The organism is Sphingomonas cavernae, assembly GCF_003590775.1.
GTDB classification, from domain to species: Bacteria; Pseudomonadota; Alphaproteobacteria; order Sphingomonadales; family Sphingomonadaceae; genus Sphingobium_A; species Sphingobium_A cavernae.
Map to the genome: position 1 here is coordinate 2,501 of NZ_QYUM01000003.1, position 230,686 is coordinate 233,186.

A 230,686-nucleotide genomic window follows, 5' to 3' on the forward strand; every position below is an offset into this window, starting at 1 on the left:
AACATCTCAGTACCCGGAGGAAAAGACATCAACCGAGATTCCGTTAGTAGTGGCGAGCGAACGCGGACCAGGCCAATGCCTGGTGTTTAATTAGCAGAAGCCTCTGGAAAGTGGCGCCATAGCGGGTGACAGCCCCGTATGCGAAAATAGGACATCAGGATTCGAGTAGGGCGGGGCACGTGAAACCCTGTCTGAACATGGGGGGACCACCCTCCAAGCCTAAATACTCGTGCATGACCGATAGCGAACTAGTACCGTGAGGGAAAGGTGAAAAGCACCCCGATGAGGGGAGTGAAACAGTACCTGAAACCGAATGCTTACAAGCAGTTGGAGCCTCTTTATGGGGTGACAGCGTACCTCTTGCATAATGGGTCTGTGACTTAGTGTATCAAGCAAGCTTAAGCCGATAGGTGTAGGCGCAGCGAAAGCGAGTCTTAATAGGGCGACAGAGTTTGATGCATTAGACCCGAAACCCGGCGATCTAGGCATGACCAGGTTGAAGGTGGGGTAACACCCACTGGAGGACCGAACCGTTTAATGTTGAAAAATTATCGGATGAGTTGTGTTTAGGGGTGAAAGGCCAATCAAGCCGGGAAATAGCTGGTTCTCCGCGAAATCTATTGAGGTAGAGCCTTGGATGAATACCGTTGGGGGTAGAGCACTGGATGGATGCGGGGGTCGCGAGATCTACCAACTCTAACCAAACTCCGAATACCAACGAGTACTGTCCAGGAGACAGACGGCGGGTGCTAAGGTCCGTCGTCAAAAGGGAAACAGCCCTGACCTACAGCTAAGGTCCCCAAGTCACGTCTAAGTGGGAAAGCATGTGGGATCTCCAAAACAACCAGGAGGTTGGCTTAGAAGCAGCCATCCTTTAAAGAAAGCGTAACAGCTCACTGGTCTAGATAAGAGATCCTGCGGCGAAGATGTAACGGGGCTCAAGACGTGCACCGAAGCTTAGGGTGTGGATTTATCCACGCGGTAGCGGAGCGTTCCGTAAGCCTGTGAAGCCGAAGGGTAACCGACGGTGGAGGTATCGGAAGTGCGAATGCAGACATGAGTAGCGATAAAGAGGGTGAGATGCCCTCTCGCCGAAAGACCAAGGGTTCCTGCTTAAAGCTAATCTGAGCAGGGTGAGCCGGCCCCTAAGACGAGCCCGAAGGGGGTAGTCGATGGGAACCACGTTAATATTCGTGGGCCTGGTGGTGTGTGACGGATCTCGTATGTTGTACGTCCTTAACGGATTGGACGTGCTTCGAAGAGGTTCCAGGAAATAGCCCCACCGTATAGACCGTACCCGAAACCGACACAGGTGGTCTGGTAGAGTATACCAAGGCGCTTGAGAGAAGTGTACTGAAGGAACTCGGCAAATTGCCTCCGTACCTTCGGAAGAAGGAGGCCCCACATCAAGGCAACTTTTTGTGGGGGGCACAGGCCAGGGGGTAGCGACTGTTTAGCAAAAACACAGGGCTCTGCTAAGTCGGCTTCAAGACGACGTATAGGGCCTGACGCCTGCCCGGTGCCTGAAGGTTAAGTGGAGGGGTGCAAGCTCCGAAATGAAGCCCAGGTAAACGGCGGCCGTAACTATAACGGTCCTAAGGTAGCGAAATTCCTTGTCGGGTAAGTTCCGACCTGCACGAATGGCGTAACGACTTCCCCACTGTCTCCAGTACATGCTCAGCGAAATTGAATTCTCCGTGAAGATGCGGAGTACCCGCGGTTAGACGGAAAGACCCCGTGCACCTTTACTGCAGCTTCAGAGTGGCATTAGGAAAGAATTGTGTAGCATAGGTGGGAGGCTTTGAAGCCGGGGCGCCAGCCCTGGTGGAGCCATAGGTGAAATACCACCCTGTTGTTTTCTGATGTCTAACCCAGCACCGTTATCCGGTGCGGGGACCCTCTGTGGCGGGTAGTTTGACTGGGGCGGTCGCCTCCTAAAGAGTAACGGAGGCGCGCGATGGTTGGCTCAGGACGGTTGGAAACCGTCTGTTAGAGTGCAATGGCATAAGCCAGCCTGACTGCGAGACTGACGAGTCGAGCAGAGACGAAAGTCGGTCATAGTGATCCGGTGGTCCCTCGTGGAAGGGCCATCGCTCAACGGATAAAAGGTACGCCGGGGATAACAGGCTGATAACCCCCAAGAGCTCATATCGACGGGGTTGTTTGGCACCTCGATGTCGGCTCATCACATCCTGGGGCTGGAGCAGGTCCCAAGGGTTTGGCTGTTCGCCAATTAAAGTGGTACGTGAGCTGGGTTCAGAACGTCGCGAGACAGTTTGGTCCCTATCTGCCGTGGGCGTCGAAATTTGAGAGGAGTTGACCCTAGTACGAGAGGACCGGGTTGAACATACCTCTGGTGGACCTGTCATCGTGCCAACGGTGCAGCAGGGTAGCTATGTATGGACGGGATAACCGCTGAAAGCATCTAAGCGGGAAGCCTCCCTCAAGATAAGATTTCATAGAGCCGTCGGAGACCACGACGTTGATAGACTGGATGTGGAAGCGCAGTAATGCGTGGAGCTAACCAGTACTAATTGCTCTATTCACGCTTGATAGTCCCACCATCAATGACAACTCTGGTTGCCGTTGCGGTTGGATAATTAAAGCAGCCCAATAATTTGGTCTCGAACACTTCAATGTGCACGGTATCGATTTTTAAGAACAAACCTCCGCTCATGCGCCGGCTCCATAGCTTGGTGACCATAGCGTCTGTGACCCACCCGATCCCATCCCGAACTCGGCCGTGAAACCAGACTGCGCCGATGGTACTATTGCTTAAGCACTGGAAGAGTAGGTCGTCGCCAGGCTTTGAAGCCGGCGCATAAGCGGAAATGTCCTTACACAAGAACCCATTCATAATGTTAAAACGCCTCAGCGCTGAGACCTTCCTGTCGCGGGATGGAGCAGCCCGGTAGCTCGTCAGGCTCATAACCTGAAGGTCGCAGGTTCAAATCCTGCTCCCGCAACCAGGTCTCAACCTGCCACAACACAGCCCCTCGGCAACAAGCCAAGGGGCTTTTTTATTGCCTGCACGCGCTGCGGTCGAAACACCGGCGTTGCGAAACGCGCACCGCCGTGCAAGCCAAGGCCCTGACGCTGTATTCCGCGAAAGGGGCCTCAGCACATGGCGCAATTCGATCGCCGCCAATTCCTTGAAGCAGCCGGCACGCTCGCCGCGCTGCAGTTCCTGCCCGCGACGGCGCGCGCTGCAGCACCGCAGACTGCGCCCGACGCAGCGGCGGAGCGCTTGCTCTCGGGCATCGCCGAAGCCTTGCTTGCCGAATATCCCGAAAATGCCGGCGCGCTCGGGCTCGACAAGGACGCTCGGCGCGCGCTCAAGTCGCGGCTGACCGACCGCTCGCCCGACGGGATGCGAAGCCTTGCCGCAATTGCGACGAAGCGGCTCGCGCAGTTGCGCGCGGTTGACACCGGTCAGCTCAGCCCCGCCGTGCGCAACGATGTCGCGGTCGTCACCGCGGCGCACGAACTGGCGGTGGAGGGCTTTGGTTTCGGCTTTGGCGACGTCGTCACGCTGAGCCAGCAATGGTCCTATCGCAACGCGCCCTATGTCGTAGCGCAGAACACGGGCGCGTTTGTCGAGGTGCCCGACTTTCTCGACAGCAACCATGCGATCGCCGATGCAGCCGATGCCGATGCCTATCTCGCGCGGCTCGAGGCCTATGCGCATGCGCTCGACGGCGAAACCGCGCGGTTGAAGCATGATGGCGCGAAGGGCGTGATCGCGCCCGCATTCCTGCTCGACAAGACGATCGCGCAGATGAAGGCTTCGCGCGCCCAACCCGTTGCCGAATGGACCTTGGTCGCCTCGCTCGCGCGGCGGACCAAGGATTTCGGAAAGGACTATGCCAGCCGCGCCGCACGGCTTGCGACCGACAAGGTCGCGCCCGCGCTCGATCGCCAGATTGCGGAACTCGAACGCCACCGCGCACGCGCCACCGCCGACGCGGGCGTCTGGAAGCTGCCCGAGGGCGAATCCTATTATGGCTGGGCGTTGCGCGCCGCCACCACGTCGCGGCTTTCGCCCGACGAGGTGCACCGGCTCGGTCAGGCGCAGCTCGCCGAACTCCACGCTCAGATGGAGGTGCTGCTGCGCGCCGAGGGGCTGACGCGTGGCACGGTTGGCGAGCGGATGACCGCGCTCGGCAAGGATCCGCGCTATCTCTATCCCAACACCGATGCCGGCCGCGCGCAGATCCTCGATTATATCAACGGCCGTGTCGCAGACATCCGCGAAAGGCTGCCGCGCGCCTTCGCAACGCTCGTGCCGGGCAGGCTGATCGTCAAGCGCGTCCCTCCCGAGATCGAGGCGGGCGCGCCGGGCGGCTATGCGGCGGCGGGGACGATCGACGGCTCGGTGCCGGGAAACTACTACATCAACCTGCGCGATACCTCGATCTGGCCGCGCTATGCGCTGCCGACGCTGACCTATCACGAGGGCATTCCCGGGCACATCTGGCAGGGCGAGTATAGCTACAAGCTGCCGCTGGTGCGGTCGCTCCTCGCCTTCAATGCCTATTCCGAAGGCTGGGCGCTCTATGCCGAGCAGATCGCCGACGAACTCGGCGTCTATGAGGGCGATCCGCTGGGACGGCTTGGTTATCTCCAGTCGATGGCGTTTCGCGCGTGCCGCCTTGTCGTCGACACCGGGCTTCATGCGAAACGCTGGACACGCGATCATGCGATACAGTGGTTCGCCTCGACCAATGGCTCGACGGTGGAGGAGGTGAGCAGCGAGGTCGACCGCTATTGCGCGTGGCCGGGGCAGGCGTGCGGCTACAAGGCGGGGCATATCGAGATCAACCGGCTGCGCGAAAAGGCAAAGGGCGCGCTCGGTGCGCGCTATGACGTGAAGCGTTTCAATGACGCGGTGGTGAAGGCGGGCGGAGTTCCGCTGACCGTGCTCGAACAGGTAATCGAGGCGCACATCTCCGCATTTTCGAAAGCATAAGCAGAAAAAAGGGAGCGCGACGGGTGGTCGCGCTCCCAGATTTGCCGAAGCCGGGGTCACTAACGGCTGGCAATACGTGTATCGTCGCGGTTGTCGTGCAGGGCTGCGAGCCGTGAATCGTTGATCTTGCTGACCAGTTGATCCGAGAGATCCTTGACGCACTCCCGGCGCGTCATGCTGCGGTCGATCGACGTCACGCCCCACTGGTTACAGGCACTGCGGACCTGCTTGACCATGCGGTTGTAGACGTTGCGCGTCCCGTCTGGCGTCTGCAGCTCATACTGGCGATAGGCGAACTTGATCTCCTGTGCCGAGGCCGAGGGCGCCGCCAACACGGCGAGCATTCCGACGGTGACTGAAAGCACGGTGGTCTTGAAAGGGCTGTTCGTGGTCATGTCTGGTCTCCGATGCTTGTAAGCGTTGGCGGGGGCCGTCGCTTGAGAGGAGGAGTAGGACATCGGCCCGCCAGCATCCTGAGCAGGGGCTGGAAAAACCATGGGGTGGAGTCTTTCCAGAATTTTCACAGAATCTGCCGCGGAATTCTGCGGTTCAGCAATGGCCGCCGGGCGTGCTATAAGCGTGCGATGGTGCGTCGAAAGACCAGAGCGGCGCCCGCGTGGGCGTCCGCGCGCGCCTGAAGGGGCGGCCGATGGAGCGCGAATCCGTTTTCGAGTTCGGCGAGTTCAGCGTTGATCGCACCGACGAGCGGCTGTGGGGGCCGCACGGCGCGGTCCGGATCGGCAACAAGGCTTTTCGCGTGCTCGTCATGTTGCTCGAGCACCCGGGGCGCCTGCTCACCAAGGAGCTGCTCTTCGAAACCGTCTGGGACGGTACGATCGTCTCGGAATCGGCGCTGACCTCGGTGGTCAAGGAGCTGCGCCACGCGCTCGGCGAGGCCCGGGATGCGCCGCGCTACATCGAAACGGTCTATGGCCGCGGCTATCGCTTCGTCGCGCCCGTGCAGCTTCGCGCGGAACCGCCGCCGGTCCGCTCGCCCGCCATGGCATTCGCGGCGAGCCCGCCCGTCAGGCCAGCCAGTGCGCCGGGGCATGCGGGCGAGCCGCCGCTGCTTTATGTTCCGGCCTTCGACGATTCGGGTATCGCGCAACGTCATCCCCATCTGGCGTCGATTCTGCGCGAAGAGATATTGTTCAGCCTCTCGCGATTCCGCGATGTCCGGTTGGTCTCGGCGCAGAATGCCGACGATGGCGCGGGCACGATGGCGGGCACGGGCGATCGCGACTACCAGCTCGTCCTCACGCTGATCGACGAGCCCGGCGCGGTGAAGATTTATGCACGCCTTTCGCGTCTCTCCAGTCAGGCGGTCGTCTGGGCGGACACCGCGCGGCTTGCGCTCGACAGTGCGACGCTGAATGTCGAGGACCTTCTCCATCGCATTGCCGCCGCCGCGTTGCCCAGCATGCGCGACGATGTGCTGCGCCACCTGCCGCGCCACCCCACCGATGTTTACGACATGTATTTCCACAACCGCCTGCGCATGCGCCACGTCGAGGGCTATGCCGACGCCCGCGCGATGGTCGAGGCATGGGAGGCGCTGATCGCCAGCCATCCCGATTTCGGCCTCGCCTATCCACCGCTGATCCGCCTGTACAACACCGACTATTGCTATACCGGGCTTGGCTCGACGGGATCGGAAGAACGTGCGCGCGCGCAGAGGCTCGCGGAGCGCGCGCTCGCGCTCGACCCGGGTGACTCGCACATCCATACGGTCAATGGCTGGTGCCATCTCTGGGCTGGCAGGCTCGGGCTCGCGCGTGCGCATCTGGACGAGGCGCTGCGGCTCAATCCCTATAATGCGGACCGGCTCGTCCAGGTGGCGACCGCGCTGATGTTCGTTGCCGATCTCGACGCGGCGGCCGGGTTGCTCGAACGGTGCAAGAAGCTCGCGCCCTTCGTCACCGAAGCGCCGCATGAGGAGGAAGGCCTGCTCTACCTCCTCCGGCAAGACTATGAGGCCGCGGCGAGCAGCCTTGCGCGGGTGACGCGCCGGACGATATCAAGCGAATTCTATGCGCTGGTCGCGGCGCATGCCCTCGGCGCCGATGACGCGGCGAGCCGTGCCGCGCTATGGCTCCAGCACGTCTCGGATCGCTGGGTTGCGGCTGAGCCGCTGGATGATGTGCGTCTGACCGCGTGGCTCATGTTCCAGCATCCCTTCCAGGATCTGGCGCAGCGTGATGCGATTCTGGCGGTATTTCGCGAAGCGATGGTGGCACCGCCATCGCCGCCAGCCCGCAATCCTGCGCCAGCGCCGCTACAAAACCCGGCATGACGGCTTCGGGGTACACAGCGACCTGTGGACGGTTCGCCAGCGCCTCGGCAATGCAGGCGTGCGCGTCCAGCGTCTTTTGCGCGACATGGTTGCCGGTCAGCCACCGGAGCAGTGGGCCAATCTCGCGTTGCCGCCAGCCCGCCGCCGCCAATATCCCCGCCCAGTCGCGATCCTGATAGAAGATCGTCGCGGCAGCGCCAGCCAGCCGAATCTGTTGTTCTTCGGTAACGATTTCCGCGCGCCGCGCGGCCTCGAGCGTCGCTCGGACATCGACCAGCGGCAGCGAAAGCGGCTTCCAGTCGAACTCGGCCGGGGCATGGAGCAGCGCCACTTCGTCATCGCCATCGATCGTCCCGTCACGATAGGCGGCGTAGATTGCGCCAACCCCGATCATGCCGTGGCGATCCATCTCGGCGGCGCGCAGAGCGCCGATGCTGCTGGCGCCATAGATCCGCACCCCCAGCGAAAGCAGCAGCAATATCTCCTTGTGCCGCACCGCGGGGCGCTGGTCGAAATAGCCGTCGATCAGGCATATCGCACCGGGAGGCGCGGTGGCCAGCCGAAGCAGATCGCCCGCTTCGGCCGGCGGCCTCCATTCGACATGCGGCAGGCGCGCGCGCTCGGCGGCATTCAGGGAAGGACCCGCAAAGGCGATTATACGCATTGTGGTGTCGCACCCGTTTCCGCGCGACGCAGCGATCCGAGACCGGCGACGAAAGCCTTCGCGACGCGGATTTCTGCCTCTGGCGACGAAAGCAACTTGCCCCAGATGTGTCCGAAGCCCGCACGTTTCAGATCGGCAACCAGATCGGGCAGCGTGTCAGGTCGGTCAGTGATCGACACCCATGCGATCAGCGGAAAGCCGGGCGGCGGCGGCGGAACCGGCCCGAGGCACGCGACGCTTTCGTCGCGAGGCGCATAGAGCGACGGCAGCATGTCGTCGCGGGCGCCCGCGATGAAGGTGAGACGCGATTGAATCGCCTCGGCCAATGCGCTGAAGAGCGCGACCTCGGCGACGCCATGGCACGCTGCGCCGGTGAAGATAGCGACGCCCGCGGCGCGATCGCGACACAGCAACGTGCAGTGACAGACGGGGTGGCCCGTCACTGAAGGCAGCGCGCAAATCCGGACCTGCATGTCGAGCGCCTCCAGACGCGCGAGCCATACGGGAAACCAGCGCGGTGCGATGCTGTCGGGATTGAGCAGGCACGTCATGCGAGAGAGCAGGTCCGCGCGTTCCCAGCGGCCAACCGCATCATTTTCTATCAGTTCGAGAATGGCCTTTCTGAGCGCTTGTGCATCCGTTGTGCCCGCACCCAGGCCTCCGCTGGACCGGTCGAAACGCGATTGCCAGTTGCGTGTGAAGTCGAGCGAAACGAACTCAAATGGCAAGAAGGTCTGCGCGCCGGTGGCCAGATCGTGCGCGCGGCACCATTGGATGGGGGCATCTGTTGCGGGCGGATGATCGCGATTGCGTGCGAGGTCGGCGAGCTTCGGCGCCAGACCAGCGTCTGGAAGAGCATCGACCGCGCAGAAGGGACCATCCGCAGCGATTTGCTCGGCATAATGGCTTTCGATCGCCTCGCACAGCGCGCCGATCTTCGCGGCGATCGGCGTGACTCCCTTGCCCTGATGGATGCTGAGTGCGCGACCGGCAGGGCGCACGGCCTGCCAAACGGGAAGCCCGATTCGATCGAGGCGTGTGATGTCGGCCAGCCGGGTCACACCGCACAACGCCGCGGTGCGACGGGCGCGCTCGAGAACCGACGTGCTGGCGCGGCGTTCTCGCGGTCCCGGCGCCGCGGTTGCGCGCGCCATCGTCAATCGTCAGGCGCGATGGGATTCGTCTGCGCCATACTGATCATATTGACGTTGCGTGGCCGCGTTTGCGCCGCGCTCGTCAGTGATGTGGAGACTTTGACGGCGCTGAGTTTTGGCGTCGCTCCATTGAAGGCCGCTGCAATCGCGCGGACACCGGCACCAAGGGTATCGTCGCTGGCCGCGGCCGGGTCATATTCGAGCACGCTCAGCGTCAGATAATATTTGCCGCCGTGCTCGATGATGAAGCTGGGAGACGAAAGTCCAAACACCGCGGGCATGGCATCATCCTCGCTCGATTCTGGAAGCGCTCACGTTCGAAGACCGATGGGCTCGCGCGGAGGCGTCCCCTTCGACTGCATAGCCGGCCGCGACGCATTGATATTCCGCAAGCGTTCCGGATTAAACGGCAGATGCGGCGGGTAGCGTCCAGTCCACCGCGCCCCTGCCATGCGTTTCAAGAAAGGCATTGGCTTTCGAGAAATGCCGGCACCCGAGAAAGCCATTGTGCGCCGACAGCGGCGAAGGGTGGGCTGCCTTGAGCACCAGATGGCGCGAGGTGTCGACGAACGCCGCCTTGCGCTGCGCATAGGCGCCCCAAAGCATGAAGACCACGGGATCCGTGCGCTCGTTGATCAGTCGTACCACGGCATCGGTGAAGCGCTCCCAGCCCTTGCCCTGATGCGACGCGGCCTGCGCCATCTCGACGGTCAGCACGCTGTTGAGCAGCAATACACCTTGCTGCGCCCAATGTTCGAGAAAGCCGTGGCCGGGCCGCGCGATCGCCAGATCGGCCTCGAGCTCCTTGTAGATGTTGACCAGCGAGGGCGGCGGCCGGACGCCGGGACGCACGCTGAAGCACAGGCCGTGCGCCTGACCCTCGCCATGATAGGGGTCCTGGCCCAGGATCACGACCTTGACCTGCTCGAGTGGGGCCAGGTCGAGCGCGCGGAAATATTCGCTACCCTTTGGGAAGATGCGTTTGCCGCGCGCCTTCTCGTCGATCAGGAATTGTCTGAGCTCTGCCATATAGGGGCTCGCGAATTCGCCTGACAAAGGCGTCTTCCAACTCTCATCCAGCTTGACCGCGTCGCTCATGCGGGGCTTTCTCGGTGACACGTGCGCACGAGTCAATTCACGGTGGAGAGGATCATGGCTGAACGCAATGCGAGTGTCGCGATCGTCGGTGCGGGCGATTTTATCGGCAGTGCGATCGCGCGGCGCTTCGCGGCCGAGGGCTATCAGCTTCACCTCGCGCGCCGCGACGGCAGCAAACTCGAAGCGCTCGTCGCCGAGATCGCCGGTGCGGGCGGGTACGCGACTGCGCACAGCATCGATGCGCGCAAGGAAGAGGACGTGACGGAATTTCTCGATCGGGCCAATGCCGCTGCGCCGCTCGAACTATGCGTCTTCAACATCGGCGCCAACGTCCATTTCCCGATCCTCGACACCACCGAGCGCGTGTTTCGCAAGGTCTGGGAAATGGCGTGCTATGCGGGTTTCCTCACCGGGCGCGAAGCGGCGCGGCATCTGCTCGCCAATGGAGGCGGTTCGATGTTCTTCACCGGCGCCACTGCGTCGCTCAGGGGAGGTTCGGGTTATGCCGCATTCTCCGCCTCCAAGTTCGGGCTGCGCGCCGTTGCGCAATCGATGGCGCGCGAACTCGGGCCGAAGAACGTGCATGTCGCGCATCTCATCATCGACTCGCCTGTGGACACCGCCTGGGTGCGCGAGCGGATCGCGGAGACGACGGGGGGCGAGGTGCCCAAGGAAAAGCTGATGGACCCCGCCTCGATCGCGGAGACCTATTGGCAGCTCCATCGTCAGTCGCGCGACGCCTGGACGCACGAGCTCGATCTGCGCCCCTTTGGCGAGACCTGGTGAAAGGATGCCGCGATGACCGATCCCATCTTCTATTTCGATTTCGGCAGTCCCAACGCCTATCTCGCATGGCGCGAGCTGCCCGCGATCGAAACGCGCACGGGCGTCCGCTTCCGACAGGTGCCCGCGCTTCTGGGCGGCATCTTCAAGGCGACGGGTAACCAGTCGCCGATGACCGCCTTTGCCGACATACCTGCCAAGCTTGCCTATGAACACCGCGAGATCGAGCGTTTCGTGACGAAGCACCGGCTGGTCGAGTTCCGCATGAACCCGCATTTCCCGGTCAATACGCTGATGCTGATGCGCGGGGCAGTCGCCGCCGAGGCCGAAGGTCTGTTCGATCGCTATGTCGCCGCGGCGTGGCACTATATGTGGGAGGATCCGAGGAAGATGGACGACCCCCGAACCTTCGGCGCGGCCTTTGCCGAAGCTGGCCTTCCCGTCGACCGCATCGCGGATCGCGCGCAGATGCAGGGCACCAAGGACGCGCTGATGGCCAATACCCAGACAGCGCTCGATCACGGCGTCTTCGGGCTCCCCGCATTCATCGTGGGTGACGAGCTGTGGTTCGGCAAGGACCGGCTTGGCGAGGTGGAAGATGCAATTGCAGCGCTGGTGTCGGCATCTCAGGTATAAATACGGTGTCGCCCCAGCGCAGGCTGGGGCCCAAGCGATATCGAAGACTTGCGTCAGAGTGCATCGTTCTGCACGAACATGGCTTGGGCCCCAGCCTGCGCTGGGGCGACGGGAAGCTTTTTCGCCGGATCGAGGGAGTATCAATGCCCGATTTCAACGCGATCACAACTGATGTCAGCGACGGCATTTTCACGCTGACGCTGAGCCGCCCGGATCGGCTCAACGCCTTCACGGTCGGGATGATGCGCGAAATGATCGCCGCCTTCGACCTTGCCGACGCTGATGACGCCGTCCGCGCGGTGATCGTGACGGGCGCTGGCCGCGCCTTCTGCGCGGGCGCCGATCTGGGCGCGGGCGGCGCGACCTTCGACTATGCGAGCGGCGAAGGCTGGAACGATGTCGGCTCGCCGATCCGAGAGGACGGCAGCGTCGATTACAGCCATCCCGGCGTGCGCGACGGCGGCGGCATGCTCAGCCTGCGCATTTTCAATTGCCGCAAGCCCGTGATCGGCGCGATCAACGGGCCCGCGGTCGGCATCGGCGTCACCATGACCTTGCCGATGGACTTTCGTCTGGCCAGCGACGCTGCGCGCTTCGGCTTCGTCTTTGCGCGGCGCGGGATCGTCCCGGAGACGGCGTCGAGCTGGTTCCTGCCGCGGCTGGTGGGGATCGGGCAGGCGCTCGAATGGTGCTATTCGGGCCGTGTTTTCAATGCCGAAGAAGCGCTTTCCGGTGGTCTCGTCCGCTCGCTCCATGCACCCGAAGACCTGCTCCCCGCCGCGCGCGCGTTCGCGCAAGAGCTCACTGCCGAGAGCGCGCCCGTTTCGATCGCACTCACGCGCCAGATGATGTGGCGAATGCTTGGCGCCGGCCACCCGATGGAGGCGCACCGCCTCGACAGCCGCGCCATCTGGTCGCGCGGCGCGAGCGCCGATGCAAAGGAGGGCGTTTCCTCCTTCCTCGAAAAGCGCGCCGCCAGCTATCCCGACAAGGTCTCGACGGACACGCCCCACTTCGCGCCGTGGATGGACGATCCTGATTATGGTTGAAGGGCTGTCCTACAAAGAGCCGAGCTGCGATGTTGCCACGCGGACTCAGCCGGCTCTTTGACAGCGTCGATATTGGCTTGGTGTAATATTGCTTCTCGACACCGCACATTTGTTTCACGATTCAAGGGAAAAGTGAGAACACAAGGGCGATCTGCGCGCTCAGGGCACCGGTTCGATCACGAAGATCTCGCCGTCGAAATCGACGATGTAGAGATTGCCGTTCTGATCCTGTCCGAAGCTCGCGATATTGTTGATGCTGCCCGTTTGCGGTGCGAAATCCTGCGTGCGGACGGTGAAGCTGCTGCTGGGGCGCGTGGTCCCCGGAGTGAGCTGGCTGATCGGCACCGACCACATCGCGCCGCGGATGAAATCGCCGAAGATGTAGAGACCCTGCAACGCCTCGACGGGGCCGCGATAGACATAGCCGCCCGTCACTGAATTGCCCTGTCGCGCGCCGGTGCCGTGGCTGTATTCGGTGACGGGGAAAGTGAGGCCGGTTCCGGGCTGGCCTGCGAGGGCCATCGTTCCTTCGAACAACGGCCAGCCGAAATTGGCGCCCGCGTCGGAGGCGCGCATCAGGTCGATTTCCTCGATCGCGCCTTGTCCGACGTCGCCGATCCACAAATTGCCCGTCACGCGGTCGAAGCTGTTGCGGAAGGGATTGCGCAGGCCATAGGCCCAGATCTCGCTCGCAAAGGGATTGCCCGCGGGGATCGCATAGTCGCGCGCGTCATCGCTCGGAAAATCGTCGCGATTGACGTCTATGCGGAGCATCTTGCCGAGCAAGCTCGCGCGGTTCTGGCTGTTGGCGCCCGGATCATTGGCGCCACCGCCATCGCCGGTTGCGACATAGAGGAAACCGTCAGGGCCGAAGTCGATCCAGCCGCCATTATGGTTGCTGAAGGTCGGGTGCGGGATGCTGAGGATGATGTCGGCACTTGTCGGGTCGAGCCGGTCGGAATTGCCCGTGATGGTGCGATAGCGCCTGATCTCGATCGTGCCCGCCGGGTTAGTCAGATATACATAGGCGGTGCCGCTCTGCTGGAAGTTCGGCGCGAGCGCGAGGCCGAGCAGTCCGCGTTCGCCATCGGTTGAGATCTGACCGCCCACGTCGAGAAAAGGCGCGCCTGCGATCGCGCCGGTCGACGGGGTCATTATGCGGATCTGCCCCGTCCGCTCGACGATGAACAGTCGGTCGCGCCCGCCCGGTACACCGACTGCATAAAGCGGCTGGCTGAAGCCGAGCGCGACGCGACGCACGCGGAACGCGCCGGTCGTGGCGTCGGTGACGGTGACCGAGAGCGCGAGCATGACGCTTGCCGCGCCGTCCGAAACCGCGAGCTGGACCTGATAGACATTGTTGCGGTCGGCATCGACGGGCGCCTCGAAATCGGGCGCGGTGCGAAAGGACAGCGCACCCGCGGGCGTGATCTGGAACTGCCCGGCATCCACCCCGCCCGAAATGCTGAAACTCAGCGGATCATTGTCGGGGTCGGTTGCGCTCGCGCTATATATCGTTCCCGTGCCGCCTTCGGGCACGGAGGCGCTGGTCGCCGAGGTAAAGGCCGGCGGGCGGTTCTGCCGGATCGGCGGGTCCGACGAGCCGTCGCCGCCACAGCCGCAAAGCGACAGGATGATCCACAGTCCAGCGCCCCGAACCCGCATCGCGCCCCTTTCCGGCGCCGCGCGGGCGCTCGTCAGAGAAATGTTTCTCTTGCGAAATGCCTCGCGCGGCAAGGGGTTCCGGCAGAGCCTGATCGTATCAGGTTCTTTTCGATGCCTGTTGGTGCAGCCACGGGCGCGTGCGTGACTCCGCGCCCGTGGCTGGTCAGCGTCCGCCGCGCACAGGTGCGGCGGACGCCTGACTTCAGAATCTGCCCGCCAGCGTCAGGCCATAGGTCCTGGGGTCGCCGGGCACGCCGACGATCAGGCCGGTATTGCCGGGCCCGACGCTGAGCTGTTCGAGATAATCCTCGTCGAATGCGTTGCGGACCCACGCATAGACGTTGAAACCCTCATCGGTCCGGAAGCCGGCGCGGAAGTTCGACAGCGAATAACCCTCGATCCAGGTGTAGTCCGACGGCGAGGGGTTCGAGGAGAAGTCCGAACGGTAGCTGCCGTCATAGCCCAGATAGAATTGGCCATCCTGATCGAAGAGCGACGAGGGCAGGTTGACCTCGGCTCCGAAGGAGAAGGCCCATTTGGAGACGCCGGGCAGACGCTGACCCGAAATGTCGCAATTGGCGGGGCTGAGGGCACCGGGAACGCCCGGCGCGCCCGGCGTCTGCCCGGCGCCGGCCGTCGTGCCGCCGGAGAGTTCGGGCGGGCACGGCGCGTCCACGAACTGCACATATTTGGCGTCGGTATAGGCTCCGCTCACATAGGCGTTGAAACGCTCGCTCGGCTGGACCGTGAAATCCGCCTCGACGCCCTGGGTGCGGACCTTGCCGGCATTGGCAAGATAGCCGCGCAACACGCCGAACTGACCGTTGTTCACATTGGCCTGATAGTTCTTGATGTCGGTTCGGAACGCCGCGAGGTTGAAGGTGGCGCGGCGATCCCAGAATTCGCTCTTCAGGCCGGCCTCGAAATGCTGAACCGATTCGGGCTTGACCGTCGCCGCGTCCAGGATGGGATTGTTCTGCGCATCGGTCGGCACGCCATTCTGGTTTATGCCGCCTGATTTGAACGTCTTGGCATAGGTCGCGTAGAGGAGCAGATCCTGCGCGACCTTGTAGGTCAGCGTCAGATCATAGCTGAAGTTCCAGTCGCTGAAGCTCGGCGAGATTTCCTGCGGCGCGAACACGCTGAGCCGCGCGGTCGTGACCGGATCGGTCGGGCCAAAGACCACCGGCGTACCGTCGCCCGCGAAGACCTTGCGCTGGTAGAAGCCATCCTTCTTGTCATAGTTCAAACGGACGCCGGGCTGGATCGTCAGGCTGTCGGTGACCTTCCAGCTCAGTTGGCCGTACAGCGCAGGGCTGGTGTTCTTCAGATACTGCGTGTTGATCGCGGTCAGCCCGTTGAGCACCGACGGCGTGCAGGCAAGCTGGTTGGTCACGCTCGGCCCGCAGCCCGACGAGCCTGCGGGAACATTGCCCGGATTGAGCGTCCAGCGGCTCGACGCCGGACCGTGTGATTCGGTCCCCTGGGTGTCTATGCGCTGGTAATAGGCGAAGCCGCCCACCACGAAGTCGAACCGGTCGCCCGTGTAGTTGTAGCGCAGTTCCTGCGTATACTGGTCCTGCTGCGATGGGTTTTGCGATTTGGTGACGATCGGCAGGCCGGTGAAGTCGCGGTCGTTCTCCGGCTGCCAGTCCCAATAACGCCAGGCCGTGATCGAGGTCAGCGTACCCGGCCCCACATCCCATTTGATGCGCAGCGCGGCGCCGCCAATCTCATTGCCCGCGTTCAGATTGGCGTCGAGATCGGTCAACCGGTCATAGGGGTTGGTGCTGACGACCGTATAGCCCTGCGCCGCCGCAAGCGCGGCATATTGACGGTTGAGCGGGCGCTGCGTCGTGCCGGTGCGGACGAACACCGAGCCGCAGCAGACCGCCGCCTGCCTGTTCCAGTCGCCGGTAAGCGTGATGTCGAGATTATCGGTCGGCCGCCACAACAACTGGCCGCGAAGTCCGATATTGTCCTGGCTCTGGATCCAGCGGTCGGTGGTGACATTATAGATGGTGCCGCGGCGGTCGGTCGCCGACACCGCGATGCGCGCTGCCAGCGTGTCCGAAAGCGGTCCCGAAATCGCGGCCTTTGCCTGTTTGAAATCGAGGTTGCCGATGCTGACCTCGGCCTTGCCCTCGAAATCGAAGGTCGGCTGGTTGGTCGTGATGTTGATCGCGCCCGCCGTGGTGTTCTTCCCGTAGAGCGTGCCCTGCGGCCCGCGCAGCACCTCGATCTGCGCGACGTCGAGGAAATCGAAGGTCGCCGAGGCGACGCGCGAATAATAGACGTCGTCGACATAAATGCCGACGCCCTGTTCGATGCCGTCATTGGTGAGGCCGAACGGTGCGCCGATGCCGCGGATATTCACCGCCGAGTTGCGCGGGTTCGTCGTGTAGAATTGCAGCGTCGGCGTCAGTTGCTGGAGACGGCCGACGTTGAAGCTGCCGGTATTGTCGATCTGGTCGCCGCCCACGACCGATATGGCGATCGGCACGTCCTGCGCGGTTTCCTCGCGGCGTCGCGCGGTGACGACGATCTCGCCCGCCGAGTCGCTGACGCGCGCCTGAGGCTCGGCTTCTTCAGGCGTTTGGGCATGCGCAAGCGAGGGTGTGGCGCATGCGAGAAGCGCCACCCCGGCCAGCAGGAATTGCCGTGTTGCATTCATTCTTCAATCCCCCAGATTTGTGAGTCGCTGCATTGCCTATTTTTTTAGTTGAGAAATGAGAAACAAGATTTGCTTGGCCGCGCAACGAGCATTTCTTGTCAACTGGTTCAGTTGAGATAATTCCGCGGTGAAGCGAGAGGCGCGACCTTGCTCGACATCGGCGCGGCTTGCTCTATCGTCCCTGCGATGCAAGGAGGGGGCATGAACAAGCTGTTACGGCGCAAGGCGATCCTGACAGGTGAGGATCAGCCGCAGGAGCATCGCCTTACGCCAACATTGTCGTGGCCGCATCTCGTCGCGCTCGGCGTCGGCGCCATCGTCGGCACCGGCATATTGACGCTGATCGGCGTAGGAGCCGACCGTGCAGGGCCTGCGGTGCTCGTCTCTTTCGCGATCGCGGGCGTGATCTGCGCGTGCGCCGCGCTCGCCTATGCCGAAATGTCGACGATGATGCCCGCGTCGGGCAGCGCCTATACCTATAGCTATGGCGTGCTGGGCGAGGTGTTCGCCTGGGTCGTCGGGTGGAGCCTCATCCTCGAATATTCGCTCGTCGTTTCGACCGTCGCGGTTGGCTGGTCGGGCTATGCCGCGCCGCTGCTCGAAGCATGGCTCGGATTCCCCATGGCGCTGGCGCAGGGCCCCGAACTGGGCGGGATCATAAACCTGCCCGCGATCTTCATTATCGCGGTCGTCGCAGGGTTACTGATGCTCGGAACGAAGGAAAGCGCGACGCTCAACGCGGCGCTGGTCATCATCAAGATCGTGACGCTCGCGCTGTTCGTCGCGGTCGCGCTGCCCCATTTTAACGCCGCCAACCTCGAGCCCTTCATGCCCTTCGGCTTCGCCAAGTCGACCAGCCCCGACGGCGTCGAGCGCGGGGTGATGGCGGCTGCCGCGATTATCTTCTTCGCCTTTTACGGCTTCGACGCGATATCCACCGCGGCCGAGGAAACGAAAAAACCCGAGCGCGACCTGCCGATCGGCATTGTCGGTTCGATGCTGATCTGCACGCTGATCTACATGGTTGTCGCCGCCGCCGCGGTTGGCGCGCTACCCTTCACCCGTTTTGCCGACAGCCCCGAGCCGCTTGCGCTCATCCTGCGCGAAATTCAGCAGGGCGGCGTGGCGACAGTGGTTGCTGCAGCGGCGGTGATTGCACTCCCAACGGTCCTGCTCGCCTTTCTCTATGGACAGAGCCGCATCTTCCTCGTGATGGCGCGCGACGGGTTTCTGCCGGCCGCGCTCGCAAGGGTTTCGCCAAAACGCGGCACGCCGGTGCGCATCACGCTCATCACCGCGCTTTTCGTCTCGCTGATCGCCGGTTTCGTCCCCCTGGACGAGATCGCCGCGCTCGCCAATTCGGGCACGCTGATCGCGTTCATCGCGGTGTCGGTGTGCATGCTCGTGCTGCGGCGACGCGCGCCCGATGCGCACCGTCCCTTCCGCACCCCCGCGGCAACCTTTGTGGGTGGCGTAGCAATTCTCGGCTGCATTTACCTGTTTCTCAGCCTGCCCGTGCAAACGCAGATCTGGTTCTTCGTCTGGAACGGCTTCGGGCTGGTAGTTTACTTGCTGTACGGGATGAAGCGCAGCCTCGCCGGCGGCTGAGTCAGCGCGCGGGCTTCCAGGTCTGCGCCTGGCAGAACATCGCGATACAGCCCTTTACGTTGAGCGTGCCATCGGCGTTGCGCTGGAGCACCGAGCGATAGGTCTTGCCCTTTTCGGGATCGTAGACCGAGCCCTTCCACTCGGCCCCCGCAGCGGCGAAGCCCGTCAGGATGGGGAGGCCCAGGATCGGCCGGTTGCGCAGCTTCGCATCGGGGTTGTGGGCGTCGGTTTGCGGCGCGCCCGGTGTCGGCTTGAGAACGCGCGCGATCTTGCCGCACAGCGTCTTTCCGCACGGCGCGATCTCGACCAGCGCTTTGCCGCCCTCGGTGATCCAGCGGCCAGTGACGGGTTCCGCGGCAAATGCGGGTGTCGCGAGCAACAGCGCGGGCAGGAAAAGGGCGAACTTCATGATGCACCAGACCTTTACAGACTCGCGACGCTGACGCCCCGCCTCACATTGACATTCGTGTAAGCGCCCTGCATCCCAAGTGTCAAAAGGAGCCTTGGCATGAACGACATGGGGCCGATGAGGATGACGCTGAAGCGGACGATCGCGCTCGTTGCGCTGTTCGCGACTCCGGCCTTCGCGAAGACGATCGCCGTGGCGCCGGGCGCCGACGCGCAGGAGCGGCTGCAGACCGCGCTGATCGAGGCGTCGCCGGGCGACACCGTTGAGATTGGCGCCGGCCGGTTCGAACTAACCGACGGGCTTTCGCTCGACGTCGCGAAGGTCATCGTCAAGGGCGCCGGGCCCGACAAGACCGTGCTGAGCTTCAAGGGTCAGCAAGCGGCGGGCGAGGGGCTGCTCGTCACGTCAGACGATGTGATATTGCGCGATTTCGCGGTCGAGGATTCGAAGGGCGACGGCATCAAGTCCAAGGGCGCCGATCGCATCGTCTATCACAATGTCCGCGTCGAATGGACGGGCGGGCCGAAGGAAACCAACGGCGCCTACGGCGTCTATCCAGTTGAATCGAGCGACGTGCTCGTCGACGGCGTGACGGTAAAGGGCGCGTCCGATGCCGGCATCTATGTCGGCCAGTCGAAGAACATCGTCGTGCGCAACTCGACCGCGATGTTCAATGTCGCGGGGATCGAGATCGAGAATTGCTACAATGCCGATGTCTACGGTAACACGGCGACGCGCAACACCGGTGGCATCCTTGTCTTCGACATGCCCAACCTGCCGCAGATGGGCGGGCATAGCGTGCGCGTCTATCGCAACGACGTGACCAACAACGACACCGCGAATTTCGCGCCCAAGGGCAATATCGTCGCGACCGTCCCTGTCGGCACAGGCGTGATGGTGATGGCCAATCGCAACGTCCATGTTTTCGAGAACAAACTGGCCGATAACGCCACCGCAAACGTGATGGTTATCTCGTACAAGAAGCCCTTTGACGACAAAAATTACAACCCGGTGGCGCGCGACATCGTCGTGCGCGACAACCAGCACGGCCGCGCCGGTTGGGCACCAGGTTTTGAGGGAGGCGAGCAACTCGCCGCGGCATTGGGCGGCGGCATTCCGCCCGTGCTGTGGGACGGCACGGGCAAGGGCAAGGCGGTGGTGCAGGTGCGCGAAAAGGTACCCGTGCTCTCGCTTGGCCTGCCCGAACCGACCTCGCCGACCAGCGACGCGAAGCCGGCGGCCGTCGACCTTTCGGGCGGTGCGCCGATCGCCGAGCCTGCCGCCGTCGTGCTTCCGCCGCAGATGGAGGCGGCGATCAGGTGATTCGCCTTCTTGGTGTGCTTTCCGGCTGGCTCGCGCTCACCAGCGCGGCGCCGGCGCCGTCTGTCGCGCTTAACCTGATCGTCGGGGACACGCTGCCGCCAAGGCTTTCGGATTTTCGCTTCTTTGTCGATGCCGCTGCGACCCGTCCCAATGCGCGCGTCGAACCCTATGCGCTCAATACCGCGCTCTTTTCCGATTACGCTGAGAAGTTTCGCTTCATCTACGTGCCGCCGGGCAAGAAGATCAGCTACACGTCCGAAGGCGTGCTCGATTTCCCCGTCGGCAGCGCGCTCATCAAGACCTTCGGCTATCCCGCCGACATGCGCGTGCCCGACAAAAATATACGCGTCCTCGAAACACGCCTGCTGCTTCGGCGCGAGAGCGGCTGGGTGGCCTTGCCCTATGTCTGGAATGCCGAGCGTACCGAAGCGGTACTGAAACGCGGCGGCACGCGGCTGCCGGTGAGCTGGATCGATGCCAAGGGTGCGCGTCGCGAGATCAGCTATGCCGTGCCCAACCAGAATCAGTGCAAGGAGTGCCACGGGCTGGCCGGCGAGGTCGTTCCGATCGGCCCCAAGGCGCGCAACCTGAACGATGGCGCGCACCTGCAGCGGCTTTACCGTACGGGCATTCTCGACAAAGCGCCCGACGACGCACCGCTACTGCCGCGCTGGGACGATCCGCGTTCGGGAACCGTCGCACTGCGCGCGCGCGCCTATCTCGATGTCAATTGCGCGCACTGCCACAACCGCAAGGGCGCCGCGAGCAATTCAGGGCTGTTCCTTGCCTATGAGGAGCCGTCGGCTGTGGCGCTGGGCATCGGCAAGGTCCCCGTCGCAGCGGGGCGCGGCTCGGGCGGCCTCGCTCTCGACATTGCGCCCGGGCATCCCGAGCAATCAATCCTGCTTTACCGCATGAAATCGACCGAGCCCGGGATCGCCATGCCCGAGTTGGGCAGGGCAACCGTGCATGATGAGGCGATTGTGCTACTGGGTGACTGGATCAGCCGGATGCCGACGACGCACTGATACGTCATGCTGAACTTGTTTCAGCATCTACGAACGCAGACCTTGCCGATCCTGCGCCGACAGTGTTCATGGACCCTGAAACAAGTTCAGGGTGACGATGTGGCGAGCGAATGGGTGATCGGCGTGATTGGCGGATCAGGCCTGTACGATATCGACGGGCTCGAGGACGCCGAATGGGTGCCCGTCGCTTCGCCCTGGGGGGAGCCTTCCGATCAGCTCCGCATCGGGCGGATCGCGGGGACCAAGTTCGTTTTTCTCCCGCGCCACGGGCGTGGGCACCGTATCGGGCCGAGCGGCATCAATGCGCGCGCCAATATCGACATATTGAAGCGCGCAGGCTGTACAGACGTCATCTCGCTGTCGGCGATAGGATCGCTGCGCGAGGAATTGCCGCCGGGCAAGTTTGTCGTCGTCGACCAGTTCGTCGATCGCACGGTTGGGCGCGAACGGAGCTTTTTCGGCAACGGCATGGTCGCGCATGTCTCGGTCGCCGAACCCGTGTGCCCGCGCATGTCCGCCATGCTCGCCGATGCTGCGCGCAAGGCGGGCGGCGACGTCCACGAAGGCGGTACCTATCTCGTGATGGAGGGCCCGCAATTCTCGACGCGCGCCGAGAGCCTGCTGTACCGTCAATGGGGGTGCGATGTGATCGGAATGACCGCGATGCCTGAGGCCAGGCTCGCGCGCGAGGCGGAACTGCCCTATGCCATTATGGGCATGGTGACCGATTATGACTGCTGGCGCGATGGCGAGGCGCATGTCGAGGTCGATACTGTGATCGCGCAACTCATGGCGAATGGCGACATAGCTAAGCGGCTGGTGGTGGAACTCGCCCGTTCGCTTCCGCCGGGGCGAGAGGCCTCGCCGATCGACACCGCGCTCGACGTCGCGCTGATGACCGCACCCGACAAGCGCGATCCCCAACTCATGGCGCGGCTCGACGCGATCACCGCAAGGGCGCTTGGCAAACGGTGAGCTGGGCTTTTTCGATCGACCGCGGCGGCACCTTCACCGATATCGTCGCCCGAACGCCCGAAGGGCGGCTGCTGACGGCCAAGCTGCTTTCGGACAATCCCGAACGCTATGATGACGCCGCGGTGGCGGGCATTCGCCAGTTGATGGCGTCGAATGGCGGCGGGGCGATCGAGAGCGTCAAGATGGGCACGACGGTTGCCACCAACGCGCTGCTCGAACGCAAGGGCGAGCGCGTGCTGCTCGCGATCACGCGTGGCTTCGGCGACGCGCTCAGGATCCGCTATCAGGCGCGGCCGCAGATCTTCGCACGGCATATCGAACTGCCCGAGCCGCTCTACGAGCAAGTGATCGAGATCGATGAACGCGTCAGCGCCACCGGCGAAGTGCTGCAGCGGCTCGATCCCGCTCGGGCTGGCGCCGATATGCAGGCGGCATATGATGCAGGCTTTCGTGCAATCGCGATCGTGTTGATGCACGGCTGGCGCTGGAGCGCGCACGAGGCGGCGCTGGCGGCGATGGCGCGTGAAATCGGGTTCACCCAGATTTCGGCGAGCCATGAGGTAGGACCACTCATCAAGCTGGTTGGACGTGGCGACACCAGCGTGGTGGATGCCTATCTGTCGCCCGTGCTGCGCCGTTATGTCGACCGCGTCGTCGCAGCGCTGGGCGCGGATACGCGACTGCTCTTCATGCAGTCGAGCGGTGGACTGGTCGACGCGGCGCGCTTTCAGGGCAAGGACGCGATCCTTTCGGGGCCCGCAGGGGGTATCGTCGGGATGGCGCGCACCGCCGCGCAGGCGGGCTTCGACCGCATCATCGGCTTCGACATGGGCGGCACCTCGACCGACGTTTCGCACTTTGCGGGCGAGTATGAGCGGACCAACGAGACGATGGTGGCGGGCGTGCGCGTCCGTGCGCCAATGCTCGAAATCCATACCGTCGCGGCGGGCGGCGGTTCGATCTGCACCTTTGACGGCAGCCGTTTCCGCGTAGGCCCGGATTCGGCGGGCGCGGTGCCGGGGCCGGCCTGCTATCGCCGCGGCGGACCGCTCACAATTACCGACTGCAACGTTCTGCTCGGCAAGATCCGCGCGGAACATTTCCCTACGGTCTTCGGACCCGGGGGCGACCAGCCGATCGACACCGAAATCGTGCGCAGCAAGTTCGCGGCATTGGCCGACGAGATCGCGGCATCCACGGGCACGCGCATGACGCCGCAAGCGATCGCAGAAGGATTTCTCAAGATCGCGGTCGAGAACATGGCGAGCGCGATCAAGCAGATCTCGATCGCGCGCGGGCACGATGTGACGCGCTATACGCTGGCTTGTTTCGGCGGTGCGGGCGGGCAGCATGCGTGCATGGTCGCCGACGCACTGGGCATGGAGCGCGTGATGATCCATCCGCTCGCGGGCGTGCTCTCGGCCTATGGCATGGGGTTGGCCGATGTGAACGTGCTGCGCGAGGAAAGCTGTGGCCTGCCGCTCGACGGCGATCTGTCGCGGATCGACGCCTTGGCCGCCGAGGCGGAAACCGCGCTCGCCGATCAGGATCTTCCCTTCGCGCACGTCGACGTGCTGCGGCGCGCGGCGCTTCGCTACGATGGCAGCGATTCCGCGCTCGAGATTCCGTTCGATACACCCATGGCGATGCGCGCCGATTTTGAGAAACGGCACAAGGCGCGCTTCGGCTTCATCGCGCCCGAGACGCAGGTGATCGTCGAGACGCTTATCGCCGAAGCGGTCGGCCGGCCGGAAGATGCGGGGAGTGCCATCAGTGCTCCGGCGAAAGCCGGAGCCCAGCGTGAGCCATTAGCTGGACCCCGGCCTTCGCCGGGGTACTCCGAGATTTATGATCGCGCGACACTGGGCGCGGGAACGCTGCTCGCGGGCCCCGCGCTGATCGTCGATCCCTCGGCGACTACCGTCGTCGAGCCTGAGTGGCAGGCCCAGGTCGATGCGATCGGTAACCTGATCCTTACCCGCGCGGTGCCGCGCCGGTCGATTCCCGCGATTGGCACCAGCGTCGATCCGGTGATGCTAGAGATCTTCAACAATCTGTTCATGGCGATCGCCGAGCAAATGGGCGTCGCGCTCCAGAACACCGCGAGTTCGGTCAACATCAAGGAACGGCTCGACTTTTCCTGCGCGCTGTTCGACCGCGACGGCGCGCTGATCGCGAACGCGCCGCATATCCCCGTCCATCTCGGCTCGATGGGTGACAGCATCCGCACGATCATCCAGTCGCGGGGAGGCGCGCGCGACGGGCGCGGGATGAAACCGGGCGACGTCTATGTGCTCAACGCCCCGTATCGCGGGGGGACGCATTTGCCCGACATCACCGTCATCATGCCGGTGTTCATGGAGGGCGGGCCGGAGCCCGACGCCTTTATCGCGGCGCGCGGGCATCATGCCGATATCGGCGGGATCGCGCCCGGATCTATGCCCCCCGACAGCAAGAGCGTCGATGAGGAAGGTGTGCTGATCGACAACATGCGGCTCGTTGACGCAGGGCATTTTCTGGAAGCAGACATGCGCGCGCTCCTCGCTGGCGGCAAATGGCCCGCACGCAAGCCCGATCGCAATATCGCCGATCTGAAGGCGCAGATCGCGGCGTGCGCAAAGGGTGCGAGCGAACTGATGCGCGTCGCGGGCGAATATGGGGCGGGCGTGATCCACGCCTATATGCGTCACGTCATCGCCAATGCCGAGGAGGCTGTGCGCCGGCTGGTCGCGGAGCTTTCCGGCGGCGCGGCGCGCGTCGAGATGGACAATGGCGCGGTGATCGCGGTCAAGGTAAGCGTTGACCGCCAGGCGCGATCGGCGCGTATCGACTTTACCGGCACCAGCGCGCAGCTTCCCGACAATTTCAACGCACCCTATTCGATCTGCCGTGCGGCCACGCTCTATGTGTTTCGCACCCTGGTCGACGACGCGATCCCGATGAATGACGGCTGCCTAAATCCCATCGAGCTGATCGTCCCCGAAGGCTCGATGCTCAACCCGCGCTATCCGGCAGCGGTGGTGGCGGGCAATGTCGAAACCAGCCAGGCGATCACCGATGCGCTGTTCGCGGCCACCGGCGCGCTCGCCAATTCGCAGGGGACGATGAACAACTTCACCTTTGGCAACGATCAATACCAATACTACGAAACGATCGCCGGCGGTGCGGGTGCCGGGCCCGGTTTCGACGGGGCCAGCGCGGTGCAGACGCACATGACCAACAGCCGCCTGACCGATCCCGAGGTGCTGGAGATGCGCTTTCCCGTGCTGATCGAACGCTTTGCGATCCGGCGCGGATCGGGCGGATCGGGGGCGAGCCGTGGTGGTGACGGCGTAGAGCGTCGCATCCGCTTCCTCGAGCCGATGCGCGCGGGCATCCTTTCCAACCGGCGACGTATCGCGCCGGCGGGACTGAACGGGGGCGGCGATGCGTTGCCCGGGGTCAATCGTGTCGTGCGCGCCGACGCCAGCCAGGAGGCATTGCCTGCCACCGCAGGCGCGGACATGCGCGCGGGCGACGTTTTCGTCATCGAGACACCTGGTGGCGGAGGTTTTGGTAGTCCGACCAATACTCCCCACGGTCATTCCAGCGAAAGCTGGAATCCATGAACACCGTCTTGTCCGGAAAATTCCGTGTTCATGGATCCCGGATCAAGTCCGGGATGACGAAGAAGAAGGGGGAAGGTTGATGCACTACCTCCCGCTGATCGGCATCGCGATCGTCGTCATCGGCTTCGTGCTCCGCTTCAATCCGCTGCTCGTCGTCACGGTCGCGGCGCTCGCGACGGGATTGGCGGCGGGGTTCGACCTGGTTGCGGTCGTCGCCGCGCTGGGCAAGGCATTCAACGACAACCGCTATGTGAGCATGATCTGGATCGTGCTGCCGGTGATCGGTCTGCTTGAACGCCACGGCCTGCAGCAGCGTGCGCGGACGCTGATTGCCGGGTTGAAAAATGCGACCGCGGGGCGACTGCTGCTCGGCTATCTTGTCATCCGCCAGATCACAGCGGCTCTCGGCCTGACTTCTGTGGCCGGCCATGCGCAGACCGTGCGCCCGCTCGTCGCGCCGATGGCCGAGGCTGCGGCAGAGCAGCAGATTGGCGATCTCGATCAGGTGACGCGCGAGAAGGTGAAGAGCTACGCCGCCGCTACCGACAATGTGGGATTGTTCTTCGGCGAAGACATTTTCATCGCGATCGCCTCGATCCTGCTGATCAAGGGCACCTTCGAGACCTACGGCATCGAACTTGCGCCGCTTCAGCTTTCGGTGTGGGCGATCCCAACTGCGATCATCGCCTTCCTGATCCATGGTACGCGGCTGTTGCTGCTGGACAGAAAGCTACGAGTGTCATCGTCCGGTTGTGTCGAGCGAAGTCGAGACACGTCCGCGCCGATATCAACGTCCCTCGACTTCGCTCGGGACGAGCGGCGAGGGAGCGGCGAATGATCACGCTCGACTGGCTCTATGCGCTCGGCGGCACGATGTTCGCGGCTTTCGCCCTGTTGAGCGCGCGCGACGCGAGCAACCCGAAGCGGCTTGGCAACGCGGCCTTCTGGGGATTGCTCGCGCTCAGCTTCTTCGCCGGAAACCGGCTGGGAGATCTCGGCAACGGGGTGCTCGTGCTGTGTCTCGTCGGTTTGGCGGGGTTCGGCCGGCTGGGGCGCGGGGATCCGCATACGACGACGATCGCCGAGCGCGAGGCGCTTTCGTCACGGCTGGGCAATCGTCTGTTCCTGCCCGCGCTCATCATCCCGGTGACTGCGCTGCTGGGAACGCTCGCCTATAACTACACGCCCTTCGGAGCCTCAGGCATCTTCGATCCAAAATGGGTGACGCTGATCCTGCTGGGCGTGGGCGCGCTTGCGGCGCTGGCCGTTGCGATGACGTGGCTGCGCCCTCCCGCGCTCGCCCCGCTCGAGGAAGGCCGCAGGCTGATGGACTCGGTCGGCTGGGCCGCGGTGCTGCCGCAGATGCTCGCGGCGCTGGGCGCGGTCTTCGCGCTTGCTGGAGTGGGCGACATCATCGGCGAGCTCGCCGGGCAGGTGATCCCCGAGGGCAACCGTTTTGCGGCGGTCGCGATCTACGCGCTCGGCATGGCGCTGTTCACGATGATCATGGGCAATGCCTTTGCCGCCTTCCCGGTGATGGCGGCGGCGATCGGCGTGCCGCTGCTTGTCCAGGATTTTGGCGGCAACCCCGCGGTGATCGGGGCAGTGGGCATGCTCGCGGGCTTTTGCGGCACGCTGATGACGCCGATGGCCGCCAATTTCAACATCGTGCCTGCCGCGCTTCTCGAACTGAGCGACCGCAACGGCGTGATCAAGGCGCAGATCGGCACGGCGCTCCCGCTGCTGGTCTGCAATCTTCTTCTCATCTACTTCCTGGCATTCTGATGACGCAAAAGCTCACCCCCGAAATGGCGGCACATTTTGCCGCGCTCGCGCTTGGCCATGTCCGCCGCGAATATCCGCACAAGCTCGATCACGTCATGGACGGGCCCGAGGACGTGTTGGGGCCGCGTGCGCTCCACCCGATCTTTTATGGCAGCTTCGACTGGCATAGCTGCGTCCATGGGTACTGGATGCTGCTGACCATCCGCCGGCTATTTCCCAAGCTGCCCGTTGCCACCGAGATCCGCGCGCTCGCCGATGAGATGCTCGTGCCGCACAAGGTCGCCGGTGAAATCGCCTATCTCGACCGTGCCTATACCGGTGGTTTCGAGCGTCCTTATGGCTGGGCATGGCTGCTCGCGCTGCATGTCGAGGCGTCGCGCCACGAGGATGCCGAATGGGCCGAGGCACTCGAACCGCTAGCGCGCGCGTTCGCCGATCGCTTTCACGGCTTTCTGCCGCGGCTGACCTATCCGATACGTACCGGCACGCATTTCAACACCGCCTTCGCGCTGGTGCTCGCGCTTGGCTGGGCGGAGCGAAACGATGGAGCGCTTGCGGATCTGATCCGGTCTCGCGCCGCCGACTATTATGGTTCTGACAAAGCGTGTCCAGGCTGGGAGCCGGGCGGCGACGATTTCCTGTCCTCGGCGCTGATCGAGGCGCTGGCGATGAAGCGGGTGCTCCCCGGTGACGCGTTCGCCCGATGGTTCGCGGCCTTCCTTCCCGGTTTGGGCTCCGCCGAGCCGAAGAGCCTGTTCACGCCTGCCTCGGTGTCCGATCGCAGCGACGCGAAGATCGCGCATCTCGACGGCTTCAATCTCAGCCGCGCCTGGTGCTGGCGCGAGGTTGCGGACGCTCTCGACGGGCCCGGTGCGGCGCTTGCGCGCGAGGCTGCGGACGTGCATCTGGCCGCAAGTCTGCTGCACGTCGCGGGCGACTATATGGGCGAGCACTGGCTGGCGAGCTTTGCGTTGCTGGCGCTCACCGCGGGAGAGAGTGGATGACCGTTCGCCTGTTCGATTATTACCGATCCTCGGCCAGCTATCGCGTCCGCATCGCGCTCAACCTGAAGGGCATCGCCTATGAGCGGCACGATGTGAGCCTGCTCGCGGGCGAACAGCGCAGTGCGGAGAATATCGCGCGCAACCCGCAGGGCTTTGTTCCCACGCTCGAAGTCGACGGCCGATTCGTCCCGCAGTCTCTGGCGATCATCGACTACCTGGACGCGCGCTATCCCGAGCCGCCGCTGCTTCCGCGCGATCCCGTCGAGCGCGCGCAGGCGCTGGCGCAGGCTCTGGTGATCGCGGCCGATACGCATCCGCTCAATAATCTGCGGATCCTGCAATATCTGAAGAACGAGCTGGGGCTGGACGAAGGTGCGCGCTCGGCATGGATCCGCCGCTGGATCGGAGAAGGCTTTGCCGCGCTGGAGGCGTCTGCACGGTCCGGTGCGCGCTTTCTGGGTGGCGATCAGCCCGGGCTTGCGGATATCTGCCTCGTCCCGCAGATGTACAATGCGCGGCGCTTCGACATGCCGCTCGACGATTATCCGGCGCTGGTCCGCATCGATGCCGCCTGCGCGGAGATCGATGCCTTTGCGCAGGCACATCCTGATCGCTTCGCACCCGCTGCCTGAGTAACCCATCATGCGTATCACCCTTTCTGCGTTGCTGCTCTTTGCGCCTGCCATCGCCCATGCGGAGGGCGAGATCGTCGTGACCGGGCACGGGCTCGACGAGGCCGCTGGCGACGCCGCCTATGATATCGTGACGATCGGGCGCGACCGGCTGACGACCAGCGCGAGCGACCGGCTCGAGGATGTGTTGCGCGACGTCGCGGGGCTTCAGCAGTTCCGGCGATCGGACGCGCGTTCGGCCAATCCGACGAGCCAGGGCGTCACGCTGCGCGGGCTTGGCGGCAATGCCTCCAGCCGCGCGCTCGTGATCCTCGACGGCGTGCCGCAGACCGATCCGTTCGGCGGCTGGATCAGTTGGCCGGCCTTCGCGCCCGAGCGGCTCGAACAGGTGCGCGTGACGCGCGGCGGCGGCAGCGGCGTGGCGGGCCCCGGCGCACTCGCGGGCACGATCGAGCTGACCAGCGCGGGACCGGACAGGCTGGCGCCCTACAGTCTTGCGGCGGCCTATGGCAGCCGCGATGCGGTGCAGGCCGACGCCGCGTTGGCGGCGCAGCTTGGGCAGGGCTTCGTCACGCTGAGCGCCGACTATGCGCGTGGCGACGGCTTCATTCCGATCGTCAGCGAAAGCCGCGGAAGTGCCGATCGGCCCGCGCCTTATGAGCAGGCAAGCGTCGCTGCGCGCGCGGTAGTGCCCGTTTCAGCCCAGACCGAGCTGCAGGCCAATATGCTGGTCTTCACCGATCGTCGCGAACGCGGCTTCGCGTTCAGCGACAATGGCAGCGACGGCGCCGATGCCAGCCTGCGCCTTGTCGGTCGCGGCGACTGGGGCTGGTCGGCGCTTGGCTATGTCCAGCTCCGCGAGTTCCGCAGCAGCTTTGCCAGCATCAACGCTGACCGTTCGGCGGCGACGCAGACCTCGGACCAGTATAACGTGCCCTCGACCGGGCTCGGCGCGCGCGTCGAAGTGCGGCCGCCGCTTGGCGAGACGGTCGAGTTGCGGCTGGGCGGCGACTGGCGGCGCGCCGACGGAGTCACACGCGAGTTCTTTCAATATGTCGCGGGCAAGCCGACGCGCGGGCGCGAGGCGGGCGGGCGGACTGACACGCTTGGCGCCTTTGCCGAGGTGTCGGCGGACCTTTTGGACGCGCTGACGCTGACGGGCGGCGCGCGGATCGACCATTGGTGGATCGCCGACGGCTTTTTGCGCGAACGCCAGCTCAGCGGCGCGCCGATCACCGACACGCGCTTTGACGATCGACAGGGCTGGGAACCGACCGCGCGCGCGGGACTTGCGTTCAATCCGGCAACCACTGTGACGCTCCGAACCGCGGCCTATCTCGGCTGGCGATTGCCCACGCTCAACGAACTTTACCGCCCCTTCCGTGTGGGCGCAGACGCCACCGCGGCCAATGCCGATCTGGCGCCCGAGCACGTGTCGGGTGTCGAGGCTGGTATCGACTGGCGGCCGACGGCCAATGCGCGGCTCAGCGCAACCCTGTTTTCCAACCGGCTCGAGGATGCGATCGCCAATGTGACAATCGCGCGCGGGCCGGGCGTATTTCCCGGTGTCGGCTTCGTTTCGGCGGCGGGCTTCTATCGCCAGCGCCAGAATCTGGAAGCGGTCAAGGCGCGGGGCGTTGAACTGGATGCCGCGTTCTCGATCGCCGACTTCCGGCTGGCAGCGTCCTATGCCTATACCGACAGCAAGGTGAACGCCGCGGGGATCGCGCTGTCGCTCGACGGGCTTCGCCCCGCGCAGACGCCCGAGCATATGGCGTCGGCTACGCTGGGCTGGCAGCGGTCGGATGATGCGGGTGCCTCGCTCACACTGCGCTATGTTTCGGATCAGTTCGAGGACGACCAGAATCAACTGAAGCTCGATGACGCCTTCACCGTCGATGCGCGGCTGACCTGGCCGGTAGCGAACGGGCTGCTGATCGAGGCGCGCGGCGAGAATCTCGCCAATACGCGTGTGGAGGCGGCGCGCAGCCAGAGCGGCGTGATCGAGCGCGCGACGCCCCGAACGCTGTGGATCGGCCTGCGTTATGCGGGCGGCAGTTGAAGCGGAGCACATCGCCATGACCGGAGCAGCGTCAACGGGTGGCACATCGCTCAAGATCAAGGCGCAGGTCATGCTGGCCGACGAGATTGCGATGGGACCGGGCAAGGCGGCGCTGCTCGAGGCAATCGCGAGCGAAGGCTCGATTTCGGCGGCGGGGCGTGCGCTTGGCATGAGCTATCGGCGGACATGGTTGCTCGTTGACACCATGAACCGCTGTTGGCGCTTGCCGCTGGTAGAGACGGCCGCGGGCGGTCGCCACGGCGGCGGTGCGCGGCTGACCGACACCGGTGCGCTTGTCCTCGCGCATTACCGGTCGATCGAGGCGCGGCTTGCCAAGACAAGGGACGGGCCGGACTGGGCCGCATTGCATGATCTGCTGCGGGAGCGTCCGGAGCCTCCGCGCAAGGGTTGAGACGAACCCACTGGCATGAGTCACGCAGCGCTGTATATGATCGCGCATAACGCAAAACGGAGACCGGAATGCGCAACCCGCTGACAAAGCTTCTTCTCCTGTGGCTGATAACATTGTGCGCTCTGGTCACGCCCGCGAGTGCGCAACAGCGTGGGCCACTGGTGCTGGCGGCGGCAAGCTTGCAGGAGTCGCTGACCGCTGCCGCCGATGCGTGGACCACCAAAGGTCATGCGCGCCCCGTGCTTTCCTTTGCGGCGTCCTCGGCGCTCGCACGGCAGGTCGAGGCCGGAGCGCCCGCTGACATCTTCGTTTCCGCAGACGAGCCCTGGATGGATGCGCTGGCGCAAAATGGCCTGATCCGCAGCGGCACGCGCGTTTCCTTCCTTGCCAACCGGCTCGCGCTGATTGCGCCGGCGTCGAGCCGCGTGACGCTTCCCATCCGGCGCGACTTCCCCATTGCAGCGGCACTGGGCGATGGCCGGCTGGCGATGGCCGATCCCGACGCTGTGCCTGCGGGGCGCTATGGCAAGGCGGCGCTTGCGTCGCTCGGCGTCTGGCCGTCGGTCGCGCAAAAGGTCGCGCGCGCCGAGAATGCTCGGGCGGCGCTCGCGCTCGTCGAACGCGGCGAGGCGCCGCTGGGCATCGTCTACGCCACTGACGCGCGCGCGTCGCGCCGCGTAAGGCTGGTCGGCCTGTTTCCACCTACGACCCACCCGCCGATCACCTATCCCGTTGCCACGCTCGCCGCCTCTCGCAACCCCGAGGCGGAAGCGTTCCGTCGCTTCCTGATTTCGCGCGAGGGCAAGGCGATCTTCGCACGCTTCGGGTTCCAGGCGCGCTGATCATGCTGTCGGCGGAGGAAGTCGGGATCATCATGCTGTCGCTCAAGGTAAGTATCGTCGCGGTCGCGGCGATCCTCCCGCTGTCGTTCGGGATCGCATGGCTGCTCGCGCGCAAGCGTTTTCCCGGACGCGTGCTGCTTGATGCGCTGGTGCACCTTCCGCTCGTCGTCCCGCCGGTGGTGACGGGCTGGCTGCTGCTGCTCGCCTTTGGACGCAACGGCCCCGTCGGCGCATGGCTCGAAAGCTGGTTCGGCGCGACAGTGATGTTCCGCTGGACGGGCGCTGCGATTGCCGCGGCGGTGATGGCGCTACCGCTCACGGTGCGCGCGATGCGTCTTTCGATCGAGGCGGTCGATCGCCGGCTGGAAAGCGCGGCGCGGACGCTGGGCGCAACGCCATTTCACGTCTTCCGGACGATCACGCTGCCGCTTGCGGTGCCTGGCATCGTCGCGGGCGCGGTGTTGGGCTTTGCGCGTTCGATCGGCGAGTTCGGTGCGACGATCACCTTCGTTTCCAACATTCCCGGAGAGACGCGAACGCTTCCGCTGGCCATCTATGGCGCGCTGCAGGTGCCGGGCGCCGAGGCGATGGTGACGCGGCTGTCGATCATCTCGGTGATCCTGTCGCTGGGCGCGTTGATCGTTTCCGAACTGCTCGCGCGGCGGGCGGGGCATGGGCGGGGCGGCCATGTCCTTTGACCTCGACATCTCGGTTGCGCTTGGCGGTACGCGCATTGCCACGACCTTCAGTGCAGGTCCGGGGTTGACCGCATTGTTCGGGCCGTCGGGCGCGGGCAAGACGACGATCCTTAACATGGCGGCGGGGCTGGTGCGGCCTGACAGCGGCCGCATCGCGATCGCGGGCGAAACGCTGTTCGACACCGCTGCAGATATCGACCGCCCGCCCGAAGCGCGACGCGCGGGCTATGTTTTTCAGGACGGACGGCTCTTCCCGCACCGCCGCGTGCGCGCCAATCTGCTCTACGGCGAAGCGTTGGCTGATCCCGCGCAGCGCTGGATCACGCTGGACGAGGTGACCGACTTCCTCGGCATCGCGCATCTGCTCGATCGCTGGCCGCGTACGCTTTCCGGCGGTGAGGCGCAGCGCGTCGCGATCGGGCGCGCGCTGCTCTCGGCGCCGCGTTTCCTGCTGATGGACGAGCCGCTGTCCTCGCTCGACGCCGCGCGGCGCGAGGAGATCATGCTGGTGATCGAGCGCGTCCGCGACACGCTCGGCCTGCCGATCCTCTATGTCAGCCACGACCGTGCCGAGGTGGAGCGACTGGCGACGACGATCATTGCGATCGGCTGAGCGCCCGCATCAGCGCCGCTGGGGCAGGAAGGATTGCTTTACCGCCGCAAGCAGCGGATTGGTCCGCGACTGCGCCAGATAGCCATAGTTGAGCGTCCACAGGATCGTGCCGCCGACGCCCGTCTCCCGCACCCAGTTTCCCTTTGCCGCGATTGAGCGCTCATCCTCATAGGACAGGAAGCCTGCGCGCGGTGAGGCTGGGTCGATCGCGGGAACATATCCGCCCCCGCCATAGCTGCGATAACCGACTCTGGCGGCGTCGTCCCAGTGATAGGTCCCGTTGCGATCGTCGAGATAGCCCTTGCGGACCAGCTCGGCATAGCGCAGCGCCACGTCATCGGTCACGAATATGCCGTTGGTCGCGGTACTCTGGCGCGGTCCCGTAATCGTCGGACCGTAGAATATGCCGTAGAAGCCAATGCCGATACCAAGCTTCCAGCGCGGTACGCCCGTCGCGACATAGGCGTTGATGCTGGTGTTGAGGTCATAGGGCGTCGTTCCCGTCGCGCCCAGGATCGGTCCGCTGAACCAGGAATCCCAGCCCGCACCGTTGAACGCGGTGCCTATGCCGTAGCTCATCAGATTATACTGATCGACCATGTTGGCGACGTCGGCCTGCCATTGTTCGACCCTGCCGCCGGGCTCGAGGAAGTTGATGCTCACCGCATAGCCGGGAAAGGTGATGATGACCGGGCGGTTCGCGCCGCTGTAGCGCGGGCGCGAATTGGCTTCGGTGCGGACGTCAGCGATCAGCGCCATCAGCCGCCTGCGAGCCTCGGCCGCGCTGACGCCGAGACCGGCATTGCCTTCAAGCTCGTTTTCCCAATCGATATCGACGCCGTCATAATCATGCGCGACGAGGTAATCGACGATCGTGCGAACGAAGGTCGGGCGCATCGCGTCGGTGGTTGAGCGGAGGAAACCGATGCCATCGGGGCCGTCACCGCCGAGCATGAGCAGCGCCCTGGTGTTGGCGGCGTGGGCGCGCTGGATCAGATAATCCTCCACGCTGCGCGTTCCGTCGGGCGAAAGGCCCGCGTCATGCGCGGTGCCCGCGCCTTTCTCCAACGTTCCGGGGGTGCCGCCGAGAGACCCGCCGCCGGGGGCGACGCGACCGAAAACGAAATGCGTCATCGCAGTCATGTCGACCTCTTGCGGGGGATACATCACGTCCCAGAACCATCCCGCATAATAGCCGGTGACCCATGGCGTCGCCGCGTTTGCCGCGGTGACGCGGACGGTCGCGGTTGCAGTGCGGCCCGGATCGGCGACGCTGGCCGCGATCACATGAAAGATGCCCGCGGCGGCGGGGGCGGTGTAGAGCCCGGCGGCGCTGACCGTGCCGCCTGCCGCGCCTTCCTGCACGCGCCAAGTGCATTGCGTGTTGGCGTTGCCCGTAACGGTGCATGAAAATTGCTGGATGGCCGCGGGCGCAATCGCGATGTCCGCGGGCGCAACCGACACCTGCACGACAGGCGGCGGCGGCGGCGGCGGGGCATCTCCTCCCTGATCACCCGAACCGCCGCCGCACGCCGCTAGCAAGGCTGCTACCGCCAGCAGGATTGCGCCGCGTCGATTCATGTGTTCCCCCGTCAGCCGTGCCGCGCCGCCCATCTTGCGACGCGTCGTCCAACCGCTGGCGGTTTCGCGCCACGCGCGGGAGCCATGACGCGACCAATGAGCGAGTTGTCGCGACGAAGATTGGTAAGCGTGATGTTCACGCTTTTTGGCGCTGGGAGTTCAGTTGAGCGCCGAATTGTCCGTTAAACGATCGTGCGCCCCGGCAGCATCGGGTAAATCGGGCAGGCCGCGGGAATCGTGCTGCGCATCGTGTCGGTGCCGCAGCAGCGCACGCATCACCTTGGTATAGGTACGGCCCACGCGAATTTCGGCACCCGATGCGAGGCGCGCGCGGAAATGCCCATATCCTTCGAGCCGGACCGCAACGACGCAGTCCTTGCGCACCAGCGCAGATCGGCGGACGCGGATAAAGGCATCGGGATCGAGCCGTTCCTGGAACCCGCCGATGGTTTCGCGCAGCATATAGGACTGGCCACAAGCATGGACATGAACATAGTCGCGATCAGCCTCGACCCATTCTATGTCCCTGACCAGTACGCGCACGAATTCCCCGCGACGCTGCGCCCATATCTCGCTTTCATAACGTTGTGGCGCGGAGGCTTCGTCGGCCTGCGCGCGCAACGCCGCGACGACCGCCTGCAGTTCCTGGGCGCGCTGGCGGGCGTCGACGGCAGCGATCCGCTGGCGAGCCTTGTCGAGCGCCGCTTGAAGCCGGTCGAATTCGACGGGCTTGAGGATATAATCCACGGCGCTCACCTCGAAGGCGCGCGGCGCAAAGGCGTTGAACGCAGTCACGAAGATGACCAGCGGCATATTGCGGTCGTCGAGCGCCTCGATCACCTCGAATCCACCCATTCCGGCCATCTTGATGTCGAGAAGCATGACGTCGGGTCGATGCGCCGCGATCTGTTCCAGCGCCTGGCGGCCGCTGCGCGCAGTGCCGACCATCTGGATGCCGCGCATCTGGCCGAGCGCGATCTCCAGTCTTCTCAGCGCCAGCGGTTCGTCGTCCACCGCGAGAACGCGCAGGTCTGCCATCATGCGAACTCCAGCGGCATTGTCAGCCGCACGGTGAAGCCCGAGGGGGCCATCGTCGTATCGACCTGCGCGCGCTCTCCGAACCGGCTGGCCAGCCGTTCGCGGACATTGGGCAGGCCGATCCCCGCGCCACTGCCGTCCACCGCATTGCCCGGCCCATTGTCGCGGACCTCGACGACCAGAAGATCGCCTTCGGCGCGCGCACCGATCTTGATGAGCATGGTTTCACCGGGTTCGCGCACTCCGTGCTTCAGCGCATTCTCGATCAGCGGCTGAAGGATGAGGCCGGGCAGTCTCGCTTCGTCCAGTGTTGGCGGCATGTCGATCTCCACGGCAAGGCAATCGGCAAAACGGATCTGCTCGATGTCGAGATACAGCTTCTGCAACGCGATCTCGTCGGCGAGGCGCACATCCTTGAGCGGATCGGCAGTGAGCGTCGTGCGGAAGAAGCTGGCGAGTGCGAGAACCATTTGCTCGGCATCGCGTTCGCGATGCTCGAGGATCAGCGCGGAGATCGAGTTGAGCGTGTTGTAGAGGAAATGCGGATTGACCTGAAAACGCAACGCCCTGACATGCGCTTCGTTCGCCTGCGCCTGAAGCACCGCCAGACGGCGCTCGCGATCGCCAACCTCGGTATTGTGGGAAAGGGCGAGCACAGTGACCGTCCACACGCCGATTGGCGCGATCCAGAAGATGCCGCCGCGCACCAACCCGGGCAAGGTGACGGGAGGGCCGCCATTGGCTGCGACCGTCGTCCGGACGATCACGGAAAAGATGAACGCGCCTGCGATCATGACGAGAACGGCGACGACAAGCTGTTGCCAGAAGATCCTGCGCTTCACCGCTTTAACCACGAGGTAGATCGCATAGCAGAGCAGCGCGCCGGACGAGCAAACAACGAGTTCCACCGGACTGACGAAATAAGCCGCTAGGCCCAGCAGCCATTCCTTGGCCTCGGTCGCGCCGTCCGGACGCACCAGATTGCCATAGGTGTAATAGATGATCTGGAAGCCGACCCAATAGGCGGCAATCAGCGCGAGCACGGTCTTTTGCTCGGCCGTTCCGCCAAGTGACACATATGGCTTGGGGTGGTTTCTGCCAGTTTCCATCGACATTTCCCACCTGTCATCCAGTGGCCGGACTGTCGATATGCATTCGTCGTTCAATTTGACCGTTCGTCGTGTGGCGGGCGCGTTCACAGCGCGCATTGGACCGAGCGTCGCGTACCCCATTTCCATGTCTGGCGGCCCCGCTAGCATTGCAGCGCGGTACGGCCGTGCGTCTGTTGGACGTGGTCGGTCGCAGAGTTGAGAGCGGTCGCGTATCGATTTCTACCGCTCGGGGGGGCGGCATTTGTCGCCTGATACTGGAGGAGCGCCTCGGCGCTCCTCTTTTTTTGTGTATCCTTCAACATGGCGTCGAGGGCCAAAAACGGCTTCGGCCCCCGGCCATAGGCCGGGGGCCTCAGCGACCCGAAGCACTGTGGAACCAAAGGGTGATACCAAAGTGCTTCAGAGAACCGGCACTGACGTCGTGGGGTTGTTCAGGCGGCCATCGCGTCTGGGTGGTGATGCTGCATCAGGAAGGCGCGGACGATTGCATCGGGTTCGCTGCGCGCGCCGGTATCGGCCGAATTGAAGATGCTGGTCGAGGTGGCGGCCGCTTGCAGCGTCCACAGAAGCTGAAACGCCGCGCTGCGGGAATTGCCGTTGAACGAGCCCGCCGCCTGCGCTTCGTCGAGGAACGCGATCAGCGCGTCGCTGAGCGGCCGTTGGATTGCCGTATCGTAGGCATTGGCGATCCAGCTACTCGCATGGCGGTCGCGTATTGCTGAAAGCATGAGGTCGAGATGACGATCATCGGCGAACAGCCGCGATGCCTGCGTGGCGAAACGCGAAAGCGCCAGCGTCATCGGCAGCCGCGAGGTGATCGCGTTGGGTACGAGCGGCTCGAGTCCCGCGATCAAGGACTTGCGCGACACCTCGAAAAGCTCCGTAACGCTTGCGAAATGATTGTAGATCGTCCGGCGGGTATAGCCGGCCTCCTGCGCGACAAGCTCCATGCTAAGACCATCGAGGCTGCGTTCACGCAGCAACCGGCGCGCGACGTCAAGGATCACCGCGCGGCCGCATCCGCGACGACGACGAACCGACTGCGGCTTATGAAGGCCCGGCGACACGCTGACTGCTTGTACGAGCATCACTCGCATTTCCCTCCCGGTTGACACGCATACTGACGCGTATCGAGCCAGATCGCCGGATTGACCGGGTTGCGGGAGAGGGTTCGCGATCGACCAACTGCACGCCGCGTCGAACGCGCGAATGGCGCGACCAACTGCAGAAATAGGCTGACGAATGGCAGTCGACAGTTTCGCGCTTTGATGGGACATTACGGCGCGAACTCAAAAAGGAAGGTACGTTGCCGTTGCGTGTCGGGGAATCCACGACAGACGAACACAGAGCGTTTGCGCTTTCGATACTGATATTCTGGACCGTTCACTATTTTGTCCTGACGGCGCTCGCCAAGCTTTCGGGCGCAACGGCCATGTTCGACCTTTCGCTGCGCCGCATTCCCCTCACGATGCTGGCAATGCTCTTGTGCTACGCCATCTATCGCTATCTGCGGCGAAGGCGCGGCGGTTCCTTCTGGCGACTGGCCGTGATGGCGGGTGGATTGGCGCTGGCGGCGGCTGCGATCTACGGTCTGGTGACGACGATCGTTTTTGCCTTCATCGCCCCAATTCGTAATTTCGGCCCTTATCAGTGGCGCATGTTCCTCGAGGACAGTTTCATCTGGCTCTATTCCTTCTTTTCCTGGGCCGCGATCCATCTGGCGATGGTCTACAGCTTCGAGGTGAGCGATCGCGAAAGGCGATTGGTGAAGGTAGAGGCGCTGGCGCATCAGGCGCAGGTTCATGCGCTGCGCTACCAGATCAATCCGCATTTTCTGTTCAACACGCTCAACTCGATTTCGTCGATGATCTGGGACCGCGAGCTCAAAGGCGCAGAGGCCATGCTCGTCAGCCTTTCTGCCTTTCTTCGGACAACGCTTGAGATCGATCCATCCGAGGATGTCACGCTGTCGCAGGAGATTGCGCTGCAGCAGCTTTATCTCGAGATCGAGCAGATCCGCTTTTTTGAGCGGCTCAAGGTCGAAATCGACATTCCCTCCGAACTGGCAGATGCCCGCGTGCCAAGCCTGATCCTTCAGCCGCTGGTCGAGAATGCGATCAAATATGCAGTCGCCCCCTCGAAAGGCGTGACGCGGCTGCGCATCGCCGCGAACCGCAGCGACGACAGCCTGATGCTTCATATCGAGGATGATGGCTCGGTCACGCAGGTGGCGGGCGGTACGGGCGTTGGTCTGCGCAACGTCCGCCAGCGACTCGCCGCGCGCTTTGGCGAACGCTGGTCGCTCGACGCGGGGCCGGCGATACGCCAGGGCTATCGCGTCACGCTTGGCATGCCGCTGCAATACGCCGCCACATGAAATTGCGGATACTCATAGTCGACGACGAGCTGCTCGCCCGCCGCCGGTTGACCACGATGCTGCGCGACATCGTCGATGTCGAGATCGTCGGCGAGGCGGCCGATGGTGACGTCGCACTCGATCTGGTGCGCGAAAAGGCGCCCGACGTCGTGCTGCTCGACATCAAGATGCCGGGACGCAATGGCTTCGACCTGCTGCCGCTGCTTGAGGGCCCCGACATTCCCGTCATCATCTTCGTGACGGCATTCAACCATTATGCGGTCAGGGCGTTCGAGGTGTCTGCGGTCGACTATCTGCTGAAACCGGTCGCATTCGATCGCATGCGCGAGGCGCTCGAGCGCGCGCGGGCGACGTTGCGCTCGCGCGACGCGCAAAGCCGGATCGCGGAAATGGCGGAGGTCCTCTCGGCGTTGCGCGACAATCCGGGCATTGAGCCGCAGGGCGCGGTGCTCGAGCGCGAATTCTGGGTGCAGCGTCGCGGCGAATATGTCCGCGTACCGATCGCCCAGATCGAGTGGGTTGGCGCCGAGCGCGACTATGTACGCCTGCATGCCGGCAATGACGCCTATCTCATGCGTGAAACGATGAACCGGATCGAGGAACGCCTGGATCCGGCCACTTTCATCCGCGTGCACCGATCCGCACTGGTTCGTCGTCAGATCATCACCGCCATTCGCCAGGCGGGCTATGGCGCGCTCAAGGTCGTGCTAAGCAACGGGACCGAAGTGTCTGTCGGGCGAACTTATGCACCGGGTATTCGCGACCTGCTCAACAGAAAATCGTCTATAGATTGCTAAGTGTTATGAAGACTAATCGCGAATATCATAATAATAATTCATAAATTTACACATGCACGTAAATACAAATCATTTCGTGAATCGAAGAATTGTAAATAATAAGCCCCGAAATTTATAGCGGGGTTGTTATATGAAACGAATGGTTGCCAGGAACCGTTTCCGATCGGGTGTTATCTTCATCGCAACGACGGTTTTTGCGCTGGGACTCCCAGCCAATCCCGCCGTCGCCCAGTCAAAGGCGCGCAAGGCGCAGGTGAAGAAGACCGCGGAGATCCCGGTCTGCGCCAGGAAGCTCGGGACGATTGCAATCGTCGAGCCGGACGCGCCGCAATGGGGCCAGTACGGCCTGTCATCGCCTGAAGCGATCATCAAGCTGTTTGCCGCGAAATCGGGCTGCTTCGGCATCGTCGACCGCAACAAGGGGCTTTCGATCGCACAGGCCGAACGCGATCTCGCGCGAGATGGCGAATTGCAGCGCGGCTCGAATCTCGGCAAGGCGCAGATCAAGGCGGCCGACTATTTCATCGTGCCCGATATTGTGACGCAGAACGGCAATTCCGGCGGCGGCGGGCTGGGGGGCGGTCTCGGCAGCCTCGGTGGCCTGCTCGGCGGCAAGGCGGGCATGATTGGGGGGCTGCTTGGCTCCGTCAACATCAAGAAGAAAGAGGCCAACGTCACGCTGGCGCTGGTCAATGCGCGCACCACCGAGCAGGAGCGCGTGGTCGAGGGCTTCGCCAAGAAGACCGATATCGGCTTTGGCGGCGGCACGGGCTATTTCGACGGCTTTGGCGGCGGCTTTGGCGGCAGCAGCTATGCGAACACCGAGCTGGGCCAGGTTGTCACGCTCGCCTATCTTGATGCGTTCACCAATCTTGTCCGCCAGCTTGGCGGGCTGCCTGAAAACGCCGCTGCGGCCGCGCCTGTCGCCAAGGATTGAGCGAAGGCGTCTCCATCGGCGCGGGCGCCGGGGAAGAAAGTGATGGCGCGCATCCTCGCGACGTGGGAGCTCGGCCTGGGCTATGGGCATGTCGCGAACATCGCGCCCGTGGCATCGGCGCTGGCCGGACGCGGCCACGCCACATTTTTCGCCGCGCGCGATCCGCTGCTGGCAGCGCGCTATCCCGACACGCCTTATAGCGGGATCGTCCAGGCGCCGATCTTCACGCAGCCCGTCGCGCGGACGGAGACCATCACCTATGCGCAGGTGATCGCCGAGGCGGGCTATGTCGATCCGCGCAGCGCGCTGGCGCTCGTCCGCGCCTGGCTCGCGCTCTTCGAGACGATCGCGCCCGACGCACTGCTGATCGAGCATGCGCCGATCTCGCTCCTCGCCGCGCATGTCGCGGGCATTCCGGCGGTACGCGTCGGGCCCAGCTTCACCGCGCCGCTTGCCGCGCATGCGGCAACGCCGTTGCTGCCGTGGGTGGAGCATGACGCGGCCGACATCGCGTTCTCCGCCGGGGTTGCCGATGGCGTCGTGCGTGAGGTCTGCAGGGCATTCGGCGCCCGCCCGCTCGACGGCCTTTCCGACCTGCTGCGCGGCGCGCCCGCGATCGCGCTCACCTGGCCCGAGCTCGACCATTTCGGCGCGCATCCGGGCGTGCGCTATCACGGGCCGCTGGCGGGATTGAAGGCGACCGCGCAACCCGAATGGCCGCAGGGTGAAGGTCCGCGCGCGCTGGTCTATGTGCGTTTCGACCGGCCCGCCGGCCGCAATCTCGCCGCGGCGCTCGGCGCGCTCGGCTGGCCTGTTATCTGGCATGCCGCACAGGCGCCACAAACACCGCTCGCGCCCAACATCCATTTTACGGCCGACCCGGTCGATATTGTCGCGGTGGCGCGGCAGGCCGATCTGTTCGTCGGACGCGGCGGGCACGGCGCGAGCTGCATGGCGCTGCGCGCGGGAATTCCGCAGCTCCATTTCCCCGACACGCTCGAATCACTGCTCGTCACGTATCGGCTGCAACAGGCAGGCGTGGCGCAGTCCCAGTCGGGGCGCGCCGACGCGACGACGATCCGCGCCTCGCTCGAGCGGCTGGCGTCCGGCGCCGGATGTCGCGCCGCTGCACGACGCCTGGGTACGCAATATGCCGGCTATGGTCCTGAAATCGCTGCCGGGGACGTCGCCGAGGAGGTGCTCGCTGCGCTCGACTTCGGGTCGCGAAGACCAGCCCGGTCGCGGGCACAGAAGCCCCCGAAACACTACGGAAATGGCGCGTAACTTCACAGAGATGTGAAGTTAAATCATTGGAAAATAAACATAAAAAATGGCACCTGCCCCGGGCTTCGGTGACGATGGATCAGGGGGTTCGCTCGTCGTCCCGCTCTTTTAGCCGCAGTTTTTTGGAGGAAGTTTCATGTTCAGTGTCGACGCCCCTGTTGCGACTGCCGCGCGCAGCGCGTTCCATCGCCGTTTCACCCGTTCGGGCCTTTTGCTCGGCGCAGCGACGGCCGCGATCGCGCTTTCCGCAGCGCCCGCGCGCGCCGAATGCGTGAGCGCGCCCGATGGCGGGGTAGTCTGCACGGGAACGACGCAGGATTATGTGTCGAGCGTCGAAGATCAGGTGACGACGGTCGCCGCGAGCGCCACAGTATCTGCGAGCGCTGCCGATGGGACGGCGTTCACCTTCAACGAAAACGGCAAGCTGGTCGTCAACGGTTCGGTACTGTCCGAGACGGGAGCCGCGATCGAGGCGGCCACGCCTGCAATGAAGATCGTTATCGGGCGCGCTGGCACGGTGTCGGGCGGTTACGGCGTTCGTGGATCGGACAGCGGGTCGCAAGTGGAAGTCGACAATTCGGGCGCTCTTGAAGGGGATACGCTGGCGATCGCGAACAACAACGGCTCGGTGCAGTTGACGAATCGCGCAGGGGCGACGGTCGCGGGCGGTGTCCACGCGCAGAGCATCGATGCCGTCAATGCCGGGACGATCGATGGCCGCTCGGGTTCGGCGCTGGCCGCAGAGGGCGTCACGCTGGTCAACAGCGGCACCGTCAGGGGCGACAGCGCGGACGGTACGATCAACGCAAGCTACGCCGAAATCAAGAATTCGGGCGTGATCGAGGCGACCGGTGCGAATCCTGCCATTCGCTCGCGCAGCGCGAACATCGTCAACAAGGCGGGCGGCACCATCCGTGCTGCAAGCGGTCCGGCGATAGTGGTGGGATACGTGCCCACGCTGGCGGCCGGCTTTGCGGCGGGCGATGACAACGTCATCGAGAATGCCGGCGCGATCGTGGGCGATGTGACCTTCCTGAACGCTACCGACGACCTGTTCTACCAGCGGATCGGCGGCACCGTGACCGGCGGCGTCAACATGGGCGACGGCGACGACGCCTTCTACTTTGAGGGCCGGGGTGATGTTGTCGCCGGCGGGGTCAGCGGCACGATCGACGGTGGCGATGGCGAAGACATTTTCGGCGTCCGCATGACCGCGACGGGCACCGTCCAGTTCGGCGCGATGCCCACGGGCTTCGAGCGCTATGGCCTCGATCTGTGCGGCTGCGACGTAACTGCGACGATTGCTGCGGCGGATTACACGAACCGCCTTTCGGTCTCCGGCGAAGGCACGGTGATCAATCTTGCGAACTTCACCGCTACCGCCGATTCGACTACCGGCGCAGCGATCACGCTCGATTCACGTTTCGAAGACGATCTTGATGGCGATTTCGGCCTGGCGTTCGTCAATCGCGGCACGATCACCCTGACGGGTACTGGTGCCTCTTCCCTGATCGACGGCTATGTCGAAAGCTTCACCAACGAAGGCGCGATTAACCTCGCGGGAAGCTATGGGGTCGGCCTCGATTTGTTCGGCGATTTCGACAATCGCGGAACGATCACCGGGAACGAGACCGGCAACGGCGTTTTGCTCGACGTGTCCGGCCAATTCAGGAATTCTGGCACCATAGATCAGACAGGAAATGGTGACGCGGTCAGGCTGAACTTTGGGGAACATCTCAATGATATCGGTGGCAGGATTATTGCGGATGACATTGCAGTGGACGTCGGCAATGGCGGTTTTCTCGTCAATCGCGGTACAATAGAATCTCGCGGAATTGGACTTAATCATGCCGTTGGCCTTGGAGCAGAGAGCACCTTTGTAAATGAAGTGGGTGGGAGCGTCGCGGTCGCTGGGGGGAAGGCGGTCGATGCTTCCGGAGCTCACATTGGTGTGAAGGTTGCCAACAAGGGGCAGATTGTGGGCGAGGTTTCGCTGGGGGCTGGTAGTGACATCGCGAACGATGTTCTCTGGCTGGCCGAAGGCAGCACCGTTCAGGGCGGCGTTTACCTCAATGACGGCGACGACAAGCTGGTCGTCGACATCAGCCGCGTCAACCGCACGGGCGACCTGAACACCAGCGGCATCGTCACCGGCACGATTGATCCGGGTGAAGGCAATGACCAACTCTGGCTCCGCGCGGGAGCCACGCAGACCGCGAACATCGTGAGCGCCCCCGTTGCGGGCTTTGAAGGCGGACTGGTCTACGAAGCCGCGGGCCAGAACACGGTGTTGACGCTCAACGGTCCGCTCAGCGCGTCGGGCGACGAGCAAACGCTCAACAGCCAGACGTTGCAGGTGGCGGGCGACGGCACGGTGTTTGTCGACGCCGACATCAGCACGGGCGGCACCGACATTTCCGCGATCGTCGTCGAAGAAGGCGGCACCGGGGAATGGTTCGAGGGGACCGACCGCCGCGTGAATCTCGTCATCAACCAGTCGGTTTCGGGTGGTTTTGCCGATTACACGGTCGACGCCTACCATGCGGGCCGCGTCGAGCTTGCCAATAATAATAATGCGGAGATCAGCATTGCCGGCGGCACCGGCCTGCGCACGGGTTTCGGCACCGACGTCCTGATCAATGATCGGGCGCGTATTCGCGTCTACACGCCAAGCGCGCAGTATAATGCGACCGCGATCGAGGCCACCGGCAGCAACATCGTCAACCGTGGCGACATCTACGAAGACCAAAACCAGTTCCCGACAGTCGACGACATCTCGACTGGTGTCAGACTGAACGGCGGCAGCTTCACCAACGAACGCATAGCCGATGTCGGCTTTGGCCTCGTCAATATGCTTGGCCATGCCATCGTGGCCTCGAGTGGCGCACGCATCGTCAATGACGGTGAGATTATCAGTCAATACGGCAATGCGATCACCGGCGGAGAGTTCTACGTCAGGAACGGTGCGCAGGGCATCATCACCGGGGCAACGAATGCCATTGTCGGCATCAGCGGCGCCGCAATTGTCGGTGATGGCGGTTCGCAAACCGTGGACAATGCGGGCAGGATCAACGGCGATGTGCTGCTGAACGAGGGTAACGATACCTATATCGCGTCGGGCGGTACGTTGAACGGCGATCTCGATCTAGGCGGCAACGACGACAATTTCCTGATGCGCGACGGCGCTGCGGCGGGCGTCACCGGCACGCTGACGGGGGGCGACGGCGCAGACGCCTATGGCCGTTCGTTCACGGCGGACGCCGCGTTCGATCTGGCGACGAACGTGATGCCCGCCGATTTCGAACTGCACGGCGTCGAGGCGCTGGGCGACGGGACCGAGGTCACGTTGACGTCCGCCGCCACGCAGACCAAGGGGCTGCGCCTGTTCGGCGACGGTACGGTGATCAACACCGCGAATATCGACTTCACCAGCGGATCCGACAATGTATATGCGGTTGAGATCACCGCAATAGAGGGCGGCCTCTCGGGACTGAGTTTCGACAACCGCGCGACGATCAACAGCAACGGGTACGGCGTGTACGCCGATTACGGCGTCGCCAGCTTTACTAATTCGGGAACGATCAACGCGACAAGGTCTGCATTCGCTGCCTATACCTATAGCGACACTGAGCGGCTCGTCTTCAACAATACGGGGACGATGACGACCAGCGAGGCGGATTGGGAAACCGTCTATATCGATGTCGAAGGGACTGGCCTGAACGGTGAGAATTTGAATTTCGCCAATGCTGGCCAGATCAATTCGACGGGCGAACAAGGCTATGCGGTATTCGTCGATTCCAGGGATGGACTGGCGCGACTTTCCAACACGGGCGCTATATCGGCGTCAGGTCGCTATGGCACGGGCGCAAACCTGCGGGTCCGTGATCGCCTCGATCTGACCAATGGCGGGACGATCCAGGCAACGGGTGCGGGAGGTTCGGCGCTGGCGATCGACTCGCGCGGCGACGGCACGCCCGTACCCCCCACTGCCGAGGAGTGCGACGACGATCTCGCGCCCGCGGTTGCGGTACAGGTCACCAATACCGGTACGATCCGCGCCAATGGCGGCGGCGTCGAGGACGGCGACAGCTATTATCTGGCCTCGGCGGTGAGCGTCGACATCTCGGGCGACAAGGGCATCGTCCGCATCGACAACAATGCGGGCGGCATCATCGAAGCGACGGGCGCGGGTTCGTCGGCGGTGATTGTCTCTGGCGACACCGAAAGCGGGTATGGCAGCGGATACGGCGTGGCAGACGTCGACCTCCGCCTGTTCGAGATGAACAATGCGGGCACGATCCGCGGCGGCGCGGACACCGTGATTCAGGGCGGGCTCTATGCCAGCGCTGGCGCGGCCAATCTGGATGGACTCAACAGTTCTGCTTCCGGAGACCGCGTGGTCGCGGGCGGCATCCAGACGATCGATACGACCGATCGCATCCGCAACCTCGCGGGCGGCCAGATCATCGGCAATGTCGATCTGGGCAAGGGCAATGACGTGTTCGAGAATTTCGGCACGCTCACCGGCGATCTGCGCATGGGCACGGGCGACGACACCTTCGTCTATGCCGCCGCCTCGACCTTCACCGGCACGGCTTATGGCAATGACGGCGTCGACACGCTGCTCGTCGATCTCTCGGGCACCGGCTCGGTCAACTTCGACCAGTTCCGCGGCTTTGAGACGTTGAGCCAGCGCGGGCAGGGCACCGTAGCGATCCGTGGCACCACCGATCAGGCGACGCTCGGCATCGCCGGCTCCAACATCAGCGTCGCGGCGGGTACGACGTTCGATGCGCAGGGCGCAACGGTTCTCCAGGGCTCGGATGCGGTCGAGACGCTTCAGGTTTCGGGCACCGTCGGCGGTGCGGTCGACATGGGTGGCGGCGCGGATGTCGTGACGCTCTCGCAGGGCGGCCTGATCGACGGCAACCTCCAGATGGGCGCGGGCAACGACCGCGTCGTGCTGGCGGGCGGCACGGTCAACGGCACGATCGACGGCGGCGACGGTTCGGACACCATCGCCTTCCAGCTCACGCAGAATTCGAGCAATCTGCCCAACGTCATCAGCTTCGAATCGCTCGACGTGACGGGCAATCATCGCCTCACGCTGGACATGAACCAGAGCTTCGACGTCATCACGCTGAATGGCGGTGCTGACCTGACGCTCAACCCCGGCGCGACCCCCGGCCACACGATCGGCCAGATCAACGGCGACGACACCGATCAGGATGTGGTGCTCAACGTGGCACTGACGGGCGGCGTAAATCTCGGCGGCGGCAACGACAGCCTGTCGATGAGCCTGGCGGGTGCGCTCTCGGGTGCGCTCGATGGCGGCGCGGGTTCGGATACGCTCAACCTTGCGCTGACGGCCGCTTCGTCGATCACCGGTGGCCTTGCCAATTTCGAGACGGTCAACGTCGCCGGCGCCTCGCCGCTGACGCTGGGCGGAACGATCGCCGCGGGGCAGACGGTCAACTTCGACGGATCGGACAACAGCCTGATCCTCGATGCGGGCGCCTCAATCCTCGGCACCGTCAATGGTGGCGCGGGTGACGATCTGCTGACGGTCAACACCGTGGCGGGCGGCACCAGCACGCTCAGTCCGCAGGTGCTGGGCTTCGAGGATCTCGTCGCCAACGGCCCGGGCACGCTCAGCATCGGAGGCGCGGCCACCTACCAGACCGTCGCGATCAATGGCGGCAATCTGTCGATCGCCGCGGGCGGTTCGCTGATCACCGGCAGCACGACCTTCGACGGCGCCAACAACATCTTGACGCTGAACGCAGGAGCGACGATCGCCGGTCCGGTCAATGGTGGTGACGGCACCGATCGCCTCGTGCTCAACCAGGCGGCGAACGAGGTGCGCCAGCTCGGCTCGCTCAACTTCACCGGCTTCGAAGAGCTCGAATCGGGCGGGGCGGGCGAACTGCGCGTGGACGCCAACGCCACGTTCGACAGCGTCGCCTTTAACGGTGGGCGGATGACCGTTGTCGGCGGGGCAACGCTCACGGCGCCGGTCACGGGCAATGACGCCGCCAACATCCTTGACGTTCGCGGTTCGATCGCGGGCAATGTCGATCTCGGCGCGGGTGATGACCGGTTGGTCGTGGCCGCACTCAATTCCGTCACCGGCACGCGGACGGGCGGCGCGGGCACCGATACGCTCGAGTTCAACACCGCGGGCACCGTCGCAGCGCCGGTTTCGTGGAACGGTACGGGCTTCGACGCCTTCGAGAATCTGACGGTCTCGGGCGGCGTGCTTTCGCTGACGGGCAACGCCAATTACCAGACCGTCTTGGTCTCCGGCGGACGCCTGATCGGTCAGGCGGGCACGACGATCAGCTCGGCCAACACCATCATCGTCGGCCAGAGCGCGACGTTCGGTTCCGCGGGAACGGTCAACGCCAATATCGACGTGCGCGGCACGCTGTCGCCGGGCGCTTCGCCGGGCACGATGACGGTCAACGGCAATGTCGCCTTCGCCACGGGCTCGAACCTGCTGCTCGAGATGACGAACGGTCCGCGCGACCTGCTCAACATCTCGGGTACGCTCAACATCGCGACGGGCACGACGATCGACATCACCGGCGCGCTGACCGCGGCGCCGGGCGGCGGGGTGGATCTGGTGGTCGCCAATGGCGGCATCACCGGTCGCTTCACGACGATCAACAAGTCGGCCAGCGTATTCGGCTTCGTCGCCCAGCGCGGAAACCGCATCCAGCTCGTCGGCGAGTTTGCCAACGATGCCGCGTTCCCGACCAACACCCAGGCCTCGATCGCCTATGCCAATGAGGTGCTGACGGCGGGGCAGAAGATCGCTGCCTTCACTGCGGCGCTGCCGACGCTGGTCGATGCGCAGGGCCGTTCCAATGGCCCGGCTTTTGCCCAGCTCACGCCCGAAGCCTATGCCTCGGCGAGCCAGGTGGCGATCGACAATGGCCTGACGCTCTCCGACTCGCTCCGCAACATGCGCTACACGACGCCATCGGGAACCGGCCTGTTCGGCTTCGCCCAAGGGCTGGCGCAGTGGAACAACATGCAGGGCGACCGCACGACGGGCGCTTCGGCATCCGACGTGAAGAGCACCGGCATTCTCGGCGGTATCGGCTACGGCTTTGGCGAGGGTAGCCAGATCGGCGGCTTCATCGGCAACATCGCGTCGGATCAGCGGCTGACCACGCTGAATGCGACCACCGACACCAACGGCTTCGTCGCCGGTGTGTTCGCGGACGCCAATGTCTCGGGTATCGGGCTCCACGCGCTCGTCGCCTATGACACCTCTGAGGCGAAGACCGCGCGCAACCTCGCGGTGGGTGCGAGCACGATCAAGACCAGCTACGACCTTGGCGGGCTCGTGGTCGACCTAGCGGCGGATTACGAGGTCGATCTGGGCGTCGGCGCACTGACCCCGCGCGTCGGGCTGACCTATGTCGAGGGCAAGCGCGACGGCGTGACCGAGACCGACAATCCCTTTGCGCTGGTTGTCGAGGGCGGCAAGAAGAACGCATGGTCTGCGGATGCGGGCCTCGCCTTCAGCCTAAACGATGTCGGCGGAATCAAGCCTTATGTGGAGCTGGGCGTCCGTCACATGCTGAGCGGCAATGACGTCACCGTCAGCGGGCGCTTCGCCGACACCAATGTCGGTGGTCCGCTCACCGTCTCCGGGGTCGAGCGCGACCGGACGGTGGGCCGCCTCGGTGCGGGCTTCGGCGCCGATCTCGCCAAGGGCGTGCGCCTCAATGTGGGGTATGCCGCGGAACTGGGTTCCAACACGCGGCACAATCTGAACGGAGGCGTCACGATCGATTTTTGATCGTGAACTGTCGATGATGAACTGGGGCCGGCGCCGCGTGCGTCTGGCCCCTTTTCATTAGGTAAGGGGAGGGAACCAGATGACCTATCTGGCGCGCTATGAGGCGGGCGAGCATGAAGCGGTCTGGGTGGAACTGCGCGCGCTGGGGAATCGGGCCCTAGAGGCTGACATACTGAGCGATGCAAGGCAGGTCGCCGATGCGACGATGCGGCGCGTACGCGCCAATCTCCAGCGGATCGAGGCGGGGTTGCACGCGACCGGTTATGCGTTTTTGTCGAGCGCACCGCAGCCGCTCAGCGCCGACGAAGCGATTTCGGCCACGCGGCGGGCGGCGGAGGAAACCGTGCGCAACCTTGGGCTCGACCCCGCAACGACCGCGCAGCTACTGGCGTCGCTCGATCAGACCTTGGGGTCCGCGCAACTGCCCTGCAACAGCAATGACGCGCCGCGCGAGTCGTTGCGTGTTTCCGCGCTGGGCGATCCCGGTTTGTACGTCGACCAGCTCGATCGGTTTGAGCGCATGGCGGGACCCGCCCCGCTCGCCTTGGGTAGCTTCTGGCGTATCGTGGGGTGGGCGGACTTCACCGGAAGATCGCCAACCGTCGATGCGACCAGAACGTTGGCTCAGCCGCTCGTCGTCATGCCGCCGGCCATGCTTGCCGACGACTATGAGGCGCATGTGGAGGACAATGGCAGCGCGGCGGGCTTCATGATCGAGCTCGTCGCCGATGCCGCGGAGACCGACCTCAATCCTCTGGCCGAAGTGCCGATGACCAGCGCAACCGATGTGCGGCTGCCAGACGGCGAATGGTTCGTAGACTATCTGCGCAGGGCGACACGCGCCGCGGCGTTTCCCGGCCTTGGTCCAAAGCTGCCCCAAGAACTTGCTAAGATCGCAATGGCGTGGGAGCCGTTCTGATGCGTTGGTTGCTTGCAATTGCGCTGGTTGCGTTCAGCGTGCCGGCGCCGGCGCCGGCGCAGAAGCGCCTTTCTTGCGCGCCGCTGCCGGGAATCGAGTCGGTGATCGCCAAACCCGACCTCGATTTCATTTTGTTCGGCGAATATCATGGAACCATAGACATGCCCGCCCTGTTCGGCGACGCGGTCTGCAACGCCGCAATGACCCGACGGCCGCTCGTGGTCGGCATTGAGCTGACGCCTTCGGATCAATCGGCTATAGACGTCTTCATGGCGTCTCGCGGAACGGCGGCGGCAAGGACCGCGTTGCTGGCGGCGCCTGGCTGGCGCGAGGAAGGTGGGCGTACGACGACAGCGATCCTGGATCTGCTCGAGTCCATACGACGCATTGGCGAACATCATTCGGTTCGGGTTATCGCTTTCGACATGTTGCCGGAGCCGGGCACGTCGGCGCGGCGTGAACAGGCGATGGCGGACGCTCTAATCCAGGCGCGAAACGCGACGCGGGGGAGCCTCGTTATCGCGTTCACCGGCATCGGCCATGCGGACAAGACGGGATGGACATCCCAAACGCCTCCGTTCGCCTCGGCCGCGCAACTCTTACCCGCCGAGCGGACGCTGAGCTTCGCCTTTGCCCGGCCTGGCGGTGCGTTCTGGGGCTGCCGACCGGCCAATGGCGGCACGCCAGAAGGTTGCAAACGCTATGAAATGCCGGTTCGCGAGCCGGTATCGCCACGCGGGATCGTTCTCAATTCAGGCGTCCGCACGGGTTTTGACGGTGTCTATTCGGTTGGACGGCAGTACCGTGCATCGCGGCCAGCCTTGTGAACCTCGAAGTTGCTCCGGGATTCTCCAGCCCGGCGGGAACGCTTCTGAACGCAGATGGCCGCGACCGCCTGGCCGATCAGGAGCAATGCGGGCGCGTCGGGCAGCGTTGCCATCGCAGCGAACGGCAACAGGTCGAGCCTTGTGTGCAGCAATTGCTCGTCGGGAAGGCTGACATTGGCCGCGATCAGCACGGGCGTGTCGGGCGCGAGGCCATGCGCCATCAACTGATCGGAGAGGTCGCGCGCCGCTGACCGGCCCATATAGATGGCGAGTGTGGCGTCGGGATCGGCGAGCGCCGGCCAGTCGAGCGACAGCGGTTCGCCAGCCCGCAGATGCGCAGTGACGAACTGCAGACGGCGCGCCAGCCCGCGCAGTGTCAGCGAAATGCCCGCGCTGGCAGCGGCCGCGCTCGCCGCGGTGATGCCCGGACATATCCGCACGCTGATGCCGTGCTCGGCAAGCCGCGCCATCTCCTCGGTGGAGCGGCCGAAGATCGAGGGATCGCCGCCCTTCAGCCGAACAACACATTCGCCATCGAGCGCTGCCTTCACCAGCAGATCGTTGATCGTCGCCTGATCCTTCGAATGGCGCCCCGATCGCTTGCCGACCGGAACGAGGCGCACATGATCGGGCACAAGCGCAAGCACGCCGGGGCCGACCAGTGCGTCGTAAAAGACAATGCTCGCGGCACGGATCAGCCTTTCGGCCTTGCGCGTCAGCAAGTCGGGATCGCCGGGGCCAGCGCCGACCAGCCAGACCTCGCCGGATGCGATCAGGTCGTCAGCCATTGGCCACCTCCTTCGTCTCCACGATCAACCGCTGGATCGCGGGGCGGCACGATCCGCAGTTAGTGCCGGCGGACAGCGCGGCGCCAACCGCCTCGACACTGGTCAGCGCCTGATCGGTGATCGCGGCCATGATCTGCTTCATGCCGACATCGAAGCAGACGCAGACGATCGGGCCGCGATCGGGCGCGGGCTTTGCGGGACGACCGGCGAGCAGCGCCATTGCGGACTCTGCCTCGGCGGCCTCGAGCTGGCCGATCAGCCAGTCGCGCTGCGGCAGGCTGCCGGTGCGCGAAATGTAAAGCGCGGCCTTGAGTCGGCCATGATCGAGCACGGCGACCCGCATCTGGCCGCGCGCCGCGTCGGAGGCCTCGATGCGTTCGCCCTTGGGCAGGAGCGTCCTGGCGAGCGCGGCCGGGTCGCCATTGCCCGAAAACTCGACGAGCCAGCCCTGGGGAACGCGGACGCGGGTCGCATAAGCGGCGTCAATCTGTGTCGGCACCTCGTGCGCGACGAGGAAGCCACGCCATTCGACCGGGAATGGCTCGACGCGCACCGGGGTCGACTTGAAACCGGGCTGACCCGAATGCGGATCGACGAGGGGGCGGGGGAGCAGTCCGGTGCGCCCCCCCGTGGATTGCTGGTCGGTCCAGTGGATCGGTGCGAACACTTCGCCGCGACGCTGGCCATCGGCAAAAGCCGCGCGGTAGATGCTTGCGCCCTGCGCGGTCGAAACGCGCGCGAGATCGCCCTCGACGATGCCCAGTTCCGCCGCGTCCTCGGGATGGATCTCGATCAGCGGCTCCTGACGGTGGCGCGCGAGCTTTGGTGACAGGCCGGTGCGCGTCATGGTGTGCCATTGGTCGCGATAGCGCCCCGTGTTGAGCGTCATCGGCCAGTCCTTGAGCGACGGCGCGATCGGCCCCTGCTCGACGTTCACCAGCCGCGCCTTGCCGTCAGCGGTCGGGAAGCGGCCATCAGCGAAGGGTGTGCCGCCCCAGCGCCAGGGCTCCATCGCGTCATAAGCCGCATTGCCGATCGCGGCATGCTGGCCGATGTCGAACAGGCGCTTGCCCCCATTCTGATAGGCCGAAAGGCGTGCGTGTTCGCGATAGATGTCGGCAGGGCGTTCATAGGAAAAGGCGGTTTTCCAGCCCATGCGGCGGCCGACTTCGGTGATGATCCACCAATCCGCCCTGACCTCGCCGGGGCGGGCGAAAAGCGGGCGCTGGCGGCTGATCGTGCGATCGGAGTTGGTGACGGTGCCGTCTTTCTCGCCCCAGCCCGCCGCGGGCAGCTTCACATGCGCGTAGCGGCTGGTATCGGTTTCGGAGATGCAGTCGGAGACTACGACGAAAGGACAGGCGGAAAGCGCCTCGCGGACCATAGCAGCGTCGGGCAGGCTGACCGCAGGGTTGGTCGCCATCACCCAGAGCGCCTTGATGCGACCCTCACGGATGCTGCGGAACAGGTCGACCGCTTTGAGGCCGGGTTTGGCGGCAACGGTCTTCACACCCCAGAAGCGCGCGACGCGCGCCACATTGTCGGGCGCGAAATCCATGTGCGCGGCGAGCGTGGAGGCGAGGCCGCCGACCTCGCGCCCGCCCATCGCATTGGGTTGTCCGGTGATCGAGAAGGGGGCCGCGCCGGGCCTGGCGATCCGGCCCGTCGCGAGATGGACGTTGAGGATCGCGTTGACCTGATCGGTGCCGCGCAGCGACTGGTTGATGCCCTGGCTGAACAGCGTGATCGTGCGCGGATGCGCGGCGAACAGATCGAAGAAGCGCTGGAGATCGGCGGGCGCGATATCGCAGGTCTTCGCCACCGACCAGAGGTCATTGCCCTCATCAAGCGTATCCCAGAATCCCTCGGGGACGTTGACGCTGGCGTCGATAAAGGCCTCGTCGACCAGTCCGCCGCGTCTGCAATGCGCGAGCAGCCCGTTCATCAGCGCGACGTCGGTGCCGGGCCTGAGCGCGAGGTGGAGATCGGCATCCTCGCAGGTCTCGGTCCGGCGCGGATCGATCACCACGAGCTTCGCACCGCGTGCCGCGCGGGCGGCCTGGATGCGCTGATAGACGATCGGGTGGCACCATGCGGTGTTGGAGCCGATCAGGACGAACAGGTCGGCCTGATCGAGATCCTCATAGCTGGCGGGCACAATGTCCTCGCCAAAACCGCGGATATGCCCCGCGACCGCGCTCGACATGCACAGGCGCGAATTGGTGTCGATATTCGCCGAGCCGACGAAGCCCTTCATCAGCTTGTTGGCGACGTAATAATCTTCGGTGAGCAACTGCCCTGAGACGTAGAAGGCGACGCTGTCGGGTCCGTGGCGTGCGATCGTTTCCGAAAAGCGGCGCGCGACGTGGTCCAGCGCCTTGCCCCAGCTCGCTGGCTTGCCGCCGATCTCAGGATGGAGCAGGCGCCCTTCCAGGCTGACGGTCTCACCCAGATGTGTGCCCTTTGAGCAGAGCCGGCCGGCATTGGCGGGGTGATCGGGATCACCTCTGATCTCGATCTGGCGCTCGCCCGTCCGCGTCGCAGAGATCCCGCAGCCGACACCGCAATAGGCGCAGGTGGTGCGGATTGGGTTCATCGCCGAAACTTCCGTTCGTCCCGAGCGAAGTCGAGGGACGTCAGCGCCAAACGTGTCTCGACTTCGTTCGACACGAACGGGGCTGGAAACCGAACCATTACGCCGCCTGCCTCAATGTGCTTTCACGGCAGATCATCACCCGCCCGCTCAGCACCTGCACGGGGATCGTCGGCGTGCAGCCGACATCGGCGCCCTGCGCTTCGCCCGTGGACAGCGAGATCACCCAGTTGTGCAGCGGGCAGGCGACGCTGTCGCCGTGGACGATGCCCTGGCTGAGCGGTCCCTTCTTGTGCGGGCACTTGTTGACAAGCGCATAGACGCGGTTCGCGCCGGTACGGAAGACCGCGATCTCGTCGCCGCCTTCGACAGGGACGGTGCGTGCGCCGCGCAGCGGAATGTCTTCGAGTGCGCCGACGTCGAGCCAATCACCGGTCATGTCTCTGCTCCTTCCAGCGTCTTGATCGGGCGGACTTCGGCCAAAGGCCGGTGGAGAAGATCGCGCGCGTCGCCCGCCGCACGTTCGGCCCAGGGATCATCCTGCATGAACTGCTGGCTGCACCAGAAGCGCGCGGCGAGCTCGTCGCGCAGCGCCGCATCGTCGACGAGGCGCTCCTTCACATAAGCCAGCCCGACGCGCTCGATCCAAGGCGCCGTGCGTTCCAGATAGCGCGCCTCCTCACGGTAGAGCTGGACGAAGGCGGCGGCGTAATGCATCGCCTCCTCCTCGGTCTCGACCTTGACGAGCAGATCGGTCGTGCGGACATGGATGCCGCCATTGCCGCCGATATGGAGCTCATAGCCCGAGTCCACGCAGACCACGCCGAAGTCCTTGATCGTCGCCTCCGCGCAGTTCCGCGGGCAGCCAGAGACCGCCATCTTGAACTTGTGCGGCATCCAGCTTCCCCAGAAGCCGCGCTCCAGCTTGACCCCAAGTCCCGTCGAATCCTGCGTGCCGAAACGACACCATTCGGAGCCCACGCACGTCTTCACGGTGCGCAGCGCCTTGCCATAGGCATGGCCCGAAACCATGCCTGCCGCATTCAGATCGGCCCAGACCGCGGGCAAGTCTTCCTTCTTGATCCCGAAGATGTCGAGCCGCTGGCCGCCGGTGACCTTGACCATCGGCGCGTCGTATTTCTCGACGACATCGGCGATCGCGCGGAGTTCCTGTGGGGTGGTGAGCCCGCCCCACATGCGCGGCACGACCGAATAGGTGCCGTCCTTCTGGATGTTGGCGTGCATGCGCTCGTTGACGAAGCGGCTCTGCTGATCGTCGACATAATCTCCGGGCCAGGCGCAGAGCAGGTAATAGTTGAGCGCCGGGCGGCAGGAGGAGCAGCCATCGGGCGTGCTCCAGTGCAGCTCCTGCATCACCTGCGGAATCGCCTTGAGCTCTTTCTCGAGGATGAGCTTGCGCACTTCGTCATGGCCGAAGCTGGTGCACTTGCACATCGTCTTCGTCGCACGCTCGCCCGAATAGTCGTCGCCGAGCGTGACCGCGAGCAGCGTCTCGACCAGCCCGGTGCAGGAACCGCACGACGCCGAAGCCTTTGAACATGTGCGCACCGCATCGAGCGTGCACGCGCCGCCCTCGATCGCCGCGACGACCTTGCCCTTGCTGACGCCGTTGCAGCCGCAGATTTCCGCATCGTCGGAAAGCGCCGCAACGGCAGCCTTAGGGTCCGCCGCGCCCCCTCCCTGGGCGAAAGCCTGACCGAAGATGAGCGCGTCGCGGATCTCCGCAATGTCCTCGCCCCTCTTCAGCAGGTCGAAATACCAGTTGCCGTCGGCGGTGTCGCCATAGAGCACCGCGCCGACGATGCGGTCGTCCTTGACGATCACGCGCTTGTAAACGCCGCGCGAGGCGTCGCGCAGCACGATGTCCTCGGCGCCGTCACTCCCTGAGAAATCGCCTGCCGAGAAGACGTCGAGCCCCGCAACCTTCAATTTGGTCGAGGTGACTGAGCCCTTATAGCCCGTCGGCTGTTCGGTCATCCCGTCGGCGAGCGCGCGGCACATGTCCCACAAGGGAGCGACCAGGCCATAGACCTGACCGTCATGTTCCACGCACTCGCCGACGGCGAGGATGTCGGGGTCTGATGTGACCATATGATCATCCACATGGATGCCCCGCCCGATCGAAAGCCCTGACTCTCTTGCAAGCTTCACGTTCGGGCGGATGCCCACTGCCATCACCACCAGGCTCGCCGGGATCTCGCGTCCGTCCTTGAGCCTGACTCCCTCGACCTTCCCCTCTCCAACGATTTCGGCGGTGTCCGCGCCGGTCAGTATCGTCTGCCCGCGCGCCTCGAGCGCCGATTTGAGAAGCCATCCCGCCGCTTCGTCGAGCTGGCGTTCCATCAAGGTCGACATCAGGTGAATGACGGTGACCTTCATGCCCCTGAGCGTCAGCCCGTGCGCCGCCTCAAGCCCGAGAAGGCCGCCGCCGATCACGACCGCGTCGCCACCGGCGTCGGCCGCGCGCAGCATCGCGTCGACATCGTCCATGTCGCGGAAGCTGACGACGCCGGGCAGATCCTTGCCTGGCACCGGTATGATGAAAGGATCGGAGCCGGTGCTGATTAGCAGTTTGTCATAGGATGTGAGCACGCCCGACGCCGTGGTGACCGTATTCGCCTCGCGATCGATCGCGGCGATCGCATCCCCCGCGACCAGCGTGATACCATTGTCGTCGTACCACGCGCGGTCGTTGATCACGATGTCGTCGAAGCTCTTCTCGCCGGCGAGCAGTGGCGAGAGCATGATGCGATTGTAGTTCACACGCGGTTCGGCGCCGAAGATCGTGATCCGGTAGCGGCCCGGATCGCGCGCGAGGATTTCCTCGACCGCGCGGCAGCCTGCCATGCCGTTGCCGATCACGACAAGATGCTCGCGCTTGATAGGGTGGGTCATCTCATTCCTCACAAAACATGATCGAGCTGGAGCCAGAATTTTCGGGGGCGGCGCAACCGACGGGGAGGACCTGCAAGGGAGGAAGCGCGCGCATCAGATGCGCGCTCCCTCGAGCGTCGCGCCCCAGGTCGCGCGCCACTTCTGCTTCACCAGCGTCAGGCTGGCGAGTGCGGCGAGCGCCAGTCCCGCGAAGATCAGGAAGCCCCATTGCGGGCTGCCGGTGAGCTGCTTGGCCAGGCCGAGCGAGGAGGCGAGGTAGAAACCGCCGACTCCGCCCGCAAAGCCGACCAGCCCGGTCATCACGCCAATCTCGTCGCGGAAGCGCTGCGGTACGAGCTGAAAGACCGCGCCGTTGCCCGCGCCCAGCGCCAGCATGGCGACCACGAACAGCCCCAATGCCATCGCGACGGTCGTCGGCCCGGTGCTGATCGCCGCGAGCGTGACCGCGGCAACAGCATAGACCAGCGAAAGCGTGCGGGTGCCGCCGATCCGGTCGGCAAGCGCGCCGCCCATGGGCCGGATCATCGAGCCAGCGAACACGCAGGCGGCGGTGCAATAGCCTGCAACGACGGGGGTCAGGCCGAACTGATCGGTGAAATAGATGCTCAAGCTGGCGGCGAGCCCGACAAAGCCGCCAAAGGTGACCGAATAGAAGAACATCAGCCACCACGCGTCGGCATGCTTCAACGGTGCGAGATAGGAAGCGAATGGCTTGGGCGCGGGCGCATTGGGCGCATCCTTTGCCAGCACCATATAGACGACGAAGGTGATCGCGAGCGGGATCACTGCGAGCCCGAGCACGGCGTTCCAGCCGAACAGCTTGGCGAGAATCGGCGCGAAGAGCGCGGCGAGTACGGTGCCCGAATTGCCCATGCCCGCAATGCCCAGCGCGGTCCCCTGGTGCTCCGCTGGATACCAGCGGCTCGCAAGCGGCAGCGCCACCGCGAAGCTCGCGCCGGCAAAGCCGAGGATGATGCCGAGCGCGATCGTTCCGGCAAAGCTGGTCACGCCGAACGCCCACGCGGTCCCGAGCCCGGCGATCACGATGATCTGGCCGATTGCACCGGTCATCTTGGGGCCGATGCGGTCGACCAGCAGCCCGTTGACGAGCCGCAGGATCGCGCCCGCAAGCGTCGGCACCGCGACCATGAAGCCCTTCTCGGCGGCGTTCAGGCCGAGATCCTGCGCGATGCTGGGCGCCAGCGGCCCAAGCAGCACCCACACCATGAAAGCGAGGTCGAAATAGAGAAACGCTGCGAACAATGTTGGTCGGTGGCCAGCGGCCCAGAATCCCTTGTTCATCCCAATCCTCCGCAATCCGATACGGCGGCAGCACGGTGAGGCGCGCCAGTCGTCCGGGCATGAAAAAAGCCGCCTCGAAGCGCGGTCATGTGCGGGACCGGTTCGGGCGGCGTCGTTGCCTGTCGCGAGCATCCAATGGCGGGTGTCGCGCGAGGGTGCGTCCGCCATTGGACGCTCCCTGTTATTTCGTATCCGGACTTCGTCGCCCGAATGTCAGAAAGCTGTCATGATTCGCGCTGCAGCGCAAGATGGTTTTTGCGCGGTGCAGCATTTTGCAATCAGGGGATTAGCCCTGGGCGAGATACTCCTCGGCGCGGTCCGGGTCGAAGCGACGTCCGTCGAAGAAGGTGTCGGGGCCGAGGATCAGGCGACCGCTTACCGAGCTGGCGCCCAAGGGCTGTTCGATCGCGCCTTCCACCTTGGCGCTGGCCGTCGGCAGGATCGCGTCGGTGCCCGCGAGCGCGGCACGATAGATGTCGGGACGGAACACCGCGGCCGCCGCCTCGAAACCCTGGCTGTCGAGCGGCGCGTGGTTCCAACGGACCATCTGCGAATAGAGCCACATCGCCTGGCTCCGCCACGGGAAATTGGCCGCTTCGCGGTGGAGCACGAGAAAATCCGTGATGGCCGTCGGCGCCTGGCCCTGGGCGAGCACCATGCGGTTCGAAAGCGCCCGCGCGATGAGTTCGGCGGAGCGGTCGATATAGGCAGGCTTGGCCAGGACCTTGGCCACCTCGTCACGGCGCTGGCGATCGGCGACGAGCTTGCCCGCGGCGTGCAGCGCGCGCAGCAACGCCGCCACCTCGTCGCGGCGCTCATCAAGCGTCTGGCGGCGGAAGGCGAGCAGCTTTTCGACGCCGCGGCTCCAGATTCGCGCGGTCGCAGCCACGATCACCCCGACGCCGCGCTCGACCGCGACGCTGTTCCAAGGCTCGCCGACACAGGATCCGTCAATCTCACCCACTTCGAGCGCTTCGGCCACGAAGGGGGGCGGCACCACGACGATCTCGACATCGTGATCGGGGTCGCAGCCCGAGGCGGCGAGCCAGTAGCGCAGCATGTAATTATGGCTTGAATAGCGGTGGACCACCGCAAAGCGCAGTTTGCGCCCAGCTTTGGCCTCGGCGCGGGCCACCTCGGCGAGCCGCTGTCCTGTCGCCGCCACGTCGTCCACCGCGCCTTCACCCAGCAGCGCGGCGATTCGCGGGCTCACCGTTACCGCATTGCCGTTGAGCCCAAGCATGAATGGCGCGCCGAGGGGCACCGCGGGCCGGTCGAGCCCAAGCGAGGTCGCGATTGCGAGCGGCGCGAGCAGATGCGCCGCATCGGTCTGGCCATAGATCAGCCGGTCGCGCACCGTCGCCCAGCTCGGATCCTTGACCAGTTCGATCGAAACGCCCTCGGCCTTCGCCAGCTCGAATTCGTGCGCGACGATGGGCAGAACGCTGTCGACGAGCGGCAGGAAGCCGATCCTGAAGATGCTCATGAATCCCCTCCCAGCAATGCGTCCGCGGTCACCAGCGCCTCCGCGATCTCCGCAATGCGCCGGCCACTGTCCATCGCCTGCTTCCGCAGAAGCGCGTAGGCTGCCGGCTCGTCTATCCCGCGCCGTTTCATCAGCACGGCCTTGGCCCGGTCGACGACCTTGCGATCGGCGAGCGCCGACTGCGCTTCGGCGAGTTCGGTCTGGAGCCGCGAAAACGCCTTGAAGCGCCGGACCGCCAGCTCGAGAATAGGCTTGATACGGTCCTTGCGAAGCCCGTCGACGACATAGGCTGAAATCCCTGCATCGACGGCTTCGGCAATGGAATGCTCGTCCGACTGGTCGACGAACATCGCGATGGGCCGCGCAAGCGCGCGCGACAGCGCGAAGCTTTCCTCGAGCATGTCGCGGCCCGGATTCTCCAGGTTGATGAGCACGACGTCGGGCGCGAGTCCCTCGAGCCGCGCGACGAGGCCGCGACGCTCGACGAGAATCGAAATGTCGCTAAGCCCTGCTTCGCGCAGGCCCTCCTCGATGACGGCGGCGCGCGCAGGGCTTTCGTCCACGATCGCGATCTTCAGCCCGGCCTCCTGTTGCAGTGCAACAGGCTCTATGTCCGGAGAGGCGAACGCGCAAGAATGCTTCGCGTCCGGAGGCGCTGAAGAGGAAAAATGTTCAGCCGGCCGGTTTCAGGTCGCCGAGCAGCGTCGGAATGAGTTCGGAAACCGTGGGATGGATCGGCACCGCCCATTGGAGTTCGCGATAGCCGGCGTCGAGATTCATCGTGTCGAGAATGCCGTGGATGGCCTCGTCTCCGCCCGTCCCAAGGATCGCCGCGCCCAGTATCCGCCTGGTCTCGGCATCGGTCACGACCTTCATGAAGCCCTTGGTTTCGTCCTTCTCGACCGCGCGGCCGACGCTCGTCATCGGGCGCTTCGAGACGAGCAGCGGCCGCCCCGAGCCGCGCGCCTCGGTTTCGGTCATGCCCACCCGGCCCAGCGGCGGATCGATGTAGAGCGCATAGCCGAGAATGCGGTCGCTGAGCTTGCGGTCCTCACCGTCGAGCAGATTGGCGGCGATGATCTCGAAATCATTGTACGCGGTGTGGGTAAAGGCGCCGCGGCCATTGCAGTCGCCCATCGCCCAGATCCCTCGCACGCTGGTCTGCAACCGGTCGTCGACGGTGATATAGCCGCGCGCGTCGGTTGCGACGCCTGTTTTGTCGAGGCCGAGGTCGTGCGTATTGGGCGCCCGCCCGATCGCGAGCATAACATGGCTGCCGATCACCTCCGGATCACCCGTCGTGCAGTCGACGCCAACCCCGATGCCGTTTTCGCGTTGTGCAAAGCTGATGCATTCCGCCCTGGTGCGGATCGCGATTCCCTCGTCCTCGAGAATGGCGCGGATTGCGTCGGAAACGTCCTCGTCCTCACGCGCGATCAGGCGGGGCCCCTTTTCGACGATCGTGAGCCGCGCGCCGAAGCGGCGATACATCTGTGCGAATTCGAGCCCGATATAACTGCCCCCGACGACGACCAGATGCTCGGGCAGGGTGTCGAGATCGAGGATCGACGTGTTGGTGAGATAGTCGATCTCTCCGATGCCAGGCATGTCGGGCACGTTCGCGCGCCCGCCGACATTGAGGAAGATGCGCGGCGCGGTCAGCAGTTCTTCGCCAACGCGAATCGTGTCCGCGCTCTCGAAGCGCGCATGGCCTTCGATCACGGTCAGGCCGTCCATGCCGCGCAGCCATTTCTCGACATTGGTACGCGCATTGGTACGGACGGTCTCGGCGCGTCCCTGCACACGCTTCATGTCGATCGCGATGTCGCCGATCATTACGCCGTAATCGCCGCCGCGCCGCGCGAGATACGCCGCATAGGCGCAGGCGACGAGCGCCTTGGTCGGCATGCATCCGGTGTTGACGCATGTCCCGCCGAACAGCTTGCGTTCGACCAGCGCCACCTTCATGCCTGCGCCTGTCAACCGACCCGCGAGCGGCGGGCCGGCCTGACCTGCGCCGATGATGATCGCATCGAACTGGTTGGTCATGACAGGCACCCCAGGATGACAAGCGCGCCCGCGATAGCGACCGCATCCTCGATGAGTGCTGCCGGACGGTCGCGGCCGAAGGTTGCGGCGAGCCGCGCACGCAGTGCCGCGCCGCCATAAGTTCCGATCACCGCGCCGATGACGCCCAAAGCAAGGCCCACGACAAGGACGCCGCCCGAAGCGCCGATGGCCGCCCCGCTCAGTCCGCCGAGCAGGATGCGCGCGCCGAACTGCACTGGCACCTTGCGGCTGGGGGTGGCGGGAAGTTGATCGGTCACCAGCTCGATCAGCGCGAGCACCGCGAAGACCCAGGGCGTGAAGCGCCATCCCATGAAGGCGAGCGGTGTGCCCGTCAGGTCGAGTTCTCCATATGCCGTGGCCAGGCTGACCGCGGCGGGCGCCATCATCGCGCGAAGGCCGGCGATCACGCCGATGAGTAAGGCGAAGGCATAGATCATCATGCGTCTCCTTTGTGCCGTCGGGCGATGCTGCGAGCGAAATGCGTGAAAACAACCTTTAAAAAAATTTGGGCGGCCAATGTCGACTCTGTCGGACCTCGTTCGTCGTAAGGGTAGAAGGCTGCTTGTGGTCTCGATGAATCGAAGGAGAATGGCAATGCGTGTCATGGTTATCGTCAAGGCGACCGAAGACAGCGAAGCTGGCGCCATGCCCACTACCGAGCTGGCCGACGCGATGACGAAGTTCAATGAGGAGCTCGTCAACGCGGGCGTCATGCTCACGGGCGAGGGGCTCAGGCCCTCGTCGCAGGGCAAGCGGGTCGCGTTCGACGGCACGGGACGCACCGTGATCGACGGCCCATTCGCGGAGACACGAGAGCTGGTCGCGGGCTTCTGGCTGTGGGAAGTCAAGGACATGGCCGAGGCGGTCGCGTGGGTGAAGCGTTGTCCCAATCCCATGCCCGGCCCCAGCGAGATCGAGATCCGGCCGGTCGGTGAATTGTCCGATTTCGGCGATGCGCTGACGCCCGAAATCATCGAGCGCGAAGAAAAGCTGCGCGAGCGGCTCGAACAGCGCTGAGGCCAGCCTGCCGCCCCGCTTGCCTTGTCCGGGACATTCCCGGACAAGACAGGCATGGCGGCGAGCGACACCCATCAGGCGATCGAGGCGGTTTTCCGGATCGAGCGGGCCCGGCTCATTGCGGGCCTGGCGCGAATGGTGCGGAGCGTCGACCTGGCCGAGGAACTGGCGCAGGACGCCCTGCTCATCGCGCTCGCCGAATGGCCGGAGACCGGCGTTCCGAACAAGCCCGGTGCCTGGCTGATGGCGGCGGCGAAGCGCCGCGCCATCGACGGTATCCGCCGCGACAAGATGCGCGCGCGCAAGCACGCCGAGATCGCCCGGCAACTGGACGGTGACAGCGATACCACGGTCGAGGAGATCGATGCCGCCATGGACGATGACGTCGGCGACGAGCTGCTCGGCCTGATCTTCACCGCCTGCCACCCGGTCATTTCTGCAGAGGCGCGCGCGGCGCTCACGCTGCGCCTGATCGGCGGGCTGACGACGGATGAGATCGCCCGCGCCTTCCTCGCCAGTGAGCCGGCCGTTGCCCAGCGTATCGTCCGGGCGAAGAAGACGATCGGCAATGCCGGCCTCGCCTTCGAAGTGCCGCGCGGACCCGAACGCGCGGCTCGTCTCGCCTCGGTGCTCGAGGTCATCTACCTCATCTTCAACGAAGGCTATGCGGCCACCGCCGGTGAGGATCTGATCCGTCCGTCGCTGTGCGCCGAGGCGCAGCGGCTCGGCCGCATTCTGGCGGGATTGATGCCCGACGAGCCCGAGGTGCTGGGGCTGCTCGCGCTGATGGAAATCCAGGCTTCGCGCCTGTCCGCGCGCACCGGACCGGATGGTGCCTTCGTGTCCTTGACCGAGCAGAACCGGGCCCGCTGGGACCAGTTGCTCATCCGCCGCGGGCTTGCCGCTCTGGCGCGTGCCGAGGCGCTACGCGGTGCGGACGGCTCCTATGCCCTGCAGGCCGCACTCGCCGCCTGCCATGCTCGCACCCGCCGGGCAGAAGAGACCGATTGGCCGCGGATAGCGGCGCTTTACGATCGCCTGCGCCAGGTCATGCCCTCGCCCGTGGTCGATCTCAACCGGGCTGTGGCCTATAGCATGGCCTTCGGCCCCGAGGCCGGCCTCAGGCTCGTCGATGAGATCGCCGACGTGGCGGCGCTGCGTAACTATGCGCCACTGCCCGCAGCAAGAGGTGATTTCCTGTTTCGTGCCGGCCGCCTTGCCGAAGCCAGGGCGCAGTTCGAAGCCGCGGCAGCCCTTACCCGCAACGCACGAGAGAGAGCTTTCCTTCTCGCCCGCGCGGCGGCCTGCGCCTCTTAGTCACAGCGCAAATTTGATCGCGCGCCAGCCTGCGCCAGAGCGACACCGGAGATAATTCCGTCCTCAAGGTTCAAAAGCGTAGAATTAATGGTCGGGGAGAGAGGATTCGAACCTCCGGCCCCTGCCTCCCGAATACAAGCCCTAAGGCATGAAACCGCGGAAAACAGCCATTTTAAGGTTCCGTGCACACAGAACAGAACTGAGAATAAGTGTCGATTTAGTCCCGATTCACCGGACCGGCACCGGATCATCGTCGTCACGATCCGCACCCTCGTCTATCTCAACGATTGTCGACAGCAAGCCCGCACGGGTCATACAAAATGCGAACAACCGTCGCGGTGGCGTTCAATATCGACGCGTTCGAACTCGACCGGGCTGCAAAGGGCAAGCCTCAACACATCTGCAAGGAAGTTGGAATGCCGAGACGACGCGCAACGAGCGTCTCAACAATATCCTGCAGCATCAAATGGCGCGCTTCACCGAAGCGACGAGGAAGGCCGAGCGCAAGGCCAACGAGGAAGGCAAGATCGATTCGGCACTCGACCTCGATCAATTGGTGACCATCATGGCCATCTTCTGGTCGGGAATCAGCGCGATACGCGTGGACCGGACTTTCGACCTTGAGCAATACCGCGCCGCGACCGGGGCGTTGATACAGCCTTGGCGCGGTGAAGGGCGGAAGCTGCAAGCGCCAAAGCGGCGGCAACCCCGTGTGGAAGCATAGCTTCCGGCCAGCCGTGCCCGGTTTCGTGGCTGGTAGGTGGGTTCGGAGAGCCCCGCGATCGGCTATTGATGAGTGTCCAGCACCTCACCGAGAATGGAGGCCATGCGTTCGATATGGGACGGTTCGGCAATCAACGGCGGTGAGAGGGCGATCGTATCGCCAGTCACGCGGACGAGCAGGCCTCTTTTGAAGCATTCGACAAGCACGTCATACGCGCGCTGCCCGGGTTTCTGCCAGGGGTCGAGTTCGATACCTGCCATCAAGCCAATGGTGCGGACATCGATCACGCCCGGGCGACTCTGGAACTCGTGCAGTGTGTTTTGCCAGAGGTCTGCGAGTTGCGTGACACGGGTGAGAAGCCCTTCCTCCTTGTAAATGCTAAGCGTTGCGAGCCCTGCCGCGCAGGCGGCGGGATGACCCGAGTAGGTGTAGCCGTGATAGAATTCGATTTCGGTTTCGGGACCGACGACGATCGCTTCGTGAATTTGCCGGCTCGCGAACACGGCGCCCATCGGGATCATCCCGTTGGTCAGCCCCTTGGCGGTCGTCACGATGTCCGGCTTGACGCCGAAATAGTCGACGGCGAACGGGGATCCGAGGCGGCCGAATCCTGTTACAACCTCATCGAAGATGAGCAGGATTCCATGCTCGTCGCAAATCGCGCGAAGTCGCTCCAAATACCCATGTGGCGGCAGCAGCACGCCGGTGGAGGCGGCTACCGGTTCAATGATGACGGCCGCGATCGTCTCCGCACCGTGCAGTGCGACCAGGCGCGTCAGATCGTCGGCAAGTTCCGCGCCATATCTGGGCAAGCCGCGCGTAAACGCGTTGCGCTCGAGCCAATGCGTGTGCCGCAGATGATCGGTACCGGGCAGGGACGGGAAGACCCGCCGGTTGTTCACCAGCCCGCCGACCGAAATGCCGCCGAAGCCGACGCCGTGATAGCCGCGTTCGCGCCCGATCAGGCGCGTTCGCGTTCCTTGGCCGATGGCTCGTTGATAGGCGAGGGCTATCTTCAACGCTGTGTCGACCGCCTCAGAGCCAGAATTGGTGAAAAATATCCGGTCAAGCCCGGCGTCGGGGCCCCCGGGCGCGATGCCGGCAAGCTGCTCGGCAAAATCGAAGGCGGCGGGATGCCCCATCTGGAAGCAGGGGGCATAGCCCAGAGTATTGAGCTGGTTTTCGACCGCGTGGGCAATCTCGGGCCGCCCGTGGCCGGCGTTGACGCACCACAGTCCCGCGGTTCCGTCCAGGATGCTCCGGCCGTCGTCGGAGTCGTAGAACATGCCCCGCGCAGCCGTAAGCATGCGCGGTGTTGCCTTGAACTGTCGATTTGCGGTGAAGGGCATCCAGTAATGGGCCAGATTTCGCGCATTGGCGGGCGGTTTATTCATGATGCGTCCTTGCGTCCTTGCGTCCTTGCTTCGCCTATGGAGCGCGACTAGGATTTCGTAACAAGTCTATTTCTTTGAAGAGTTAAGTCATTGTTTTCATAATGGTGAGGATGGGTTTGATGCGCTATATCGAACATGCGCAACGCGCGCGGAGAGAGACCTGATGTCGGTCGATGTTGGCAATCGGCTGCGCTATATCAGGACGCAGCGGGGCCTTTCGCAGCGCCAGCTGGCGAAACGGGTCGGGGTGACCAATTCCACGATCTCGCTGATCGAATCGAACCAGACCAATCCGTCGGTGGGAGCGCTGAAGCGCATTCTCGATGGTATTCCGATCGGCCTCGCGGAGTTTTTTTCGTTCGAGCCCGAAAAGACGGAGAAGGTGTTCTACCGCGCCGACGAATTGGTCGAGATCGGGAAGGGGCCGATTTCCTATCTTCAGATCGGCGAAAATCTGTTCGGACGGGCGTTGCAGATATTGAAGGAGCGTTATGAGCCGGGCGCGACGACCGGCCGCATCCCCATCACACATGACGGCGAGGAAGGAGGCATCATCCTTGCGGGCCGGATGGAGCTGACGGTCGACGGGCGATCCCGAATTCTGGGGCCGGGCGACGCCTATTATTTCGAGAGCCACAGGCAACACCGCTTTCGCTGTATCGGCGACGAGGCCTGCGAACTCGTAAGTGCCTGCTCGCCGCCGTCCTTCTGAGTCAAGCCGGGATGGCATGCGCCATGCCGACGCACGGCCGCGTTGCGCATGTTCTCTATTGCATAACGCGACTATATAAAATCACGAAAAAACAGATTGGTATGTCTGCGAAGTAAACGTCTTGTAAAAAATGTCGGCCGGGGTGCACTTTGCGTGCGACATCCGAGTGGCAGGAAGAATATGGGACGGAAACGGCTACGTGACCTCGGCATTTCGATCGGCGAGATGCCCGTCGGGAAATGGAACGCGATTACCGACGTCCGTCGCAGATGGATCCCGCGATTCTGCAAAAAGAGCCGCAATCAGCCCGGCAATGGGCCCGCGCGCAAGGCGGCCTTCAGACCGCGCTTACTCTCAACCTGGGAAGCGGGGAACATCAAGCTATCGTGAACGGGAAGGGAAGGAATGCCTTTCTGCCTCAGGTCCAACATAACAATCCTGTGAACCGCCATTTGAGTCAATAGTTGTTACTCATATGTCAGAATGTGCATGAACATGCAGGGCAAATGATGCAAGGCACGCCTGACCGGATAATTTCGTCGAGGCGCCGATCCTCTTGATACACAACGCCCGGCATCCTCGTCTTCGGTCCGATGATCCCCGTCACTGATCCACTCCCATTTTCGTCCTTAGATAGCTCATGAAACGAAGCTTCCGTATGATCGAAGGCCATTTTCCATGCGAGCATTTCAGATACCGTCATTTGAGTCAATAAATTTTACCTTTGTGTCAGAATGTGCATGGACATGCCGGGCAAGTGATGCCATCATGATGGCCATTTCCAACAAGTGATGCGATGGCAATGGAGGTATAATGAGCCTTGGTCACCGATCCGAAGGATCTGTCGCAACGACGACGGCCGGCTTGCGCGGCACGATCTGGAACCCCGATCTTCTTCCTGGCGATCGCAGATGGATCCAGCGATTCTGCGAAAATACGCCAGCACCGCTCGTTTCGGAAAAAGCGGCGAATGAAGGATCGCTCGGCGGGCCGGGCGGCACGACAATGGCAATTGTTCGTCTGAACCGCGCAGTCATCGAGGCTGTGAGGTAACAGGGAGATTTTCGATATGAAGCTGGCGATCGTGGACGACGATGCGGGGGATGCGGCGCATGCAAGCAGGATGCTGCGTGAAGCAGGACATGCCATTGAGAGCTTCAGTTCGATTGAAGAATTCAAGCGCCATGTTCGTCGCGACACGTTTGATCTTGCAGTTCTCGATTGGAATATGCCCGAAATGAGCGGAATCGAGCTGCTCACTTGGATTCGGGAGGTCGGCGCACCGGAATTGCCGGTAATCATAGTGACGGCGCGTACCGAGACACAGGACGTCACCATGGCATTGGACGCAGGCGCCGACGATTATGTGACGAAGCCGCTGGCGGGTCCGATCCTGCTCTCGCGGATAAAGGCTGTCGCGCGCAGAACCGTGGCCAAACCCAAAGTGAACGACATTTTATGTGTGAAGGACATTGTGTTGCATGCGGCTTCGGGCAAAGCCCGATTGGCGGCTGACGAGATCCTGCTCACGGCTAAGGAGTTCGAACTGGCGGCCATATTGCTGACCAATCTCGGGCGGGCGTTGTCGCGCAGATATCTTCTAGAAACCATTTGGGGAGCAAATCCCAATGTATTCACGCGTACTGTGGACGCACATATTTCAAAGGTGAGAACCAAGCTTTGCCTACGCCCTGAATGGGGCTTCGCGCTGAGGACGATCTACGGTTATGGCTATCGACTGGAGTCGATCGAAGAAGAGCCCGTCTTGGTCTCATGCGTAACGAGCTAGACGCCTGACGAGGACGATTGCGGCGGCGGCGTGGAGGAAGGCGGTGGCAGAATGGATTGTTCGCTCGAAATCCTTGGCGAGGCGGCGGTTTCGGTTGCTCCAGGCGAAGGTGCGCTCGACGACCCAGCGACGCGGCTGGACGGCGAATCCCGTCTGTTCGAGGAACTTGCGGACGATCTCAATGCCGATCGAGGTGGCGTTGTGGGCGCAGTGGCTGTCGTAGCCGCTGTCGCGAGGCGACGTACTACAACTGGCGCAAGAAGTATGCTGGGTTGATGCCGTCGGAGATGAAGCGGTTGTCCTGGCTCGATCCGGCTCGATCCGGGCAGCGAGTTTATCTCCCGCGAGCTGGATCTGTGGGCCTACATGAAAGGCGTGACGCTCGACTTCTCCCGGCCTGGCAAGCCGACGGACAATGCGTTCATCGAAAGCTTCAACGGCAAGTTCCGGGCGGAGTGCCTGAACGCGCACTGATTCATGAGCCTGGATGACGCGGTCCGAAAATGCGAGTCTTGGCGTAGAGACTACAACGAAGTACGACCGCATAGCGCGATCGGCAACAACCCGCCGATATCGCTCATGTTGGCATCAGCGGCACATGGCCCGCCCTGATGTCGGCACGCTGGAAAGCCTCCAGCCAGGTGGCCGCGGATCGGGTGCAGCTCAGAAGGAGCGAGGCTCTACCCCTGACTGGTAACAATCAGGGGAGCACGTCAGTCGATTTTCGGCGGCTCTTTGTTCGAATTAAACGCGACTTGTCCTGATTGGGTTCTTGCCCAGACCAACTCCCAGGACCACAATCGACATTGGTTCGCTCCTTTGCCGTTTTCCCCATCATCATATCCGATGCTGGGGAAGGGGGCGGGCCATACGTTTTGAGGATGTCCAGATTCCGGAGTTTTCACGCCTCTGCTCACTCTCGCGTCCGCATTCCGGCTGTAACGGTCAGTAAGGCTGTTCGCCAATGACGTTACCGCTCTCGGCGTAACGGCAGACAAGATATTCGTCTTGGCCGTCGTCGGCGATGGCGCAGCCGATCCGTTCAGTTCTGCGCCAGACGATCTGCGTGTAGTGGCCAACATCTTCGACGTCCCCGGTTCGACTGTTGTCCGGGAAGCTTCCCCTTACGAAGACCTCCTTTTCGGCGATCCAGTGCCCGACCATGGTCGCAGGACTGAACGCACCTTTCGTCCCCATCCACAGATTCTCGCCCTGCGCATCAGGGTCGTCGGACATCTCTTCGAAATGTTCAAAAGTGCGAGTCGTTGCGAGATGCTCGGCCCATTGCTCCGCGTCCGCGGCAAGTTCGTCGTCCCAACGCAAGGGAGGAATGCCGAGCGAGAGACGCTCGCGGTTATGGATTTTAAAGATCAGACTTTGTGCTTGCGGCGCCGCGGCGCCAACAAGCATCAATCCAAACGGCGCTACTAGTGTAGCCTTCCATATCCTGTGCACTTTATAGTCCCGTAGTGTACGTTAGGCAGCGATATTTAAGAAATTTTTTCATCCACGAATGTGATTCAATGTAAAAATTGCAAACTGTTCTGATACTCAACTGAAAATTCTACATTTTTGTAAGCAATCCTGGATTGGGCGCCGCTGCTTTTGCGGCGCAGCCTCTTGGCGGACGTCGTGCGAGCGGGAAGGGGCATGCGAATTGCGTGAGCGCATAGAGGTCATGATCAACATGCTCGCCGGGAAGGAGTGCCCCACCTCACGCGGGAGCGCATGGGTCCACTGCTTGGAGGGGGCAGCGTGTTGATCAGAAAAAACAATCGTACCCTCACGAAATTCACAATTGTCATTTAATGCAAAAAATGAGGCCGCGCCCTATTATCGGCTCATCAAGCGCGTTAATTAGACAATAGATTCGCCGGCAATGTAGTAAAATACAAAAACTCACTCAGCGATTCTCGACAAATACTTGGATAATCTATATATACTTATTCGAATTAAATGCGCGCTCTTACGATATATGCTTATTCTAATGAAATGCGCGCTCTTGCGTCGCAGATTTATAGAGTCCTAATAAAGGTTGGTAGCATTCGCTGTTTTGCATTTGCGACCTCTGCGCTTGAGATGCGCGCAGTGCCGCAGCGCCTTGCCGTGTTTGGCTCTTGCTGCGGTTAGCACCATCTTGCAGGGTGGAGCCGTGCGGGCTGGCGTGCAGCCGGACGCCAGCCCGGCCGCGGCCGTGCGGCAGGCGCGCCTAGCAATGTCGAGCATTTTTGGTTCTGTCACTTTGCCTGTGGCAACCAACGCCCTTGTATCCAAATGGCGCGCGATAAGCGGCCGGCGATTGGAGCGGGCGCCGTGGGATGCGCTCGTCGTGCGCGTTCGCCCGCTGGAACGGGACCAGCAAATCCCGTATCGTTAACATGTGGGTCAATCAGCAAGCCGCATTTGCCGACGACTCGAAGCTGCATCCCGGTGCCGATCTTTGGGCGTCGGCGGAGACCACGCTAGGGCAAAAGCGCGGCGACTGCGAGGATTATGCGATCGCCAAGCGCGCCCTGATCCTCGCATTGGGCATGGCCGATAGCGACATGTATCTAGTCATCGCGCGCGACCTCGTCCGTAGGGTGGATCACGCCGTATTGGTAGTGCCGTCATCATCGGGATATGTGGTCATGGACAACGGCACGGATCTACTGCTCGCGGCGGAACGCGCCGCGGATTACCGGCCGATTTTCAACTTCGCCGGCGACCGCGCCTGGATACATGGGCGCGGCACCGATCGCCGTCTCGCCGCCACGGGCCGCTCGAGCTCGCCGGGTCGAGTGGTGGAGGTTATTGGCGATTGATGGATTAGCGTCCGGCCGAAATGGACGCGGCCGCGCTAATATGCGCATGTGGAGTACTTTGGCACGGCTGTCACATGATATTTGCGATTCTCGACGATGATACCAACGATGCGGCTTTTGTAAGCGGGATGGTGCGCAAAGCCGGACATGGCGTCGAAATGTTTGGCTCCATCGACGATTCAGAAAGAAGCTTCGCCTCGACACGTTCGATCTCGCGATACTTTATTGGAACATGCCCGGGATGAGCGGAGTCGAGCTGCTGGGCTGGCGGAAGGCTGGCGCTGCGCTCGGATTGCTGTTGATCATGGTGACGGCGCGCACCGAGACCCCGTAGATTGCGATGGCATTGGACGCTGGCGCAGACGACTATGTCACCAGGCGCTCACGCAGCGCGCGCCGCTAATGCAGCGAAATTAAGCTGTGTACCGAGCATTCCTAATTGGGCCTTTCAAGCGTGCGGTGAACTTCCCGCATGACCTGGTGCGCGTCGTTGGAGCGCCGGCACGGGCGTAGCGGTCTGGAACTTGCAAGAACCGGACGCGATGGCCGGGATGGTATCGCCCTGAAGAAGAGCGTCCCTGACCCAAGTGAAAAATGGACACCGGGACACTCAATGTCCGTCGCGTCCCAAGGCTGACGCTACCGAAGAGGTCGCGGCAAACCCTTAGCGATTGAGGCGCTTGTTAAGTGAACGAGAAGCCCTGAAATGGACGGCGCGCCTGGGCCCGAGCTCGACCGGGCTGCCGGTGCGTGGGTTGCGGGCGGTTCGCGCTTCTCGATCACGGCACGAGAAGGAACCAAGCCCGCGAAGCTCTATGCGGCGGCGCTCGACGAGCGCCCTGCCCATTGCGGAAAAAACCAGCGCTACAATTCGTTCGGCTTCCCTCGTCGTCAGATGTGGGTTATCGGCTGCGACAAGATCAGCGACCTCGGACCGGGTCATGACAAGCCTCTGAAAATTGATGGAACAAGCCCCTTCCATCCTTCGGATCAGCGGCATCCGTCACGTCAACAATTGTAAAATAGCATGTGACGTGCGCGAAGACCTCCGCCTTGCAGACGGTATTCGTCCTGCATAGGGGATGGCGCGCCGCCAGCGTGCAGCACAGCTCAAGGGCGGTGATGTGAAGTCAGCGAAGAGTCTGGCCCGTTACCAAAGCCACCAAGCATTTGCGAGAAACACCTTCCTTGGTACATAGATGTTGTCGGGGGCGTCCACCTATTCAGACGACGGAGCCAGAGTGGCGCTCATGGCGCTTGTTCAAGCGGACAGCGGGTCAAATCATGATTGTAAAATCGTGGAAAGTTAACCCTACGAACGCGGAATGCTCTCGCTGCACATGCTATGTCGAGGAATGGGACCAACGCTATCGCATCGGGCGCCTATCTGTGGAAGATCAGATCGAGCTTGGAACATGGGACAGTGGGGCGCTTGCCGCCTTCCATACGCCGCACCCTCGGCTGACCGGACATAGGCATAGAGCGTCGGCTTGGAAATGCCGAGCATCGAACAGATCTTCGCGATGGGCATGGTGTTTTCGTGATAAAGCCTTACGGCGAGGTCGCGCTTATCCTTGTCCAGCGCTGGCGGCCTGCTTCCGTTCTTACCTCGTGAGCGTGCTGCCGCCAACCCAGCCTGGGTCCGTTCGCGGATCAAGTTGCGCTCGAACTCGGCCAACGCGCCGAACAGGTGAAAGGTGAGTTTGCCCGATGTGGTGGTCGTGTCGATCGCCTCGTGCAGGCTCAACAACCCGACCTTTTCCTCTTCGAGGTAGGTCATCCATCCGATCAGGTCACGCAGCGAGCGACCAAGACGATCGAGCCGCCAGATCACCAACGTGTCGCCAGCCCGGAGCTGTTCCTTCATCTTCTCCAACCCCGGCCTGGCTGAGACCGCTGCAGACGCCTGGTCCGTGATGACCTTCGCGCACCCGGCAGCCTTCAATGCGTCCCGCTGAAGATCAAGGCTCTGCTCGAGAGTCGAGACGCGCGCATATCCGATCTTCACGTCTGCAGCCGGTCAACAGTGGATTGGTGTGAATTTTGGAAAGAAACTCGTCATCGAAAACTTCAACTTGTCCTAGTTTTTTACTGGATATTTTACCGGCGAGCTGCCGATATTGTGACCGCTCATGCTAAATGGCGGGATTGTAGTCGTGTTATTTGTCACTGAGGCGCAGAACGTCACGTTGTAGCGAACGCAGACGGTCCGCAGCATGGCCGCGCGAACCTGCGTTATAGAAGCGATTGCCGATAGTGAATGGCGGTTGATCGAGCCATATTTGCCGCCGCCCCGCGAGCGCGTTCGGCGCGGCGTTGGTCGATGCGCGGGATCATCTAGGCGATCTTCTATGTGCGGCGAGCCGGGTGCTCATGGCGGCTTGTGCCCTACAGTTTTCCGGCGCCGCGCACAGTCTATCGCTGATTCTGCGAACTGCGCAGCAACGGCATGTTCGGAACCCTGAACCATCATTGGGTCCAATTCGATCGCGTTCGCGCCGGGCGGGAGCCTGCGCCATCGGCGGCTGTGATCGACAGCCAGAGCATGAAGACGACCGAGGCTGGTGGACCAGGCGGTTATGACGCCGGCAAAAAGGTGATGGGGCGCAAGCGCCACGCCATGGTCGATACTGATGGACGGGCGCTTGAACTGCTTGTCCATGACGCCGATGTGCAGCACCGGGACGGCGCAGTTCGCTGCTCAAGCAGTCCCGGCACGGCACGCATTCGTCGCGCGCCTTCGCATCGTCGAGCGTCACCACCAAGTCCGCATAGCCCTCGCCATACCAGCAGTGCGTGCTCGCGTCCTGATGGATCTTCATCCCCCGCATCGGCTTGCGCGGGCGCGTGAGACGGCGCGTTCAGCCACGCTTGACGGGCGTCACCAGGCCTGCTCGCAACAGCGCCAGCCGCGTCCAGCTATAGCCCCGGTGCAGGCTGTGATCGCGCCGCGCCAGCTCGTGGAAATGACGTATGTTGAAGCCCGCATATCGATTCCGCTACAGCTGCGTGAGCTCCTCGACTTCCGTATCCGCCGCCCGATGTCGCGATACTCGCCCCACCCGGCGATCCAGCAAGCCATCGACCCCGTCCTCATCATACCGGTCGCGCAGCCGTAGAAAATGACGCGGGCTGCAGCTCGCCACATCCGCACAACTCAGTCGTCCAGCCTCAACCTCATGGTAAAGCTCCTCAAATCGCTCCATCCGTATCGCCTCCGTCAATACCCGATTGCGCCGCATCTGGTGCCTCCCTTCGTTCGGAGATCATCCAGACACCCAAATCGGACATATGACGCGTCAACTCATGGGACATACCTTGTGCGCACGACACATCTTTATAAATAGGTTGTTCAACCAAACTATAATCGTTAAACTGATGGCAGCGAAAAGGTGGCGACCGGTTCGGTCAGGCGCGCGCTTCGGCGGGCCAGATTGGCGAGCCGCAAGAAGATATTGCCTTTGCGAGAGGGGATTGGAATGCCGTTGCTAACTCACGCGGTTCGTGATTTTCGAGCCGAGCAGATGAACGCTTTCATGGATGCGCGAGGGCTCGATGCCCTCATATTCACGTCGGCGCATTTCTTCGAGTTCGCGACCAACTTTCCGACCGACGTCGAGCCGTGGGAGCGTCCGATCATGCTGGTCGTTCCGCGAAACGGCAAGCCCGTCGGATTTCTGAATGAGCTTTCCCAGAACCTGTTCCGTTTCCAGAAGGAGCAGGGGCGGATCTGGATCGACGAAGTAAGCTTCTATGCGGAGCATCCCGTTGGTCAGCGCATGCCGGTGCGTTCACATTTGCCGGAAGTGGCGAACGAAATCATGCGGTCGGCGGGACTCGCGGGTGCCCGTGTTGGCGTAGACGGCGTCCCCGGATTTCTTCGCGCCGCGGGTGCTAACCTGTCGGGGCTCATCTTCCTCCCCAGCGCCGAGGAGCTTCGGTCGCTTCGGTGGGTGAAGCATGAAGAGGAGATCGAAGTCATGCGGGCGGCGTGCGAGCTGTCGGACTGGCTTCAGGAGCGGTACCGCGAGAACATCCGCCCTGGCCGGCTGGTTCAGGAACTCGACATGCAGATGACGAGTCTCTTCTTGGAAGAGGGCGCGCTCCGTTTCCCGGGCGAAAATCTCGAAATGCTCGAATGTTTTACCCTCAGCGGCCCCGCCTCGGCATCGCCGCATGGCAATGGCGCAAGATGCGGGTACAGGATCCAGGAAGGAGATGTGCTCGTGAACATCATCGTCCCGCGCCTCAATGGGCTGGTCATTGAAAATGAACGGACATGGTTTGCAGGCAAGCCTTCGGACGATCAAAGGCGCTACTATGAGATCGCGCGCGAAGCCAATGAGGCTGCAGCGCATGCGGCGGTAACCGGGCAGCCGGTCAAGGCGATCGACAAGGCCGCTCTGCGAGTGTTCGAACGGGCTGGCTGCGCCGACCTGGTTTGCCATCGCACCGGGCACGGAATGGGCATTCTCGGCCATGAATTTCCCGATGACATGGCATTCAACGAGCGGCCGCTTCTGACGAACGAAGTCTATTCGGCGGAGCCTGGCATCTATGTTTACGGGCTGGGCGGTTTCCGGCTCGACGACACGGTCGTCGTCGGCCCGGAGCCGCGGATTCTCACGAAGGCTTCGCGCAGGATCGAAGATCAGATTGTCCTCTAACGCGGCCCCGGGGGGCGTTTGACGCAAAATCGCAAGGCGGCGAGCGCCTAGGACAGCCGGGCTGGAGCATTTTTGTTCATATCACAGCGTGTTCGCGCCGTCGTTTCTGGAGAGAATAGAGATGTTGAATTTACCGCGGCCCTATCTGCTTTTTTGGCCGATGCTCACTTTCCCGAACTTGCCAAGACAGCATATGGCCTCCGCGATTGGGCGGGTGAGCATTGAGTCGGCGAATTTGCTTGCACCGGCGCGAGGGTGACCGCGGGGCTGCCGCAGTTTACGCCGGCCGAAGCCAGCGCCAGGGGAGCGAAGGCGATGGTCATCGGGGTCGCAAGCCCGGGTGGCCGGATCGGCCCCAGCTGGATACCGCCCTGAGATCCTGTCCCGGTCGCGTGGCGCGGCACGCGCGTTGAAGATCGGCAGCCGTCGGACCGACCGCGAGACTAAGGATCCGGCCGGTTCAGGGCACGCGCTTTGTCCGACGGCCGCTTCCAAGTCCGTACTCGCGGCGGCGGCCCAACTTTCAACTGTCTGTGAGCTGCCATCGGCGACGACTGTCGCCGATGGCAGGGCATGGTCAGTCGTGCTGCTGTTGCGCTACCGCATAGGCCGTATTTAGCGTCATAGCGAACAACTGCTCGCGCGGGTAGCGCAAGGCTGTGTCTGTTTCGTCGATGGAAACATTTCGTGTAACGCAGGTCGTGACCACGACTTTTGCTGCAGCATCGATCCAGGTCGATGTGACATAGGAGAAGGTGGAACCCGGATGGCCCCAAACCTCCTGCCCCGCCCATGCCCTTCGTTCCACGCCGAGGCCGTACTCCGTGCCGAAGGAGAGCGAGAAATAGGGTTTGTCGCAATGTTTTGCGGTCTGCCGCGTCAGGTCCGACAGATTGATCCCAATATTGCTGTCGGGCTTGATTAGGGCGCCGAATAGATCGAGCATGTCATCGACGTTCGAAACGCCGTCGCCCGCGCCGTAGGCCCAGCTGAGACACTCCGAACTGTCGATGGGCTCGGATTTCACGGGTGACTGGATATAGCCGCGCATCATTCGATCAGTCGGTGCGCCCCCGCCAAACCACGTGTTCTTGAGCTGGAGCGGGTCGAGTATGAGGCGACGGATTACATCGCCATAACGCTCGCCAGTAACGGCTTCGATCGCGAGTGCGGCAACGACCCAGCCGGTATTGGAATAGTCGAACCGGTCGCCGGGTTCGAAGATCTGCCCTTGCGGAAGCGCCATCGCGACAAGGTCGCGCGGGGCGTATGTGATGTGCGGATCGAGCTGACGCTGGACAAAGGCGGACGTAAATTCACCCAGCCCGCTTGCGTTCATCAGCAAGTGGCGAATTGTAATGCGCCGGTCGATCGGAAGGTCGACATGATCGAGCACCGCATCATCAAGGCTGACCGCCCCTGACCGCTCGAGGAGGAGGAGTGTCATGGCAACGGCGGTCTTGCTCTGGCTGCCAATCTGGAAAAGATGATCCTTCTTGACCGGCGTTGTGCCGTGACGATCGGCGTGCCCGGCGGTCACATAGATCCGCTCGGAGCCCGGCAGATCGATCCCGATTGAAACCCCGACATTTTTCAGGACATCAACATGGTAATTGGCGAGATTGTTAAGGCGCTGGACAGCGTCTTCGCCAACATTCGGTCTGGATATCAGTGAAGCGGTCATCCACGACACTCCTGCGCATACAATTTCCAGATTCGGGCGGTGTCCGCCGGCCTGTATTCCAGCGGAAAATTCTTCGGATGCCGCAGTCCAGCGAGTCTGGAGACGAAATAGTCCCAGACGCGCCTTTGGGTGTAAGCGTCAGTCAAAAGAACACCGTGACCTGCGTTGGGTACAATCAGAAGATCGAAATCCCGATTGGCCTGAACGAGCGCGTTGGCGAGGGACAGCGTATGTCCAACATGAACATTCTCATCCATGTCGCCGGAAACAAGCAGAAGATCGCCCTGAAGTTTCTTTGCGGCTGACTGGTTGCTTTGCGCTTCCCAACTGCTTTCGGAGCCAGGGCCACCATATTTGCTAAGCCAGAGCTGCGCATAGGCGCGGGAATCGTGATTGCCGCAGACCGACACGCCGACCTTGAACATGTCGGGATAATCGAAGAGCGCGCGGGCCGTGGCATAGCCCCCGCCCGATTGCCCGATCATCCCGACGCGGCTGCGATCCATGAAGGCATTGCGCTTGCATAGTTGCTCGATGACCGCCACGTGATCGGCGAGCTGAGGTTCGAGCAAGTGGCCATAACCAGCGTGGTGAAATGCTCTGGAGCGAAGCGGCACGCTGCGCGAATCCAGCATGAGAACGACGAACCCCAATTCAGCGAGCATGCGCGCCTGACTGGCGAAAATGGTTTCGAAGTGGCGCGGGGCATAGGCGATTTGGGGGCCAGGATAGATGTAATCGATGATGGGGTAGTGCTGCCCTTCCTCGAAATCCGTCGGCAGGAACATCGTGCCGTAGAGCATGGTCTCGTTGTCTGCGGCGAGTGCCTTGAAGGGGCGGGGTGGAGTCCACTCGCCAAACAGCTCTGTATCGACGCTGGCGAGCGCCAGGCGAGCATTGCCTTCCAGATCCAGGATGTCGATGCGCGAGCCCTGGTCGATCCGCGATAGTTTGCGGACGACATATCGCCCGTCGGCTGAAGCGCCCGTGCGGGCATAAGATGGGTGAAAGGGTTTCTCCTGATCATGTCCCGACAGAGAGCGGGGCGAGATCATGACATCGCAGCTGTCGGCAATAACGACCCGCAGATCGCTGCCATCGAAATTGACCGAACAGAGGCGCCGATTTCCAGGATCCGTTTCCATGTCCATGCAGCCGGCGAGAAAGAGAATGCGCCGTTTGCCTTCATCGACGTGGATGATGTCACGTACGATCCAGTCGCCCTGGGTGATCTGGTTCTTGAGGGCTCCAGTGGCCGCGTCATACAGATAGAGATGTCCCCAGCCATCGCGCTGCGAATACCAGATCAACTCGTTGGATGAGGCCAGCGGACGCACATTGATCTGGGCAGCGACCAGCGCATGAAGATCCAGATAGCCCTGCTCGGCCTTTTCGCTCACAACGATGCGACTCTTGCCTGTATCGAGGTTCAATTCGACCAGATCTGTCTCGGTCTGGTAGATATTCGATCGTATAAAGTAGCAGGTGGCACCATCATCACCGAACCAGGCGAGGCGCATTGCGATCGGGCTGAATGCAAAGACAATTGCGGGAAAATCGGTCGCCTCGACGATGCGCCCGGTGGGGATATGGATGGCGACAAAGGTCGCGATCGGAGAAGGGTCTCCCATTGTCGCGTACTTGTACGTGTGGAGCACCGGGCGAAGACTGTCGGGCGATGCATGCTGGACAAGAGGAAGGTCGGGAACTTCCCTGTCATCGATGCGATGGGTCAGCAGCCATTGGGAGTCGGGCGACCAGATAGCCACTGGCACCGGGTGCTTTCGATAGGACACCATTCCGAGGCAGCACTCGGATTGTTGACCATAAGCGAGATATGGCGCGCCATCGTTCGTCAATTCCCTGGTTTCGCCGGTCACACGATCACGCAACCAGAGGTCATTTCCCTGGACGAAACAGGCAAATTGTCCGTCGGGCGAGAACAACTCCGGATCGGTAGAAAGCGGTTCAGCCGACGAAGCGGATTTGGTCGCAATATCGAGGCGGAAGGCCGTTCCGTTTAGCGTGACGACCAGCTGACTGTCGTTGGGCATGTCGTACTCGGCATCGGCAAACGCTGCGACTTCGATGGGCGCCTCGGAATGTTTGGTGAGCTCGATCGCCAGTTGTTCCAAGGGCATGATCGGCCCGGCCGATCCGCTCGACATGTCTGCAATCATCGGCGTTGAAATCACTCGATCCAAATCCGCGTCGAAATGCTCTGAGCTGTAGAAAAAGCGCTGATTATCGATCCAATAGCCGGACAGGTTATTATTGGGCGTCAGCCTTGTGCTTCGCATGGCATCACGATTTGCAGCGCGTTCATAGCGCAGGGTCATCGCAGTGATTTCAGCGTCGATCTTGTTCATCATACTATCCTTCAAAAATCCGCTCCAGGCGCTCAGGCAAATAGTTCACGGTTGCGTGTGAATGGCGTAATGGAGAGACGGGTGTTTGAGCAGCGCTTGAAGGTCCTGCGGGTTCGGCGCGCCGTCGGACGCGTCATCCGATTGCTCTGACCAGCGCCTGGGCTTAGGGCTATCGGCTGAGGGGCGGCCGCTGCGCCTGGCACAGTCGCCGCGAACCCGCAGCCAACATATCTCGATAGGCTCGCAAGCGAAGTCATTGGTAATCCGTCTCCATATCGTGACTCGTTTATTTGGTTGGTCACTAAGTCTATATTAAAAGCCCTATGGGATACGATGTCTACCCCTGTTATGGGTGCGCTAGGCAATAAGGGGCACAAAATGCGCAAGGTCGATGAAGCGAACACCGAAGCCAAGAGAACCACGATTCTGCGCGCGGCGATCCGGTGCTTCAACAAGTTCGGCCTTCAGAATGCCAGCATCCAGGACATTTGCAGGGAAGCCGGCATGCGCTCCGGCCACCTATATTACTATTACCCAAGCAAGGATGCGATAATCGAAGAAATGTGCCTCATGGGCACCGAGGAGCTGGTCGACAGGATCGACCACATGCTTGACACCCGGGACATCGTTTCGGCCGTTGTAGATATTCACCAGGAAGCGGAGGAGGGGCGCCAGAAATGGGAGATCACGCCAGCGCTAAGACTTGAGCTCGCCGCGGAAACGACGCGAAACGAGCGGTTGCGTGACATCGATGAAGATCAGACGGCACGGTTTGCCGAGGCCGCCAGGAGAGCGGTTTCGAGGGCAAGGGAAGAGGGCAAGCTCAATTCCAAGCTGGATCCTGCCCATTTTGTCGACATCGTGATGCTGCTTTGGTTTGGGATCGGCTGGCGGCGGATCGAACGGGACTTTGATCTCGAGCGGTACCGTGAGGCGTTCGCGCTGCTGTTCGAGCCATGGCTCCTGGAACCGAAGAAGCTCGCGAAGTCCAAAAAGACCACGCGAGCGAAGGCGTAGTCCGCCGGGCGCGGACGGCGCCGGTCGTCGATGGGGGCGGCTTCTGACGAGCCGCCAATTGTCGAAGCCGGAAGTTCACACCAAGCTACGCATGCTTTCGCAGGGCGTCTCCGAGTATCTGGACGATCTGCTCGATATGAGCGGGCGCGACGATCAGCGCCGGGGACAGTGCGATCGTATCTCCAGTGACCCTGATCAGCAGCCCCTTTTCAAAGCAATCGACAAACACGTCGTATGCGCGCTGCCCAGGCGCTTACGGGCGCGGCTCAAGTTCAATGCCGGCTACGAGACCGATTGCGCGCACATCAATCACGTTCGGAAGACTAGCGAAGTCGTGCATGGCCTCTTCGGCGAGTTTGCGCGCGAGAGCGGCATACCGAGAACAACATCAATCTACCGGCTGATTCGGCGGCTGAGCTGCACAGCATGCGGCGGACGGCCTGTTGCCGACGTGACGCGCTATCGCGGCGGGAATTGAGCGCGCGTCAGCGCTGGCGATCGGAGCCGCGATCCTTTGGCGGGTCACGATCTTGCGCGGGCGTCTCGGGGCGCCCGCGCTCGATTTTCGGGGAGGGCAGGCCGTGGCGCTGGAGGATGGGCTCGAGCCGCTGCTGTTCGCTTCGAACATAAGCCGCCTCACGCTCCGATAATGGGCGCGCGCGTTCGCGCTCGAGGATCTCACGCGCTCGAAGCTCGTTTGCTCGAGCTGGGCCGCTCAGGTCGAACCGGTGAACCAGCTCGCCGCCGCGCTTGTAGATCGAGAGGCTGTCGGCAAACCGCTTGTCCTGTATCCGGTCCAACGTGCCGGGCATGCCGGTTAGCAATGCCTTGCGCGCCTCTGGCGTGGTCATACGCCCGCCGCCCCGGCTTTCCTTCTGTGCTGCATAGCGCTGAAGCATGCCCAGGGCGGACAATTCGGATTGATGGCGAGGGCGCGAGCGTCGGTCGCGAAGCCCGCTTCGCGAAACTGCGTCAATGTCCGCTCCACGGTATCCGGGCTTCGCATCGTGCCCTCGACAAGGACATTGACGCGCCGCGCGGCAGCGTCGGCGATGGCTTTCTCGACCAGGCGGCCAGAATCGCGGTCGGTGTAGAAAGCCGCGGTCCGATCGTCGGCGCGCTGCAGGGCCTTATAGTGGGGGAGATAGACGCGCAGATCGTCACCGAATGATCTTCACGATTCCGCCCTTATCGGCGAATTCGCGCGCGGCCAGGTTCTGCATCGGTGTTTTTCCGGCTCCCGGCTGCCCGCCCAGCACGATCGCGGTTGGACGCTCGACGCTATGGGCCACCTTGAAGAGTTCGGGCGCTACTTCGGTTTCGTAGATGCGCTGCAGAATGTCGGGCGATAGGCTATATCGCTCGGGATCACGATCCATCGGCGAACTATGCGGCAGCGGTTAGGGCCTCGGCAGCATCCCGCGCGCGAACGATCGCGCTGTATTCGGTCAGCACTTGTCGCACGCTGACGTCATCCGTGACGTCGAGCGCGTCAGAAACATCGCGAGCCTGCGATGAGCGCATGCGAAGCAGGGCAACTCGCCGCTGATCGGGTACTTGGCGGTTTTGCTCCGCAAAGATCTGTTCGCTGTAACCGGCGATGACATCATTGACGGCCTCAAGAGCCGCTTCGTAAGCGATAGCCTGATCTTGCGTCCAAAGAGGACCGGTTGTTGCGGCGCTGGTCATGTCGAAACCTATAGCGTCTGCCGATGAACGAAGAAAGAACGGCGCAGCGGCGAAAAAGTGACCGGGGCCGCGCGAGCGCGGACCCGGCCAGGTTTTGCACGTATGTCATGGCGACCACGGCCACGACCTCGGAAACTCTCAGCTGCCGCGCTGCAACTCCCATAGCGCGGCCATGTCGCCTTTGCGCCCCAACGCATCAGGGTAAACGGTCGCCTCTTGGGCGAGATAGGCCCTGATGACCAACACATCCTCCGATATCACCGCATCGCAGTTGCCCAGGTGCAGCTCCGGAAAATGGCAGTTGTTGTCGCCGTTCCACCACTAGATCAGGAAATCGGCGACCCGCTTGGACTGGCCGGTGTCGCCGTGCGCGATACCGCCGCGATCACCAAGCGGAGCGAAGCGGAGACGGCCTGGCCCTTGTGCAGAGGGGGGCAGCGCCCCTTTCCAACCGCGCCGCGCATGCGGCGCCGACAAGTCCGTAGTCGCGCGCTGACTAGCGCGTGGCCGCCTTCAGGCTGGCAATGGCGTGGTCGAGATTGCCGATCATTCGTTGACGTTCGTGATCGGGAATATTGGGGGCATCGGCGAGGATGCGTTCGATTAACGCGATCGTGGCACCGGCATCGCCGTTCATGAACGTGGTGGCGGCAAGCTGATCCTGCGCGCCCCAATCATAGATCCAGCCTTCCTGCTGGTAAAATGGGGCCGGGCGGGTGGCCGTGGCGGCGAGCTGGGCGAATTCATGAGCCCGGCGGACATCGCCGCGGCTGACGCAAGCGCGCGAAGCCTCGAAGGGGGCTTCCGCTCGATCGGGCTCGAGAGCGATCGCACGGCGGAATCCCTCGAGCACCTCATCAATCGGTTCGCCGAGCTTGTCGGCGCACGTGGCGACCATCATGTTGGCGAAATAGGGCTCGTGCCCGACACCGCCGAACTCTGCCCTCAGCTGGTACCAGTGTCGTGCTTCCCGGTAGCAGGTCAAGTCGCCGACGAGGATGGCATGATCCCGGAGACATTGACCGATATAGTAGGTGTAGCGCCGACGGATGACCTCATTCGGTTCGGTCGCGAAGGCGGCGATAAGGGCGTCGGCGTCCTTCCGAAATTTCATCGGGTCTTGGGCGCGATGGCTGTCGGGGTGCGTCGTGACGGTCAGGCCGAACGCGGTCTGATAAGTCGCGAATTCGCCGCCCCAGTAGAGTTCTTCGTGCACGACACCGGCATAGAAGAATGGCCGCCTGTTCGAGATGAAGGCGCTACGGAGATAATGCAGGCCGTCCAGGACGGTCGAGGGCCAGCAAACGTCGCTCACGAGATCCTGTTTGAATGCGGCAACGTCCTTGGAGAAGGAAAGGACGTCATCGGCGTCGATCATCAGCGCATAATCGATATGCTCGACCTCGCGCATCTGGGCGAGGGCAACCGTGCGGGCGTCCGCGAACCCGCGCCACTCATGATGATGCACGCGGCCAGGCACGCCGTTGGCGGCGAGGAATCTTTCGATCAGTTCGGGCGTGCCGTCGGTCGAGCCGGTGTCGACGATCAGCGCATAGTCGATGATCGGCAGCGCCGAGCGCAAACAGCGCTCGATGATACCCGAGCGACGCACTCATACCTACGTCCGCAATGGCACGACATCCCCGTTCGCCGCGCTCGACGTTGCCACCGGCGCCGTGATCGGGAAATGCTACAAACGCCATCGGGCAACCGAGTTCCTCGACTTCCTCAAGCGGATCGACGCCGAGATGTCCGACGGACCGGATGTGCATCTCGTGATGGATAACTATGCCACCCGCAAGACGCCGAAGATCAAGGCCTGGCTCGCACGCCGCCGCATTGGCATGTTCACTTCACACCGACTTCCGCGTCCTGGATCAAGCAGGTTGAACGGTGGTTTGCAGAGCTGACGCGCAAGCAGTTGCAACGCGGCGTCCGCCGATCGACCGCAGAACTCTAAGCCGACATCGCCGCATTCATGGAGAAGCACAATGAAAACCCCAAACCCTACAAATGGGTGAAATCTGCCGAGGAAATCCTCGCCTCTGTCAAACGCTTCTGCCAAAAAATAATGAGCCGAACTTCGGATTCACGTGACTAGTGTTCGACATCCAGGATCGCGAGGGTGCGTTTGCAGGCGCCGACGCTGCGCCAGATGAGGTAAGCTGCCACAAGCCAGCCGGGCGTCGCAACGATCGCCAAGGCCTGTAGGACGCCACGCGGATCGTTGATAGTCGTGGAAATCGCTCCGACGAGCATCGGGCTCACTCCTTGCGCGACTGCGCCAACGATCGAAAGAATCGAGATTATTCGGCCGCGCAAATGCGGCGGGCTGATATCCTGCAGCACGCCTGGCATCAGTGCGGCCGCGCCCATGCCAGCGCCCATTTGAACCCCGACAATCGCCAATCCCTGCCAGTGGAACTGAATTAACGGGAGCATGAATGTTGCCGCCATGGCGATGACGAAAGCCGCTGTTGCGATCCTGAGGGGCAGCAATGCCTTGTCACCGGGCAAGAATTTCAAGGCGGAGCCCGAACAAATGAGTCCGATAATCGACGCGACACCGAGCATCGCGCCAAGCTGCAATCCAACAGTGGCCAGAGGCACCCCAAATGCGCGATGGATTGCGGCCGGGATCCAGATCAGCGTTGATCCGATCCCGATGTTATAGGCAGCCATGGCGCTAAAGATGAAAAAGACCGTCTTCCAGTGCTGGCGTACATAGGGAAGAAGCCCAGTCGCTGCTGTCGAGGCATCTGCAGGGCCATTGTGCGCTGCAGAGATCTGCGGGCGACGAACTTTCAGCATGGCCACCAGCGCGATAAAGAGCGGTCCCGGCAGTGCAACCACGATCATGGCGACACGCCAGGGTTCGAGTTCGCCAAGCATGCCCGGCAGCGAAGCGACATTCTCGGTGAGCCATCCCAACGTGACGCTACCCAGCCCGATCCCTATCGCTGCGCCGATCAGTGCGGCAGTAAAATAGATAAAGTTGGCGAGCGTGCGTTGCCGTCGTGGAAAGATGTCCGGGATGATCGACAAGACGATCGGCGCCAGTCCGGCCTCTCCGACCGCGATGCCGACGGTCGAGGCGAAAAGACCTTCGAAACTTGTCTGGAACGCGCATGCGGCCGTTGCGCAAGACCATATCAGGATGCCCGCGCACAGGACGAGTCGGCGATCGTATCGATCGGACAGCCAGCCCATCGGATAACTTGCAAGGGCAGCGAAGATTGCCAGACCCAAGCCCTGGAGCGCACCCAGTTGCAGGTCGGACAGATCGAGTGATTCGCGAAGTGGTTCGGCGACAAGCGCAAGAATCTGCCGATCAACAAACGAAAAGAGCGTGGCACCAACCAGAACCGCCAATGCAAACCAGGCCGATGCTGGTGCGCGCGCTGTATCGGCGGGATACTCCATAGCTTCATCATCGAACGGATAGGTAGTGGCATTCGTCATGATCATGCGTTCCGTCTAACAATCAGGGAAAGCTGAAGTCCTATCCGCTGGTCGTAACAAGCATGTCGGGGCCTCATGAAGGGAGCGCGCAAGCGCTCGCGCGGATGTTGAAATGTAGCGTTGCTGATCTGCGCTAACGCAGATGTGCCCTGTTTCATCGCTGGCACCACGGCTTCCTCCCCCTTTTCGACAGCATGCCGCTACAGTTATAATTTTGATCGACCAACCTAATTTAGGACTCTGGCGTCAAGCACGCAAGATCTTTGTCAAACGGGGTACATGAAATGAGACGGGTAGCTGAGGTGAACACCGAGGCCCGACGCACCGCGATCGTCGAAGTCGCGATGCTCTGCTTTGTCCGGCAGGGCTTTCAGAAAACAAGCATTAGCGACATTTGCAAGGAAGCAGGCATGCGTTCTGGCCATTATTATTACTATTTCGCCGGAAAGGGGGCCATTCTCGAGGTCGCCTATGTGAGCGGTAACGAGGACCTGGCCGTCAGAGTAGAGCATATGCTCGACGAGCAGGATCTATTCCCTGCCATTTTGGTCATCGGAATCTGTCGGCTTGAGTGTCGCAACCCAAACCTATCCGAAGCTTTCCGATGGCCACCCCCGAAACTGACCGCCCGCTACAGCGCATATGGGTAGCGCGCGGCCGGTCAGCTTCGCTCCCATCGAGCTACACCACCATCAGGGACACGCCCCCAGTCTGCATGCGACTCGGGCTGGTCGGATCTCCGAAAGACTGAAATCTCTCTCCAGGCTTTCGGGGCACGTGAGCGTGGAGTGTGTCGAAAACCAATGACGGCAGACAGGCGGATGATTTTGCACTTTTGAATAGCCGTTGGGCGCTATTGCCGAGCCGGATCGGGGGGCGAACGGCGTGAAAAGTTAGCCGCTGGTCACCCGATCGCACCAGGCGGCCTGAAAATGTGATGCTGATTCGTCTACTTGCCTGGTTGCGTGGCATTTTATGAAAATGTTCGTGAGCGCAGCTCTGAGCCGCTCGGAGGTATCGCCTTGCATCGAGCGCGCGGGATGTGGGAGCAGGGAGGTTGCTTCGCCCGCATGCCACATGCCTTGCGCAATCATATGCCACCCGATCGTCGCCGACGCGATGAGCAGAAGCCAACTTGCGCCAGACCTTGCGCCCTTCTTTTGCACGTTCGTCATCCTCTCGTTCCCAACTTCCGGATTCTGTGATCCATTAATATGTCGGTCGATCAACTAAATATCTGCTTCCATTGTTTGCGAGTCAATGGGTATTATGAGGATCTGCCCTTGTAGCGGCTTGCGCGCGTGGCGGTCCGAATGCCGCCTCATTGAACAAGCATGTCTTCGAGGTGCTATGGCAGATCAATCCGAAGGAGCAAGAATGGCCGGCACCCCGTCGCTTCCTTCCTTCGATATCGCTGCTGGCGGCCTTCGAGGCGGCGGCGCATACCGGCAGCATAACCGCTGCAGCAGGCGAGTTCAGGCTGACGCAAGCCGCGGTAAGGCGCACGCCGCGACTCAGTGCATGGCATGCTGTTCGATCAGTTTTCGACCCTCATCCAAGCGGCCGTCGTAGGGTTGGGCGTCGCACTTCTGCCGGCCTTGCTCGTCGAGGAGGAGCTGTCGAGCGGTACGCTCGTCAAGGCGATGGATCGGCCGTTGCGCAGCTGCGGCAGCTATTATCTCGTTTGGCCCAAGGAGCGTGGAGCTTACCCGCCGCTGGTGAAGTTCAGAAACTGGCTGAGCGCAGAATGCGCGGTTGCGGCCTCCAAGGGGGTGGTAAGCGGATAGCGGTTTCATCCGGCACCACGACCCGGTTTGACAATTCCCAAAACCGAATATTGGTTGATCGACCAATACAATAAAAGTCGGCAGAATCTGGGGACCGTCTACGCGAGTTCTCGAACCGGCGGCGGCTCAGCTCGTCGGGATGCCTGCATCGTCGAACGGGGCACGCATCAGGACCGTGGAATCCGGCATCGGTTCACCCCGTGAGGAATTAATAGGTCGGTCAACCGATAAAAAATATTGACGTGGATTGGATGAGGCGTATTCTACAGTGCTCCGCCATTCCGTTGCTCCGGCATCGTCGGTCTGGCGGGCAGGAGTGTGCAAGAATGCCGCAGAGTCCGCGAATTGGGGATGATTTCAGTTGTCTGCCAGCATGTAGGCTTCTCGGCGATCGTGGCAAATGACGGCAAGAAATATTGTCGGCGTGATGCAAGGTCATCTTGCCAGTAAATCTCCTGAATTTTTCGGATCTTGCTAAAGGTGGTTCGATAAACTGATCTACGGATAATAGATTGTGGTATTGTTCGAGATTATTTCTATTATTTTAAAGTAACTATCTTTCTAGGTGATTAGGACAACAATTATTTAATTGGGGAGACGGTGAATGAGGCGACCAGTTGAATCCGGAAGAGCGGTCAGGAGGCGTCGTGTGACGCTGTTCGCAGCTGCATCGGCAATCGCGTGGACGGCAACGCCTGGGGCAGCGCAAACTACGCCCGCTCCGAAGGACGAGCCCATCGAGGAGTCAAAGGAGATCATCGTCACTGCGACCAGGCGTCAAGAGTCGCTTCAGGATGTGAGCGGCAGCGTCTCGGCGCTCAGCAACACGCAGCTCGAGCGCCGCGGCATCGACAATTTCGAGAACCTGGCGCCATCGATCCCCGGGCTGACGTTGAACCAGGCGGTCAAGAATCGCGCTACATTCAACATTCGCGGCATTGCCACCAATGTGAATGGCAGCAATACGCAGGAGCCGGTCTCGGTCTATATCAACGACGCACCGGTCACCGACACCTTCGCGGCCGCGGTCCAGCCCGACCTGCGGCTGTTCGACGTCGATCGCGTGGAAGTGCTGCGCGGCCCGCAGGGCACGCTGTTCGGCTCAGGCTCGCTCGGCGGCACCATCCGCATCCTCACCAAGAGGCCGGATGCCAGCAAGTTCGAAGGCGCCGCGCGCATCGACCTGGGTGTCACCGAGGGTGGCGCCTTGCGTCAGCGCTATGACGCGATGCTTAACGTTCCCATCCTGGATGACCAGCTCGCTATCCGCGCGGTCGGTTATTATCGCAATGAGGACGGCTGGGTCAGGAACGTCACGCTCGGCACGCGCAACGACACCGTGGATTGGGGCGGGCGCGTCGCATTGCTCTGGGCGCCTGGCGATGACACCTCGGTGCGCGCCGAGGTCATCCACCAGGACAGCGATCCCGAGGATGGCGATAGCTGGAATCCAGCGCTTGGCAAGTTCACGAGCGGCGCCGCGATATCGGAGGGAAGGCCCGCGCGTTTCACGACCTATAATCTCACGCTCGAGCACGACATCGAAGGCGTGGCCAACCTCATGTCCTCGACGACCTATCAGCAGTCGCACACCGGCCGTTTTCTGGATGTTGGCGATTTGCTGGGCGTTGGCCTTCCTGTCCTGCAGCAATCTTCACCTTGGGATTCGGAGTTTTTCACCCAGGAGGTGCGCGCGGTCTCGAACACGGACTCGCCCTTCCAGTGGGTCACTGGACTCTTCTATATCGACCGGAAAACGGATATTAACTTTTTGATCCGCGTGCCCGGCCTCGGCGCGCTGTTCGGCATACCGATCCCGGACGACGCCTTCTTCGTGACCGACATCACGACCAAGTCCAAGGAACTCGCGATCTACGCGGACGTCAGCTATCAGCTCACCGACAAGCTCAAGATCTCGGCCGGCGCGCGCGGGTTCGAAACCAAGGTGAGCTATTCCGAGCCCGATCGCCGCGTCTTGAACTTCGCTACGGGCGGCTTCGATACCGTGTCCTTCGTCAACAAGGGCAAGGACAGCAGCCTCACCTGGCGCGCTGCGCTTTCCTATGAACCCAATGACGACACGCTGCTCTACGCGAGCGTCAGCAAGGGCTTCCGGATCGGGCAGGTCAATGCCAATCGCGGTCCAAGCGCGATCGATCCCACCGATGTCGTCATTCCGGAGGCCTACAAGCCCGACTCTACCATCAACTATGAACTGGGCGTCAAGTCGACCTTCGCCGATGGTCGGATCACCGCCAACCTCGCGGCGTTCTACATCGACTGGAAGGATATCCAGGTCGACTCGGTGCGCGTGTCCGACTTCCTCAACTTCGTCGCCAATGCGGGCAGGGCGCATTCGATGGGGCTCGAACTCGATATCAACGCCAGGCCGGTCGATGGTCTCGACCTGAGCCTGGCAACGACAATCCAGGAAAGCGAGATCGACGAGATCGATCCCGCCGCGAGCCTCCAGTCGGGCGTGGTCGAGGGAGATCGGCTGCCCGGCGGGATCAAGTTCAAGATCTCGGGCAGCGCGCAATATACATGGGACCTTGCATCGGATTGGCAGGCTTATGTGCGTGTCGATGCGCAGCATGTCGGTTCGTCGACGAACAATTTCTCGAACACCGCGGGGACGAACATCCCCAGTCCCTTCTTCGCGATGAACGAGGCGTATGAGAATGTGAACGCGTCGATCGGCTTCCTCACCGAGGGCTGGGAGCTCGTCGCCTATGTCGAGAACCTGACGAACGATGACTCGTTCATCATCAACCAGGGCGGACGCTTTCCCAATTCGGTCAACACGTTGAGGCCAAGGACTTTCGGCGGTCGCGCTACCTTCAAGTTCTGATGGTCTCGATCTTGCTCCGGCGGCGCCAGTCCCTTGCTGGGTACCGCCGGAGCATTTTTTCGAAGGCTCTGAGCCCGTGGACGCTATAACCGCGAACGCAAGAGCGTTGCGGACACGTTCCAGTTCGATTTGACCAGGCCGTACGACCCCGCCAATCCGATCATCCCGATACCGCCTTTCCCGCGCAATGATCGCGTGACGTTCCAGGATTTCCTGCCTTCGGCGACACTTGAATATAAGGCGAGCAATGATGCTTTCTTCTACCTTTCCTACAGTGAAGGGTTCAAGCGTGGCGGGTATAATTTCGGGGCGATTCAGCCTCCGTTCCGTCCCGAAAAGATCAAGAGCTACGAAGCAGGCGCACGCCTGTCTTGGTTCGACCGCCGGCTGACAACCAATTTGACGGCATTCCACTATGATTATTCCGAAATTCAGGTTTCGCAGGTGCGCGGCCAGACCACGACGATCGAAAATGCCGCCGCGGCGAAGATCAATGGCATTGAATTCGAGGCGACGCTGCGGACGGGTTCGGACTTCCGCCTCGGTTTCAGCGCCACCTATCTTGACAGCAAATTTGCCGATTTCATCAGCATCGACCCCGCCTTTCCGGGCCTCGGGCCCCAAGATCTCGACGGGAACCGGCTGACCCAGGCGCCGAAATGGTCGTTCAACGCTTCGGTTGAAAAAGGATGGGAGCTGGGCCACGGCCGTTTCTCGCTGGGCGGCGAGTATAACTATGTGTCGAAGCAGTTTTTCACGCCGTTCAACAGCGATCGCGTAGCCCAAAAGGGATATGGTCTCGCGTCGGCACGGGCGCGTTACGGCGACGAGGACGGCTGGTATGTCGAAGCTTATGTCCGCAACATCGGGAATGAATTCGCGTTCGCGCAGTCCTATGTCTCGTCGACCCTCTTCGGCCCCCCGGTTCTGGGCGTGCTGATCGAACCCCGAACTTATGGAGTCAAAGTGGGCTTCGAATTCTAGTCTTTGACTGGCTGGAGCGAACCAAGGCGCTGCAAGAACTGCTCCAGCCATTCGCACGCTTTCTCCCGGCACTGACGGTCAGCCTTTGAAGAGGCGGTTCTCGTAGACTCGAGTACCGATCGTGGCCAGTGGCCAGACAATGCGAACTTTCCATGAAAAATTGCCGATGCTCGTCTCAGCTTTTCGATGTTCGTCAACGGTGCGGCAAACTTTGTAGCATTGGGGGCCAATCTGGAGAGGAATTCGCTGCTGGGTGAACAATGGGCGTACGTGGCGGTTCGTGGCAATGATCGTCTTGCCGTTCTTGCGGTCGATCACCCAGCCGGTGCCGCCCCAGCTCATGCGGTGGCTGAAAAATTCGATGCGGCCGACTAAGGGCGTCCATTGCTCCGCCCCCTTGATCATCGCGTCCCTGCCCGCGGGTAAGTTCGTCGGCGGCCCGAGCACGACCTTCTGATTGCGAACAACAAGAGGCGGCCGGCCGAAACGCTGCACTATGGCCTCGAGCGCGGCGACCGGCGCGAGCGATTTGAGCGGCGCGCTTTCATCGGCGAGTGACTCGAGCGACGGGACAGAGGACGTTTCAAGCAAGGCACTCGCGCGCTCCCGCCGATCGATTAGGCTCGCCTGCACCAGACGGGCCGACGCGTTCGGCGGGGTGCCCCCCGCCTGCGCAGGCGGGAGCAGCCAAGGCGCGCACGTCGTCCGGGTCGTCGCTTCGCCCCGCGCGAAGCCATGGGGGGGCGGACGGGAGCCGGCCGGTGCTCATGATCCCTGCGTGCATTCCAAGGAAAAGCAGGATCGCGGCAGCCATGGGACCGATCTGTGCTTGCCGCATCGGACATTTGTCTGGCCCGGGGTACCATTGGAGCCAGCGCCGCGGTCCCTCTCCTGTCATCGGTATCGTCCCGCGATGATGTATAGTTTCGAATATTTTCGACATTGTGATGATGATTGTTTCCGTACCATGAGACAATAGATCAAATGTGGAATGAATTCTCAAAATTTGGGCAGAATTTTGCAATTCATTAGAGAATATAACCAGCCATCATTCATGGTTCTGACTCGCCATCCGGAAGATTTTACAATCCTTTGCGGAAGGGAATCGTCTCCTCATGATATCCGCTGCCCATAGAGCTCTGTGGGAAGCTTGCGAGTACGATCCGGTTGAGCATCGGCTGTGGCCACCATAGCTGGCGGCAGTTGCGGGGAAATCCTTGTTCGGGAGCCCTCCGGCGAAGCGGGAGGTCTACCGCCCGGCGTACCAGTCGCGGTTATCCCACGGGCTAGATCGATTTGATGAAGGGGACGTTCAAATGCTGACCGAAAATGCCATCGCCGGAACCACTCGCGCCAGGGGTTGCGGCTTTGCCGGAAACTGGCTGCTGGGTGCGGCCGCGGGCAAGTCCGCGCGCCGCCGGCTAATGGCCATCCTGCGCATGTCGAGCTTGGTGCTCGGGATGAAGCGCAGGCGGCTTGGCATCGGCTCGCTCGGCTTTGGCGGCGGCGTGCCTGTCGGCGCCAGCGATGAAATCGCGACTTCGCCTTTCGCGCTTCCCGCGACGATGACCGCACTGGCGGTAGTCATGGGCTCCGCCGTTCTGCCAGACATGGCGATCGCCAACTCCGTGACGCTGACGGAAGTTTGCAACGGCACTTATGGGACATCAACGATCGGTCGCGACGCCACGGGATCCGTCACCCTGACGGAAGCGGTGGATGGTAGCGGAACGTATGCGCTAGTTGCGGGATGCGGCGCGGACGGCCATAATCAGCTCGCCCCCACGGTCATTGGCCCCCTTGCGGATGTAACTGGCGAGGCTGGCACCGCGGTTGGCTTCCTGGCTCAGGCCGGCAAATGGGCCACCAGCACCGGTCTGTCAGCCAACGCATCCGGCACCGGCAGCGTCGCGCTGGGCTTCGGCACGATAGCCAACAACACGAACTCCGTCGCGATCGGCGGCGTTGCCGCCGCGTCCGGTGCCCTGACGGTTGCCAATTCCATCACTGCGAGCGGTGCCGGGGCGGTGGCCATCGGTTCGAACACCACCAAGGGCGCGCAGGCGACCGGATCCGATGCCATTGCGATCGGCGGCCAGAGCCAGGCTAGCAGCGATTGGGCTGTTGCAATTGGTTCAGGTGCGGTCGCGAGCGGTTCGACGGCCGTCGCGATCGGCGATGACGCCAAGGCCACCGCCATTCAGGCGACCGCCATGGGCAGTGCCGCGCTCGCAAGTGGCCAGAGCGCGACCGCGCTTGGCGTTTCTGCGCAGGCCACCGGCTTGCGCAGTACCGCGCTTGGTGTCGCGGCGAGCACCGCCGGCGACAGGGGAATCGCGGTTGGCAGCAGCGCGAATGCATCCGCCGCGGACGCGGTGGCGATGGGTACTGCCGCGCAGGCCAGCAAGGGCGGTGCGATCGCGATCGGCCTGAACGCGGCGTCGTCGGGCACCAATGCGATTGCGATCGGCAAGGGCGCCAAGGCGACCGGTTCGGTGGCGCTGGGCGCTGACGCGTCGGCGGGCAATGGCGGCACCGCGCTGGGCGACGAGGCTGTTGCGACGCTCGCGGGCGGCGTGGCGCTCGGCAAGGGCTCGGTCGAGGGTGCAACGGTTGCATCGACCGGTGCGACGATCGCGGGCAAGGCCTACACCTATGCGGCGGGCACCTCGGCGAGCTCGGTCTCGATCGGTACCGCGGGCGCCGAGCGTCAGCTCCAGAACGTCGCCGCGGGCCGGGTGAGCGCGACGAGCACCGATGCGATCAACGGCTCGCAGCTGTTTGCGACCAACCAGGCGATCGATGCGGTCTCGACCGTGGCGAACAAGGGCTTCAACGTCACGACCGCGAAGACCGGCACGGGCACGGTGAGCGGCACCTCGGTTGCCAATGTGGCGCCGGGCGCAACCCAGACGGTGACGGCGGGCAACAACATCGCGCTCGTCCAGAGCGGCTCCGGCCTTACGATCGGGACCAATCCCGATCTGGTGGCGACCAGCCTCACCACGGGCAACACCAAGATGGACACCAACGGTGTCGTCATCACGGGCGGTCCGAGCATGACCACGGCGGGCGTCGATGCCGGCTCCAAGGTGATCACCAATGTCGCCACCGGCGTGGCGGGAACCGACGCGGTCAATGTCGACCAGCTCACCAACACGGTGGCGACGAACAAGACCAAATATTACAGCGTCAACGACGGCGGCACCAAGGGCGGCAACTACGACAACGACGGCGCGACAGGCAGCAAGGCCCTGGCGGCGGGCGTTGGTACTGTCGCGTCGGGCGCGAGCGCTATCGCGCTTGGCGACACCGCAACGGCCAGCAAGGACGGTGCGATCGCGATCGGCAAGAACTCGGTGTCGTCGGGCACCAATGCGATTGCAATCGGCAAGGGTGCCAAGGCGACCGGTTCAGTGGCGCTGGGCGCCGACGCGTCGGCGGGCAATGGCGGCACCGCGCTGGGTGACGAGGCTGTTGCGACGCTCGCGGGCGGCGTGGCGCTCGGCAAGGGCTCGGTCGAGGGTGCAACGGTTGCATCGACCGGTGCGACGATCGCGGGCAAGGCCTACACCTATGCGGCGGGCACCTCGGCGAGCTCGGTCTCGATCGGTACCGCGGGCGCCGAGCGTCAGCTCCAGAACGTCGCCGCGGGCCGGGTGAGCGCGACGAGCACCGATGCGATCAACGGCTCGCAGCTGTTTGCGACCAACCAGGCGATCGATGCGGTCTCGACCGTGGCGAACAAGGGCTTCAACGTCACGACCGCGAAGACCGGCACGGGCACGGTGAGCGGCACGTCGGTCGCCAATGTGGCGCCGGGCGCGACCCAGACGGTGACGGCTGGCAACAACATCGCGCTCGTCCAGAACGGCACCGATCTCACGATCGGGACCAACCCCGATCTGGTGGCGACCAGCCTCACCACGGGCAACACCAAGATGGACACCAACGGTGTCGTCATCACGGGCGGTCCGAGCATGACCACGGCGGGCGTCGATGCCGGCTCCAAGGTGATCACCAATGTCGCCACCGGCGTGGCGGGAACCGACGCGGTCAATGTCGACCAGCTCACCAACACGGTGGCGACGAACAAGACCAAATATTACAGCGTGAACTCGACGGGTGGCGGCAACGAGGCCAATGACGGCGCGACCGGGACCGATGCAATCGCGTCGGGCAAGGATGCGCTGGCGTCGGCGAGCAACAGCGTCGCGCTCGGCGCCGGGGCGAACGCCTCGGTGGCCAACAGCATCGCGCTGGGCAGTGGCGCGACCACCGCTGCGGCGGTGGGCACCGCCGGCGCCACCATCGCGGGCACCGCCTACAGCTTTGCCGGCACTGCACCGACGGGCACGGTCTCGGTCGGCGCTGTCGGCGCCGAGCGGACCATCACCAATGTGGCCGCGGGCCAGGTGACGGCCGCGAGCACCGATGCGATCAACGGCTCGCAGCTGTTTGCGACCAACCAGGCGATCGACAAGGTCGCGACGACAGCGGGCAAGGGCTGGAACGTCAGCGCGAACGGCGGCACGGCGGACAATATCACGCCGGGCGAGCAGGTCGATTTCGCGGCGCTCGATGCCAACACCAGCGTCACCTATGACGCAGCCACCAACAAGATGGTGGTGGGCGTGGTGCAGGCCCCCAACTTCACCAGCGTGACGACGGGCAACACCAAGATGGACACCAACGGTGTCGTCATCACGGGCGGTCCGAGCATGACCACGGCGGGCGTCGATGCCGGCTCCAAGGTGATCACCAATGTCGCCACCGGCGTGGCGGGAACCGACGCGGTCAATGTCGACCAGCTCACCAACACGGTGGCGACGAACAAGACCAAATATTACAGCGTGAACTCGACGGGTGGCGGCAACGAGGCCAATGACGGCGCGACCGGGACCGATGCAATCGCGTCGGGCAAGGATGCGCTGGCGTCGGCGAGCAACAGCGTCGCGCTCGGCGCCGGGGCGAACGCCTCGGTGGCCAACAGCATCGCGCTGGGCAGTGGCGCGACCACCGCTGCGGCGGTGGGCACCGCCGGCGCCACCATCGCGGGCACCGCCTACAGCTTTGCCGGCACTGCACCGACGGGCACGGTCTCGGTCGGCGCTGTCGGCGCCGAGCGGACCATCACCAATGTGGCCGCGGGCCAGGTGACGGCCGCGAGCACCGATGCGATCAACGGCTCGCAGCTGTTTGCGACCAACCAGGCGATCGACAAGGTCGCGACGACAGCGGGCAAGGGCTGGAACGTCAGCGCGAACGGCGGCACGGCGGACAATATCACGCCGGGCGAGCAGGTCGATTTCGCGGCGCTCGATGCCAACACCAGCGTCACCTATGACGCAGCCACCAACAAGATGGTGGTGGGCGTGGTGCAGGCCCCCAACTTCACCAGCGTGACGACGGGCAACACCAAGATGGACACCAACGGTGTCGTCATCACGGGCGGTCCGAGCATGACCACGGCGGGCGTCGATGCCGGCTCCAAGGTGATCACCAATGTCGCCACCGGCGTGGCGGGAACCGACGCGGTCAATGTCGACCAGCTCACCAACACGGTGGCGACGAACAAGACCAAATATTACAGCGTGAACTCGACGGGTGGCGGCAACGAGGCCAATGACGGCGCGACCGGGACCGATGCAATCGCGTCGGGCAAGGATGCGCTGGCGTCGGCGAGCAACAGCGTCGCGCTCGGCGCCGGGGCGAACGCCTCGGTGGCCAACAGCATCGCGCTGGGCAGTGGCGCGACCACCGCTGCGGCGGTGGGCACCGCCGGCGCCACCATCGCGGGCACCGCCTACAGCTTTGCCGGCACTGCACCGACGGGCACGGTCTCGGTCGGCGCTGTCGGCGCCGAGCGGACCATCACCAATGTGGCCGCGGGCCAGGTGACGGCCGCGAGCACCGATGCGATCAACGGCTCGCAGCTGTTTGCGACCAACCAGGCGATCGACAAGGTCGCGACGACAGCGGGCAAGGGCTGGAACGTCAGCGCGAACGGCGGCACGGCGGACAATATCACGCCGGGCGAGCAGGTCGATTTCGCGGCGCTCGATGCCAACACCAGCGTCACCTATGACGCAGCCACCAACAAGATGGTGGTGGGCGTGGTGCAGGCCCCCAACTTCACCAGCGTGACGACGGGCAACACCAAGATGGACACCAACGGTGTCGTCATCACGGGCGGTCCGAGCATGACCACGGCGGGCGTCGATGCCGGCTCCAAGGTGATCACCAATGTCGCCACCGGCGTGGCGGGAACCGACGCGGTCAATGTCGACCAGCTCACCAACACGGTGGCGACGAACAAGACCAAATATTACAGCGTGAACTCGACGGGTGGCGGCAACGAGGCCAATGACGGCGCGACCGGGACCGATGCAATCGCGTCGGGCAAGGATGCGCTGGCGTCGGCGAGCAACAGCGTCGCGCTCGGCGCCGGGGCGAACGCCTCGGTGGCCAACAGCATCGCGCTGGGCAGTGGCGCGACCACCGCTGCGGCGGTGGGCACCGCCGGCGCCACCATCGCGGGCACCGCCTACAGCTTTGCCGGCACTGCACCGACGGGCACGGTCTCGGTCGGCGCTGTCGGCGCCGAGCGGACCATCACCAATGTGGCCGCGGGCCAGGTGACGGCCGCGAGCACCGATGCGATCAACGGCTCGCAGCTGTTTGCGACCAACCAGGCGATCGACAAGGTCGCGACGACAGCGGGCAAGGGCTGGAACGTCAGCGCGAACGGCGGCACGGCGGACAATATCACGCCGGGCGAGCAGGTCGATTTCGCGGCGCTCGATGCCAACACCAGCGTCACCTATGACGCAGCCACCAACAAGATGGTGGTGGGCGTGGTGCAGGCCCCCAACTTCACCAGCGTGACGACGGGCAACACCAAGATGGACACCAACGGTGTCGTCATCACGGGCGGTCCGAGCATGACCACGGCGGGCGTCGATGCCGGCTCCAAGGTGATCACCAATGTCGCCACCGGCGTGGCGGGAACCGACGCGGTCAATGTCGACCAGCTCACCAACACGGTGGCGACGAACAAGACCAAATATTACAGCGTGAACTCGACGGGTGGCGGCAACGAGGCCAATGACGGCGCGACCGGGACCGATGCAATCGCGTCGGGCAAGGATGCGCTGGCGTCGGCGAGCAACAGCGTCGCGCTCGGCGCCGGGGCGAACGCCTCGGTGGCCAACAGCATCGCGCTGGGCAGTGGCGCGACCACCGCTGCGGCGGTGGGCACCGCCGGCGCCACCATCGCGGGCACCGCCTACAGCTTTGCCGGCACTGCACCGACGGGCACGGTCTCGGTCGGCGCTGTCGGCGCCGAGCGGACCATCACCAATGTGGCCGCGGGCCAGGTGACGGCCGCGAGCACCGATGCGATCAACGGCTCGCAGCTGTTTGCGACCAACCAGGCGATCGACAAGGTCGCGACGACAGCGGGCAAGGGCTGGAACGTCAGCGCGAACGGCGGCACGGCGGACAATATCACGCCGGGCGAGCAGGTCGATTTCGCGGCGCTCGATGCCAACACCAGCGTCACCTATGACGCAGCCACCAACAAGATGGTGGTGGGCGTGGTGCAGGCCCCCAACTTCACCAGCGTGACGACGGGCAACACCAAGATGGACACCAACGGTGTCGTCATCACGGGCGGTCCGAGCATGACCACGGCGGGCGTCGATGCCGGCTCCAAGGTGATCACCAATGTCGCCACCGGCGTGGCGGGAACCGACGCGGTCAATGTCGACCAGCTCACCAACACGGTGGCGACGAACAAGACCAAATATTACAGCGTCAACGACGGCGGCACCAAGGGCGGCAACTACGACAACGACGGCGCGACAGGCAGCAAGGCCCTGGCGGCGGGCGTTGGTACTGTCGCGTCGGGCGCGAGCGCTATCGCGCTTGGCGACACCGCAACGGCCAGCAAGGACGGTGCGATCGCGATCGGCAAGAACTCGGTGTCGTCGGGCACCAATGCGATTGCAATCGGCAAGGGTGCCAAGGCGACCGGTTCAGTGGCGCTGGGCGCCGACGCGTCGGCGGGCAATGGCGGCACCGCGCTGGGTGACGAGGCTGTTGCGACGCTCGCGGGCGGCGTGGCGCTCGGCAAGGGCTCGGTCGAGGGTGCAACGGTTGCATCGACCGGTGCGACGATCGCGGGCAAGGCTTACACCTATGCGGCGGGCACCTCGGCGAGCTCGGTCTCGATCGGTTCGGCAGGCAATGAGCGTCAGCTCCAGAACGTCGCTTCGGGCCAGATGACGGCGACGAGCACCGATGCGGTCAACGGCTCGCAGCTGTTTGCGACCAACCAGGCGATCGATGCGGTCTCGACCGTGGCGAACAAGGGCTTCAACGTCACGACGGCGACGACCGGCACGGGCACGGTGAGCGGCACGTCGGTCGCCAATGTGGCGCCGGGCGCGACCCAGACGGTGACGGCTGGCAACAACATCGCGCTCGTCCAGAACGGCACCGATCTCACGATCGGGACCAACCCCGATCTGGTGTCGACCAGCCTCACCACGGGCAACACCAAGATGGACACCAACGGTGTCGTCATCACGGGCGGCCCCAGCATGACCACGGCGGGCGTCGATGCCGGCTCCAAGGTCATCACCAATGTCGCCACCGGCGTGGCGGGAACCGACGCGGTCAATGTCGACCAGCTCACCAAGGTGGCCCAGGTCGCCGACAATGCGGTGCAGTATGACGACGCGACCAAGACCACGGTGACGCTCAACCCGGCTGGCGCCGCGAGCAAGATCACCAACCTCGCCGCGGGTGATGTCAGCGCGGGCTCGACCGATGCGGTGAATGGCTCGCAGCTGTTCGCGACCAACACCGCCGTCACCCAGCTGGGCGACGCGATCACTAACGTCGCGGGCGATACGAGCAGCACCTACACCGACGCCAACGGCATGGGCATTCGCTATGCCCGCACCAACGAGGCAGGCCTGGCCAAGAGCGATGCCTTCGCCCAGGGCCCGGGCTCGACCGCGCTCGGCTATGAGGCGACCGCTGCCGCCGCAGACAGCGTCGCCGTTGGCAAGGGCACCAAGGCCAACAATGTCGGCGACGTCGCACTGGGCAGCGGCTCGACCACGAGCGTCGCGGTTGGCACCACCGACGTGACGATCGCGGGCACGACCTATGCCTTCGCCGGTACAACGCCGACGAGCACGGTCTCTGTGGGTGCGGTCGGCGTCGAGCGAACCATCACCAATGTCGCTGCCGGTCGCCTCACCGGCACCAGCACCGACGCGGTCAATGGGTCGCAGCTGTTCGCAACCAATCAGGCGGTCGAAAGCGTCACCAAGGCCAGCGGCAACACGAGCCAGATCGCGGTCAAATATGACTGGGACGACAAGAATGGCGATGGCGTGGTCGATCCGGGCGAGGTGAACTACAACAGCGTCACGATGGAAGGCGCCGGCGGTACCAAGATCACCAATGTCGCCCCCGGCACGGTCGATGCGGCATCGAAAGATGCGATCAACGGCTCGCAGCTCTATGGCGTGAGCCAGAGCGTTGCGAACCATCTGGGCGGCGGCTCGACCGTCAATCCGGATGGCAGCGTCACGGGTCCGACCTATGTGGTCCAGGGCGGCAGCTACGGCACGGTGTACGACGCCGTCTCAGCGATCGACAAGAGCATCACCAATGTCGCGGGCGATGTGACGAACCTGACCAACAACTTCAACAACGGCACGATCGGGCTGGTACAGCAGACCGGCGGGGCGCCGGGCAGTGGTCAGATCACGGTGGGCAAGGATACCGGCGGCACCAGCGTCAACCTGGCGGGCACCGACGGCAACCGCGTCCTGACCGGCGTCGCCGAAGGGGCCGTCAACGCCACCTCGAAGGATGCTGTCAACGGCTCGCAGCTCAATGCAACCAACACCCAGGTGACCCAGAACACCACCGATATCGCCAATCTCGACAACCGGGTGACCAACGTCGAGGGCGATGTGACCAACCTGACCAACAACCTCCAGAAGGGCTCGATCGGGCTGGTGCAGCAGACCGGCGGCACGTCAGGCGGTCAGATCACGGTGGCCAAGGATACCGGCGGCACGAGCGTGAGCTTCGCTGGCTCCGATGGAGACCGCGTGCTCTCCGGTGTTGCGGCAGGCATCGCGGATACCGACGCGGTGAACCTCGGTCAGCTCAAGCAGGTCGCGGCCACCGCCGGCAAGAACAAGTACTTCAGCACCAATTCGACGGGCGGCGGCAACGAGAACAACGACGGTGCCACCGGCGCGGATGCCGTCGCCATCGGCAAGGATGCAGTGGCCTCGGTCGCCAACGGCTATGCCGCGGGCAGCGGCGCCAAGGCGACGGCGAATGCCGGCGACGTGGCGCTGGGTGCTGGATCGGCCACAGCGACTGTGGTCGGCACCTCTGGCGCCACCATCAACGACAAGGCGTACAGCTTCGCCGGAGCCAACCCGACGAGCACGGTGAGCGTGGGCGATGTCGGCTCTGAGCGGACGGTAACCAACGTGGCGGCTGGGCGGGTTTCGACCACCTCGACCGACGCGGTCAACGGTTCGCAGCTCTTTGCCACGAACCAGGCGATCGACGTCGTCGCCGACGACCTCGAGTCGCTGGAATCGATGGCTGTCACCTATGACAATTCGACCCGGTCCAGCGTCACCTTCAATCGGGGTGGCAAGGCGCTGGCGGTCTCGAACATCGCCGACGGTGCGGTCAATGCGACCTCTAAGGACGCGGTGAATGGATCGCAGCTCCATGCGGTCCAGCAGGGGGCGAAGAACTACACCGATACGCAGGTTGCCAACCTGCGGAACGACCTCACGAACCAGTTCTCCAACGTCACAAGCCGGCTCGACGGGCTGGATCGCGACGTCCGCCAGCTCCGCAGGAGCGCCAATGGCGGCATCGCTACCGCGATCGCGATGGGTAGCATTCCGCAGGCCGTTAACCCGGGCAAGGGGCTGTTCGGCATCGGCACCGGCTATCGTAACGGCGAGTTCGGTGTTGCGCTCGGCTTCTCGGGCCGCTTCGAGGACGACCGGACCACCATCAAGGCGAGCCTCGGCTATGACAGCTACGAGGTGAGCCTGGGTGCCGGCATCGGCGTGGAGTTCTGACCATGCTGGCGCGGGCCTCGGTGAGCCTTGCCATGCTCGCTCTTGCGAGCATGGCACACGCCCAGCAGCCGCCGGCCGTTCGGCCGGCGGCGGTCCAGTCCTCCGCCAACCAGATCCCGGCCAGCGAGCTCACGATCACCAATGACGAGCTTGCGGTCGACCAGTGGACCAACGGGCGTGTTCGTGACGCGCTCAAGATATGGATGGCACAGGCGAAGACCGGGGATGCCGACGCACTGTACAATCTCGCCCAGGCGTTTCGGCTCGGTATCGGCGTCAAGCCCAGCGAGCAGGCGGCGGCGGGCCTCTACAAGAAGGCAGCGCTGGCGGGCCATCCCTCGGCCAATGAGCGGCTGGGCATCCTGCTCTATAAGGATCCGTCCCGCCGCGCTGAATCGGTCGAGTATCTCGAGCGCGCCGCGGGCGGCGCGAGTGTCCGTGCGCACTATATCCTGGGCGTGATGCGGGTGCGCGGCGAATATGTGCCGCGCGACCTCGCCTTCGCCCAGCTCCATTTGCAATGCGCAGTCGACGGGGGGGTCGAATCGGCGCGCAGACCACTGGCACAGATCAGGATGGAGATGACGCCTGCGGACAAGTCCCGGGCGATCGCGCTGGTGACCGGATCACCGCTGAAATAGGGTAAAATTAGCGTCACTTGCTTGCTTAACAACTATAATCGCACCGTACTCACCCGGATTACTCATTGCGTAGGAACAACATCGTGTCCGACATCATCCAGCAGATCAGGGCGGAATATGATTCCACACCCTATGAGTCCTTCCCCTTCCCGCAGTCCGCGCCGCCTTATCTGGCCGCGATCGCGCATCTATTCGGGCTGAAGGCGCCCGATCCCGAAAAGGCCCGGATCCTCGAGCTGGGCTGCGCGTCCGGCGGCAACATCATTCCACTGGCGATCCGGCATCCGCATGCGCGCGTCACCGGCATCGATCTGTCGCAGGTCCAGATCGAGACCGGCCAGCGTATCGTGAAGGAATTGGCGCTGGACAATATCGAACTCAGGCTGGGCGACCTGACCGAGATCGGGCCCGAGCTTGGCACCTTCGACTATATCATCTGCCACGGCGTGTTCAGCTGGGTGCCCGCGCATGTCCAGGCGGCGATCCTAAGGATCTGCAAGGATAATCTCGCAGCGGACGGGATCGCCTATATAAGCTACAACACCTATCCGGGCTGGAAGGCCAAGGAGGTCATCCGCGACGCGATGATCCTGCGCGGGAAGGATCCGCGGGCCGGGTCGAACCAGCTCGGCTTCGCGCGCGGGATCATCGACTTCCTCAAGGACGTGGCGCCCCGGCAGAGCCTTCTCGCCCACATCCTCGAGGAGCACAGCCCGGTCCTGCGGCAATCGCGCGACTATTATTTGCAGCATGAATTCCTCGAAGCCTGCAATTCGCCGATTTACTTCTCCGAATTCCTCGCCGCCGCGAACGAGGTGGGGCTGGGCTATCTCGCCGAGGCCAACCTTTCGACGATGTTCGCGTCCAATTATGGCGCCAAGATCGCAGAGCCGCTGCTCAAGGAATGCGAAGGCAATCAGGCGCGGCTCGAGCAGTATCTGGATTTCGTGACCAACCGCACTTTCCGTCAGACCGTGCTGGTCCACAAGGAACGCACCGACCAGATCCGCTATGGGCTCGATGCGGAACGGCTCACGAGCCTCCATGTCGCGGCATTCCTGCCGGCGCACGACGCTTCTCCTGCTCCGCTGGACAGCGCCCCGCGTCACTACGGCCCTCAGGGGCTCGATCCGGTGACGCTCAGAACCCCCGTCGTCAAGGTCGCGGCCGACATCCTGACCGAGCAATGGCCCGCCACGCTGAGCTTCACGGCGATCGCCAGCGCAGTAAAGAAGAAGCTCGGCAAGCGCTATCCCGCAGCCGCCGAGGACGAGCTCGTCAACCTCATCGAAGTGCTCGTCATCCAGAACCGGGCGAAGATCAGCCTGAAGCCCGTGGGAGCCGCGAGCGACAAGCCGGCCGGCAAGATCGTGCTGCCCGAGCCCTGGCGCAGCTATGGCGCGGCCACCGCCAATGAAGGCACGCCCCATATCGCCAATGCCTGGCATGAGGCTATCATGCTTGATCCGGCCGAGCAGCATCTCCTCGCCCGGCTCGACGGCTCGGCGTCGCGTGATGCGCTGGTGGGGCATCTCATCGATTGCGCCGAGCAGGGCAAGGTCTCCTTCGAGGTCGCCGGCGAGCGCCTGACCGATCCCGAGCGTGTCCGCTCCGGCGCCGACGAGCATGTCGAGCGTGTCCTATCCAACTTCGCCAAGCGTTTCATCCTGTGAGCCTGCGGGCTCACGACATCAGGAGTCTAGCCATGAAGAAACTGATTCCGATTCTCGGTTGCGTCGCCTTCGCGCTACCCATGACCATCCAGGCCGCCGCCCAGGCCCCGGCGCCCCGCCAAGCCCAGGCGCAGCCCCAGTCCACCCCCCAACAGAGACTCGATCTCAACGCACTGATGAACGTCGCAATCAGGGCGTTGCAGGCGATCGACCAGAATCGCGCCGGCGAGATCTGGGACAGCTTCTCGGCCCAGGCGAAGAGCAAGGTGACGAAGAAGGACTTCGTGGCGCAGGTCAACCAGGCGCGTAGCCCGCTCGGCGCTGTCACCGAGCGCGATTGGGCCATGCTCGAGCGCCAGATCTTTCCGGCGGGTAATGCCCAGATTCCTCCGGGCCAGTATATCACGGTCCGCTTCGCTGCCCGCTTCCAGACCGGCGCGATCAAGGGCGAGCAGGTCTCGTTCCGCCTGGACGAGGACGGCGTCTGGCGCGTGACCGGATATTCGATGCATTGATGGGACGGCGGGCGGCCGATCGCCGCGCGCGCCCCTCTTCGGTGATCTGGAATCCACAGCGCAACGCTTTGACGGCGCCGCGGCGGAGATCGTGCGGATGCAGCAAACGAAGCAGGGGATTGGGCCGGTGAGTGCGAAGAGCAACTACGGCATTCAGGGTCGGACGCGAAAGCGTTCGACTCTGAGCGCGCTGCAACTGTTGACAAAAATCCGCGCGCTTCCTTGGGTCTGCTATTTCCGGACGAGTCACATCACGACCGCAACCGGAAAGCACGGTCGAGAAGGTTGGCGCAGATCGGTCAAGATTGACAGTTGGCCGATGTCCGGAAGGGAGTGTTGCATAATCTGGTGGGCCTCCAAAAAACCCGGCCGCCCGCTTTCAAATGAGCCTCGCACCGAAGAGCGGCTCCCCATTCCCGACACTCGCGCGCTCTCACGCGCGTAGCCTCAAAAGTTTTGCAGGATGGATCGTGAAGATGGCCCGACAGTCAATCGGCGTTTGGAAAGCCCGGTGCATGAATTGGCACTCGATGCCGTCGCCGTTTTGGGGGCTCCAGATGCGCGGATGTCCATCTTGGCCGTGGACATGCCCACGAGACCGCATACGTTGACTCACACTCCGATTTGGTGATTGCGGGGACATTTGCGCCGACCTGGCAGCCGAGTACACTCGCCCACGCCTTGGCCTGCAACCCAACGTTTAGTTCTGTTGTGAGCCGGCTTCAGTTATTAGGCTGAATCGGGAAGACTTGCTTGCCTGGTCCTGGCGCTCGCACTCGACAAATTTTTTCATCCGCTGCTCGAGTAGGGCAAGTGGCACCGAGCCGAGGCCGAGGATCACGTCGTGAAAGCGGCGTTGGTCCAATGCGCTGTCGAGCGTCTGTTCGGCTTCGTTTCTGAACCGCCTGATGGTCATTTCCCCAAGCTCGTGGGCGACCGCCTGACCGGGCCAGCTTATATAGCGGTCGATCTCGGTTTCGACCTCATGACGTGAAGGCGCGGTGATCGGCGAGATAGGTAATCGCTTTTCCGCGCGACCGGCCGTAGCGGTGGATCCCGGTATCGATCACCACACGCGCTGCACGCCACATTTCGTAGCTGAGACGGCCGAAGCGTTCATAGGGTGTCCGGTAGATGCCCATGTCTTCGCCGAGCCGCTCGGTGTAAAGGCCTCACCCTTCGCCATAACCCGAAAAATAGGTGTTGCGGCGAAGGGCCGGCTTGGTCCATTTGCTCTTCGGCCAGCGCTGTCTGGCGGCTCCTCGTTACCATTGTTTACGCATTCCATTTCACCGAGAACTTTACGTGCGCCAAGGGTGGCTCGGGGACGATCTGAGGAAAGTCGTCAACAAGATCCAGCTATATTTTAGCTGATATTGGGCTGCCTATGAGGCTATTTCACGGTATCGGGCTTGCTTGTTGTGTGAGGTGTATGCCGCGTTCCTCAGACCGCAGCATTCGAATAGCAGCAGCGCCGATCGACGACGATTGAGGACGCCTCCTCCTCGTCCGAAAGATCGGGACGCCATGTTTCATGCAAGCCGGGGGCAAGATCGAAGAAACTGACGACGCGCTTGCTGCGCTGAGGTGGGAGCTGCCGGAAGAAATTGGCCTGGAACTGAATGAAGGCGCTGCCCGGTACCTGGGCCGCTTTTCGGCGTCGGCTGCCAACGAAGCCGGTTGCATCGTGGATGCCGAGATACTTCATGTTCGCGTCTTTCATACGCAAACGACGAACTGCGAGATCGAGGGCGCTGTGGGTGAACCATGGAGCGGCCGAGACGCGCTTACACGCGATCACAATTTGCCACTGTCTCGTGCCCTCGGAGCGTAACCGGCCGCGTCCCGCCACGAAAAAGCGCGAGCCTCGTACGTCCGCCCGGGCAGCCATGGCCCGAAACCGCGAGGGCGCCGATGTCGATCGCCTGCTGGTTGCGGGAAGTTGAGTCCCGGGCCGGTCATGACCGACCCGGGACTCAAGCCCGGGTTCGTCAGTTTCGGGCCCTCGCCGCAAAATTTACCGAAGATTGGCTCGATATGGCATGCTGCATGCCAAAGATCGGCTTTTCACGATCCGCCACCTCAACCAGCACCCAGTCCTCGGCGGTCCAGTCCGAGCCAAGACAGGGATAGCCCCATTCGCGATAATATTCACCATGGTCGACCCGCATCACCGGGACGCGACGCCCGTCGATCTCCGTCATCCGAACATGCATCATGCGATCCATCCAGGAGGCGCGCCGGACAATCTTGCCCTGGAACAGCGCCTGCACAGCTTGTCTGAAATTCATCCTCTGGGTCCCACAATGCCGGGTCTTCATCGCCATTTCCGATCCCTCGCGATGCACGGTTCCGGCAGATGTCGGACTTTTTCAACAGTCCATCGTCGTGCTTTGCAATCTCTTACAATGCAGAAACCGGCCCGTTTTCCGGAATGTCTTGCGCTAGCCAAGGAAGGGACGGCATATTCGCGCTTGCGCAACCAGGACGAACCGGCTGGCCAGCAGCGCGGCTTAGGAAGCCGGTTGCGCCTCTGGAGGTAACTCTGCGCAGCCTCCTCGCATGTGTGCACGGCTCACCAGTGTCGGCCGGCTTCGGGCGTCGACGGAACGATCCGCCGCACCGGGCTGTCTCTGGTATAGGCTTGGCAGGCGGTCTGCTTGCCGTTCGCGGCGGAAACGATGGAGTATGTTTTATGCTTGGATCGCGGGCGCAGCCCCGACATCAGGTGGTCAATGTCCCAGGATGAGCCTGGTCTGTCGTCGTCCGATCTTCGACCACTAAGACGGCAAGCCGCATCGCAATGGTTGTTGTTGATGCTGTTGTCGGTGGTTGCCGCAAGCGGTCTGGTAATGACGCGGGGCCTCGAACGACTGGACAACGTCGCCTATGATGCGATGCTCAGGCTCTCATCCCAGAAGGCCAGCGGCGATATCGTCCTCGTCGCGATCGATGATCGAAGCCTCGCAGATCTCGGCCCATGGCCCTGGCCGCGAGATACCCATGCCCGGCTGCTTGAGCAGCTGGGTCGTGCGCGCCCCCGCGCCATACTCTATGATGTCCTCTTTCTCGAACCTTCTCCAGACGCGGCCGGGGATGAGCGCCTGTCACGTGCCGTTGGGGAGGGGCCGGTCTTCCTTCCGCTGTCTGTCCAGGCGCCGGGCCTCAACGGAGCGCCTGTCGACATCTCGCGCCCGGTCCCCGCGATCGGTGGCACGGCTGCCGGATTGGGCCAGGTGACTGTCAGGCCGGACGATGACGGCGTGCTGCGCCGCGTGCCTCTTGCCCTACGTTTTCCCGATCTCTGTCTGCCGCATCTCGCGGTGGCCCTGACGTCGTTCCTGAAAGGGGAAAAGGCCGGCTGCGCGGCACCCGATATGCCCAACCTGATTTCCTATGCGGGTCCTGCCGGCACCTATCCGGCCATTTCCTTTTCCGAGGTGATGAACGGGAACGTGCCTGACGAGATCGTGAGGAACCGGATCATGCTCGTCGGGGCGACTGCAGCGGGCGTGGGCGACTATCACGCAACCCCCATGCGGGGCCGCGAGGACCTTATGTCCGGTATCGAGATACAGGCCAATATAGTTGATGCCTTGTTGGGCAGAGGCTTTCATCAGGAGGCGGGCAAGGGCACGACGCTGGTTTTCAACCTTGCTCCATTGCTCGCTCTTTGGCTCGGCTTCTGGTTCATCACGCCGCGGCAGGGCCTTCTACTCGCGCCGATGCTCGCGGTGATGATGATCGCGCTCGCGACCGGGCTTCTCGCCTGGGGCGGTTATTGGATGCCCCCCATGGCCGGCGTTGTCACCATCGCGCTCTTCACGCCGGTGTGGAGCTGGCGCCGGTTGTCGGCTGCGAGCAGCTACTTCATCGGCCAGCTGACCCGGCTCGAAGAGGAGCCGGGCGTATTCAGCCGCGCCGGTGGTGCCAAGCGCCGCATCATCCCTGCCGACCGGCTCGAGCAACAGATGGAGCTCCTCCAGGATGCCATTGGCCAAGTCCGAGAGCTGAAGAACTTCATCGATGTGTCGCAGGCCAGCCTTCCGGATGCGACCCTGGTCACCGACACCAGTTGGACTATCCTGCGCGCCAATTCCCGCGCCCACGACCTTTGGCGGCGCTACATGGGAAGTGAGGCTACGGGAATGATGACCGCATATCTCAACAGGATCCGGCCGTGGATTGTCGATGGGCAGGAAGGCTTTACGCGTTTTGTCGGTGAAATGGAGTCGGCGGTCGTTGAGGAGCGCGAGTGCGAGATCGGCCTCGACGACGGGCGCGCATATCTGCTGCGAGTCAAATCCGTCGACACCCGCTTCGGGCCGGTCAAGTACGTCATCTTTCGCCTGGCCGACATAACCGAGCTGCGCAGTGCAACGCGCCAGCGGGACATGATGCTTCAATTCCTGACGCACGACATGCGCTCGCCTCAGGTGTCGATCCTCGCGCTCCTCTCGGGCGAGGGAGCAAAGGAGGTTCCCGAACCCTATGCGCGACGCATCGGCGCCTGCGCACGGCAGACGCTGGACCTGGCCGAGCAGTTCGTCCAGCTGGCGCGCGCCGAGGCTGCCGAATATGACCTGCAACCAGTCGAGCTTGGCGACCTTGCGATCGATGCGGCCGATCAGCTCTGGCCACAGGTCAAGGCGGCCGGAGTATCGATCGACGTGGAGCGGGACGAGGACACCCTCCTTGTTCGCGGCGATGCGTCGCTGCTTGTGCGCGCCATCACCAACCTGGCAGGCAATGCGATCAAGTATAACCGGCGCGGCGGATGGGTACGGATTCGCGTCGGCTCACCCGACCCCACCACGCTGACATGCGCGGTCGAGGACAATGGGCGCGGCATGCAGCCCGAACAGATCGAGGAGCTGTTCAAGCCGTTCCGGCGCTTCGAGGAATCGGCCGCGCCGGCTGACGATATCGGGGTTGGGCTGGGTCTGGTGTTCGTGCGGACCGTCGTTGCCCGTCACGGCGGTCGGATCGAATGCCATAGTACGCCGGAAAATGGCACCTGCTTTACTCTGACGCTGCCGCGACTCGACCTGTCGCTGACTTCGCTCGACGAGGCAGTTTGAGCGAGCTGGCGCCGGCTAAGTTGGGCTAGGCTCGATGTTGCAGAAATTTGGGACGTTGGTCGTATGAAGCTGGCTGTGGTGGATGATAATGCCGACGACGCCGCCTATGTCGGCGAGATGTTGCGAAGCGCCGACCATCATGTCGAAACCTTTGTCTCGGTCGAGGAATTCAGGCGGCGGGTGCGACGCCACACGTTCGACCTGGCTATTTTCGACTGGAACATGCCGGAGATGAGCGGGCTGGAACTGGTTGCATGGCTCCGCGAGACAGGGGCGCCCACGCTTCCCGTGATCATGGCAACCGCAAGGTTTCAGACCCAGGATATCGCGACCGCGCTCGAGGCAGGCGCCGACGACTATATGACCAAGCCCCTTGAGCGGGAGCTCCTGCTTGCCCGCATCAAGGCGGTCGCCGGACGCACGATCGCCCGGTTGGAAAATGAGACCATCACGCTCAATGAGGTGATGCTCCAGGGGGCGTCGGGGCAGGCATGGCTGTCCGGAGACGAAGTGTCGCTCACAGCCAAGGAATTTCAGCTTGCCGCGATGCTGCTGACAAACCTGGGAAGGCCGTTGTCGCGCACCTACCTTCTTGAGACGACCTGGGGCAAGAGCCCGAACGTCTTCACTCGCACGCTCGATGCGCATATTTCTAAGGTCCGTACCAAGCTCGATCTTAGACCCCAGCGCGGCTTCGCGCTGACGACGATCAATGGTTTCGGCTATCGATTGGAGCTCGTTGAATAGCCTCGCTCTCGGCAGTCCCGTTACACGATCACCTCCATCGGCATCGGATACCCCCAATGCCGCCCCTGGCCGATCTCGATACCAAGCGAGAGGCATGTCTCAAGGTCGCATTCTGACCCAATGCCCTCGGCCGTGCAGGCCAGACCCGCTCTCTTGATAGCCGCAATGTCCTGGAGATGGACAATTCTGCTGAAGGCCTTGCCTTCGGCTCTCCGAAGCTCGATCGAATCGAATCGCGCCTCCTCGATACCGGCGCGTCGCAGCCATTCGATCGCGATCGCTGCACTGTCACCGATGACCACGCCCGTGCGAATTCCGGCACGCCGCAAGGGCTTCAGCGCATCAAGGCATATCCTGGCGTTCTCAAGGGACGAGGGCAGATTGACGTCGACGCGTATCGCGCCGATGGGAGCGCCAGCGGCCAGCGTCTGCGAATCGATGGTCGACGGCAGTCTTGTGTGCAGAAGCGCTGATGCGGGCAGCCGCACGCCTATGGGGGCCGCCCTGCCTGCGACGTGCAGCTGCCTCCACAGCGTCAGCGCCATGTCGATGAGGAATGTGCAGTACTCGTCCTCGAGATGGCTTCGCTCGACCGCCCGGAGTATCGCGTTGTGGGGGACGCCGCGGCAGACGTGAAGCGACGGCACGGCGTCATAGCCGACGATCCGGGCGCTGTTGAGCGACGAGCGGAGTTCGAAATTGACTGCCAGATTATCGGCGAACTCGAACCCAAGGGCAATGAAATCGAGCAGGCCGTCAGCGAAGTCCCGGGAATCGGGGGCGCTTGTCTGGCTGCATTCAAGCCATGAGCGCACGGCGGCCGCATCCAGCGGCCAATCGAGGGCCCCGCAATTGCCAATGTTCTTGGCGCCGCGGCGGCCCGTCGATGCAAGCGCCACGTCCGCAAGGGGGGCTCTTATATCGTCGGGAAGCGCGAGGGGATCGATCGCCGGATCCAGGATCGCTGCATGGGGACGAAAGGCGCGCACCAGCCCGGTGTGATGCAGGTTCCGAACGACGAGCGTCACTATGCCTGCCGAGAGCAGCTCGTTCTGAAAGGCCCGGCCCAGTTCCAAGGTGGGGCTTACTACCAACAATCTCGTGTTTTTGATCACCGCCAAGATCACATCCGGACATTGATGATCAAAAACGATATCAGCGTGTAAAATGACGTATAGATAGTAAATTAAATGGAATGTAAAAAATTGAAATATCCCGCGTATTTTCGGATGTTTCAAATGTCACATATTGTAAATTACTATAGAGAACAATTGTAATATATATAGAAAATGGTCAATTCGTCTCATTAAATCGTTGCAAGGAATCATATAATCGTAAAGCGGGTTTCTGCGAATTCTGTGCGAACGGCTTTTCCCCTGGCACGAGGTGCCGATCTCCCGGCACACAACGCCAGCCGTCGCGGATCGAAGTTAAGTTCCGACGGGGGCTCGCAGCATCCCCGCAGGGCGAACATGTGAACGTAATCTTCACACTGGGGGACGTCAGCCAGCCGTGCACTGGGCAAGCAGATTCCCTTCCGATTGGACGAGGACGGAAACAGGAGGCTCGCAGGCCATGCCGTACAATAGCCGTCGGGGCCCCGCGCACCCGCGCCTTCTGGACGCGCGTGTGTCATGATACGCCTTGCCCTGAAAGCTACTCCGCGAGCGGTGCCTTCGCGTGGGTCTCTGAAGTCTTGCTCTGCCGTCTCCGGTGGGGAGATGGACCGGAAAAGGCAACGCGCACGTGGCGCACGCAGTGCTGCATGCGCGGCTCACGGTGGATGATGCCTGCTGTCTCTATCGATTGAGCGAGGTCGAGCTCGGTATCTGGTGTCGCGCGTATTCCGATGTTGGCGTAGCCGCGCTGCGAACCACCAAGGCACAATGTTTCGACAGCATTGGTCAATGCGCGCCGACCGCGGCGAATGATTCTGCGAAACAAGGCGGGAGGTCCGCGAGTTTCAAATTGTAAAAAATGGTTGTGAGCACGGATTGGCAATTTATCGGCACTGCGGCTTGGCCTATCACGCTGGTGTCTCAGCTCCTTCCCGGAGAAGACGACCCGAAACAACCTTGACGAGGCCTTGGATGACCACGGCCCCTCCCCCCAACACGGTAGTGGCCGGGCCTCGTCTTTTTTCGGCTGTGCTCATCTGCGGAACCGGCGGGCAACGATGCATTGATGCGCATCCCGAACCGGGGACTGGATTAGCCAGCTGTAGCTAATCCGGATAAGCTTTCAGGACGAGGTGACGTCATGCGCGCGACGACGATGATGCTGATCGCTGCAGCAGGGTTGAGCGGGGCGTGCAGCCACGCACCTGAAATCCTGATCACCGGCACGGGTGCGCCGTTGAAGCCTGCGAGCACCTATCGTGTCGTGGCTGCCGAAGGCGCAACGCTAGGATTGCCAATGGAAGTCAGCGACCGATTGACCACGCAGCTCGCAGCCATCGGGCATTCTCCTGCCACGCAGGGAAAGGCGGATCTTCTGCTCGTTCCAAGTCTCGACCGCCGTCCAGCGAAGCTCGGAATGTTCGTCCGGGGCAACCTGGGTGAAGCCGGCGAGACCATGCACTGGATCGAAGCCCCGCGGACGGATGCGAAGATCGCAACCAGCTTTGCGCTCCGCTTCGTCGACCCCTTCACGGGCAGGGAATTGCGGTCCACGAGGGCGACGGCATTTCACAGGAGGCGGGATGCGGCAAAGGTGCTCCCCCAATTGATCGACGGCGCTGTCATGGAACTCAATGCCCCATCGCCTTCGCCGTACAGTGAAAAAATGCTGCCCTAGAAGGGGAGGGCGGCCGACCACACCGCCCCAGCGGCGACAATCTATCCCAGTCGACCATTCTCGAAACGCCGGGCGCCTTGCATCCGGTCGGCACACGGGAGCGGGGCGCACGCACGGGAGTGCTGAGCACAAGCTTCCATGATTCAGCAAGCAAATGACCATAGGGTCGTCACGGCAAGGCGTCTCGCGGCGGTGTGGCTGAGGCTCCGGTCTATCGCGCGTCGCCGACCTGCAGCCTCTGAGGTGGCGTCACGGTCTCGCTGTAGCGGCCATCCTCGAAACGGAGCGACCACACGCGCCAATGCCATGTGCCGCTCGGCAGGTCGCTCACCGTCAGATTTGTCGAAAGGAGCCCGGCACGATCCACCAGACGATCGAGTCCCGCCTCATCGCGCGACAAGACGAAACGATACTCGACCTTGCCAGCACCGGAGCCGCGCCACCGGAAGAGAAAATCCTTGCGGTTGCCGGCGGTGCCGGCCTGCGGCGCATCAGCCTCTATCGTGTTGAACTGCCTGTCGAAGCTGAAGACGTTGGCCTGACCTTCGATGCCTTCTGCATCAAGCGCGGTCGTGCGAATGAAGTAGGTGCCGTTCGGCAGGGAATCGAACGTCACCTGCGGCGTCGCCGTTCGCTCGCTCGCGAGACGGTCGATGAAGCCCGCATCGCTGGCGATTTCAAAGCCGTAGCTGCTTGCGTTGTCCACGGTCCTTGCTGAAAACGCGAGCGTCTCGGCCTGCTGGATGGTGCCCGAGCGATCAAGCTCCGGGGCATCAATCAGTCTGACCGGCTTGATCGCGCTGCCGGAGCGGACCGCCGCTCCGCTTCCTGCTTCAATCGCCTGGTCGCGTACCGCGACCGTGCCTTGAAGCGTGCCAACGGTCATGCTTTCGGTCGCTTCATTGTAGCTGACGCGAAAGCTGGTTCCGCGCACCGCCGTCGTTGCTATCGGCGTCGTTACGGAAAACGGATTGGTGCGCGACGGGGTGACGTCCCAGTCGCTTCTGCCCGTCAACAGGCTGAACGATCGCTCGACTTGCCCGGTCAACAAGGTTCGGCGGAGCCGGGTGATCCCGACCCAGCTGTTGGAGGGCAGGCTGAAACGGGAGTTGTCGGGCAACTCGATTGTGACGAAGGATTTCGCGCCAGTCGCAATCATCATGCCTTGGGTAACCTGATCTCCGGTCACGGCGCGAGCCTCGCTCTTGCCGCGAACGATCCGGACATTACCCCGATAAGCGGCCACCGTTCCCTTGACCTGCTCGGACCTGAGCAGGCGACGCGGGATCAGGAGCACCTTACCTGTCGGCAGGCGACGCGGATTAGTAACGCGGTTCAGCCTTTGCACCTCACGATAGTCTCCGGGACGAAGAAAGTAACGTTCGCCGAGCGTAAAGAGATTGTCTCCGCGCTTCACGCGATAGCGGACCGCAGAATCCGTGCGTGCGGGCGATGCGCTGTGTGCGGGGACGAGAAGGGCCAGAAGTGCAAGCGTCACACTCATTATAGCGCTCCTGGTATCGCTGCGTGGCCGAGCATGGCCTTCAGGCGATAGCCATGGCTGCAGATTGGCGTCAGCCGATATTCGCGTTCGGGCCTGAGCCCGAGCTTGGTTCGGATCTTCGAGATATGCGAGTCAAGCGTTCGGGTTTGCAGATCGGGGTTGCGACCCCAGACGGCCTCCAGCAGATAGTGACGCGAGAGCGGCCACGACAGGTTGCTCAAAAGCACGAATGCGAGATGGAATTCCGTGGAGGTGAGCGTCACGCGATCACCCCGATACACAGTTCTCGCGCGGCTCGATCAGGTACGCTCTGCGCATGATCGCCTCGAGGCGTGCAAGCAGCACCGATCGATCGACGGGCTTGATGACGTAATCGTCCGCGCCGGCCTGGAGGCCGGTGACTATGTCGTCGACATCGGTCCTCGACGTGATCAGCATGATGAGCACGGTAGCGGCAATCACCTCGCATCCACTTCAGCAAGTCCAAGCCTGAAATCTGAGGCAGATTCCAGTCTACGAGAACAAGGTCAAAGACATCGATGCGGAATTGCCTGATAAAGGACGCGCTGTTTGCGAATGCATGCACGAGATGGGCGGCATCCAGCAAAAGCGATTTCAGGTGTTCACGATATTCTGCGTCATCGTCCACGATAGCAAAGCGCATGCTGGATTCGTCGCCATTTTCCCGCTGCGAGGCGTTGTCCCTCGCTGCAGTCCTAGCATGAGCCTCTCGGAGGAGGGAGGTGTGCCGGGCTGTCAATCGTAAACAATTGCAAAACGATAGGCCGCTGGCGACGAATTGCGGTGGGGCAGTGCGGAACCGGCAGATCGGCTGTCCCTCAGGCCCGCACCCCGCCGCGATACCAGGAACGATGCGGCTCTTCGCAGGCCCGAAATCGGCGCACTGCCGGCTCTGTCATGACGATATCCGGGATTGCAGGTCCCCGCGACAAACCGCCGGGGCGAGTGATGCCTTATTGACCCGGATTGGCCAATCTCGTCATCCGATCGATGGCGTGTGCACCGATCTCGTTTGAAGGTAAACAATTGTGTCTTACGACAGGTGCTGATCGCCATCGGCTGGCAATTCCTGCTCCCCGCTCTACGTCTTGAGATCTCGATGGCCACTATCAGGTCCATCAATAGGGGAGGACGACAATGTACTGGATTCTTCTTCTTGCAATCGGCGGCATTCTTGGCTGGCTGGCGAGTATTGTCATGCGCACTGATGCCCAGCAGGGTATCTTGCTGAATATCGTTGTCGGGATTGTCGGCTCCATAGTCGGCAACTTTCTGCTGGGCTCGCTGCTTGGCGGTGGGTCGATCGGATCATGGCCGCCCGACCCGGCGGCACTGCTCAGTGCCTTCCTCGGCGCCGTCATTATGCTTGGCGCCGTGAACCTGTTCCGGCGCGGCAGCGTGAGATAACCGGCGTGACGATCGGTTCTGCTCCGTGCAGCGCCGATCGTCACCAGGCGCGAGCCTGTTCGACAAGCGTGTCGCGCGAGCGCTCGGCATCGGCCAGCATTTGCGAAGCTTCGGCGGCATCGTCGCTCCCGGTGGACGGCGCATGGACATCGGCCGCATCGATGACCGGTTGCTGATCGAGGCGCGGCTGAGCCCGCTCGAGATCGCCTTCATCCACCGGCGTCAGCAGCTAATGATCAACGTCGCGGTTGGCGATCGCTCGATCCACGGGACGCTCGCAGGTCGTCGATCGCATGTCTTCCGACACGATCCAGAATGAGATCGAACGGGGCATCAGACCCGGGCACCACATGCGTTAGTGACGGCGAGCAAGCATCTCGCATCCATTCCAGCCATGGCCGCGCCACGGCGCAGACACGGATCGGACGCAAGAGCGTCCCGGACGATCCGCTGGCGCCGTTCATGGCGCATCCGAGGTGCTGCGCGAGCCCCAAGCCGCGCTGCCGGGGACTGGCGCTCCAGAAATTGATCTGGGGTCTGCGGGGCGGGTTGGGCTTTGTGAATTTACACTTCTTTGCACAATGGGCCGCGCAATGCGTGGTAGTTCTGTTCTGCCGGGCCCTTGCGGGTCGCACCCGGCAGGCGGACGGCATAATGCCCGTTATGTCGTCCGCCTATGCTTTTGCCGCGCTCGAAATCAGGATCATTGCGAGGGCACGAGGCGGACGGATCCTCAACGGGATCGGGGCCAGATCAGACGTGAAGCTGTACTGGCAGGCGTCGATTGTGTGCTCAAGCTTCTGGACATCAGTTCCAGCCTTGCCGAGCGCAAGGCGCTTACACAGGAACTCAGCTACACGGGTGCTCTTGATGGGAGCGCGGAAATGTATCAGCTGAACGTGTCCACGACCGTCAGGACACGCAGCTTCGGCCCCGTCGCCAACTGGTCATGGACAAAGTCCATGGCCCACACATCATTGACGCGGGAGGCCGCGCAGCGGCCTTGCCTCAACTTCGCCTTTACCCGCCGCTTCGGCGTTTTCTTGCGCAGTTGCAGGCCCAGCTCCCTGTAAAGCCGATAAACCCGCTTGCCATTGATTCCCCAGCCTTCGCGCCGCAGCAGAACATGGATACGGCGACAGCCGTAACGAACACGCGTCTCGGCGATCCCCTTGATCCGCTGCTTGAGGTCGGCCTGACCGGTACCCTTGTCACGGTAGTGGTAGCTGGATCGTTCCGCCCGCAACACGCTGCAGGCCCTGCGGATGCCGACCTGCCATGTGCTGCGGATATCATCGACCAGCTGGCGCCGCCGATCAGGCCTCAGAGCTTTCGCGAAACGACATCCTGCAACATCGCCTTGTCCAGGCTGAGCTCTGCAACCAACCGCTTGAGCTTCGAATTCTCCTCCTCAAGCTGGCGCAACCGCTTCATCTCCGACGGCATCAACCCAGCATACTTCTTGCGCCAGTTGTAGTACGTCACCTCGCTGATTCCTGCCTTGCGGCAGACCTCGCCAACCGATGTCCCGTCGTCCGCCTGCTTGAGCACGAAGGCTATCTGCGCCTCGCTGAACTTCGATCTCTTCATCTCATACTCCGTATCCTGGCCCTCCAATCATAACTGGTATTTTCCAGCTCAAAACGGTCCGGAATTCCGGATGCACGTCACCTGTCGTCGCCACCGCCATTTTCGACCGGCTGCTCCACCACAGCCATGTCATCACCTTCCCCGGGGATAGCTATCGATTACGCGAAAAGCGTCGCAGTGGCCTCTTGCAAAAGGCCACTGTGACGCATGATTTGGAGAGTGCCTAACAACCCTGGGCGGACCAGTTTTGCGTGTCGCCCCCGGCCACTTCACGATGTCGCTTGATACCCACTTGCTGCACCGGTAACCCAAGCAGTACGTCCATCCAGAATGCCTGGCATTCAGACCTCCCTTACATACTCCATAGAGCGCGCCGCGCAGAACGGCATTCGTTAGCTATTCAGCGGTGTGGCAAGATGGCTTCCCTCAGAGACAGCTAGAGACAGCTCTTCTCCTGCTACTCGTTGGCCTGATTCGTCGGGTTCTGGCAGTTTTCAGTTCGGGCGGGTCTGGTTGGCGATGTTGCCCGGGAAGTTCTTGGCCGATCTTCCGTGCCATATGCCGTCGAGGTTCATCCCAGGCTGTCCAATCTCGCCCGTGAGACGAACGGGCGCCAGGGCATTGCTGCCATCGCCGCCACTTCATGTTCGTCGATAAGAGCTTTATACCCGAGCGAGCGGTCGATGTCGTCCAGACCGTTGAGGAGCCGGTCGCGGCTCGCGGCGTCCATCTTGAATGAAATGCATTCGCCATTCACCCGCAAAATCGTTTGCGTGACCAGATCGACTATGAGGCACGCGGTGTTCTGATGGGAGGAGTCCGCCAGCAGAATATCGATTTCACTTCGCGGAAGGGTGACCGGCAATATCCCGTTCTTGAGGCAATTCGCATGAAAGATGTCCGCGAAGCTCGGCGCGATGACGCACCTTATGCCGAAATCAAGCAGCGCCCATGGCGCGTGTTCGCGGCTGGACCCGCAGCCGAAATTCTCGAGCGTGACCAAAATGTGGCTTGCGCGCCAGGGATCGCGATTGAGAATAAACTCCGGAATTTCGCTTTCTTGCTGATCGAACCGTAATCCATGCAGCAGGGCGCGGCCGAGTCCCGATCGGGAAACGGTCTTCAGATACTTCGCCGGCACCAGCATGTCGGTATCGACATTGGCGATCGGCAGCGCGGCTGCGATTGCTTCGAGGCGGATGAAGGGGGTCATGCCTCGAGTTTTCCCGGGTTGACCAGCCGGCCATGGATCGCCGCCGCCGCCGCCATCGCGGGGGACATCAGATGCGTCCGTCCTCCAGGGCCCTGGCGCCCTTCGAAATTACGATTCGACGTCGAGGCGCAACGCTGGCCCGGGCTCAGCCGATCCGGGTTGAGGCCGAGGCACATCGAGCAGCCGGGATCACGCCATTCGAAACCGGCCTCCATGAAGATGCGGTCTAGACCTTCCGCCTCGCCCTGAGCCTTCACCGCGCCGGAACCAGGCACGACCAGCGCGCGCACACCTGCGGCGATTCGACGCCCTCTTGCCAATTCCGCGGCAGCGCGCAGATCCTCGATGCGGCTGTTTGTACAGCTGCCAATGAACGCTACATCGATCGGCAGGCCAGCCAGCGCGCTTCCTCCCTCCAAGCCCATATAGTCGAGCTTTTGCTGCAGGCGCGCGCGCCGTTCCGGGTCGACTTCCTTCGCCGGATCCGGAACGGTTCCGCTGATCGGGATAACATCCTCGGGACTTGTGCCCCAGGTCACCATCGGCTCGATCCGGCGGGCGTCCAGCGTGACGGTCCGGTCATATCGAGCCCCGGCCTCCGATGCGAGCATGCGCCAGTCGGCGGTCGCGCGCTCTAACTCCTGCCCTTTCGGTGCGAAGGGCGTTTCCGCGAGCCAGGCAAAGGTCTTTTCGTCGGGCATGATCAATCCCGCGCGCGCGCCGGCCTCGATCGTCATGTTGCAGATCGTCATGCGTCCCGCCATGCTCAACTCGCGGATCGCATCGCCGGCATATTCGATCACATATCCGGTGGCGCCAGCGGTGCCGATTTGTCCGATGATCGCGAGGATGATGTCCTTTGCGGTCACGCCGGCGGCGAGCGGGCCATCGACGTGCACCAGCATCGTCTTCGAGCGTCGCTGGACGAGCGTCTGGGTGGTGAGAACATGTTCGACCTCGGAGGTGCCGATACCAAATGCGAGCGCCCCGAACGCGCCATGGGTCGATGTATGACTGTCGCCGCAGACGATCGTGGTTCCGGGAAAGGTCAACCCCAACTCGGGCCCGACGACATGGACGATGCCCTGCCGTGGGCTGGTCAACGGAATATAGGGAATGGCGAATTCTGCAGCATTGCGCTCCAGCGTCGCGATCTGAAGGCGGCTTTCCTCGTCTTCCACTGCGGCGAGACCGCCGCGTCGATTGGTAGTCGGCACATTGTGGTCCGCGACCGCAAGATTGAGGTCCGGGCGTCTTACCTTTCTGCCTGCGGTCCGCAAACCCTCGAAGGCCTGTGGGCTGGTGACCTCGTAGAGAAGCTGGCGGTCGATGTAGAGGAGAGACTCGCCTCCTCCCATATCCGCGACGACATGCGCGTCCCAGATCTTCTCATACATCGTGCGTGGCTCGAATGTCACCGCTGGTATGCTCCGGTCCAGCGCCGCGGGCAAATCATCACGCGATCTTCTCCGCGATCATCTCGCGAAGCTTGGGCTTCGAGAGCTTACCCGAAGAGGTCATCGGGAATTCCGATACGACCTCAATTCTTTCCGGCCATTTGAATTTCGCCATGCCGCGGGCGCCGAGAAACTCCGCCAGTTGCTGCACCGTTGGCGCCTGGGAGCCAGCCGGCGGAATGATATAGGCGCAGGCGCGCTGCCCATAGGCCGCGTCGGGCATGGCGACGATAGCGATAGCGGCGACGTTGGTGTGCTCGAGACAGATGCGTTCGACCTCTTCGCAGTTGATCTTTTCGCCGCCCCGATCGACGACATCTTTGACGCGCCCTTCGAACATCAGATACCGGCGGTCTCCAATCGTCTGGAAGCGCATCATGTCGCCTGATCGGTAGAATCCATCGACCGTGAACGCTTCGGCATTCCGTTCAGGCGCGTCATAATATCCGCGGATAGTGCAGGGGCCACGGATGGCCAGTTCGCCGATCGCTCCATCGGGAAGCTCCTCGTCCGAATCGAAGGCGAGAATCCTGAGTTCGTCATGCGGGTCGATCTGGCGGCCGACACTGTCGTTGACCGCTTCGGCAGAATCCGATTCGTTGCAGAAGCAGACCAACCCTTCGGTCATGCCGAAGATCGGCCATGCCGGAGCGCCGTCGACCATCGCGCTGAGTTTCGCTGCGCCGACCGTCGTGATGAAGCCTTTCGCTTCGCTCAAGTCCATCTGGTCGAGCCAGCCGGTTTCCTGCAGTCGCAGCAAGATGGGAATTGGAAGCAGGAACCAGTTCGGCCGCCGCGCGACGATTAGTGGACCAAGGACGGCAGGATCGAGACTGGCCGCGGCGACGACCTCGCCGCCAGCAAAGAGCGAGGGCCCCCAAATGCAAATCATCGGCGCATTATGGACCATGGGCGCCGGCGTCAGCGCCACCGTCGTCTCGTCGAGGCCGTGAAAGTCTATGACGGTGCGCATGGTATAGAGATATTCATTATTGAAGCGTGGTATGATCTTGGGAACGCCGGTAGTGCCGCCGGAAAGCTGGAACACGGCGACCTGGAAGGGGTCGAGTTCGACGTCGGCCAGCGTTTGACGCGCGCTTTCCAGATCCTGCCCCGCAATCAGCGTCTCCAGCGCGACGGCGTCCGAGCCGGCAGGCGCTTCGCCGCGGAGCACCACCGTCCGGTTTAGCGACGGAATTTCGCTGCGCATCCCGTTCGAAAAGGCGACGAAGTCGAATTTGGGATCGTCGCCGGGGACGAAGTGCGCCGTCGCCGCTGCATGGTGTCCGATATAGCCGATCTCCAGGGCGCGATGCGCGGTCAGCGTGCAGATCGGAATCAGGCCGGCCTTGAAGCAGGCGATGAGCGCGACGACGAGTTCCTTGCAATTCGGAACCTGGAATATGATGCGATCCAGCGGCCGGAGCCCAAGTCCGAGAAAAGCCGCGGCGGCCTTGTCGGTGATTTCATTGAGTTCGCGGAAGGTATAGGCGCATCCCGGTTCGGACAGTGCTATCCGGTCGGGAAACCGTGACGCCACATCGCGGAATCCGGATGCAAGGGTCTCGTCCGTCAGCACACCTGACCGGATAAATTCGTCGAGGCGTCGATCCTCTTGATACACAACGCCCGGCATCCTCGTCTTCGGTCCGATGATCCCCGTCACTGATCCACTCCCATTTTCGTCCTTAGATAGCTCATGAAACGAAGCTTCCGCATGATCGAAGGCCATTTCCATGCGAGCATTTCAGATGCCGTCATTTGAGTCAATAAATTTACCCTTGTGTCAGAACTTGCATGGACATGCCGGGCAAGCGATGCCATCACGATGGCCATTTCCAACAAGTGATGTGCGATGGCAATGGAGGTATAATGAGTCTTGGTCACCGATCCGAAGGATCTGTCGCAACGGCGACGGCCGGCTTGCGCGGCACGATCTGGAACCCCGATCTTCTTCCTGGCGATGTCTCTCTTACCGCGCACGCGCTCACCACGGCGGACGGTGCCTCGGTCACGGGCTATCTTTTCCGCAGGGGCGGCGAGCGAACAGTGGTTTGCAGCATGCATCCCCGCGAATGCGTGGTCACGAACTTCGTCGTTCCCGAAGTGTTGCAGGGCGGCTGCGCCATGTGGGTCATGGCACCGCGTTCGCCGGGTAACGATCTTCGGCTGGAGCATGAAACTGCGCTGCTGGATTTGGCGGCCGGTCAGATATTCCTGCGCGAGACGATGGGATTTGAATATTGCATCCTTCAGGGAACGTCCGGCGGAGGTCCGCTCGCTGCCTTTTATTGCCAGCAGGCTGGGAGGGCGCCGGCGGCAAGGCTGACCCACTCCCCCGGCGGGCGGCCCGTCAAGCTGGCGTCGGCGACCATGCCATTGCCCGACGGGGTGATTTTCATGTCTGCGCATCCGGGGCAGGGCCAGTTGCTTCTGACCCAGATCGATCCTGCGGTTACCGACGAAGGCGATCCCTTCAGGATCGACGAAGGGATTTCGGCATTCTCTACCGCCAACGGGTTTCGCAAGCCGCCGGAATCGTCGAGCTATGCGCCCGAATTCCTGGCGCGATACCGCGCTGCGCAGCGCGCGCGCATCGTGCGTATTGACGCATTCGCAAGGCAGTTGCTCGAAAGAAAGGCCGACGCCCGCCGCCGGTCGAAGGCCGGCGGGGACGAAGAGGCTGCGGCGCTTGCCGCCCATTCCCCCATCTTTCAGGTATGGCGGACCGATGCCGACCCGCGCTGCTTCGACTTGAGTCTCGATCCGTCCGACCGCGCCTATGGATCGGTCTGGGGCGCCAACCCACTCGTGTCCAATCTGGGCAGCATAGGTTTCGCGCGTACATGCACCCCCGAAGGCTGGCTTTCCAATTGGTCAGCGCTCTCCACCAACGTCTCGATGGAAGCCTGTGCCCCGGACTTGGCGGTACCTGTCCAGGTTATCGAATTTACCGGCGACAACAGCGTCTTTCCGAGCGACGCGGCCCGGATCTTCGAAGCGATCGGAAGTGCCGACAAGGAGCGCCACGCGGTTCACGGAAATCACCACGGGCAGCCGATCGTGGAGGGCGCCGCCAATGGCCAGCGCGTCGCGGGGCAGCTTATCCGGAATTGGCTCGAACACCATCGCTTCCGCTGAGGCCGAGCGCCATTCCGGATGTGCGTCGTCGAGGCTTGCCGAAGGCGATGACGCCGCACATCCGGAATGGCGGATCGCTGATCGGATTGTCTGGAATCACGGTGATCGACCGACCGGCGCGTCAGGCCGCGGCGGTCTACGCCGACGGATTCGCCGCGATAGCGCGTTCGAGTTGCTCCCAGCCCTGGGCTGGCACCACCTCTCCCCTACGATCGACCACATCGTCCCATCGCGCGATGACGGCGCCCGATGCAGCGAGCGCGCGGTTCAGGCGCGTACCTTCGGTCAGCGTGATGTTCGCGGCGGCGAAATGTCCTCCGCCGGCGCAAAGAATGACCCTTGTCGGCGCGTTCTCAGATACGATCGGCAGCAGGGCAGGGCTGACAAGTGCCGGGTCCAGTTGTTCGAGAATGTCGGGCGGCATCACGCCAGCCATCATTGCGGTCGAGGCAGCGGGAGCCAGGCAGTTCACCTTGATGTTATATTTTTCCCCCTCGATCGCCAGCGTCTGCATCAATCCGACCACAGCCATCTTGGCCGCGGCATAGTTGGCCTGGCCGAAGTTGCCGTATAGACCCGAGGAAGACGTGGTCATCACCACGCGGCCGTAGGTCTGTTCGCGCATGATGTCCCAGACCGCCTTCGTACAAAGGGCCGATCCCATCAGGTGAACCTCGACGACCTGACGGAACTCTTCCATCGTCATCTTTGTGAAGCTCCGATCGCGCAAGATGCCCGCATTGTTCACCAGTATGTCGATCCGGCCCCATTGCGCGACGGCGCGGTCGACCATGTCTTGCACGGCGGTTTCATCCGTGACCGATCCCGGGGCGACCATCGCCTCCCCGCCGGACTCCTGGATTGCCCTCGCCACGTCCGCGGCCGCACCTTCACCTTGCGAACCGGGCAGGTCGTTGACCACGACTTTCGCCCCTTGGCCAGCCAGAAACAGCGCGTGCGCACGCCCCAGCCCCGCGCCCGCTCCGGTAACGATCGCAACCCTCTCGGCTAATGGCCGCACGTCATACTCCGTCATCTCGTTATTGCCTCCGGCCTCGTTGACATTCGGGCGCGTCCTGTAATACAGCGCTAGGTGTCAGTTATTTGACGTATGAGTCGGTTAATCGTCAAGCTATTTTGGAAAAGCGCCGGAACATGTGGGGCATCCCGCAGGAATTGCGGCCGACACTGGCGTAGCGGTGCGTTCGACGCTCTTGAGAATGATCCGTCGCGATGAGGATGTCCAAATGTTGAGACCAGTGCTGGCCGGATTGCGCGTGCTTGAGCTCGGGCATTATGTTGCCGCTCCCTTTTGTGCCCGGTTGTTGGCCGATCTCGGCGCGGAGGTGTTCAAGGTCGAGCCGCATGGCGGTGATCCGGTGCGGGATTGGGGCGCCAAGATTGACGGTCAGTCGTTGTGGTGGTCGATGCACGGGCGCAACAAGCAAAGCATCGCGATCGACCTGAAATCGCCGCGCGGAAGGGAAATCCTGCTCGATCTTGTCGAGCATTGCGACGCGCTGGTCGAGAATTTCAGGCCGGGCCAGTTGGATAAGCTCGGCTTGGGAATCCCCGCGATGCGGGCGCGTCGTCCCGATCTCATCGTCGCGCAGATATCGGGTTATGGTCAGACCGGCCCCGGCCGGGATCGGGCGGCGTTCGGCGTCATCGGGGAGGCGGTGGGCGGACTGCGCCACTTGACCGATCATCCGCCCGGAACAAGCACGCTGCCCCCCGTGCGCGTCGGCGTCAGCATCGGCGATTCGGTTGCGGGGCTGTACGCCGCCTTCGGGATCGCCTGTGCCTTGTGGCAACGTGACAGGGGCCAGGGCGACGGGGCGGGTCGGACGGTCGATGTTGCGCTTACCGAAAGCGTGCTCAGCCTGATGGAAGGGATGCTTCCCGAATATGGCGCGCTCGGCAAAATCAAGGAGCCGACCGGCGGGGCCATAGCGACTGCCGCGCCGAGCAACGCCTATCCGACCATCGATGGAGAATGGGTCCTGATAGCGGCCAATTCCGCGCCGCTTTTCGCGAAGCTGGCCGAACTGATGGGTCGACGCGACCTTGTCGGCGCGCATGGATATGACAGCAACGCCGCGCGCGTCGCGAGGGCAGGGGAACTCGACGATCTCATCAGTCAGTGGACCAGGGGACACGACGCGGCAACGCTAGTGAAGCTATTGTCGACCGCCGATATTCCGAATAGCAAGGTTTACACTGCGGCGGATTGCGCCGCGGATAGCCAGTATCGCGCGCGCGGCATGGTCCGCGAGGTCGCGGACTCCGCCTTCGGCACGGTGCTGCAGGCCGGCGTCGTACCGCATATTCCGGAGGGGCCTGGCGATGTGCGGTGGGCAGGTCCCATGGTCGGCGAACATGCGCCCGAAATCCTTCGAGCTCTGCTCGGCATGACGGATGCGGATATTCGGGAACTCAAAAGCGAAGGCGTGATTCCATGACGCAGGTGACGATGATCGAGGTCGGCCCGCGAGACGGCTTTCAGCCGATCGTTCCGTTCATTCCAACCGCGCGCAAGATCGAGATCATCGAGAATTTATACGCGGCAGGCGTCAGGCGAATGGAGGCGGCGGCGTTCGTCAGCCCGAGCGCGGTGCCACAGATGGCCGACGCCCCGGAAATTCTTGCGGCGGCTGCGGCTTTGCCTGGGCTGGATGCCCAGGTGCTGGTGCCAACCGCGAGGCAGGCCGACCGTGCGATCGCGGCGGGCGCACGCCATCTCGTGTTCGTCGTGTCGGTCAGCGAGACCCATAATCGCAACAATGTCAGGCGCAGCCCGGCCGAAAGCGTGGAAGAATATGTGCGGCTGGTGGAGCATCTGCCTGGCGCCATCCGGCTCAATGTCGCGACGGCGTTCGATTGTCCTTTCGAAGGACGGGTTTCCGCCGACGCGGTTTTCGACCTTCTCGACAGGCTGGTGCCCTTGGCGCCATCGGCCGAGATCGCGCTGTGCGATACGACGGGGCGCGCGACGCCGGGACAGGTCATGCGCCTCTTCGGCGAAGCGGCAGCCCGTTATCCTGGCGGGCCCTCCTGGGTGTTTCACGGTCATGACACCTATGGCGTCGGCGCGGCGAACGCCTTTGCCGCCTACCAGGCGAATGTGCGGGCGTTCGATGCCTCGGTGGGCGGTCTCGGCGGTTGTCCGTTCGCGCCGGGAGCGACTGGCAATGTGGCCACCGAGGACCTTGTCTGGATGTTTGAGAATATGGGCATCGCGACCGGTATCATGCTCGATCGGCTTGTCGAGACGGCCCATGACGTGACCACCATAGTGGGTGGACAAACCGGCGGACGCGTGCGCCGCGCGCTTGCGGCGGCACACACGCTGAAAACGTCGGAATAGCGGCAAAGGCCCGGGTTGGCCGTTAACCCGCGCGCTGTTACCGGCCGAGCGGCTTTTCGCGGCGGATCGGCATGGCCCGCGCCTTTTCCCATCGATCCGGCACACAGCCATGCCCCGGTTCCGGGGCTGGATGTTCAAGCTTGACATCTGACACATGAGTCATAAAATTGACACCAAGGACGGTATGGCGTTCGATGCTCGGCTTCGAACAAGCGTTGATATCTCATAGGGGAAGATTGAAATGGACGTCGGTTACATTCTGAAATTGCGCCAAGTCGAAACGCGTCTCTCGGTTTGCCGCCGACATGGCTCATTCGGGCTCGTCCGGCCTCTTATGCTTGCATCGATAGTCGGTGCGCTGCCCTCGGCCGCCTTTGCCCAGGATGGGGATCAGGTTTCCGCACCCGCACAGGTCGAGGCGGAGCCCGACGGCGCGATCGCCGATATCGTCGTGACCGCCGAGAAGCGGACGGGTAGCCTGCAACGCACGCCCATAGCGATTACCGCGCTGTCCGGCGCGGAACTCCGCTCGTCGAATTCCCGCAGTCTGGACGATATTCAGGGAATCGTGCCAGGCCTGAAAGTCGGCGCGATTTCGGGCCAGTCGCAAGTTAGCGTGCGCGGCATCGGCACGTCGTCGATCGTCCCCGGTGCAGAAGGTGCCGTGGCCGTGAACGTGAACGAAGTCTATATTTCCCGTCAAAGCGCGCTTTCGTCGAGTATGTACGACCTCGCTAGCCTGGAGGTTCTGCGCGGCCCGCAGGGTACACTCTATGGGCGCAATGCGACCGCCGGGTCGATCAACCTCACGACGGCCCGACCGGGCGATGTCTGGTCCGGATTTGTCCAGGGAACGGTAGGCAATTTTTCGGCTATCAATATCGAAGCAGCGGTTGGCGGGCCGATTGTCGAAGACCGGGTCGGCATCCGTATTGCCGGATTCGTCGACCGACACGACGGCTATGGCACCAACCTCGTCACGGGTAGTGACATCGACGACCGCGACGCGAAGGGGGCGAGGATTACCTTGGTGCTTTCGCCTACCGACAGTCTGAAGGCGACGATCATCGGCGACTATTATCACCAGCGCGACCGCGGCGCGGCCCGGCATTATTTCGGTGCCGACAGTGATATCGCGCTCCCCGGTGTATTTCCCGGTCGTCCCGTCGGCCAGCGCGATGGCGGCTATTTCGCATCCAGGCTCCGCGATATCGCCGCGGGATATGATCCGCAGCTTCGACTGGAAACGAAGTCGATCACCGGGATCGTGGAATGGACCAGCGGACCGTTCGGATTGAAGTCGATTACGAATTATCGCGATCAGGAGTTCAATCTCTTCACGTCTCTGGATGGAGGCAGCAACTTTGCCGGTTTCTATGTGGCGGGCGAGCCCGCGCATCAGGTGAGCGAGGAACTGCAGGCGCATTACGACGGCGGTCGCATTAATGCGACGGCTGGCCTTTATTATTTCCATGAAAAAGTCTCGGCGTCGCCTTCGCGGGCGCCCGAACTTTCCGATGTCTTCTATCCGGCGCTGGGTTTGCCGGCGCCGAGTCCGTCCTTCTATGTCGATGCGGTCGAAATCGGGGGCACCATCAAGACGACAGCGAAGGCGATTTTCGGACAGATCGATTATGAGGTGATTGATCGCCTGACACTGACTTTCGGTCTGCGTTACGGGTCGGAATCCAAGCAATTATTCTCGACCTCCGCATTCGATCCGACCAAGGTTTATGACTTCGACCCCGCCAATCCCTTTTTCAGCACGACGCCTCCCGGGCCGCTTACGGTGCTGCCCAAACGGACGTTCAATTCGACGACGCCGAAGTTCGGCATTCGTTTCCAGGCGACGCCAAGGCTGATGTTCTATGCGAGCTATTCCGAGGGGTTCAGGTCGGGGGGCTATGATATCACTTCCGTCGCGCCGGCCTACCAACCCGAACATCTCGCAGCATATGAGGGCGGTATGAAGGCGACCGCCTTTGACAATCGTGTGCGCGCCAACCTGTCCGGCTTTTACTACGATTATACGAACCTTCAGGTCCAGCAGGTCGCCGGCGTGCAGGTCATCACTCAGAACGCCGGGGCCGCACGTCTTTACGGCGGCGAGGCTCAGGTGACGATCAAGCCAGTCGAAACGCTGACCATCGATATGAGCGGCACATATCTGCATGCGCGCTACCAGGATTATCAGGGCGCATCCTCGGTCCAGCCTTTCTTTCCCGGCAACGTGGATTTCGGTGGTAAGCGGCTGAACAATGCCCCGACATTCGCGGGCCTTCTTTCGGTCGAAAAGGCTTGGCCGCTTGGCGGTGGAACGCTGAGTGTAAAGGCCGAAGGCGAATATTCGTCGAAATTCTACTTTACGCCGGACAATGTTGACCCCCTGTCGCAGGATGCCTTTTTCAAAAGCAATCTCTATCTGCGCTTCGCCAGCACAAAGGGCTGGACCGCGACCGCTTTCGTCAAGAATGTCGGCGACAAGGTAACGAAGACGGCTGCAAACGTCACCTCGCCGATCTTCGGTGCGGCGGTCGAAGGTTCGGTCACGGCGCCCCGCACCTACGGGATCACCCTGGGGTATTCGTTCTGATCCACCGGCGTGTCGTCGCTCGAAGCGGTTGGCCTTTGGCAATCTGACTTGGGACCAGATCGCTTTCCAGTGGGAGACATATTGGGCGATGGCCGCATTCTCGTTGCCTCCCTTGGCCAAAACGAGAGCGGCTTCGCCTATCGCAATGCGGAAACCTGGCTTCAGGACTCAGGCGATGATTGTGGATCCATCGGGACGTTCCACCATGTAGCGGGACGCCATTTCCCCCCTGCGCCAGTAGCGATCCGTTTCTTCCCGCTTAGCCGGCTTGCGCCCTGGTATGAAGCGGTTGATCGATAGTCGGCACTGGATCATATAGTTGTCTACGATGTGGCGTCCGCTGGATAACGGCGGACTTCGCTTTCTGCGCCATATTGACGCGCCATACTATGTTGAATCGGGGATTACAGAGTGAGCGGAAAGGAAGCGGTGGGGGCGAAGCCAGAGGCCTTGGGCGGAAGTAGGGCCGGTCAGCCTACTCGGCCGATGCGCCAAAAGACGCCGGGCGTTCGTCAGTCCATTCTGGAGGTGGCCGCCGCCCTCTTTGCGGAGCGCGGCTATGCGGGCACTAACCTGCGCGACATCACCAATTCCCTGGGAATGAGCCGGCCAGGGCTATATTATCATTTTCCAAGCAAGGAGAAGCTCTTAGAGGCGCTGGTCGAAGAGATAACGTTCTCCGGGCAGGAGCGATCGGAAACCATCGTGCATGATGCCGGCGCTTCCCCGCGCGCACGACTGCATCAGCTGGTCGCATCAAGCCTGCAATGGATGCTGGAGCATGGGCAGTTGTTTCGGGCACTCGCAGGCTCGGAGAATGATCTCCCCGCCGATCTTCGGACAAAGCACGACGATAGCAAACGAGCGGTGCTGAAAAGTTATATCGAGGTCATTGAGGAAGGGATTTTGACCGGCCATTTCCGCCCGGTCGACGCGACGGTCGTTGCATTCGGCATCATCGGAATGTGCAACTGGACCGCCTGGTGGTTCAAGGCGGATGGCCGCAGGTCTTTGGACGCCGTGAAGGAAGAGCTTGCCGAAGCAGCGGTCCGAACCGTCCTGCGCGTCGACGCGCACCGGACTCGCAGCGAATCGCTGGCCGATGCCTTTCGAATATTGCGCGAGGACATTAGCCATCTCGAACGACTGTCGAGCGAATAGGCTGGGCGCTGGCCGCTGAAACGGCCATCCTGCTAAATCCCTTTGGTTCTTATTCTTTGGAACGCACCGGCTTTTGACGGCCGGCCTGACCGTGGATGCAATATTTCCGTCAGAAACGACCGACAAGTCTCCATTTTGGCCGTTCAAATCCTTGACAACCATCCTCATACGTCAAATAACTGACTCATGAGACGGTTTGAGAAGGAGGCAAGGCTGTGGAAAAGGCATTGACGGCGCGTCGGATCGCCGAAGGCTTGCTGTTCGGCGAAGGTATTCGGTGGCGCGGCGACGAAATCGTGCTCTCCGACATGATCGGCGAGCGCGTCGTGGCCGTCGATCCCGCTTCGGGCGCGATCCGCACGTTGTTCGATCAGGGGATCAGGACCAACGGATTGGTCGTGCTCGACGATGGCTCGATTCTCGTACTGTCGATGTATGACACTAAGGTTCTGAAACTCGCGCCCGACGGCGCGGTAGAGACATATGCTGATTTGTCCGGCGTCGCCACCGGCTATCTGGGGGACGTCGTGATGCACGCGAGCGGCGACCTCTATGTGGATGATGTCGGCGTACGGCCTTTCCACGGAGAGCCGCTCAAGCAGATTGGCCGGGTGATCCTCGTCAAGCCGGATGGATCTCTGTCGCCGGTCCTGGAAAACCTATCCTTTCCGAACGGAATTGTTATCTCAGCCGACGGACGAACCCTCTTTCTGGTTCAATCCTTCCTTTCTCCTCCCAGCATCACAGCTTTCAACATTCGGGCCGATGGCTCGCTTGGCGATCCGCGCCCGTTCGCGACCGCCGAGAGCCTGATCGATGGACTGACGGCGGACGACGCGGGCGGAATCTGGGCCTGCGTGCCGCATGAAAATGAAATTCGGCGGTTCGATTCCGGCGGCGAGATCACGCATCGTGTGCTTTTCGGAAACTATGAGCCGATTGCCTGCACGATCGGAGGTCCGAACGGGACGGTTATGGCCGTCACCGCGATCAAGTCTCTGGAAGGGCGCAACATTTTCGAGGAGATGCAGGCAAAAAAGGTTCGCGCCGACATTTTCACGGTCGATGTTCCATTCGCGAACCGGTTGAGCCGGCCTTGATGTAGCGGTCGAGCCGTTCGGTGCAACCGGAACTGGGAGGGGCTCGTGGCGCGTTCGCGATAGCCCACCGCAATCTGGCTTGCAGCTAAATTGAGACGAGGAGAAATCATATGCCAAGTCTGAGTGGCGTGCATCACACGGCCCGACCCACTTGGAAGCTGGCCGAAACCGTCCGCTTCTATCGGGACATTATCGGCCTGCCCGTTTTCCATGCGGTATCCGCCAAGGGGTGGGGGCCGGAAAATCACCCGGATTTCATCCATTTCTTCTTCGATTCCGGTAACGGCAGCACGATCGCCTTCTTCTATTATTTCGGGGAAGACGAGCCCGAGCACGAGGAGCCGAGCGCCTGGCATCGCCATTCGACGCACACCGCCTGGCGCGTCGAAAACGAACAGCAACTGCTCGACTGGAAGGAGCGGTTCGAAGCGCACGGCATCGAGGTCATGCAGGTTCGTCACGAGATCATCGATTCCATTTATGTGACCGACCCCAATGGATATATGGTCGAGTTCACGCTCCAAGTCCGCGAACTGACAGAATATGACCGGCTCGACGCGAGCCTGACGCTCGACGCCGCGATTGCTATCGAACAGGAACGCGGCACGCGTCTTACTGAAATCGAAAGCCTCTGGCGCCGCAAGGCCGACCTGGTGAAGTCGAAACTGGCGGAGGTCGCCTGATATGCCGTCGGTCTATGTGCTCGCCGTTCCCGAATTCATCGCCCTTGCCGATGTCTCGCGCGAGGATCCGAAGCTGTCAGTTTCGGACGTCGGTTTCGGATATCTCCGGATCGACGCCGAGGACGAGATAGTCTTCGAGCGCCGGAAGCTCGGGTTCAAGCCCGCCGTCTGGTACAGCGCCTTTACCGGCGGGATCGAGGGAAGGATAGTCGAGTTTGGACGCGATGTCGTCCGTATCGTATCGGATAGTGAAGAATGAGGATAGCTGTACTGGGAGGCGGTCCAGGCGGCCTCTATTTCGCGCGCCTGGTCCGTCGGGCTTGGCCGGACTGGCCTGTCGACGTGTTCGAACAAAACCCGCACGATGCGACTTTCGGTTTCGGCGTGACTCTAGGCGGCGCCGCGTTGGGACGGATCACCGATGCTGACCCCGAACTCGTCGGGCGCATTGCAAAGGCGTCGGTTTTCAACAATCGGCAGAATATCGATCTCAACGGGAGCGAGATCCTCCTGGAATATGAGGTCGAGGGCGCGAGCATCGAACGCTTGACGTTGCTGACGCTCATGCAGGAACTGTGCGAGGCGGTGGGAGTCAATATTCGCTACAATCAGCGCGTTGCGTCCACGTCGGAACTCTCCGGCTACGACCTCATTATCGGGGCGGATGGCGCGAACTCGATGGCCCGCCAGGAGCGGGCGGCTGCCTTTGGTGCGAATAGCCGCGTCCTCAATAACCGTTTCGCCTGGTATGGCGTGCGCAAGAAGCTCGAACCTAATGCGCTGGTGTTCCGCTCCGCGTTCGGCGGTGCGCTGGTTGCCCATTATTATGCTTATACTCCCGAGATGAGTACCTTCGTCGCCGAAGCCGACGAGGCAGCATGGGTGAACGGTGGGCTGGGTGACATGACCGACGATCAGCGGCGTAGCATATTTGAAGAGCTGTTCGCGCCGCAGCTCGAAGGGGCGTCGCTCATCGAGAATAATTCGATCTATCGGCAGTTTGCCGCAGTGAGTGTCGATCGCTGGGTCGATGGCAATGTCGTTCTGATCGGGGATGCCCAGCGGGTCGCGCATCCCTCGATCGGCTCGGGTACGCGACTGGCGATGGATGACGCCCAGGCACTATTCGATGCGTTGCGTGAGCAAACCGAGCTTCCTGCGGCGCTCGAACTTTTCGAGCGCCGACGCCGGCCGGTGCGCGAGAGGTTCGCCGAAGCCGCACAGCGCAGCTTCGACTGGTACGAGCGGGTCGGCGAGGTGATGCAGAAACTGCCGATCGACTTCGTGTACGATTTTCTGACGCGGACGGGGCGGATCGACGATACGCGCCTGATTTCCTACGTGCCTGACTTCGCGACGTTATATGCTAAACAGCGTGGTTTTGATGTTCCGTTACGGCAGCCTAGGGGCAGGTGAAAGCGGGCGCCGTCGTGAATGACGCCATCGATTCTGAAAAGGGTCCGTGGCCCGGCGGGCCTTCCGAGTGGAAAAGCGGCGCTCGGTGCCTTGTCGGCGCCATCGCCGGTTATGCGACGGGCTTCGGCTTTATGTATTTCAGCGCCAACCTGTTTATCCAGCCCATGCGCGAAGAATTTGGCTGGACGGCGTCCGAGGCGACCTTCCTGCCGATCACGACCTTGGTAATGGCCCTGCTTTTCCCGGTGTCCGGGCATCTGGTTGAGCGTTTTTGGAGCACGCCTACTGGCTGCGACTGGGCTGTGTGGGCTCGCCCTATGCTATATCCTGCTCGCCTGTATTCCTATTGACGTGCTCCCCTGATTGTTACCAGTCAGGGGTAGAGTCTCGCTCCTTCTGAGCTGCACGCCGATCCTGGACCAGCTGGCTGGAGGCTTTCCAGCGTGCCGACATCAGGGCGGGCCATGTGCCGCTGATGCCAACATGAGCGATATCGGCGGTTTGTTGCCGATCGCGCTGTGCGGTCGTACTTCGTTGTAGTCTCTACGCCAAGCCTCGCATTTGCGGACCGCGTCATCCAGGCTCATGAACCAGTGCGCGTTCAGGCATTCCGCCCGGAACTTGCCGTTGAAGCTTTCGATGAACGCATTGCCCGTCGGCTTGCCAGGCCGGGAGAAGTCGAGCGTCACGCCTTTCATGTAGGCCCACATGATCCAGCCCGCGGGAGATAAACTCGCTGCCCGGATCGAGCCAGGATAGCCGACTTCGGTAGCAGGATCGTTCCCACCGCAACACGCTGCAGGCCCTGCGGATGCCGACCTGCCATGTGCTGCGGATATCATCGACCAGCTGGCGCCGCCGATCAGGCCTCAGAGCTTTCGCGAAACGACATCCTGCAACATCGCCTTGTCCAGGCTGAGCTCTGCAACCAACCGCTTGAGCTTCGAATTCTCCTCCTCAAGCTGGCGCAACCGCTTCATCTCCGACGGCATCAACCCAGCATATTTCTTGCGCCAGTTGTAGTACGTCGCCTCGCTGATTCCTGGCTTGCGGCAGACCTCGCCAACCGATGTCCCGTCGTCCGCCTGCTTGAGCACGAAGGCTATCTGCGCCTCGTTGAACTTCGATCTCTTCATCTCATACTCTGTATCCTGGCCCTGCAATCATAACTGGTATTTTCCAGCTCAAAACGGTCCAGAATTCCGGATGCGTCACCGCCCAGATTCGAGTGCGGCCTGACGTGATTGTAATCGTGGCGCCATGCCATGAGCACGAAACGCGCATGCGCCAGTGACGTGAACAGGGTTTCGTTGAGGCATTCGTCGCGCAGGCGCCCGTTGAAGCTCTCGACGAAGCCGTTCTGCATGGGCTTGCCCGGCGCTATATAATGCCACTCGACCTGACACTCCTGCGACCAGCGCAGGATCGCCGACGAGGTCCGCTCGGTGCCATTGCCGCGCACATCGAGTCTGCCCAATCAGGACGGATGTTGCCGGCGGGGTAATTCCGAGCGCCTCCATCAGCGCCATGGGCATCAGAAAGAGGATGCGATTGATGAAGTCCAATGCCGTGACCCTGGTAAAGATCGCATCGAGATCCGGCAGGGCTTCGACTGCCAGATAGGAAGATTCGATGGTGATGCCGAGCGCCCACAGCATCCGGCGAACTTCGCGGAACTGAGGCTCGATCCTGTCATTTAGCAGCCGCCAGATGCGGTCTTCGCGGATGCCCGACCGCTTCGCCAATTCCTTTTGTTGAATGTTCTGGCGGGCCATCGTGGCGTGAATCAGAGGGATATAGCCCCGCAAATTATCAATAAGGAGCCTCAGAGGGCGTCAATCAAGGTAGCTGCTCACTGGGGTGTATCGCCGACGGCGGCGTAAGCGCGCAGTCTTCTCAAAATGTAAGAAATGGTCACATCGCTATCGTAATCGCAACATCGTTTGATCAACTAAGGGTGTCCACGATATTCGCGACATGTAGTAAGACTATCGGAATACGTCTGCACGTGCCGTAATGTAAAATACTGTTGGTTCGCAGGGCGCTCGGAGCACTGGTGCCTGCATTTACCCAAATTTACATACAGCCGGATTGCTCTGGGGTTTCGCGCTCCTGCATGAATGGTCGTCAGCGCGCGTTGCCGACGGATAATAGCGAGCCTATAGGCGAACGGGAGCAGAAGATATGAGTCTGGAAGAGCTTGAGCGGATATGTCGCCGGGGTGTCGATACCAACAGCCCCGCGCAGCTTTCAGCGAATCAATGCTACGACGTCCTCACGGCGCTGGAACAATTGTCACGCAAATTGGTCAATGAAGGCGATGAGGGGAAAGTCGATCGCGGTGCACGCGCATTACTTGACGCGCTCTATCCTGGTCGCCGATGGGAAAATCAGGCGGATTACCTGCAGAAAGCGCTGAAGACGCATGTCAGAGCGGTGTTTCAGGCGGTGACAGCGTCTGATTGATTTAGGTTTGTTGACATGGCGCTGGCCTCGTCCGCCGCTATCCGCCTATGGCATCTTTTGGTGCATCAAGAATACCACGAAAAGCGTGCCTGAGATCAACTTGCCCGAAGAGATCGCCTATGCGCGAAAAAAAGGGCGCGTGGTAGCGGCTCTGGATGCATTCAGAGGCGGCCAAGGGCCACATGATAAGGGCCTTTCCGCTTTACGAGCAGTGGGGCATCGACGGCGTGATGGTCGATTTCTTCGATTGCGACGACCAGGATACCGTCGTCTTCATGGAAGAACTGCTGCAACTGGCGGCGAAGCATCATCTGAACGTGACGTTGCACAATGTTTACAAGCCGCGCGGTGTCGGGCGGACCTATCCAGCTTTGCTCTCCATCGAACCGCCTTCAATGTGGAAGACCACCAGTGGGATGCGCGTGGCAGCACGCCGGAACATGAATTGATGATTCCCTTCGTGCGCATGCTGGCCCGACCGGTGGATTTTCATTCAGGATCTTTTCGCAACGTCACGGTAGAGCAATTTTATCCCCGTAATCCGGGGGCTCTCACGATGGTACCCGTACGCGTCCACTGGCGAGATATGTTGTATATGAAAATCCCTTGCCGATGGCGGCTGATCTTCCGGCGATATATATGGGCGGCCGGGCCTGGATTTCATTGTCAAACTCCCGACTTCGTGGGACGAGACAAGGGTGCTCGAAGGCTCTGTAGGCTACTATATCACCGTGGCGAGGCCGCGCGGCAAAGAGTGGTACATCGGCAGCATGGCCGACAATAGCGCGCGGGAATTGACGATCGCACTAAGTTTCATCTGCCGCGAACATTCCCTGCGGAGATTTACGCTGACGACCCCGCTGCCCCCGATCGGCCGACGAAATTGATTCAGAAACGAATAACGGTGACTTTCACGGACACCATCCATGCCATCCTGGCGGCAGCGGGGGGACAGGCGATCCATTTGACGCCGGACAAGTAAAGGGTCTGACTTTACCGGTGTTCGTCAGTATCGAATATCCAGCTGTCCGAGAGCTTGCCCTGACTGCAAGTCTCCGGCTGATGGACGAAAGGCTCGGATCACCGCACATCGCCCTGCGCTGGCCTCCGGGCTGTACCCGATAGGCGCCCATTTGCGCCGGAACTCTTGCTGGCTGTCAATCGGCGTCCAATCGGCACCCCCGATCAGCGCCGAACGGGGAGCCCCTTGGCAGGAGGGCGCGCAATGATGGTTGGCGCGAGATTCTGCTGGTGGCGTAGGGAGGGCGTAGCCCGACCGGAGCCAGCAGCAGAGCGAAGCGCCGTTCTACACGGCACCGCGACGGCGTTGAACTTCACTATGGGCGCGACGACTTTGCCGATGAACGCACTCTTGTGCGCACGCTGTCGCGCGAGCGCGCCAAGGACATGGCGTGCGACCATGACCGCGCCGATCGGGGGCGCGCCTTTGCCGAGCGGCGCGGCATCGGCGAGCGGCTCGCTGAGCTTGTCCGCAAGGCGGCCCAAAGGACGCGTCAGATCGTGGACAATCTCCGGACAGGGCCGCGCGCGCCTGCGCCGCAGCCCGAGCGCAGTGCATTCACGCCCAGGCCCGACCCGCACCACGCGGTCGCGCGGCATGGTCGGATCGTCTCGGCGATCCTGTTCGCACAGAGCGTGGGCGATCCGGCATCGCCCGAGCAGCGCGTCGAGCTTCATGCGAGCCGTGCTGCGCTCGACAGGCTCGCCCCCTGCGGCTCGCACGACCTGGAGGCGGCCTTTGCCGCGGACCGGGGGCTGATCCGCGAGGCTGCTGGGGGACAAACCCAAAGGGCGATCCGCGCGATGCAGCTCGAAGCCGAGCTGCGGACCGATCCCAGGTTGCGCGCCGATATGTTCATCGAGCGCTGGCAGATGCTCGACCAGAAGCGCCAGCGGCTGCTTGGGCAATATGAGGAGCGCGCCGCGAGCAGGGTCACCCAGACCATGGCGGAAATGGCCAAAAGCCTCGAGCGCGATCCGCAGCTCGAATCGCTGCTGCGCGGTCGCCGACACCAGCTCGGGCTTTCCAACATCCCTGAGCGCAGCCTCGACCAAAGCCTTGCCGATATGATCGGGTGGGGCAGGAGCCGGGGGCCGAGCATCGGGGTGTGAGGATGGGCGGCTTTCATCGTGCCGCTATCCTGCGACAGCGCAGCGCACCTTTGAGGCGTCGCGCAATTGCGTCGTTTGTGAACGCGACGGCAGATGCGCACGCGGATCGCACCCTCGGAAAGTGGCGTATAACGGCATGCACGCGTGCGTGAGATGTGTCTCGAATTTGCGCGCTCGATGCGGAGCATCGCAGCTCTGTCCGTCGCTTCGGTCGGCTGACATCATGCATCGACCTTGCTCCGGTCCGTGGGGTTCTCCAGCGCGACGCCAATCCAAAAGCGCTCGACGCCTGATCCCGGCGTTGAAGGCGTTGGAGCAAGCCGGTCCCGATGCGCGATCACGATTGGCGCGGGCACCGAACCGTCCGGCTCTGCGTCACCGTGCTGAACATTTTACCATAGTTAACACGCACATGGCCGTGCCTGCCTCTAAGCCGTCCGCTACGCTTCGAAGGGGGAGACATGGCGGCCATGCGCAAGGCGGTGCACGAATCTGGGAGCGCTCGGGAAAAACTGCACGGTGTTGGCGGGATCGGATGTTCAATTGCGCTGATCCTCGGCCTCGGCGCGACATCAGCGCACGCGCAGGATGCCGGCGCGCTTGCGCGCGAGCGGGCGCGGGTCGAAGCCGAGCGACAGGCTGCCGAGCGCGCGGCGCGTGCGGCAGCCCCCGACGCGCGGCTCGACGGGCAGGAGGCGTACCCCTTGGGCGATTTCCCCGAGGAGGAGCCCTGCTTTGCGATCCAGCGGATCGAGATCGAGGGCGGCGTGCCCGAAGGGCTTGGCTGGGTCGAGGGGCATCTCGGACAGTTCCGCGGAAAATGCATGGGCGCCAAAGGGCTCGACCATGTGCTGCGTTCTCTGCAGGGCGCGTTTCTCGAGCGCGGGCTGATCACGACGCGTGCCGGCGCGCCCGAACAGGATTTGGCATCGGGCGTGCTCAAGCTACGGATCGTGCCGGGCAAGGTGAGCGGCGTGCGCGTGACGCCGGGCTATGAACTGGGCTGGGCGGCTGCCTCGCCGGTCGATCCGGGCGCGCTGGTGTCGCTGCGCGCATTGGAGCAGGGGCTCGAACAGATGCGGCGCATTCCGGCGCGCGCGGTCGAGGTCCAGCTGGAGCCGGGCACGGAACCGGGCGAAAGCGTGCTGGCGGTGACCGTGGGCAAGGCGCGGCCGATCTCGGGTTCGCTCTCGCTCAACAATTTCGCCAGTGGCTCGGTCGGGCGCTGGCAGGGGGCGGCGCAGCTTGCGGCGCTCGATGTTCTGGGCTTGTCCGAGATCGTGAGCGCCAGCTACAACCGTCGGATCGATGCGCCGGGTGTGCCCGCCGACAGCCAGGGCACGGGGCTTTCGGCGTCGATCCCTTGGGGTTGGTGGACCTTCGGGGTGTCGGGCTCGGCGAGCCGCTACGGCCAGACGATTTTGGGCGAGGTGCGCAACTTTGAGACGCGGGGCAGGCTCTACACGGTCTCGGGCTATGGCGAGCGCGTGATCCACCGCGACCGGACATCGAAGACATCGCTGCGCGCGACGCTCAGCCGGCGCTGGGCGAGGAGCTATATCGACGATGTCGAGATCGGCCTCCAGCGCCAGGACCTGAGCGATATCGAGCTGGCGCTGATCGACCGCCGCCAGTTGGGCAGGCTCAGGCTCGACAGCGAGCTGGCGGTCCGCTTCGGTGTGGATCTGTTCGGGGCTCAGGACGATGCGCCCGGGCAGCCCGCAGCGTTTCCCACGGCGCGCTACCGGATCGTCACCGCCGACATCGCCGCGACGCTGCCAATGGGCGACGGATTCATCGAAAGCTGGCGACTGGCGTTTCGCGGACAGGTGTCGGGCGAGCCGCTGTACGGCTCGGACCTGTTCTCGGCGGGCGGCCCCTACACGGTCAGGGGCTATGACAGCGACCGTGCGGTGCTCGGCAAGACCGGGTGGTATCTGCGTCAGGAACTGACCGCGCGCATCGGCGATCATGTCCGGCCCTATCTGCTGCTCGACATGGGGCGTGTCGAGAATGGCGGAAGCCTGCTCGCCGGGCTCGGCGGCGGCGTCAGGGCGGCCGTCCATGGCTTCACGCTCGACGCGTTCGCAGCGATCCCGCTCAGCCACGATACTCTCGCGGACAATCGCCTCGCGCAACTCGGCCTCAGCATTGGCTGGGGGTTTTGATGGCAGATTCGGAAACGCAGCGGGATACGCAGGCTCTGTGCTGGCAGCGTGGAATAACGCTGCGCCGATCCCCGGGCGGCACACGTTTTCTGATCGGTGCGGCGATGCTCGTCCTCGTCCTGCTGTGTACCGCCGCTATCGCCCAACTTTTCCCGGATGGGCAGGCGGCGGGCGATGCGGCGCCGGACGGGTCGGTCGCTGCTTCTCCTTATCGATGACGAAAAGAACGGGGCAGCCTTGCGGTCGCCCCGTTCCCATGGGTCGCCGCAACCCGGTCCGGCCCTCCGGCCCTCCGGCCTTCCGGTGTTCGGGTGCAGCGCGTGCAACAGGCAATTCCGGCGTACGTTGGGCACACCACTCGATCGGATCGTCCACCGCGCATGCATGCCCGCCTTTGTTCGGATGCTGTCGCAGCAGAAGAGCTGCTTGTGCGCGGCCGATGAGCCTGGGGGTGGACTATCGCGCCGTGATGCGCTGGACTGCGGCGTTCAGGACGTGGTTCATCGCGCTCCACCCCTCGGGGGCGTACGAGGCCAGGGTCCGGCTCGGCATGGCGCCGTCGCTCAGCGGACTGGTTTGCCCGGCGTGCGGCGCGACCGGCACCTTGGCGTATTATGGCTTTGCGGTCGTGCCGGAGGGAGGCACCGGCGCGCGCCGACAGCTGCGCTGCTCGGCCTGCGGGGCCTTTACGCTGCTCGATGAATCCGCAGTTCTGACGAGCGCCGAGGATCGGGCCGGGTCGAGAACGGCGCTCCATGCGGGCAAGCCCCAGGCCCGCCCGCGGCAGCGACGGGTGGCGCCAATCGAGAGCGAGATGCCGGACGGGGTGTGGGTGCGCGGACGTCAAAAGGAACGGGGCCGCCTGGAAGAGCGGCCCCGTCGAGGCTGTTGTTACGCGTAAATGCGTTCCGTGGTCAGGGAGGGGGAACGCGTCACCGGTCTGCGCGCCGGGCCTGCCCACGGCAAGCGCTGTCCTGGCAAATTTGCGATTGTTTACGATGCGTATCGATCGGGCCGTGCTAGCGCGGAACGTGTCGAAGTAAGCATGGGAGTGGCGTATGCGGGGGCAGCGGAAAGCTGGAGCGACGCGCGTGCTCGCCCTGTCGCCAGTGAGCCGCAGCGCTTTGGCGCTGGCGCTCGTCGCGGTGCCCGTCAGTGCACAGCAATCCGCTCAATCGGCCCCGCCCCACGGGGCCGCTGTGCGCATTGTACCCGAGGCCGGTCCCAATGCGCCGCGGATGGATGTCGCGGGCAATGGCACGCCGATCGTGAGGATCGCGACGCCCTCGGCCAGGGGGGTGAGCCACAATCGCTATACGGACTTCAACGTCGACGACCGCAACCTCATCCTCAACAACAGCGACAAGATCACACAGACCCAACTGGGTGGCTGGATCGACGGCAACAAGAGCCTCAAGGCCACCGGCCCCGCCACGCTGATCCTGAACGAGGTGGTGGGCGCCAATGCGTCCAGCCTTGCCGGATATATCGAGATAGCAGGTGCGCCAGCGCAGCTGGTGATCGCCAATCCATACGGGATTAGCTGTACTGGTTGCGGATTCCTGAATTCTCCGGTCGTCACCCTGGCAGCGGCCAGGCCCCGGATGGATGGCGCGGGTGGCCTGGGCGGCTTCAGCGTCACCGATGGCACGCTTGATATTGGCGGCCAGGGCCTCGATGCCTCGGGTGCGCGGCTCGACCTGTTCGCGCGCGCGATTGCGGTCAATGCGGGCGTCTGGGCGGATGCGATCCATGTCGCCGCGGGCGCCGCCGAGCTGGCGACGGCGGATGGTACCATCACCGTGACCGCGCCTGGAACGCCAGCCCAGCCAGCGCCGCGCTTCGCGCTCGATGTGGCCGCACTCGGCGGCATGTACGCGGGTGCGATCCAGTTGATCGGCACCGAGGCGGGGCTCGGGGTCAATGTCGCGGGCGATCTGGCGTCGCTCGAGCGCGGCTTCAGCCTCGATGTGAACGGCAAGCTGACGCTGTCGGGCCGGATCACGAGCGGGGGCACGATCGACATCAAGGCGCAAGAGGCCGAGGTCACGGGCGCGGCCTATGCCGACGGACCGCTGGGGCTTGCGGTGCGCGGTGCTCTCACCGGCGACGGCATCATCGCGAGCGGGAGCAATCTTGCGGTGAGCGCGGGCACGATCGACCATGCGGGCGCGTTCGCGGCCGGGCTCGCGCGCGACGGCACGCTGACGCGCACGGGCAATCTGGCGATCCGCGCGACCGACAGCATGATGCTGTCGGGCCAGGCGCTCGCCACCGGCGCGGTCGGGATCTCGGGTCGCGAGATCGCGCTTGCCGGGCTGGTCCAGGGCGGAGACGTCGGGCTGGCTGCGGTCGACGCGCTCGATATCGCCGCGGCCGGCCGGGTGGTCGCGGCAGGCGCGCTCGAGGCGGACGCTGCGACGCTCGTCAGCCGCGGAATCCTGTCGGGCGGCAATGTGGGGCTGCGTTTCGGGCGTTTTGAGAACATTGGAGGCACGGTCGATGCGCGCGCGACGCTCGATCTGTCGGGTGACTGGATCAGCCTTCGGGACAGCGTGATCCAGTCGCACGGTGCGGCGAGGATCGCGGCTGCCGGAGTGGCAAGCATCGGCGGCGCGATCCTCGCCCTTGGTTCTGACGGCTTTGAGATCGACACAAGCGGCGCGGTCAGCGTCACCGATACGCTTATAGGATCCAACGGAGCGCTCGACCTGCGCGCGGGATCCTTGCTGCTGAGCGGCGCCGATGGCCAATTGACCGCGGCCGGGCCGCTCGGCGTCGCTGCGGTGGATACGCTGAGCGTTGCAGGCGGCGCGCGGATCGCGGGTAGCTCGGGACTAAGTTTGAGCGGCGCATCGGTCTCGGTGGAGGGCGGCACGATCGAGACGGCGGGGGCACTCGCGCTCGATGCGGACACGCTGGCGATCGGCGCTGCGGGCAGCATCAAGGGCGCCACATTCGCGGTGGCGACGGGCGAGCTCGTCAATGACGGATTGCTGGCCGCGTTTGGCGCTGATGGCGCATCGGTACTCGCGGTAACGCGAACGATCGACAACCGCGGCGAGATCGTCGTCGACAGTGCCGCGTTCGACCTGTCGGCGGGAACGCTGAGCAACGCGGGCACCATCGCGCATGCCGGCAGCGGCGCGCTGACGGTTGACGCGGACAGCCTCGCCAACGCCGTTGGTGCCAAGATCGCGGGCAATGGCGCGCTCGCTGTCACCGCAAGCGGGTTCGCCAATGCCGGTGACATCACCGCGGCGGGCGATGCGCGCTTTACGGTGTCGGGCTCGGTGTCCAGCACGGGCCTTATCGCGAGCGGCAACGGGCTGTCGCTCGCGGCGGCGCAACTCTCCAACGCCGGGACGATCGAGGCCGCCGCGGCACTCGACCTGCGCGCGAGCGATATTGTCAATTCGGGTTCGATCCTTGCCACCGGGACCGATACACTCACGCTCGCCGCTACCGGCCCTTCGACAAGCTCAGGAGGGGCCGTCATAAACGGTGCCGGTGGCGTCATCGGCGGCAATGGCGCGGTCAAGATCACGGGCGCGAGCGTCGATCTGTCCAATGCGACGACCACGGCGCTCGGCACGCTCGACATTGTAGCGACCGCAGGCGACCTCCGCCTGGCGGGTCCCGACACGCTGGCGGCTGCGTCGGGCAACCTGTCGCTGGCGGCGACGGGCACGATCGATGCGAGCGAGGCGAGCCTCCGGACCGATGCCCTTGCTGCGATCGCCGCCGACCGCTTCGTGCTCGACGGCGGGCTGCTCCAGGCCGACGCCTTTGCACTGAACGCCGGCACATTGTCGCTCAGACGCGCCAGGTTGAGGCAGACGGGCACTCAGGACTTTGTGCTGACCAGCAGCGGCAGCGTCGACTATTCGGGGGGCGAGATCTACGCCGCGGGCGCCAGTTTCACGCTCCATGCCGCCGAGATCCTCAATCTGGGCGGCGCGATCCTCCACGGCGGGACCGGGCGGCTCGATATCGCGGCCGCGGGGCTCCTCGACAACAGCGCCGGCGTCATCGGCACCAACGGATCGCTGGCGCTGGCCGCCGAGCGGCTCATCAATGCCGGTGGAGAAATCACCGCGGCGGGCGCCGCGCACGTCGCCATCGCACATGCCCTGAGCAACGACACCGGCCTTCTGGCGAGCGGCGACGCGCTGACACTGCGCGCCGGCGCCGTCTCGAACGCTTCGGGCCGGATCGAAAGCGCGGGCGACATGACGCTCGATGTCGCGAGCCTTATGGGCGGCAGTCTTTTGGCGGTGGCGCATGAGGGGATCAGCCTCAGCCTTACCGCGCAAGGGGCGATAGAGGCGGTGGACGTGTTGGGCTCTTCCGGCACCGCAACCCTGTCCGCCGCCTCTATCAGCCTCGCGCCCGGCGGCCGGCTGACCGCGGGCGGCCATCTGGCCGCGACCGCGACCGCGGGCGATATCGTGCTGGGGGGCGGCGTGCTCGATGCGTCCTCGATGTCCCTGAATGCTGCTTCCGGTTCGCTGCGTACCGGAAGCGGCGGGCTGATCGCGTCCCCCGGCGCGATCAGCCTCAAGGCGCCGGCGATCGATCTGTCGGGGGGCGTGCTCCAGGGCGCGAGCCTCGATCTTGTGGGCGGTTCGCTGATCAATGCGGGCGGCACGATCGAAACCCCGGGCACAGCGACATTCGCCTTCACCGGCACGATCGACAATAGCGGCGGCGACATCCGCGCTGACAGCCTCACCATCGCCGCGGCCAGCCTCGTCAATGCACGGGGGACAATCGGCTCGGCTGGCACTGGGGTGTTTGCTCTCAACCTTGCTGAAGTGCCCGCAGGTGCACCCATGGGTATGGGTGTGCCTGCGGGTACTCTCGACAACAGCGCCGGCGTGCTTGCGAGCAATGGCGCGCTCGATCTTGCGGCGGGGTCCCTGGTCAATGCGGGGGGGCGCATCGAGACGCTGGGCGGTGGCACGCTCGGCCTGATCGAGGATTTCGACAATCGCAGCGGCGCGCTGCTGTCCAATGGCGCTCTCGCGCTCACCGCCGCCAGGCTGTTCAATGATGCAGGGACGATCGACAGTCTCGCGGGCCTTGACGTCACCGTCTCGGGCATTCTCGACAATGGCGCGGGCACGATAGTGTCGCGCGCGGGCGCCAGTGCGCCCGCTGGTTCCGGGCTTGACCTCAGCGCGACGCTCGGGCTGACCAATGCGGCAGGCGGGACGATCGCGTCTTCGGGCGCCTTCACCCTCGCCACGCAGATCCTCGACAATCAGGGCGCGCTGTTTGCCGACGCGCTGAGCATCGACGCCGGCCAGATCTCCAATGGCGGCAGCCTCTCGGGCCGCACGCTCGATCTGCTGGCCGCGGTGCGCATCGCCAATAACGGCGCGATCGAAGGCGACGCGCTTTCGATCGAGGCCGGCCAGACGATCGCCAATAACGGCAAGATCGCAGCGGGCGTCGATGGACTTGCACTCGTGACCGAGGCGCTCGCCAATCAAGGCGAGCTGGGGGCTGCGGGCACGGTTGCGCTCACCGCCTTCGGCATCGCCAACAGCGGCACGATCGCGTCCGGCAGCGACCTGACCATCGACGCGCAAACCCTCACCAATACCGCCTCAGGCACGCTCTGGGCCGCGCGCGACGGCAGGCTCGCGCTTGGCCAGGCCCTGACCAATCGCGGCAGCCTCGGAGCTGCCCATGCGCTGTCGATCACAGCGCCCGACCTCGACAATGGATCGGGCGCCGACGCGGGCACGATCGCGGCGGGAACCAGCCTGCATCTCGATGTCGGCACCGCGCGGCTGGGCAAGCTGGTCTCAGGCGGCGATCTCGGCTTTGCGCTTGGCGGAGACTGGAGCCTTGGCGAAGGCGAGAGCCTGTCGGCTGCGGGCACGCTCAGCCTCGACATCGGCGGAAACGCCCTCAATCAGGGCCGGCTCGAGGGCGGGCGCGGGGTCAGCATCAGCGCGGGCGGCGATCTCACCAACGCCGCCACCGGCGCGATCGAGGGCGGTGTCGTCGATCTCGCCGCGGGCAATGCCATCGTCAATCTCGGGCTGATCAACGGCGGCGAGGTGACGCTCGCCGCCGATCGTATCGAGAACCGCGCGGCGATCTTCGGCGACACGGTCTCGGTCACGGGCAGGAGCGGCATCCTCAACAGCGGCGCGCAGGCGGTGATCGCGGCGCGCGGCGACCTGCTCGATCTCAGATCCGATGGCACGATCGCCAATCTCGACCGCGCGCTCCTCTACAGCCTTGGGCATATCAGCATCGGCGGCGCCAGCGGCACGCGCGCCGCCTCGCTCACCAACGGCTCTTCGACGATCGAAGCACAGGGTTCGATCAGTCTCGCCGCCGACACCATCGTCAACGAGCGCACCCGCTTTGCATTCGGCACGGTCACCCAGGAAGACGTGCGCGTGCCCGTCGACAGGAGCAAGATCGATGTCGCGCCGGGCTCGACCTTGATGGGCGTGCGGGGCGTCGCCGACGTCACCGAGACCGCGCTCATTGACGACAGCGGCGAGGCGCGGATCATTGCAGGCGGCGATATCGTGGCTGTCGGCAACAGCTTTGCCAATCGCTACTCGACGATCGCCGCGGGCGGCAATTTCGTCTTCAACGGCGGTTCGATTGCGAGCACGCAGGCGAGCGGCGCGGCCGGTGGCTTCACCAACGAGGCACTCACGGGTACGCGCACCTCGGTGACCACGATCAAGGGCGAGGTCAAGTCCTGCGGTGCCGGGGCGTGCGACACGAGCTCGTTCGAAGACGGCCCCGTCACCACCACCGAGACCATCGTGGTCGCCCCGGGCGTGGTCTCGGCGGGCGGCACGGTCGCGATCACCGCCCCCACCATCGCCAATGTCGTGACGGGCAGCGGCGGCGATGCCAATGGCTATGCGCGCAGCGTCTCGGGCGCGGCGACGGGCGCGGTCGGGACAGGCGCCAGCGCGCAAGCGGTTGCGGGTGGAGATGCAGGCGCCGTCTCGGGCGGTCTGGCGACCGATACGGTGACCGGGGTCGCGGGCGTCGATCTTTCGGGGGCCGCGCTCACCGTCACCGGCGGCCAGTTCGCGCTGGCAGGCGTCGTCACGGGTCCGGGCACGCTCGCCGGGCTCAAGGCCGAGATCATTGGCGGCGCCCCGGTGCTGTTCCTCGATCTGTCGGGTCTGTTCCGCTTCGCCGATCCACAGGCCTCCTATCTGGTCGAGACCGATCCCCGCTTCACCAATTATGGCAGCTTCCTGTCGAGCGACTATTTCCTCAACGCGCTCGGCTATGATCCCAGGCGCACGCAGAAGCGGCTGGGCGACGCGCTCTACGAGCAGAAGCTCATCACCGACCAGCTCGTCGCCCAGGCCGGCATCGGGCGGCTCGCCGGCTATGCCAATAATGAAGAGCAGTACCGCGCGCTGATGGACAATGGCGTGCTCTACGCCAGGAGGTTCAACCTCGCGCCCGGTATCGGCCTGAGCGCGGAGCAGATGGCGACCTTGACCAGCGATATCGTGCTGCTGGTCGAGGTGACCGTCCAGACGCCATCGGGTCCGCAAAAACTGCTGGCGCCCAGGCTCTATCTGGCGAGCGTCGGCACGCGCGACCTGACCTCGGGCGGCGCGGTGATCTCTGGCACCAATGTCGCGCTGCGCGCACCCGACGCGCTCGTCAATTCAGGGCTCATCCACGCTACGCAAGCAAGCGACATCACCGGCGGCGACATCCTCAATACCGGGCGCCTCGAGCTGGGCGGCGTCGGCAGCGTCCATGCGACCAACGATCTCGTCAATCGCGGCGGCACGATCACCGGCGGCAATCTCACGCTGTCGGCGGACCGCGACCTGAGGCTCGAGAATGCGACCCAGACGACACGCACCGCGACCGCCTGGCGCGACGACCGCAGGCATTACGGCAGCGCGACCGAGACCAGTGTCACCAGCATCGCGGGGCATGTGACGACGACCGGCGATTTGTCGATGTCCTCTGGCCGCAGGCTTGCCGTCACCGGCACCGATATCGATGTCGGTGGCAATCTGGCCGCCCGGGGTGAGGACGGCATCAGCATAGCCTCCGCCATCGACAGCACGAGCAGCACGCGCGAAGGGCGCGACGGCAAGACGCGCTTCAGCGAGAGCGCGTCGAGCACAACCAACCGCCTGTCCACCATCACCGTCGGCGGCGATGCCAGCTTTACAACGCCGGGGGCATTCTCGGTCAAGGGCGCCGAGATCGATGCCCGGGGCGCGCTCAACGCCGACGCGGGCAGCATCGCGCTCGAGGGCGTGACCGACCGCGCGAGCGTCACGGTCGACACGCTCAGGAAGACTTCGGGACTGCTCTCCTCGAAGAAGACCACGACGCATTACGAGGCAAGCGACGAGACGGTGGTCGCATCCACCCTGTCGGGAGACACCGTCGATCTGCACGGCCGCGACGGCGTGCGCGTGCTCAGCGGCAATGTGGTGGGCACGGACGATGTGCGGGTCGCGAGCGACCAGGGCGATGTCACCATCGGCGCGCTCGCCGAGCATGATCACCAGGCCTCGAGCGTCAAGGTCAAGCAGTCGGGGGTCAGCATGAGCGGCGGCGGACTGTTCGCGGGGGTTGCCAGGACGCGCCACGACGAGACCGTCGACAGCACGACCCATGTCGGCTCGCTGATCGGCTCGGCCACCGGCGACGTCACGCTCGCGGCCCCCCGGGGGACGGTGCGGGTGACCGGCAGCGACGTGGTCGCGCCCGAGGGCGGCGTCACCATCGACGCGCAGTCGGTCGTGATCGAGCACGCCACCGATACCGTGGATACGACGTCCTTGAACACGTCCTCCTCGTTCGGACTGTCGGTCAAGCTCTATGAGAATGTCTCGGGTGCGGTGAAGAGCGTGACGGGGCTGCCCGGGCGGATTGGTGATGGCGCCGCGGGCGGCGCGGCGCAGACCGGGGTGACCGCGGTTTCGGAGACGCTGCGCACGGTCGACAGCGTCCTCAATGCGGTCACCAATGCCGCGGGGATATCGGCCAATCTCGGCTATTCGAAGAGCAAATCGACGAGCGAGAGCCATGCCGAATTTGTCTCGGGCTCGACGGTCGCGGCGCGCGAGGTGAACGTTGTTGCCAACGGGTCCGCCGCTGGAGCGCCCGCGGGGTCGGGCGCGTCCGCGGGGACCCTGACGGTCACCGGCTCGGATATCACCGCGACCGGCGACATGCTGCTCGATGCGGGCGAGATCGTGCTGCAATCCGCCCAGAACAGCTTCGAGAGCAGCTCGCAGAGCAGGAGTTCGGGCGCCGGCATCGGCGCGACGGTCGGTGTCGGGCTCGCGGGCAACGTAACCGCGAGTGGATCGGTCAGCTTCTCGACGAGCAAGGGCCAGAGCCAGGCGAGTGAGATCAGCCAGGTCAATACGCATGTCACCGCAGACAACATTCTGACCATCCGCTCGGACGGTGATATGACCTTGCGCGGCGCGGTGGCCGAGGGCCGCGATGTGGTCGCCGATGTGGACGGCAATCTCGCGATTGAAAGCGTGCAGAACATCTCCTCGCGCACCAGTTCGAGTTCGGGTGTCAGTGCCGGAATCAGCTTCTCGCCCAAGCCCGGCCAGTCCGCGTTCGGCGTCAACGGCGGCGTCTCGACGGGCGACGGCAAGGGCAATTCGGCGGGGGTCGCCGAACAGTCGGCGCTGATCGCACGCGGAGGCTCGGCCGATATCGACGTCGCTGGCGCGACCACGCTCAAGGGCGCCGTGATCGCGGCGGTGGACGAAGCGGGCAAGGATACGGGGCGGCTGAGCCTGGAGACGGGCAGGCTTGAGGTGAGCGACATCGCCGACCGAGGCACCTCGCGCGATGTGTCAATCGACGTGTCGGCAAGCGTCAACGATCCGTCCAAGGGTGGGCTCAAGGGAGCGAATACCCCGACGGTAGACGGCAGCTATGCCAGCTCAACCTTCGTGCAGGAGACGCGCGGAACGGTCGGCCAGGGCACTGTCGCGGTGGGCGATCCGGCGAACAGCACGCCGCTCGCCGAGATCAATCGCGACGTCTCCCAATCGCAGGTCGTCACCAAGGACAGCCAGAGCGCGTTCACGGTCTATGCGAGCGATACCGCGGTCAATGAGATTGGTGCGCTGCTGTCGGAAAAGAAAGACAGCGTCATCGTCTCGACCGCTGATAAGCTCATCAAAGACCCGTTGAAGGCGATCAGGGACGTTGTCGCCGAAATCCGCTCATTGGGTGACGGGGTCAGCCAGAGCGGCGCGCTCGAAACACTCACGGGCCAACTCGGCCAATTGCTAGGAGCGAAACCGGCATATTCGGCAACAGACGCGAAGCTGCGCGCCCGCGAGCTGGCGGAGCAGCGTTTTGACGCGACGCTAAAGACGTTTGAGAAGGAAATGGGGCGCCCGGCCAGCGAGGACGAGAAGGCGACGTTGCGACGCATCACGGGCTATGTCGGCGGCGCGCTGGCGGGGATCGAGCGCACCGGCATGGAGGACATCGACGCACTGTCGAAGGACGGTGCGCCGGGCAGCAGCCGGTCGGCCACCGGGTTGAACGGGGAGCTGATCGTCGAAGCCGGAACGCTCTCCACGGGCGATCAGGTCGTGAAGGCGGTGGGCGAAGCAGGCCGCTGGCTCCAATCCATCCCGAAAGAAAAGCGCGAGGCGGTCGAGAAAACGCTGGACGTGGCCTTTGGCGGGCCGGTCAAGGCCGTGGGGGCCTGGACGGTCGAATATGCCCTGCAGAAGACGCTGGAAGCCAATCCCGAACTCGCCAAGGAAATGAGCGCGTTGATCGACGAGGCCGGCATCCGGGCCATCGACACGCTCTCGGTCGATGACGAGCAGACTGTGCGGGAAGACAGCGCGCTCGACAAGCGTGACGTCAGCGACGGCAACGCGCAGGTCACGGAGATTGGTGCAGTGTTCGAGGCTGCGACCACCATCCTAGGGGTCGACGTTCCCGGGCTAGGTAAGGGTAAATTGTCGAAGCTCGATGCCCCCTTGGGAAAAGTGGTCGCCCAATATGGACCTTTAAATCAAGGGCCTCTGTCTAGCGATATTGTCGGAACATTTCGAAGCGGCACATATAGCGAAGTTATCACCACTTCGCCGACCAAGCTCTATCGCGTTATAGGAGACAGCGGAAACCCGGCAGGCGCCTACTGGACTAGGATGAAGCCGGAAGGCCCCTTGCAGTCCGTCATTGATAGCGCTCTTGATCAAAGCTGGGGGAATTCAGCAACGCGTGTGATTGAAATGGAGGTGCCACCCGGCACGAAGCTATTCGAAGGCGCGGCCGCCGCACAGCGCGGCTTGATCGGTGGCGGCAATCAAATCTATTTTGATAAAGATATAAATCCATTGAACTTGAACTGGATTAAATGATGTCCGACTGTCCTTGGGAAAAAATAGACGCATTTCAGACGCCGGGCGAGTTTAGTCGGTTTGTACGATGGATTGAAGAGCAAGTGGCGCGTGGTGTTTGTGAAGAACTCCTTGAACCGAGAAAACACTCTACACAATGGGATGATAGGCGCTTCAAATGCAGCTCAACTGGCCAAATATGGAAACTTTCTTGCCCCGATCCAGGATACTTTCCGGGCTCGTGGTTGCCAGAACCGCCCCAATCGGCACGCTAACTATGATCACGGCGAAAGCGCCCGATGTCGGTGGGTCCCCGAGATCGAGGACCTCGATATTGTAATTTGGATTGCGGGCAGAGCGGATCGGGGGTGAGCCCGCAGACGGCATCAGCATAACCTCCGTCATCGACAGCGCGAGCAGCACGCGCGAAGGGCGCGATGGAAAGACGCGCTTCAGCGAGAGCGCGTCGAGCACAACCAACCGCCTGTCCACCATCACCGTCGGCGGCGATGCCAGCTTTGCAACGCCGGGGGCATTCTCGGTCAAGGGCGCGGAGATCAGCGCCGATGGCGCGCTCAACGCCGACGCGGGCAGCATCGCGCTCGAGGGCGTGACCGACCGCGCGAGCGTCACCGTCGACACGCTCAGGAAGACTTCGGGACTGCTCACTGACGCGGGCGGCTATATCGTCAACCTCGCGACGGGCGGCTGGGCGTTCGAGACGCAGGCCGAGCGCACGACGAACCGGATCGACGGGGCGATCGAGCTGGGCAAGCAGGCGATGACCGATCCGGTCGGCACCGCGACCAAGCTCGGCGAGGCCTATGTCGAGCCCTATCTGAAGGGTGCCGAGCAACTCAAATCCGGACAGACCTATGAGGGCACCGCGACGATCAGCGAGGCCAGCGCCGACCTCATCGCCAAGGCCGCCACCGGCGCCGGCGGCGCGGTCGCCAAGGTGCCCGGCGCAATCCCCGGGGGCAAGATCGACCTGCCCGCCCCAAAGAAACTACCCATTCCCAATAATTTGGGTAAGAGCATTCATTCTGGAGCGCAAGACAAGTATATTCCGGGGACAAACAACTACGATCCAACCAAGGGGAGAAGTATTCTAACTGCGGACCCCACCGACCTGCTTAACGGCGTGCATAGTGGTAAGTATCCAATTGTCAGAATGGCTGGAGACAAGCCGATTGTCGACTTTGGCAAGCCAATTGGCACATATGGCGAAAATGGCCCCCAAACTCAATTCGGAACGATTCATTCTGGAAAGAACGGGGTGCATATCGTTCCCGCGAATCCAACTCAATATTAGGAGAGTGATTGATGGAAGACTCTCTAAATTTTTGGGATATGGCCCTTCGATCGGCAAAGCGAGCAGTGAATCTGGAGGGTGTCGACAATATTTCGTTCGCCTGCTTGAAGCATATTGGTACGAAAAATTTCGAAATTGAATACGGATTTCATGATGAACCTACGGATGAAGATTTAGAGTCACTTTCTCTAATTGAAACGGAGATGGTATCGGATATTTGGAATTGGGTTGGTAATTTCCGTTACACATGGTCCATTCGCTCTCATCCGCCGCAGGAATTTGAGGGCAAGAACACCATGGTGTTTTACCGATCTTCCAAATGCCCTTGATTCACCGCTGAGGAGAAGGTGGCCGCCTATCGCGCGGCGTTCCCGAATTCCGGGATACCGGACACGCCCGAAGGCGACCGGGCAATCGCGCTGACGCGCGCCATTTCTTCGAGAAGCAAAGCTCCTCGAGATTTGCGCGCGACGCGCTCAGGGCGAGACGCTCGAGGTGCTCATCAATGCCCATGGCGTATCGGTGGGGACAATATCTTCAACGCCGTTGACCTGACCTCGGGCGGCGCGGTGATCACTGGCACCAATGTCGTGCTGCGGGCGCCGGACGCGCTCGTCAATTCAGGGCTGATCCGGGCAGGTGTTGCCAGCAACATCACAGGCGGCGACATCCTCAATACCGGGCGCCTGGAGCTGGGCGGCGTTGGCAGCGTCCATGCCCGGCGCCGCCCGAATTCCCGCGACATGCGGGTCGTCACATGGCTGTTGCCGTCGGCGCACGAGCGTCGACGGCAACATCGGGCCGAGCGGCACGGAGTCCGGCGTTCATACTGCCGGTGAAGACCGAAAGCCCGTGTATCATGCGCCTGACTATCCCGGCTTGCTTCCAGAGCTGAATCAAGGGTGCACGATGCCCTGGACCGGAACGGATCAGCCGTGCAGCTTTCCAGCCACGGACAATATGTCATCCAGCGGGTTTCCGTCCCCATCCAGGTCGAGCATGGACGCGACCCCGCTTATACCCGCAGCCTGACCGTCACCGCCGCTCGAGTTGCCGCCCAGGAAACCGCCGAGCAGCTGTCCGAGCAGGGAGCCCGCGCCAGTACCGTTTGCGGCGACGCCTGACTGCGAACCGGCTTGAGCCTGCGCCGACATTAAGCCCCCGACGGCCATCGCCAGAAGCGGCAGCATCTTCTTGAGGAGCGACGGATCGAGGCCTGATGATTGGGCGGCATGGTCGGCAACCGTCCTGCTCACGTCTTTTGAACCAAAGATCTGACCGAGAATCTCGTTTCCAGGTTCCATTGGTGTTGCTGAGATGCTGGTAACAGCCTCAAGCAAACCGCCGCCGCCCAGACCGCCCAACGTGCCAACCAAGGCATCGAGACCGCCCGCGTGCGCGCCAGCCTGCTTCTTGAAGCCGCCGAGAATTGCCGGAAGCAGCACTTCGGCGCCAGTTTGGACCATCGCCGGGCTGATGTTCATCTCCTTTGCAACGGAATTTATTACATTGAAATCCAAGATATTCCTTTGCATGATAAGTATACCTTTCAAGATGTCATCAAATTGTCGTGTAAATTTTGCATTTTACAATATTTTACAGAGTGAAGATGTTTTTTATATTCTATCTAATCATAAGATATAGCAAGAGCATCAATTGAAGGAGTCGTTGAAATGAGCCTGTTCGGAAAAATCAAGGACGCGATCTTTGGCAAAAAGCCGGCGGCAGTGCCGGTGGTGCCAGTTCAGTCGACGTCTGCGCCTGCAACGCAAGTTACGCCTGCGCCTGCTCCCGTATCCCTGGAAATCAGTGAAGTTGATGTCGAGGTCATCCTGAACGGATTTGCGTTGAAATCGGAAGAGAAGCTGAATTGGCAGACGTCGATTGTCGATCTGCTCAAACTTCTGGATCTGGATTCCAGTCTTGTCGAACGCAAGGAGCTTGCAAAGGAGCTCGGATACACAGGCGCTCTTGATGGTAGCGCTGAAATGAATCTGTGGCTTCACAAGCGCGTCATGCGCGAATTGGGGGCGAACGGCGGGAAGGTTCCGGCAGCGCTTCTCGATTGAGCGCGACTTTGGAGTAGAATGCCGTTGGTGTCGGGTGGCATGACTTGGTCGCCCGGCACCGAGAGTGTCGGCCAATGCATGCAAATGGCCGCCGGGTAAACTTTCGAGTGGGCCATCATCAGACATGGCAGATGTGTTCGGATTGGTGTCGATCTGTGTCCACTCACGTCACCGGAAATTTCTCGACTGGTTTAGCAGAAGCAATTTTCAAAAATTGCAACACAACTGTCTGCAAGATTGACAGAAATTTGCGATCAGATCAGGTTTCCGGTGCCCTTGATCGAGTGTGAAGCGGCGACTTAGAGAGTAATCATGATTTCGATTGGGGGATTACGCAGTTCGTTATCGAGCACCGCATGATCATCACCTACAGTTTGATTGCCATCATGATTGCAGCAGTTATTATCGGCGTGCGATATTTCGTACGCGCAAGACAAGCTCAAAAAAAATACCGTTGTCGACGTGACCGCAGGTGACGATACAGCTCGAGAAATTACAACTAGACTGCAAACTGACCTGTTATTTGCCACTGATAATTGACATCTGGAGGGCGCTGCATCGTTGACGCTTTTTAGCGAATGTCCATCCGGTGCCGCCTATTCTATGCAGCATCATCAGGGGGCGTAGGACGAAACTGGTACATGACAAGCCAATGCATGGCTTGAATAATAAGGCCCTGGAAAAAGATGACTGCGCATATCCTTGTCGTTGAGAGCGAGCCGACCCTGGCGTGTGCGCTGGAGGCGACACTGTCCTATGGCGGCTTTTCTTCCGCATTTGCTGCGACTTACAATGAGGCCAAGACGCTACTCAACACTGAGTCTTTCGATGCCGTCTTGCTGGATCTGGAATTGTCTGGCGAGAGCCGTTACGATCTGCTCAAGCGGATACGTGAAACGTCAGATGGGCCAATAATCGTGCTTTCACCGCTTGATGCGGAGCACCATAAGATCAAGGTCCTCGACCTTGGCGCGGACGATCTCCTGTCCAAGCCTTTCTTGCCAGGTGAATTGCTGGCGCGCGTTCGAGCTATGCTTCGCCGTTCCATTGCCCACAAGCCCGCGGAGACGCCGATCGCAGGCATGCGTTTGGAGCATCGTTGTGCCCGAATTGGCCCCCGTATCGTCGATTTGTCCACCAACGAATACAAGCTGCTTTCAGCCCTTGCCCAATGCCCCGGCGTGTCTGTGTCCACTGAGGATCTGGTAGCTACAATGTGGGGAAAACTGGACCACAATCGTTGTTCACATCTTCGCGTACTCGTTCATCAGCTCCGGGAAAAGCTTGAAGTCGATCCGCGCCGCCCCCGAATCCTGCTGACTGCGCGCGGCTATGGCTATCGGGTGGCGCGAGTGAAGGAAGCGCATTAGGCAGACGCCAGTTTCGCGGGCACCAGTTAGGCTACACAAACTCGACGCGTTGACCCTCAACATTGCCATCGGCAATGTCGTTTCGCACGCTAAAGATTTTTCGGCGCTTCTGGAGCCGACGGGCGCCAGGTTTGCGCCGCTTTGCGATTTGATGTCGGGCTTCGCTTGGGGCGAGATCGCGCGGGTTCATGCCCAGAGCTGTCGGTGGACAGAGGCGCGCAGCGCCGTGTTATGCTGCAGATCAGCGCGCTTTGGGCTGCTGGGGGCCAGAAGGAAGCCGGATCGCTCCTCGGACATGAAAGCGCGCAGCGAATCCGCCGCCGACGCGTCGAGCATGCACGGCGGCGCTGTTGGCGCGTTCGTCCTGATGACCAGTCCGACGCTGGTCGCGAAGTGCGGTTGCCGGCGCTTGACGCCGCCGAGAAGGCTCTCGGTCAGCGCCTCTGGTCGTGCCGCCGTTGTGCAAGGTAGCGCTCTACGAGATCAATAATTGTCGGCTCATTCCACGCGCTTGTAAATCCAGCGATGCCGCCCTGAGCGGTTACCGAAACAACTCCGGGCATACGGCGTGTGCAAACATTGAGAAGGCAATTGTGGACGATGTCATGGGGCTTTCCGGGGATGAGATGCTCCCCAATGGCCCGTTCTTTAAGATTATCGTCCGTTTCCTGTAAATTCGTCTGCTTTTTGTTTAAATGTCATTAAATGTAAAATCATATGTTGAAATATTCATTTCAATACTTGCTTGGCATAGTCATGTTCAATTCCGTTTTTACGTGAACGTTTTGTGCTGATTGTTTTCAGCGAGTTGAATATCGTAACAAATACATTGCCGAGAAATTTCGATGTGTGATTCATTGTTTGGCGTGGACGTGTCGTCCGCGGTGCGAACTGCTGCGTGTGGACTCAAGGCTTTGTACGCTGCGCATAGTCGTTCTATCTCGCGATTCAGTGCGGTAGCGGCGGTCCTTGCCGCAACCGTTGCTTATGGCGGGCTTGAAAGTGCGAGGGCCGATCAAGGGGTGGCGCGCGCGCGTGGCACGCCGCGCGCTGATGCACCCGTCGCAGGCGAGCGCCGTGACCCGTCGCGGCTCGACTCGCCCCCGATATTTGGGTGGGCAACGCTTGAAATCCGCTCCACGCCGCTCGACGCGCGATGGCGCGGGGCAAGCGTTGAACGGCTGGGGCGCGGGCCGTGGAGTCAAGTGCTGGATCAGGCGCGCATGCTTGGTCGCGATCAGCAGATCGCTCTGGTGAACAGCTGGGTAAATCACCGGGTTGCCTACGTTGATGAGGCTTCCCGGCGCGGCGATCACTGGTCACTTCCGAGCGAAACGCTGCTGCGCGGGCGCGGCGATTGTGAGGATTACGCACTCGCCAAGCGCGCCATGCTGCTTGCCTTGGGCGTGGATGCGCGATCACTGTTCCTAGTAGTTGTACGTGATCTCGTCCGCAGAAGGGACCATGCGATCCTTGTTGTCCCTGGTGACCGGGGCGCGGTGATTCTCGACAATGCGAGCAACAGGATTCTATCGGCGACAGATGCCGCAGGCTACAGGCCGATCTTCAGTTTCGCTGACACTCGAAAGTGGATTCACGGCAAACCGGCCGAACGAAGCACTCCCCTCGCAGCCCGTCAGTCTTTGTCGTTGCCATCCGCAGCGCGAGACTGACCGACATGATATCAAGTTTGCGCGATCAGCCCGGCGTGAGCGATCAAGGCGTCACTGTGTTCTGCCGCAAGGTTGCCGGAGGCGGGCACGAGAACGAAGGCCTGACGTGCGAAGGGCGGGCAGGCGCTGTGGTCGATTTTCGTCCTCGTCATGTCGATCCGGGCAGATGTTCATCTCTCCGGGATGGCGACGTCATGGTCAATGTCGGTCGCTGCGACCCGACCGGTTTGCTCGAGTGGGCGGGCGCGTTTCGGTCGGGATTTTACGTTTTTTTTCTCGGGGGATCTTCCAACTCGTTCTAGCCTAACGGGGCAGTGGCGAAGTGCGACCAGAGATCCGTTTGCATGGATGGGGGCATATCCCCGCCGGCCAAGGCACTGCTCAAATGTTGCCGATACCCTGCGTGCGGGAGGTGAAACAAAAGATGGATATTGTCGTGGCCAAACGGATTGGTGCGGCGCTTGAGTCAGTGGCAAATGTGATGTTCGATCCGCGGCGGGAGCCGGAGTGGATCGGCGGCGTCCGTAGTGTTCAGTTGCTGACCGGCGACCCGCATGCGTCGCGCGCGCGCGTCAAGCGGCACGGAAGCTTATTGGGATTCCGCTTTAGCTGGGTGACAGAACTCGTCGATTACACGCCCGGTAGCGAGATGCGCATGGCGATCATTCGCGGGCCAATGCAAGGGGAGGTTATCTACCGCGTTGCGCGCGATGGTGAGCAGTGCCTGGCACTGATCCGTAGCGTCGGGCGGATGTCTGCGGAGTTACCGGGCGCACAATGGCTGGTCCGTCGGTCGGTGCGCCGCGATCTGAGCCGTCTCGCAAGGATAGTGGCGTGACCGCTTCGTGCGGTCCTCGGCGCGTTCGCATCCGAATGCCAGCCGGATACCTCGCGATGGCATTGCAACAAGATTACGAGAGTAAAAATTCTCAAGGAAGAATACATCGATGCTTTCAGAGCGATAGGACAATATTTTTAAATATGAGAGCAAGCAAATGAGCGGAGAATGGAATCCTTCTGCGCAATAAAGGCTATAAATTTATTATATGTTTTTTTAATGCAGTCACTATTTTGGTATTACGCTTTAGTGGAAAATGGTGTAATACATTCCGGTCGGTAGCCCGGCAGTCGGAGAAATCACTGACGTTCGCAACAAGAGCATGTGGGGCAAATCCGGCCACGTTGGCGCCCGCATTCTCTATGCAACGGTCAATGGCCGCCAGATTCGAATGACCGGCGCATTTGACGACAAAGGCGTCGCGGGTGGCGTCGGCGCGGTGGCCGTCTCGGCGATCGTCTTCCTGCCCCTGGGTTCTTCATGACCGGTACGAGCGCGCGGTTGCCGATCGGCACCGCGGTGAAAGGCTTTGTAGACGAAGACGTTCAGCTTGCAATTGCCGCCGCGAACCCCGAACCGCTCGTCGTTGGCGGTGCCGCTGCGCCGATCGCGGTGCCCGCACCCGTTTCAGTTCCAGCTGCGGCTCCAACTGCTGGTGCGGCTTCGACGCCTGCTGCGGCTCCTGCCCCAGCAACGAAGTAATAAGACATAGCCGGGCCGCAGCGACGCGGTCCGGCTAATTCTTCTCATTTTTAGGTAACGTCGAGGCGTCTATCACGTCGCGAGCTGTCGTCCGTGACGGGGAAAGAGATTGGCGTCATTCGCCGCCATGTCGGTCATTCGGAGCGCTTGCGCCGCTGCTGCAAAGCTTTCGTACATTCAGGGGCGGCGAGCCACCGCTCAACTGTGGAAGCGGACATTGGCGGGAGCTGCCAGGCCGGCGTTGCTGGGCCATCGCGCCGAACCAGCGTGCCCTGAGCTTGGGGTTCAGAAATTGATCCGCGGCGACAGGAAAAACGCGAAACATCAGCTTATTAGGAAGCTACCAAATCATGGATCGACTGCGTTGGTGAATGCAACCGGCGGCGCTCTGCACCAAACGGCCGAAACTTCATCCATATCGGAGAGGGTTCGTATTGCGGCTGGCACAATCGCCGCCATGTCGCCCGGCAGTTGAATGGAGTATTTCATGTTACCACCCCGACGCCAGAGTTTCAGTAGCGAGCAGGACGTGCAGTTGAGGCGTGCGCAGTTTCACATTGAGTCTGCTCACGCCATCCTCGAGCGACTTGCCGGCGAGCGCGAAGCGCGCCGATTGGCGCTTCTTCTGCGCTGGAGGGACTAGAAGACGCCATCGGCGCGCATGCTGTGCCAACGACCGCGAGCGACAATCACATGGTCGACCAAGGTTACACCCAGCCCTTCGACAACGCGGGCAATGCGGTTCGTGATAGCCTTGTCTGCAAGGCTTGGCGTCGGATCACCCGAGGGGTGATTGTGCGCCAGGAGGATAGCCCGTGCATTGGCATTAAGAATGTGACGCACGACCTCGCGCGGCGCGATCGCGGTTGCGTCGACTGTGCCGGTGCTCAGGCACAGGTCACGGATCAGCTCGTTCTGGTCGTTGAGGAGGAGGAGGAGAACGGTCTCAACCGGCGCATGGCCAAGACGTGCCTGAGCGTAATCGGCCACGGCCCGGTCGTTTGACATGACCGGCCCTTCATCGAGACGTGCGTGCAGGACATTGAGCATCACAGTCCGCGTCATCGCGATAAGCGCGATCGCACGCGCATCACTAATGATCTGCTTATGGGCGGTGCCGTCGGCGGCAATCAACCGGCCGAGCGAGCCGAACTCGTCTATAAGACTGGACGACCACTCATGGGCGTTCGACGGATCGAGGATTTCGAGAAGTTGCTCCAGGATATGTCTGTCCCATGCGCGCGGATCCGCATCCGATGACGCCAGCTGCCGAGTGCCAGCAACAGTAGCTGAGGATAGCTCCAGCCAGCTATCATGATCGCATAGGCTCGGCGGATAAGGTCGGGATTGGCGAACTTCACCAGATGGGCCAGGATGATGACAATCTGCATCCCCGCCACGAGAATGGGCCAGAAGCGATCGGCCCTGAGCGCGATCGCGATGACGGAGCCGAGCAGCGCCAGATCGATTGCGAGGACACCGATCGAAACCGAATAGAAGCGCCCGGCGGGGGGCAGGTTCACCAACGGCGTCGCAAGCCCCGCCACAAGGAAGGCAAACGCCATCATCCGTTCGGGAGCGCCGCCACGCCACAGGCCATAGGTGCAGCAGGCGGCGAAGACGGCCCAGAAGACATATGGCGGAAACATGGCCCAACCGGAACATGCGCGACACTTCCGGTCAAGCCATGTTCACATCAGGCCACGGCCGCGAGGCTGGCCCGGCCCGTGGGTTCGATGTCGGGGCATCCGCCGCTGTCGCCCCATGCGACAACGCCGAGCCCGATATCGGCGGGCAGCACGCTCAACGCCCTGTGCGCCGCGATGAATGATTGGCGTGCCTCGACGGCAAGCGCAGTTCCCCTGCACAAATGCGCGATGGCGTCGACTCCGGTCCCAAGTGGCAGATTGGCTGTCGCGCGTGCCTCGAGCGCTGTGGCGAGGCAGCGAGCTGCACGGATTGCGGCCTGATCCTGCGCGTGTTCGGCAGGCAGGAAGGTTGCGCGGACCGCGTCAGCGGCCGCACGGCGTTGCTTGAGCATATGAGTCTCCCTCTGGCGCAGTCATGCGTTGCGCCATCTGCTTGAAAGGCGGTGTGTCAGTTGGTCCTGGAGACCATCCCCAGGAGGGTGCGCTGAAGCGATTCCGTGACGGCGAGCGCCAGAAACAGTGCAAAAACGAGCGCGAGTGCGCTGCCGCCGATCCACATAAGCCGTTCGACGTTGGTCAGATCATTGCGCTGCCTCCCACTATCGGAGCGCAGTCGGCCAGGCCAGGTCCACTGGCTTGTCCGATCGAGTTCGCCCGTTCGGTAGACTGGCGGGGCGGCACTGTCGCGGACGCGGCTCTCGTCGACGCACTCCATCGGTTGCGATGGGGTAAGCATGGCTTCTTCTCCGTCGCCGGCAAGGCCTTCCGATTCGCATACGAAATGTTCGTATGCCGCGTCGGTCTCATATTCGGCGAGCAGCCGGGCGGCCTCGATGCGCGTGTGGACGCCAAGCGTGCGGATCGATCGCTCGATGCGCTTGTCGACGGAAAACGGTGACAGGCCAAGCGCCAGCGCGATCTCCTTGGAGTTCTTGTGCGCGAACACGAGTCTCAGAGCTTCGCGCTGGGGTTCGGTGAGGAGAGCGACACGTTCCTTCATGACGTGATCATGCGCGCGCAAGAATTGCGTGCAATTGGCCATCCGGTGGATAGCCTCAAAGCATTGCAACCAGCATCGCCCGTTCCCATTCGGCCGTTCCCCGTCCGCGGAGGACTTTCTTACACCGATACGATATCGAAAGGATCCGGGGAGGTCGAATGTCGAGCACGTAATTCGAGAACGGCGGTTTCGCGGCGTTGTCGTCAACGGCACCGAGTTGCGTGCGCCCCCTTTCCCCCTGCGCGACTTCAGATTACAGGCACCGAATGATCATGCTTCTCCTTGCCGCGGCGCTCACCGGTTGCATCGCGACCGACGGCGACTCCATTCGCTGCGGTGGCGAGCGCATTCGCCTGCTGGCTATCGACGCGCCGGAGATGGGCGCGTGCCCGCCGCAGCGGCACTGCGCACCGGGCGATCCGATCGCGAGCCGCGACAATCTGCGCCGGCTGATTGCGCGCAAGGACCTCAGACTCGAGCGCGTCGGCCAGGATCGCTATCGGCGCACGCTCGCCGTCGTGCACGCGGGCGGGGTCAATCTGTCCTGCGCGCAGCTCCGCAGTGGGCATGCCGTGTATCGGCGCGATTGGGATGACGGCCTTAGAATTGCCAGGATGTGCCGATAGCCCTCAGCACCGGCAGCTTGGACTCAGTTCTCCGTCACAGCAGCGTTTGCGACCGTTCGAGCAACCGCAAACGCCCCCATGATGCGAGCAGCAGCCTGATTGCATTGCGGCTTGTGCGGACGCAAATGTGATCGAGCAATCGATCGGTGCCGCAGACCCGATGAGAAATGCGGCTGCCAAGCCGAGCGCTAATTTGACCATTGTCCTTTCCCCCAAAGCGTTCCGACTTTGCACTCATTTCGGCATCGAGTCGATCGGGCTGTCCTACACGCCTCGGTTGTTGTTACGCTCGCGCCATGAAACGCGAAAAGGCCATCGCAATCGAGTATTGGATGCTCACGGCGCTTGTTACGGGATCGTTGATCTGGGGTGTCATTTCCGGTCTGCTAAATCTTTGAGCCTCTCGAGCGGATTTGCGCGCTTAGGTGGCTGATCGCCCGTTCCATAGCGCAGCGGCTTTTTCTCGTTCGGGTCTGCTTGGGCCCTGAGCACCACATTCAAAGCACGCGACGGCGAAATGGACGGCATAGGTATATTCGTAGAAGCCGAGCTGGGTTGAACCGCAGAAAGGGCGGGCGCAAGCTGGTCGCCGCGTTGACGAGGGACGAAGCGCGCCTCGTCTGTCTTCACGCGTTTGTGCCGGGTAGCATCATGATCACCGATACTAACCGCATCCCACCAATGCCGGAAGCCCGAGCGACTGCGGCCCGGCCGAGCGTCCGCAGTCTGACGCCCCGAATTTGCCGGCCTCAGGTGGTCGTTTCAGAACCGGCAGGGTTTGGCAAGCGAAGCTGGAATGGCGACGTCAGCGCTGCTTCGCGAGGTAGACCGTAAGCGCCCGAATCTCCGCCGTTCAGTGGGCGCTGGCCGCTGCCTGAAAATTGCCGTCCATTCAGGTTTGGATTTTTCGGATTTTCGGCCGGCCTCGACCTTTCGCTTCCGTGACGGAAAAGCTCGTTAGACGTAAGGCCGACGCATGCGGTTCGATGTGATGATTGGAATCAGGGGCGCGTCAATTCGCCGCCCTGATAAGCGGAGAAGGGCGATTGACGAACGAGTTGAGCGCGAAACTGCTCTGGATATGGGCGACCCCGGGCAGTCTGGTGAGTTCGTCGAGAAAGGCGCGATAGTGATCGAGGTCGCGTACAACCGACCGCAGAAGATAGTCGGAACCGCCGGACATGAGGAAACCGCTCATGATTTCGGGCATGTCGATGACCCCCGCCTCGAAGGCGTCGAGCACCTCCCGTACCTGTCTTTCGAGCGTTACGGACACGAAGACGATCATCCCGCCCGCGAGCAGTTTTTCGTCGAGCCGCGCGAAGTAGCCACTGATGTAGCCGGCCTCCTCCAATTGACGGACGCGCCGGATCGTTGGTGTCAAGGAAAGGCCGATGTCTTCCGCCAGATCGCTCCAGGTGATGCGCCCGTCGATCGAAAGCTTTTTCAGGATCTTGAGATCGTAGGCGTCAAGCGTCGGCGTTGATGTCAAATTCCGTCTCCGATGCTGTTTCTTGGCAATGCGACTCCTACTACGCATTTCAATAATGATGAGCAATATCTCCATTATATGAGCAATGCATAGCAAATTTCACTAATATGTTTTGAAAACAAGGCTGAGATTGGCGGCCTTTCCTACGGCGTCTCGCCTATCCTTCGCGCGGGAGGAGTTTGCGATGAAGCCGGAACGTGTCGTCAGCCTGGAGGCAATCTACAATTCGGAAGAAGGCCCCGTCTTCATGACGGGGATTCAGGCGCTTGTCCGCCTGCCGCTGATGCAGCGCCGCTTCGACCGGCGGCGCGGGCTGAGCACCGGCGGGCTGATCTCGGGTTATCGCGGATCGCCGATTGGCGCCTATGACCAGCAGCTCTGGAAGGCGCAGAAATATCTAGATGCCCATGACGTCGTCTTCCAGCCGGGACTCAACGAGGATCTGGCCGCAACCGCGCTATGGGGCGCCCAGATGCACGAGGCCTTCGGCCCGTCGAAGGTCGATGGCGTGTTCGGCATCTGGTACGGCAAGGGGCCCGGCGTGGATCGCACCGGCGACGCTTTCCGCAACGCCAATATGATCGGCACATCGGCGCTTGGCGGCGTACTCGCGATCGGCGGCGACGATCATGCCGCGCAATCGTCCATGTTCCCGCACCAGACCGATGGCATTTTCCAGTCGGCCCATATTCCGGTGCTTCAGCCCGCCAATGTCTCCGACATCCTGACCCTCGGCATGGCGGGCATCGCCATGTCGCGCTTTGCAGGCACATGGGTAGCGATGAAGACGATCGCCGAGGTGGTCGAAAGCGCCGCATCCTTCGCGCTTCCTGATCCCTGTCCCGGTTTCGTCGCGCCCGCCGAACTCGTTCCGCCGCACGGGCTCAACTGGGATCCGGCGATCCAGTGGCCCGCCGAGCGCGCAGAATATGAGCGCCGCCTGATCGAGGAGCGCCTTCCCGCCGCCATCGGCTGGGCCGTCGCCAACCGGATCGACACGCCAATCTTCGCGAGCCACGCGAAGCGGCTGTGCGTCGTCACCGTCGGCAAGGCGCATCAGGACTTCATGCAGGCGCTGGAGAATCTCGGCATCGGCGAGGATGAGGCGGAGGCGCTCGGCATTTCGGTCTACAAGGTCGCAATGAGCTGGCCGCTCGCCGCCGAGCCGCTGCTCGCTTTCGCGGGCGAAGCCGACGAGATCTTCGTCGTCGAGGAAAAGGCGCCGACCGTCGAGGACCAGATCAAGACGGCGCTGTACCACCGCGGCGGCAAGCGCATCCGCGTCACCGGCAAGGCCGATGCCGACGGCAAGCCATTGCTTCCCGTCGTAATGGAGTTCACGCCGCTGATGGTGGCGCAGGCGTTCGCCGGCCGGATCGCGCACGATCTCGTGGGCGTCGCGGAGCGGCTGAAGGCGCTGGAGGCGATGGCGTCGCGGGGCGTGGTGGTGCCCTTTCCGGCGCGCAAGCCCTTTTTCTGCTCGGGCTGCCCGCACAACAGTTCGACGAAAACGCCCGAAGGCTCGATCTCGGGGGGCGGCATCGGCTGTCATGTGATGGCGTTGTCGGTGCCCAAGCTCAAGACGACGACCTTCAGCCAGATGGGGGGTGAGGGACTGCAATGGGTTGGCGCAGCGCCCTTTTCGCAAACCGACCATATTTTCCAGAATATCGGCGACGGCACCTATCAGCATAGTGGCCTGCTCGCGATCCGCGCCGCGGTGGCGGCGAAGACCAACATCACCTTCAAGATCCTCTACAATGATGCGGTCGCGATGACCGGCGGCCAGCCGGCCGAAGGCGTGATCGATCCGCGGCGCATAGTGGCGCAGCTCCAGGCGGAGGGCGTGGGGCGCGTCCATTTCGTCAGCGACGATCCGGACAAATGGCGGGCCCTGCCGGGCGGCGTTGTCGCCGCGCATCGCGACGAAATGGACGCGATCCAGCGCGCGCTGCGTGAAACGCCGGGCGTCACGGCCATCGTCTATGAACAGACCTGCGCTGCGGAAAAGCGGCGGCGACGCAAGCGCGGTGCCTTTGCCGATCCCGACCGCCGGCTGTTTATCAATCCGCGCGTGTGCGAAGGCTGCGGCGACTGTTCGGTGCAGTCGAACTGCATCGCGGTGCAGCCGTTGCCGACCGCCGAGGGGGTGAAGCGCCGGATCGACCAGTCGGCGTGCAACAAGGATTTTTCTTGCCTCAAGGGCTTCTGCCCGAGCTTCGTCGAAATCGAGGGTGCCGTGCTGCGGGGCCCCGATGCGGGGCGCATCGCTGCGCTCGAGGCCGAACGCTTCGCCATGCTTCCGGCGCCGACTCTTCCGGCACTCGACGGCGTCTATAACATCTATGTCGCGGGGATCGGCGGCCTCGGCGTACTGACCGTCGGCGCGCTGCTCGGCATGGCCGCGCATACCGACGGGCGGGTTTCGACCGTGCTCGACTTCACCGGCCTTGCGCAGAAAAACGGGGCAGTGGTCAGCCAGGTGCGGATCGCGCCCGAAGGTGCTTCGATCCATGCCGCGCGTATCGGTGGCGGCGAGGCCGATCTCATCCTCGGCACCGACGCGCTGGTCGCGGCGAGCCCCGACGCGCTGCGCAAGTTCGCGCCGGGCCGGGGCGCGATCGTCCTCAACGCCGACGAGACGCCGACCGCTGACGTTGTTGCCGATCGCGATGCCAAGCTGCCGACCCCGCGCATCATCGAAACCCTCCTGTCGCGCGCGGGCGACCGGGGCTTCCTGCTCCACGCGACGCGGATCGCGGAGGGGCTGTTCGGCAACAATGTCGCGGCGAATACGCTGATCGTTGGTTACGCCTGGCAGAAGGGGCTGCTGCCGATTTCGGCGGAAGCGATCGAGGCCGCGATCGAGGCCAATGGCGCCGCCGTCGCGCTCAACAAGCGCGCCTTTGCGTGGGGGCGGCTTGCGGCAATCGATCCCGACGCAGTGAATGCGATCGTGAGCCTCGCGCAAGCCGAGCCCCTTGCGGAAGAGGATGTCATGGCGCTGGTTGCGCGGCGCACAGCGGACCTCACGGCGTATCAGGATGCGTCCTATGCCGAACGCTATGCCGCGTTGATCCGTAGCGTCGCCATGGTCGCGAAACCACATGGCGCACGGGGCGAGGCGCTGGTGCGGACGGTCGCCGCCAACGCCTATAAGCTGATGGCGTACAAGGATGAATATGAGGTGGCGCGCCTCTATAGTGAACCCGCGTTCCGGCAGGCGCTGGCGGCGCAATTTTCGGGCAGCAAACGCCTGTCGGTCTATCTCGCGCCACCGCTCCTTTCGCGGATGGACGCGCGAACGGGCCGCCCGGCAAAACGCAAATTCGGGCCGTGGATATTCAGTGCGATGACGCTCCTCGCCAAGGGGCGGCGCTTGCGGGGTGGCTGGGCCGATCCTTTCGGGCGTACTGCCGAGCGCCGCACCGAACGCGCGCTGCGCGATGAATATCTCACAATGATCGACCGGCTGATGCCCCGGCTCGATGCGGGCAATCTGGAAGCGATCACCGCAATCGCCGCGTTGCCCGATCAGGTCCGGGGCTACGGGCTGGTCAAGGAACAGGCGATCGAACATTATCGTGCAGGGTTGCAGGCCCTGCTGGCCGATCTCGACTCCGCCGGCACAATCGCGGCCGCGGCCTGACTGAAAAAGGACAATGACAATGAAGGGACTGACCGAAGTCCAGACGGCCATCCGCGACACGGTGCGCGCCTTCGCTCAGGAAACCATCCGTCCGCACAGTGTGCGTTTCGAAGCAGAGGGCGGCTATCCGCCGGCGCTGTTCCGGGAGATGGCAGGGCTTGGCCTCTGGGGCATGACGGCGCCCGAAGCCTTTGGCGGTGCAGATGCGGACGCCGTCTCCTACGCGCTTGCGCTGATGGAAATCGCGGCCGCCGACGGGGCGCTTTCGACCATCGTTTCGATCCAGAATTCGATCCTCGTCTCCGGACTGCTCAAGGACGGCAACGCGTCGCAAAAGGCGCGCTTCCTGCCAGACCTTATCGCCGGTCGGACGATCGGGGCGTTCGCGCTGACCGAGGCCGATGCCGGGTCCGACGCCTCGGCCATTCGCACCCGCGCTGAAAAGGTGGATGGTGGCTGGCGGATCACCGGCGCCAAGCAGTTCATCACCTCCGGACGCATTGCCGGTCTGGTCATGATCGTAGCGGTGACCGACGCGCAGGCGGGCAAGAAGGGACTTTCGACCTTCATCGTCCCGACCGACCGGCCCGGCTATGCGGTCGACAAAGTAGAGCACAAGATGGGGCAGGGCGCATCGGATACGTGCGCACTGCGCTTCGACAACATGTTCGTCGAGGACGAACTGCTGCTCGGTGAGCCGGGGCAGGGCTATCGCATCGCGCTCGCGAACCTCGAAACCGGGCGCATTGGCATCGCCGCCCAATGTGTGGGTATGGCGCAGGCGGCGCTCGAGTTCGCGGTCGCCTATGCAAAGGATCGCAGCAGTTTCGGCAATCCGATCATCCAGCATCAGGCAGTGGGATTCCGCCTAGCAGATCTTGCCACCCGGCTCGAAGCGGCGCGGCAACTCGTGCTGCATGCCGCGCGGGTCAAGGACATGAAGGCGCCGTGCCTGACCGAGGCCTCGATGGCCAAGCTGTTCGCTTCCGAGGCCGCCGAAGCGATCGTGTCGGGCGCGCTCCAGACGCTGGGCGGCTATGGATATCTGGAGGAATATGGCATCGCCAAAATCTATCGCGATGTCCGGGTATGCCAGATCTATGAGGGCACCTCGGATATCCAGCGCATGGTGATCGCGCGGAGCCTCTGAAGCGGCGCGCGGGGCACCGGCGGGGTGGGCCGAATGACTTTGCGAGATGCGTCGATCACTTCTTCCTGCTGGTGAGCCCGGCCGGGGAATCTAGCTTGCCTGACAATTCACGCGGCCGGAGGACCCCAGATGCGAATTGTTGCGGCTGTTCTGCTTCTGTTCGGCACTTCGCTGTCATCGTCTTTCAATGCGTGGGCGAAAGAGCCCGAAGCGAAGGAAGCCGGGGCGAAATCGGATCTCCACTTCGTTGAGATCGGTAAAGCGGGAGGCACCCCACTCGTCGCGCTCAATGGCGGGCCCGGTTTCGATCATCGCTATCTTGCCGCCGCGCCGGTCTGGGGTGAACTGGCGAAGGGCCGGCAGATCATCTTCTACGACCAGCGCGGCACCGGGGATTCGCCCGCAGCCACGGCGGACGCGCTGACGGTCGACCGGATGGTGGCCGACCTTGAAGCGCTTCGCCGCCGCCTGAAGGCGGAGCGGATCGACCTGCTCGGTCATTCATGGGGCGGCATTCTCTCGATGGCTTATGCCACGCGCCACCCCGATCGGGTCGCACATCTGATCCTCGTCGGATCGGGCGATGCGAGGCTCGCCACCACCGAATATCTGTTCGACAAGCTTTATCCAGACATCATGGCGACGATCCCGCCTGACCCGAGCCCGGCCGGGCAGACCGGGTGCATCGAGACTGACGCCTACGACCGGATGAGCTATTACGACCAGCGCAACCGCGCGCCCGATCCGCCGGGCAGCCCGCCGCGCTTCTCTTCGGAGATCCGCGGACGTATGGGTTCGCCAAACTCGGCGACCTGGTCGAAAAGACCGGAGCCTTCGAGATTGATCGCAGTCGAGGCCGCGGCGTCTATATCCGAATGAAGCCGATGAAGCGGTCCGGAAGCCGCAGATAGTAACTGCTGGCTCGGTTTCGTCATTGTAGGTCCGCCTCAAAGACGGCAGCCGCCCACATTTCTGCCATGCAGATGCTCTAACGGACTTCTCGAAACCGGCCGTCTGTTCAGCTTAAAGGGAATGGCCGCTGCCCGGTGACGCCCCGTTTGGTGCAAAAGCGAGCGCGGCGAATTCTGAGCTGCTGCCTCCTGACACATTTTGCCAGCTTGACGCAGCGCCGGCTTCCACCTGAACAAACGGCGCCCCGAAGCAGTCATATCAATGTGCACCGAGATAATCGGTCACGAATCTGAGAATGAAGTTGGCGCTGGCGTAAAGCGCATAAGGTCTGACGTCATCCGCTTTCGTCGGATCCGCGAAGTCGGAGACCGCCTTTACTGAAAAGGCGAGCGGGCGCGGCTTCGCGCAAATCTCGGCCGCCATCATCAGGCCATAAATCTCCATCTCGACGCCGTGCAGCTTGCGATTATGGGATTTGATGTCTTCCACGATCGCCGCGTCGCTAAGCACCGCCGCGCCGCTGCCAACCGCCTCGACATGACATTCCAGCGGATGGTCCGGCTTCGTCCCAGGATAGGAGGAGCGAATCGCGCTGAGCAGCGTCGAGTCTTTTGACGCCTTCACAAGGTCCGGGCGTAGATCGGGATCGAGCCGGAGCTGATCGGGATTGGGGGCGAACTCCTGCTGGCCATCAACAATTTCATATTTTCCGGAGCCCCAGTCATAGCTTGGGTCGGCAATCAGGATGTCGCCGAGATTGACACGGCCACGAACGCCTCCTGTCACCCCTGCCATGACGAGATAGCTTGGCCGATAGAGGTCGATCATTTTGCTGGCGAGAGCGGCGGTCGCTGCCATTCCCATCCGGCTGGCTGTCGCCGCCACGAGCCGCATCGGTCCATTGCCGGTCTCGATCGTCGCCTCATGATAACGCGTGCCATCGCCCTCGGGCTTGAACTGGCTCCATTCGAGCGGCAACCTGAGTATGGCATCAAGCTCCTCATTCAAGGCGGTGAGAATCGCCACGTCGCCAGGGCGCGTCTCGCGGGGCCGTCCAACCATTGAGCGCCAAGCAGCCTGAGCATAGCGAACGCGGCTCTTGAGCTGATCGCGCCATTGCGTCGAAGTGGGATCATAGCGGATAACGCCCCAGAGTTCGCCGACATCCTCCGCTGCGGTCGACAAAGCATCCGAGTTGCCCGAGATCGCGACCACGTGCGTTGGCACGAAGAAGTCCGGACGGCTGGATATGGAGCGCATGAAATCGAGACCACCTGTCGGGGTCGGCGGTAGATCTATCCGATCCGGTAGGTGCAGATCTAGAACGATAAGGTCGACATTGCGTTCGCGCAGAAGGCGCTTGGCCGCTGCAGCATCCGTCAAGCTCGCTATATCGTCGAGCCCAATACCATCGATCTCAGTGAGCGCTGCGGCGATGTTACGAAGCTTGGACGCGTCATCTTCCACGATCAGAATCTTCATGAGATACGGGGGTCCGCTTCGACAAGTAGCCGCAGCTGGTCACGCCAGTCATCACTTGTCGCGTTGAAATAGACACTACCGATGTAGAAATCCCCGAATTCCGCCTCCAGCTCACCGTCGAGCTGCGCGAGCGTGACATCCTGCGGCTCAGAACCAAAAGCATCGAAGCCCGTCACCACGACAGTTGGATAAGCGAGTGACCGGCGCTTCATTTGACGCAACAGCTCTCGCCCTCCGAGATTGAGAGGGCGCCCGCCATCACTTCCGGGGGCAATGTCAAAGGTTGGCAACGTCATATCGAGGATCACCAGCGCGGGGGTGTTGGCGACGAGAGCCCGGAGACCCGACTTGTACGATCGCGCGACCTCAATCTGGTGATCGGGCAGCTCCTGGCCTAGGAAGCTCTTCAACCGCTCGGTCTTGAGCTCGTCATCCTCGATGATCAGCGCCGTCATTTCACCATCGCCTTCGCATCCATTCCGATCGTGACTGCATATTCCGTCGCGCTGCGATAGCCAAACGTCAGGAGCATGACGGGTCAGGAGATCGTGGCGCAGAATCCGTATAATCTTGGCGTAGCCCGATCCACCCTCGATCGTGGCAAGACCCTGAGCCTCATCGCCGTTCTCAAGGCGTTCCCGCAACTCATCGAGCCGTTCGTTCTCCTCCTCGACGCTGACGATTGGAGCGCAGCTGTTTACCAAGCGGAGTTCGAGCCAGCTATCCTTCAGACTCGTTTCGAGTGAGAGCGTGGGTGCGTGATCATTGAAACCGCAATGCTCAAGCGCGTTGTCGAGGGCCGTGAACAACATATAAACAATGCTCTCAAGGGTCTTGCCGCGACAGTCGAACGAGACCTCGTCAGGTCGTTGGAGCGTTACATCTAGGCTCGGATGGCAGACCCTGATGCTTTCCGTCGCCACCTCGACGGCAATACCGAACTCATAGTCTGGCCGTTCCATATCTCGTGCGAGGGTAAACCAATTCGCCACGTTCGCCACGTTGACCGACATCTGGGTTCGCGCGGCAGCATGGCATCACGCAAAGGCGAGATGTTCGCCCAAGTAATTTCGCGCACCACGTCCTTTTCAAGGTCGTCCGTCAGCGCATGTACCGCCGCAACGAAATCTTCCTCGATATAGCGGCGCACGTGGTCGAGCGTGTATTCGAGCACTGTCCAGAACTGCTCAATGACCTTGTCCATGAACGATTCGAAGCTGGTTTCTGACGTGATCTCCGCTTGGAGGCGGACGACATCATAGTTGAAGGATTGGAAGACAAAGAGCCCTTCTGGCGTGGCCTCCGAGCGAACTTGGACACGCCGACGCACGAGATTCTCGATGACCCCATCAAGCTCTTCCGAGAATTTGGCGAGGCGTTCGGCCAGCCAAGTGCCTCCATAGTAGGGTTCCAAGCTGAGCGTATTCGCCCAATGGCTGTCGGGCTGATACTGGCCGTTATCGCTTTGGGTGAGCAACGACTGGAGCTCGAAGGCGCTGCGAAGCTGGTTGCCCATGGTCCCATGCCGCACTCGGGTGCTGAGATACGCCTCGAGGCCATACTCCTGGCTCGATATTAGGAGACCCATGAGCTCCTTCACGAGCCGATCGAAAATCTGCTCACCTTCGTTCGCCGGCAAGTCCTGAAAATGGATCTTGAGGCCATCGGTCTGAACGTCCGCCAGCAGCTCCTGGACCCGTCTGACCATCTCGAGGCGCTCGCTGGCATTGGCCTCCTCCGACTGAGCGATCGCGAATCTCTGATAGTTGTCTCGCAGAGACTTTTCCGCCTGCCGCTTAACGCCCTCAGTATCGACGTAGATTTTCGTACGCTCGACCTGTTCGAAGCGCTCTCTGACAACGCGGCGGCGTGTGATTTCACGAATTTCGTCGAGATATTGCTGCCGGTTGATCGTGTCGATTTCCGAGAGGATTCGGCAGATACCAAGCCGTTCGATCTCGACCTGATTGACGCTCTCGATCGCCATAAATTTGTCGAGCACAGCGGGAACGCAGACCTGATCGAGAAACAGCGGCAGAAGTTCCTGCTCGGATTCCAAGCTTGTAAGATCGAGCTGCGAGGGCAACTCGACCTGCCGGCTGAATACGAACTCTTCGGCCGCATCCGCCTGTGCACCGATGCGCTTATCACCGCCGAAGCGGTTCACCACATGATAGCAGATCGATAGCGCGATCTCATCAAATGACGGAGCCTCAGCGGATTGTTCGATAGTATCCAGCAACGGTTCGAGCTGGAATATGGAATGCAAGCGCTCATTCTGGCGGTATGCCCGTGCGACAAGCCGAAGCGCCTCGCGATGCTGGCCTGCTGCCATGAAGGCTTGATACAATTCTCGTCGCGCATCGTTGGCGACGGGAACGACGGGATCGCCTTCGAGACGCTCAAGAAGCTCCGCCGCTTCGGACAACCGTGAAATTCGCAGGAGCGCACGAGCCGCGTACAGGTCACCCCTGTCTGCGGGTAGGCGTTCCCGCAGTGAGGCGCTGAACTCACTAGTTCCAAAGTCCAGCACTGCGGCCTGGAGCTCCAGCGCAATAGATCCGGGAAAAGCCTCCCGTGCGCTGGCGAGCAACGCGCGCCGATCCTCGACCGGGATATTGCGCAATTGCAGGGGTGAGAGTGTAAATAAAAAACGTCAGTGGACAAGTATGGACTAAGTAAAATCAAGCATTTATCGCAAAACCTGCCTTGAAAATCCACAGTCGTTTACGTATATCTATTGGTGATGCATTGGTGATATTTTTCGAGCGCCGTCATGGGAAGAGCTTCAAAGGAGATCAGGCTTCAGGAGCGTAGCGCTAGGGCGCGCCTAAAGGTGCGCCATCATCCTTATTGGCGCATGATATCAGAGGGCCGCCACATTGGCTACTATCGAGGCCCTCGCGGAGGAAGGTGGTTCGCCAGGTTTCGCGCGGCAGGGTCAACAGAAGAGTATGTCCGCATTCCGCTCGGGGTGGCCGATGACGGTTGCGAAGCGAATGGGGTCACCATCCTGAATTGGAAGCAGGCGCTCGACAAGGCCAACGAGTGGGTCGAGCAGCTGGCCAATGGCGGAAGGACGATCGATCCAAACATGACGGTTCGCCATGCCGTCGATGCATACATCAAGATGCGTGACGAGCGCCGAAGTGCACAAGTGGGGCGACCGGTTCGATCGACGGCGTCTTACAAGCTCGGCGCTTATGCGCTCAAGGATGTAGCATTCATCGACATCAAGCTCCGTGACCTCACCGAACTGGATCTTCGCAATTGGCAGAGGCGTTTTAACGGGTTGACCGGATCCAGCAAACAGCGTGTCGTGTCGGAACTGAAGGCGGCCTTGAATAGTGCTTTCGAGGAGAACCGCCAAGGCTTGCCCAAGGACTTGCCGGTCACGATCAAGTTCGGCTTGAAGCCGATCTTCGTCGAAGAGGCGGCGGATCAAGCTGATGCTCGGGACAATCAGATACTCAGCGACAATCAGATCCGCGATATATTGGAGAAAGCCCAAGAGCTCGACGAGGACTCTGACTATGCCCTGCTGGCGATACTGCTCGCGGCGACCGGCGCGCGCTTCTCACAATTGGCGCGCATGTTCGTACGCGACGTTCAGCCCCAAAGCCGGCGGCTGCTTGTTCCTCCGTCGCGCAAAGGTCGAGGCAAGAAGGTGAGCGCTCATATTCGCGTGCAAGTTGGAGCCGACATTATCGAGGCGCTGCGTCCCGCGATTGAAAATAGGCCGTTCGATGCGCCGCTGCTGGAGCGCTGGCGTTACAAGCAGGCCAGCCGGACCAATTGGGAGAGGGTGGACCGGCAACCATGGAAAACACCGTCCGAAATGACGAGATGGTGGAACAGGGTAGTGGAGGCCGCCGGCTTGCCGGGCGTGATCCCTTATGCGCTCCGGCACAGCTCGATCGTACGCTCCATTCGCATGGGCCTGCCCATTCGATTGGTTGCTGCGCTCCATGACACGTCGGTTGCGATGATCGAAAAACACTATTCGCGCTGGATCACCGAAGGGCTCGACGAGCTTGCAGCGCGCGCCGTCGTGCCACTGCTTAAAGCGGCGTAGCGTCAGCGGCCCCTGCCTCCCGCAACACACGTCGGTCTGCGAGGGGATTTGATTTGTAAACATGGCGTTCTTGTACGACGCGGTTTAGACGGCCTCCCAAGCCAAAGTGTGTGACTGGCTACGGAAAGGAACCATTGTGACGCTGCCAGATGTCCTCGCGCCAACCTACGTGCAGATGCTGAAGGCGCTATCAGCTTGGCTCGGCAAGGCGGAGGCACAGATGCCGGACGGCAAGGCGGATGCTCTTCTGTCTGCCCGCCTCGCTCCCGACATGTTCCCGCTGTCGACCCAGATTCGCTTCGCGTGCGTGCAGGCGCATGAGGGCGTGTTCCGGCTGCAGGGGCGGGAGTTCCCGGCCTCGGTGGAAGTATTGCTGAATGAGGGGCGAAGCGCGGCCGACCACCCCGGCTCGGTAGCCGACGCTCGTGCGAGAATCGACGAAACCATAGCGGTCGTCGAGGCGGTCGCCCAGCACGCGTTGGACGTGGATCGTGCGACGCCGATCGCCCATGCGCTGCCCGCGGGCATGGTCTTCGACCTCACAGCGGAGCAGTACGCTCGCGATTGGGCGCTACCTCAGTTCTACTTTCACGTGATGATCGCCTACGCCATTCTGCGTGCCGAAGGCGTGGACCTAGGTAAGGCCGACTATGTCGCTCATATGTTCACCTACCTGCGTCCCGGCACGATACCTGCCTGATAGAAGGCGACGGTGCCCTCCCGCGCGAGGCAATTGACCGACCACCACGACTGCGACCGCCTCCAGACGCAGGCTTTCAGCAGGCGGACGGGATTGCGCGCTGCGGATAACGTCCCAATGTCAGCCGTTCAGTGGGCATCTTCGGCTAACCGAAACCTGCCATAGCTTCATGAAGCTTGAACGACCGGATCTCTGGAAGCGTCAATCCGGTCAACGGCTTCAAAAGGCCAACATCCGTCGACTACCGCTCGAAGGGGGCCTCACAACGCAAGCGGCAGCGATCGGCCTAATCCGCCAGATTTCGCCCGGAGGTGAGCTTCTCGAGTGCGTTGCTCACTCCGCCGCCAACAGGAAAATAACGGGCCTTCGATGGCGCATTCTGAAGAGTGCGCATCATGACTGCGGTGAGCAACACTGAGAATTGTTTGGCAATGGCACATAAATGCATGTGTCGAGCGCAAGCCGAGTGCCTTCCTGAGGTTCGCAAGAAATTCCTGGTATCGGCCAACCGGTGGATTTTCCTGGGAACGCGAGCGCTCGGGCTCGAACTAAAAAGCAACTTGCGGCTCAACAGGAGGTCGAGGACAAGGTTGGGCGGGCCGAGCTTAGCAAAGGCCAGGCGCCCAGAAGCCAACAGCGCTTCGCGGGCCAGCACCAATCCCAGCATTGCACAGCCGGCCTCAAGCAGCGGCGACACGCGCGGCGAACGGCAAAATTTCATTCCGGCAATCGACGCTCCGCGCGAAATTGTTCGGCAATCACTGCGGCCATGATCAGACTGTGTCCTGTCCGGGCGGCGGCATCGGGCGTCATTGTTATCGCGACACCACCGGGGCCATCCAGTACCACATACCCCTCCGCAGTCGCGACACCCGGACTTGTCAGCGGTCGAAATTCATCGGGAATAAGGGGCATCGGCGGCGCCTTAACAGGAGAATAACCGACCGCATCGTCGCCGAACTCGAGGCGGGGCGCTTTCCATGGGTCCAGCCATGGGGAGTGGCCGCAGCCCCCGGCCACTCCGGTGCCCCCGGACAGCCGGGCGCGACCGCGCCGGGCCTGCCGCGCAATGCGATCACTGCGCGCCGCTATTCGGGCGTCAATATCCTCATCCTGTGGGGTTCGGTCATCGAACATGGCTGGCCGACCCAGAACTGGCTGACCTTCCGGCAGGCGCTTGCGGCTGGCGGTGTCGTCCGAAAGGGCGAGCGCGGCACCTGCGTCGTCTATGCCGACCGCTTCACGCCGGATACCGAAAAGGAGCGCGCGAGAGAGACGGGGGACGAGGCAAGAGCCATCCCCTTTCTCAAGCGTTTCACCCTGTTCAACGCGGCGCAATGCGAGGGGCTGCCCGACGGATTTAGCACACCCGATGCCCCGCTGCCCGAGCGCGCGACCATGCCCGCAGCCGAACGGCTGATCGCTGCCACCGGCGCTGATTTCCGCATCGGTGGAGAACGAGCCTTCTATGCGCCATCGCGCGATTTTGTGCAGGTCCCGCCGCAGCCCGCTTTTTTCGAGCAGATCAACTATTACCGCACCTGCCTCCATGAACTGACCCACTGGACTGGCCATGCGAGCCGCCTCGCGCGCGACCAGTCGGGCTGCTTCGGAAGCGCCGATTATGCGCGCGAAGAGCTTGTCGCAGAAATGGGCGCGGCCTTTCTCTGCGCCGCGCTCGGCATCGTCCCCACCGTCCGTCATGCCGATTATCTGGCTGGCTGGCTCGATGTGCTGCGCCACGATAGTCGCGCGATCTTCCGCGCCGCCAGCCAGGCCAGCAAGGCCGCCGATTTCCTTCTCTCATTCGCGAGCGACACGCCCGCCGACGAACTTTCGCCGTGACAAGCGGTGGATGACGTGGCGGCCGTTCGCCGCCGACAAGAAGCCGGTCCGCTCAAGCTACGATCTGGTCATCATCGCGAGCAGGACCGGCACTCCCAATGGAGTGACGATCATGAAACTCGAATATATCCCTTTCGACAAGCTGTTCATCGACAAGACGAATATGCGCTATGGAAAGAAGACGCCCGACGTTTCCGACATCATCGCGACGATCAGAAAGCGCGGCGTCATCCAGCCGCTCATCGTCAAGCCGGCCAGTGACGAAGGCAGGTTCGGCATCGTGGCGGGCAGCCGCCGCTACCACGCCAGCAGAATCGTCGGCGACGAGCGCGGAGAGGCGGAAGCGCTGCCCTGCGCGATCCTCGACCCCGGCGACGACGCCGACGCCATCGAGGCCTCGCTCATTGAAAATCTCGCGCGGCTCGACCCCGACGAAGTGACGCAGTGGGAGAATTTCGTCCGACTGGTGAAGGAGGGCCGCACGGTTGATGACATATCGGCAACCTTCGGCCTGCCCGAGCTGACCGTCCGCCGCGTGCTCGCGCTCGGCAATCTGTTGCCGCGTATTCGCGATATGTACCGGCGGGAGGAAATCGACGCGGCGACCGTCCGCCATCTCACCTTGGCGAGCAAGAGCCAGCAAAAGGCGTGGCTCGCGCTCGCAGACGATCCCGACAGCTACCTGCCCACCGGCCATCAGTTGAAATCATGGTTGTTCGGCGGGCAGTCGATCGCGGCACGTCATGCGCTGTTCGATCTCGACGGCTTTGCTGGCCAGACCATCGCCGACCTGTTCGGCGACAATCGCTATTTCGCCGATGCCGACGCGTTCTGGACCGCTCAGGACGCGGCGATCGATGCGAGGCGAGACGAATATCTGGAGGCAGGATGGGCGGACGTGATCGTCGTCGGCCCGTCCGAGCGCTTTCATTCATGGGAATATGAGAAAGCGCCCAAGCGCAAGGGCGGGCGCGTCTATGTCGATGTGCGCCCGAACGGCGAGGTGACCTTCCACGAGGGCTATGTCAGCCGCAGCGAGGCGCGGCGCATCGCCAAGGGGGAAGCGCTTGGCACCGGGCACAAGCCGCCACGTCCCGAAGTGACAGCCACGCTCCAGACCTATATCGATCTGCATCGCCATGCCGCCGTCCGCGCGGCGTTGACCGCGCATCCCGGCGTAGCGCTGCGGATGATGGTCGCCCATGCCATCAATGGTTCGCATCTGTGGACCGTCAAGCCCGAGCCGCAGACGACGCGCAATGACGACGTCCGCGAGAGCGTCGAAACCTGCAAGGGCGAGAGTGATTTCGACGAACGTCGACGCGCCGTGCTCGACATGCTCGGCTACTCCGCCGAAGTGCCGACTGTGACTGGTGGGTATGGCAACGATTATGGGGTGAGTGCGATTTTCCTTCGCCTGCTAGACCTGCCCGATCCGGTCGTCATGGAGGTGATCGCAATCGTCATGGGCGAAACGCTGGCCTCGGGAAGCGCCGCGGTCGAGGCCGTCGGGCTCCATATCGGCGTCGACATGACGCACTACTGGCGAGCCGATGATGCCTTTTTCGAGTTGATCCGCGACCGGGAGGTGCTTGGATGCATCGTCACCGATGTGGCGGGCGAGCTGATTGCGCGCGCCAATGCCCAGGAAAAGACCAGGACCCTCAAGCGCATCGTTCGCGACCATCTCGAAGGCGTGAACGGACGTGCCAAGGTGGGCGAATGGGTGCCGCGCTGGATGGCGTTCCCACCGTCGGCCTATACGACACGGGGCGGCGTCGGCACCGTCGCTGCACATGCCAAGGTCGAGGCGGCGCGGGCCGCGCAGACGCGCGATCCCGATCCGCACGTGCCGGGTGGGGCCGCTGCACCCGCCGAGCCCGAACCGCTTGCGGCCTGACCTCTTGCGGGCGGCGGGTATCCGCCGCCCGCTTCAATTTCTTGCCAAGAAAATTCGCGCGCGCTGCCGCCTTCGGCGTCGGCGCGCATTCACCCCGGGATATGACGGATCACGGTCTTGCGCCTTTTGCAGAGGGCGCAGACGTCGATATGCCGCTCGAATCCGTCCGCGCCCGCCAGCTCACGGGACTTGCGATTGCCCTGACTGGTGGCCGACAGGTCCAGCCGCTCGGTGATGCAATCGTCGCAGATCGATTCGGGCGACAGCCGCTCGATCAACGCCCTGACCTTGTCCAATACCGTCATTCTGATTCCCCGAGCGGGGCGATAAACATGTTCGCGGCTTTGCGAAAGCCATGTTGCGAGCCCTGGCGCGCGCGCCATTGCCGGGCCAGTTTCCTGTGGCAGGATTGCGCCCCTTTTCAATCGCGCCCAACCGATCCGGCTCCTTGGGCGCATGACCTGGAACGGCCGCGGCTCCGCCGAAACCATCGCTTCAGGCTTATTTCCCCGCCCGTGTGCCACGGGCTCCTCGCGGGCGCTTTCGCGCTTTCAAATAAGCCTTCGCTTCCGGTCCTCCGCTTGTCGCTTCGGCCTGCCGGTTCGCGGGTCCGCATGAAGCCGTCCCTCAGGTCCGCCCATCGTCCGGAACGGTTTCGGGCGATCACCATGAAGGAGACAGACAATGCCAGCTATCGGTTACGTGACCCGCAATGGCGAAGGCTTCAAGGGTCAGCTCAGGACGGTTTCGATCCGCGCCGAGATCGAGATCATTCCCAATCGCTCCAAGGCGAATGACGCCCAGCCCGACTACCGGGTGATGACAGGCGGGGTCGAGATCGGCGCCGGCTGGGTCCGCACCGGCGACATGTCGGGCAAGGACTATGTATCGCTGAGCCTCGCCGCACCCGAGTTCGGACCGCGCAGGCTCTACGCCAATCTCGGCCGCGCCGCAGGGCAGGACGATGACGACACCTATGCCGTCATCTGGAACCCCGCCGACTGAGGCGGGCACCGGCCCCGCGCTTTCGGGCGCGGGGCCATTTCCCGCTCGCTGTCTTGTGGGGCTCGATTTTCGAGGGTGCGATTTTCGAGCCTCTGCACCGATGTTCCTTGCCGGCATGCACAGGAGCGAGATGCGGCGGCTGGCCGCGTCCACGCTCACGGAGACAGGCATGGACAGGGACGAGGGGAGCAGCGACGAGAACGAGCGTGCGGCACGCGCGGCACGAGGCTCGCCCTTTCTCAGTCCCGAGCAGGCTGCCCATTATCTGGGGCTCTCCACGCGAACGCTGCAGGCACATCGCACTGCCGGAACCGGCCCCCGCTACCGGCGTCATTGCCGCCATATCCGCTATCATATCGACGATCTCGACGCCTGGTCGAAGCGCGTCGCCGGCGATGATCGGGGTCGCGATCGATGACGCGGCGGCGCCTTCATGCCGCGTTGATCGGCGCGATAATTGCAGGGCTGGCCCACACCGCCCTGTTTCCGCCGCGCCCGATCCTGTTGTGGAATGCGTCTGCAAGCGCGCCCATCGGCCTCTATCATGTGGGCGACCGCGCGGGCCTCGGGCGCGGCGACATGGTGATCGCGCGCGTGCCCCGAAACTTTCGCGTCTTCGCCGCACGCCGTCATTATCTGCCCGCAAATGTGCCGCTCGTGAAACGCGTCGCGGCCGCACCCGGCGACCGTGTCTGCGCGCTGGGCCGGAAAGTCTTCGTCAATGGCCGCTGGATCGCCGAGCGATTTGCAAAGGACGGTGCCGGGCGGCCGATGCCGTGGTGGAGCGGCTGCGTGACGCTTCGACAAGGCGCGCTGTTCCTGCTCATGGACACGCCAGCCTCGTTCGACGGGCGCTATTTCGGGCCGACCCATGCGCGCGATGTGGTGGGCGAGGCGCGATTGATATGGCCGCGCTGAAACTGGCCGTCGCAGCGCTCGCGCTGCTGGTTTCGTCGCCCGTACGGGCTGATGGCGTAGTGCAATGGTGGCAACATATCGCCGAGGCATCGGCAAGATTCGGGGTGCCCGAAGACTGGATCGAGCGCGTCATGCGCGCCGAGAGCGGTGGACACACCGAGCTTGGAGGCCGTCCGATCACGAGCCATGCGGGCGCGATGGGATTGATGCAGCTCATGCCCGGAACCTGGACCGAGATGCGCGCGCGTCTGTCACTGGGCCTCGATCCCCACGATCCGCGCGACAATATCCTCGCCGGCACCGCCTATCTTAGACTGATGTACGACCGCTTCGGTTATCCCGGACTGTTCGCCGCCTATAATGCCGGGCCCGCGCGTTACGCAGATCATCTCGCAACGGGCAGGCGACTCCCACGTGAGACGCGCGCCTATCTGGAGACACTGAGCGGCCGCCTGCCGGAACGTCCGGTCGCGGCAGACGACGAGCCTCCCAGCGGCATTTTCTTCACGCTCGGCGGATCAACTCCGCGCCCGGCAGGGGATGCTGGCGAACCATCCGCCAGCCTGTTCGTCCGGCTCGGGAGCGGCACGCATCCCGAAGAATAGTCGCAGTTCTGGTTTCCGGTGGGTGGAGGGCTCGTCTCGGCAAGGCCCAGCATGACGGGCGGCGGCGCGGCTGTACAAGGCCGGCGGCCCCTCCAATTTGGCTATCGCCAAATCGGTTCCTCCGCCGCCGCTTGCGCGGCGCGGGGCTCCGCCCCGCGGCCCTGACAGCCGCGCCGCCGCCCGTCCTCGAAGCTTCGTCCTCGTTGCGAGGGTTAAGGCTCAGGAGGTTCTCATGACAGCGATCCCGACCATAGAACGTGTGAAGGATGACCCTTTTCCGGCATTGGTTTCGGACCTTGAAATCGAGTTTGGCACGGCCGGAATCGAAGCGCTGGCAACCTATTTTCTCGAAGCGGAAGCAGCGGATTTCCACTGGGATGCTCGCATGAACGAGCAGCATCTGGGTGCTTATGAGAGCGTTGACGGCGATGATTTCGAGCTGGATCGCGTGGCAATCATCGGCTGGATCGCGGGCCGCTGGTATGTCGCGGCCTGCATCGTCGACGGCGATGGCGCAGTGCACGACATGATCGACCTTCAGCACTTCGAGAGCGCAGGGCAAGCCGAGGGGGCGTTCGACGACATGCATTGAACCTTATCACATGAGGAGCGGCGCTTCGACGGCGTCGCTCATTCTTTTGGCCTCGGCTCGCCGAAGGGGGATGGGGGATGAAATCGGGAAATGAGCGGGTTTTGGGCGCGTAAGGCAAGATGAAGCAATGGTGCCATCCTGCGGGACGTCACCATAACTCTTTGTCTGCACATCTTTTTCCCCTGGAATTTTGGCTAATTTTGGCACCATGGGTTTTGCGACAGTGCCATGGCCGGCTGCGCGCGGCGGAAATGCTTGTCCTTTCTGGCACCGGTTTTCAGCCGCTTGAATGCGGCCCATGCTGGCTGCCCACCCCCTCAAAACAGGTTCGCCATGAGCAACGAAGACGAGTTCGAACCGCGCCTTGGCCGCATGCGCGCCCGCACCGGTAATCACGGCTGCAAATATCTTCACCGCGTCCTCGCTGCCGCCAACCTCGCACGCGGTGGCAGCGCGATGCCGGGCGGTCGAACCCGCCGCTTCGACGGCAGCCGGATCGGACGCGGTGCGGGCATCGGGCGCGTGCTCGCGAGCCGCGACAGGTATGCCGCATTCCGCCAGCGCCGCGTCATCATCAAGTCGCGCATCGTGAAACTCGCGGGCAAGGGGCTCGCCGGCGCGCGTGCCCATCTTCGTTATATCGAGCGCGACGGCACGACGCGGGGTGGCGGGCGCGGCGAGCTCTACGGTGCGGACAGCGACAAGGTCGACGGCAGGGCCTTCCTCGACAGGGGCGCTCAAGACCGCCACCAGTTCCGCTTCATCGTCTCCCCGGAAGACGGCGCCGAATATGAAGATCTGAAACCGCTCACGCGCCGGCTGATGGCCCGCATGGAAGAAGATCTCGGGACAAAGCTCGACTGGGTGGCGGTCGATCATTTCAATACCGGTCATCCCCACACTCATATCGTGGTGCGTGGGCGTGACGATCGGGGCAAGGATCTGATCATTGCCCGCGAATATATCACGCAGGGCATGCGCGAGCGCGCCGCCGAGCTCGTCGATCTCGATCTCGGACCGCGCTCGACGAGCGACATTGAGGACAGGCTTCGCGGCGAGGTCGATCAGGAGCGGCTGACCAGCATCGATCGCGCCCTGCTTCGCGACGTCGATGAGGCCGGACTGGTGAGCGCGGCGGGGCGCGACGCATTGGACCAGACCATCCGCATGGGACGGCTGCGCAAACTGGAGCGGCTGGGGCTTGCCCAGCTCGCGAACAAAATGCTCTGGGGGCTAGACCCCGATCTTGCCGGCACGCTCAGGCGCATGGGTGAGCGCGGCGACATCATCCGCACGATGCAGCGCGCTTTTACCGCACGGGGGCACGCGCCCGCACTCGCCGACCAGGCTATCTATGACCCCGGCGTGCCAGGCGCGCGGCCGCTCGTCGGACGCGTGATCGAGCGCGGCCTGTCGGATGAGCTCAATGATCGCCATTATCTGCTCGTCGAGGCGACCGATGGACGCACCCATTATGTCGAAATCGGCCGGGGCGAAAATGTCGATATGCTCGCGAGCGGCGCGATCGTGCGGATCGAGCCATTCGCGAGCGGTGTCCGCGAAGCCGATCGCACCGTTGCCACGGTCGCCGCCGCCAATGGCGGACGCTACGACATCGACGCGCATCTCTCATACGACGCCACCGCCACCGAAGCCTTTGCCGAAACCCATGTGCACCGCCTTGAGGCGATGCGGCGGTTGACCGGCGGGGTGACTCGCGAGGCCGATGGCACCTGGATCATCGAGCCTGACCATCTCGAGCGCGCGGCCACCTATGAGGCGGCGCGCGCAAGGGATCGGCCGGTGATGGTCGAGGCGCTGTCGTCGCAGCCTCTGGGCAAGCTGATCGAGGCAGACGCCGCGACCTGGCTCGACCGAGAGTTGATCGCCGCCGATCCGGTCCCCTTGCGCGATGCTGGATTTGGGGCTGACGCGCGCGATGCGCAGGCACGGCGACGCCAGTGGCTGATCGCGCAAGGGCTCGCCGAGGACACGGGCGGTCAGACCGCCTATCGGGCGGGCATGATCGACCTGCTCCGGCGTCGTGAGCTGTTGCGGACGGCCACCCAGCTTTCACGCGAGCTGGGGATGGCGTTCGCCGAAACCATGGACGGCGAACAGATCAGCGGCATCTATCGCCGGCCCATTGATATCATGGGTGGGCGTCTCGCGCTGATCGAGAAGTCGAGGGAGTTCACGCTGGTGCCGTGGCGACCGGATTTGGATCGTCATGTCGGCAAGAGTGTTTCGGGCATCATGCGCGGTGACGGCATAAGCTGGACGAACGGGCGGCAGCGCAGCGGGCCGAGTATTTCGTGAGGCGGTCGAAAGACGCCAATCTGCTGATAGGCTCGGAAGGGCCAACCGCCTCCGGGCGGCTCCAAGGATCTTTCGAGGATCAGCCGCCCCCTGTCAGCCATGCGTTTCAGTCTTGCAGGTGCTCGGCATTCAGCCTCGACTGCAACGTTGCGACACTTTCGATCACCGCATCGAAATCGGGCACCGCGCCGAAGATCATGGTACTCATGGCTGCATAGTCGCGCCGTAGATCATCATACATGGCGCCCTCGGGGCACAGCGCGAAGCTGGGTGCTTCCGCAGACGCAAGGTCGAAATCGGGCCTGTTGAAGAACATGCGCGCGTGCGCGACGCAGTCGGCACCCAGTGATGGGTTAGCCAAAGCCTTCTCACCAGCGTCGGATGTCAGGAGCATGTGAACGTCGTAATAATGACGGGACACGCGGTGCCCGTTGCCGCGCAGCCCACCGCGGATATCGAACCAGCGGCGCAACCCGTGCAGGATCACGACCTTATCCCAGAAGGTGCGCTCAGCATCGACGATCGTGACGTTCGAAACGATCAGATCCAGATCGGGAGCGTCCTCGTCAACATAGGGACGGATGCTATGGACCGCGTTGGGATCGAGTGCGGATTTGGCGCCGGACTCGATCTTCACGCTTTGTCGATATAGCCGTCGGTGGGCGTCGCGGTTGGATAATGAACCAGCAGCGTCTGGCTGTCTGCGTCGTGCGGCGCGATGCGGAATCGGTCGGCGGGCAAGCCGGTCCGTTCAGCGGTGGCGGCGGCGATCGAGGACAGCTGCTCCAGAAGCGGCCCGTTGATATAGGCTTCGCACGCCGCCTTGATCGCGTCGAGTGCGGCGTCGCGCTTCTTGCGACTCAGCGCCTGCAGCTCTCGACGCTCGCGGCTTTGCCGAGGTCGTCGCGGAACACCGTGACATCGATATCTTCAGAGAAGCGACGGATCAGCCCGAAGCCCTTGGATAGCGAGGTGCCACCCTTGAACAGCAGCCTTGGCCCGTCCGGAAGGCCGTTGAAGAGCGAGTCCAGCGTCCAGCAGACCCAGAAGTCCTTTTCGGCATTTTGCGGAGTTGTGCCGAGGCGCAGCGCGGTCGCGGTGAAGAGACCCGCCCGCGTGTCCTGATCGGCGGACAGGATCACATCATAGTTCAGATTCATGCGGCTTTGGGCTCGTCGGTGAGGATGCTTCTCAGATAGTCCTGCATCCAGGCCGGCAATGTCGACATTCCGTCGCGCAGGTCCTTGCGCAGCCGTGCGCCGTCCGGCTCGCGCCGGAGAAGCTGCTGGAGCCTGTAGCGGATGACTTGGTTCTCCTCGACGTCTGTCGTGGCGTCGCGCAGCCAGTGAAGCGCCTGCACGATTCGCATCGCCGGGCGACCAGCCCAAAAGAGCTTGCTGGCGGCCGTAGGCCGGAAGCTGATGTCGAGATTGCCGAGATGGACCGGCTTCAGTCGGGCGTCGGTGTGGACGACGATCTTTGCTGGAACCGCATTGGTGAGACCAAGATCGTTGGCGGCGGTCATGCCGTCGACCAGAACCCGAATCTGGTCGCGGCGGGTGATCGCCTCGACCACTTGGCGTGGATCGGGGGGATTGGGCGCCTTGGTGAGGCGGTTGAAGGCCGGCTTGTCGTATAGGCCTCTGTCGAGCCGGCGGAGCGTGCTGGCCGCGACAAGACGCTGGAGGACCTTATCGACGGCGGCGCGCGTGGCGAGGTCGAGAAAGTCCGCCGCCGTCCATACAGCTCGTGGCACACCGGTGGCGATCCGCTCGAGGACGCAGCTCTTCAGGTCGTTCGTCTTCCTCATTTGTCCGAAATTTGTATATATTTTTCGGACAAGTTGCAACCAATGTCCGAAATTTGTGGTCATATTTCGGACAAAAGGGTCGTCGAAATTCGAGCGGACCCAGTCAGGCTTCAGAGTGGATTCTCCCGCATCATGCTGTCAATGCGGCCGGCAACGTCGCGCCAATGGCGGTTAGCGCCGCCATCTCGGACATTTGTGCGCCCAACCTCGCTTCCTATAAGCTGCCGTCTGTTCATGTATCGCAAGATCGGCCGAAGCTGGGCCGCTAGCTGACAGACGCCTTGCGGGCTGCACTGACACGTTTGCTGTCGTCCGGGCACAGCATGCCCGACAACCGAGATTCTCCAGATCGAAATCGTCGGGGTTGCTTGCTGCTAAGCGAAGTCGAATCTAAAGGTCTCTGGAAATAAAGCCGCGAGGTGTTGATGGATTTGGCGAGAACATCGCGACTTGATGCTTCGGCTTTCGGCAAGAATGCCAAGGCTCCGGGTATGGTAGCCGGATTGTGCGCTGCCGCAAGCATGCTGGACACCGCTGTCGATGAGAGATGAGGGGGTCATCCACCCAACGCCGCTCACCCGCAAGCGCCGTGACGGCACACGGTACACCCGTAGGCCGGAGATCGAGATGGCGCTCCAGTCGCTGCTCGCTATGTCTCGCGACGACTTGCAGAAGGTTATCGCGATCCGCGATCCCTCGGCGGCCGGATATGTCCCGTCCGAATGCCTCGTCCATCTCATCCGTCGGACACGGATCGACAACTCCGAAAGCCAGTTCGACCGTCTTTATCGCGAGATCATGCGTCGCATCGATGCGGTCATGCCCCGCGTGCAGGGCGAACGGATGGACAAGGCGGAGAACATCCACGCAGCAGGTGCCCGCGACCGGGTGCGTGACGCCTTCAACGAGCGGCTTGCCTCCGATCGGAACGAGCCCGGCCCCGGGCTCGATTACTTCGAGGTCATGTTCGCCGACGCCATCGCCGCGCTGCGCGCCAGCGCCTTGCGCAAGACGGGGCGGGAGGCGAGGCGCACCGAGCCGATCGAACGCAACCCGGAGACCAATGAGCCATCGCTGGCGGTCGAACGCGCCGTCGGAAGCCTCGACATAGAGGAGATGCTGCTCTCGGACGATCCGATCTACCGGTCCCGCGTCGCCGCCGCGATTGACGCCCTACCGGACAAGCAGCGGAGGGTTATCGAGATGATCAGACAGGGAATGCAGTTGGACTCTTCGGACGATGCGGTGCTTTCCATACGCAAAGTGCTCGACGTTGCGGAGAAGACCGTCCGTAACCGCCGCGACGCGGCGATCGAGAGCATCCGGAAGACATTAGAGATTGGAAGCGCAGATGACTGATCCCGATCGAGAAAATGCCGAGGATATCCTATTGGAGTTCGCGGCCGAGCCCGAGCACGATCGCGAGACACTCGAGCGGTATCTGCGCGACCATCCCCGCCTCGCCGATCAACTCGTGGACCTGTCGCTCGAACTGCGTTTGCAGCGGACGACCTCGGCTCAGAGCGTCCCGGAGGACGAGGAGTGGGTCGAGACGTCGTTGAAGTCCTTCAAGACCATGATGGGCGCCGGATCAGCGACCGCGACCGCCGCCGACCCGTTCGCCCCACATTCTTCGACGGCACTGGTCGCGATACGAAAGAGGCTCGGCGTACCCAGCGCGGTCATGCACGGATTCCGGACCCGCATCGTTGATGTGGCAACGGTACCGGCCCGCTTCCTCGACATGCTCGCGCGCGAACTCGGCTCCAGCGCCGAAGGTCTGCGCGGCTTCCTCGCCCGGCCCCCACAGCTGGCGGTAGGGCTGAGCTACAAGGCGGACGAGGCTCCGACCCTCGAAGGACAGCGCATCTCCTTCGAGAAGCTCCTCCTGGATGCCCGCGTTCCGGAAGAGGATCGCGTGCGTCTGCTCGCGGAATAGGACCGGCGCGTGGACGCCATCGAACTCGCGAGGCAGCATGCCGCACGCCTCCACGACGCGGTGGTGGCGGACGGGACCGATGCATGGAACCCTCTCGCCGTCGCGACGGCCGTGGCAAAGGCGAAGGAACTGGACGTCGAGCCCATCGAACCGGGCAGCCCTCTTCTGTCGGATGGTCGGGCCCACTTCGATCCGACGGCGCGCGCGATCCGGCACGAGGATTGTGGTGACGACTTCCACAAGGCCTTTCTCATCTCCCACGAGCTCGGGCACGCATCGTTGGGCGACGACCGCGTCGAGCACACGGCGCACAAGATCGATCCCGCCCGGTCGTCCGAAGCCGCGCCGGTCGGCGAGGACAGGGTCACCGACTACAGCAGACGGCAGCGCCGGGAGGTCCAGATGGACCTGTTCGGGCGCGAACTGCTCCTTCCGCGCCATCGGGTTCGCGCCCTGCATCTCGACGGGATGACCGCCACTCAGATCGCGGAACGGCTGGGCGCGCCATTCGAGGTCGTGGCCCAGCAGTTGCTGGACGCGCTGCTCCTTCCGCCCATCGCGCACGAGGAACCGGCATTAGCCCCGGCGCCGGTAAGGCAGCTGAACAACGAGCAGCGCGCAGCGGCGTCGTACCGTGGTCCCGCCTATCTGCTGGAGGCGGGACCCGGCACCGGGAAGACCCAGACGCTGGTGGAGCGGGTGACGTTGCTCGTCGACGAGGGCGTCGATCCGCGCTCGATCCTCGTCCTCACCTTCTCCAACAAGGCGGCCGGGGAGCTGTCGGATCGGATCGCCTCCCTGCGACCGGAGGCTGCGTCCGCCATGTGGATCGGCACCTTCCACGCGTTCGGTTTGGACCTAGTACGCCGACGTCATCGCGACCTTGGTTACGATCGCGAACCCCGCCTGATGGACCGGTCCGAGGCGATTGCGTTGCTGGAGCATGAGTACCTGTCGCTCGGTCTCGTCCACCATCAGGAGCTGTGGGATCCGGCGCGGCCGCTGAAGGACATGCTCTCGGCCATATCGCGGGCGAAGGACGAGGTCGCCGATGCGACGAGGTTCGCCGACCTCTCGCGCCTGATGCTCGATGCCGCGACAACTGTCGAGGAGCGCGAGGCGGCGGAGCGCTGCGGGGAGGTAGCGCTCGTGTACGAGCGCTACGAGCAACTGAAGCGCTGCGCGGTTGCCATCGACTTCGGCGACCTCGTCGCCCTTCCCGTCACACTCCTCGAAAGCATGCCGTCGATCGCTCAGGAACTGCGCGGCATCCATCAGCACGTCCTCGTCGACGAGTATCAGGACGTGAACCGCAGCAGCGTTCGGCTCCTCCAGTTGCTGACCGATGGCGGCCGCGACCTATGGGCGGTGGGTGATGCGCGACAGGCGATCTACCGCTTCCGCGGTGCGTCCTCCTACAACATGTCGCGCTTCGCCGAGGACTTCCCGGGAGCGCAGGGGGGAAGGCTCCGGGTCAACTACCGCTCAACCCCTGAAATCGTCGCGTCATTCTCCGCCTTCGGGCAGGACATGGCCGCTGGCACGGGCGACGCCAGCCTCGAAGCGAACCGGCCTAGAAGCGGCAGCCGCCCGGATCACGTGACGTTCGGCGACAACGACGATGAAGCGGACGCGCTGGCCGACGAGATTCTGGCGCTTAAGCCTTCGATCGGCTTCCGGGGGCAGGCGGTGCTCTGCCCCGGCAATGATCGCCTCGCCCGGCTCGGCGGTGAACTCGAACGTCGCGGTATACCCGTACTCTACCTGGGCAATCTGTTCGACAGGCCTGAGGTCAAGGATCTGCTGGCCCTGCTTTCGCTGCTCGTCGACCGGCGGGCCATGGCGCTTGTGCGCCATCCGACGCTGCCGGGACTCGACGCACGCCTCGGGCTCACGGGTGCCGCGGCCGTCGTCGAGCACCTCCGCCAGAGCGACGTGGCACCGCTCGCGTGGACGTCTCGGCCCAGTGAAATCACCGGGGTCACGGACGAAGACGCGGCGGTCCTCTCGGATCTCGCCGTCGTGCTGACCGGATTCAGCGAGGAGAGCCGCCCCTGGCCGGTGCTCGCCCGCGTCCTGCTGGACCGGACCCGCGCCGCCGCACTGCTCTCCGAGGCAGACGACGTCGCGGGACGCTCGATGGGCGTGGCCGTCTGGCAGTTCATGGGCTTCCTGCGAGCCGCACGACCCGGCCAGGGCCTACCTATCCAGAACCTCCTCGACTCCATCCGGCGTCTCGTGATGCTCGCCGACGAGCGAGATCTGCGGCAGCTGCCGATCGCAGCCCAAGGTATCGACGCGGTCCGCCTGATGACGATCCATGGCAGCAAGGGCCTGGAGTTTCCGGCGGTCCACGTGATGGGGCTCAACAAGAACTCCATGCCGCGGGCCGCCCGACGCCCCGCCTGTCCCGTACCGGACGGCATGATCGACGGCGCCGAGGGCGGCACCGTCGCCATCGCCAAAGCAGACCATGAGCTCGAACAGGAATGCCTGTTCTACGTCGCAGCATCCCGCGCGCGCGATCGACTGCTCGTCTATTCCGCGACGAAGGATGCGGGCGGCAGGAATCGCAATCCGTCCCCCTATGTCGCAAGACTCGCACCGATCACGCAGCGGTCAGCGACCAAGCACGTCGACCGCCAACCCGACCCCGAACTCCTCCCGCTGCCGATCCGCGTCGGGCCACCTCTCGTCCTGACCACCGCGCAGCTGGACCTGTACACCCGCTGCCCGCGCCGCTTCCTATACACGCATGTTCTCGGGACCGGCGGGAAGCGGACGCCCACCACGCTCTCGCGGATGCACGACATCGTACGCGCGGTGGTGAACGACATGGCCCGCATCGAGCCCGACGCGTGCACGCAGATGGAGGCGGAGGAGATGCTCGCCGCCGCCTGGTCGATCAGCCCGTTGGCGGGAGAGGAATACCGTCTCCATCGCGAGGCCGCCCTGCTTCTCGTGCAACGCTTCGCGTCTTCACGCGCGGGCGGGCGGCGCGTCGAGATCGAGGCGTTCCAGGCGGTCATCCGCGACGATGTGGTGACCGCACGGGCGGACGACGTCATCGTTGGGAGTGACGGAAGGCACATGGCGCGCGTCGTGCGGACGGGGCACGCCTCTTCTAGCGCCGGGCAGGGGCTCGCCGATGCGGCATTCCAGATGGCCGCCGCCAGCATGCCTCATTGCGGCATCGAGATCCTCCATCTGTCGGACGCCGGTCCGGCCATCGCAGTCGCCTTCGACGCCAACAAACTCGGCAAACAGCGCGAGAAGCTGGTGACGGCGCTTGCGGAAATTAGCGCCGGTCGCTTCGCCCCGGAGCGTTCGGAACGAACATGCCCGTTTTGCCCGGCGTTCTACACCTGCGGCCCGATCGCCTGCGGGTCGCTGCAAAAAAATCTCTGAGGGAATTACCGGTCGTCCCTGGCTGGGGGATTTGCCCTTTGAGACCGCCGCATGCCGCCGCGGTCGCGATGAGGTAAACACAGATGACCCCCACCGAAATCCTGATCGACGTCGACGACGTCTCCGATGCCATCCTCGAAGGCCGCGCGCTGCGTCCGGGGCGCTACCGCGTCTCTTTTGCCATTGACGGCATCGACTTCGCCCCCACTATCCTCGACGATCCGGTTCCGCTCGGCCGGCAGATCCAGAAGGCGGGCGGCGCCACCCCGATCGACAACTTCGCTCTGTTCACCATCACGAGCGAAGGCGACTTCGAGGACGTCCGTCCCGACGAGGAGGTCGACCTGCATGGCCGCGGCGTCCACCGCTTCATCGCCTTCAGCGGCGACCCGTTGTATCGGGTGAAGCTCAACGACAGCCGCATCGTCTGGGGCATGACCTTGATCCCCGAGACGGTCCTCCGCTCGCTCGCCGGCATCGGCGAGGAGGAGGCGGTCTTCCTCGAAGTCCGCGGCGGCACCGACCGGCTCATCCCGCCCGGCAGCGATGTGGACCTCACCGGCGAAGGGGTCGAGCGCTTCATCACCGCCCCGCACAAGCAGACATACCGCTTCTTCGTGAACGGCAAGCCCTACGAGACCGACAAGAAGAAGCTGACCGGCGCCCAGATCAAGGCGATGGTGCCCGACTGGGATCCGACCCACGATCTCGCGCTGGAGGGCGAAGGGGACGATCCCGACCGGATCATCGCCGACGACGAGACAATCAGCCTCGACCCGAAGCACGGCATCCGCCGCTTCTCGTCGGTGCCGAAGGCGAACTTCGGCTGATGTCCGGCATCCTCACCATGCAGCTGGAGCAGCTGCGGGAGCGCTTCGGCGACGTGCAGTCCCGGCCGATGGCGAGCGGCACCACGCTCGTCGCCGTGCGGGGTGTGCACCTGCCGGAGGGGTGGTCGAAGGCCTCGACCACCATCCGCTTTCTCATCCCGCCGGGATACCCGTTCGCCCAGCTCGACTGCTTCTGGGCGGATGCCGACCTGCGTCTCACCGGCGGGGCGATGCCGCAAAGTTCGGCGCCGAACGGCATCCCCGAGACCACCGAGATGGGTTTGTGGTTCTCCTGGCACCTCACCGGCGCCTGGAACCCCAATCGCGACACGCTCTCCTCATGGATGAACGTCGTGATCGAGCGCATGAGGCAGGTGCGATGAGCGGGATCCGCTTCGCCGCGCCGGCCTACTCCGGCCTGACGTCGAGCTTGCTCGACGCCGACGGCCTGGAGAGCTGCGCCATCGCCTACGCCCATCACGATGCCGCCACCAGCACGTGGATCGTCGGCGACGCCGTGCCGGTGCCGGAGGACGCCTATGAACGCCGGGACTGCGTGTCCGCGGTGCTCAAACCGTCCTTCCTCATCGACGTCGCCAACCGCAGCCGGGTGACCGGCATGGCCGTGATCGCCATCCACACGCATCCGGGCAGCTCGGGATATCCGCACTTCTCGTCGATCGACGACGAGGGCGAGACCGAACTCGCTCCCTATTTCGCCCAGCGCGGGGCGGCCGTGCCGCACGTCGCGCTTGTGATCGGACCGGAGGGCTGCCGTGCCAGGGTGCTCGGTGCGGGGGAGAGCATCGACGTATGGGAGGTGGGAGAGCGGCTCTTGCTTCATTCGCCCATGCCCGGCCGCGCTGCCCAGAAGAGGGACGACCGGCAGGTGCGTGCATTCGGTGAGCCGGGGCAACGCCTGCTGCGTCGGCTCCGCTTCGGCGTCATCGGCGCTGGCGGCACCGGATCACTCGTCTGTCAGCAGCTGGCCCATCTGGGCGCGTCGTGGATCACGGTCATCGACCCCGATCTGGTCGAGGCCACGAACCTCAACCGCCTCGTAGGGTCCGTTCCGTCGGACGTCGGCACACCGAAGGTCGACGTGGCGGCGAGGATGATCCGCGCCATCAACCCCGACGCCACCGTCATCCCCCTACGGGCCGACATCGTCGACGAAGATGTGGCCAAGCTGCTCGCCACGTTCGACTTCGTGCTGCTCTGCACCGACTCCCACGCGAGCCGGGCCGTCGTCTGCCAGGCGGCCTACCAATATCTGGTGCCGGCGATCGACATGGGCGTCAGCATCACCGTCGCGAACGGCGGGGTGACCCACATCACCGGACGTGTGCAGATGCTTGCGCCGGGTCTGCCGTGCCTTACCTGTTCGGGCACACTGGACGGCGAGGTGATCCGGCGCGAGATGCAGACGCCGGAGCAGCGCGCCGCCGATCCCTACGTGCATGGCGTCCGCGAGCCGCAGCCCGCGGTGTTGTCCATCAATTCGACCGTGAGCTCGCTGGCCGTCACTATGCTGCTCGGCGCCGTCACGCCAGTGCCGGTGAAGCCGCGCCACCAGACGTACGACGGTATCCGCGGGAGAGTGAGGGAGATCGCCGTCGCCGTGCAGTCGCAATGCATCGTTTGCTCCCCTGCGGGCGCGCTGGCCAAGGGGCCGACCTGGAACCTGCCGGTCCGTCCGGCCCGTCCTGAGGGGGATGACCGATGAGGCCGCCCGCACACATGATCCGAATGGTTGGGGAGGCCGAATATCGGGATCAAGCGGAGGCCTCCCTTGAGGCCCCGGGCGATGCGTCGATGGTGTTTCGCGCCCGGCCCCGTTCGATAGTGATGGCGTGCCCCGACGGTTGCGGTGAGACGCTCGTGATCAACCTCGACAGCCGCGCTGACAAGGCTTGGCGGCTGGACATGCGTGGCGGAGGATTGACCCTCTTCCCGTCGGTGTGGCGCGACGGGGGGTGCGAGAGCCACTTCATCGTCTGGCGCGGCCGCATCCTTTGGTGCGACAGGTTTGAGGAGGGGAACCGGGAACCGGCCTACGATGCGACGATCGAGCCGACTGTCCTCGCTGCGATGGATCCGATCGAGCCACGCAATGCCGTCGAAATGGCGGATGCGATCGACGAACTCGTGTGGGACGTGAACCGTGCGGCGGATCGCCTTGTAAGTCGAGGGCTCGCTCGCTCGCGCAAGGAAAACGGGGTGTGGGTGTTCACTCGTAAAGACGAAGCTAAAATCTGACGAAGGATCTCTCGATCACTTTCACATTCACTGCCTATCGCAGGGCAAGGGTATTTGCCAACATGCGACATCGACCCAAAAAGGGGGCAACATTGTCAAGCTTTCGATTCCTGCATGCTGCAGACATCCACTTGGACAGCCCATTGCATGGCCTCTCGCGGTATGAAGGGCTGCCTATTGAGGAGATCCGGTCGGCCACACGATCGGCGTTCGACAATTTGATTCAGTGCGCGATCGATGAGGCGGTGGATTTCGTCGTCATCGCCGGCGATCTTTTCGACGGCGATTGGCGCGACATGGGGACCGGACTTTATTTCGCGCGAGCTATGGGCCGGCTCGACCAGGCTGAAATCCCCGCTTTCGTGCTTGCCGGGAACCACGACGCCGCCTCCGTGATCTCACGCACGGTGCCTTGGCCCCCAAACGTGAAGCTCTTCGGTTCCCGCAGGCCCGAGACGCACCGGTTGCCGAACCTCGAGGTCGTCGTGCACGGCCAGAGCTTCTCCACTCCCGCGGTCACCGACAACCTCGTCCTGGCCTATCCGGCGGCCGATGATCACGCCTTCAACATCGGCATGCTGCACACCGCGCTTGCAGGAAGGCCGGGCCACGCCGCTTACGCGCCTTGCAGCTTGGATGACCTTCGCTCCAAGGGCTACGACTACTGGGCACTGGGTCACGTTCACGAGTTCGAGATCGTGAGCCGGGATCCCTACGTGGTCTTCCCAGGCAACGTGCAGGGCAGAACCATTCGAGAGACCGGAGCCAAAGGCGTGGTGATCGTCACGGTGGTCGACCGTGAGGTGACCGCGCTCGAGCGGGTCGAGCTTGATGTCATCCGCTGGATTCGGCTGGATGTCGACTGCGTGGGCGCGCTCGACGATGATGTCGGCGATCTGGTGAGAGCGGAGCTCGGCCGCCTCCACAGTTCAAACGGATCTGGTCGCCCGCTTGTGGCCCGGGTCACACTGGTCGGCGAGACCGTGGCCGCCGGAGCCCTGCACGACCGCGCGGCGTCGCTACGCGACGACGTCCGCGCCATCGCCGGCTCGATCTCGCCCAATCTTTTTGTCGAGAAGGTAAAGGTGCTCGTGAGCGAACCTGCTCGGGAAGGCGTTACCATGGGCGAGGACCTCGGCTTGCTCATCGACGAGGCCGCGACCGACCCCGACCTTGCCGCCGCTATCAAGGCAGATCTCGATAGGTTCATGATCGCTGCCGGCACGACGCTTGGCGAACCGGAGGAGGGCGAACTCCGCTTGTCGGCGGCGCAAGATGATTGGTCGTCCGTCCTCGCGACTGCGTCGACCGCATTGCGATCTCGCCTCACGAGAGGGGCCTGACCATGCGGTTCTCTCGTCTCTCGCTAGAACGATATGGTCGCTTCGAGGACTGCGCACTCAATTTTCGTTTGGGCTCTCCCGACCTTCATATAATTTACGGCGCCAACGAGGCTGGAAAGACCACATCGCTCGCGGCCGTGTCGGATCTCCTTTTCGGATTTCCGGTCCGATCGCCCTACAACTTCCTGTTCGACTACTCCCTGCTCCGCGTGGGAGCCGTCCTTGAGGACAGCGGCGCCACGCTTGCTTGCCGCCGGAAGAAGGGCTCGGCCGGCACTCTGCTCGACGCCAACGAGGCGGTGATCGACGATGCGCCCCTGAGGGCAATGCTCAAGGGGCAGACGCGCGAGACCTTCGGGCTATCGTTCAGCCTGAATCAGGATGCCCTGCGCTCAGGTGGCCGCGCCATGGTCGAAGCCAAGAACGACGTCGGACGAGCGCTCTTCGCAGCCGGATCCGGTCTGACTGGCGTCGCGGACGAGTTGAAGAAGCTCGAAGCGGAATCCGATGGCATCTGGGGTCCGACCGCGAAGGCAAGCCGGACGTTCACCCAAGCACTGCGAATCTATTCTGAGTCGAGCAAGACGGTTCGGGATAATGCGTTGAAGCCAAAGGCATGGTCCGACGCCAAGGCGACAAGCGAATGCACGCGAGAGGCGCTCGCGGCGGCGCGACGTGAGCGCGACCAAGTTCACGCAGAACTGAGCGGGGCGGAGCGCGTTCGCAGGCTAGCGCCGGTGATGCGCCAGCGCGACGAGCAATTGGCGTCGCTGGATACCTTCGCGGACGTCGTTGATCTGGGGCGGCAGCGCGAGGACGCCGCCGAGGCCCTGATCAACGAAGCTGAGGAAGCGGTGCGTCAGGCCACCGCTGCTGAGCTGCTCCAGCGCGACATAGCGGAGCGACGCGCTAAGATTGCTGCCGATACCGCGGTGCTCGACGAGAGCGAGGAGATCGATCGCCTGGTTGCAGACTCAGGTGCGGAAGCGAAGGCGGCACGGGATCTCGTCGGCCTCGAACAGGAGCGGATCGCCGCCACCGCAAACGTCGAACGGCTGCGAGCGGAGGCTGGCGTTAATGCCGACGCAACGCCTCAGCGTTCCGTGGCTGCGAAGCTGCGCGACCTTGCCCGCCGCCACGGCGAACATCAGGTCGCGAGCCAACAGCTAACCGAAAGCCGGCAAGCAATCGAAGCGCGTCGGGAGCGCGCCCAGAGCTCATTGGATGCCAGCCCGGCGGAGGCTACACCGGATGCTCTCGTGGATGCGGTCGATGCCGCGCGATCCCTCGGTGCCGACGCTGACGAGAGGGTCGAGGCCGCCCTTCGCCAAGCGGAGGTCGCCGGCATCGCGGTCGCTGCAGCTCTCGGCAGATTGGTCCCATGGAACGGCGACTTCGAGAGCCTCATCAAGCTCCCAACCGTTGGTGACCGGGAAATCGAGGTCGCGCGCGACGAGTTGGCCGCGCTTGCTGCAACGATCCGCCGCGAGGAGGACGACGCGCGTCGTTCGAACGAACTCGCTGCCGGCTTGGCCTTGGAGATCGCCCAGACCGCGACTGGAACGGCTGTCTCACCGGAGGAAATTCTCGAGGCGCTGCAGCTTCGCGAGAGCCGCTGGAGGCCGATCCGCGACCATGTTCTGAATGGCGCACCACTGGCCGGGCCCGCCGCCGCGGTCGAGGGCTTCGAGGCATGTGTTGCGTCCGTCGACGAGAAAATGGAGCGGCGGTTCAACCTAGCGGAGGCTTCGAGCCGGCTCACCGTCCGCGAACAAACGAAGGCTGGTCACGAACTGGAGGCATCACAGGCAGGGAAGCGAGCCGAGGACGCCAAGGAACGGCATGAGCAGTCGCTCAAAGTCTGGCTGACGCGGTTGGTCGATGCAGGCCTGCCCGAGTTGGATCCGTCCCGGTTCCAGACGTGGCAGGCCGACCGCATGCGAGCGGAGGCGGCACACTCAGAGCATCAGGATCTTCTGGCCGATGCCAAGCGGTCAGGGGCGCGACGCGACGCAGTCCGCCAAGCGCTCTCCGCCGCTCTGGCACTTGAGGATTCTGGCGGCCTCCTAGCTCCCGTGCTGCTCGCAGCCGAGCGTCGGCGTTCCTTGATCGAGGAGGTCGAGCAGAAGCGACGCGTTGCTCAGTCCGAACTGGACCAGGTCGCGATTGACGCTGAGGCACTGGAACAGCGGCAGGGGAAGCTCGATCCGGACATCGCGAAGAACGCGTTCGATTGGACGGCAGCCTTGGCTGAGGCTCGTCTGAACCTGGACGTCGTGACCTGCGGAGCAGTGCTGGACGTCCTCGACGAGCTTCGAGAGGCGACCGCCGGAGAGGCGCTACTCCGTCGACGGATAGATGGCATCAACCGCGATGCTCGTGACCATGCTTCGAGTGTCGATGCCATTGCCGACAGGATCGGCGTGCCCCCGGGCGATGCCGCAAGCCGCCTCCGCATGCTTCGGGAGCGACTGGCAGCAGCACGTTCATCGGCAACGCTCCTCGGCTCTCTGGACGAGGAGGGTCGACGGCGCGGCGGTGAGGTCGATGAGGCGCAGGCGAAGCTGAAGGCAGCCGAGGAGGCTCTCGGACCGCTGCTTGCCGAAACGAAGTCAGCGGATCGCCCCGCTCTTGGCGCGGCGATTGAGCGGTCGCGTGTTCTTCGCGCCTTGCGCGATGAGATTGCCGCGACCGAACGAAGGATCGTTGCTGATGGGGATGGCTTGGCCTTGGCAGAGCTGATCGCCGCTGTGTCGGACTCCAATCCAGACCAAATCGCCGAGCGTGTCGCATCGCTCAACGCGAAGCTCGAGGAACTAAACGAAAGCACCGACGAAGCCGCGACTGCACACGGGGATGCGCGCAGCACGTTCGCGGCGCTCGCGACAGAAGGCACCTCGGCGGTCGATGCGGCGACGGACGCCGAGCAAGCGAAGTCCGAACTGGAGGTCCTCGCCGAGCACTACATCCTGAAGCGATCGCAGGCGGTCATGCTGAAATGGGCGATCGAGAAGTATCGCGAGCGACACCAGGACCCGTTGCTTCTGCGAGCTGGCGAACTGTTCTCCATCCTGACGACCGGCAGATACGCGACGCTGAAGATCGATGCCGACGGCGCGACGCCGCGCCTCTTGGGCATGCGGGACGATCAGCGCACGATGGTGGAGGTGGATGCCATGAGCGAGGGCACTACGGACCAGCTCTTCCTTGCCCTGAGGCTCGCGGCTTTGGAGCAGTCCGTCGCCGCTGGTATCAGTTTGCCCTTCCTCGCCGATGATCTCTTCGTGAACTTCGACGATGAGCGGGCAGAAGCGGGCTTTAAGGTGCTCGCCGAGGTGTCGAAATCGACTCAGGTCCTCTTCTTCACCCATCACCCACACCTCGTCCAGATCGCGAAATCGGTGGTTGGCGCCGAGCTACACTCGGAGTGCTCGCTATCGTGACCAGACTGCCGGTTCGGACCGCATGACTCTCGAAGATGACCCCGCCCTTCATAACTGGGCACGAAGCCGAGACGAACTGTGGGCTTAGCACAACGGCAGATCTTCAAGGATTTCGACTTGTAAACCGACTTTCCGGATTGTCCGCCATCCAAGATGTTCAGTCCGGGGCCTGCGCGGGCCGCGGGAATGTCTGCTTGCAGGCGCCCGAAAAAGGGCAATCTAACGACCGCGATTGGGCGCTAATCTGCTGCTGCCGCATGGTGCGTTGTGGCGCGTCAAGACCGCCATATGAGGTTTGGGGCGCTGGCCTGATGATCGCGGCTTGAACCTGGACGCATCCGGCGTCTGGCGGGAGAGCCGTGATGACGCCCACCAAGCTGCTGATAGGTCAGATCCTCGTCGTCTTCGGCATCGTTATCGCCGGCGTGTGGGCGGCGACCCAATGGACGGCCGCGATGCTTGGCTATCAGGCCGAGCTCGGCCTTCCCTGGTTCATGCTCGGCGAGTTCCCCGTTTATTGGCCGTGGGCGATCTTCTCGTGGTGGTATCATTACGAGGCCTACGCGCCGCACGTTTTCGACAAGGCGGGGACACTCGCCGGTGCCAGCGGTTTTCTTGGCTGTGCCGCGGCCATCGCGGGCTCGCTCTGGCGTGCGCGCCAAGCCCGGCATGTCACCACATATGGTTCGGCGCGCTGGGCGACCAACGGGGAGATCGAGCGCGTCGGACTGTTCGGCGACGCCGGCGTGTTCCTCGGCCGGCTGCATGCCCGCTATCTGCGCCATGATGGCCCCGAGCATGTCATGGCGTTCGCCCCGACGCGTTCGGGAAAGGGCATCGGCCTTGTCGTGCCCACGCTGCTGAGCTGGACCGGCTCGGCCGTTATTCACGACATCAAGGGTGAGAACTGGCAGATCACCGCCGGCTGGCGGTCGCTTTTCTCGCACTGCCTGCTGTTCAACCCGACTGACTCGCGTTCAGCCAAATACAATCCCCTGCTGGAGGTCCGTCGCGGCGAATATGAAGTCCGCGACGTCCAGAATATCGCTGACATCCTCGTCGATCCCGAAGGCGCGCTCGAACGGCGCAATCATTGGGAGAAGACATCCCACTCGCTGCTCGTCGGCGCGATCCTCCATATCCTCTACGCCGAGGAGGAGAAAACGCTGGCGCGCGTCGCCACCTTCCTCTCCGATCCGCAGCGGACATTTGTCGACACACTCAAGCGGATGATGGGCACCAACCATCTCGGCACCAAGGAGGCGCCGCAAGTCCACCCCGTGGTCGCCTCAGCCGCTCGCGAGGTGCTCAACAAGAGCGACAATGAGCGCTCGGGCGTGCTCTCGACTGCGATGTCCTTCCTCGGCCTGTATCGCGATCCGACCGTCGCCGAGGTCACTTCTCGCTGTGATTGGCGCATCGCTGACCTGGTCGAGGCAGAGCGGCCGATCTCGCTCTATCTGGTCATTCCACCATCAGATATCAGCCGCACCAAGCCGTTGATCCGGCTCGTGCTCAACCAGATTGGCCGCCGGCTGACTGAACAGCTCGATGGCGGCGCCAGCGGTCGCAAGCATCAACTGCTGATGATGCTCGACGAGTTCCCGGCTTTGGGGCGGCTGGATTTCTTCGAGACCGCGCTGGCGTTCATGGCCGGCTACGGCATCCGCGCCTTCCTGATCGCCCAGAGCCTCAACCAGATCGAAAAGGCTTATGGCGAACACAACGCGATTCTCGACAATTGTCATGTGCGCGTGGCGTTCGCGACCAATGACGAGCGGACCGCACGCCGCATCTCCGACTCGCTCGGCACGGCCACCGAACAGCGCGCGATGCGCAATTATGCGGGGCATCGGCTCGCGCCCTGGCTCGCCCATGTCATGGTCAGCAGACAGGAGACCGCAAGGCCGCTGCTGACCACCGGCGAGGTGATGCAGCTTCCGCCCGCCGACGAACTGCTCCTAATCTCGGGGCTCGCGCCAATCCGCGCGAAGAAGCTGCGGCACTATGAGGACGACAATTTCCGCGCGCGGCTGCTGCCGACGCCAGTGCTTGCCGAAGGCGCATACAGCGATCGTCCCAAGGCGCGATCGAACGACTGGGGCAGTTTCGCCCGTAAACCCGACCCCCGGCTCGCCCGCGCCGAAGATGCGGCAACGCCGGATGAGGATGACGGTGGCCTTCAGCAGCAGCGCCATCCCGGCCTTGCTCAAGAACGCGTCGTGAAGCCCGAGCCGCCAAAGCAGCTCAAGCTTCTCGGGCTTGATCAGGACGACGCCGATCCCGCGACCGACAAACGCGCGATGGACCGGGCGCGCTCCCTTGTCCCGATGGTCCGCGGCCACACGCTGAACCAGGGCCGGGACCATGACGTCCTGCCGGGTCTGTGAGGGGCTGCCCATGAAAATGCGCCAGAATCTCTACATCGACCGACAGCTTGGCGAGGCACTGGAAGCGCTTGCGGCAAAGCCCGGCGCGACCAAAAGCGGGATCGTCAACGACGCGCTCGCCGCATGGATCGCGCGGCGTGGGGCAAAAGAGATCGACGATCTCCTCAAAGGGAGGCTCGACCGCATATCGCGCGAGATCGGTCATGCTCGTCGGGACATCGAAGTTCTGCTCGAAAGCCTGTCGCTGTTCGTGCGCTATCAGTTGATGGTGACGGCGCCGTTGCCCGAAGCCGACACCGCCGCGCGCGCGGTCGGTCGCGAACGGTTCGAAGCGTTCGTTGCCCAAGTTGGCCGGCAGATGTGTTCGGGCAAGCGCACGATTGGCGCGCTGGACGAAGCGGAGGCGGAGCGATGAGCGAAACGCCGTCCGACGCCAATAGGTTCGAGGGGCGCCGCCGTGCCATGCTGCGCACCGCAATGGGGCCGACCATTGGAGCGGCGCTCTCCGATCCCGCCGTCATTGAAATCATGGTCAATCCCGACGGCGTGCTTCGGCTCGATCGGTTGGGAGAGGGCCGGATCGACACCGGCACGCGATACGACCCGGCGCAGGTCGAGCGGATCATTCGCCTGGTTGCCAGTCATGCGCGGACCGAGATTCATGCTGCGTCGCCGATCGTATCGGCCGAGCTGCCCCCGCATGGGGAAGGCGCCGGCGAACGGTTCGAGGGTGTGCTGCCGCCGGTCAGCCTTGCGCCCTGCTTCTCGATCCGCAAGCCCGCCACGAAGATTTATACCCTGCTGGACTATGTGAGCGACGGCATCATGTCGGCCGACATCGCCCGACTGCTCAGCCTCGCCGTTGTCGATCGCAAGAACATCCTCGTTGCGGGCGGTACCAGCTCGGGCAAGACCACGCTCGCCAACGCGCTGCTCGCCGAGATGGCGCACCTCGACGAGCGCGTCCTCATCATTGAGGACACACGCGAATTGCAGTGTGCTGCGAACGACGTGGTGGCGCTTCGCACACGGCCCGGCATCGTCAGCATGGCCGATCTTGTCCGCTCGACGCTCAGACTTCGGCCCGACCGCATCGTCGTCGGCGAGGTTCGGGGCCGCGAGGCACTCGACATGCTCAAGGCGTGGAACACCGGGCACCCCGGGGGAATCGCAACCGTTCATGCCAATGGCGCCGTGGCGGCGCTCTACCGGCTCGAGCAGCTTGTGCAGGAAACGGTCGTCACCGTGCCGCGCCGGCTGATCGCAGCGGCCATCGACATGATCGTCTTCATCGCCGGCCGGGGTCTTGCCCGCCGCGTCGAGACGGTCGCCCGCGTCGCCGGCCTCGACGCGCAAGGTGGCTACGCCGTCCTCGACGTCACCCCCCAGCAAAATGGAGACTGAACATGCGCGCACTGTCACCTTTGACGCACAAAGCCAGGGTCCGCGGTCCCGAGCTTTGGAAACTCGCCGCCGTCGGCATCAATCTCGGCCTGGTCCTGGCGCTCGCGGGAAAGGCCCAGGCTGCGGGCTCCGGCATGCCGTGGGAACAGCCGCTCCAGCAGGTGCTGGAATCGGTTCAGGGTCCGGTCGCCAAGATCGTCGCGGTGATCATCATCATCGTCACCGGCCTGACCTTGGCATTCGGCGAGACTGCGGGCGGGTTTCGCAGGCTGATCCAGATTGTCTTCGGCCTGTCGATCGCGTTTGCGGCGTCTAGCTTCTTCCTTTCCTTCTTCAGCTTTGGCGGCGGAGCGCTGATCGCGTGACTGGCCCAAACACCTACAGCGCCGGCCAGATAGAGGGCTTCGAAGCGCCGCTGCACCGGTCGCTCGCCGAGCCGATCCTGCTCGGAGGCGTGCCGCGCGCCATCGCGATCGTCAACGGAACGGTTGCGGCCGCTCTCGGCCTCGGTCTGCAGCAATGGATAGCAGGACTGGTCGTCTGGGCAATCGGCCACACGCTGTTGGGTGTAGCCGCCAAGCGCGATCCCGACTTCGCGCCCGTACTGGCCCGCCATCTTCGTCAGAAGGGGCACCTCGGATGCTGAACCTGCGCGAATACCGACAGAAGGCCGATCGTCTGGTCGATCATCTGCCCTGGGCGGCACTGGTCGCACCGGGCATCGTCCTCAACAAGGACGGCAGCTTCCAGCGCACGCTGGCGTTTCGTGGACCCGATCTGGAATCCGCGACCGAGGCCGAGCTGGTTTCGGCCTGCGCGCGCGCGAACAACGTGTTCCGCCGGTTCGGCACCGGCTGGGCATTGTTCTTCGACGCCGAGCGGCGGGAGGCGCTTGGCTATCCGGCGAGCGATTTTCCCGACGCGGCGTCATGGCTGGTTGACCAGGAGCGCCGGGCCGGGTTCGAGAATGCTGGTCAGCATTTCGAAAGCCGGTACCACCTGACGCTCCTTTATATGCCGCCAGCCGATCAGGCAGATACTGCCGGCCGTGCGCTGGTCGAACGCAGCGACAACCATAAGGGCCGCGACTGGCGGCAGGCGTTGGCAGCCTTCATCGCCGAGACCGACCGCGCATTGGATCTGCTGTCGGGATTCATGGCGCAAGTGCGGGCGCTCAACGATGCCGAAACGCTGACCTTCCTGCACGGCACGATCTCTACTCGGCGGCACGATGTCGCCCGGCCCGAGACACCCATGTATCTCGACGGGCTGCTGGCGGACACGGCACTGACCGGCGGGCTGGAGCCGAGGCTGGGCGGCGAACATCTGCGCACGCTTACCATTCTCGGTTTTCCCAATCTCAGCCGTCCCGGCATCCTCGACGCGCTCAACCATCAGGATTTCGGGTATCGCTGGGTCACCCGCTTCGTCGCCCTCGACAAGACCGACGCGACCAAGGCGCTCACCAGGCTGCGACGTCAGTGGTTCAACAAGCGCAAGTCGATCACCGCGCTGCTGCGCGAGGTCATGTACAATCAGCCGGCCCAGCTCCTCGACAGCGACGCCGACAACAAGATGGCCGATGCCGATCTCGCGCTGCAGGCGCTCGGCGGCGATCATGTGGCGTTTGGGCATCTGACGACGACGATCACCGTGTCGGACGTCGACCGGGCAAAGGCCGAAGACAAGGTCCGCATGGTCGAGCGGATCGTGAACGGTCTCGGCTTCACCTGCATCCGCGAGCGCGTGAACGCAGTCGAGGCATGGCTGTCGTCGCTGCCCGGTCATGTCTACGCCAATGTCCGCCAGCCGCTCGTCCATACGCTGAACCTGGCGCACCTGATGCCGCTTTCGAGCGTTTGGGCGGGACCGGCGCGCAACGATCATCTCGACGGGCCGCCGCTGCTCTATGCGGAAACCTCGGGTTCGACGCCGTTCCGGCTCAGCACCCATGTCGGCGATGTCGGACACTTGGCTGTCGTCGGGCCAACCGGCGCGGGCAAGTCCGTGCTGCTGGCCCTGCTCGCACTTCAGTTCCGGCGTTATCCGGACGCCCAGGTCTACATCTTCGACAAGGGCTTCTCAGCCCGTGCCGCAGTGCTGGCGATGGGCGGCGCGCATCATGCGCTCGGCCTTGGCGGCGAGCATGATGGCGAAGCCCGTGCCATATCGTTCCAGCCGCTGCGCCATATCGACCGCGGCGACGAGCGGGCCTGGGCCTCGACATGGATCGCGGCGCTCCTCGCGCATGAGCGCGTCACCGTCACGCCCGAGATCAAGGAAAGCCTGTGGTCGGCGCTGAACAGCCTTGCGACCGCACCGGTCGAGGAGCGCACGCTGACGGGGCTCGCGCTGCTGTTACAATCGACAGCGCTGCGATCGGCACTTGCCCCCTATACGTTGGAGGGGCCGTTCGGCCGGCTGCTCGACGCGGCGGAAGATGATCTCGCCATAGCGAATGTCCAGTGCTTCGAGACCGAAGCGCTGATGGGCCAGGCCGGCGTCGTGGCGCCAGTGCTCACCTATCTGTTCCACCGGCTCGAGGAACGGTTCACGGGCAAGCCCACGCTGCTGGTGCTCGACGAGGCCTGGATCTTCCTCGACCACCCGCTGTTCGCCGCGCGTATTCGCGAATGGTTGAAGACGCTGCGCAAGAAGAATGTGGCGGTGGTTTTCGCGACCCAGTCGCTTGCCGATATTGCCGATAGCAGCATTGCGCCCGCCATTATCGAGAGCTGCCCGCAGCGCATCCTGCTCCCCAATGATCGGGCGATCGAGCCGCAGGGCCGCGCCGCCTATGAGCGGTTCGGCCTCAACGACCGGCAGATCGAGCTTATCAGCCGCGCGACCCCCAAGCGGCATTATTATCTCCAGTCCGCGCGCGGCAACCGGCTGTTCGAGCTGGGGCTTGGCCCGATCGCGCTGGCGCTGTGCGGCGCATCCGATCCAGCCACGCAAGCGCGCATTGACGCCATTCTCGCCGCACATGGCCCGCGCGACTTCGCCGCCAACTTCCTCCGCGACGCGGGGCTTGAATGGGCCGGGACGCTGCTCGCCGATTTCCTTGACCGTCAGTCCGCCGAAGGAGAAAACCCATGAAGAAATATGTCATTGCAGGGCTTCTTGGTGCCGCCGCCATCGGATCGTTCGGCGCCGGGCTTGTCGTTTCAGCCACGCCGGCCCGGGCGATCCCGGTGTTCGACGCGAGCAACTATGCGCAGAATGTGCTCACCGCCGCGCGAACGCTCCAGCAGATCAACCAGCAGATCCAGTCGCTCCAGAACGAAGCCCAAATGCTCGCCAATATGGAAAAGCATCTGAGCCGGATCGATTTCCCGCAGCTCGACCAGCTTCGCCAGAAGCTTGCAACAATCGACCGTCTGATGGGTCAGGCGCAGCGCATCGATTTCCGGGTCGATCAGCTCGACGCGAAGTTCCGTGCGCTGTTCCCCGACAGCTTCGACCAGACACTGCGACTCGACCGGCGTGTCGCCGACGCGAGGGCTAGGCTGGACACGGCGATGGCCGGGTTCCAGCAGACGATGACGGTGCAGGCGCAGGTCGTCGAGAATGTTCGCGATGATGCTCAGGTGTTGTCCGAGATCGTTGCGAAGAGCCAGGGCGCCGAGGGCGATCTGCAGGCGGCGCAAGCCACCAACCAGCTTCTCGCGCTCACCGCCAAGCAGCAATTCCAGCTCCAGCAATTGATGGCAGCACAGTTCCGCAGCGAATCCATCGAGCAGGCGCGGCGCGTGCAGGAAGCCCAGGAAGCGCGCGCCGCGACCCGGAAATTTCTCGGCAACGGCAAGGCCTACACGCCCGATTGAGCTGAGGCGCGCCGGCGGCCGACCCCGCTGCCGGCGTCGTCTCGTCGCGGGGGCCGCGCGAGACCCCCCAGCGAACCGCTCGGCCTGCGGCCCCGCGACAGATACTTGAAAGGTCAACACACGTGAACGACTTGGGCGTCATCGACCGATTTCTGGATGCCTTCATTCGCTACATCGATAGCGGGTTCGGGTTGCTCGGCGGCGATGTCGGTTTCCTGACCACCGTTCTGATTGGCATCGACATCACGCTTGCCGGCCTGTTCTGGGCGATGGGCGGCGAGGACGACATCATCGGCCGGTTCCTGAAGAAGATTCTTTATGTCGGCGCCTTCGCGCTGATCCTGAACAGCTTCTCGACGCTCGCCGACATCATATTCCGTTCCTTCGCCGGGCTGGGGCTGACCGCGGGCGGCGGCACGCTCTCAGCCGATGATCTCTTGAAGCCCGGTCGTCTCGCGGGCACCGGCTTCGAGGCAGCATGGCCCTTGCTCGACCAGGCATCGCAGATGCTGGGGTTCACCACCTTCTTCGACAATTTCTTGAGCATCATGGTGCTGCTGATCGCCTGGGTGCTCGTGATCTGTGCCTTCTTCATCCTCGCGGTACAGCTCTTCATCACCATACTCGAGTTCAAGCTCACCGCGCTCGCCGGTTTCGTGCTCGTGCCGTTCGCGCTGTGGAACCGCACGTCGTTCCTTGCCGAGCGGGTGCTTGGCTCGGTCGTAACCTCAGGCATCAAGGTAATGGTGCTTGGCGTGATCGTTGGCATCGGTTCCGGGTTCTTCGCTGATTTCGTCTCGGCCCTGCAGGGCAAGCAGCCCGATATTGGACAGGCGATGAGCCTCGTGCTCGCCAGCCTCGCCTTGTTCGGCCTCGGCATCTTCGGCCCTGGCATTGCCTCGGGACTCGTCGCCGGCGCCCCGCAACTCGGCGCGGGATCGGCGGTCGGCACCGCCGCGCTCGCCGCCGGTGGGCTGGCGATGGGCGGAGGCGCAGCCGTCGCGGCGACGCGCGGCCTCGCCGGCGCAGGTCTGGGCGCTGTCCGCGCCGGCACGACAATGGGCACAGCCGCGTCGACCGCCGCACAGCTTGGGCGAGAGACGGGCGGCAGTGCCATCGGCGGCATGGCGAGTGCTGCGAAAGGCGCGGCCACTCAGAAGATCGGGAACACTTTCGGGATCGGTGCCGCCGCCGAGCGCGGCCGCAACGCCACCTGGGCAGCGCTCAACCGTGCTGGCAGCGGCGGATCCGCCACCCCACAGCAAGCGGCATCGGACGCCGCCCCCGCATGGGCGCGGCAGCTTCACACCAGTCAGGCGGCCCGTACCCGCCGCCAAGCCGTGATCCACGCGCTGCGCGAAGGCGACCGCGGCGGCGCCGGCGCGACTCCCGATATCAAGGAAAGGGACTGATGCCCATGCGATTCAAACGCGCTGTGCAACGCTATGGGCGGACGCCCGAGCCCGAGACTCCCTACCAACGCGCAGGCCAGTTATGGGACGAGCGGATAGGGTCGGCGCGCGTCCAGGCCCGCAACTGGCGGCTGATGGCGTTCGGCGGGCTGATCCTCACGACTGGCCTTTCGGGCGCGCTTGTGTGGCAGTCGATGCAGAGCCGCGTCGTGCCCTATGTCGTCGAGGTCGACCGGCTTGGCGAGGCGCGCGCGGTTTCACTGACTGCGACCGACTATCGCCCGACCGATCCGCAGATCGCCTGGCATCTGGCACGGTTCATTTCGAACATTCGCTCGAAATCCCTCGACCCGCTGATCATGCGCGAGAACTGGCTCTCGGCCTATGACTACGCGACCGACCGGGGCGCCATCTTTCTCGGGGAGCATGCACGCGCCTCCGATCCGTTCGCCGATATCGGCGACAAGACCGTGGCGGTGCAGGTGACGAGCGTGGTGCGCGCCTCGGACAACTCCTTTCAGGTCAAATGGACCGAGAGCCAGTATGATCGCGGCAGCCTGGCCGGAGTCTCGCGATGGACCGCGATCCTGACCGCGAAAGTGCGCCCGCCGCGATCCGCCGAGATACTGAGGAAAAACCCGCTCGGACTCTATGTCGCCGCGATCGACTGGAGCCGAGAACTGGACGCGCCGGCACCCGCGCCCACGCCGCCACCATTGCCTTCAGCCCCGACCGTCAACCTCCCGCTTGGCTCGCCGCTCGATCCAACGCTCGGGCCCGAGCCGACCAATCGGCCCACTTCTTCGGAAAGGACACCGCAATGATGCGATCTCTTGCCCTGTCGGCATCGCTGCTGACCCTCTTGGCCGCCGGTCCGCTTTCCGCGGCTCCATCGGGCGGCGAACCTCGCGACATAGCAACGCCCGCCACGCGGATCCTGTCGGCGAACCGCGCCGCGACGCGCGAGCCGTCGAGTGCCGGCTACTTGGGCGCGATGCAGGTCTATCCCTATGCCGAAGGCGTGCTCTATCGGCTTTATACCGCCCCGGAACGCGTGACCGATATCGCGCTCCAGCCTGGCGAGACCGTCACGGCCGTGGCCGCTGGCGACACGGTGCGCTGGACCGTCGGCGACACGACGAGCGGCAGCGGTGATACGCGCCGCACGCACATCCTCGTCAAACCATTCGCGGCCGGGCTCAGAACCAATATCGTCATCACCACCGACCGCCGCACCTATCACCTGCAACTTGAGAGTACTGTCGCGACCGCGATGATGGCGATCTCCTGGACCTATCCGGCAGATGCGCTGCTGGCGTTGCGGCGTGCGGAAGTGGCGACACAGGCCGCAGCGCCGGTCGCAACCGGGCTTGCGATCGAAAATTTGAGTTTCGGCTATGCGATCAGCGGCGACGATCCGCGCTGGCGGCCGATCCGCGCTTTTGATGATGGACGGCAGACCTTCGTCGAGTTCCCGCCGAGCATCGCGGTCGGCGAGGTGCCGCCGCTGTTCGTGCTCGATGAAGACGGCAAGGCCAGTCTCGTCAACTATCGCATGGCCGGACGCTATTATGTGGTCGACCGCCTGTTCGACGCTGCCGAACTCCGGCTCGGCGGGAAGCGGCAACAGACCGTCCGCATCAGTCGGCACGGTGGCGATCGGCGCGGCGGACACCGGCGGAGGGCGTCGTGAGCGACCAGGCACCCGCCACAGCTTCGCCGCCGCCCAAGCTCGATCCCGAGACTTTGGTGCTGCGCGCCAGCCCTGGGCGCATGGTGCGGTTCCGGCGCGGCGCGATCATCGCGATCGCAGCGCTCGGCTCTGCCGCGATTGTCGGCACTGCCTGGATCGCTCTCAAGCCCGCGACCTTCCGTATCATCGGCGGGAACGAGGATCAGGCAGAGGTCGGCGCCAAGCCACCCGCCGAAGTGCTGGCCGGAGCGCCAAAGAGCTATGGCGATGTACCTGAACTCGGACCACCGCTTCCTGGGGACCTCGGCCGTCCGATCTTCAAGCACAACCAGGCGATCGGGGCGACTGCATCGACGGAACAAGATGAGGTCGCACAGCGCGCCGCACAGGAGGCCGAGGCCGAGCGACAGCGCCTCGCCGCCGAGCGTAAGGCCGCACGCGAGTCCGGGGTGATGATGCAGCTTGCCAGAGCGTCTTCGTCAAGCGGTACTGCCGAAGCCGCGCTGACGGATGCGCGCGTTGCAGCATTCGCCGGAGAAGTGGCCACTGGGGAGCGTCAGCCCGATCCTGGGGGCGACCAGAACCGCCAACAGCGAAAGCTGGACTTCTTGGCCCAGCGTGATGCCAACAGTGACGTCAATCCGCACGGGCTCACACCGGCGGCTTCACCGTGGATGTTGAGTGCGGGCAGTGTCATCGCCGCGAGCCTGATTACCGGGCTCAATTCCGATCTGCCGGGACTGGTCACGGCGCAGGTGACGGAAAATGCTTATGACAGTGTGAGCGGGCGAACGCTGCTGATTCCGCAAGGATCGCGGCTGATCGGCAGTTATGACAGCGTGGTGGCGTTCGGACAGAAGCGGGCACTCGTCATCTGGCAGCGCATCATCCTGCCCAACGGCTCTTCGATCCGCATCGACAATGTGCCCGCCGCCGATACGCAAGGTTATGCGGGCCTAGCCGACAAGGTGGACCTGCATAGCTGGCAATTGCTCAAGGGTGTGGCGCTCTCGACGCTTCTTGGCATCGGCACCGAACTCAGCTTCGGCAGCAGCGAGAGCGACCTTGTTCGGGCGATCCGCGAATCCACCCAGCAGAGCGGCGCGCGCGCGGGAGATCAGATCGTGATGAAGAACCTCAACGTCCAGCCGACGATTCGGGTGCGGCCAGGTTGGCCGCTCAGGGTTGTGATCCATAAGGATATTGTCCTGCGCCCATGGCGCGCGGCGGAACGCTAATCATGGCCGAGCTCAAGCTCGCCAAGCTGCCGGACCGAACTCCGGTCAAACTGACGATCAGCGTCTCGCCCGATCTGCACCGCGCCCTCAATCAATATGCCGCGCTCTATTCCGAGATCTATGGGCAGGAGGAACCAATCGCGGAGCTCATCCCGGCAATGCTGGGTAGCTTCCTTGAGAGTGATCGTGCCTTTGCGCGCGCACGGCAGAAGCCGCAGGTTGGCTAATACGGAAAGGCCTCCGATCATGAAGCGGCGACAACAGTCTCATCGTGCAACGGAGAGGGTAGAGCCAAACCTTCGGCCGATTTCGGTTCGGATCCCGGTTGCTGTCAAACTCACCGGCATAAGTCGATCCAAGCTGTACGAGCTCATCAAGGACGGGTCGCTGCAGACGGTCAAGGTGGGATCGTCGACGCTCATCCCGATCGACAGTCTCGAGCGTTTCATCGACGCAAACAGAAGCTGAAAGCGAATCGGCCTTCATCCGCGCGTCTGAAGCTGTGTGCTCCGGAGACGCACCCCACACGCACGTCAGCCGTCTCAGAAATCCAGCGACATCCCGGCGCGTCTATTGGTGATGTATTGGTGATGTTCGCGCTTTGATCTCAATCGATCGCCGCTAACCCATTGAAAAATATGGTGACCCCTACGGGAATCGAACCCGTGTTTCAGCCGTGAAAGGGCCGCGTCCTAACCGCTAGACGAAGGGGCCTGAGCCAGAGGCGCGCCATTACGGTCTTGCGCCCGCGGGGTCAAGGCTCGGCGGCGCTCTTTTTTTAGTCGACCCATGCCGCGTCGTCGATATGCAGCTCGGCCGCCGGGCGGCTTGCCCAGTCGTCGATCTTCGCGCGGCCCGCGATCCACAGCCTGCGGTCGCGTGGCGCGCCGAGCAACGCCTGGCCGAGCGGCGTCTCGGCGGCGCGGAAGGCGACCGCCTTGATGCTGCGCCCGTCATCGCCCGCCACGATCACGCGGACATGGCCCGTGCCGACGATATCGGCCTTGATCACACGCACAGGCCCGGCGACGACGCGCGGCGCGGGCCAGCCCATGCCATAGGGGCCGCCAACCTCAAGCGCCTCGACCAGCGCCGGGGTGACGCCGCCGGGTGCAAGGACGGCGTCGAGCAGCAGAGCACGTTCGCCGTCGGCACGCGTCACATCGGCGGACAGGCGCGCGTCAAGAAAATCGGCGAACGCGTCGATCTTGTCGGCGGCGACGGTGAGACCCGCGGCCATGGCGTGACCACCCCCCGCGACAAGCAGGCCGCTGTCCTTTGCCGCGAGCACCGCGCTGCCGAGGTCAACGCCGGCGACCGAACGCCCCGAGCCCTTGCCGACGCCATCCGCGTCGATCGCGATCACGATTGCGGGGCGGCCGAGCCTTTCCTTCAATCTGCCCGCGACAATGCCGATCACGCCGGGATGCCAGCCCGCGCCCGAAACCACCGCCACCGCGCGATTGTGCTGCGTAAGTACCGCGGCCTCGGCTGCCTCCTGCACCGCAGCCTCGATCGCGCGGCGTTCCTCGTTCAGCCGGTCGAGCTCGGCGGCGATCTCCTGCGCTTCAGCGGGATCCTCGGTGGTTAGCAGGCGAACGCCGAGATCGGACTTGCCGACGCGTCCACCCGCGTTGATCCTCGGGCCAAGCGCAAACCCCAGATCAGTTGCGGTCGGTGCGCGGTTGAGGCGCGACGCGGCGATCAGCGCGTTGAGCCCGATATTGCGCCGTGCCGCCATCACCTTGAGCCCCTGAGCCACAAAGGCGCGATTGAGACCCCTCAGCGCTGCGACATCGGCGACGGTGCCCAGCGCGACGATGTCGAGCAGGTCGAGCAGCCGGGGTTCGGCGCGGTCGGCGAAATAGCCGTGCTGGCGCAGGCGCCGGATGAGCGCCGCGCCGAGCAGGAAGGCGACGCCGACCGCGGCGAGATGACCATGCGATGCGCCCTCGTCCTCGTCGAGCCGGTTCGGATTGACGAGAGCGTGCGCGACCGGGAGCGCGCTTGCGCATTTGTGGTGATCGACGACGATCACATCCACTCCGGCGTCCCGCGCCATGTCGAGCGCCTCGAAGGCCTGTGCGCCGCAATCGACGGTGACGATGAGCGTCGCGCCGCCCTCCGCGAGCCGCACCAGCGCCTCGCCCGAGGGGCCATAGCCTTCCATCAGCCGGTCCGGGATATAGGGACTGGCCGCGAGCCCCAGGTCGCGCAGCAGCCGGATGAGCAGCGCCGCCGAGGTCGCGCCGTCGACGTCATAGTCGCCGAAGATCGTCACCTTTTCCTGCGCGAGCACCGCGGCGGCGAGGCGATCGGCGGCCTTGTCCATGTCGCGGAAGATCGAGGGATCAGGCATGAAGCCGCGGATGCTGGGCGCGCGGTGCGCCTCAAGCTCCTCGCGGGGGCAGCCGCGGGTGAGCAGGAGCTGGGTTACGAGATCGTCGGGCTGGAAGCCCTCGTCACGCGTATCGGTCTGCATCCCGCGCCAGCGCCAGGGCTGGCCGAGGATCGAATGGGTGACGTTGAGGAGGGGGGCGTTAGGCATGGATCGCGCTTGTGTTCGCACTTTTCCCGTGGATCGTGAAATAAAGTTGCGCGCGTTGAGCCGTGCCGCATCGCGCGACCTGACCATGGCAGATCGGCGCCGTGTAGGACAGCAATCATCGACACGGCGCTATCCTGCAGATCGGCGACTGGATCGGCGACTTTCGTGCGTTCTGGACGCCACGCTTCGAGCGGCAGACGCAGAGGCCAATCGATTGGAAGCAGACGTAGATACGGCCAGTCGCCTTGTTCAGGCAACGACCAGCCAATGCTGACAGAATGTCACGCCTTGCGGTTTACCGCCTGATCAGCGGCGGCGGATAATAGCTGCCATCCGCAACCCCGCCCCGAGGCCCGTAGAAGCGGAAAGTGAGGCTCCACGGCTTGCCCCTGGTCGGCAGCCAGTTCCCTTCCGGGGCGTCGTCCGGCTTGTCGGGCGCGAAATAGAGCGTCAGCGAACCGTCGTTCCCATAGGTCAGCTTCGATTCCTTGTTGAGCAGGAAGCGGTTGAGCGAATTGGGCAATACGCGGCGATGGAGCCGGTCCACCGCGATGACCGACCAGAAATATTTCGCGTATTTCGAGGGGAGGTCGTCCGCGGGGAAGGTCAGCGTATAGGATCCGTCTGCCTCAAGATCCGCACCGCTGCTGTCGAGTGCGCCACGATAATAGAGCACCTCCTCGAAGACATTGGCCCAGATGCCGCCATAGTTGACGGTCGTGCGGGTCAGCCAGTCATCGCCCCAATGGCCGCAGCAGGATGGCCGGGCCCAGCCGTTCCGGATCGTGCCGCGGCCGATATAGGGAGCGGCGGCGCCGAAATCGTGCTGCGCCTTCTGCCGGACCACTTTGTCGATCCGCTCGCGTTCTGCGGGGTCCTTGATGGCGACCGCAATGGCGCGGGTATTGGCCTGCAGCGTCTCCATGCCGGGGCTCAAATCCTTTTCGGTGTCGAGCGCAAGCGTGGCAGACTCGAATGCCTCGACGCCGGGCAGCGCGGCCATGTCGAACATCACCGTCCGCGGAATCTCCGGGAGTTTGGGACTGCCCTGAATCTCGAACTTGAACTGGTGCTGGAGCGCGATCGCGTCGTCCCAATTGGCTCCCAGCTCCACGCGCAGCAGCACGCGCGCGGCCTTGACGGGCAGATCAACCCGCTGCGCGACGGCGGGGATGTCGACATTGCTACCCTCAAGGCACACTGCGAAGAGACCGTTGGGATGATCCGGATACACCCTCTCATTGATGTTCGCGACGGTCTCGCCCCAGCCGTTCAGAAACTCGACGACATAATAGCGCCCCTCGATCGCGGGCACCGTTACCAGCAGGCAGCTATTCTCATCGATCGCCACCCAGGCTTCGGAATAGGCGACGTCGAGATTGGGATTGGGCCAATCGACCTGCCCGGGCTTCCTGTGGATGAGCTGGTTCCAGACAAAGCCTTCTTCGTCGAAATCGACCTGCTGCTGGCGCGTGATCAGCAGCCGCCCGAGCAGATAGATATAGGCATCGCTGATGTCCTGATCGCTAAGCTGCAAGTTGCTCGATTGCGGCATGGGCTGGGGATCGATAGTCGTCATGACATACCTCCAAATGGAGTCAGGCGGGGACGGTGTTGACCGGCTGCGCCACTATGGGCTCGACGCCTGCCCTGGCGGCGACGCGTTTCACGTCGGGTAGCTTGTAGCTGCCGTCGAGCAGCGGCTTTGTCGGCACATAGGCGCGCACCAACAGCGCGAATTGCTCGCGCGGCGCCGGCAGCCAGTTCGCCTTGGCCTCCGCGTCCGCCGGCTCTTCGCTCGAAATGGTGAGCGTCAGCGAGCCGTCGGCCGCGAACCGGAGTTCGTTGGCATTGAGGTTCACAGTGCCGATATTGGTGCGGCCGTTGGGACTGTCGGGCAGCATGAAATAGTCGCGATCGTACATGGTGAGCGACCAGAAGCCGCCGCGTGGCCCGTCCACCGGCGGCAGCGCCCCCTTGGGGAAAGTCATCGCATAGGTATAGCGCCCCTGCAGCAGCGCGCCGTCGGCATCGGCGCCGCGGATCAGGTAGACCGCCTCCTCGAACTGATTGACAAAGATATAGATGGCCGCCGCCTGTGCGCGGCCAAGCCAGTCGACGTCCCAGTGGCCTGCATTTTCCTGTTTTTGCCAGCCATTGCCCGCATCGGTTCCCACCTGTTCGTAGCGCGCGCTTTCGAACAGTTCGGTATCGGCGGCGAGCACCGTGCGATCGAGCAGCGCACCCCAGCGCGGATCGCTCTTGCGCAGCGCGATGAGCACGCGCGCCTGCTTTGCCATCGCCGCGTCATCGGGACCTACCACGGGATTGAGATCCAGCGCCTTTTCAAGGTCATCCCAGAAGGTCGTGCCATGCACAGGCCGGTTGCGCAGGATATCGGGATCGGCGGCCAGCATCTCGGCGGTGAGGCCCGGGGGATAGACTTTGTTGCGCGCGCTTGCCTCGCAGTCGAAGGGCAAGCGGCCAAGCTTGTCCTTGCTCAAGGGCACGACGCCCATCTGGCTCAGCACCCTGCGCGCCTCGGCCTTTCCTTCAGGCGTGTGCGAGGCGAAGCTCCGCGCCATAATCACCGCGACATTGGTCGGCGAACGCAGCACCTCGAGGAATCCCTCGGGCTTCTCGCCCTTCCAGTCCGGCGCCACCATCAGGATCTTGCCGCCCGGCGTCCCCGCGGTCGAGCCGAGCTGGCGGATCACCGTGGTGAAGGCATCGACGATCTGGATCGTCCAGTAATGGCCGGCCGGCACGTCGTCGGGCGTCTGTATGACCACCGGCTCCTCGCCGAGATCGGCGAAGCAGGCGCCGTAAATCGTGTCGTTATTGGGGGTCACCACCTTGCGCTGCGCGGGCGGCAGATAGTCGTCGACATAGCCCATGTGATTCTTCGGCGACCCGGGGAAGAGGCCCATCGCCATGCCGGGGCCGTGGCCCTTCATCAGTTCCCAGGTGCTGGTGCGCCCGACGGCGTTCACAAGCGGATGGCCCCAGACGTAGACGACCCGCGCCAGCGCCTCCACATAGCGCTCATTGGCAAGTTGCGCGGGGGCGCCCGCACCATTGGCAAGGTCCGGATGGGCGGGCGTGAACAGGCGCGGCGCGTAGGGGAGTGTGTTGGCCATTTTGGCGACTCCATGTGCCTTGAAGGATGCCGGCAGTGCGGACGGATCGGGAGTCTGATGACTCTATACGGGTTCAGACAGCCATCAATCGGGGTTTCCCCGAGGAAATGCAGGGATATTCCTTAGCAATCGGCGGAAATACCAAATGCTGTAAGTGATCGGCAGAATTCATGATTCATGATCCCGTATCGCATGCTTCCGGGGTTGCTGAAAAATTACGCATGTGACGGGGCCTGCGCCCGCGCTATGGGCGGCGGGTGCGGGTGCTCATATGATGAGGGGGGCGGGACGGGCCCGCGGGGCCGGTTTATAGCGATCCCGCGGCACAAGGATCGTGGCGTATGTGATGACCCATCTGCGCTATCTGCTCGCGGGCCCGATCAGGCTCGACACGCGCGACGAACGCCTCTGGCGCGATGGCAAGCCGGTCCGGCTGGGCGGCAAGGCGTTTGGCCTGCTGCGCGTGCTGATGGAAACGCCGGCGACGCTCGTCACCAAGGACGAGCTGTTCGATCGCGTCTGGCCCGGGGTCACGGTTTCGGAATCGGTCCTCGCCACCGCGGTCAAGGAGGTCCGCCAGGCAATCGGCGACGATGCGCGTCCGCCGCGCGTGATCGAGACGGTCTATGGCCGCGGCTATCGCTTCCTGCCCGCTGTCGAGCAAAGCGACGAAGCGCCCGAGCCGCTCCCCATAGCACCGAAACCGCAGCGCAGCGTGCCAGCGCAGGAAGAGACGATCGCAACGCCCGCTCCCGCGCGCAATGCCAGGCAGGGGGTGTGGCGCTGGATCGCGCTGGGCGCGCTGCTGCTGATCGGGGCGGCGGCGCTGCTCGTGCTGCGGCCCTGGGGCGTCCTGCGTCCGTCCGATGAAATCGTCGTTGGCGCCGCGGCCAAGTCGATTGCGGTGCTGCCCTTTGACGACCTGTCGCCAAAGCGCGATCAGGGCTGGTTCGCCGAAGGGCTGACCGAAGAGATCCTCAACAGCCTTGCGCGCATCCCCGATCTGCGCGTTGCATCGCGAACGACATCGGCGGGGCTCAAGCGATCGGGCGCGACCGTGCAGGAGGCGGCGGACGCGCTGGGAGTCGCCCACATTCTGGAGGGATCGGTGCGGCGCAGCGGCGGCCGCGTGCGCGTGACCGCGCAGTTGATCCGCGCGTCGGACGGTTATCACCTCTGGTCACAGAATTTCGATCGCGCCGAGCGCGATGTGATCTCGATCCAGGAGGATACCGCCTTCGCGATCGCTTCGGCACTCAAGACGGTCATGGACCCCGCCAAGCTGCGCGCGATGGTCGAGGCGGGAACGCGCTCGGTCGATGCCTATCAGGAATATCTGAGGGGGCTCGCCTATGACCAGCGCCACCTTGACCTCGGCGAAATCGAAACCGCGCGCCGGGCGAATGCGGCTTACGAGCGCGCGCGGACGCTCGATCCCAATTTCGCTGCGGCGCACTGGAAGGCCGCGCAGAACTGGTTCGGGCGCGCGACGCGCGTGGATTCACAGGCTGGCGTGCTGGAGGGGACCGATGCCGAGCGGCTGGCGGGTTATATGACGCGCGTCGACGCCGCGATCGCCAATAGCAAGGATCCGGCGGACACGCTGAAATATCGCGCGGCGCGGGCGTCGATGCAGCTTCGCTTCCGCGAGGCGCTGCGGCTGCTGACAGCCTATCTGGAACAGCGCCCGCGCGACATCGACGGCTGGCAGGAGTTGACTGATGTATCGGCCTATGCCGGCGACCGTGCGGCGACCGGGAGGGCGGCGGAGCGCATCCACGCGCTGTCGATCGAGAACGGCAATCCGCTGTCGCGCGCGATCACGGCATCGGTGATGGCGCTCCAGTTCGACAAGGCGGCGGAGCGCGCCCGGGAGCAACTGAAGCTGCGTCCCGACAATGCGCTGATCCAATATCAGGCGCACCGCGCCTTTCTATGGGCGGGCAGCATCGATGAGGCGCGGCGCATTCTCCCCCGGGTTGTGGCGGGCAAGCTGCCCGAGGACAACCGGCTGATGGCCGAGATGCGGCAGGCCTGCGCCGAAGGGCGGCGCGGCGATGCCGAAGCGCTGAGGCGGCGGATCGACGCGCTGACCGATCCGAGCATCAATCCGCGCTGGCTGGCGGCGATGCTGATCGGCGATCATGCGCGCGCCGACGCGCTGCTGCGGCCGCTCGACACGCCCGAGCGGCTATCGACGCTGATGCAGTTCATGATCTATCCGATGTTCGACGCGCGACGTTTCCCGCAGCTCAGCGCCAGGCTCGTCGCGGACGGGGTGACGCCGATCCGTCCCGTGCCTGAACCTTTTGCGTGCGATTAGAGAACGTAAAATCTGATCCATGCTGGTGCTCCGGGCTTGACCCGGAGCCTATGTCGGAAGCGGCAAGGCGGCTGGACACATGGGCTCCTGCTTTCGCAGGAGCACTGAATCCGATTTAACATATCGCCGTCCAAGCGCCGTCGGCCGCCCGGTCCAGGCGGCGGTGCATGATGTGCAGGCCGACCAGGCCGTGGACGGGATGGTCGAACGCCTCGGGTACGGTGGCGATGATCGCGAAGCCGAGTTTTTGCCAGAGCGCCACGGCAGGGGTGTTGGTGGCGACGACGGCATTGAACTGCATCGCGCGAAAGCCTTGCGCGGCCGCCCAGCCGATCGCGGCTTCGCCGAGCATCCGGCCGATGCCCGCGCCCCTGCGCGCGGGATCGACCATGAAGCTTGCACTCGCGACGTGGCTGCCAGGTCCCATCTGGTTGGGTCCGACCTTCGCGCTGCCCAGGATCGTGCCGTCGCTATTCTCGGCGACGAGCACATGGCCGGGTGCGGGGATCATCCACAAGGCGCGCGCCGCTGGCTCAGTCAGATCGCGGGGATAGGTGTAGGTCTCGCCGGCGGCCGTGATCGCGCGGAAGAATGGCCAGATATGCGGCCAGTCCGCCGCGCCTGCTTCGCGAACGATCATTTCGCCTTGCGGTGCTCGCCCTTGACCCAGCGGACCGTGCCCGAGCTTGCGCGCATCACGACGCTTTCGGTGGTCATCAGGCCGCCGGGAAGGCGCTTGACGCCCTCGAGCAGCGAGCCGTCGGTGACGCCCGTTGCAGCGAAGATGCAGTCGCCCCTGGCGAGGTCGTTGAGGTCGTAGACGCGGTCGAGATCCTCGATCCCCCATTTGCGCGCGCGTCCGCGTTCATCGTCGTTGCGGAAGAGCAGCCGGCCCTTGAACTGGCCGCCCACGCAGCGCAGCGCCGCGGCCGCGAGCACGCCCTCGGGCGCGCCGCCCGATCCCATATACATGTCGATCGTCGTGTCGGGGTTGGTGGTCGCGATCACGCCCGCGACGTCGCCGTCGGGAATGAGCATGATGCCGCAACCGATCGCGCGCAGATCGGCGATCAGCTTTTCGTGGCGGGGACGGTCGAGCACGCAGACGATGATGTCGCCCGGATTGACGCCCTTGGCCTTTGCCACCGCCTCGACATTCTCCTTCACCGACTTGTCGAGGTCGATGATGCCTTCGGGATAGCCGGGGCCAACCGCGAGCTTGTCCATATAGACGTCGGGTGCGTTCAGCAGACAGCCTTCCTCGGCGATCGCGAGGACGGCGAGAGCGTTGGGGCCCGCCTTGGCGGTGATCGTGGTGCCTTCAAGCGGGTCGAGCGCGATGTCGATCCGGGGGCCTGTGCCCTGCGCGGTGCCGACCTTCTCGCCGATATAGAGCATGGGAGCCTCGTCGCGCTCGCCCTCTCCGATGACGACGGTGCCGTCCATGTAGAGTTCGTTGAGCGCAGCGCGCATCGCTTCGACCGCGGCGGCGTCGGCAGCCTTCTCGTCGCCGCGTCCGATCAGCTTCGACGCGGCGATCGCGGCGGCTTCGGTGACGCGCACCATTTCAAGCACCAGCACGCGATCGAGAATGTGGCTTGCTTCCACCATCGGTTCATCTTCCCTGAATTTGTCCTGATGCGCGCGATAGGCGAGGGGTGTTGCAATGTCGAGAAGGGCAGGCGCTGGTTTGAACGCATTGCTGGTTTTTTCGGGCGAGTCGTCGCTCGTTACACCGAACCTCCCAAAACCGTTCGGGCTGAGCCTGTCGAAGCCTAGTCCTCCCTTTGCATCGGCGAAGAAGAGAAACGGGGCTTCGACAGGCTCAGCCCGAACGGTCCTGCGGATTTGCGGGTGAGATCAGAAATCGAGGATATGCATCAGCATCGGCGCGCCGATCAGGCTCGTCGAACCCGAGAGGCGCTGGAGCGCGTCGGCGACGTTGCGTTCGGGGCATTCGTGCGTGACGAGCGCGATCACCGCGTCGCCATCCTCGGTCACGCCGCGCTGGATGAAGCTCTCGATCGAAACCGCCGCATCGCGCATCGCGGTCGCGATCTCGGCGAGCACGCCGGTCCGGTCTTCGACGACGAGACGGATATAGCACCGCCCCGTGCGCTCGCCCGCATCGGCGCGACCCGGCTGGGCGAGCGAGGCGACGGGCATTGCGAAGGCGGGGCCATATTCGTTGCGCGCGACGTCGATCAGATCGGCGACGACGGCGGAGGCGGTCGGTCCATCGCCGGCGCCCGCGCCCTGGAAGAACAGGCGGCCGACGAAATTGCCCTCGGCGACGACGGCGTTCAATGAGCCCGCGACATGCGCGAGTGGATGGCTGATCGGCACGAGGCAGGGATGGACGCGCTGGAAGAGCCCGCCGCCATTGGCCTCGGCGACGCCGACGAGCCGGACGCGAAAGCCGAGTTGCGCGGCTTCGAAGATGTCGGCGGCAATGACATGGCGGATGCCGGTGGCGGCGACGCCCGCGAAGTCGAGCTCGCTGCCGAAGGCGAGGCTGGCGAGGATCGAGAGCTTGTGCGCGGCGTCGACGCCGTCGATGTCGAAGCTCGGATCGGACTCGGCATAGCCAAGCGCCTGCGCCTCTGCGAGCACTTCGGCGAAGTCGCGGCCGTCCTTTTCCATCGTCGTCAGGATGTAGTTGCAGGTGCCGTTGAGGATCCCGTAGACGCGCATGATCTCGTTGGCGGCCGCGCCCTCGCGCAGCCCCTTGATGACGGGGATGCCGCCCGCCACCGCGGCCTCGAACTTTAAGGGAATGTCCTTTTCGTCCGCCAGCCGCGCGAGATCGACGCCGTGATGCGCGATCATCGCCTTGTTGGCGGTGACGAAGGCCTTGCCCGATTTGAGTGTGTTGCGCGCGAGCGTGAGCGCGGGGCCATCCGAACCGCCGATCAGTTCGACGACGACGTCAGCGCCGCTGAGTTCGCCCAGCGCGGTCATGTCGTCGACCCATTGGAAGCGCGAAATGTCGACGCCGCGGTCCTTGCCGCGGTCGCGCGCGGAGACCGCGACGATCTCGATCGGACGGCCTGCGCGACGCTCGATCAGCGCGCGGTTGGCGTCGATCAGGCGAATGACGCCGCCGCCCACGGTGCCAAGTCCTGCCAGCGCTACCTTGAGCGGCTCCGCCATTTCGATCCCTTCATCGCTTCACAATCGCCGCCTCCTAAGCCGAGGAGGCGGCGATTGCCAAGGATTTTGGAATTCCCCTCGATGTCATTCCCGCGAAAGCGGGAATCCAGAGTCGTCCGCGCGAACGCCCGACATCGTCTGGATCCCCGCCTTCGCGGGGATGACACAGAAAGGGTGGCAGTGATCGAGCGGGAAAGTCAGTCTTTCAGCTCGGCAGGGACGATGCCGCCATTCTCGGAGAGTTCACGCATCACTTGCTTGTGGAGCCAGATGTTCATGGTCGCGCTGTCATTGGTGTCGCCGGTATAGCCGAGTTCGGCGGCGAGTTCCTTGCGGTTCTCAAGGCTCGAATCGAGGTCGAGCAGCTTCATCAGGTCGACGATCGAGCTGCGCCAGTTGAGCGCCTGGCCCGCGCCTGCCGCTTTCTCGGTAAGGACCGCAACGACATCGACCTCCGCGATGACGGGCGCGGCGGCGGGCGCTGCTGCAGGCGCGAAACCGGGATCGGACGGCGTGTTCATCTGGGGCATGGCCGAGGTGGAAGGCGTGGGGTCGGGCGCCTTCTTCTTTCCGAAGATTGCATCCTTGATCTTGCCGAAAATGCTCATCGGTCGTCTCCTCCGCTTAGGTCGGGTCCGTCGCGTATCGGGCCCGAACGTGAAAACTCATTGACTGCCCCTCCGGTTTCACCCCTTGTTACACCAGAGGCGCGGGCGAGTCCCTGCGCGTCGATCTGCGAAGACGCGCCACTCGCGCGCCGCACAAGGAGACAGCACCAAGGAGATCCCGACATGCCCGGCAAAGGTAACATTCCCGCGACTCGGTCGCGGCCGAAGGAGGAATTGCTTTTCGGCCTCTGGCACGAAGGGAATGACGCCGAGCGCGGGCTTGACGGTTATGACACCGGCCAGCGAGATCAGATCATCGAAGTGATGGGCGACGCGCCCGACGGGGAGGAGCTGTTTCACACGGCGCTGCTGCCCGATATCGCGGATGAGGACGAAGGGCCGGGTTGATCTGCAAGCGAGCGGAACGCATCACGCGTTGACGCTGATCATCAGCCAGTCGCAATCGTCGAGTGCGCAGAGCAGCCTGCGGATGGCGTCGTGCGCGGCATCGCTGCCTTCGGGACGCAGGTGCGGTCGCAATCTCAGCGCCGTCCGTGCCGGCATCCATCCGCCGATGTGCGCGTCGGTGGGCTCGCGGGATGGATGCCCGGTTCGCGCGAAGGCCGCGAGCCAGCGGACCAGCGGCGGGCCATGCGCGGTCATCCTGGCCAGTAGCGGCGGGATGCCAAGGCTTTCGCCGCGATGGTACATGTCGTGCCAAGTCGTCGCGGGCAGCGGCGTTATCGGGGTCAGGCGATCCAGAAGAAGCAAGGACAGTGCGAGGCCGGCGGCCATGTCGGTCGATCTCATCCAGTCCCTGGCGTAATCGCGTTCGGCGAGGCCCAGGACGGCGAGTTCGGCGGGTGTCGCAGCCTCCAGCCGTCCCAGTGCACGTCTTCTCACCTGTCCCGGACGTCCCATTGAAATCGCGCGCCAGTCATCGATGAGAGCACGCCACTCCGCCCGGGACATCGTGCAGCGATTGCAGTGAATCTCGAACGCCAAATGGCCAACTCCTAGGGTAGCAATCAGGCTAGAGCCTCGAGCGTAAGATCGGAACCGCTCATCCTGAGGAGGGGCTGAGCTTGGCGAAGACCCGTCTCGAAGGACCGGCTCTGTGCGTCCTTCGCGACGCCGTTTCGGCTTCGCTCAACGGCTCCTCAGGATGAGCGATAATGATGCACATTCTACGCACGCCGCTCTAGTGGCAGCCAACGGCCGTTCCGTCGTGGATCTGCGCCGACCCTCCGACAACCTTGGCGTGGAACACCGCCGCCGCCATGTTACTCGACTGGGTGTTGTTTGCGCCACCGATCGTTGCGCGCGCGATCGACCAATGGCCCGGCGGATTATCGTCGAATACGACGTTCCACGGGCCGGGATTGGCGTCGCCGGGGGGCGGATGGGGGATGGTGAGCGAAGCAATGGCGCCCGGCCCGACGGGCGCGATGGCATCGACGTCGAACGAGATCCAGCAGGGGATATTGGGCAATGCCATCGCGTTGAAGAGCGAGAGCGTCGGCGGTTGTCCCGAAACCCCGAAGCTGTTGCGCGACCAATCGATCTGATTGTTCGTGCCAGGCAGGACGCGAAGCCCCCGATAGAGCGTGACGGTGACTTGCTGCGCGGCCCCCACAGGCGGCGGCGGTGCGACGGAAGGGCGTTCGACGCAGGCGGCGAGCGGGAGGAGCGACAGAAGCCAGATGTGCCGAAGTTTCATGAGTCTCACTCCCCGCCGCGCCTATCGGTAAGAAACCAGCGGTATCTGGTATTCCGCCTCGACCCGCGCGAAGTTGGGCGCGGCCTCGAGCGCGGCCGCTTCGACGTCAGGGCCCTTCAGGAAATTCCAGGTGTCTGTCATGCGCTGCTTTGCGGCGGCGCGCTCCTCCGGCGTCAGTGACTCGATGTTTTTGAGTTGCAACGTATAGATTGCGACAAAGTCGATCCATTTGATGCGCTCGATATCCACATTCGAGATGACGTAGGAGAAGGCGGTCGACTGCTCGATTTTTGATTTGAGAGAGACTGCAGTCACCGTTCGCGACCACGCCATGAGATCGACCCGATAAATCGCGAACTCGGTGGAATAGACGAAATATTCCGCCTTGGTCAGTTCCTCGCCCTCGGTGCTTCCGAGGAATATCTCGAGCGTTCGCGTCAGAATCGAGAATATGCCGTCGAGAATATTGTCGACCCCGCCCTCGATGAAACCGCCAAGCGCTGTTTTCAGCACGTCGCCTATGTCCTTCGCGCTGCTCGATGAATAGGCTCTTGAAAGGCCATCGGTTCGCAGCACCGACGAGATCGGGACCGTTTTGTTGGTGCCGGTTCCCGCGTCCAGGATCAGAAGATTGATTTGCTTGGTGAACAGTTCGCGCTTGGCATCGGCAAGACCAGCGAGTGCGTCCAGCGCTTCGCGTTCGGCCTGTGCAAGCTCATCCGACCCGTCGAAACTCTCCAATATCTTCGAAAAAGTGCTCATTGGCGTCCTCCTCGTGAATATTTACGCAATTCAGTTTCAATCGACGCAAGTTGAATGATGTTTTCGAGAT

181 protein-coding genes, 2 tRNA genes, 2 rRNA genes and 16 pseudogenes (1 of these 201 only partly in view) are annotated in these 230,686 nt (G+C 63.2%); 124 read left to right on the top strand and 77 right to left on the bottom strand.

What is annotated here, in order from left to right:
* From D3876_RS07765 to D3876_RS07780, 4 genes are all read left to right on the top strand, one after another.
* A 23S ribosomal RNA gene (locus D3876_RS07765) occupies positions 1-2,554 on the top strand; it begins 241 nt to the left of the window's first position.
* 138 nt (positions 2,555-2,692) lie between these two features.
* A 5S ribosomal RNA gene (rrf, locus tag D3876_RS07770) occupies positions 2,693-2,807 on the top strand.
* Positions 2,808-2,892: 85 nt separating this feature from the next.
* Positions 2,893-2,969: transfer RNA gene (locus D3876_RS07775), tRNA-Met, on the top strand.
* Between the two features lie 155 nt (positions 2,970-3,124).
* Complete coding sequence (locus D3876_RS07780) at positions 3,125-4,969, top strand: DUF885 domain-containing protein (RefSeq protein ID WP_119761171.1); 1,845 nt, start codon at positions 3,125-3,127, stop codon at positions 4,967-4,969.
* Between the two features lie 59 nt (positions 4,970-5,028).
* Here the strand turns inward: D3876_RS07780 and D3876_RS07785 are convergent, their stop codons facing one another.
* Positions 5,029-5,364, bottom strand: coding sequence for a UrcA family protein (locus tag D3876_RS07785; protein WP_182911927.1), 336 nt, complete (start codon positions 5,362-5,364; stop codon positions 5,029-5,031).
* Positions 5,365-5,618: 254 nt separating this feature from the next.
* Between D3876_RS07785 and D3876_RS07790 the strand changes: the two genes are divergently transcribed.
* On the top strand, positions 5,619-7,262 hold the full coding sequence (locus D3876_RS07790) for a winged helix-turn-helix domain-containing protein (RefSeq protein ID WP_147417610.1): 1,644 nt from the start codon (positions 5,619-5,621) through the stop codon (positions 7,260-7,262).
* A gap of 178 nt (positions 7,263-7,440) precedes the next feature.
* On the opposite strand, the pseudogene D3876_RS20770 reads toward D3876_RS07790, so the two are convergent.
* From D3876_RS20770 to ung, 4 genes and pseudogenes are all read right to left on the bottom strand, one after another.
* Positions 7,441-7,926: pseudogene (locus tag D3876_RS20770) on the bottom strand (TfuA-like protein); the annotation flags it as partial.
* Positions 7,917-9,080 carry a YcaO-like family protein gene (locus D3876_RS07800; protein WP_119761177.1) on the bottom strand — a complete coding sequence of 388 codons (1,164 nt, stop codon included), beginning with the start codon at positions 9,078-9,080 and terminating at the stop codon, positions 7,917-7,919. The gene D3876_RS07800 and the pseudogene D3876_RS20770, both read right to left, overlap by 10 nt.
* Positions 9,081-9,082: 2 nt before the next feature.
* The gene (locus D3876_RS07805) at positions 9,083-9,361 is read right to left on the bottom strand and encodes a hypothetical protein (protein WP_119761179.1); all 279 of its coding nucleotides are present in this window, start codon (positions 9,359-9,361) and stop codon (positions 9,083-9,085) included.
* Between the two features lie 121 nt (positions 9,362-9,482).
* Positions 9,483-10,178: a uracil-DNA glycosylase gene (gene ung / locus D3876_RS07810; protein WP_119761181.1), complete on the bottom strand. Its 696-nt coding sequence runs from the start codon at positions 10,176-10,178 to the stop codon at positions 9,483-9,485.
* A 54-nt stretch (positions 10,179-10,232) separates the two neighbouring features.
* On the opposite strand from ung, the gene D3876_RS07815 reads away from it, so the two are divergent.
* The 3 genes from D3876_RS07815 to D3876_RS07825 all read left to right on the top strand — a co-directional run bounded on the left by D3876_RS07815 (position 10,233) and on the right by D3876_RS07825 (position 12,646).
* Complete coding sequence (locus D3876_RS07815; protein ID WP_119761182.1) at positions 10,233-10,964, top strand: SDR family NAD(P)-dependent oxidoreductase; 732 nt, start codon at positions 10,233-10,235, stop codon at positions 10,962-10,964.
* Positions 10,965-10,976: 12 nt separating this feature from the next.
* On the top strand, positions 10,977-11,597 hold the full coding sequence (locus D3876_RS07820) for a 2-hydroxychromene-2-carboxylate isomerase (protein WP_119761184.1): 621 nt from the start codon (positions 10,977-10,979) through the stop codon (positions 11,595-11,597).
* Between the two features lie 143 nt (positions 11,598-11,740).
* The gene (locus D3876_RS07825) at positions 11,741-12,646 is read left to right on the top strand and encodes a crotonase/enoyl-CoA hydratase family protein (RefSeq protein ID WP_119761186.1); all 906 of its coding nucleotides are present in this window, start codon (positions 11,741-11,743) and stop codon (positions 12,644-12,646) included.
* Between the two features lie 159 nt (positions 12,647-12,805).
* Here the strand turns inward: D3876_RS07825 and D3876_RS07830 are convergent, their stop codons facing one another.
* A complete protein-coding gene (locus D3876_RS07830; protein ID WP_147417611.1) occupies positions 12,806-14,311 on the bottom strand; it encodes a PQQ-dependent sugar dehydrogenase in 1,506 nt (501 codons plus the stop codon).
* A 202-nt stretch (positions 14,312-14,513) separates the two neighbouring features.
* On the bottom strand, positions 14,514-16,985 hold the full coding sequence (locus tag D3876_RS07835; protein ID WP_119761189.1) for a TonB-dependent receptor: 2,472 nt from the start codon (positions 16,983-16,985) through the stop codon (positions 14,514-14,516).
* 201 nt (positions 16,986-17,186) lie between these two features.
* On the opposite strand from D3876_RS07835, the gene D3876_RS07840 reads away from it, so the two are divergent.
* Complete coding sequence (locus D3876_RS07840) at positions 17,187-18,593, top strand: amino acid permease (RefSeq protein WP_119761191.1); 1,407 nt, start codon at positions 17,187-17,189, stop codon at positions 18,591-18,593.
* A 1-nt stretch (position 18,594) separates the two neighbouring features.
* Here the strand turns inward: D3876_RS07840 and D3876_RS07845 are convergent, their stop codons facing one another.
* Complete coding sequence (locus tag D3876_RS07845; protein WP_119761193.1) at positions 18,595-19,002, bottom strand: DUF2147 domain-containing protein; 408 nt, start codon at positions 19,000-19,002, stop codon at positions 18,595-18,597.
* Positions 19,003-19,101: 99 nt separating this feature from the next.
* Here D3876_RS07845 and D3876_RS07850 point away from each other — a divergent pair, with 99 nt between their 5' ends.
* The 13 genes from D3876_RS07850 (at position 19,102) to D3876_RS07910 (ending at position 33,984) form a co-directional block, all read left to right on the top strand.
* On the top strand, positions 19,102-20,325 hold the full coding sequence (locus D3876_RS07850; RefSeq protein ID WP_338014318.1) for a parallel beta-helix domain-containing protein: 1,224 nt from the start codon (positions 19,102-19,104) through the stop codon (positions 20,323-20,325).
* The gene (locus D3876_RS07855) at positions 20,322-21,353 is read left to right on the top strand and encodes an SO2930 family diheme c-type cytochrome (RefSeq protein WP_119761195.1); all 1,032 of its coding nucleotides are present in this window, start codon (positions 20,322-20,324) and stop codon (positions 21,351-21,353) included. The genes D3876_RS07850 and D3876_RS07855 overlap by 4 nt, the downstream gene beginning before the upstream one ends.
* Before the next feature lie 99 nt (positions 21,354-21,452).
* Positions 21,453-22,328 (top strand): S-methyl-5'-thioadenosine phosphorylase, encoded by an 876-nt coding sequence (locus D3876_RS07860; protein ID WP_238475299.1) that lies wholly within the window; start codon positions 21,453-21,455, stop codon positions 22,326-22,328.
* Entirely contained in the window at positions 22,325-25,936 is a 3,612-nt protein-coding gene (locus tag D3876_RS07865; RefSeq protein WP_119761199.1) for a hydantoinase B/oxoprolinase family protein, read from the top strand. The genes D3876_RS07860 and D3876_RS07865 overlap by 4 nt, the downstream gene beginning before the upstream one ends.
* A 79-nt stretch (positions 25,937-26,015) precedes the next feature.
* Positions 26,016-26,774, top strand: coding sequence for a DUF969 domain-containing protein (locus D3876_RS07870; protein ID WP_119761201.1), 759 nt, complete (start codon positions 26,016-26,018; stop codon positions 26,772-26,774).
* Positions 26,771-27,721, top strand: coding sequence for a DUF979 domain-containing protein (locus D3876_RS07875; protein WP_119761203.1), 951 nt, complete (start codon positions 26,771-26,773; stop codon positions 27,719-27,721). The genes D3876_RS07870 and D3876_RS07875 overlap by 4 nt, the downstream gene beginning before the upstream one ends.
* A complete protein-coding gene (locus D3876_RS07880; RefSeq protein ID WP_119761205.1) occupies positions 27,721-28,725 on the top strand; it encodes a DUF2891 domain-containing protein in 1,005 nt (334 codons plus the stop codon). The genes D3876_RS07875 and D3876_RS07880 overlap by 1 nt, the downstream gene beginning before the upstream one ends.
* Positions 28,722-29,357, top strand: coding sequence for a maleylacetoacetate isomerase (maiA, locus tag D3876_RS07885; protein WP_119761207.1), 636 nt, complete (start codon positions 28,722-28,724; stop codon positions 29,355-29,357). Before D3876_RS07880 ends, maiA begins: the two co-directional genes overlap by 4 nt.
* A gap of 10 nt (positions 29,358-29,367) precedes the next feature.
* Positions 29,368-31,419: a TonB-dependent receptor gene (locus tag D3876_RS07890; protein WP_119761209.1), complete on the top strand. Its 2,052-nt coding sequence runs from the start codon at positions 29,368-29,370 to the stop codon at positions 31,417-31,419.
* 16 nt (positions 31,420-31,435) lie between these two features.
* The gene (locus D3876_RS07895) at positions 31,436-31,831 is read left to right on the top strand and encodes a winged helix-turn-helix domain-containing protein (protein WP_119763594.1); all 396 of its coding nucleotides are present in this window, start codon (positions 31,436-31,438) and stop codon (positions 31,829-31,831) included.
* 68 nt (positions 31,832-31,899) lie between these two features.
* Positions 31,900-32,673, top strand: a complete 774-nt coding sequence (modA, locus tag D3876_RS07900) for a molybdate ABC transporter substrate-binding protein (RefSeq protein WP_119761211.1) — start codon at positions 31,900-31,902, stop codon at positions 32,671-32,673.
* Between the two features lie 2 nt (positions 32,674-32,675).
* Complete coding sequence (gene modB, locus D3876_RS07905; RefSeq protein ID WP_119761213.1) at positions 32,676-33,371, top strand: molybdate ABC transporter permease subunit; 696 nt, start codon at positions 32,676-32,678, stop codon at positions 33,369-33,371.
* A complete protein-coding gene (locus D3876_RS07910) occupies positions 33,361-33,984 on the top strand; it encodes a molybdenum ABC transporter ATP-binding protein (protein WP_119763596.1) in 624 nt (207 codons plus the stop codon). Before modB ends, D3876_RS07910 begins: the two co-directional genes overlap by 11 nt.
* Before the next feature lie 9 nt (positions 33,985-33,993).
* On the opposite strand, the gene D3876_RS07915 is transcribed toward D3876_RS07910, so the two are convergent.
* The 4 genes from D3876_RS07915 to D3876_RS07935 all read right to left on the bottom strand — a co-directional run bounded on the left by D3876_RS07915 (position 33,994) and on the right by D3876_RS07935 (position 38,803).
* Positions 33,994-35,565 (bottom strand): glycosyl hydrolase family 18 protein, encoded by a 1,572-nt coding sequence (locus D3876_RS07915; protein ID WP_182911928.1) that lies wholly within the window; start codon positions 35,563-35,565, stop codon positions 33,994-33,996.
* Positions 35,566-35,724: 159 nt separating this feature from the next.
* Complete coding sequence (locus D3876_RS07920; protein ID WP_182911929.1) at positions 35,725-36,603, bottom strand: LytR/AlgR family response regulator transcription factor; 879 nt, start codon at positions 36,601-36,603, stop codon at positions 35,725-35,727.
* A complete protein-coding gene (locus D3876_RS07925; RefSeq protein WP_182911930.1) occupies positions 36,603-37,712 on the bottom strand; it encodes a sensor histidine kinase in 1,110 nt (369 codons plus the stop codon). The genes D3876_RS07920 and D3876_RS07925 overlap by 1 nt, the downstream gene beginning before the upstream one ends.
* Positions 37,713-38,146: 434 nt before the next feature.
* On the bottom strand, positions 38,147-38,803 hold the full coding sequence (locus D3876_RS07935; RefSeq protein ID WP_182911931.1) for a TetR/AcrR family transcriptional regulator: 657 nt from the start codon (positions 38,801-38,803) through the stop codon (positions 38,147-38,149).
* A 344-nt stretch (positions 38,804-39,147) separates the two neighbouring features.
* Here D3876_RS07935 and D3876_RS07940 point away from each other — a divergent pair, with 344 nt between their 5' ends.
* The 7 genes from D3876_RS07940 to D3876_RS07970 all read left to right on the top strand — a co-directional run bounded on the left by D3876_RS07940 (position 39,148) and on the right by D3876_RS07970 (position 52,669).
* Positions 39,148-40,092 carry a sensor histidine kinase gene (locus tag D3876_RS07940; RefSeq protein WP_147417612.1) on the top strand — a complete coding sequence of 315 codons (945 nt, stop codon included), beginning with the start codon at positions 39,148-39,150 and terminating at the stop codon, positions 40,090-40,092.
* Complete coding sequence (locus D3876_RS07945; RefSeq protein WP_119761226.1) at positions 40,089-40,889, top strand: LytR/AlgR family response regulator transcription factor; 801 nt, start codon at positions 40,089-40,091, stop codon at positions 40,887-40,889. Before D3876_RS07940 ends, D3876_RS07945 begins: the two co-directional genes overlap by 4 nt.
* Positions 40,890-41,019: 130 nt before the next feature.
* Positions 41,020-41,826 carry a CsgG/HfaB family protein gene (locus tag D3876_RS07950; RefSeq protein ID WP_420801946.1) on the top strand — a complete coding sequence of 269 codons (807 nt, stop codon included), beginning with the start codon at positions 41,020-41,022 and terminating at the stop codon, positions 41,824-41,826.
* A gap of 42 nt (positions 41,827-41,868) precedes the next feature.
* Positions 41,869-43,110 (top strand): nucleotide disphospho-sugar-binding domain-containing protein, encoded by a 1,242-nt coding sequence (locus tag D3876_RS07955; RefSeq protein ID WP_119761230.1) that lies wholly within the window; start codon positions 41,869-41,871, stop codon positions 43,108-43,110.
* 136 nt (positions 43,111-43,246) lie between these two features.
* Positions 43,247-50,923, top strand: a complete 7,677-nt coding sequence (locus D3876_RS07960) for an autotransporter outer membrane beta-barrel domain-containing protein (RefSeq protein ID WP_119761232.1) — start codon at positions 43,247-43,249, stop codon at positions 50,921-50,923.
* A 79-nt stretch (positions 50,924-51,002) separates the two neighbouring features.
* Positions 51,003-51,842, top strand: coding sequence for a hypothetical protein (locus tag D3876_RS07965; protein ID WP_119761233.1), 840 nt, complete (start codon positions 51,003-51,005; stop codon positions 51,840-51,842).
* Entirely contained in the window at positions 51,842-52,669 is an 828-nt protein-coding gene (locus D3876_RS07970) for a zinc-binding metallopeptidase family protein (RefSeq protein WP_119761235.1), read from the top strand. The genes D3876_RS07965 and D3876_RS07970 overlap by 1 nt, the downstream gene beginning before the upstream one ends.
* On the opposite strand, the gene cobA is transcribed toward D3876_RS07970, so the two are convergent.
* The 9 genes from cobA to D3876_RS08015 all read right to left on the bottom strand — a co-directional run bounded on the left by cobA (position 52,624) and on the right by D3876_RS08015 (position 64,264).
* A complete protein-coding gene (gene cobA / locus D3876_RS07975) occupies positions 52,624-53,457 on the bottom strand; it encodes a uroporphyrinogen-III C-methyltransferase (RefSeq protein ID WP_119761237.1) in 834 nt (277 codons plus the stop codon). The genes D3876_RS07970 and cobA overlap by 46 nt on opposite strands.
* Positions 53,450-56,053 carry a nitrate reductase gene (locus D3876_RS07980; protein WP_119761239.1) on the bottom strand — a complete coding sequence of 868 codons (2,604 nt, stop codon included), beginning with the start codon at positions 56,051-56,053 and terminating at the stop codon, positions 53,450-53,452. Before D3876_RS07980 ends, cobA begins: the two co-directional genes overlap by 8 nt.
* Before the next feature lie 97 nt (positions 56,054-56,150).
* Positions 56,151-56,489, bottom strand: coding sequence for a nitrite reductase small subunit NirD (nirD, locus tag D3876_RS07985; RefSeq protein ID WP_119761240.1), 339 nt, complete (start codon positions 56,487-56,489; stop codon positions 56,151-56,153).
* Positions 56,486-58,966 (bottom strand): nitrite reductase large subunit NirB, encoded by a 2,481-nt coding sequence (gene nirB, locus D3876_RS07990; RefSeq protein WP_119761242.1) that lies wholly within the window; start codon positions 58,964-58,966, stop codon positions 56,486-56,488. Before nirB ends, nirD begins: the two co-directional genes overlap by 4 nt.
* A gap of 93 nt (positions 58,967-59,059) precedes the next feature.
* Positions 59,060-60,268 (bottom strand): nitrate/nitrite transporter, encoded by a 1,209-nt coding sequence (locus D3876_RS07995; protein WP_119761244.1) that lies wholly within the window; start codon positions 60,266-60,268, stop codon positions 59,060-59,062.
* A 286-nt stretch (positions 60,269-60,554) separates the two neighbouring features.
* On the bottom strand, positions 60,555-61,754 hold the full coding sequence (locus D3876_RS08000) for an ABC transporter substrate-binding protein (protein ID WP_119761246.1): 1,200 nt from the start codon (positions 61,752-61,754) through the stop codon (positions 60,555-60,557).
* Positions 61,751-62,332: an ANTAR domain-containing response regulator gene (locus D3876_RS08005; protein WP_119761247.1), complete on the bottom strand. Its 582-nt coding sequence runs from the start codon at positions 62,330-62,332 to the stop codon at positions 61,751-61,753. The genes D3876_RS08000 and D3876_RS08005 overlap by 4 nt, the downstream gene beginning before the upstream one ends.
* A 94-nt stretch (positions 62,333-62,426) precedes the next feature.
* Positions 62,427-63,803: an FAD-containing oxidoreductase gene (locus D3876_RS08010; protein ID WP_119761249.1), complete on the bottom strand. Its 1,377-nt coding sequence runs from the start codon at positions 63,801-63,803 to the stop codon at positions 62,427-62,429.
* Positions 63,800-64,264 carry a DUF4126 domain-containing protein gene (locus D3876_RS08015; protein ID WP_238475300.1) on the bottom strand — a complete coding sequence of 155 codons (465 nt, stop codon included), beginning with the start codon at positions 64,262-64,264 and terminating at the stop codon, positions 63,800-63,802. Before D3876_RS08015 ends, D3876_RS08010 begins: the two co-directional genes overlap by 4 nt.
* Positions 64,265-64,418: 154 nt before the next feature.
* On the opposite strand from D3876_RS08015, the pseudogene D3876_RS08020 reads away from it, so the two are divergent.
* From D3876_RS08020 to D3876_RS08030, 3 genes and pseudogenes are all read left to right on the top strand, one after another.
* Positions 64,419-64,769 (top strand): annotated as a pseudogene (locus D3876_RS08020) (YciI family protein); the annotation flags it as partial.
* A 126-nt stretch (positions 64,770-64,895) separates the two neighbouring features.
* Positions 64,896-66,158: an RNA polymerase sigma factor gene (locus D3876_RS08025; RefSeq protein WP_119761253.1), complete on the top strand. Its 1,263-nt coding sequence runs from the start codon at positions 64,896-64,898 to the stop codon at positions 66,156-66,158.
* A gap of 466 nt (positions 66,159-66,624) precedes the next feature.
* Positions 66,625-66,882, top strand: coding sequence for a hypothetical protein (locus D3876_RS08030; protein WP_119761255.1), 258 nt, complete (start codon positions 66,625-66,627; stop codon positions 66,880-66,882).
* A 62-nt stretch (positions 66,883-66,944) separates the two neighbouring features.
* Here the strand turns inward: D3876_RS08030 and aptA are convergent, their stop codons facing one another.
* A complete protein-coding gene (aptA, locus tag D3876_RS08035; RefSeq protein WP_119761257.1) occupies positions 66,945-68,276 on the bottom strand; it encodes an omega-aminotransferase AptA in 1,332 nt (443 codons plus the stop codon).
* A gap of 163 nt (positions 68,277-68,439) precedes the next feature.
* On the opposite strand from aptA, the gene D3876_RS08040 reads away from it, so the two are divergent.
* Positions 68,440-68,988: a cupin domain-containing protein gene (locus tag D3876_RS08040; protein WP_119761259.1), complete on the top strand. Its 549-nt coding sequence runs from the start codon at positions 68,440-68,442 to the stop codon at positions 68,986-68,988.
* Positions 68,989-70,057: 1,069 nt separating this feature from the next.
* On the top strand, positions 70,058-70,777 hold the full coding sequence (locus D3876_RS08055; RefSeq protein WP_119761264.1) for a response regulator transcription factor: 720 nt from the start codon (positions 70,058-70,060) through the stop codon (positions 70,775-70,777).
* Here D3876_RS08055 and D3876_RS08060 read toward each other — a convergent pair.
* Positions 70,760-71,008 (bottom strand): annotated as a pseudogene (locus D3876_RS08060) (transposase); the annotation flags it as partial. The gene D3876_RS08055 and the pseudogene D3876_RS08060 sit on opposite strands and share 18 nt — an antisense overlap.
* Positions 71,009-71,071: 63 nt before the next feature.
* Between D3876_RS08060 and D3876_RS20610 the strand changes: the two are divergent.
* Positions 71,072-71,389 (top strand): annotated as a pseudogene (locus D3876_RS20610) (integrase core domain-containing protein); the annotation flags it as partial.
* A 333-nt stretch (positions 71,390-71,722) separates the two neighbouring features.
* Here D3876_RS20610 and D3876_RS08075 read toward each other — a convergent pair.
* Positions 71,723-72,187: a CAP domain-containing protein gene (locus D3876_RS08075; protein WP_119761268.1), complete on the bottom strand. Its 465-nt coding sequence runs from the start codon at positions 72,185-72,187 to the stop codon at positions 71,723-71,725.
* Positions 72,188-73,095: 908 nt separating this feature from the next.
* On the opposite strand from D3876_RS08075, the gene D3876_RS08080 reads away from it, so the two are divergent.
* Entirely contained in the window at positions 73,096-73,581 is a 486-nt protein-coding gene (locus tag D3876_RS08080; protein ID WP_119761269.1) for a transglutaminase-like cysteine peptidase, read from the top strand.
* Between the two features lie 664 nt (positions 73,582-74,245).
* Here the strand turns inward: D3876_RS08080 and D3876_RS08085 are convergent.
* Together D3876_RS08085 and D3876_RS08090 are read right to left on the bottom strand one after the other, a co-directional pair.
* Positions 74,246-74,581, bottom strand: coding sequence for an HU family DNA-binding protein (locus D3876_RS08085; protein WP_338014319.1), 336 nt, complete (start codon positions 74,579-74,581; stop codon positions 74,246-74,248).
* Between the two features lie 456 nt (positions 74,582-75,037).
* Positions 75,038-75,589: pseudogene (locus D3876_RS08090) on the bottom strand (recombinase family protein); the annotation flags it as partial.
* Between the two features lie 222 nt (positions 75,590-75,811).
* Between D3876_RS08090 and D3876_RS08095 the strand changes: the two are divergent.
* The 3 genes and pseudogenes from D3876_RS08095 to D3876_RS20775 form a co-directional block, all read left to right on the top strand.
* A pseudogene (locus tag D3876_RS08095) lies at positions 75,812-76,276 on the top strand (IS5 family transposase); the annotation flags it as partial.
* Positions 76,277-77,015: 739 nt separating this feature from the next.
* On the top strand, positions 77,016-78,248 hold the full coding sequence (locus D3876_RS08100; protein WP_220475436.1) for a M24 family metallopeptidase: 1,233 nt from the start codon (positions 77,016-77,018) through the stop codon (positions 78,246-78,248).
* A gap of 255 nt (positions 78,249-78,503) precedes the next feature.
* Positions 78,504-78,623: a DUF1611 domain-containing protein gene (locus D3876_RS20775; RefSeq protein ID WP_238475301.1), complete on the top strand. Its 120-nt coding sequence runs from the start codon at positions 78,504-78,506 to the stop codon at positions 78,621-78,623.
* Between the two features lie 202 nt (positions 78,624-78,825).
* Here the strand turns inward: D3876_RS20775 and D3876_RS08105 are convergent, their stop codons facing one another.
* Positions 78,826-79,932 carry a serine hydrolase domain-containing protein gene (locus D3876_RS08105; RefSeq protein ID WP_119761275.1) on the bottom strand — a complete coding sequence of 369 codons (1,107 nt, stop codon included), beginning with the start codon at positions 79,930-79,932 and terminating at the stop codon, positions 78,826-78,828.
* A complete protein-coding gene (locus D3876_RS08110) occupies positions 79,929-82,301 on the bottom strand; it encodes a S9 family peptidase (protein WP_182911932.1) in 2,373 nt (790 codons plus the stop codon). Before D3876_RS08110 ends, D3876_RS08105 begins: the two co-directional genes overlap by 4 nt.
* A 378-nt stretch (positions 82,302-82,679) precedes the next feature.
* Here D3876_RS08110 and D3876_RS08115 point away from each other — a divergent pair, with 378 nt between their 5' ends.
* Complete coding sequence (locus tag D3876_RS08115) at positions 82,680-83,318, top strand: TetR/AcrR family transcriptional regulator (RefSeq protein ID WP_182911933.1); 639 nt, start codon at positions 82,680-82,682, stop codon at positions 83,316-83,318.
* Positions 83,319-83,376: 58 nt separating this feature from the next.
* Entirely contained in the window at positions 83,377-83,796 is a 420-nt protein-coding gene (locus tag D3876_RS08120) for a hypothetical protein (RefSeq protein ID WP_147417613.1), read from the top strand.
* 7 nt (positions 83,797-83,803) lie between these two features.
* Here the strand turns inward: D3876_RS08120 and D3876_RS20780 are convergent, their stop codons facing one another.
* The 6 genes and pseudogenes from D3876_RS20780 to D3876_RS08140 all read right to left on the bottom strand — a co-directional run bounded on the left by D3876_RS20780 (position 83,804) and on the right by D3876_RS08140 (position 86,589).
* Complete coding sequence (locus D3876_RS20780) at positions 83,804-84,169, bottom strand: hypothetical protein (RefSeq protein WP_420801947.1); 366 nt, start codon at positions 84,167-84,169, stop codon at positions 83,804-83,806.
* Positions 84,166-84,474 (bottom strand): zeta toxin family protein, encoded by a 309-nt coding sequence (locus D3876_RS21025; protein WP_338014329.1) that lies wholly within the window; start codon positions 84,472-84,474, stop codon positions 84,166-84,168. The genes D3876_RS20780 and D3876_RS21025 overlap by 4 nt, the downstream gene beginning before the upstream one ends.
* A gap of 4 nt (positions 84,475-84,478) precedes the next feature.
* Positions 84,479-84,697 (bottom strand): zeta toxin family protein, encoded by a 219-nt coding sequence (locus D3876_RS21030; RefSeq protein WP_274378977.1) that lies wholly within the window; start codon positions 84,695-84,697, stop codon positions 84,479-84,481.
* Positions 84,698-84,704: 7 nt separating this feature from the next.
* On the bottom strand, positions 84,705-85,007 hold the full coding sequence (locus D3876_RS08130; protein WP_119761282.1) for a hypothetical protein: 303 nt from the start codon (positions 85,005-85,007) through the stop codon (positions 84,705-84,707).
* A gap of 138 nt (positions 85,008-85,145) precedes the next feature.
* Positions 85,146-85,316: pseudogene (locus D3876_RS21195) on the bottom strand (DUF7673 family protein); the annotation flags it as partial.
* Between the two features lie 187 nt (positions 85,317-85,503).
* Positions 85,504-86,589 carry a tetratricopeptide repeat-containing glycosyltransferase gene (locus D3876_RS08140; protein WP_182911934.1) on the bottom strand — a complete coding sequence of 362 codons (1,086 nt, stop codon included), beginning with the start codon at positions 86,587-86,589 and terminating at the stop codon, positions 85,504-85,506.
* A 13-nt stretch (positions 86,590-86,602) separates the two neighbouring features.
* Here D3876_RS08140 and D3876_RS08145 point away from each other — a divergent pair.
* Positions 86,603-87,108: pseudogene (locus D3876_RS08145) on the top strand (IS630 family transposase); the annotation flags it as partial.
* On the opposite strand, the gene D3876_RS08150 reads toward D3876_RS08145, so the two are convergent.
* Entirely contained in the window at positions 87,105-88,469 is a 1,365-nt protein-coding gene (locus tag D3876_RS08150) for an MFS transporter (RefSeq protein WP_182911935.1), read from the bottom strand. The pseudogene D3876_RS08145 and the gene D3876_RS08150 sit on opposite strands and share 4 nt — an antisense overlap.
* Before the next feature lie 302 nt (positions 88,470-88,771).
* Between D3876_RS08150 and D3876_RS08155 the strand changes: the two genes are divergently transcribed.
* The 4 genes from D3876_RS08155 (at position 88,772) to D3876_RS08175 (ending at position 94,091) form a co-directional block, all read left to right on the top strand.
* Entirely contained in the window at positions 88,772-89,119 is a 348-nt protein-coding gene (locus D3876_RS08155; RefSeq protein ID WP_182911936.1) for a TetR/AcrR family transcriptional regulator, read from the top strand.
* Positions 89,120-89,995: 876 nt separating this feature from the next.
* On the top strand, positions 89,996-90,256 hold the full coding sequence (locus tag D3876_RS08165; RefSeq protein WP_119761291.1) for a LysR substrate-binding domain-containing protein: 261 nt from the start codon (positions 89,996-89,998) through the stop codon (positions 90,254-90,256).
* Positions 90,257-90,905: 649 nt separating this feature from the next.
* Positions 90,906-93,107, top strand: a complete 2,202-nt coding sequence (locus D3876_RS08170; RefSeq protein WP_182911937.1) for a TonB-dependent receptor — start codon at positions 90,906-90,908, stop codon at positions 93,105-93,107.
* Between the two features lie 129 nt (positions 93,108-93,236).
* Positions 93,237-94,091, top strand: coding sequence for a TonB-dependent receptor (locus D3876_RS08175; RefSeq protein WP_119761295.1), 855 nt, complete (start codon positions 93,237-93,239; stop codon positions 94,089-94,091).
* A gap of 78 nt (positions 94,092-94,169) precedes the next feature.
* On the opposite strand, the gene D3876_RS08180 is transcribed toward D3876_RS08175, so the two are convergent.
* Complete coding sequence (locus D3876_RS08180; protein WP_119761296.1) at positions 94,170-94,682, bottom strand: hypothetical protein; 513 nt, start codon at positions 94,680-94,682, stop codon at positions 94,170-94,172.
* A 725-nt stretch (positions 94,683-95,407) separates the two neighbouring features.
* Here D3876_RS08180 and D3876_RS08185 point away from each other — a divergent pair.
* From D3876_RS08185 to D3876_RS08200, 4 genes are all read left to right on the top strand, one after another.
* Positions 95,408-105,235: a hypothetical protein gene (locus tag D3876_RS08185; RefSeq protein ID WP_119761298.1), complete on the top strand. Its 9,828-nt coding sequence runs from the start codon at positions 95,408-95,410 to the stop codon at positions 105,233-105,235.
* A gap of 2 nt (positions 105,236-105,237) precedes the next feature.
* Positions 105,238-105,876: a tetratricopeptide repeat protein gene (locus tag D3876_RS08190; RefSeq protein WP_119761300.1), complete on the top strand. Its 639-nt coding sequence runs from the start codon at positions 105,238-105,240 to the stop codon at positions 105,874-105,876.
* Between the two features lie 83 nt (positions 105,877-105,959).
* Complete coding sequence (locus tag D3876_RS08195; RefSeq protein WP_182911938.1) at positions 105,960-107,549, top strand: methyltransferase regulatory domain-containing protein; 1,590 nt, start codon at positions 105,960-105,962, stop codon at positions 107,547-107,549.
* A gap of 32 nt (positions 107,550-107,581) precedes the next feature.
* A complete protein-coding gene (locus D3876_RS08200) occupies positions 107,582-108,064 on the top strand; it encodes a DUF4019 domain-containing protein (RefSeq protein WP_119761304.1) in 483 nt (160 codons plus the stop codon).
* Between the two features lie 700 nt (positions 108,065-108,764).
* Here the strand turns inward: D3876_RS08200 and D3876_RS21115 are convergent.
* The 3 genes and pseudogenes from D3876_RS21115 to D3876_RS08215 all read right to left on the bottom strand — a co-directional run bounded on the left by D3876_RS21115 (position 108,765) and on the right by D3876_RS08215 (position 110,391).
* A pseudogene (locus tag D3876_RS21115) lies at positions 108,765-109,206 on the bottom strand (DUF885 family protein).
* 302 nt (positions 109,207-109,508) lie between these two features.
* Positions 109,509-109,772, bottom strand: a complete 264-nt coding sequence (locus D3876_RS20440; RefSeq protein WP_182911939.1) for a hypothetical protein — start codon at positions 109,770-109,772, stop codon at positions 109,509-109,511.
* A 283-nt stretch (positions 109,773-110,055) separates the two neighbouring features.
* A complete protein-coding gene (locus D3876_RS08215) occupies positions 110,056-110,391 on the bottom strand; it encodes a Thoeris anti-defense Tad2 family protein (RefSeq protein ID WP_147417614.1) in 336 nt (111 codons plus the stop codon).
* A gap of 333 nt (positions 110,392-110,724) precedes the next feature.
* Between D3876_RS08215 and D3876_RS08220 the strand changes: the two genes are divergently transcribed.
* Both D3876_RS08220 and D3876_RS08225 read left to right on the top strand, forming a co-directional pair.
* Positions 110,725-113,145, top strand: coding sequence for a CHASE2 domain-containing protein (locus D3876_RS08220; protein ID WP_119761308.1), 2,421 nt, complete (start codon positions 110,725-110,727; stop codon positions 113,143-113,145).
* A gap of 63 nt (positions 113,146-113,208) precedes the next feature.
* Positions 113,209-113,892 (top strand): response regulator transcription factor, encoded by a 684-nt coding sequence (locus D3876_RS08225; RefSeq protein WP_119761310.1) that lies wholly within the window; start codon positions 113,209-113,211, stop codon positions 113,890-113,892.
* A 20-nt stretch (positions 113,893-113,912) separates the two neighbouring features.
* On the opposite strand, the gene D3876_RS08230 is transcribed toward D3876_RS08225, so the two are convergent.
* Positions 113,913-115,007 (bottom strand): EAL domain-containing protein, encoded by a 1,095-nt coding sequence (locus tag D3876_RS08230; RefSeq protein WP_238475395.1) that lies wholly within the window; start codon positions 115,005-115,007, stop codon positions 113,913-113,915.
* 598 nt (positions 115,008-115,605) lie between these two features.
* Between D3876_RS08230 and D3876_RS21200 the strand changes: the two genes are divergently transcribed.
* On the top strand, positions 115,606-115,866 hold the full coding sequence (locus D3876_RS21200) for a DUF1153 domain-containing protein (RefSeq protein WP_182911941.1): 261 nt from the start codon (positions 115,606-115,608) through the stop codon (positions 115,864-115,866).
* Positions 115,867-116,151: 285 nt separating this feature from the next.
* Positions 116,152-116,688 carry a hypothetical protein gene (locus tag D3876_RS08240; protein WP_119761315.1) on the top strand — a complete coding sequence of 179 codons (537 nt, stop codon included), beginning with the start codon at positions 116,152-116,154 and terminating at the stop codon, positions 116,686-116,688.
* A 211-nt stretch (positions 116,689-116,899) separates the two neighbouring features.
* On the opposite strand, the gene D3876_RS08245 is transcribed toward D3876_RS08240, so the two are convergent.
* The 4 genes and pseudogenes from D3876_RS08245 to D3876_RS21205 all read right to left on the bottom strand — a co-directional run.
* The gene (locus D3876_RS08245) at positions 116,900-118,192 is read right to left on the bottom strand and encodes a FecR family protein (protein ID WP_119761317.1); all 1,293 of its coding nucleotides are present in this window, start codon (positions 118,190-118,192) and stop codon (positions 116,900-116,902) included.
* Positions 118,192-118,455, bottom strand: a complete 264-nt coding sequence (locus D3876_RS08250; protein ID WP_182911942.1) for a winged helix-turn-helix domain-containing protein — start codon at positions 118,453-118,455, stop codon at positions 118,192-118,194. Before D3876_RS08250 ends, D3876_RS08245 begins: the two co-directional genes overlap by 1 nt.
* A 4-nt stretch (positions 118,456-118,459) precedes the next feature.
* Entirely contained in the window at positions 118,460-118,654 is a 195-nt protein-coding gene (locus D3876_RS20790) for a response regulator transcription factor (RefSeq protein WP_119761320.1), read from the bottom strand.
* A 58-nt stretch (positions 118,655-118,712) separates the two neighbouring features.
* Positions 118,713-118,856 (bottom strand): annotated as a pseudogene (locus D3876_RS21205) (response regulator); the annotation flags it as partial.
* Between the two features lie 494 nt (positions 118,857-119,350).
* Between D3876_RS21205 and D3876_RS08270 the strand changes: the two are divergent.
* The 3 genes and pseudogenes from D3876_RS08270 to D3876_RS20795 form a co-directional block, all read left to right on the top strand.
* Entirely contained in the window at positions 119,351-119,620 is a 270-nt protein-coding gene (locus D3876_RS08270; RefSeq protein ID WP_119761325.1) for a GlsB/YeaQ/YmgE family stress response membrane protein, read from the top strand.
* A 25-nt stretch (positions 119,621-119,645) separates the two neighbouring features.
* A complete protein-coding gene (locus D3876_RS08275) occupies positions 119,646-119,939 on the top strand; it encodes a hypothetical protein (protein ID WP_119761327.1) in 294 nt (97 codons plus the stop codon).
* A gap of 274 nt (positions 119,940-120,213) precedes the next feature.
* Positions 120,214-120,462: pseudogene (locus tag D3876_RS20795) on the top strand (hypothetical protein); the annotation flags it as partial.
* Between the two features lie 50 nt (positions 120,463-120,512).
* On the opposite strand, the pseudogene D3876_RS20800 reads toward D3876_RS20795, so the two are convergent.
* A pseudogene (locus tag D3876_RS20800) lies at positions 120,513-121,210 on the bottom strand (IS3 family transposase); the annotation flags it as partial.
* Between the two features lie 80 nt (positions 121,211-121,290).
* Here D3876_RS20800 and D3876_RS20625 point away from each other — a divergent pair.
* Positions 121,291-121,437: pseudogene (locus D3876_RS20625) on the top strand (ATP-binding protein); the annotation flags it as partial.
* 344 nt (positions 121,438-121,781) lie between these two features.
* Here D3876_RS20625 and leuD read toward each other — a convergent pair.
* The 3 genes from leuD to D3876_RS08305 are packed head-to-tail and all read right to left on the bottom strand — an operon-like array spanning position 121,782 to position 125,420.
* Positions 121,782-122,423, bottom strand: coding sequence for a 3-isopropylmalate dehydratase small subunit (gene leuD, locus D3876_RS08295; protein WP_119761329.1), 642 nt, complete (start codon positions 122,421-122,423; stop codon positions 121,782-121,784).
* Positions 122,420-123,841 (bottom strand): 3-isopropylmalate dehydratase large subunit, encoded by a 1,422-nt coding sequence (gene leuC, locus D3876_RS08300; protein ID WP_220475438.1) that lies wholly within the window; start codon positions 123,839-123,841, stop codon positions 122,420-122,422. Before leuC ends, leuD begins: the two co-directional genes overlap by 4 nt.
* 37 nt (positions 123,842-123,878) lie before the next feature.
* The gene (locus D3876_RS08305; RefSeq protein ID WP_182911944.1) at positions 123,879-125,420 is read right to left on the bottom strand and encodes an AMP-binding protein; all 1,542 of its coding nucleotides are present in this window, start codon (positions 125,418-125,420) and stop codon (positions 123,879-123,881) included.
* Between the two features lie 257 nt (positions 125,421-125,677).
* Between D3876_RS08305 and D3876_RS08310 the strand changes: the two genes are divergently transcribed.
* A complete protein-coding gene (locus D3876_RS08310) occupies positions 125,678-127,021 on the top strand; it encodes a hypothetical protein (RefSeq protein ID WP_220475439.1) in 1,344 nt (447 codons plus the stop codon).
* Between the two features lie 136 nt (positions 127,022-127,157).
* Here D3876_RS08310 and D3876_RS08315 read toward each other — a convergent pair whose 3' ends face one another.
* Positions 127,158-128,042 (bottom strand): SDR family NAD(P)-dependent oxidoreductase, encoded by an 885-nt coding sequence (locus D3876_RS08315; RefSeq protein ID WP_420801949.1) that lies wholly within the window; start codon positions 128,040-128,042, stop codon positions 127,158-127,160.
* Between the two features lie 226 nt (positions 128,043-128,268).
* Between D3876_RS08315 and D3876_RS08320 the strand changes: the two genes are divergently transcribed.
* The 9 genes from D3876_RS08320 (at position 128,269) to D3876_RS08355 (ending at position 137,691) form a co-directional block, all read left to right on the top strand.
* Positions 128,269-129,483, top strand: coding sequence for a CaiB/BaiF CoA transferase family protein (locus D3876_RS08320; protein ID WP_238475303.1), 1,215 nt, complete (start codon positions 128,269-128,271; stop codon positions 129,481-129,483).
* Positions 129,480-130,388, top strand: a complete 909-nt coding sequence (locus D3876_RS08325; protein ID WP_119761338.1) for a hydroxymethylglutaryl-CoA lyase — start codon at positions 129,480-129,482, stop codon at positions 130,386-130,388. Before D3876_RS08320 ends, D3876_RS08325 begins: the two co-directional genes overlap by 4 nt.
* A gap of 334 nt (positions 130,389-130,722) precedes the next feature.
* Positions 130,723-132,981, top strand: a complete 2,259-nt coding sequence (locus tag D3876_RS08330; RefSeq protein ID WP_182911945.1) for a TonB-dependent receptor — start codon at positions 130,723-130,725, stop codon at positions 132,979-132,981.
* 486 nt (positions 132,982-133,467) lie between these two features.
* Positions 133,468-134,142 (top strand): TetR/AcrR family transcriptional regulator, encoded by a 675-nt coding sequence (locus tag D3876_RS08335; protein ID WP_119761342.1) that lies wholly within the window; start codon positions 133,468-133,470, stop codon positions 134,140-134,142.
* A gap of 215 nt (positions 134,143-134,357) precedes the next feature.
* Positions 134,358-135,242, top strand: coding sequence for an SMP-30/gluconolactonase/LRE family protein (locus tag D3876_RS08340; RefSeq protein ID WP_119761343.1), 885 nt, complete (start codon positions 134,358-134,360; stop codon positions 135,240-135,242).
* A 110-nt stretch (positions 135,243-135,352) separates the two neighbouring features.
* Positions 135,353-135,925, top strand: a complete 573-nt coding sequence (locus D3876_RS08345; RefSeq protein ID WP_220475440.1) for a VOC family protein — start codon at positions 135,353-135,355, stop codon at positions 135,923-135,925.
* Between the two features lies 1 nt (position 135,926).
* A complete protein-coding gene (locus D3876_RS20630; protein ID WP_220475441.1) occupies positions 135,927-136,184 on the top strand; it encodes a hypothetical protein in 258 nt (85 codons plus the stop codon).
* Entirely contained in the window at positions 136,181-137,341 is a 1,161-nt protein-coding gene (locus tag D3876_RS08350; RefSeq protein WP_119761345.1) for an FAD-dependent monooxygenase, read from the top strand. The genes D3876_RS20630 and D3876_RS08350 overlap by 4 nt, the downstream gene beginning before the upstream one ends.
* 14 nt (positions 137,342-137,355) lie before the next feature.
* On the top strand, positions 137,356-137,691 hold the full coding sequence (locus D3876_RS08355) for an MFS transporter (protein WP_147417616.1): 336 nt from the start codon (positions 137,356-137,358) through the stop codon (positions 137,689-137,691).
* A gap of 102 nt (positions 137,692-137,793) precedes the next feature.
* Here D3876_RS08355 and D3876_RS21210 read toward each other — a convergent pair.
* Positions 137,794-138,477: pseudogene (locus D3876_RS21210) on the bottom strand (integrase core domain-containing protein).
* Positions 138,474-138,803: pseudogene (locus D3876_RS08365) on the bottom strand (integrase core domain-containing protein); the annotation flags it as partial. The pseudogenes D3876_RS21210 and D3876_RS08365, both read right to left, overlap by 4 nt.
* A 722-nt stretch (positions 138,804-139,525) precedes the next feature.
* On the opposite strand from D3876_RS08365, the gene D3876_RS08370 reads away from it, so the two are divergent.
* The 11 genes from D3876_RS08370 to D3876_RS20220 all read left to right on the top strand — a co-directional run bounded on the left by D3876_RS08370 (position 139,526) and on the right by D3876_RS20220 (position 157,634).
* Positions 139,526-139,807 carry a hypothetical protein gene (locus D3876_RS08370; protein WP_119761348.1) on the top strand — a complete coding sequence of 94 codons (282 nt, stop codon included), beginning with the start codon at positions 139,526-139,528 and terminating at the stop codon, positions 139,805-139,807.
* Positions 139,808-139,962: 155 nt separating this feature from the next.
* A complete protein-coding gene (locus tag D3876_RS08375) occupies positions 139,963-140,256 on the top strand; it encodes a glycoside hydrolase family 97 catalytic domain-containing protein (RefSeq protein ID WP_119761350.1) in 294 nt (97 codons plus the stop codon).
* A gap of 213 nt (positions 140,257-140,469) precedes the next feature.
* Positions 140,470-140,694: a glycoside hydrolase family 97 C-terminal domain-containing protein gene (locus D3876_RS21215; protein WP_420801965.1), complete on the top strand. Its 225-nt coding sequence runs from the start codon at positions 140,470-140,472 to the stop codon at positions 140,692-140,694.
* A 487-nt stretch (positions 140,695-141,181) separates the two neighbouring features.
* On the top strand, positions 141,182-141,940 hold the full coding sequence (locus tag D3876_RS08390) for a conjugal transfer protein TraA (protein WP_119761353.1): 759 nt from the start codon (positions 141,182-141,184) through the stop codon (positions 141,938-141,940).
* A gap of 461 nt (positions 141,941-142,401) precedes the next feature.
* The gene (locus D3876_RS08395) at positions 142,402-144,108 is read left to right on the top strand and encodes a ShlB/FhaC/HecB family hemolysin secretion/activation protein (protein ID WP_119761355.1); all 1,707 of its coding nucleotides are present in this window, start codon (positions 142,402-142,404) and stop codon (positions 144,106-144,108) included.
* Complete coding sequence (locus D3876_RS20450) at positions 144,108-144,326, top strand: hypothetical protein (RefSeq protein ID WP_182911947.1); 219 nt, start codon at positions 144,108-144,110, stop codon at positions 144,324-144,326. Before D3876_RS08395 ends, D3876_RS20450 begins: the two co-directional genes overlap by 1 nt.
* Before the next feature lie 221 nt (positions 144,327-144,547).
* Positions 144,548-145,009 (top strand): DUF746 domain-containing protein, encoded by a 462-nt coding sequence (locus tag D3876_RS20455; RefSeq protein ID WP_182911948.1) that lies wholly within the window; start codon positions 144,548-144,550, stop codon positions 145,007-145,009.
* Between the two features lie 157 nt (positions 145,010-145,166).
* Positions 145,167-155,501, top strand: coding sequence for a two-partner secretion domain-containing protein (locus D3876_RS08405; protein WP_119761358.1), 10,335 nt, complete (start codon positions 145,167-145,169; stop codon positions 155,499-155,501).
* Between the two features lie 325 nt (positions 155,502-155,826).
* Positions 155,827-156,795 carry a polymorphic toxin type 50 domain-containing protein gene (locus tag D3876_RS08410; protein ID WP_119761360.1) on the top strand — a complete coding sequence of 323 codons (969 nt, stop codon included), beginning with the start codon at positions 155,827-155,829 and terminating at the stop codon, positions 156,793-156,795.
* A gap of 11 nt (positions 156,796-156,806) precedes the next feature.
* Entirely contained in the window at positions 156,807-157,124 is a 318-nt protein-coding gene (locus tag D3876_RS20215) for a hypothetical protein (RefSeq protein WP_147417617.1), read from the top strand.
* 18 nt (positions 157,125-157,142) lie between these two features.
* Entirely contained in the window at positions 157,143-157,634 is a 492-nt protein-coding gene (locus tag D3876_RS20220) for a hypothetical protein (protein ID WP_147417618.1), read from the top strand.
* Positions 157,635-157,724: 90 nt separating this feature from the next.
* Here the strand turns inward: D3876_RS20220 and D3876_RS08420 are convergent, their stop codons facing one another.
* Positions 157,725-158,330, bottom strand: coding sequence for a DUF937 domain-containing protein (locus D3876_RS08420; protein ID WP_119761363.1), 606 nt, complete (start codon positions 158,328-158,330; stop codon positions 157,725-157,727).
* Positions 158,331-158,468: 138 nt separating this feature from the next.
* On the opposite strand from D3876_RS08420, the gene D3876_RS08425 reads away from it, so the two are divergent.
* The 6 genes from D3876_RS08425 to D3876_RS20635 all read left to right on the top strand — a co-directional run bounded on the left by D3876_RS08425 (position 158,469) and on the right by D3876_RS20635 (position 163,447).
* On the top strand, positions 158,469-158,864 hold the full coding sequence (locus D3876_RS08425; protein WP_119761365.1) for a DUF3597 domain-containing protein: 396 nt from the start codon (positions 158,469-158,471) through the stop codon (positions 158,862-158,864).
* Between the two features lie 686 nt (positions 158,865-159,550).
* Positions 159,551-160,234 carry a response regulator transcription factor gene (locus tag D3876_RS08430; protein ID WP_119761367.1) on the top strand — a complete coding sequence of 228 codons (684 nt, stop codon included), beginning with the start codon at positions 159,551-159,553 and terminating at the stop codon, positions 160,232-160,234.
* A gap of 1,205 nt (positions 160,235-161,439) precedes the next feature.
* A complete protein-coding gene (locus D3876_RS20460; RefSeq protein WP_182911949.1) occupies positions 161,440-161,907 on the top strand; it encodes a transglutaminase-like cysteine peptidase in 468 nt (155 codons plus the stop codon).
* A 385-nt stretch (positions 161,908-162,292) separates the two neighbouring features.
* Positions 162,293-162,745: an SRPBCC family protein gene (locus D3876_RS08445; protein ID WP_119761373.1), complete on the top strand. Its 453-nt coding sequence runs from the start codon at positions 162,293-162,295 to the stop codon at positions 162,743-162,745.
* Positions 162,746-163,067: 322 nt separating this feature from the next.
* The gene (locus D3876_RS20465; RefSeq protein ID WP_182911950.1) at positions 163,068-163,229 is read left to right on the top strand and encodes a hypothetical protein; all 162 of its coding nucleotides are present in this window, start codon (positions 163,068-163,070) and stop codon (positions 163,227-163,229) included.
* Positions 163,226-163,447, top strand: coding sequence for a hypothetical protein (locus tag D3876_RS20635; protein WP_220475442.1), 222 nt, complete (start codon positions 163,226-163,228; stop codon positions 163,445-163,447). The genes D3876_RS20465 and D3876_RS20635 overlap by 4 nt, the downstream gene beginning before the upstream one ends.
* 639 nt (positions 163,448-164,086) lie before the next feature.
* Here D3876_RS20635 and D3876_RS20470 read toward each other — a convergent pair.
* From D3876_RS20470 to D3876_RS08460, 4 genes are read right to left on the bottom strand one after another with little or no spacing between them, the layout of a single operon-like run.
* The gene (locus D3876_RS20470; protein WP_182911951.1) at positions 164,087-164,581 is read right to left on the bottom strand and encodes a JAB domain-containing protein; all 495 of its coding nucleotides are present in this window, start codon (positions 164,579-164,581) and stop codon (positions 164,087-164,089) included.
* A gap of 23 nt (positions 164,582-164,604) precedes the next feature.
* Positions 164,605-165,096: a hypothetical protein gene (locus D3876_RS20475; RefSeq protein WP_182911952.1), complete on the bottom strand. Its 492-nt coding sequence runs from the start codon at positions 165,094-165,096 to the stop codon at positions 164,605-164,607.
* Between the two features lie 47 nt (positions 165,097-165,143).
* A complete protein-coding gene (locus D3876_RS08455) occupies positions 165,144-165,488 on the bottom strand; it encodes a hypothetical protein (protein WP_119761377.1) in 345 nt (114 codons plus the stop codon).
* A gap of 56 nt (positions 165,489-165,544) precedes the next feature.
* Positions 165,545-166,096: a LuxR C-terminal-related transcriptional regulator gene (locus tag D3876_RS08460; RefSeq protein ID WP_182911953.1), complete on the bottom strand. Its 552-nt coding sequence runs from the start codon at positions 166,094-166,096 to the stop codon at positions 165,545-165,547.
* Positions 166,097-166,362: 266 nt separating this feature from the next.
* Between D3876_RS08460 and D3876_RS08465 the strand changes: the two genes are divergently transcribed.
* Positions 166,363-166,722: a thermonuclease family protein gene (locus tag D3876_RS08465; RefSeq protein WP_119761381.1), complete on the top strand. Its 360-nt coding sequence runs from the start codon at positions 166,363-166,365 to the stop codon at positions 166,720-166,722.
* 1,012 nt (positions 166,723-167,734) lie between these two features.
* On the opposite strand, the gene D3876_RS08470 is transcribed toward D3876_RS08465, so the two are convergent.
* On the bottom strand, positions 167,735-168,289 hold the full coding sequence (locus tag D3876_RS08470; protein WP_238475304.1) for an Lrp/AsnC family transcriptional regulator: 555 nt from the start codon (positions 168,287-168,289) through the stop codon (positions 167,735-167,737).
* Positions 168,290-168,398: 109 nt separating this feature from the next.
* On the opposite strand from D3876_RS08470, the gene D3876_RS08475 reads away from it, so the two are divergent.
* The 4 genes and pseudogenes from D3876_RS08475 (at position 168,399) to D3876_RS21125 (ending at position 173,924) form a co-directional block, all read left to right on the top strand.
* Positions 168,399-171,863, top strand: coding sequence for an indolepyruvate ferredoxin oxidoreductase family protein (locus tag D3876_RS08475; protein ID WP_119761383.1), 3,465 nt, complete (start codon positions 168,399-168,401; stop codon positions 171,861-171,863).
* 19 nt (positions 171,864-171,882) lie between these two features.
* Positions 171,883-173,013, top strand: coding sequence for an acyl-CoA dehydrogenase family protein (locus D3876_RS08480; protein ID WP_119761385.1), 1,131 nt, complete (start codon positions 171,883-171,885; stop codon positions 173,011-173,013).
* 129 nt (positions 173,014-173,142) lie between these two features.
* Positions 173,143-173,730, top strand: a pseudogene (locus D3876_RS08485) (alpha/beta fold hydrolase); the annotation flags it as partial.
* 95 nt (positions 173,731-173,825) lie between these two features.
* The gene (locus D3876_RS21125; RefSeq protein WP_338014331.1) at positions 173,826-173,924 is read left to right on the top strand and encodes a hypothetical protein; all 99 of its coding nucleotides are present in this window, start codon (positions 173,826-173,828) and stop codon (positions 173,922-173,924) included.
* A 259-nt stretch (positions 173,925-174,183) separates the two neighbouring features.
* Here D3876_RS21125 and D3876_RS08490 read toward each other — a convergent pair whose 3' ends face one another.
* Genes D3876_RS08490 through D3876_RS20480 form a run of 3 tightly spaced genes read right to left on the bottom strand, consistent with a single transcriptional unit; the run spans position 174,184 to position 178,000 of the window.
* Entirely contained in the window at positions 174,184-175,407 is a 1,224-nt protein-coding gene (locus D3876_RS08490) for a phosphorylase family protein (protein WP_119761389.1), read from the bottom strand.
* Positions 175,404-176,369, bottom strand: coding sequence for a response regulator (locus tag D3876_RS08495; protein ID WP_182911954.1), 966 nt, complete (start codon positions 176,367-176,369; stop codon positions 175,404-175,406). Before D3876_RS08495 ends, D3876_RS08490 begins: the two co-directional genes overlap by 4 nt.
* A complete protein-coding gene (locus tag D3876_RS20480) occupies positions 176,291-178,000 on the bottom strand; it encodes a tetratricopeptide repeat protein (protein WP_182911955.1) in 1,710 nt (569 codons plus the stop codon). Before D3876_RS20480 ends, D3876_RS08495 begins: the two co-directional genes overlap by 79 nt.
* 381 nt (positions 178,001-178,381) lie before the next feature.
* On the opposite strand from D3876_RS20480, the gene D3876_RS08500 reads away from it, so the two are divergent.
* Positions 178,382-179,482 (top strand): site-specific integrase, encoded by a 1,101-nt coding sequence (locus tag D3876_RS08500; RefSeq protein ID WP_182911956.1) that lies wholly within the window; start codon positions 178,382-178,384, stop codon positions 179,480-179,482.
* 136 nt (positions 179,483-179,618) lie between these two features.
* A complete protein-coding gene (locus tag D3876_RS08505; protein WP_119761393.1) occupies positions 179,619-180,182 on the top strand; it encodes a DUF1993 domain-containing protein in 564 nt (187 codons plus the stop codon).
* Between the two features lie 286 nt (positions 180,183-180,468).
* Here the strand turns inward: D3876_RS08505 and D3876_RS08510 are convergent, their stop codons facing one another.
* Both D3876_RS08510 and D3876_RS08515 read right to left on the bottom strand, forming a co-directional pair.
* Positions 180,469-180,903: a hypothetical protein gene (locus D3876_RS08510; protein ID WP_147417619.1), complete on the bottom strand. Its 435-nt coding sequence runs from the start codon at positions 180,901-180,903 to the stop codon at positions 180,469-180,471.
* Positions 180,900-181,097 (bottom strand): hypothetical protein, encoded by a 198-nt coding sequence (locus tag D3876_RS08515; protein WP_119763608.1) that lies wholly within the window; start codon positions 181,095-181,097, stop codon positions 180,900-180,902. The genes D3876_RS08510 and D3876_RS08515 overlap by 4 nt, the downstream gene beginning before the upstream one ends.
* Here D3876_RS08515 and D3876_RS08520 point away from each other — a divergent pair.
* On the top strand, positions 181,080-182,027 hold the full coding sequence (locus tag D3876_RS08520) for an ArdC family protein (RefSeq protein WP_119763610.1): 948 nt from the start codon (positions 181,080-181,082) through the stop codon (positions 182,025-182,027). The two genes, D3876_RS08515 and D3876_RS08520, sit on opposite strands and share 18 nt — an antisense overlap.
* Positions 182,028-182,139: 112 nt before the next feature.
* Positions 182,140-183,927 (top strand): ParB/RepB/Spo0J family partition protein, encoded by a 1,788-nt coding sequence (locus D3876_RS08525; protein WP_119763612.1) that lies wholly within the window; start codon positions 182,140-182,142, stop codon positions 183,925-183,927.
* Between the two features lie 89 nt (positions 183,928-184,016).
* Here D3876_RS08525 and D3876_RS08530 read toward each other — a convergent pair whose 3' ends face one another.
* Positions 184,017-184,232, bottom strand: a complete 216-nt coding sequence (locus D3876_RS08530) for a hypothetical protein (RefSeq protein WP_119763614.1) — start codon at positions 184,230-184,232, stop codon at positions 184,017-184,019.
* 379 nt (positions 184,233-184,611) lie between these two features.
* On the opposite strand from D3876_RS08530, the gene D3876_RS08535 reads away from it, so the two are divergent.
* The 6 genes from D3876_RS08535 (at position 184,612) to rlxS (ending at position 189,366) form a co-directional block, all read left to right on the top strand.
* Entirely contained in the window at positions 184,612-184,932 is a 321-nt protein-coding gene (locus D3876_RS08535; RefSeq protein ID WP_119761397.1) for a DUF736 domain-containing protein, read from the top strand.
* 169 nt (positions 184,933-185,101) lie between these two features.
* On the top strand, positions 185,102-185,350 hold the full coding sequence (locus D3876_RS08540; protein ID WP_119763616.1) for a helix-turn-helix domain-containing protein: 249 nt from the start codon (positions 185,102-185,104) through the stop codon (positions 185,348-185,350).
* Positions 185,347-185,850 (top strand): S26 family signal peptidase, encoded by a 504-nt coding sequence (locus D3876_RS08545; RefSeq protein WP_119761399.1) that lies wholly within the window; start codon positions 185,347-185,349, stop codon positions 185,848-185,850. Before D3876_RS08540 ends, D3876_RS08545 begins: the two co-directional genes overlap by 4 nt.
* The gene (locus tag D3876_RS08550) at positions 185,838-186,455 is read left to right on the top strand and encodes a lytic transglycosylase domain-containing protein (RefSeq protein WP_119761400.1); all 618 of its coding nucleotides are present in this window, start codon (positions 185,838-185,840) and stop codon (positions 186,453-186,455) included. The genes D3876_RS08545 and D3876_RS08550 overlap by 13 nt, the downstream gene beginning before the upstream one ends.
* A 232-nt stretch (positions 186,456-186,687) precedes the next feature.
* Positions 186,688-187,047 (top strand): hypothetical protein, encoded by a 360-nt coding sequence (locus D3876_RS08555; protein ID WP_119761402.1) that lies wholly within the window; start codon positions 186,688-186,690, stop codon positions 187,045-187,047.
* Between the two features lie 333 nt (positions 187,048-187,380).
* On the top strand, positions 187,381-189,366 hold the full coding sequence (gene rlxS, locus D3876_RS08560) for a relaxase/mobilization nuclease RlxS (protein ID WP_119761404.1): 1,986 nt from the start codon (positions 187,381-187,383) through the stop codon (positions 189,364-189,366).
* 106 nt (positions 189,367-189,472) lie between these two features.
* Here rlxS and D3876_RS21220 read toward each other — a convergent pair whose 3' ends face one another.
* The 3 genes from D3876_RS21220 to D3876_RS08570 form a co-directional block, all read right to left on the bottom strand.
* A complete protein-coding gene (locus tag D3876_RS21220; protein WP_420801950.1) occupies positions 189,473-190,003 on the bottom strand; it encodes a nucleotidyl transferase AbiEii/AbiGii toxin family protein in 531 nt (176 codons plus the stop codon).
* Between the two features lie 223 nt (positions 190,004-190,226).
* Positions 190,227-190,526: a nucleotidyl transferase AbiEii/AbiGii toxin family protein gene (locus D3876_RS21225; RefSeq protein ID WP_420801951.1), complete on the bottom strand. Its 300-nt coding sequence runs from the start codon at positions 190,524-190,526 to the stop codon at positions 190,227-190,229.
* Positions 190,523-191,176, bottom strand: a complete 654-nt coding sequence (locus D3876_RS08570; RefSeq protein ID WP_119761406.1) for a DUF6088 family protein — start codon at positions 191,174-191,176, stop codon at positions 190,523-190,525. The genes D3876_RS21225 and D3876_RS08570 overlap by 4 nt, the downstream gene beginning before the upstream one ends.
* A gap of 540 nt (positions 191,177-191,716) precedes the next feature.
* On the opposite strand from D3876_RS08570, the gene D3876_RS08575 reads away from it, so the two are divergent.
* The 22 genes from D3876_RS08575 (at position 191,717) to D3876_RS08680 (ending at position 216,830) form a co-directional block, all read left to right on the top strand.
* Positions 191,717-192,535, top strand: a complete 819-nt coding sequence (locus D3876_RS08575; RefSeq protein WP_147417620.1) for an RNA polymerase sigma factor — start codon at positions 191,717-191,719, stop codon at positions 192,533-192,535.
* Positions 192,528-193,115, top strand: coding sequence for a hypothetical protein (locus tag D3876_RS08580; RefSeq protein ID WP_119761410.1), 588 nt, complete (start codon positions 192,528-192,530; stop codon positions 193,113-193,115). Before D3876_RS08575 ends, D3876_RS08580 begins: the two co-directional genes overlap by 8 nt.
* Before the next feature lie 9 nt (positions 193,116-193,124).
* A complete protein-coding gene (locus D3876_RS08585) occupies positions 193,125-196,523 on the top strand; it encodes an ATP-dependent helicase (protein WP_119761412.1) in 3,399 nt (1,132 codons plus the stop codon).
* 83 nt (positions 196,524-196,606) lie between these two features.
* Entirely contained in the window at positions 196,607-197,353 is a 747-nt protein-coding gene (locus tag D3876_RS08590) for a multiubiquitin domain-containing protein (RefSeq protein ID WP_119761414.1), read from the top strand.
* Positions 197,353-197,736, top strand: coding sequence for an E2/UBC family protein (locus D3876_RS08595; protein ID WP_119761416.1), 384 nt, complete (start codon positions 197,353-197,355; stop codon positions 197,734-197,736). Before D3876_RS08590 ends, D3876_RS08595 begins: the two co-directional genes overlap by 1 nt.
* Positions 197,733-199,079 carry a HesA/MoeB/ThiF family protein gene (locus tag D3876_RS08600; RefSeq protein ID WP_182911957.1) on the top strand — a complete coding sequence of 449 codons (1,347 nt, stop codon included), beginning with the start codon at positions 197,733-197,735 and terminating at the stop codon, positions 199,077-199,079. The genes D3876_RS08595 and D3876_RS08600 overlap by 4 nt, the downstream gene beginning before the upstream one ends.
* Before the next feature lie 14 nt (positions 199,080-199,093).
* Positions 199,094-199,612, top strand: coding sequence for a ubiquitination-like system serine protease family protein (locus D3876_RS08605; RefSeq protein WP_119761420.1), 519 nt, complete (start codon positions 199,094-199,096; stop codon positions 199,610-199,612).
* A gap of 92 nt (positions 199,613-199,704) precedes the next feature.
* Entirely contained in the window at positions 199,705-200,955 is a 1,251-nt protein-coding gene (locus D3876_RS08610) for a metallophosphoesterase family protein (RefSeq protein WP_182911958.1), read from the top strand.
* Positions 200,956-200,957: 2 nt separating this feature from the next.
* On the top strand, positions 200,958-204,398 hold the full coding sequence (locus D3876_RS08615) for an ATP-binding protein (protein ID WP_119761422.1): 3,441 nt from the start codon (positions 200,958-200,960) through the stop codon (positions 204,396-204,398).
* 362 nt (positions 204,399-204,760) lie between these two features.
* A complete protein-coding gene (locus D3876_RS08620; protein WP_119761424.1) occupies positions 204,761-206,788 on the top strand; it encodes a conjugal transfer protein TraG in 2,028 nt (675 codons plus the stop codon).
* Between the two features lie 10 nt (positions 206,789-206,798).
* Positions 206,799-207,203 carry a CopG family transcriptional regulator gene (locus D3876_RS08625; protein ID WP_182911959.1) on the top strand — a complete coding sequence of 135 codons (405 nt, stop codon included), beginning with the start codon at positions 206,799-206,801 and terminating at the stop codon, positions 207,201-207,203.
* Positions 207,200-208,192 carry a P-type conjugative transfer ATPase TrbB gene (gene trbB, locus D3876_RS08630; RefSeq protein ID WP_220475443.1) on the top strand — a complete coding sequence of 331 codons (993 nt, stop codon included), beginning with the start codon at positions 207,200-207,202 and terminating at the stop codon, positions 208,190-208,192. Before D3876_RS08625 ends, trbB begins: the two co-directional genes overlap by 4 nt.
* Positions 208,193-208,194: 2 nt before the next feature.
* Positions 208,195-208,557, top strand: coding sequence for a TrbC/VirB2 family type IV secretion system protein (locus tag D3876_RS08635; RefSeq protein ID WP_182911960.1), 363 nt, complete (start codon positions 208,195-208,197; stop codon positions 208,555-208,557).
* The gene (locus D3876_RS08640) at positions 208,554-208,838 is read left to right on the top strand and encodes a VirB3 family type IV secretion system protein (protein ID WP_119761426.1); all 285 of its coding nucleotides are present in this window, start codon (positions 208,554-208,556) and stop codon (positions 208,836-208,838) included. Before D3876_RS08635 ends, D3876_RS08640 begins: the two co-directional genes overlap by 4 nt.
* The gene (trbE, locus tag D3876_RS08645; RefSeq protein ID WP_119761428.1) at positions 208,832-211,291 is read left to right on the top strand and encodes a conjugal transfer protein TrbE; all 2,460 of its coding nucleotides are present in this window, start codon (positions 208,832-208,834) and stop codon (positions 211,289-211,291) included. Before D3876_RS08640 ends, trbE begins: the two co-directional genes overlap by 7 nt.
* Positions 211,288-212,019 (top strand): P-type conjugative transfer protein TrbJ, encoded by a 732-nt coding sequence (gene trbJ / locus D3876_RS08650; RefSeq protein WP_119761430.1) that lies wholly within the window; start codon positions 211,288-211,290, stop codon positions 212,017-212,019. The genes trbE and trbJ overlap by 4 nt, the downstream gene beginning before the upstream one ends.
* 122 nt (positions 212,020-212,141) lie before the next feature.
* A complete protein-coding gene (gene trbL / locus D3876_RS08655) occupies positions 212,142-213,431 on the top strand; it encodes a P-type conjugative transfer protein TrbL (protein WP_119761432.1) in 1,290 nt (429 codons plus the stop codon).
* A 5-nt stretch (positions 213,432-213,436) separates the two neighbouring features.
* Positions 213,437-214,255, top strand: coding sequence for a conjugal transfer protein TrbF (gene trbF / locus D3876_RS08660; RefSeq protein ID WP_119763626.1), 819 nt, complete (start codon positions 213,437-213,439; stop codon positions 214,253-214,255).
* Positions 214,252-215,124 carry a P-type conjugative transfer protein TrbG gene (gene trbG / locus D3876_RS08665; RefSeq protein WP_119761434.1) on the top strand — a complete coding sequence of 291 codons (873 nt, stop codon included), beginning with the start codon at positions 214,252-214,254 and terminating at the stop codon, positions 215,122-215,124. Before trbF ends, trbG begins: the two co-directional genes overlap by 4 nt.
* Positions 215,121-216,362, top strand: coding sequence for a TraB/TrbI/VirB10 family type IV secretion system protein (locus tag D3876_RS08670; protein ID WP_238475305.1), 1,242 nt, complete (start codon positions 215,121-215,123; stop codon positions 216,360-216,362). The genes trbG and D3876_RS08670 overlap by 4 nt, the downstream gene beginning before the upstream one ends.
* Positions 216,363-216,364: 2 nt before the next feature.
* Positions 216,365-216,589 carry a DUF2274 domain-containing protein gene (locus tag D3876_RS08675; RefSeq protein ID WP_119763628.1) on the top strand — a complete coding sequence of 75 codons (225 nt, stop codon included), beginning with the start codon at positions 216,365-216,367 and terminating at the stop codon, positions 216,587-216,589.
* Between the two features lie 19 nt (positions 216,590-216,608).
* The gene (locus tag D3876_RS08680; RefSeq protein ID WP_119761435.1) at positions 216,609-216,830 is read left to right on the top strand and encodes a helix-turn-helix domain-containing protein; all 222 of its coding nucleotides are present in this window, start codon (positions 216,609-216,611) and stop codon (positions 216,828-216,830) included.
* Positions 216,831-217,001: 171 nt separating this feature from the next.
* Here the strand turns inward: D3876_RS08680 and D3876_RS08685 are convergent.
* The 4 genes from D3876_RS08685 to D3876_RS08700 all read right to left on the bottom strand — a co-directional run bounded on the left by D3876_RS08685 (position 217,002) and on the right by D3876_RS08700 (position 222,050).
* Positions 217,002-217,076 (bottom strand) — tRNA-Glu (locus D3876_RS08685).
* A gap of 64 nt (positions 217,077-217,140) precedes the next feature.
* Complete coding sequence (gene recJ / locus D3876_RS08690) at positions 217,141-218,910, bottom strand: single-stranded-DNA-specific exonuclease RecJ (protein WP_119761437.1); 1,770 nt, start codon at positions 218,908-218,910, stop codon at positions 217,141-217,143.
* A gap of 295 nt (positions 218,911-219,205) precedes the next feature.
* Positions 219,206-220,489, bottom strand: coding sequence for a DUF1214 domain-containing protein (locus tag D3876_RS08695; protein WP_119761439.1), 1,284 nt, complete (start codon positions 220,487-220,489; stop codon positions 219,206-219,208).
* 19 nt (positions 220,490-220,508) lie between these two features.
* Positions 220,509-222,050, bottom strand: a complete 1,542-nt coding sequence (locus D3876_RS08700; RefSeq protein WP_119761440.1) for a DUF1254 domain-containing protein — start codon at positions 222,048-222,050, stop codon at positions 220,509-220,511.
* A gap of 346 nt (positions 222,051-222,396) precedes the next feature.
* On the opposite strand from D3876_RS08700, the gene D3876_RS08705 reads away from it, so the two are divergent.
* Entirely contained in the window at positions 222,397-224,373 is a 1,977-nt protein-coding gene (locus D3876_RS08705) for a winged helix-turn-helix domain-containing protein (protein ID WP_119761442.1), read from the top strand.
* Between the two features lie 115 nt (positions 224,374-224,488).
* Here the strand turns inward: D3876_RS08705 and D3876_RS08710 are convergent, their stop codons facing one another.
* From D3876_RS08710 to D3876_RS08730, 4 genes are all read right to left on the bottom strand, one after another.
* The gene (locus D3876_RS08710; RefSeq protein WP_119761444.1) at positions 224,489-225,013 is read right to left on the bottom strand and encodes a GNAT family N-acetyltransferase; all 525 of its coding nucleotides are present in this window, start codon (positions 225,011-225,013) and stop codon (positions 224,489-224,491) included.
* Positions 225,010-225,984: a class II fructose-bisphosphatase gene (gene glpX / locus D3876_RS08715; protein ID WP_119761445.1), complete on the bottom strand. Its 975-nt coding sequence runs from the start codon at positions 225,982-225,984 to the stop codon at positions 225,010-225,012. Before glpX ends, D3876_RS08710 begins: the two co-directional genes overlap by 4 nt.
* Before the next feature lie 249 nt (positions 225,985-226,233).
* Positions 226,234-227,526 carry a homoserine dehydrogenase gene (locus D3876_RS08720; protein WP_119761447.1) on the bottom strand — a complete coding sequence of 431 codons (1,293 nt, stop codon included), beginning with the start codon at positions 227,524-227,526 and terminating at the stop codon, positions 226,234-226,236.
* A 197-nt stretch (positions 227,527-227,723) separates the two neighbouring features.
* On the bottom strand, positions 227,724-228,134 hold the full coding sequence (locus D3876_RS08730; RefSeq protein ID WP_119761450.1) for a DUF3597 domain-containing protein: 411 nt from the start codon (positions 228,132-228,134) through the stop codon (positions 227,724-227,726).
* 183 nt (positions 228,135-228,317) lie between these two features.
* On the opposite strand from D3876_RS08730, the gene D3876_RS08735 reads away from it, so the two are divergent.
* Positions 228,318-228,542, top strand: a complete 225-nt coding sequence (locus tag D3876_RS08735) for a hypothetical protein (protein ID WP_119761452.1) — start codon at positions 228,318-228,320, stop codon at positions 228,540-228,542.
* A 21-nt stretch (positions 228,543-228,563) separates the two neighbouring features.
* On the opposite strand, the gene D3876_RS08740 is transcribed toward D3876_RS08735, so the two are convergent.
* The 3 genes from D3876_RS08740 to D3876_RS08750 all read right to left on the bottom strand — a co-directional run bounded on the left by D3876_RS08740 (position 228,564) and on the right by D3876_RS08750 (position 230,616).
* On the bottom strand, positions 228,564-229,139 hold the full coding sequence (locus tag D3876_RS08740) for a hypothetical protein (RefSeq protein ID WP_147417622.1): 576 nt from the start codon (positions 229,137-229,139) through the stop codon (positions 228,564-228,566).
* 196 nt (positions 229,140-229,335) lie between these two features.
* Positions 229,336-229,854 (bottom strand): hypothetical protein, encoded by a 519-nt coding sequence (locus D3876_RS08745; protein ID WP_119761456.1) that lies wholly within the window; start codon positions 229,852-229,854, stop codon positions 229,336-229,338.
* A 21-nt stretch (positions 229,855-229,875) separates the two neighbouring features.
* Positions 229,876-230,616 carry a hypothetical protein gene (locus tag D3876_RS08750; RefSeq protein WP_119761458.1) on the bottom strand — a complete coding sequence of 247 codons (741 nt, stop codon included), beginning with the start codon at positions 230,614-230,616 and terminating at the stop codon, positions 229,876-229,878.
* Between the last annotated feature and the right edge of the window lie 70 nt (positions 230,617-230,686).

Bases quoted from the DNA above. Each gene is read 5' to 3' on its own strand.
- D3876_RS07780 (WP_119761171.1), top strand. From the start codon at position 3,125: ATGGCGCAATTCGATCGCCGCCAATTCCTTGAAGCAGCCGGCACGCTC.
- D3876_RS07785 (WP_182911927.1), bottom strand. From the start codon at position 5,364: ATGACCACGAACAGCCCTTTCAAGACCACCGTGCTTTCAGTCACCGTC.
- D3876_RS07790 (WP_147417610.1), top strand. From the start codon at position 5,619: ATGGAGCGCGAATCCGTTTTCGAGTTCGGCGAGTTCAGCGTTGATCGC.
- D3876_RS07800 (WP_119761177.1), bottom strand. From the start codon at position 9,080: ATGGCGCGCGCAACCGCGGCGCCGGGACCGCGAGAACGCCGCGCCAGC.
- D3876_RS07805 (WP_119761179.1), bottom strand. From the start codon at position 9,361: ATGCCCGCGGTGTTTGGACTTTCGTCTCCCAGCTTCATCATCGAGCAC.
- ung (WP_119761181.1), bottom strand. From the start codon at position 10,178: ATGAGCGACGCGGTCAAGCTGGATGAGAGTTGGAAGACGCCTTTGTCA.
- D3876_RS07815 (WP_119761182.1), top strand. From the start codon at position 10,233: ATGGCTGAACGCAATGCGAGTGTCGCGATCGTCGGTGCGGGCGATTTT.
- D3876_RS07820 (WP_119761184.1), top strand. From the start codon at position 10,977: ATGACCGATCCCATCTTCTATTTCGATTTCGGCAGTCCCAACGCCTAT.
- D3876_RS07825 (WP_119761186.1), top strand. From the start codon at position 11,741: ATGCCCGATTTCAACGCGATCACAACTGATGTCAGCGACGGCATTTTC.
- D3876_RS07830 (WP_147417611.1), bottom strand. From the start codon at position 14,311: ATGCGGGTTCGGGGCGCTGGACTGTGGATCATCCTGTCGCTTTGCGGC.
- D3876_RS07835 (WP_119761189.1), bottom strand. From the start codon at position 16,985: ATGAATGCAACACGGCAATTCCTGCTGGCCGGGGTGGCGCTTCTCGCA.
- D3876_RS07840 (WP_119761191.1), top strand. From the start codon at position 17,187: ATGAACAAGCTGTTACGGCGCAAGGCGATCCTGACAGGTGAGGATCAG.
- D3876_RS07845 (WP_119761193.1), bottom strand. From the start codon at position 19,002: ATGAAGTTCGCCCTTTTCCTGCCCGCGCTGTTGCTCGCGACACCCGCA.
- D3876_RS07850 (WP_338014318.1), top strand. From the start codon at position 19,102: ATGAACGACATGGGGCCGATGAGGATGACGCTGAAGCGGACGATCGCG.
- D3876_RS07870 (WP_119761201.1), top strand. From the start codon at position 26,016: ATGCACTACCTCCCGCTGATCGGCATCGCGATCGTCGTCATCGGCTTC.
- D3876_RS07875 (WP_119761203.1), top strand. From the start codon at position 26,771: ATGATCACGCTCGACTGGCTCTATGCGCTCGGCGGCACGATGTTCGCG.
- D3876_RS07880 (WP_119761205.1), top strand. From the start codon at position 27,721: ATGACGCAAAAGCTCACCCCCGAAATGGCGGCACATTTTGCCGCGCTC.
- maiA (WP_119761207.1), top strand. From the start codon at position 28,722: ATGACCGTTCGCCTGTTCGATTATTACCGATCCTCGGCCAGCTATCGC.
- D3876_RS07890 (WP_119761209.1), top strand. From the start codon at position 29,368: ATGCGTATCACCCTTTCTGCGTTGCTGCTCTTTGCGCCTGCCATCGCC.
- D3876_RS07895 (WP_119763594.1), top strand. From the start codon at position 31,436: ATGACCGGAGCAGCGTCAACGGGTGGCACATCGCTCAAGATCAAGGCG.
- modA (WP_119761211.1), top strand. From the start codon at position 31,900: ATGCGCAACCCGCTGACAAAGCTTCTTCTCCTGTGGCTGATAACATTG.
- modB (WP_119761213.1), top strand. From the start codon at position 32,676: ATGCTGTCGGCGGAGGAAGTCGGGATCATCATGCTGTCGCTCAAGGTA.
- D3876_RS07910 (WP_119763596.1), top strand. From the start codon at position 33,361: ATGTCCTTTGACCTCGACATCTCGGTTGCGCTTGGCGGTACGCGCATT.
- D3876_RS07915 (WP_182911928.1), bottom strand. From the start codon at position 35,565: ATGAATCGACGCGGCGCAATCCTGCTGGCGGTAGCAGCCTTGCTAGCG.
- D3876_RS07920 (WP_182911929.1), bottom strand. From the start codon at position 36,603: ATGGCAGACCTGCGCGTTCTCGCGGTGGACGACGAACCGCTGGCGCTG.
- D3876_RS07925 (WP_182911930.1), bottom strand. From the start codon at position 37,712: ATGGAAACTGGCAGAAACCACCCCAAGCCATATGTGTCACTTGGCGGA.
- D3876_RS07935 (WP_182911931.1), bottom strand. From the start codon at position 38,803: ATGCTCGTACAAGCAGTCAGCGTGTCGCCGGGCCTTCATAAGCCGCAG.
- D3876_RS07940 (WP_147417612.1), top strand. From the start codon at position 39,148: ATGTTCGACCTTTCGCTGCGCCGCATTCCCCTCACGATGCTGGCAATG.
- D3876_RS07945 (WP_119761226.1), top strand. From the start codon at position 40,089: ATGAAATTGCGGATACTCATAGTCGACGACGAGCTGCTCGCCCGCCGC.
- D3876_RS07950 (WP_420801946.1), top strand. From the start codon at position 41,020: ATGAAACGAATGGTTGCCAGGAACCGTTTCCGATCGGGTGTTATCTTC.
- D3876_RS07955 (WP_119761230.1), top strand. From the start codon at position 41,869: ATGGCGCGCATCCTCGCGACGTGGGAGCTCGGCCTGGGCTATGGGCAT.
- D3876_RS07960 (WP_119761232.1), top strand. From the start codon at position 43,247: ATGTTCAGTGTCGACGCCCCTGTTGCGACTGCCGCGCGCAGCGCGTTC.
- D3876_RS07965 (WP_119761233.1), top strand. From the start codon at position 51,003: ATGACCTATCTGGCGCGCTATGAGGCGGGCGAGCATGAAGCGGTCTGG.
- D3876_RS07970 (WP_119761235.1), top strand. From the start codon at position 51,842: ATGCGTTGGTTGCTTGCAATTGCGCTGGTTGCGTTCAGCGTGCCGGCG.
- cobA (WP_119761237.1), bottom strand. From the start codon at position 53,457: ATGGCTGACGACCTGATCGCATCCGGCGAGGTCTGGCTGGTCGGCGCT.
- D3876_RS07980 (WP_119761239.1), bottom strand. From the start codon at position 56,053: ATGAACCCAATCCGCACCACCTGCGCCTATTGCGGTGTCGGCTGCGGG.
- nirD (WP_119761240.1), bottom strand. From the start codon at position 56,489: ATGACCGGTGATTGGCTCGACGTCGGCGCACTCGAAGACATTCCGCTG.
- nirB (WP_119761242.1), bottom strand. From the start codon at position 58,966: ATGACCCACCCTATCAAGCGCGAGCATCTTGTCGTGATCGGCAACGGC.
- D3876_RS07995 (WP_119761244.1), bottom strand. From the start codon at position 60,268: ATGAACAAGGGATTCTGGGCCGCTGGCCACCGACCAACATTGTTCGCA.
- D3876_RS08000 (WP_119761246.1), bottom strand. From the start codon at position 61,754: ATGAGCATCTTCAGGATCGGCTTCCTGCCGCTCGTCGACAGCGTTCTG.
- D3876_RS08010 (WP_119761249.1), bottom strand. From the start codon at position 63,803: ATGACCAACCAGTTCGATGCGATCATCATCGGCGCAGGTCAGGCCGGC.
- D3876_RS08015 (WP_238475300.1), bottom strand. From the start codon at position 64,264: ATGATGATCTATGCCTTCGCCTTACTCATCGGCGTGATCGCCGGCCTT.
- D3876_RS08025 (WP_119761253.1), top strand. From the start codon at position 64,896: ATGGCGGCGAGCGACACCCATCAGGCGATCGAGGCGGTTTTCCGGATC.
- D3876_RS08030 (WP_119761255.1), top strand. From the start codon at position 66,625: ATGGCGCGCTTCACCGAAGCGACGAGGAAGGCCGAGCGCAAGGCCAAC.
- aptA (WP_119761257.1), bottom strand. From the start codon at position 68,276: ATGAATAAACCGCCCGCCAATGCGCGAAATCTGGCCCATTACTGGATG.
- D3876_RS08040 (WP_119761259.1), top strand. From the start codon at position 68,440: ATGTCGGTCGATGTTGGCAATCGGCTGCGCTATATCAGGACGCAGCGG.
- D3876_RS08055 (WP_119761264.1), top strand. From the start codon at position 70,058: ATGAAGCTGGCGATCGTGGACGACGATGCGGGGGATGCGGCGCATGCA.
- D3876_RS08075 (WP_119761268.1), bottom strand. From the start codon at position 72,187: ATGCTTGTTGGCGCCGCGGCGCCGCAAGCACAAAGTCTGATCTTTAAA.
- D3876_RS08080 (WP_119761269.1), top strand. From the start codon at position 73,096: ATGCGCTCGTCGTGCGCGTTCGCCCGCTGGAACGGGACCAGCAAATCC.
- D3876_RS08085 (WP_338014319.1), bottom strand. From the start codon at position 74,581: ATGCCGCTGATCCGAAGGATGGAAGGGGCTTGTTCCATCAATTTTCAG.
- D3876_RS08105 (WP_119761275.1), bottom strand. From the start codon at position 79,932: ATGACCGCTTCACTGATATCCAGACCGAATGTTGGCGAAGACGCTGTC.
- D3876_RS08110 (WP_182911932.1), bottom strand. From the start codon at position 82,301: ATGAACAAGATCGACGCTGAAATCACTGCGATGACCCTGCGCTATGAA.
- D3876_RS08115 (WP_182911933.1), top strand. From the start codon at position 82,680: ATGCGCAAGGTCGATGAAGCGAACACCGAAGCCAAGAGAACCACGATT.
- D3876_RS20780 (WP_420801947.1), bottom strand. From the start codon at position 84,169: ATGACCACGCCAGAGGCGCGCAAGGCATTGCTAACCGGCATGCCCGGC.
- D3876_RS21030 (WP_274378977.1), bottom strand. From the start codon at position 84,697: ATGGATCGTGATCCCGAGCGATATAGCCTATCGCCCGACATTCTGCAG.
- D3876_RS08130 (WP_119761282.1), bottom strand. From the start codon at position 85,007: ATGACCAGCGCCGCAACAACCGGTCCTCTTTGGACGCAAGATCAGGCT.
- D3876_RS08150 (WP_182911935.1), bottom strand. From the start codon at position 88,469: ATGACGAATGCCACTACCTATCCGTTCGATGATGAAGCTATGGAGTAT.
- D3876_RS08165 (WP_119761291.1), top strand. From the start codon at position 89,996: ATGCTGTTCGATCAGTTTTCGACCCTCATCCAAGCGGCCGTCGTAGGG.
- D3876_RS08185 (WP_119761298.1), top strand. From the start codon at position 95,408: ATGCTGACCGAAAATGCCATCGCCGGAACCACTCGCGCCAGGGGTTGC.
- D3876_RS08190 (WP_119761300.1), top strand. From the start codon at position 105,238: ATGCTGGCGCGGGCCTCGGTGAGCCTTGCCATGCTCGCTCTTGCGAGC.
- D3876_RS08200 (WP_119761304.1), top strand. From the start codon at position 107,582: ATGAAGAAACTGATTCCGATTCTCGGTTGCGTCGCCTTCGCGCTACCC.
- D3876_RS20440 (WP_182911939.1), bottom strand. From the start codon at position 109,772: ATGAAGTATCTCGGCATCCACGATGCAACCGGCTTCGTTGGCAGCCGA.
- D3876_RS08215 (WP_147417614.1), bottom strand. From the start codon at position 110,391: ATGGCGATGAAGACCCGGCATTGTGGGACCCAGAGGATGAATTTCAGA.
- D3876_RS08225 (WP_119761310.1), top strand. From the start codon at position 113,209: ATGAAGCTGGCTGTGGTGGATGATAATGCCGACGACGCCGCCTATGTC.
- D3876_RS08240 (WP_119761315.1), top strand. From the start codon at position 116,152: ATGCGCGCGACGACGATGATGCTGATCGCTGCAGCAGGGTTGAGCGGG.
- D3876_RS08245 (WP_119761317.1), bottom strand. From the start codon at position 118,192: ATGAGTGTGACGCTTGCACTTCTGGCCCTTCTCGTCCCCGCACACAGC.
- D3876_RS08270 (WP_119761325.1), top strand. From the start codon at position 119,351: ATGTACTGGATTCTTCTTCTTGCAATCGGCGGCATTCTTGGCTGGCTG.
- leuD (WP_119761329.1), bottom strand. From the start codon at position 122,423: ATGACCCCCTTCATCCGCCTCGAAGCAATCGCAGCCGCGCTGCCGATC.
- D3876_RS08310 (WP_220475439.1), top strand. From the start codon at position 125,678: ATGGACATGCCGGGCAAGCGATGCCATCACGATGGCCATTTCCAACAA.
- D3876_RS08320 (WP_238475303.1), top strand. From the start codon at position 128,269: ATGTTGAGACCAGTGCTGGCCGGATTGCGCGTGCTTGAGCTCGGGCAT.
- D3876_RS08325 (WP_119761338.1), top strand. From the start codon at position 129,480: ATGACGCAGGTGACGATGATCGAGGTCGGCCCGCGAGACGGCTTTCAG.
- D3876_RS08330 (WP_182911945.1), top strand. From the start codon at position 130,723: ATGCTTGCATCGATAGTCGGTGCGCTGCCCTCGGCCGCCTTTGCCCAG.
- D3876_RS08335 (WP_119761342.1), top strand. From the start codon at position 133,468: ATGCGCCAAAAGACGCCGGGCGTTCGTCAGTCCATTCTGGAGGTGGCC.
- D3876_RS08345 (WP_220475440.1), top strand. From the start codon at position 135,353: ATGCCAAGTCTGAGTGGCGTGCATCACACGGCCCGACCCACTTGGAAG.
- D3876_RS20630 (WP_220475441.1), top strand. From the start codon at position 135,927: ATGCCGTCGGTCTATGTGCTCGCCGTTCCCGAATTCATCGCCCTTGCC.
- D3876_RS08350 (WP_119761345.1), top strand. From the start codon at position 136,181: ATGAGGATAGCTGTACTGGGAGGCGGTCCAGGCGGCCTCTATTTCGCG.
- D3876_RS08370 (WP_119761348.1), top strand. From the start codon at position 139,526: ATGAGTCTGGAAGAGCTTGAGCGGATATGTCGCCGGGGTGTCGATACC.
- D3876_RS08375 (WP_119761350.1), top strand. From the start codon at position 139,963: ATGCATTCAGAGGCGGCCAAGGGCCACATGATAAGGGCCTTTCCGCTT.
- D3876_RS08395 (WP_119761355.1), top strand. From the start codon at position 142,402: ATGGCGGCCATGCGCAAGGCGGTGCACGAATCTGGGAGCGCTCGGGAA.
- D3876_RS20450 (WP_182911947.1), top strand. From the start codon at position 144,108: ATGGCAGATTCGGAAACGCAGCGGGATACGCAGGCTCTGTGCTGGCAG.
- D3876_RS20455 (WP_182911948.1), top strand. From the start codon at position 144,548: ATGAGCCTGGGGGTGGACTATCGCGCCGTGATGCGCTGGACTGCGGCG.
- D3876_RS08405 (WP_119761358.1), top strand. From the start codon at position 145,167: ATGCGGGGGCAGCGGAAAGCTGGAGCGACGCGCGTGCTCGCCCTGTCG.
- D3876_RS20215 (WP_147417617.1), top strand. From the start codon at position 156,807: ATGGAAGACTCTCTAAATTTTTGGGATATGGCCCTTCGATCGGCAAAG.
- D3876_RS08420 (WP_119761363.1), bottom strand. From the start codon at position 158,330: ATGCAAAGGAATATCTTGGATTTCAATGTAATAAATTCCGTTGCAAAG.
- D3876_RS08425 (WP_119761365.1), top strand. From the start codon at position 158,469: ATGAGCCTGTTCGGAAAAATCAAGGACGCGATCTTTGGCAAAAAGCCG.
- D3876_RS08430 (WP_119761367.1), top strand. From the start codon at position 159,551: ATGACTGCGCATATCCTTGTCGTTGAGAGCGAGCCGACCCTGGCGTGT.
- D3876_RS08445 (WP_119761373.1), top strand. From the start codon at position 162,293: ATGTTGCCGATACCCTGCGTGCGGGAGGTGAAACAAAAGATGGATATT.
- D3876_RS20465 (WP_182911950.1), top strand. From the start codon at position 163,068: ATGTGGGGCAAATCCGGCCACGTTGGCGCCCGCATTCTCTATGCAACG.
- D3876_RS20635 (WP_220475442.1), top strand. From the start codon at position 163,226: ATGACCGGTACGAGCGCGCGGTTGCCGATCGGCACCGCGGTGAAAGGC.
- D3876_RS20475 (WP_182911952.1), bottom strand. From the start codon at position 165,096: ATGTTTCCGCCATATGTCTTCTGGGCCGTCTTCGCCGCCTGCTGCACC.
- D3876_RS08455 (WP_119761377.1), bottom strand. From the start codon at position 165,488: ATGCTCAAGCAACGCCGTGCGGCCGCTGACGCGGTCCGCGCAACCTTC.
- D3876_RS08460 (WP_182911953.1), bottom strand. From the start codon at position 166,096: ATGAAGGAACGTGTCGCTCTCCTCACCGAACCCCAGCGCGAAGCTCTG.
- D3876_RS08465 (WP_119761381.1), top strand. From the start codon at position 166,363: ATGATCATGCTTCTCCTTGCCGCGGCGCTCACCGGTTGCATCGCGACC.
- D3876_RS08470 (WP_238475304.1), bottom strand. From the start codon at position 168,289: ATGGAGATATTGCTCATCATTATTGAAATGCGTAGTAGGAGTCGCATT.
- D3876_RS08475 (WP_119761383.1), top strand. From the start codon at position 168,399: ATGAAGCCGGAACGTGTCGTCAGCCTGGAGGCAATCTACAATTCGGAA.
- D3876_RS08480 (WP_119761385.1), top strand. From the start codon at position 171,883: ATGAAGGGACTGACCGAAGTCCAGACGGCCATCCGCGACACGGTGCGC.
- D3876_RS08490 (WP_119761389.1), bottom strand. From the start codon at position 175,407: ATGAAGATTCTGATCGTGGAAGATGACGCGTCCAAGCTTCGTAACATC.
- D3876_RS08495 (WP_182911954.1), bottom strand. From the start codon at position 176,369: ATGGAACGGCCAGACTATGAGTTCGGTATTGCCGTCGAGGTGGCGACG.
- D3876_RS08510 (WP_147417619.1), bottom strand. From the start codon at position 180,903: ATGAAATTTTGCCGTTCGCCGCGCGTGTCGCCGCTGCTTGAGGCCGGC.
- D3876_RS08515 (WP_119763608.1), bottom strand. From the start codon at position 181,097: ATGCCCCTTATTCCCGATGAATTTCGACCGCTGACAAGTCCGGGTGTC.
- D3876_RS08525 (WP_119763612.1), top strand. From the start codon at position 182,140: ATGAAACTCGAATATATCCCTTTCGACAAGCTGTTCATCGACAAGACG.
- D3876_RS08530 (WP_119763614.1), bottom strand. From the start codon at position 184,232: ATGACGGTATTGGACAAGGTCAGGGCGTTGATCGAGCGGCTGTCGCCC.
- D3876_RS08535 (WP_119761397.1), top strand. From the start codon at position 184,612: ATGCCAGCTATCGGTTACGTGACCCGCAATGGCGAAGGCTTCAAGGGT.
- D3876_RS08540 (WP_119763616.1), top strand. From the start codon at position 185,102: ATGGACAGGGACGAGGGGAGCAGCGACGAGAACGAGCGTGCGGCACGC.
- D3876_RS08545 (WP_119761399.1), top strand. From the start codon at position 185,347: ATGACGCGGCGGCGCCTTCATGCCGCGTTGATCGGCGCGATAATTGCA.
- D3876_RS08550 (WP_119761400.1), top strand. From the start codon at position 185,838: ATGGCCGCGCTGAAACTGGCCGTCGCAGCGCTCGCGCTGCTGGTTTCG.
- D3876_RS08555 (WP_119761402.1), top strand. From the start codon at position 186,688: ATGACAGCGATCCCGACCATAGAACGTGTGAAGGATGACCCTTTTCCG.
- rlxS (WP_119761404.1), top strand. From the start codon at position 187,381: ATGAGCAACGAAGACGAGTTCGAACCGCGCCTTGGCCGCATGCGCGCC.
- D3876_RS21225 (WP_420801951.1), bottom strand. From the start codon at position 190,526: ATGAATCTGAACTATGATGTGATCCTGTCCGCCGATCAGGACACGCGG.
- D3876_RS08570 (WP_119761406.1), bottom strand. From the start codon at position 191,176: ATGAGGAAGACGAACGACCTGAAGAGCTGCGTCCTCGAGCGGATCGCC.
- D3876_RS08575 (WP_147417620.1), top strand. From the start codon at position 191,717: ATGAGAGATGAGGGGGTCATCCACCCAACGCCGCTCACCCGCAAGCGC.
- D3876_RS08580 (WP_119761410.1), top strand. From the start codon at position 192,528: ATGACTGATCCCGATCGAGAAAATGCCGAGGATATCCTATTGGAGTTC.
- D3876_RS08590 (WP_119761414.1), top strand. From the start codon at position 196,607: ATGACCCCCACCGAAATCCTGATCGACGTCGACGACGTCTCCGATGCC.
- D3876_RS08595 (WP_119761416.1), top strand. From the start codon at position 197,353: ATGTCCGGCATCCTCACCATGCAGCTGGAGCAGCTGCGGGAGCGCTTC.
- D3876_RS08600 (WP_182911957.1), top strand. From the start codon at position 197,733: ATGAGCGGGATCCGCTTCGCCGCGCCGGCCTACTCCGGCCTGACGTCG.
- D3876_RS08605 (WP_119761420.1), top strand. From the start codon at position 199,094: ATGATCCGAATGGTTGGGGAGGCCGAATATCGGGATCAAGCGGAGGCC.
- D3876_RS08615 (WP_119761422.1), top strand. From the start codon at position 200,958: ATGCGGTTCTCTCGTCTCTCGCTAGAACGATATGGTCGCTTCGAGGAC.
- D3876_RS08620 (WP_119761424.1), top strand. From the start codon at position 204,761: ATGACGCCCACCAAGCTGCTGATAGGTCAGATCCTCGTCGTCTTCGGC.
- D3876_RS08625 (WP_182911959.1), top strand. From the start codon at position 206,799: ATGAAAATGCGCCAGAATCTCTACATCGACCGACAGCTTGGCGAGGCA.
- trbB (WP_220475443.1), top strand. From the start codon at position 207,200: ATGAGCGAAACGCCGTCCGACGCCAATAGGTTCGAGGGGCGCCGCCGT.
- D3876_RS08635 (WP_182911960.1), top strand. From the start codon at position 208,195: ATGCGCGCACTGTCACCTTTGACGCACAAAGCCAGGGTCCGCGGTCCC.
- trbE (WP_119761428.1), top strand. From the start codon at position 208,832: ATGCTGAACCTGCGCGAATACCGACAGAAGGCCGATCGTCTGGTCGAT.
- trbJ (WP_119761430.1), top strand. From the start codon at position 211,288: ATGAAGAAATATGTCATTGCAGGGCTTCTTGGTGCCGCCGCCATCGGA.
- trbF (WP_119763626.1), top strand. From the start codon at position 213,437: ATGCGATTCAAACGCGCTGTGCAACGCTATGGGCGGACGCCCGAGCCC.
- trbG (WP_119761434.1), top strand. From the start codon at position 214,252: ATGATGCGATCTCTTGCCCTGTCGGCATCGCTGCTGACCCTCTTGGCC.
- D3876_RS08675 (WP_119763628.1), top strand. From the start codon at position 216,365: ATGGCCGAGCTCAAGCTCGCCAAGCTGCCGGACCGAACTCCGGTCAAA.
- D3876_RS08680 (WP_119761435.1), top strand. From the start codon at position 216,609: ATGAAGCGGCGACAACAGTCTCATCGTGCAACGGAGAGGGTAGAGCCA.
- recJ (WP_119761437.1), bottom strand. From the start codon at position 218,910: ATGCCTAACGCCCCCCTCCTCAACGTCACCCATTCGATCCTCGGCCAG.
- D3876_RS08695 (WP_119761439.1), bottom strand. From the start codon at position 220,489: ATGACGACTATCGATCCCCAGCCCATGCCGCAATCGAGCAACTTGCAG.
- D3876_RS08700 (WP_119761440.1), bottom strand. From the start codon at position 222,050: ATGGCCAACACACTCCCCTACGCGCCGCGCCTGTTCACGCCCGCCCAT.
- D3876_RS08705 (WP_119761442.1), top strand. From the start codon at position 222,397: ATGACCCATCTGCGCTATCTGCTCGCGGGCCCGATCAGGCTCGACACG.
- D3876_RS08710 (WP_119761444.1), bottom strand. From the start codon at position 225,013: ATGATCGTTCGCGAAGCAGGCGCGGCGGACTGGCCGCATATCTGGCCA.
- glpX (WP_119761445.1), bottom strand. From the start codon at position 225,984: ATGGTGGAAGCAAGCCACATTCTCGATCGCGTGCTGGTGCTTGAAATG.
- D3876_RS08720 (WP_119761447.1), bottom strand. From the start codon at position 227,526: ATGGCGGAGCCGCTCAAGGTAGCGCTGGCAGGACTTGGCACCGTGGGC.
- D3876_RS08730 (WP_119761450.1), bottom strand. From the start codon at position 228,134: ATGAGCATTTTCGGCAAGATCAAGGATGCAATCTTCGGAAAGAAGAAG.
- D3876_RS08735 (WP_119761452.1), top strand. From the start codon at position 228,318: ATGCCCGGCAAAGGTAACATTCCCGCGACTCGGTCGCGGCCGAAGGAG.
- D3876_RS08745 (WP_119761456.1), bottom strand. From the start codon at position 229,854: ATGAAACTTCGGCACATCTGGCTTCTGTCGCTCCTCCCGCTCGCCGCC.
- D3876_RS08750 (WP_119761458.1), bottom strand. From the start codon at position 230,616: ATGAGCACTTTTTCGAAGATATTGGAGAGTTTCGACGGGTCGGATGAG.